This window comes from Pseudomonas sp. FG-3G, from assembly GCF_901007645.1.
Classification (GTDB): domain Bacteria; phylum Pseudomonadota; class Gammaproteobacteria; order Pseudomonadales; family Pseudomonadaceae; genus Aquipseudomonas; species Aquipseudomonas rhizophila.
The window spans coordinates 1-187,239 of sequence record NZ_CAAKGZ010000005.1 but is presented as its reverse complement, the minus strand read 5'-3'; the positions used below and the strand labels follow the sequence as shown (position 1 = coordinate 187,239).

152 protein-coding genes and 1 other RNA gene are annotated in these 187,239 nt (G+C 60.9%); 73 read left to right on the top strand and 80 right to left on the bottom strand.

Annotation, left to right across the window (positions count from 1 at the left end; all coding sequences use genetic code 11):
* Window positions 1–274: 274 nt before the first annotated feature.
* From PSEUDOMOFG3G_RS03825 to PSEUDOMOFG3G_RS03815, 3 genes are read right to left on the bottom strand one after another with little or no spacing between them, the layout of a single operon-like run.
* Complete coding sequence (locus PSEUDOMOFG3G_RS03825) at window positions 275–1,024, bottom strand: enoyl-CoA hydratase-related protein (protein WP_139049259.1); 750 nt, start codon at window positions 1,022–1,024, stop codon at window positions 275–277.
* Window positions 1,025–1,052: 28 nt separating this feature from the next.
* On the bottom strand, window positions 1,053–1,988 hold the full coding sequence (locus tag PSEUDOMOFG3G_RS03820) for an iron-sulfur-binding ferredoxin reductase (protein ID WP_139049258.1): 936 nt from the start codon (window positions 1,986–1,988) through the stop codon (window positions 1,053–1,055).
* Window positions 1,981–3,087: a diguanylate cyclase gene (locus PSEUDOMOFG3G_RS03815; RefSeq protein ID WP_047227128.1), complete on the bottom strand. Its 1,107-nt coding sequence runs from the start codon at window positions 3,085–3,087 to the stop codon at window positions 1,981–1,983. The genes PSEUDOMOFG3G_RS03820 and PSEUDOMOFG3G_RS03815 overlap by 8 nt, the downstream gene beginning before the upstream one ends.
* A gap of 524 nt (window positions 3,088–3,611) precedes the next feature.
* Between PSEUDOMOFG3G_RS03815 and PSEUDOMOFG3G_RS03810 the strand changes: the two genes are divergently transcribed.
* From PSEUDOMOFG3G_RS03810 to PSEUDOMOFG3G_RS03785, 6 genes are all read left to right on the top strand, one after another.
* Window positions 3,612–5,135, top strand: a complete 1,524-nt coding sequence (locus PSEUDOMOFG3G_RS03810) for a fumarate hydratase (RefSeq protein WP_047227110.1) — start codon at window positions 3,612–3,614, stop codon at window positions 5,133–5,135.
* Window positions 5,136–5,492: 357 nt separating this feature from the next.
* Window positions 5,493–9,950, top strand: coding sequence for a SpvB/TcaC N-terminal domain-containing protein (locus PSEUDOMOFG3G_RS03805; protein ID WP_139049257.1), 4,458 nt, complete (start codon window positions 5,493–5,495; stop codon window positions 9,948–9,950).
* Between the two features lie 3 nt (window positions 9,951–9,953).
* Window positions 9,954–12,761, top strand: a complete 2,808-nt coding sequence (locus PSEUDOMOFG3G_RS03800; protein WP_139049256.1) for an RHS repeat domain-containing protein — start codon at window positions 9,954–9,956, stop codon at window positions 12,759–12,761.
* A gap of 65 nt (window positions 12,762–12,826) precedes the next feature.
* Window positions 12,827–15,640 (top strand): RHS repeat-associated core domain-containing protein, encoded by a 2,814-nt coding sequence (locus tag PSEUDOMOFG3G_RS03795; protein WP_139049255.1) that lies wholly within the window; start codon window positions 12,827–12,829, stop codon window positions 15,638–15,640.
* Window positions 15,641–15,717: 77 nt separating this feature from the next.
* On the top strand, window positions 15,718–17,484 hold the full coding sequence (locus tag PSEUDOMOFG3G_RS03790) for an ATP-binding protein (RefSeq protein WP_139049254.1): 1,767 nt from the start codon (window positions 15,718–15,720) through the stop codon (window positions 17,482–17,484).
* Entirely contained in the window at window positions 17,477–18,817 is a 1,341-nt protein-coding gene (locus PSEUDOMOFG3G_RS03785; protein ID WP_139049253.1) for a sigma-54 dependent transcriptional regulator, read from the top strand. The genes PSEUDOMOFG3G_RS03790 and PSEUDOMOFG3G_RS03785 overlap by 8 nt, the downstream gene beginning before the upstream one ends.
* Before the next feature lie 118 nt (window positions 18,818–18,935).
* Here PSEUDOMOFG3G_RS03785 and PSEUDOMOFG3G_RS03780 read toward each other — a convergent pair whose 3' ends face one another.
* Window positions 18,936–19,265 carry a hypothetical protein gene (locus tag PSEUDOMOFG3G_RS03780; RefSeq protein WP_139049252.1) on the bottom strand — a complete coding sequence of 110 codons (330 nt, stop codon included), beginning with the start codon at window positions 19,263–19,265 and terminating at the stop codon, window positions 18,936–18,938.
* Window positions 19,266–19,599: 334 nt separating this feature from the next.
* Between PSEUDOMOFG3G_RS03780 and PSEUDOMOFG3G_RS03775 the strand changes: the two genes are divergently transcribed.
* From PSEUDOMOFG3G_RS03775 to PSEUDOMOFG3G_RS03745, 7 genes are all read left to right on the top strand, one after another.
* Window positions 19,600–20,355: a fimbrial protein TcfA gene (locus PSEUDOMOFG3G_RS03775; protein ID WP_139049251.1), complete on the top strand. Its 756-nt coding sequence runs from the start codon at window positions 19,600–19,602 to the stop codon at window positions 20,353–20,355.
* Between the two features lie 88 nt (window positions 20,356–20,443).
* Entirely contained in the window at window positions 20,444–20,941 is a 498-nt protein-coding gene (locus tag PSEUDOMOFG3G_RS03770; protein WP_047227118.1) for a CS1 type fimbrial major subunit, read from the top strand.
* 65 nt (window positions 20,942–21,006) lie between these two features.
* The gene (locus tag PSEUDOMOFG3G_RS03765) at window positions 21,007–23,694 is read left to right on the top strand and encodes a TcfC E-set like domain-containing protein (RefSeq protein WP_139049250.1); all 2,688 of its coding nucleotides are present in this window, start codon (window positions 21,007–21,009) and stop codon (window positions 23,692–23,694) included.
* Window positions 23,691–24,836, top strand: coding sequence for a CfaE/CblD family pilus tip adhesin (locus tag PSEUDOMOFG3G_RS03760; protein ID WP_107321948.1), 1,146 nt, complete (start codon window positions 23,691–23,693; stop codon window positions 24,834–24,836). The genes PSEUDOMOFG3G_RS03765 and PSEUDOMOFG3G_RS03760 overlap by 4 nt, the downstream gene beginning before the upstream one ends.
* Before the next feature lie 297 nt (window positions 24,837–25,133).
* A complete protein-coding gene (locus PSEUDOMOFG3G_RS03755; protein ID WP_047227120.1) occupies window positions 25,134–26,453 on the top strand; it encodes an MFS transporter in 1,320 nt (439 codons plus the stop codon).
* 302 nt (window positions 26,454–26,755) lie between these two features.
* On the top strand, window positions 26,756–27,127 hold the full coding sequence (locus PSEUDOMOFG3G_RS03750) for a heme utilization protein (RefSeq protein ID WP_139049249.1): 372 nt from the start codon (window positions 26,756–26,758) through the stop codon (window positions 27,125–27,127).
* 339 nt (window positions 27,128–27,466) lie between these two features.
* The gene (locus tag PSEUDOMOFG3G_RS03745) at window positions 27,467–28,087 is read left to right on the top strand and encodes a flavin reductase family protein (protein ID WP_107321946.1); all 621 of its coding nucleotides are present in this window, start codon (window positions 27,467–27,469) and stop codon (window positions 28,085–28,087) included.
* Window positions 28,088–28,202: 115 nt separating this feature from the next.
* On the opposite strand, the gene PSEUDOMOFG3G_RS03740 is transcribed toward PSEUDOMOFG3G_RS03745, so the two are convergent.
* Both PSEUDOMOFG3G_RS03740 and PSEUDOMOFG3G_RS03735 read right to left on the bottom strand, forming a co-directional pair.
* The gene (locus PSEUDOMOFG3G_RS03740; RefSeq protein ID WP_047230388.1) at window positions 28,203–28,448 is read right to left on the bottom strand and encodes a hypothetical protein; all 246 of its coding nucleotides are present in this window, start codon (window positions 28,446–28,448) and stop codon (window positions 28,203–28,205) included.
* Window positions 28,449–28,489: 41 nt separating this feature from the next.
* Window positions 28,490–28,843 (bottom strand): putative quinol monooxygenase, encoded by a 354-nt coding sequence (locus PSEUDOMOFG3G_RS03735; RefSeq protein ID WP_107321945.1) that lies wholly within the window; start codon window positions 28,841–28,843, stop codon window positions 28,490–28,492.
* Between the two features lie 327 nt (window positions 28,844–29,170).
* Here PSEUDOMOFG3G_RS03735 and PSEUDOMOFG3G_RS03730 point away from each other — a divergent pair, with 327 nt between their 5' ends.
* Window positions 29,171–30,100 (top strand): AraC family transcriptional regulator, encoded by a 930-nt coding sequence (locus PSEUDOMOFG3G_RS03730; RefSeq protein ID WP_047230390.1) that lies wholly within the window; start codon window positions 29,171–29,173, stop codon window positions 30,098–30,100.
* A 133-nt stretch (window positions 30,101–30,233) separates the two neighbouring features.
* Here PSEUDOMOFG3G_RS03730 and PSEUDOMOFG3G_RS03725 read toward each other — a convergent pair whose 3' ends face one another.
* Both PSEUDOMOFG3G_RS03725 and PSEUDOMOFG3G_RS03720 read right to left on the bottom strand, forming a co-directional pair.
* Window positions 30,234–31,682, bottom strand: coding sequence for an aldehyde dehydrogenase family protein (locus tag PSEUDOMOFG3G_RS03725; RefSeq protein ID WP_076383657.1), 1,449 nt, complete (start codon window positions 31,680–31,682; stop codon window positions 30,234–30,236).
* Entirely contained in the window at window positions 31,679–33,316 is a 1,638-nt protein-coding gene (locus PSEUDOMOFG3G_RS03720; RefSeq protein ID WP_139049247.1) for a 5-guanidino-2-oxopentanoate decarboxylase, read from the bottom strand. Before PSEUDOMOFG3G_RS03720 ends, PSEUDOMOFG3G_RS03725 begins: the two co-directional genes overlap by 4 nt.
* Before the next feature lie 115 nt (window positions 33,317–33,431).
* On the opposite strand from PSEUDOMOFG3G_RS03720, the gene PSEUDOMOFG3G_RS03715 reads away from it, so the two are divergent.
* Window positions 33,432–34,313: a LysR substrate-binding domain-containing protein gene (locus tag PSEUDOMOFG3G_RS03715; protein ID WP_139049246.1), complete on the top strand. Its 882-nt coding sequence runs from the start codon at window positions 33,432–33,434 to the stop codon at window positions 34,311–34,313.
* A gap of 167 nt (window positions 34,314–34,480) precedes the next feature.
* On the opposite strand, the gene PSEUDOMOFG3G_RS03710 is transcribed toward PSEUDOMOFG3G_RS03715, so the two are convergent.
* Both PSEUDOMOFG3G_RS03710 and metE read right to left on the bottom strand, forming a co-directional pair.
* The gene (locus tag PSEUDOMOFG3G_RS03710) at window positions 34,481–35,500 is read right to left on the bottom strand and encodes an alpha/beta fold hydrolase (RefSeq protein ID WP_139049245.1); all 1,020 of its coding nucleotides are present in this window, start codon (window positions 35,498–35,500) and stop codon (window positions 34,481–34,483) included.
* A gap of 170 nt (window positions 35,501–35,670) precedes the next feature.
* On the bottom strand, window positions 35,671–37,983 hold the full coding sequence (gene metE, locus PSEUDOMOFG3G_RS03705; RefSeq protein WP_139049244.1) for a 5-methyltetrahydropteroyltriglutamate--homocysteine S-methyltransferase: 2,313 nt from the start codon (window positions 37,981–37,983) through the stop codon (window positions 35,671–35,673).
* Window positions 37,984–38,090: 107 nt separating this feature from the next.
* Between metE and metR the strand changes: the two genes are divergently transcribed.
* Complete coding sequence (gene metR, locus PSEUDOMOFG3G_RS03700; protein ID WP_047230407.1) at window positions 38,091–39,008, top strand: transcriptional regulator MetR; 918 nt, start codon at window positions 38,091–38,093, stop codon at window positions 39,006–39,008.
* A 90-nt stretch (window positions 39,009–39,098) separates the two neighbouring features.
* Here metR and PSEUDOMOFG3G_RS03695 read toward each other — a convergent pair whose 3' ends face one another.
* The 4 genes from PSEUDOMOFG3G_RS03695 to PSEUDOMOFG3G_RS03680 all read right to left on the bottom strand — a co-directional run bounded on the left by PSEUDOMOFG3G_RS03695 (window position 39,099) and on the right by PSEUDOMOFG3G_RS03680 (window position 42,202).
* A complete protein-coding gene (locus PSEUDOMOFG3G_RS03695) occupies window positions 39,099–39,596 on the bottom strand; it encodes a GNAT family N-acetyltransferase (RefSeq protein ID WP_139049243.1) in 498 nt (165 codons plus the stop codon).
* The gene (locus tag PSEUDOMOFG3G_RS03690) at window positions 39,593–40,231 is read right to left on the bottom strand and encodes a LysE family translocator (RefSeq protein WP_139049242.1); all 639 of its coding nucleotides are present in this window, start codon (window positions 40,229–40,231) and stop codon (window positions 39,593–39,595) included. Before PSEUDOMOFG3G_RS03690 ends, PSEUDOMOFG3G_RS03695 begins: the two co-directional genes overlap by 4 nt.
* A gap of 24 nt (window positions 40,232–40,255) precedes the next feature.
* Window positions 40,256–40,672, bottom strand: a complete 417-nt coding sequence (locus PSEUDOMOFG3G_RS03685; RefSeq protein ID WP_047230398.1) for an NUDIX domain-containing protein — start codon at window positions 40,670–40,672, stop codon at window positions 40,256–40,258.
* A 165-nt stretch (window positions 40,673–40,837) separates the two neighbouring features.
* Window positions 40,838–42,202 (bottom strand): HD domain-containing phosphohydrolase, encoded by a 1,365-nt coding sequence (locus PSEUDOMOFG3G_RS03680; protein WP_047230399.1) that lies wholly within the window; start codon window positions 42,200–42,202, stop codon window positions 40,838–40,840.
* 229 nt (window positions 42,203–42,431) lie between these two features.
* On the opposite strand from PSEUDOMOFG3G_RS03680, the gene PSEUDOMOFG3G_RS03675 reads away from it, so the two are divergent.
* From PSEUDOMOFG3G_RS03675 to PSEUDOMOFG3G_RS03650, 6 genes are all read left to right on the top strand, one after another.
* A complete protein-coding gene (locus PSEUDOMOFG3G_RS03675) occupies window positions 42,432–44,723 on the top strand; it encodes an EAL domain-containing protein (RefSeq protein ID WP_047230400.1) in 2,292 nt (763 codons plus the stop codon).
* Window positions 44,720–46,594 (top strand): bifunctional diguanylate cyclase/phosphodiesterase, encoded by a 1,875-nt coding sequence (locus PSEUDOMOFG3G_RS03670; RefSeq protein WP_139049241.1) that lies wholly within the window; start codon window positions 44,720–44,722, stop codon window positions 46,592–46,594. The genes PSEUDOMOFG3G_RS03675 and PSEUDOMOFG3G_RS03670 overlap by 4 nt, the downstream gene beginning before the upstream one ends.
* Window positions 46,595–46,639: 45 nt before the next feature.
* Window positions 46,640–47,599, top strand: a complete 960-nt coding sequence (locus PSEUDOMOFG3G_RS03665) for a cytochrome-c peroxidase (protein ID WP_139049240.1) — start codon at window positions 46,640–46,642, stop codon at window positions 47,597–47,599.
* Window positions 47,596–49,401 carry a DAHL domain-containing protein gene (locus tag PSEUDOMOFG3G_RS03660; RefSeq protein ID WP_139049239.1) on the top strand — a complete coding sequence of 602 codons (1,806 nt, stop codon included), beginning with the start codon at window positions 47,596–47,598 and terminating at the stop codon, window positions 49,399–49,401. Before PSEUDOMOFG3G_RS03665 ends, PSEUDOMOFG3G_RS03660 begins: the two co-directional genes overlap by 4 nt.
* Window positions 49,394–50,800, top strand: coding sequence for an ATP-binding protein (locus tag PSEUDOMOFG3G_RS03655; protein WP_107321936.1), 1,407 nt, complete (start codon window positions 49,394–49,396; stop codon window positions 50,798–50,800). The genes PSEUDOMOFG3G_RS03660 and PSEUDOMOFG3G_RS03655 overlap by 8 nt, the downstream gene beginning before the upstream one ends.
* A 196-nt stretch (window positions 50,801–50,996) precedes the next feature.
* The gene (locus PSEUDOMOFG3G_RS03650; protein ID WP_139049238.1) at window positions 50,997–52,616 is read left to right on the top strand and encodes an FMN-binding glutamate synthase family protein; all 1,620 of its coding nucleotides are present in this window, start codon (window positions 50,997–50,999) and stop codon (window positions 52,614–52,616) included.
* A gap of 7 nt (window positions 52,617–52,623) precedes the next feature.
* Here the strand turns inward: PSEUDOMOFG3G_RS03650 and PSEUDOMOFG3G_RS03645 are convergent, their stop codons facing one another.
* The 5 genes from PSEUDOMOFG3G_RS03645 to PSEUDOMOFG3G_RS03625 form a co-directional block, all read right to left on the bottom strand.
* The gene (locus tag PSEUDOMOFG3G_RS03645; protein WP_139049237.1) at window positions 52,624–54,177 is read right to left on the bottom strand and encodes a glycosyltransferase family 39 protein; all 1,554 of its coding nucleotides are present in this window, start codon (window positions 54,175–54,177) and stop codon (window positions 52,624–52,626) included.
* Complete coding sequence (locus PSEUDOMOFG3G_RS03640) at window positions 54,174–55,178, bottom strand: glycosyltransferase family 2 protein (RefSeq protein WP_139049236.1); 1,005 nt, start codon at window positions 55,176–55,178, stop codon at window positions 54,174–54,176. The genes PSEUDOMOFG3G_RS03645 and PSEUDOMOFG3G_RS03640 overlap by 4 nt, the downstream gene beginning before the upstream one ends.
* The gene (locus tag PSEUDOMOFG3G_RS03635) at window positions 55,175–55,549 is read right to left on the bottom strand and encodes a GtrA family protein (protein WP_139049235.1); all 375 of its coding nucleotides are present in this window, start codon (window positions 55,547–55,549) and stop codon (window positions 55,175–55,177) included. Before PSEUDOMOFG3G_RS03635 ends, PSEUDOMOFG3G_RS03640 begins: the two co-directional genes overlap by 4 nt.
* A 189-nt stretch (window positions 55,550–55,738) precedes the next feature.
* Window positions 55,739–57,160 (bottom strand): amino acid permease, encoded by a 1,422-nt coding sequence (locus PSEUDOMOFG3G_RS03630; RefSeq protein ID WP_139049234.1) that lies wholly within the window; start codon window positions 57,158–57,160, stop codon window positions 55,739–55,741.
* Between the two features lie 508 nt (window positions 57,161–57,668).
* Entirely contained in the window at window positions 57,669–58,130 is a 462-nt protein-coding gene (locus tag PSEUDOMOFG3G_RS03625; protein ID WP_139049233.1) for a transposase, read from the bottom strand.
* 360 nt (window positions 58,131–58,490) lie between these two features.
* Between PSEUDOMOFG3G_RS03625 and PSEUDOMOFG3G_RS03620 the strand changes: the two genes are divergently transcribed.
* Window positions 58,491–61,598 carry a transglycosylase domain-containing protein gene (locus PSEUDOMOFG3G_RS03620; RefSeq protein WP_139049231.1) on the top strand — a complete coding sequence of 1,036 codons (3,108 nt, stop codon included), beginning with the start codon at window positions 58,491–58,493 and terminating at the stop codon, window positions 61,596–61,598.
* Between the two features lie 34 nt (window positions 61,599–61,632).
* Here PSEUDOMOFG3G_RS03620 and PSEUDOMOFG3G_RS03615 read toward each other — a convergent pair whose 3' ends face one another.
* The 5 genes from PSEUDOMOFG3G_RS03615 to PSEUDOMOFG3G_RS03595 form a co-directional block, all read right to left on the bottom strand.
* Window positions 61,633–62,904, bottom strand: coding sequence for a hypothetical protein (locus PSEUDOMOFG3G_RS03615; protein ID WP_139049230.1), 1,272 nt, complete (start codon window positions 62,902–62,904; stop codon window positions 61,633–61,635).
* 30 nt (window positions 62,905–62,934) lie between these two features.
* Entirely contained in the window at window positions 62,935–63,417 is a 483-nt protein-coding gene (locus PSEUDOMOFG3G_RS03610) for a CS1 type fimbrial major subunit (RefSeq protein ID WP_139049229.1), read from the bottom strand.
* A 45-nt stretch (window positions 63,418–63,462) separates the two neighbouring features.
* Entirely contained in the window at window positions 63,463–64,206 is a 744-nt protein-coding gene (locus PSEUDOMOFG3G_RS03605; RefSeq protein ID WP_139049228.1) for a molecular chaperone, read from the bottom strand.
* 105 nt (window positions 64,207–64,311) lie between these two features.
* Window positions 64,312–66,834 carry a TcfC E-set like domain-containing protein gene (locus PSEUDOMOFG3G_RS03600; protein ID WP_139049227.1) on the bottom strand — a complete coding sequence of 841 codons (2,523 nt, stop codon included), beginning with the start codon at window positions 66,832–66,834 and terminating at the stop codon, window positions 64,312–64,314.
* Between the two features lie 114 nt (window positions 66,835–66,948).
* Entirely contained in the window at window positions 66,949–67,437 is a 489-nt protein-coding gene (locus PSEUDOMOFG3G_RS03595) for a CS1 type fimbrial major subunit (protein WP_139049226.1), read from the bottom strand.
* 429 nt (window positions 67,438–67,866) lie between these two features.
* Here PSEUDOMOFG3G_RS03595 and PSEUDOMOFG3G_RS03590 point away from each other — a divergent pair, with 429 nt between their 5' ends.
* The 4 genes from PSEUDOMOFG3G_RS03590 to purT all read left to right on the top strand — a co-directional run bounded on the left by PSEUDOMOFG3G_RS03590 (window position 67,867) and on the right by purT (window position 71,102).
* Complete coding sequence (locus PSEUDOMOFG3G_RS03590) at window positions 67,867–68,445, top strand: PadR family transcriptional regulator (protein ID WP_139049225.1); 579 nt, start codon at window positions 67,867–67,869, stop codon at window positions 68,443–68,445.
* A complete protein-coding gene (locus tag PSEUDOMOFG3G_RS03585; protein ID WP_139049224.1) occupies window positions 68,442–69,227 on the top strand; it encodes a siderophore-interacting protein in 786 nt (261 codons plus the stop codon). The genes PSEUDOMOFG3G_RS03590 and PSEUDOMOFG3G_RS03585 overlap by 4 nt, the downstream gene beginning before the upstream one ends.
* A 123-nt stretch (window positions 69,228–69,350) precedes the next feature.
* Window positions 69,351–69,818 (top strand): preQ0 transporter, encoded by a 468-nt coding sequence (locus PSEUDOMOFG3G_RS03580; RefSeq protein ID WP_047228899.1) that lies wholly within the window; start codon window positions 69,351–69,353, stop codon window positions 69,816–69,818.
* A gap of 102 nt (window positions 69,819–69,920) precedes the next feature.
* The gene (gene purT / locus PSEUDOMOFG3G_RS03575) at window positions 69,921–71,102 is read left to right on the top strand and encodes a formate-dependent phosphoribosylglycinamide formyltransferase (protein WP_047228898.1); all 1,182 of its coding nucleotides are present in this window, start codon (window positions 69,921–69,923) and stop codon (window positions 71,100–71,102) included.
* A gap of 321 nt (window positions 71,103–71,423) precedes the next feature.
* On the opposite strand, the gene PSEUDOMOFG3G_RS03570 is transcribed toward purT, so the two are convergent.
* Both PSEUDOMOFG3G_RS03570 and PSEUDOMOFG3G_RS03565 read right to left on the bottom strand, forming a co-directional pair.
* Window positions 71,424–73,838: a glucose/quinate/shikimate family membrane-bound PQQ-dependent dehydrogenase gene (locus tag PSEUDOMOFG3G_RS03570; protein ID WP_139049223.1), complete on the bottom strand. Its 2,415-nt coding sequence runs from the start codon at window positions 73,836–73,838 to the stop codon at window positions 71,424–71,426.
* A 218-nt stretch (window positions 73,839–74,056) separates the two neighbouring features.
* Complete coding sequence (locus tag PSEUDOMOFG3G_RS03565) at window positions 74,057–75,439, bottom strand: carbohydrate porin (RefSeq protein ID WP_139049222.1); 1,383 nt, start codon at window positions 75,437–75,439, stop codon at window positions 74,057–74,059.
* A 269-nt stretch (window positions 75,440–75,708) separates the two neighbouring features.
* Here PSEUDOMOFG3G_RS03565 and PSEUDOMOFG3G_RS03560 point away from each other — a divergent pair, with 269 nt between their 5' ends.
* Both PSEUDOMOFG3G_RS03560 and PSEUDOMOFG3G_RS03555 read left to right on the top strand, forming a co-directional pair.
* Window positions 75,709–75,939, top strand: a complete 231-nt coding sequence (locus tag PSEUDOMOFG3G_RS03560; protein ID WP_047228895.1) for a VF530 family DNA-binding protein — start codon at window positions 75,709–75,711, stop codon at window positions 75,937–75,939.
* A gap of 3 nt (window positions 75,940–75,942) precedes the next feature.
* Entirely contained in the window at window positions 75,943–76,590 is a 648-nt protein-coding gene (locus PSEUDOMOFG3G_RS03555) for a Pr6Pr family membrane protein (protein ID WP_047228894.1), read from the top strand.
* 161 nt (window positions 76,591–76,751) lie between these two features.
* Here the strand turns inward: PSEUDOMOFG3G_RS03555 and PSEUDOMOFG3G_RS03550 are convergent, their stop codons facing one another.
* Genes PSEUDOMOFG3G_RS03550 through PSEUDOMOFG3G_RS03540 form a run of 3 tightly spaced genes read right to left on the bottom strand, consistent with a single transcriptional unit; the run spans window position 76,752 to window position 78,098 of the window.
* Window positions 76,752–76,961, bottom strand: a complete 210-nt coding sequence (locus tag PSEUDOMOFG3G_RS03550; RefSeq protein ID WP_047228893.1) for a DUF1289 domain-containing protein — start codon at window positions 76,959–76,961, stop codon at window positions 76,752–76,754.
* Window positions 76,958–77,482: a gamma carbonic anhydrase family protein gene (locus PSEUDOMOFG3G_RS03545; protein WP_092456398.1), complete on the bottom strand. Its 525-nt coding sequence runs from the start codon at window positions 77,480–77,482 to the stop codon at window positions 76,958–76,960. The genes PSEUDOMOFG3G_RS03550 and PSEUDOMOFG3G_RS03545 overlap by 4 nt, the downstream gene beginning before the upstream one ends.
* Before the next feature lie 16 nt (window positions 77,483–77,498).
* Complete coding sequence (locus tag PSEUDOMOFG3G_RS03540; RefSeq protein WP_047228891.1) at window positions 77,499–78,098, bottom strand: CoA pyrophosphatase; 600 nt, start codon at window positions 78,096–78,098, stop codon at window positions 77,499–77,501.
* Between the two features lie 146 nt (window positions 78,099–78,244).
* Here PSEUDOMOFG3G_RS03540 and PSEUDOMOFG3G_RS03535 point away from each other — a divergent pair, with 146 nt between their 5' ends.
* From PSEUDOMOFG3G_RS03535 to PSEUDOMOFG3G_RS03525, 3 genes are all read left to right on the top strand, one after another.
* Window positions 78,245–78,796, top strand: a complete 552-nt coding sequence (locus PSEUDOMOFG3G_RS03535; RefSeq protein WP_047228890.1) for an NUDIX hydrolase — start codon at window positions 78,245–78,247, stop codon at window positions 78,794–78,796.
* A 41-nt stretch (window positions 78,797–78,837) separates the two neighbouring features.
* Window positions 78,838–79,344 (top strand): murein L,D-transpeptidase family protein, encoded by a 507-nt coding sequence (locus PSEUDOMOFG3G_RS03530; protein ID WP_092456392.1) that lies wholly within the window; start codon window positions 78,838–78,840, stop codon window positions 79,342–79,344.
* 607 nt (window positions 79,345–79,951) lie between these two features.
* Complete coding sequence (locus tag PSEUDOMOFG3G_RS03525) at window positions 79,952–80,221, top strand: hypothetical protein (RefSeq protein ID WP_139049221.1); 270 nt, start codon at window positions 79,952–79,954, stop codon at window positions 80,219–80,221.
* Window positions 80,222–80,441: 220 nt separating this feature from the next.
* Here PSEUDOMOFG3G_RS03525 and PSEUDOMOFG3G_RS03520 read toward each other — a convergent pair whose 3' ends face one another.
* The 3 genes from PSEUDOMOFG3G_RS03520 to purL all read right to left on the bottom strand — a co-directional run bounded on the left by PSEUDOMOFG3G_RS03520 (window position 80,442) and on the right by purL (window position 85,413).
* Window positions 80,442–80,801: a DUF6124 family protein gene (locus PSEUDOMOFG3G_RS03520; protein ID WP_139049220.1), complete on the bottom strand. Its 360-nt coding sequence runs from the start codon at window positions 80,799–80,801 to the stop codon at window positions 80,442–80,444.
* 399 nt (window positions 80,802–81,200) lie between these two features.
* Window positions 81,201–81,512 (bottom strand): YqfO family protein, encoded by a 312-nt coding sequence (locus PSEUDOMOFG3G_RS03515; protein WP_139049219.1) that lies wholly within the window; start codon window positions 81,510–81,512, stop codon window positions 81,201–81,203.
* 4 nt (window positions 81,513–81,516) lie between these two features.
* Window positions 81,517–85,413, bottom strand: coding sequence for a phosphoribosylformylglycinamidine synthase (gene purL, locus PSEUDOMOFG3G_RS03510; protein ID WP_139049218.1), 3,897 nt, complete (start codon window positions 85,411–85,413; stop codon window positions 81,517–81,519).
* Between the two features lie 287 nt (window positions 85,414–85,700).
* Between purL and mltF the strand changes: the two genes are divergently transcribed.
* The gene (mltF, locus tag PSEUDOMOFG3G_RS03505) at window positions 85,701–87,161 is read left to right on the top strand and encodes a membrane-bound lytic murein transglycosylase MltF (RefSeq protein ID WP_139049217.1); all 1,461 of its coding nucleotides are present in this window, start codon (window positions 85,701–85,703) and stop codon (window positions 87,159–87,161) included.
* A gap of 131 nt (window positions 87,162–87,292) precedes the next feature.
* Here mltF and pdxJ read toward each other — a convergent pair whose 3' ends face one another.
* The 8 genes from pdxJ to lptF form a co-directional block, all read right to left on the bottom strand.
* Window positions 87,293–88,078, bottom strand: coding sequence for a pyridoxine 5'-phosphate synthase (pdxJ, locus tag PSEUDOMOFG3G_RS03500; RefSeq protein ID WP_218575751.1), 786 nt, complete (start codon window positions 88,076–88,078; stop codon window positions 87,293–87,295).
* A gap of 9 nt (window positions 88,079–88,087) precedes the next feature.
* Window positions 88,088–88,777: a DNA repair protein RecO gene (recO, locus tag PSEUDOMOFG3G_RS03495; protein WP_047228884.1), complete on the bottom strand. Its 690-nt coding sequence runs from the start codon at window positions 88,775–88,777 to the stop codon at window positions 88,088–88,090.
* A 171-nt stretch (window positions 88,778–88,948) separates the two neighbouring features.
* Window positions 88,949–89,851 carry a GTPase Era gene (era, locus tag PSEUDOMOFG3G_RS03490; protein WP_139049216.1) on the bottom strand — a complete coding sequence of 301 codons (903 nt, stop codon included), beginning with the start codon at window positions 89,849–89,851 and terminating at the stop codon, window positions 88,949–88,951.
* Window positions 89,844–90,533 carry a ribonuclease III gene (rnc, locus tag PSEUDOMOFG3G_RS03485; RefSeq protein ID WP_047228882.1) on the bottom strand — a complete coding sequence of 230 codons (690 nt, stop codon included), beginning with the start codon at window positions 90,531–90,533 and terminating at the stop codon, window positions 89,844–89,846. Before rnc ends, era begins: the two co-directional genes overlap by 8 nt.
* A gap of 184 nt (window positions 90,534–90,717) precedes the next feature.
* Window positions 90,718–91,572 (bottom strand): signal peptidase I, encoded by an 855-nt coding sequence (gene lepB, locus PSEUDOMOFG3G_RS03480; RefSeq protein WP_047228881.1) that lies wholly within the window; start codon window positions 91,570–91,572, stop codon window positions 90,718–90,720.
* Between the two features lie 5 nt (window positions 91,573–91,577).
* The gene (gene lepA, locus PSEUDOMOFG3G_RS03475) at window positions 91,578–93,377 is read right to left on the bottom strand and encodes a translation elongation factor 4 (RefSeq protein ID WP_047228880.1); all 1,800 of its coding nucleotides are present in this window, start codon (window positions 93,375–93,377) and stop codon (window positions 91,578–91,580) included.
* A 139-nt stretch (window positions 93,378–93,516) separates the two neighbouring features.
* Complete coding sequence (gene lptG / locus PSEUDOMOFG3G_RS03470) at window positions 93,517–94,578, bottom strand: LPS export ABC transporter permease LptG (RefSeq protein ID WP_139049215.1); 1,062 nt, start codon at window positions 94,576–94,578, stop codon at window positions 93,517–93,519.
* Window positions 94,571–95,692, bottom strand: coding sequence for an LPS export ABC transporter permease LptF (gene lptF / locus PSEUDOMOFG3G_RS03465; RefSeq protein ID WP_047228878.1), 1,122 nt, complete (start codon window positions 95,690–95,692; stop codon window positions 94,571–94,573). Before lptF ends, lptG begins: the two co-directional genes overlap by 8 nt.
* 459 nt (window positions 95,693–96,151) lie before the next feature.
* On the opposite strand from lptF, the gene PSEUDOMOFG3G_RS03460 reads away from it, so the two are divergent.
* The 5 genes from PSEUDOMOFG3G_RS03460 (at window position 96,152) to rlmF (ending at window position 102,859) form a co-directional block, all read left to right on the top strand.
* Window positions 96,152–97,642, top strand: a complete 1,491-nt coding sequence (locus PSEUDOMOFG3G_RS03460; RefSeq protein WP_047228877.1) for a leucyl aminopeptidase — start codon at window positions 96,152–96,154, stop codon at window positions 97,640–97,642.
* A 60-nt stretch (window positions 97,643–97,702) separates the two neighbouring features.
* Entirely contained in the window at window positions 97,703–98,131 is a 429-nt protein-coding gene (locus PSEUDOMOFG3G_RS03455) for a DNA polymerase III subunit chi (RefSeq protein ID WP_139049214.1), read from the top strand.
* Window positions 98,132–98,138: 7 nt separating this feature from the next.
* A complete protein-coding gene (locus PSEUDOMOFG3G_RS03450) occupies window positions 98,139–98,504 on the top strand; it encodes a hypothetical protein (RefSeq protein ID WP_047228875.1) in 366 nt (121 codons plus the stop codon).
* 224 nt (window positions 98,505–98,728) lie between these two features.
* Window positions 98,729–101,575, top strand: coding sequence for a valine--tRNA ligase (locus PSEUDOMOFG3G_RS03445; RefSeq protein ID WP_139049213.1), 2,847 nt, complete (start codon window positions 98,729–98,731; stop codon window positions 101,573–101,575).
* A 264-nt stretch (window positions 101,576–101,839) separates the two neighbouring features.
* On the top strand, window positions 101,840–102,859 hold the full coding sequence (gene rlmF, locus PSEUDOMOFG3G_RS03440) for a 23S rRNA (adenine(1618)-N(6))-methyltransferase RlmF (protein WP_139049211.1): 1,020 nt from the start codon (window positions 101,840–101,842) through the stop codon (window positions 102,857–102,859).
* 113 nt (window positions 102,860–102,972) lie between these two features.
* Here rlmF and PSEUDOMOFG3G_RS03435 read toward each other — a convergent pair whose 3' ends face one another.
* Window positions 102,973–103,254, bottom strand: a complete 282-nt coding sequence (locus PSEUDOMOFG3G_RS03435; protein WP_047228872.1) for an HU family DNA-binding protein — start codon at window positions 103,252–103,254, stop codon at window positions 102,973–102,975.
* A gap of 395 nt (window positions 103,255–103,649) precedes the next feature.
* On the opposite strand from PSEUDOMOFG3G_RS03435, the gene yejK reads away from it, so the two are divergent.
* The 3 genes from yejK (at window position 103,650) to PSEUDOMOFG3G_RS03420 (ending at window position 105,595) form a co-directional block, all read left to right on the top strand.
* On the top strand, window positions 103,650–104,654 hold the full coding sequence (gene yejK, locus PSEUDOMOFG3G_RS03430; RefSeq protein WP_139049210.1) for a nucleoid-associated protein YejK: 1,005 nt from the start codon (window positions 103,650–103,652) through the stop codon (window positions 104,652–104,654).
* Window positions 104,654–105,010 carry a glutaredoxin family protein gene (locus PSEUDOMOFG3G_RS03425; RefSeq protein WP_139049209.1) on the top strand — a complete coding sequence of 119 codons (357 nt, stop codon included), beginning with the start codon at window positions 104,654–104,656 and terminating at the stop codon, window positions 105,008–105,010. Before yejK ends, PSEUDOMOFG3G_RS03425 begins: the two co-directional genes overlap by 1 nt.
* A gap of 309 nt (window positions 105,011–105,319) precedes the next feature.
* Window positions 105,320–105,595: a hypothetical protein gene (locus PSEUDOMOFG3G_RS03420; protein WP_139049208.1), complete on the top strand. Its 276-nt coding sequence runs from the start codon at window positions 105,320–105,322 to the stop codon at window positions 105,593–105,595.
* Between the two features lie 86 nt (window positions 105,596–105,681).
* Here the strand turns inward: PSEUDOMOFG3G_RS03420 and PSEUDOMOFG3G_RS03415 are convergent, their stop codons facing one another.
* From PSEUDOMOFG3G_RS03415 to PSEUDOMOFG3G_RS03400, 4 genes are all read right to left on the bottom strand, one after another.
* The gene (locus PSEUDOMOFG3G_RS03415) at window positions 105,682–106,614 is read right to left on the bottom strand and encodes a glutathione S-transferase family protein (protein WP_139049207.1); all 933 of its coding nucleotides are present in this window, start codon (window positions 106,612–106,614) and stop codon (window positions 105,682–105,684) included.
* A 79-nt stretch (window positions 106,615–106,693) separates the two neighbouring features.
* Window positions 106,694–107,017 (bottom strand): GIY-YIG nuclease family protein, encoded by a 324-nt coding sequence (locus PSEUDOMOFG3G_RS03410; protein ID WP_076383632.1) that lies wholly within the window; start codon window positions 107,015–107,017, stop codon window positions 106,694–106,696.
* 41 nt (window positions 107,018–107,058) lie between these two features.
* Complete coding sequence (locus tag PSEUDOMOFG3G_RS03405) at window positions 107,059–107,529, bottom strand: nuclear transport factor 2 family protein (protein WP_047228866.1); 471 nt, start codon at window positions 107,527–107,529, stop codon at window positions 107,059–107,061.
* A gap of 85 nt (window positions 107,530–107,614) precedes the next feature.
* On the bottom strand, window positions 107,615–108,943 hold the full coding sequence (locus tag PSEUDOMOFG3G_RS03400) for a CynX/NimT family MFS transporter (RefSeq protein WP_107321922.1): 1,329 nt from the start codon (window positions 108,941–108,943) through the stop codon (window positions 107,615–107,617).
* A gap of 319 nt (window positions 108,944–109,262) precedes the next feature.
* Here PSEUDOMOFG3G_RS03400 and PSEUDOMOFG3G_RS03395 point away from each other — a divergent pair, with 319 nt between their 5' ends.
* Entirely contained in the window at window positions 109,263–109,574 is a 312-nt protein-coding gene (locus PSEUDOMOFG3G_RS03395; protein WP_139049206.1) for a type II toxin-antitoxin system MqsR family toxin, read from the top strand.
* Window positions 109,571–110,059: a type II toxin-antitoxin system MqsA family antitoxin gene (locus PSEUDOMOFG3G_RS03390; RefSeq protein WP_139049205.1), complete on the top strand. Its 489-nt coding sequence runs from the start codon at window positions 109,571–109,573 to the stop codon at window positions 110,057–110,059. Before PSEUDOMOFG3G_RS03395 ends, PSEUDOMOFG3G_RS03390 begins: the two co-directional genes overlap by 4 nt.
* Before the next feature lie 58 nt (window positions 110,060–110,117).
* On the opposite strand, the gene PSEUDOMOFG3G_RS03385 is transcribed toward PSEUDOMOFG3G_RS03390, so the two are convergent.
* The 4 genes from PSEUDOMOFG3G_RS03385 to PSEUDOMOFG3G_RS03370 all read right to left on the bottom strand — a co-directional run bounded on the left by PSEUDOMOFG3G_RS03385 (window position 110,118) and on the right by PSEUDOMOFG3G_RS03370 (window position 114,282).
* Window positions 110,118–110,882 carry an amino acid ABC transporter ATP-binding protein gene (locus tag PSEUDOMOFG3G_RS03385; RefSeq protein ID WP_047228862.1) on the bottom strand — a complete coding sequence of 255 codons (765 nt, stop codon included), beginning with the start codon at window positions 110,880–110,882 and terminating at the stop codon, window positions 110,118–110,120.
* 11 nt (window positions 110,883–110,893) lie between these two features.
* Window positions 110,894–111,991 carry an amino acid ABC transporter permease gene (locus PSEUDOMOFG3G_RS03380; protein WP_139049204.1) on the bottom strand — a complete coding sequence of 366 codons (1,098 nt, stop codon included), beginning with the start codon at window positions 111,989–111,991 and terminating at the stop codon, window positions 110,894–110,896.
* A gap of 12 nt (window positions 111,992–112,003) precedes the next feature.
* Complete coding sequence (locus tag PSEUDOMOFG3G_RS03375) at window positions 112,004–113,185, bottom strand: amino acid ABC transporter permease (protein WP_139049203.1); 1,182 nt, start codon at window positions 113,183–113,185, stop codon at window positions 112,004–112,006.
* Window positions 113,186–113,250: 65 nt separating this feature from the next.
* A complete protein-coding gene (locus tag PSEUDOMOFG3G_RS03370; protein WP_139049202.1) occupies window positions 113,251–114,282 on the bottom strand; it encodes an amino acid ABC transporter substrate-binding protein in 1,032 nt (343 codons plus the stop codon).
* Between the two features lie 473 nt (window positions 114,283–114,755).
* Between PSEUDOMOFG3G_RS03370 and PSEUDOMOFG3G_RS03365 the strand changes: the two genes are divergently transcribed.
* From PSEUDOMOFG3G_RS03365 to PSEUDOMOFG3G_RS03345, 5 genes are all read left to right on the top strand, one after another.
* Window positions 114,756–115,412 (top strand): alpha/beta hydrolase, encoded by a 657-nt coding sequence (locus PSEUDOMOFG3G_RS03365; RefSeq protein WP_047228858.1) that lies wholly within the window; start codon window positions 114,756–114,758, stop codon window positions 115,410–115,412.
* A gap of 99 nt (window positions 115,413–115,511) precedes the next feature.
* The gene (rhlB, locus tag PSEUDOMOFG3G_RS03360) at window positions 115,512–116,975 is read left to right on the top strand and encodes an ATP-dependent RNA helicase RhlB (RefSeq protein WP_047228857.1); all 1,464 of its coding nucleotides are present in this window, start codon (window positions 115,512–115,514) and stop codon (window positions 116,973–116,975) included.
* A 125-nt stretch (window positions 116,976–117,100) separates the two neighbouring features.
* Entirely contained in the window at window positions 117,101–118,048 is a 948-nt protein-coding gene (locus tag PSEUDOMOFG3G_RS03355; RefSeq protein ID WP_047228856.1) for an ornithine cyclodeaminase family protein, read from the top strand.
* Window positions 118,049–118,110: 62 nt separating this feature from the next.
* A complete protein-coding gene (locus tag PSEUDOMOFG3G_RS03350) occupies window positions 118,111–119,238 on the top strand; it encodes an FAD-binding oxidoreductase (RefSeq protein ID WP_139049201.1) in 1,128 nt (375 codons plus the stop codon).
* Between the two features lie 88 nt (window positions 119,239–119,326).
* Window positions 119,327–119,953, top strand: a complete 627-nt coding sequence (locus PSEUDOMOFG3G_RS03345) for a transcriptional regulator (protein ID WP_076383627.1) — start codon at window positions 119,327–119,329, stop codon at window positions 119,951–119,953.
* Window positions 119,954–120,079: 126 nt separating this feature from the next.
* Here the strand turns inward: PSEUDOMOFG3G_RS03345 and PSEUDOMOFG3G_RS03340 are convergent, their stop codons facing one another.
* From PSEUDOMOFG3G_RS03340 to PSEUDOMOFG3G_RS03315, 6 genes are all read right to left on the bottom strand, one after another.
* Window positions 120,080–120,856 carry an ABC transporter substrate-binding protein gene (locus PSEUDOMOFG3G_RS03340; RefSeq protein ID WP_047228853.1) on the bottom strand — a complete coding sequence of 259 codons (777 nt, stop codon included), beginning with the start codon at window positions 120,854–120,856 and terminating at the stop codon, window positions 120,080–120,082.
* Between the two features lie 273 nt (window positions 120,857–121,129).
* A complete protein-coding gene (gene moaE, locus PSEUDOMOFG3G_RS03335) occupies window positions 121,130–121,582 on the bottom strand; it encodes a molybdopterin synthase catalytic subunit MoaE (RefSeq protein WP_047228852.1) in 453 nt (150 codons plus the stop codon).
* 3 nt (window positions 121,583–121,585) lie between these two features.
* Complete coding sequence (locus PSEUDOMOFG3G_RS03330) at window positions 121,586–121,828, bottom strand: MoaD/ThiS family protein (RefSeq protein WP_139049200.1); 243 nt, start codon at window positions 121,826–121,828, stop codon at window positions 121,586–121,588.
* Window positions 121,825–122,298, bottom strand: a complete 474-nt coding sequence (gene moaC / locus PSEUDOMOFG3G_RS03325) for a cyclic pyranopterin monophosphate synthase MoaC (protein WP_076383624.1) — start codon at window positions 122,296–122,298, stop codon at window positions 121,825–121,827. The genes PSEUDOMOFG3G_RS03330 and moaC overlap by 4 nt, the downstream gene beginning before the upstream one ends.
* 259 nt (window positions 122,299–122,557) lie before the next feature.
* Window positions 122,558–123,952: a PhoH family protein gene (locus tag PSEUDOMOFG3G_RS03320; RefSeq protein ID WP_047228849.1), complete on the bottom strand. Its 1,395-nt coding sequence runs from the start codon at window positions 123,950–123,952 to the stop codon at window positions 122,558–122,560.
* A 335-nt stretch (window positions 123,953–124,287) separates the two neighbouring features.
* Window positions 124,288–125,412 (bottom strand): polysaccharide deacetylase family protein, encoded by a 1,125-nt coding sequence (locus PSEUDOMOFG3G_RS03315; protein ID WP_139049264.1) that lies wholly within the window; start codon window positions 125,410–125,412, stop codon window positions 124,288–124,290.
* 177 nt (window positions 125,413–125,589) lie between these two features.
* Here PSEUDOMOFG3G_RS03315 and yaaA point away from each other — a divergent pair, with 177 nt between their 5' ends.
* Window positions 125,590–126,369 (top strand): peroxide stress protein YaaA, encoded by a 780-nt coding sequence (gene yaaA, locus PSEUDOMOFG3G_RS03310; protein WP_139049199.1) that lies wholly within the window; start codon window positions 125,590–125,592, stop codon window positions 126,367–126,369.
* Window positions 126,370–126,519: 150 nt separating this feature from the next.
* Here the strand turns inward: yaaA and PSEUDOMOFG3G_RS03305 are convergent, their stop codons facing one another.
* Window positions 126,520–126,708: a hypothetical protein gene (locus tag PSEUDOMOFG3G_RS03305; RefSeq protein ID WP_139049198.1), complete on the bottom strand. Its 189-nt coding sequence runs from the start codon at window positions 126,706–126,708 to the stop codon at window positions 126,520–126,522.
* 472 nt (window positions 126,709–127,180) lie between these two features.
* Here PSEUDOMOFG3G_RS03305 and PSEUDOMOFG3G_RS03300 point away from each other — a divergent pair, with 472 nt between their 5' ends.
* The 12 genes from PSEUDOMOFG3G_RS03300 to PSEUDOMOFG3G_RS03245 all read left to right on the top strand — a co-directional run bounded on the left by PSEUDOMOFG3G_RS03300 (window position 127,181) and on the right by PSEUDOMOFG3G_RS03245 (window position 143,696).
* Window positions 127,181–128,497 (top strand): nucleotide sugar dehydrogenase, encoded by a 1,317-nt coding sequence (locus PSEUDOMOFG3G_RS03300; protein ID WP_139049197.1) that lies wholly within the window; start codon window positions 127,181–127,183, stop codon window positions 128,495–128,497.
* Window positions 128,498–128,597: 100 nt separating this feature from the next.
* Window positions 128,598–130,079 (top strand): mannuronan synthase, encoded by a 1,482-nt coding sequence (gene alg8 / locus PSEUDOMOFG3G_RS03295; RefSeq protein WP_370695168.1) that lies wholly within the window; start codon window positions 128,598–128,600, stop codon window positions 130,077–130,079.
* 35 nt (window positions 130,080–130,114) lie between these two features.
* Window positions 130,115–131,284 carry an alginate biosynthesis protein Alg44 gene (locus PSEUDOMOFG3G_RS03290; RefSeq protein WP_047228844.1) on the top strand — a complete coding sequence of 390 codons (1,170 nt, stop codon included), beginning with the start codon at window positions 130,115–130,117 and terminating at the stop codon, window positions 131,282–131,284.
* A 15-nt stretch (window positions 131,285–131,299) separates the two neighbouring features.
* Window positions 131,300–132,805: an alginate biosynthesis TPR repeat lipoprotein AlgK gene (gene algK, locus PSEUDOMOFG3G_RS03285; protein WP_306670302.1), complete on the top strand. Its 1,506-nt coding sequence runs from the start codon at window positions 131,300–131,302 to the stop codon at window positions 132,803–132,805.
* Between the two features lie 5 nt (window positions 132,806–132,810).
* Window positions 132,811–134,295 (top strand): alginate export family protein, encoded by a 1,485-nt coding sequence (locus PSEUDOMOFG3G_RS03280; protein WP_139049263.1) that lies wholly within the window; start codon window positions 132,811–132,813, stop codon window positions 134,293–134,295.
* Between the two features lie 26 nt (window positions 134,296–134,321).
* Entirely contained in the window at window positions 134,322–135,914 is a 1,593-nt protein-coding gene (gene algG / locus PSEUDOMOFG3G_RS03275) for a mannuronan 5-epimerase AlgG (RefSeq protein WP_047228842.1), read from the top strand.
* 11 nt (window positions 135,915–135,925) lie between these two features.
* Entirely contained in the window at window positions 135,926–137,377 is a 1,452-nt protein-coding gene (locus PSEUDOMOFG3G_RS03270; RefSeq protein WP_139049195.1) for an alginate O-acetyltransferase, read from the top strand.
* A 23-nt stretch (window positions 137,378–137,400) separates the two neighbouring features.
* Window positions 137,401–138,525, top strand: coding sequence for a mannuronate-specific alginate lyase (locus PSEUDOMOFG3G_RS03265; protein WP_139049262.1), 1,125 nt, complete (start codon window positions 137,401–137,403; stop codon window positions 138,523–138,525).
* Window positions 138,526–138,657: 132 nt separating this feature from the next.
* Entirely contained in the window at window positions 138,658–140,223 is a 1,566-nt protein-coding gene (locus PSEUDOMOFG3G_RS03260) for an MBOAT family protein (RefSeq protein ID WP_047228839.1), read from the top strand.
* A gap of 11 nt (window positions 140,224–140,234) precedes the next feature.
* Complete coding sequence (locus tag PSEUDOMOFG3G_RS03255) at window positions 140,235–141,410, top strand: alginate O-acetyltransferase (RefSeq protein ID WP_107321917.1); 1,176 nt, start codon at window positions 140,235–140,237, stop codon at window positions 141,408–141,410.
* A 14-nt stretch (window positions 141,411–141,424) separates the two neighbouring features.
* Entirely contained in the window at window positions 141,425–142,093 is a 669-nt protein-coding gene (locus PSEUDOMOFG3G_RS03250; RefSeq protein ID WP_047228837.1) for an alginate O-acetyltransferase AlgF, read from the top strand.
* A 151-nt stretch (window positions 142,094–142,244) separates the two neighbouring features.
* On the top strand, window positions 142,245–143,696 hold the full coding sequence (locus tag PSEUDOMOFG3G_RS03245) for a mannose-1-phosphate guanylyltransferase/mannose-6-phosphate isomerase (RefSeq protein ID WP_047228836.1): 1,452 nt from the start codon (window positions 142,245–142,247) through the stop codon (window positions 143,694–143,696).
* A gap of 83 nt (window positions 143,697–143,779) precedes the next feature.
* Here PSEUDOMOFG3G_RS03245 and PSEUDOMOFG3G_RS03240 read toward each other — a convergent pair whose 3' ends face one another.
* Window positions 143,780–146,497, bottom strand: a complete 2,718-nt coding sequence (locus PSEUDOMOFG3G_RS03240; RefSeq protein ID WP_139049194.1) for an RHS repeat domain-containing protein — start codon at window positions 146,495–146,497, stop codon at window positions 143,780–143,782.
* A 173-nt stretch (window positions 146,498–146,670) separates the two neighbouring features.
* On the opposite strand from PSEUDOMOFG3G_RS03240, the gene PSEUDOMOFG3G_RS03235 reads away from it, so the two are divergent.
* A complete protein-coding gene (locus PSEUDOMOFG3G_RS03235; RefSeq protein WP_139049193.1) occupies window positions 146,671–147,135 on the top strand; it encodes a multidrug transporter in 465 nt (154 codons plus the stop codon).
* Window positions 147,136–147,166: 31 nt separating this feature from the next.
* Window positions 147,167–147,991, top strand: a complete 825-nt coding sequence (locus PSEUDOMOFG3G_RS03230) for an SDR family oxidoreductase (protein ID WP_139049192.1) — start codon at window positions 147,167–147,169, stop codon at window positions 147,989–147,991.
* A gap of 118 nt (window positions 147,992–148,109) precedes the next feature.
* Here PSEUDOMOFG3G_RS03230 and PSEUDOMOFG3G_RS03225 read toward each other — a convergent pair whose 3' ends face one another.
* Genes PSEUDOMOFG3G_RS03225 through PSEUDOMOFG3G_RS03210 form a run of 4 tightly spaced genes read right to left on the bottom strand, consistent with a single transcriptional unit; the run spans window position 148,110 to window position 152,858 of the window.
* On the bottom strand, window positions 148,110–148,985 hold the full coding sequence (locus PSEUDOMOFG3G_RS03225) for an HlyD family secretion protein (protein ID WP_047228832.1): 876 nt from the start codon (window positions 148,983–148,985) through the stop codon (window positions 148,110–148,112).
* 10 nt (window positions 148,986–148,995) lie between these two features.
* Window positions 148,996–149,196 carry a DUF1656 domain-containing protein gene (locus PSEUDOMOFG3G_RS03220; RefSeq protein ID WP_024617598.1) on the bottom strand — a complete coding sequence of 67 codons (201 nt, stop codon included), beginning with the start codon at window positions 149,194–149,196 and terminating at the stop codon, window positions 148,996–148,998.
* On the bottom strand, window positions 149,186–151,378 hold the full coding sequence (locus tag PSEUDOMOFG3G_RS03215; protein WP_139049261.1) for an FUSC family protein: 2,193 nt from the start codon (window positions 151,376–151,378) through the stop codon (window positions 149,186–149,188). Before PSEUDOMOFG3G_RS03215 ends, PSEUDOMOFG3G_RS03220 begins: the two co-directional genes overlap by 11 nt.
* Window positions 151,379–151,385: 7 nt before the next feature.
* On the bottom strand, window positions 151,386–152,858 hold the full coding sequence (locus tag PSEUDOMOFG3G_RS03210; protein ID WP_139049191.1) for an efflux transporter outer membrane subunit: 1,473 nt from the start codon (window positions 152,856–152,858) through the stop codon (window positions 151,386–151,388).
* Between the two features lie 311 nt (window positions 152,859–153,169).
* Between PSEUDOMOFG3G_RS03210 and PSEUDOMOFG3G_RS03205 the strand changes: the two genes are divergently transcribed.
* Window positions 153,170–154,138 carry a LysR family transcriptional regulator gene (locus PSEUDOMOFG3G_RS03205; protein WP_047228829.1) on the top strand — a complete coding sequence of 323 codons (969 nt, stop codon included), beginning with the start codon at window positions 153,170–153,172 and terminating at the stop codon, window positions 154,136–154,138.
* Between the two features lie 27 nt (window positions 154,139–154,165).
* Here the strand turns inward: PSEUDOMOFG3G_RS03205 and PSEUDOMOFG3G_RS03200 are convergent, their stop codons facing one another.
* Window positions 154,166–154,420: a hypothetical protein gene (locus PSEUDOMOFG3G_RS03200; protein ID WP_047228828.1), complete on the bottom strand. Its 255-nt coding sequence runs from the start codon at window positions 154,418–154,420 to the stop codon at window positions 154,166–154,168.
* Between the two features lie 236 nt (window positions 154,421–154,656).
* On the opposite strand from PSEUDOMOFG3G_RS03200, the gene PSEUDOMOFG3G_RS03195 reads away from it, so the two are divergent.
* From PSEUDOMOFG3G_RS03195 to PSEUDOMOFG3G_RS03175, 5 genes are all read left to right on the top strand, one after another.
* Window positions 154,657–155,814, top strand: coding sequence for an efflux RND transporter periplasmic adaptor subunit (locus tag PSEUDOMOFG3G_RS03195; protein WP_139049190.1), 1,158 nt, complete (start codon window positions 154,657–154,659; stop codon window positions 155,812–155,814).
* Window positions 155,811–158,921, top strand: a complete 3,111-nt coding sequence (locus PSEUDOMOFG3G_RS03190; RefSeq protein WP_139049189.1) for a multidrug efflux RND transporter permease subunit — start codon at window positions 155,811–155,813, stop codon at window positions 158,919–158,921. Before PSEUDOMOFG3G_RS03195 ends, PSEUDOMOFG3G_RS03190 begins: the two co-directional genes overlap by 4 nt.
* Window positions 158,922–158,930: 9 nt before the next feature.
* Window positions 158,931–159,602 (top strand): heavy metal response regulator transcription factor, encoded by a 672-nt coding sequence (locus tag PSEUDOMOFG3G_RS03185; RefSeq protein WP_047228825.1) that lies wholly within the window; start codon window positions 158,931–158,933, stop codon window positions 159,600–159,602.
* On the top strand, window positions 159,599–160,966 hold the full coding sequence (locus PSEUDOMOFG3G_RS03180) for a heavy metal sensor histidine kinase (protein WP_171061319.1): 1,368 nt from the start codon (window positions 159,599–159,601) through the stop codon (window positions 160,964–160,966). Before PSEUDOMOFG3G_RS03185 ends, PSEUDOMOFG3G_RS03180 begins: the two co-directional genes overlap by 4 nt.
* 245 nt (window positions 160,967–161,211) lie before the next feature.
* A complete protein-coding gene (locus PSEUDOMOFG3G_RS03175) occupies window positions 161,212–162,708 on the top strand; it encodes a sensor domain-containing diguanylate cyclase (protein ID WP_139049260.1) in 1,497 nt (498 codons plus the stop codon).
* Window positions 162,709–163,452: 744 nt separating this feature from the next.
* On the opposite strand, the gene lpxC is transcribed toward PSEUDOMOFG3G_RS03175, so the two are convergent.
* The 18 genes from lpxC to rsmI form a co-directional block, all read right to left on the bottom strand.
* On the bottom strand, window positions 163,453–164,364 hold the full coding sequence (lpxC, locus tag PSEUDOMOFG3G_RS03170; protein ID WP_030139673.1) for a UDP-3-O-acyl-N-acetylglucosamine deacetylase: 912 nt from the start codon (window positions 164,362–164,364) through the stop codon (window positions 163,453–163,455).
* A gap of 112 nt (window positions 164,365–164,476) precedes the next feature.
* Window positions 164,477–165,670 carry a cell division protein FtsZ gene (ftsZ, locus tag PSEUDOMOFG3G_RS03165; protein ID WP_047228824.1) on the bottom strand — a complete coding sequence of 398 codons (1,194 nt, stop codon included), beginning with the start codon at window positions 165,668–165,670 and terminating at the stop codon, window positions 164,477–164,479.
* A 100-nt stretch (window positions 165,671–165,770) separates the two neighbouring features.
* The gene (ftsA, locus tag PSEUDOMOFG3G_RS03160) at window positions 165,771–167,030 is read right to left on the bottom strand and encodes a cell division protein FtsA (protein ID WP_076383614.1); all 1,260 of its coding nucleotides are present in this window, start codon (window positions 167,028–167,030) and stop codon (window positions 165,771–165,773) included.
* Window positions 167,031–167,045: 15 nt separating this feature from the next.
* Entirely contained in the window at window positions 167,046–167,912 is an 867-nt protein-coding gene (locus PSEUDOMOFG3G_RS03155) for a cell division protein FtsQ/DivIB (RefSeq protein ID WP_047228822.1), read from the bottom strand.
* 2 nt (window positions 167,913–167,914) lie between these two features.
* A complete protein-coding gene (locus PSEUDOMOFG3G_RS03150; RefSeq protein ID WP_076383613.1) occupies window positions 167,915–168,880 on the bottom strand; it encodes a D-alanine--D-alanine ligase in 966 nt (321 codons plus the stop codon).
* A complete protein-coding gene (gene murC, locus PSEUDOMOFG3G_RS03145; RefSeq protein WP_047228820.1) occupies window positions 168,877–170,337 on the bottom strand; it encodes a UDP-N-acetylmuramate--L-alanine ligase in 1,461 nt (486 codons plus the stop codon). Before murC ends, PSEUDOMOFG3G_RS03150 begins: the two co-directional genes overlap by 4 nt.
* Window positions 170,330–171,400, bottom strand: coding sequence for an undecaprenyldiphospho-muramoylpentapeptide beta-N-acetylglucosaminyltransferase (murG, locus tag PSEUDOMOFG3G_RS03140; protein WP_139049188.1), 1,071 nt, complete (start codon window positions 171,398–171,400; stop codon window positions 170,330–170,332). The genes murC and murG overlap by 8 nt, the downstream gene beginning before the upstream one ends.
* Window positions 171,390–172,607: a putative lipid II flippase FtsW gene (gene ftsW, locus PSEUDOMOFG3G_RS03135; protein ID WP_047228818.1), complete on the bottom strand. Its 1,218-nt coding sequence runs from the start codon at window positions 172,605–172,607 to the stop codon at window positions 171,390–171,392. Before ftsW ends, murG begins: the two co-directional genes overlap by 11 nt.
* The gene (murD, locus tag PSEUDOMOFG3G_RS03130) at window positions 172,604–173,950 is read right to left on the bottom strand and encodes a UDP-N-acetylmuramoyl-L-alanine--D-glutamate ligase (RefSeq protein ID WP_139049187.1); all 1,347 of its coding nucleotides are present in this window, start codon (window positions 173,948–173,950) and stop codon (window positions 172,604–172,606) included. Before murD ends, ftsW begins: the two co-directional genes overlap by 4 nt.
* A 5-nt stretch (window positions 173,951–173,955) precedes the next feature.
* On the bottom strand, window positions 173,956–175,038 hold the full coding sequence (mraY, locus tag PSEUDOMOFG3G_RS03125; protein ID WP_047228816.1) for a phospho-N-acetylmuramoyl-pentapeptide-transferase: 1,083 nt from the start codon (window positions 175,036–175,038) through the stop codon (window positions 173,956–173,958).
* Window positions 175,038–176,405, bottom strand: a complete 1,368-nt coding sequence (gene murF / locus PSEUDOMOFG3G_RS03120) for a UDP-N-acetylmuramoyl-tripeptide--D-alanyl-D-alanine ligase (protein ID WP_139049186.1) — start codon at window positions 176,403–176,405, stop codon at window positions 175,038–175,040. Before murF ends, mraY begins: the two co-directional genes overlap by 1 nt.
* The gene (locus PSEUDOMOFG3G_RS03115) at window positions 176,398–177,861 is read right to left on the bottom strand and encodes a UDP-N-acetylmuramoyl-L-alanyl-D-glutamate--2,6-diaminopimelate ligase (protein ID WP_047228814.1); all 1,464 of its coding nucleotides are present in this window, start codon (window positions 177,859–177,861) and stop codon (window positions 176,398–176,400) included. Before PSEUDOMOFG3G_RS03115 ends, murF begins: the two co-directional genes overlap by 8 nt.
* Entirely contained in the window at window positions 177,861–179,600 is a 1,740-nt protein-coding gene (locus tag PSEUDOMOFG3G_RS03110; RefSeq protein WP_171061320.1) for a penicillin-binding protein 2, read from the bottom strand. Before PSEUDOMOFG3G_RS03110 ends, PSEUDOMOFG3G_RS03115 begins: the two co-directional genes overlap by 1 nt.
* A complete protein-coding gene (ftsL, locus tag PSEUDOMOFG3G_RS03105) occupies window positions 179,600–179,893 on the bottom strand; it encodes a cell division protein FtsL (RefSeq protein ID WP_047228812.1) in 294 nt (97 codons plus the stop codon). Before ftsL ends, PSEUDOMOFG3G_RS03110 begins: the two co-directional genes overlap by 1 nt.
* Window positions 179,890–180,837 carry a 16S rRNA (cytosine(1402)-N(4))-methyltransferase RsmH gene (rsmH, locus tag PSEUDOMOFG3G_RS03100; RefSeq protein WP_047228811.1) on the bottom strand — a complete coding sequence of 316 codons (948 nt, stop codon included), beginning with the start codon at window positions 180,835–180,837 and terminating at the stop codon, window positions 179,890–179,892. Before rsmH ends, ftsL begins: the two co-directional genes overlap by 4 nt.
* Entirely contained in the window at window positions 180,834–181,289 is a 456-nt protein-coding gene (gene mraZ, locus PSEUDOMOFG3G_RS03095) for a division/cell wall cluster transcriptional repressor MraZ (protein WP_003205355.1), read from the bottom strand. Before mraZ ends, rsmH begins: the two co-directional genes overlap by 4 nt.
* Window positions 181,290–181,597: 308 nt before the next feature.
* Window positions 181,598–181,951: RNase P RNA component class A (gene rnpB / locus PSEUDOMOFG3G_RS03090), an RNA gene on the bottom strand.
* Window positions 181,952–182,025: 74 nt separating this feature from the next.
* Complete coding sequence (rsmI, locus tag PSEUDOMOFG3G_RS03085; RefSeq protein WP_139049184.1) at window positions 182,026–182,898, bottom strand: 16S rRNA (cytidine(1402)-2'-O)-methyltransferase; 873 nt, start codon at window positions 182,896–182,898, stop codon at window positions 182,026–182,028.
* A 209-nt stretch (window positions 182,899–183,107) separates the two neighbouring features.
* Here rsmI and PSEUDOMOFG3G_RS03080 point away from each other — a divergent pair, with 209 nt between their 5' ends.
* From PSEUDOMOFG3G_RS03080 to PSEUDOMOFG3G_RS03065, 4 genes are all read left to right on the top strand, one after another.
* A complete protein-coding gene (locus tag PSEUDOMOFG3G_RS03080) occupies window positions 183,108–184,919 on the top strand; it encodes a penicillin-binding protein activator (protein ID WP_139049183.1) in 1,812 nt (603 codons plus the stop codon).
* Window positions 184,919–185,281: a YraN family protein gene (locus PSEUDOMOFG3G_RS03075; RefSeq protein ID WP_047228808.1), complete on the top strand. Its 363-nt coding sequence runs from the start codon at window positions 184,919–184,921 to the stop codon at window positions 185,279–185,281. Before PSEUDOMOFG3G_RS03080 ends, PSEUDOMOFG3G_RS03075 begins: the two co-directional genes overlap by 1 nt.
* A gap of 111 nt (window positions 185,282–185,392) precedes the next feature.
* Entirely contained in the window at window positions 185,393–185,986 is a 594-nt protein-coding gene (locus PSEUDOMOFG3G_RS03070) for a phosphoheptose isomerase (protein WP_007928463.1), read from the top strand.
* The gene (locus tag PSEUDOMOFG3G_RS03065) at window positions 185,983–186,561 is read left to right on the top strand and encodes a BON domain-containing protein (protein ID WP_047228807.1); all 579 of its coding nucleotides are present in this window, start codon (window positions 185,983–185,985) and stop codon (window positions 186,559–186,561) included. Before PSEUDOMOFG3G_RS03070 ends, PSEUDOMOFG3G_RS03065 begins: the two co-directional genes overlap by 4 nt.
* Window positions 186,562–187,239: the final 678 nt, after the last annotated feature.

Genomic DNA, 187,239 nt, shown 5'->3' with positions numbered 1-187,239 from the left:
CAACGTTGAATGTGCCGACGCCTTCGCGAGCAGGCTCGCTCCCACAGGGGATCGGTGGTGTTCATGGCTAATGTGTTCAACACAAACCCAATGTGGGAGCGAGCCTGCTCGCGAAAGCGGTGGGTCAGCTTGCACTCATGTTGAATGGGCCGACGCCTTCGCGAGCAAGCTCGCTCCCACAGGGGATCTGTGGTGTTCATGAATAATGTGTTCAACACAAACCCAATGTGGGAGCGAGCTTGCTCGCGATGAGGCCAGCCCATGCGCTACAAAACTAATGCCTGTTGATAAACCCCGACAGCGCCGCCACCGCCTCTGGCGAGCGCAGTCGCTGGGTGAATAGCCTGCCCTCCTCTTCGATCACGGCGCGCAGTTGTTCCCGATCCGGCGCCTTCATCAGTTGTTTGCTGATGCGCACCGCTTCAGCCGGCAGCGATTCGAAGCGCAGTGCCACGTCCCGCGCCTTGGCCAACGCCGCCTCGCCACTGTCCAGCGCCTCGGTGGCGATGCCCCAGGCTGCCGCCTGTTCGCCGCTCAAGCCCTCGCCCAACAGCAGCAACTGCGCAGCCCTGGCCTGGCCGAGCAGCCTCGGCAGAATCAGGCTGGAGCCGAATTCCGGGCACAATCCCAGGCTGACGAACGGCGTTCGCAGCCGCGCGTCCCGGCTGACGTAGATCAGGTCGCAATGCAACAGCAACGTGGTGCCGATGCCCACAGCCGGCCCGGCCACGGCGGCGATTACCGGTTTACGACAGTCGAGCAGGCTGAGCATGAATTCGAATACCGGGTTGTCGAGATCGGCCGGCGGCTGTTCGAGAAAGTCGACAATATCGTTGCCGGCGGTGAAGCAATCATGAGACCCGCAGATCAGCACCGCACTGATCTGCGGGTCGGCGTCAGCCATCGCCAGGGCTTGGGCCAATTGGCTGTACATGGCCCGGGTCAGGGCGTTTTTCTTTTCCGGGCGATTGAGGCGCAGGGTCAACAGGCCGCGTTCGCGCTCAAGCAGCAGGGTATCGGTCATGGTCGGTCTCGCGTCTGAAGATCAGCGCTCAACCACGGGTCAGGAAGACATCGGCCAGCAGTTGATTACGCGGCAGGCCAGCCAGGTAGAGGCGCTTGGCAAAGGCCTCGACCCGGTCGGGATGGCCGCAGAGTAAGGCCTGGGTTTGCCGGGAAACAAGCCGCAGTTGCGCCAACGCAGACGGCGCCTCGGCCGTGGTCAGCAGCTCCACGGTGAGGTGTTGATGCTTGGCCGCCAGCGCTGCCAGGGGTTTGGCCAGATAGTGCCCGGCGGCATCATGGGCTACGTGAATAAGACGAATCGTGCCTTGGTGATGCTGATGCAGGGCTGAGCGCAAAAGACCGAACAACGGTGCCAGGCCGGTGCCGGCCGCCAGTAGCCACAGCGGCTTATCGTGCCACTCGGGATCGTAATGCAGGGCGCCGCCGCGCAATTCACCGAGAAAAATCGGGTCGCCCACTTTCATCTGTCGCGCCGCATTGATGAACTGGCCGGGCTCGCGGCAATCGAGGTGAAACTCCAGGAAGCGGTCTTCTTCGGGCAGGCTCGCCAGGGAATACGGCCGGGCGACATCGCCGGCCCACAACACCAGGTGCTGGCCCGCCCGATAACGCAGCGCCCGCTCAGGAATAATGCGCAAGCGCAGCACGTCGGGGCTCAGCCAATCCGCGGCGGTCACCTGGGCGGCACGGCCGTCGCATTGCGGGTCAAAGGTGTGGATCTGCACATCCTCGATCACCTGGCACTGACACGCCAGCCGCCAGCCTTGCTCGCGCTGCGCGGGGCTCAAGGCGTCGGGCCGACTGTCGCGCACGTCACCGTTCACGCACTGCACCAGACACGCATGGCAGCTGCCGGCGCGACAACTGTAGGGCACGGCCACGCCGCCCTGATTCAACGTGTCCAACAGATTGCTGCCCGCCGCCACCGTCCACTGCCGGTCGGCGACTTTTACTTCAGGCATCGACATTCTCCCAGGCAGCGGCGCACTGATTGCGGCCGTCTCGCTTGGCACGGTACAAGGCCTGGTCGGCGCGCTGCAATGCGTTGTCCAGGTCGTCGCCGGTCTCCAGCATCGTCATGCCCACCGACAGGCTGAGGGAGCCGATCTGCAAGCCGATCAACTCGACTTCAGTAAATGCCAGGCGCAGCCGCTCGCAACAGGCCGTCAGCCGCGAGGGGTCGCAGGCCGGCAGCAGCATGACGAACTCTTCGCCACCGTAACGGGCCAGCACATCACCTTCGCGCAGGCAGGCCGTGGCGATGCTGGCGAACGCCTGAAGCACCTGATCACCGGCGGCGTGGCCGTGCAGGTCATTGATGCGTTTGAAATGGTCGAGGTCGATCAGGGCCAGGCCATGCGCAACATTGGGCCGGAGTGTGTTGAGCTCACGGGACGCCAGGCGCAGGAAGTGCCGGCGGTTGAATAAGCCGGTCAGTTCATCCGTGGCCACCAGATCTTCGAGCTGACGCATCATGCCGCGCAGGGTGTCCTGATGTGCCTGCAAGGCAAACCGCCGCTGACGCATGCGTTGGCGCGAGTTCTGTACGTAACTGGCATAGAGCACCAGCCACACCAGCACGATAAATAGCACGCACACCTGTAACGCGGCCAGCGTGGGGTCAGGAAGCCTGAAGAAGTAACCGTCCCAGAGGGTAATGGCGGTGAAACTGAAAAACACCAGCATCGCGCAGCGCACGAAAGCCCGACGGGACAAGTGGAACAGCCCGAACAGCAGGATCAGCACATAGAACACCAGGAACACGCCCCGAGCCTGGTCCAGATGCGCCATCATCCAGGTCTGCCAGCCCAAGCCGATCAGTACCTGTATTTCAGTAAGACTGGGGTCGGCGAACCGCAGATTGCGGTCGGTGATAAACAGCGCGAACAGCCCTGCCTGGCACAACACCACCAACACGCTGCCGATGATGACATCGCGCAACGAATCGAGGTAATGACCACTGAAATATGCCAACCACAACAACACCAGTGCCAGCGCGTAAGTCGCGGCCGCCAAGGCGAAGCGTTTCAGCAAAAGACGTTGAATGGCGTTATGGGTCAATCGTTGACTCACCATGGGAAAGGAACTGACAGGAGGCGTCCTACGCTACAGGCCAGACGCCACTTTAGTGGCGTGCAGGGCAAATGACCATTCAATTCTGGAGCAGAAAAATGGCGTCAAAGCAATGGCCCAAATTGACGCAGTTGTTCGAGGTTGGCTGGTCCCCTTGTGGTGAGGGGATTTATCCCCGTTGGGCTGCGAAGCAGCCCCAAAATGACTGAAGGCAAACAACCTGACACACCCAGGTGACTGACTTTCAGGGCTGCTGCGCAGCCCAGCGGGGATAAATCCCCTCGCCACAAAGGCAGCTCGCTCCCACAGGGTGCTCGCCTGCGATATACTGCCGCGCCTTTTTAGTGTCGCGCCAGCATGCCCGGCGTGCCTTGACCTGAAGGTCAGCTTCAAGCTGCAAGCTTCGAGCGCAAGTTCAGAGCAGTACGCATACTGCTTCAGCTTGCCGCTCGAAGCTTACGGCTTGAAGCTGCCCTATAGAATGTTCCCGTCTTTAGAGAGGAGCGCGACTCATGACCGTGATCAAGCAAGATGACCTGATTCAGAGCGTTGCCGACGCCCTGCAGTTCATTTCCTACTACCACCCCGTGGATTTCATCCAGGCGATGCACGAGGCCTACCTGCGCGAAGAATCGCCGGCGGCCCGTGACTCCATGGCGCAGATCCTGATCAACTCGCGCATGTGCGCCACCGGCCATCGGCCGATCTGCCAGGACACCGGCATCGTGACCGTGTTCGTACGCGTGGGCATGGACGTGCGTTGGGATGGCGCGACCATGAGCCTGGACGACATGATCAACGAGGGCGTGCGTCGCGCCTACAACCTGCCGGAAAACGTCCTGCGTGCGTCGATCCTCGCCGACCCGGCAGGTGCGCGTAAAAACACCAAGGACAACACCCCCGCGGTGATCCACTACTCCATCGTCCCGGGTAACACCGTGGAAGTGGACGTGGCAGCCAAGGGCGGCGGCTCCGAGAACAAGTCCAAGATGGCCATGCTCAACCCATCCGACTCCATCGTCGACTGGGTATTGAAAACCGTACCGACCATGGGCGCCGGCTGGTGCCCACCGGGCATGCTGGGTATCGGCATCGGCGGCACTGCGGAAAAAGCCGCCGTCATGGCCAAGGAAGTGTTGATGGAGTCCATCGACATTCACGAACTCAAGGCCCGTGGCCCGCAGAACCGCATCGAAGAGATGCGCCTGGAGCTGTTCGAGAAGGTCAACCAACTGGGCATCGGCGCCCAGGGCCTGGGTGGCCTGACCACCGTGCTCGACGTGAAGATCATGGACTACCCGACCCACGCCGCGTCCTTGCCGGTGTGCATGATCCCCAACTGCGCCGCCACCCGCCACGCCCACTTCGTGCTGGACGGCACCGGCCCGGCGTCGCTGGAGGCACCACCGTTGGACGCTTACCCGGAAATCGTCTGGGAAGCCGGTCCGTCGGCGCGCCGCGTGAACCTCGACACCCTGACGCCTGAAGACGTGCAGAGCTGGAAGCCGGGCGAAACCGTCCTGCTCAACGGCAAGATGCTCACCGGTCGCGACGCGGCGCACAAGCGCATGGTCGAGATGCTGAACAAGGGTGAAACCTTGCCGGTGGACCTCAAGGGCCGCTTCATCTACTACGTCGGCCCGGTCGACCCGGTAGGCGACGAAGTGGTAGGCCCAGCCGGCCCGACCACCGCCACGCGGATGGACAAGTTCACCCGCCAGATCCTCGAGCAGACCGGCCTGCTGGGTATGATCGGCAAGTCCGAACGCGGCCCGACCGCTATCGAAGCGATCAGGGACAACAAGGCGGTCTACCTGATGGCCGTCGGCGGCGCCGCTTACCTGGTGGCTCAGGCGATCAAAAAGTCCAAGGTTCTGGCGTTCGCCGAACTGGGGATGGAAGCGATCTACGAGTTCGAGGTCAAGGACATGCCCGTGACCGTTGCGGTCGATAGCAAAGGCGAGTCGGTACACATCACCGGCCCGGCGATCTGGCAGAAGAAAATCAGCGACAGCCTGGCGGTAGAAGTACAGTAACACGCACGTTGACGCCGTAAAAAAGGCCGGTGGGCGACAAACTCACCGGCCTTTTTTTATCAGCAGAAAACCTGTGGGAGCGAGCCTGCTCGCGATAGCGGTGGGTCAGCTTGCATCCATGTTGGATGTGCCTCAGTCATCGCGAGCAAGCTTTGCTCCCACACTGGATCTTCAGTGGACCCCGACCTATGTTCAGCCAAGCCTCCCACACAATGCTCCCCGCCGGGCGTGAGTAGAGCCGTTCATCGGCATGCCCGCCTACCTGTCAGATCTGACAGGTTACCCAAGGACCATCTCTTGGCATCCTGAAGTCATGCCGGGTATTCGCCCTGGCGTCGGCTAACAGAGATGATCCCGATGGCAGAACAAGCGCCCCTCCAGATCGTGACCCCGACCATCGCCGGCAGTGCTTCTATCGCCACCCTCGGTAACAGCCTCGGCCCTGTCGGTACGCGAGGGGCAAGTTCTTTTGAACTGCCGTTACCCCTGTCCGCCGCCCGCCACCTGACGCCGGCGCTGACCTTGAATTACAGCAGCCAGGGCGGCAACGGCATCTTCGGCATCGGCATGCAGCTTTCCATCGCCAGCATCACGCGCAAAACCAGCAGAGGTGTGCCGCACTACGCTGATGAGGATGTCATGGTCGACGCCGATGGGGTTGACCGCTGGCCCGAATTCAACGCCGAACCGCTCATTCGCCCCCTGGCGGGCCCCGGCAGTGCAACGTGCTCGGTGGTGCGTTATTACCCCAGGACTGAAAGCAGCTTCGATATTTATGAGCTGTGGACACCCACCGACGGCCAGGCACCCTTCTGGCGTGTCCAGGGCAGCAACGGCCATGTGTATTGCTACGGTAAAACCGAAGCGTCGCGCATTGCCGAACCTGAAGCCGAACCCGAGCCCGATCCCCCAAAACCACCACGCATCGCCGAATGGTTGTTGCTCGAAGAAGTCAGCCCGGCAGGCGAGCACATCTATTATGAGTACCAGGCCGACCCCGGCGCGCTGGATGGCCCCCACGACTACCGCGCCCAGCGCTACCTGCGGCGGGTGTGCTATGGCAACGCCAGCGCCAGCGACACCCTGTACTGCTTTGAAGAGCCCGACCCGGCGCAGCGCAACTGGCACTTGCACCTGCTGTTCGACTACGGGCAACGCACCCTCGATCTTGCGCAACAACCTTCCTGGCAAGCCCCCGAAGAGGCGCCCTGGCTGCTACGCAGCGACCCGTTTCACACCTATCGATACGGTTTTGAGGTCGGCACGCGGCGTTTGTGTCATCAGGTGTTGATGTTCCACCACTTCCCTGCCGCGGCCGATACTGAACCTGCCCTGGTCCGGCGGCTGGTGCTGGAATACACCGCCACTGCGCTAGGTTACAGCCTGCTGACAGCCGCCCACTATCAGGACTGGGACGCTGAAGGCGGTGTCGATTACAGCCCTCCGGTGGAATTGCAGTACACCGATTTCGACCTCAACCTGACACCCGAAAAATTCTTCGATCTGGAGACAATGCCCGCCCTCGAAGGCAACCGGCATTACCAATGCGTGGACCTGTATGGCGAAGGTCTGCCGGGGTTTCTGTGCCGTTACACCGATGCCTGGTACTACCGCGAGCCTGAGCGCGCCGGGCCCGATGACGATGCCATCGGTTATGGCCCGTGGTCTCGCCTGGACAGTATCCCGGTCGCCAGCCAAAACCCGGCCGTGATGCAGGTGCTGACTGACCTGACCGGCAGCGGCCGCCTCAATTGGGTCATTGCCCAACCCGGCATGAGCGGCTTCCATACCCTCAACCCGGACCGTAGCTGGTCGACCTTCACCCCGTTTGATCGTTTTCCGACGGAGTTCCTGCACCCCGCCGCGCAACTGGGCGATTTGACCGGCGACGGTTTACGCTCACTGGCCATGGTCGGGCCCAAAAGCGTTCGGTTGTACCCCAATCTCCGCGAGCAGGGGTTCGCACCGGGGGTGAATGTGCCCCATGAACCGGACAGCCCCCTGCCATTGTTCAGCGACTCGCGCAGCGAACTGGTGTTGTTCGGCAATTTGCTGGGCAGCGACAGCACCGAGCTGTGCCGGATTCGCTTCGATGAAATCAAGTGCTGGCCGAACCTGGGTCACGGGCGTTTCGGCGAAGGTTTTGTCATGAGCGCCCTGCCCTTCAGCTACGGCCAATTCGACGCTGACCGGGTGCGGATCGCCGATCTGGACGGAGCTGGAGCGCCCGCGCTGATCTACCTTAACAGCGACTGTTTCGATATTTACCTCAACCACGGCGGCAACGGCCTTGAGCAAACACCCGTCAAGGTGCCATGGCCGGTGGGCGTGCGGTACGACAATCTGTGCCAGGTCAGCCTGGCCGATCTGCAGGGGCTGGGTTGCGCCAGTCTGATTCTGAGCGTGCCTCACATGTCCCCCGATATGAAGCCCAGGCATTGGCGTTATGACTTCGTCGCGGCGCGGCCCTATCTGCTCAACGCCACCCATAACAACATGGGCTGCAGCACCACCCTGACCTATCGCAGCAGTGCGCAATACTGGCTGGATGAAAAACAACAGCGCCGGGCGCAGGGCGAGCAATTGGACTGTTATCTGCCCATGGCCCTGCCGTTGTTGGCACGTCAGCAACAGCTGGATGAAATCACCGGCAATTGCCTGACCCAGCGCTTCACCTATTTCGAGGGCGACTACGACGGCTATCACCGTGAGTTCCGGGGCTTCGCTCGGTTGTACCAGGTGGACAGCGAGTTGCCCGACGCTGAAGTGCAAAGCGGCTTTACCGCGCCGGTACTGGTCAAGACCTGGTTCCACACCGGCCGAACCGTCAACCAGCCTCTGAAGGACTGTTTCGACGGCGACGATGACGCCGTGCCGCTTGGCCCGGCGCTGTTGAGCTGTTTTCATGAAGGCGACGAGGCCGACGAGATTATCGTGCCCGACCCTGAGACCGCCCGGGATATGGCTTATGCCTTGGGCGGCCAGGTGTTACGCACAGAAATCCATCCCGCCGAATCGGACGATACGGCCCGGCCCTACACCGTGACGCAACAACGCTATCTGCTGCGCCAGCACCATCCCCATCACAAAAGCCTGCTGGTACTGGAACTGGAGGCGCTCAGCCATCAATACGACGGTTTTACCAATGACCCGCAAAGCCAGCACGGCATCAATCTGAAATGGAATCTCTACGGCCAGCTTGTTCACGGCTTCATCGTCCATTACGCCCGACGCCTTACGCCGCTCGATCCGCCTCCCTTCGACGATGAAGACGAGAACACCTGGTGGCTCGATGCCCATGATGAGCAGCAGCAGGTGTTCCACCTTGTCGAGAGCCGGGCCGAGCACCTGCACCTGTTCGACGAAACCGGGTGGCGTCAGCGCCTGGGCCTGCCCTGGCGCAGTCGAGCCAACGCTTTGCATCGCCCCAAGGGCGAACTGCCGCAAGGCCTCAACCCTCGCCAGATCAGCTATGAAACCTTCCTCGCACATCACGACTCCCCGCAATGGCAAGCCGCACGGCAATTGGTTGCGCTTGAGGAACAGAACTACCTGCGTGACGACCAAGGCGATATTGCCTTCCAGGCGTTGCTCGGCCCGCTGGAGACGGCCGAGTTCGACAAGCAGGCACTGGACGCCTACGACGCCGTGCCACCGCCGTTCGACATCCGCGGGCAACTGGAAGAAATCGGCTTTGAGCCCATGCCGCTGTTTCTGCCTGAAGATCCGGACGAAGACACCGCCGAAAACCTCTGGTCGAAAAAGAGCGGTTTTGCCACCTACCACTCGCTTGATGGCTTCTTCCAGATCAACGCCCTGCAAGAAACCCAGAGTCATGGTGTTACGACCCTGACGTACGATGCCTATCACCTGATGACCACCGCCATTACCCTGCCGGACGGCTGTACGACCCAGATCGAATACGACTATCACTCGCTGTTGCCGCAGAGCATCATCGACGCCAACGACAACGTGCAGCAAGCGCTGTATGGCCCCGACGGCGTGCCTTTGGGCATTACGTTTTTCGGCAGCGAAAATGGCCTGCCGGCAGGCTTCGATGCCATCGACACCTACGAGCTGCCCGACGACCTGACACCGGCTTATGCCATCGAACACCCCGAAGCCACCCTGGGCAGAATCGCCAGTGCCGTGCGCACCGACGAGTTCAGCTGGATGGGCGCGCTTGACCTCGCCCAAGTCTCCCTTGCGCAGCGCAACGAGTGGATCAGCGCCCGCTACTTGATGCCCAGCGGCCATGTCCGCGCCAGGGCACGCATTCACCTGGCGCGGCTGGCCGAACGCAGCGCCGCCGAAGAACAGTTGTGGACGCTGATCCAGGCCACGGCCCGGGAGCCGGTTCACAGCGTCGTGCTGAGCGCCGATCGCTACCCGGACGATCCATTGCAACAGGTCCGCATCACCCTCAGCGCCATCGACGGATTCGGCCGCACCTTGCAAACCAAGCAGCGGGTCGAACCCGGGGAGGCCTATGCCGTGGCCGAGGACGGCTCGCTGGAGCTACAGAACGGGCAACCGTTGCAGCACCTGGCCGACCCGCGCTGGCGCGTCAGCGAACGGGTCGAGTACAACAACAAGGGTCTGGTCACGCGGGTCTATCGGCCGTATTTCGCCGACGCCTGGCGCTACATCAACGACGCCTCGCTGCGTCTGCACGGCTACCACGACCAGCAGTTCTACGATCCACCAGGACGCCTGGTCAAGGTCATCAATGCCAAGGGCTATGAAGCCTGGCATGTGCATCATCCCTGGTACTTGTGCGACCACGACTACAACGACACGGACCCGGGAAGCTGACGAGTGAGCAGGCTAACTCATGGCGGTACACCGGTCCTGTCGGTACTTGACGCACGAGCAGGCTCGGTCAGGCGAGTGGACTACTGGCGCCGATCGCCGAACGACGACACCCAAACTCTGGTCACGGCCCAGGCGTATGACGTCGCCGGGCGCCTTATCGCCCGATGGGACCCACGTTTCTACGGTACGGACACGGCCAACCTGCGCAACGACTACAACCTCACCGGTCAGCCGCTGCGTACCCGCAGCGTCGATGGCGGATGGCGCCTGGCATTAACGGGCCTGGCGGGTGAAACCTTGCAACGCTGGGATGAACGCGGCAGTCATTGGCGTATTGCCTATGACCCCCAACTGCGTCCGGTGGCTCTGGAGGAAAACAGTCAGGTCGCAGTCGATACCTTCATCTACGCCGATGCCACGGCCGATGCCGATCACAACCTTCGCGGTCGGTTGCTCGAGCAGGTCGACCCCTCGGGTACGTTGCTTCTGGACAGTTATAGCCTGGTCGGCCTGCCGCTCTGTGAGACGCGTATTTTTCACGACAGCAAGGCGTTTACCAGCCGTCGTCTCTTCGGGCCTTCGGGGGCTGTGCTTGAGCAGACCGATGCCGGTGAACACCAGCAACAGTCGCGCTACGATCTGGCCGGGCAGCTCAAGCAGGTGCAGTTGCGACTCAAGGGGCAAACCGACTGGCAGACGGTGTTGCACGATGCCCAATACAATGCCGCCGGGCAAATCATCGAACAGCACGCAGGCAACAGCGTCATCAGCCACTGGAGCTATGACCCGGCCACCGCTCGCCTGCTCAGACAACGTTCACAAAAAGCCCCGGCCACCGCACTGGTGGACTTCGAATATGTCCACGACCCGATGGGCAACATCACCCGCATTCTGGACCATACCTATACGCCTACCCATTTCGCCAACCAACGAGTCGATGGCCATCGTGCCTTCAGCTACGACTCGCTCTATCGGTTGACCAGTGCCAGCGGTTACGACGATGGCCCGCCCTCGGATATACCTGGCCTGCCCCAGCCAACCGACCCCAACAACCGGCTCAACTACCTGCAAACCTATGAGTACGATGAGGGCGGCAATCTGACCAAGCTCACCCATGTGCGTGAGGGTGCCGGCTACACCCGGCAGATGTTCATCGACCCGGGCAGCAATCGAGGGGTGCGATACCAGCCTGGAGATCCTGCCCCGTCGTTCGACACACTGTTCGATCGCCATGGCAATCTCCTGGCATTGCAGCCAGGGCAAAACCTGCAATGGAACGCTCGGGATCAACTGGAAACGGTCACCCTGATCGACCGCGAAAACGCCGCCAATGACCAAGAACATTACCGCTATAGCCAAGGGACCCGGGTCTACAAACGTCACGAAACCCATACCACCAAGCGCGACCATTTTCAGGACGTGCGCTATCTCCCGGGTCTGGAAATCCGCACCCGGGACAATGGCGAAGAACTGCACATCATCATCCTCGACGCGGGCTTGATCAACGTCCGCTGCTTGCATTGGGTAACGGGCAAGCCGGCAGATATCGACACCGATCAGTTGCGTTACAGCCTGGAGGACCACTCAGGCTCAAACATGATGGAGCTCGATCAGCATGCGCAACTGATCAGTCACGAAGGCTATTACCCGTTCGGCGCCACGGCGTGGCTGATAGCCCGTCCCGGCGTAGAGGTCAGTTACAAGACCGTGCGCTATTCGGGCAAGGAAATGGACGTCAGCGGGCTGTATTACTACGGCGCACGTTACTACGCGCCGTGGCTGCAGCGTTGGGTCAGTGCCGACCCGGCAGGGGATGTGGACGGGCTGAACAGGTATGCGTTCGTGGGCAACAATCCGCTACGTTATGTGGATACGGACGGGCAGGCAAAAGCCGAGAGCGTGATCGTGCTTTATTCAGGCTTTCTCTCCGAACTCAGTGGAGAGTCCAGCCGACTGCTCGGGCAACTTCACAACATCATCCAGCAAAAAGGCGTGTTCAGAAGCCTGATGGGGAATCTGGGGGGAGAGCTGGTCAAAGGCGTCTTCGGCTATGAGACAGGCGTGCTGGGTGGCGAGGTGGTCGATCTGGTGCTGCCTGATGCCCCTTTCACAACGCCCTACACCACCACGGGAGGACTGATCGGTGGCAACGTCGGCGGCGATGTGGCCGGCGAGATCGCCGATCCGTTCGTGCATAGCGCAGGGTTGGTGGGCGCGCTCATACCGCAGACCTCAAAAATATCCGTTGAGGCGATCGATCGCAGACTCGGTATCGAGGGTGCGGTTAAAGACATCAAGAACTGGCGGCAGATGAAAGATGAGGTGATCCACCCGGCGCTCAACTCAGTCCTCAACCCCAGTTTTGTGATGAACCGGGTGATGGGTTCGTGGATCCCGATCATCGGCGGCACACTCAATATGTTCGCCCGGGCCATCGAGGGCGAAGACATCAAAAACCGCCTCGACCCCGTCAAGATCGGCAAAATCGAAACGCTACTCGCCGACTGGAAAACGGCTGTGGAGCAACGCGCTGCCTGGGCCGAAAATGCTTTCGATGCGTTAGGCTCCGATGTCATCTCCCCCGCAGACCTGCTGCCCAACGTTAACTTCATGACGTCCAAGGAAGCCCTGGCACCGATCAGTCGCGCCGCCTTGCGCAAAAGAACCCAAGCCACCCTGGCCAACATCAAGGCCGCGCAGCAGGGAATCACCGCTTACAAGGAAATGGGCACGACGGACAATTTGTGGGCGAGTTGGCATGCGCATCCTGTCGGCCATGGCAAGGGCCGCCCGAAATGGATGACCACGTGATCCAGGCAGCGCGGCTCCTCGTGCATCAAGGTTCAGACTGACACCCCTCTGGAGGCCAGAGCCCCATGAGTACCGTGCATTTGCGCACTCCAGACGTCGTTGCCGTGGACGGCCGTGGCTTGCCTGTGCGGCAAACCACTTACTTGCGCAACCAGGCCTCGACCCCCGCCGTCGCGCTGATATCGCGCCAGCACCACAAGAGCATCGGCCACCTCGTCGAGCAGTGGGACCCTCGCCTTTTCGGTCAGGCGCCCAAACCCAATCTGACAACGCTGCATAGCCTCACCGGTCAGCCGCTGCATACCGACAGCGTCGATGCCGGATGGCGCCTGACATTACCGGGGCTGGCGGGTGAATCCCGACAGCGCTGGGATCAACGCGCCCATCATTGGCGCGTGACTTATGACCCTCAGTTGCGCCCGATAGCCCTGGAGGAAAACGGCCGGGCCGAGGTCGACACCTTCATCTACGCCGATGCCATGGCTGATGCCGATTACAACCTGCGCGGGCAATTGCTTGAGCAGAGCGATCCCTCCGGCACGGTGCAGCTGGACAGTTACGGGTTGACGGGCGAACCGTTACGCCAGGTCCGCCGTTTTGCCGATGCCATCCCCCACATCTGCGAGCAGACCCTCGACGCCCTTGGCACGCCCGTGAGCCAGACCGACGCCGCCGGCCACCGGCATTACTTGCGGCTGGACATCGGCGGGCAACTCAAACAGGTGGACCTGCAACTCAGGGACCAGGACACGCCACAACCCATTCTGCTGGACGCCCGCTACAACGCCGCGGGCCAGATCGAGCGCCAGGATACGGCCAACGGCTTGACCAGCCGCTGGACCTATGACCCGGCCAACGATCAACTGAGCACCCTCAAGACCGGAAAACCCGGACAAGCCCTGCTCCAGAACCTGACGTACTTCCATGACCCCATGGGTAATGTGCTGCGTATCGAAGACCATACCGTCGCCCCCCTGTACTTTGCCAACCAGCGCGTAGACGGTCATCGCGACTTCACCTACGACTCGCTCTACCGTTTGATCAGCGCCAGCGGTTTCGAGGGCGAGACACCTCAGCTGCATCCCGGCTTACCCGAGCCGATCGTCCCCATCGCCCCCGGCCACCGTTTCAACTACACCCAGCTGTATGACTACGACACCAGCCACAACCTGACCCGACTGCGCCATGTTCGCGACGGCAACAATCACACCCGGACACTGCGCATCGACCCTCACAGCAACCGAGGCGTGCAGTGGACCGAAGGCGATCCGGAGCCGGATTTCGACGCGCTGTTCGATGCCCATGGCAACCAGCTTTACCTGCAACGCGGCGCGCAGTCGCTGGTGTGGGACGCCCGCGACCAGCTCACTAAAGTCACGTTGCTCAAACGCGACAACGGGTTGCTGAACGATGACGAAACCTGCCTCTACAGCCAGGGCGAACGGGTCAGCAAGACCCACACCACCGCCAGCACTCGCCACGAAACGCGATATTTGCCAGGCCTTGAAATCCGCACCAGCAGCCACGGCGAACAACTGCACGTGGTCACCTGTGCATTGGCCCATGGCAGTGTTCGTTGCCTGCATTGGGAAGCCGGCCAGCCAAGCGACATCGAAGCCGACCAATTGCGCTACACCCTCGACGATCATTTGGGTTCCAGCACCTTGGAGCTGGACCGTCACGGCGCCTTGATCAGCCTCGAGCACTACTACCCCTTTGGCGGCACCGCCTGGCACGCCGCTCGTTCCAGAATTGAAGTCGACTACAAGACCCTTCGTTATTCAGGCAAGGAAATGGACAGCAGCGGGCTGTATTACTACGGCGCGCGTTACTACGCCCCGTGGTTGCAGCGCTGGGTCAGTGCGGACCCGGCGGGGGATGTGGATGGGTTGAATCTGTATGGATTTGTCGGCAATAACCCGATGACGTTGACCGACTACCAAGGGTTGATACTAGAGACCCCGGCGCAGAGAGACGCTAGAAAAGCGCAGAGCGCAGCCTATTGGCAACGCTGGAAAAACTATAACCGGCTGGACAGGGAGATCAAAAAGTTCACGGACATCATGAAGCTGACTTCACGCAGAGCCAGCGAAGCGCAAACTCAACTGGCCAGCCATCGCTCGGCAACAGCGCACGCCCAGGCCTCTGCGGTACGTGTGGGTAGTCACGTCGGTGCACAGGTTGTCAGCTACGGAACGGGACTCGCGGTAGGCTTCGGCGCCGCGGCGCTGGGCAGCGTGGCGGGACCACCCGGCATCGTCATGGGCGCCGCGCTGGGGTTCGTCACCAGCAAAGCGGTGAGCGTTGGCCTGGATTATGCGCTGGAACGATTGAGCCTGAGCGCAGCGGTCAACTTCAAGAGCCGGAAACTGGACCCTGAAAAAATCGTCAAGAAAGGCGAATACAAGAATCTTGACCTCTTTCACTATGCCAAGGCAAAAGCCCGGGATCTGGCCCACGCCGTCAGCGCGCCCACCCAGAAAAACGTCCTGAAAGCGGGAAAGGAAGTGACCAGCACTGGCACCAAGATCGCGCTGAAAGCCACAGGAACCGTGGCCTCTAGCGAAATAGGAGCCGTGACCAGCATTGTTTTGGGAACCATTGAGATCATTCATGAAATTGGCGCCGCAAGCCATGAACTGACCGAGGAGAAAATCGCTCGGGCAGATGCGCACATCAACGGCATGGTGGAAATATTGAACGCACAAATGGCCCACATCGAGACGCTGTTTGCCGAGGCGGAACTTGACGCAGTCAATACCTACCGACCGCTCAGCAAAGTAATCGGCCAGTCCAGTGGCGACACGCCTCAAAGCCTGAGAAGGGAGATGGAAGCAACCATCGGCCGCTTGAGGAAGACACAAAGCATGCTCCGATAACGCCGGAGCGAGGCACATCACCGTAGGCAGACGGCATGCTATCGTGCCTGTCCCTGCCCAGTCCTTGAAACAGTCACATGCCGGCAATGCCTCGTCCCTTGCGTCTGTCGTTGTACACCCTGCTGATCCTCAGCGGCGCCATCATTGCCGCCACCCTCGCCGTGCGGCACGCCGAACGCCAGGCACTGGAAGAGGATGCCAGCCGTGCGAACCAGCAACTGGCGTTGTACGCCAACTCCCTGCATACCCTGATCGAACGCTACCGCGCCCTGCCCGCCGTGCTGGCGCTGGACCCCGAGTTGCGCTCGGCCCTCAAGGGGCCGGTCAGCACCGCGCAACAGGACGCGCTGAATCGCAAACTGGAACAGATCAACGGCGCCGCAAAGTCTTCCACACTGGAATTGCTCGACCATACTGGCTTGGCCGTCGCGGCCAGCAACTGGCGCCTGCCCAGCAGTTATGTCGGACACAATTATGGCTTTCGGCCGTATTTCCTCCAGACCCGCACCCAGGGCACCGGACGGTTTTATGCGGTGGGCGTGACCAGTGGCATTCCGGGCTACTTCCTGTCCAGCGCAGTGACCGACGACAACGGTGAGTTCCTGGGGGCGATGGTCGTGAAGCTGGAGTTTCCTGAGCTGGAACGCGAATGGCGGCAGGGCAGCGACACCCTGCTGGTCAGCGATGCCCGAGGCATCATTTTCATCGCCAACCGAGAGGGCTGGCGTTATCGCCACTTGCAGCCGTTGACCGACAGCGACCACGCCGAGCTCAAGGCCACTCGCCAATACGACAAGCAACCGCTGCAACCCTTGGCCGTCGAGCCGCTGCGACGCTTTGACGACAACAGTCATCTGGCCCGGGTCAAGGCCCCCGACGGTGCCGTGGATTACCTGTGGGAGTCCCTGCCATTGACCACCGAAGGCTGGACGCTGCACTTGCTGCGCCGCCCGCAGATCCCCTTCGAAGACCGTCGCAACGCCGGGCTCGCCGCCGCCGGGCTATGGCTGGCCCTGGTGTTTCTGTTGCTGTTTCTCAACCAGCGCTGGCGCCTCGCAAAGCTGCGCCAGCGCAGTCGTGAAGAACTCGAACGGCTGGTAGAAGAACGTACCCGGGATTTGCGCACCGCCCAGGACGGACTGGTGCAATCGGCCAAACTCGCAGCCCTGGGACAGATGTCGGCGGCCCTGGCCCATGAAATCAACCAGCCGCTGACGGCCCAGCGCATGCAACTGGCAACCCTGCGCCTGTTGCTGGACCATGGCCGGGTCGATGATGCCTACAAAGCCATCAAACCCCTGGACGACATGCTGACCCGCATGGCTGCCCTCACCGGCCACCTGAAAACCTTCGCCCGCAAAAGCCCCAGCGGCCTGCGCGAACGCCTCGACCTGGCGGTGGTGGTGGATCAGGCACTGCAACTGCTGGACACACGCCTGCGGGACGAACAGGTCAGTACGGCGCTGCACCTGACCCGCCCGGCGTGGGTGCGTGGCGATGCAATCCGTCTGGAACAGGTGCTGATCAACCTGCTGCGCAACGCGCTCGATGCCATGGCCGGCCAGCCGCTCAAACGCCTGGAAGTGCGCCTGGAAGCCGATGAGCAATTGTGGCGCCTGACGGTCAGTGACAGCGGCACCGGGATCGCCGAGGAACACCTGAGCCAGGTATTCGACCCGTTCTTCACCACCAAGGCAGTGGGCGACGGCCTGGGCTTGGGCCTGGCGGTTTCCTTTGCAATCATTCATGAATCGGGTGGACGACTGACGGCGGACAACCATGAAAACGGCGCACAGTTCTGCGTGACCTTGCCGATCGATCAGGAGGCGCAGTTGCATGCTTAACCCTTGCACATTGAAAAAGGTCATCGTCGTCGACGACGAGGCCAGCATCCGCAGCGCCGTGGAGCAATGGTTGAGCCTGTCGGGTTTTGAAGTGCAGTTGTTCAGTCGCGCCGAAGAATGCCTGGAGCAATTGCCAGGACATTTCCCGGGGGTGATTGTCAGCGATGTGCGCATGCCCGGACTCAGCGGCCTGGAGCTGCTGGCCGAAGTGCGCCGACGCGACCCGGACCTGCCGGTGATCCTGTTGACCGGCCACGGCGACGTGCCGATGGCCGTGGAAGCCATGCGCGACGGCGCCTACGATTTCCTGGAGAAACCCTTCACGCCCGAAACCCTGCTCGGCAGCCTGCGCCGGGCGTTGGACAAGCGCACGCTGGTATTGGAGAACCGTCGTCTGCACGAGCAGGCCGACGTCAAGGACAAGCTCGATGGGACACTGCTTGGGGTTTCACGGGCGCTGCAAAACCTGCGTCGCCAGGTGCTGGACCTGGCGACACTGCCGGTCAACGTGTTGATCCGCGGCGAAACCGGCAGCGGCAAGGAACTGGTCGCCCGTTGCCTGCACGACTTCGGTCCCAGGGCAGACAAACCCTTCGTGGCATTGAACTGTGCGGCCATCCCCGAACCGCTGTTCGAGGCTGAACTGTTCGGCCATGAAAGCGGCGCCTTCACTGGCGCCCAGGGCAAGCGCATCGGCAAGCTCGAATACGCCGACGGCGGCACGCTGTTTCTCGATGAAATCGAGAGCATGCCGCTGGCTCAACAGGTCAAGTTGCTGCGGGTGCTACAGGAACAGAAGCTCGAACGCCTGGGCTCGAACCAGAGCATCCATGTGGACCTGCGCATCATCGCCGCCACCAAGCCCGACCTGCTCGACGAAGCCCGCGCCGGACGTTTTCGCGAAGACCTGGCCTATCGCCTGAACATCGCCGAGCTGCGCCTGCCGCCGTTGCGTGAACGGCGCGAGGACATTCCTTTGTTGTTCGATCATTTCACCCACAACGCCGCCGAACGCCTGGGTCGCCCCGCCGTGCCCTTGAGCGGTGCGCAGTTGAGCCATTTGCTCGGCCACGACTGGCCGGGCAATGTGCGTGAACTGGCCAACGTCGCCGAGCGTCACCTGCTGGGACTGGATCAACCCCGCGTCCTCGACACGGAGCCAGGCCAATCCCTCGCCGCCCAGCAGGAAGCCTTCGAAGCTCAATGCCTGCGCGCCGCCTTGACGCGGCACAAGGGCGATGTGAAAGCCGTGCTCGAGGAATTGCAGCTGCCGCGTCGCACCTTTAATGAAAAGATGCAGCGGCATGGGTTGAGTCGGGAGATGTTTTTGTAGGGTTGGCGTTTTTTGTGGCGGCTGTACTGGCCTCATCGCGAGCAGACTCGCTCCCACAGAAGTGATGTGTACACAGGTCGAAATGTGGGAGCGAGCCTGCTCGCGATAAGGCTGCCCGCTAGCCCGAAATCAAGCCGGCGAGCATTCGTTTCCGGTCGCCCACGTCCAGTGCCCGGTAGGCCTCCAATAGCATTTCCTCATCAGGCGTCAATGGCGGCTTGGCGATTTGGGCGCGCTCACCGACCAGGACGTACTGCGCGTCCACGCCGATAACCACCAGCTTGGCCACCAGATCGGCCGGACATTTCTGCCGCCCCGATACCACTTCTTTCAAACGCTGCGGACTGGATTCACCAGCGGCACGGGATGCCGCGGCCAATGACAACCCACAACGGTCAATCTCCTCGCGCAGACGAACGTGGATATATCCCACCAAATCTATTGACATGGTGTAACTATCCCACCAAAATAATTCGAACAAACAGCAATCATCTTCGCCTCACAGGAGTCACCACCATGGCCCGTACCGACGCTGTACACCCGGGAAGTCACCTCAAATCACGGGAGCAAGCGTGTCGGAGCGTCAGGGCTGGAATCTACTCTGGAAATTTCCTACATGGAACAGAGAAGCATCTGTAGCACAAAAGGAAGTGTCGTAAATATAGCTCGCCTCTAGTCGTGAGACTCTTCCCTCTCGTCACCGACCTTCATCGAAGGCAAGAGCGCTTCAGCAGACGCATTGAATAACGTTGAGTTTTTAGCTTTTTTACTTGAGGTCTGACATGGATTTGATTCAAACGTTTACCCACCGTTGGGCTGCCTTGGGCAAGCTGGCGCTTTTGATGCTGGCGTTCGGTTTATCGTCGCCGGCGACCGCCAATCTGGTGGTTTATCCGATGACCAGCACGATCGGCGCCGAGCAGGATGGTATTGGACAGATCCAGCTACATTCCAAGTCGGACAAAGTGCAGTACATCAAGGTCAGTGTGGTCCAGATCCAGCGCCCGGGCACGCCGGATGAACACGAAAGCCCAGTGTCTGCGGCCGATACGAAGGGTATCGTCGTGTCGCCACAACGCACGGTACTCGCTCCCGGCGCCAGCCGCACGGTACGGATTATCGCGCAGGCGATGCCCAGCGAGGAAACCGTCTACCGGGTTTATTTCGAGCCAGTGGCCGCTCCACAGGATCTGGCGGCAGAAGACGACGACCCGCAAGGCACGCAACCCAGAATCGGCGTAAACCTGATCTGGGGCGCGCTCGTGCGCCTACTGCCCGATGACCGTCAAATGAGCGTCGGCTTGCAACAAAGCGGTGACGCGCTACGCAATGACGGCAACGTGCGCATCGGTGTATTGCAGGTCGGACGCTGCACCGACGTCAAGGGCGAAAAAGACTGCCTCTGGAACGATGTCAATCGCAGCTTGTATCCGGGCAGCACGCTCCCTGTCCAGACATCCGGCACAAGCGGCAATCTGCTCATGCGTTTTGTGACCAGCGACGACAAACGGCCACGGACTTTGGCCGTGCTGCCGTAACCCACTCCCCCCTCACATTTTTCAATCTGAGCCATGTGCCTGCACATGGCTGGGCCCCTGTTCACCCATAGAAAAGAGGAAACACCCCATGAAACTGCTCAAATTCGCCCCGTTGGCACTGGCCGCACTGGTCTCGATGCCCGCCCTGGCGGTTGAGAAAAGCATCCTGGTCTATGCCGATGTCGATCCGACGCTGGAGTTGCTCCAATCCGATGGCAGTGCCCTGCCGCCCTCCATGGAGATGAGCTACCTGCCGGGTGCGGGTCTGCAACCCACGCGTCTGGGCACGCGGGTCTTCAGCAATGACACCGATAAGGACATGACCATCAGGCTGATCACCAGCCCCGTCCTGGCCAACATGACCAACCCGGCTTCCACCGCGGTTCCCCTGTCCGTCACCTTTGGTGGCAGAACGCTGAGCACCACCGGCGTCGCCTTGTCGGCGGCCGATCTGTTCCCCGGTGGCGACCCGACCAGCGGCTCGATCGAGCAGATGTTGGAGATCAAGCAAACCACCGTTGGCGCTATCGCAAACGCTGGACGCTATGAAGGCATCGTCAGCCTGGTGCTGACTCAGCAACCGTAAACACAACCGTTCCTCCCAAGGGGGTACGGCGTCGTCGTACCCCCTTTCCTGCATCAAGGCCACGTATGAAACGCCACTTCACAGCTATCTCCATCTCCCTTTCATGGGCGCTGGCCGAAGGCGCCTGGGCCGCGACCGACGCCTTGACTCAGGTGCCGGCCGGCTTCGAAGCCTTGGTCGAAGGGCAGGTGGAACAGCTCGAACTACAACTGTTCAACCGCAATCTCGGCGTGCACCCGGTGCTGGTCCAGCCCGGCCGGATCGAATTCAAGCAACCTGAGCGCATCGCGGCCCTGCTGGTGGAAGCCGGCGCACTGGCCTCGCCTCAGGAACTGCTGCCATTACTGTCACAGCCCTTGCCCAGCAATAGCCAGTTGGCCTGCTCCTACGGCCTGGCCAGCGAGGCGAGTTGCGGCTATCTCGAAACCGAGGCAGTGGCCGTGATTCTCGACGAGGCCGGCGCCCGTCTCCAGGTCCTGCTGCGCAAGGACTGGCTGCCGACCAACGAGGCCTCGGCCCTGCGGCTGCATACACCGAGCGAGGCAGAGAATGCCCTCGTCCACCGGCAAAACATCAATATCGCCCAGTCCGACAGTTACCGCGCCCTGGGTGCCAGCGGCCTCGGCGCACTCGGCCTGGGAGAAAACAGTCACCTGGGGTTCACCTGGACCTATCAGGCCAACCAGAACAAGCGCGGCAGTGACAGCAACCTGGAATTCAACAACGCCTACTACCGGCGAGACTTCGACCGCGAACATTACGCACAGGCGGGACGCATGGACATGAGCAACCTGTCCAGCGCCGAAGGCGGCAACTTCAACTTCAGCCTGCTGCCCCTGGGCCGGATCGACGGTGCCCGTGTCGGCACCACCCTGGCCTACCTCAATCGCGACGTCGTCGGACAGGGCACGCCCATCTCCCTGATCCTGACCCAACGCGCCCGCGTCGATGCCTTTCGCGGCGAAGAACTGCTCTCCACTTCTTATCTGGATGCCGGTGTGCAGAACGTCGACACCCGGACCTTCCCCAACGGCAGTTATCCGGTGACCCTGCGGGTGATCGAAAACGGCCAGGTAACCCGTACCGAAACCGTGCCCTTCAGCCGCACCGACGGCAACGGCCTGGGGGATGACACCGTGCAATGGTTTTTACAGGGTGGGCGCACGGCCGAGCATTCCCTGTACGAACAAGATCCCGCCGCCGTGGCCCAGACCGGCCTGCGGGTACCACTGCTCGATAACCTGGCGCTCACCAGCGCGATCACCTGGCTGGACACCGCGTTCTACAACGAAAGCCGCCTGGACTGGGCCGGCACGCTGGGCGCCAGCAGTTGGTCGCTGTCGGCCGCCCTCCTGGAGGGCAACGACGGGGCGAGCGGCAACAGCCAGCAGTTCACGTTCAACCATGGCCTGTCCTGGAATCTCTATCGCTACTCGCTGCGCAGCCCGTCCTGCGAGCACAACCGCCGTACCTACCAGCAGAGTGGCTGCAACGAATCGCTGACGGCCAGTGCATCGCTGCCGTTGGCCGGCGGCGCCCTCACCGCCGGCTATAGCTACAACCGTTATGCCCAGGTGAATCCGTCCTACTACTGGAACACGTTGCCCGGCGAGCCGGACCTGACCGACGAACTGACCACCGCCACCTGGGCCCGCACCCTGCAGGTGGGGTTCTCCCGCGGGCATCGCCTGGGCCAGTTCCACCTCACCCACCGCGTGGGCGCGTTTCGCAATCAGAGCGGCAATCGGCCGACCGACCACGGCCTGTACCTGAGCCTCAGTCTGTCCCATAACGAGCGCTCGACATCCGGTGGCTTCCGGCAGACCAGTGTCGGCCTGGACGCGCGCCGCGAGCAGGCCGCCAGCGACAGCGTCCGGACCAGCCTGGCCCATACCCGTGTCTGGGACAGCGAGCAAGGTCGCAACGAGATGAATACCGGGCTGGGTTACGACGACCTGGGCCGCTGGGACGCCGAACTGGCCGGGCGACTCGAACGTAGCTGGGGCGAAACGAGCCTGGCGATGTCACAGCGCGGCGGTGACCGGCATGATTCACGCCCTGGGCTCAGCGGCAACCACTCTTCCTCCCTGGCACTGGGGCGCGAAGGTTTCTTCTGGGGCCCCGGCCAGGGCGGCACAGGCCCTGGCGCCGCCGTCGGCATCGTCGCTGCGCCAATGGAAAACGCCACCGGCGCCGCGGCCAAGGTCAGTGGCGGCTACGGCGCCCAGACCAGCATCGGCTTCGGCGAGAAACGGCTGATTCCGATCAATGGCTTCGAGGTCTCCCAGACTCGCATCAGCGATGCCGATGCCTCGCGCCAGAACCTGAGCTCGGTGAATGTCGGCAACGGCAGCCGCGACTGGTTCCTGCCACCCGGCAAGCTGGCGGTGCAGCGCATCGAGTCCAGCCTCAGCTACACCTACATCGGACGCCTGGTGGACGCCCGGGGACAACCGCTGGCACAGGCGGCCATCCTCAACGCAGCGATGATGGAAACCGCCGAGGACGGCAGCTTCGTCGTCGATCTCAACAAGCCCCCGCAACCGTTGTTCGCCCTGGACCTGAACGGCGTGCATGCCTGCGCCGTGCAGTCGGCCACCGCTCGCAGCAGCTTGCGCCAGGTCGGCACGCTGACCTGCCAGAGCACCACCCTGGACGCTCTGCCCAGAGACCTGCGCGACCCCGACCGACTGGAACGCTGGACCGCGCGCCGCAGCGCCGCGTTATCGTCAGACAAGAGAAACCAGCCATGAATCTGATCTTTCACCGTTGGGCCCGTCGCCTTGGCGCACTGATTGGCGCGTTCGCTGCGCTACCGGCGCTCGGGGACATCCATCCCAGCAACCACTATCAATCCGAGATGCTGCAATTCGACCGCTCGACTCCGCCCGCCGATCATTACATCTGGACGCGGATGACCCATGGCTGGCACGAACAGCCCGTGGCAGGCGCAGGCTATAAGACAATGCATTTTGTCTGTCTGTCCAACACCGATCCAGCAACAGGCCAGTGCCTGACCACCACCGGAGGCAGATATGGCACCACCGAGATAAAGCTGCGTTTCACGGAGAAACGCAGCCGACTGTCCGTGGTTCTGACCGTCAAAGGCAACATTACACGCAGACTCCCGATCCACAGCCCCTGCGGGGTGTGGGGTTCCAGCACCTGGATGCTGACCTCGACATCACATGGCAATTGCGAGGGAGTGGATGCGACGGGTACGGCCTCCACCCTCTGGATTCCTCGGTCAGAACTCGCCAAATTGCCTGCCGGTGGCATCTGGACGGCGCAATTGGTCATGAAGCTCAGGAGGTTCTACTCGCAGCCAATCGGAGACGCCCATATCTACACCGTCGATTTCAAGCTGGACGTGACCGATCACAATAACGTGCAGATCTACCTGCCCGCCCACGGCATCAGCACCCCGCAGGTGGACCTGAACCTGCGCACCCGCCCGTTGATCAATGGCCCCGGCGGTATCGTCTCCGGCCAGGCTGTCGTCGATGCCTGCCTCTACGACGGCTACAACTCCAACAGCCAGCGTTTCGAAATGCGCGTCACCGACAAAAACCCCGTACCCGGCATGGCCGGGCGCTTCTTCGTGAAGCACACCTCCGGGGGGACGGACGAACGTAACCGTATCGAATACCGAGTTCGCACCCGCACCGCCAACCTGGGCGAGACACAGCATGTCTCAGGTCAACCGGTGACCTTTACCGGTATCAACAATGCCGATATCCGCGCCGTGCGCTTGCCCAACGTCCCCTTCCCGGTCGTGTGCACGCCCTGGCCGATCACCCTGGAGACGCCGCAGTTTCGGCAGATCGACAAGAATACCGGGCAATATCGGGGAGAGCTGAACCTGGAGTTCACGCCTTCAACGTCGTCGCCCTGAGCCTTTGGGTGTCGGTACTGGCGCCATCGCGAGCAGGCTCGCTCCCACAGGGTTCTGTGTATGCAGGTCCAATGTGGGAGCGAGCCTGCTCGCGATGAGGCCAGCAGCCAAGCATGATGACCTTCAGAATGAGCGGATTCCCGCTCATTCCACCGCCAAAATGAGCGCCTATCCGCTCACCCAGCATTCAAAACCCCTCTAGACCGGCCTTCTCCCACCTGGCACAGCTCCTGCTATAGCCCTGGCAGGCTGCGTTCCCACGCGCTCCACAAAAACAATTAAACGAAGGATCCTTCAATGGATAACTCCAACGCCCTTCCCCTCGGGTCGGCCGCCGCGCCCGCCCGTGAAAGAACCACTGCCAGCCGGATCAAATCGATTTTCAGCGGTTCGGTCGGCAACATGGTCGAGTGGTATGACTGGTACGTCTACGCCGCTTTCTCGCTGTACTTCGCCAAAGTATTTTTCCCGGCCGGGTCCTCCACCGCGCAACTGATGAAAACCGCCGCGATCTTCGCCGTGGGCTTCCTGATGCGCCCGATCGGTGGCTGGCTGATGGGCCTGTACGCAGATCGCGCCGGGCGCAAGGCGGCGCTGATGGCCTCGGTATACCTGATGTGCTTCGGCTCGCTGATCATCGCCCTGAGCCCCGGCTATGAAACCATCGGCGTCGGCGCGCCCATCCTGCTGGTAGTGGCCCGCTTGCTTCAGGGCCTGTCGGTGGGCGGTGAATACGGCACCTCGGCAACCTATTTGAGCGAGATGGCCACCAAGGAACGTCGCGGCTTCTTCTCCAGCTTCCAGTACGTGACCCTGATCTCCGGCCAACTCATCGCCCTCGGCGTGCTGATCGTGTTGCAGCGGTTCCTCACCACCGAAGAGCTGTATGCCTGGGGCTGGCGCATTCCATTCGCCATCGGCGCGTTGTGCGCGATAGTGGCGTTGTACCTGCGTCGCGGCATGGAAGAAACCGAGTCGTTCACCAAAAAGGAAAAAGCCAAGGAAAGCGCCATGCGCACCTTGATGCGCCATCCAAAAGAGTTGATGACTGTGGTCGGCCTGACCATGGGCGGCACCCTGGCGTTCTACACCTACACCACCTACATGCAGAAATACCTGGTGAACACGGTCGGCATGAGCATTTCCGACTCCACCACCATTTCCGCCGCCACCCTGTTCCTGTTCATGTGCCTGCAACCTTTGATCGGCGGTTTGTCGGACAAGGTCGGTCGGCGGCCGATCCTGATCGCCTTCGGCATCCTGGGGACGCTGTTCACCGTACCGATCCTGACCACCCTGCACACCATCCAGACCTGGTGGGGCGCGTTCTTCCTGATCATGGCCGCGCTGATCATCGTCAGCGGCTACACCTCGATCAACGCCGTGGTCAAAGCCGAGCTGTTCCCCACCGAGATCCGCGCCCTGGGCGTCGGTTTGCCGTACGCCTTGACCGTATCGATCTTCGGCGGCACCGCTGAATACATCGCCCTGTGGTTCAAGAGCATCGGCATGGAAACCGGCTACTACTGGTACGTGACGGCGTGCATCGCCGTGTCGCTGCTGGTCTACATCACCATGAAAGACACCCGCAAGCATTCGCGGATCTTGACCGACTGACCTGCGCACACACAAAAACGAAAGGGGCGAACCTGTACGGGTTCGCCCCTTTTTTTGTGCTTCGTGTCTGAAGATTTATCCGACATTAATCTCTGGTTAATGCCCGCCCTACATCCTCATCCTCACCAAAACGCTGTTCGGGTACGCCGGTGATGACATTTATCGCCGATCAGTAACAACGAGCAACCAATCGATAAATACGATTTGTTTGAGCATTTTTTTGCGCTTTTTAATCGATTTAACAAGCGTAATATGAATTCCACACCCAAGGCGATCAACGCCAACCACTTCGGAGAACGACCATGAAAACCAAACTGATCCTCGCCCTGACCCTGTCCGTACTGGCCGCCAACACCTTCGCCGCCGATGGCTTCGACCGCACTCAGTCGGCCATTGCCGCTGACGGTTACGACCGCACCGGCGCTGCCACCGTTGCCGCCGACGGCTTCGACCGCACTGGCTCGAACGCTATCGCCGAAGACGGCTTCGACCGCACTGGCTCGAACGCTATCGCTGAAGACGGCTTTGACCGCACTGGCTCGAACGCTATCGCTGAAGACGGCTTTGACCGCACTGGCTCGAACGCTATCGCTGAAGACGGCTTCGACCGCACTGGCTCGAACGCTATCGCTGAAGACGGCTTTGACCGCACCAACACCGCCTCTCTCAGCTAATCCCAACGAGGCTCTCTCACAGCCCGGCTTCGGCCGGGCTTAGTTGTTTTTGGGGTACAGGAAAACGGTCAGCCTCAAGCCCAACACAAAAGTGGTCTCACTGAAGAACAAATTGTGGGAGCGAGCCTGCTCGCGAAGAGGTCAGCACATTCAACCCCTACGTCCCCTGCTACACCGTCATCGCGAGCGGGCTCGCTCCCACAGGATTGTGTGGCAGACGAAAGTTCCGTGAACCCTGAAGAGCAAATGAGTGAGCAGGCTTGCCAGGTGCTGACAAAAACAGTCGCCCCCTGCACTATCCACAACATCCTCAAAATCCATCCCCAGGACCCTCGCCTCATGCCCGACGACATCCACTACTACGAACCCGCCCAGGGCCACGGCCTGCCCCACGACCCGTTCAATGCCATCGTCGGCCCGCGCCCCATCGGCTGGATTTCCTCCCAGGACGCCGAAGGGCACCTGAACCTGGCGCCCTACAGTTTTTTCAACGCCTTCAACTACATTCCGCCGATCATCGGCTTCTGCAGCGTCGGGCGCAAAGACAGCCTGAACAACATCGAACAGACCGGCGAATTCGCCTGGAACCTGGCGACACGCCCGTTGGCCGAGCAGATGAACCAGAGCTGCGCCATGGTCGCGCCAAAGGTCAATGAATTTGAACTGGCCGGTTTGACGCCAGCGCCATCACGGGTGATCCAGGTGCCACGCGTGGCGCAAAGCCCGGTGTCCTTCGAATGCAAGGTCACCCAGATCATCCAGTTGCAGCGCGCGGACAAGGCATTGGTGCCCAGTTGGCTGATTCTCGGCGAGGTGGTCGCCGTGCATATCGCCAAATGGTTGTTGAAAGATGGGGTATACGACACCGCCGCTGCCGAGCCGATTTTGCGCGGCGGCGGGCCGGCGGATTATTTCCAGCTGGGTCCCGAGGCGCTGTTCAAGATGCACCGTCCTCAATAGCAGTGCACGACACAGCGTTTATCTGTGGGAGCAAGGCTTGCCCGCGATGAAGACAACGCGGCCTGTCTTTTGAACCGAGGTGACTGCATCGCGGGCAAGCCCTGCTCCCACAACGTTAATCTCGCGGGTTCCAGATCAGCTCGCCCTCATCGCCCACACCCTTGAGATGGGTCAACTCAATGGCCGCCGCCGAGTCGGCATCAGTGGCCGTCTTGAACGTCTGATCTTCAAGCACCTTGTTAAAACGCGGCGCACCGGAACCACCAATGGCTTTGGTGGCAATCGCCGCGTAGTAGCCGCCGCCCTCTTTGGGAACGACCGCGGAAACAGCTTCGAAGGTTTCAAAGGCTTTACGTGCCATATTGCGCATCCTGGCGATGGAAAATGACGCTCATTAAACCTTCAACCCGCCAGTTTGTGTACCTTCGCCAGGCACCCTTCGGTCGCCTGGGCGGCGGACACTTCCCGGAAGGTGTGGAAATCCAGGCTGCTCACCACCAGGTCCTGTACCAGCTCGGCGAAGATCGCCATGGCCGGCGAGTTGAAATAAGCATCCATCGCCTGTTGATTGACCCAGAGCCCGGACACCAGCCACAGATCGGCGTCGCATTGCGATTGCTGCAACGCAAAATGCAGGCATCCGGGAGCCTGGCGCGAAGGCGCGATCAGCGTACTCAGGCGTGCACCCAATGGCTTGGAGCAACCGGAACGGGCCCGCACAAAGGCCATATGACTGACGGGGATCTGTGTAGACATGTTCAACCCTCCCAGGTAATCCGTTGTGCAGCCCGGGACAGGCTGCGACAGGATCAAAGGTTAAGCGTCACGACACCAGGCTCGTTAGTCGATTCCTGCCGACCCATTGCACGATCCTGCGCGAAAGCGGGACCCAATCGGTCCTTCATCCGCTAGGATCCGGGAAAGTTGAAACAAAAGGTTTCAAGCAAGTTTTTGTCACATTAAGCCATGGTGAATCGATGCTCCGTGCAGGATCAGGCAAGCTTTCGACAGGATGTGGCTACCACTGCAACTTGCACAAACATAAGCTCTGCTCATCGCTCCCCCTTTCCCGAGGATTCCGGCATGTCGCCGCTTGACCACGCCCACGTCCCGCTGGACACGTATCTGGAACAACAGCGCGCCGAACTGGCGTCGATCATCGCCCGCAATACCAGTGAAGACGGCAACTACGCCACAGCCATCGACTCGCTGAATCTGTCGCGCCACAGTCAAGCCCATCAATTCGCACCGGTGCTGGCGCGACCGGCGCTGTGCATCATGGCCCAGGGCAGCAAGCAGGTGCGCCTGGCGGATGAGTTGTTCAACTACGATCCGCTCCATTACCTGGTGGTCTCGGTCTCGATGCCCCTGAGTGGTTGCATCGCCAGCGTCTCGCCCGATCAACCGATCCTGGCCCTGCGCCTGGACATCGATCCGGCGGAAATCACCGCGCTGATTGCCGACGCAGGCCCCCTCGGCGTACCCACGCGCCCCACCGGTCGCGGCCTGTATGTAGAACGCTTGGACACGCCGATGCTCGACGCCGTGTTGCGCCTGACGCGCTTGCTGGACAGCCCGAAAGACATCGCCATGCTCGCGCCCCTGGTGCGCCGGGAGATTCTGTACCGCCTGCTGCGCAGCCCTCAGGGCTATCGGCTGTACGAAATCGCCATTACCAACAGTCAGAGCCATCGCATCAGCCAGGCGATCAAATGGCTCAATGGCCATTTCGAGCAACCGTTGCGCATCGATGACCTGGCCCGGGAAGTGAACCTCAGCGTCTCGACCCTGCATCACCGCTTCAAGGCCATGACGGCCATGAGCCCGCTGCAATACCAGAAACAACTGCGCCTTCAGGAAGCCCGGCGACTGATGCTGGCCGAAGGGCTGGAAGCTTCGGCGGCGGGGTATCGGGTGGGGTATGAAAGCCCTTCGCAGTTCAGCCGCGAGTACAGCCGCCTGTTCGGCGCGCCGCCGCTGCGGGATCTGGCGCGGTTGCGGATGACTGTCTGAGCTGATTTTTGGGTTGGCTGTGCCGGCCTCATCGCGAGCAAGCTCGCTCCCACATTTTGACCTGTGTATGCAGGACCCTGTGGGAGCGAGCTTGCTCGCGAAAGGGCCAGAGCAGACAACGAACATCTAGCATTCAAACCGCCCGCACCACATGTTTGATCTCCTGAAACGCCGCCAGCCCCCAAGGCCCCAACTCGCGGCCCATGCTGCTCTGCTTGTAACCGCCCCACGCCGCCTGGGGAAAGATCACTTGGGGGGCGTTGATCCACACCAGTCCCGCCTGCAGTGCATTGGCCACCTGTTCGGCAACTTCGGTATCGCGACTGACGACACTGGCCACCAGGCCGAAACGGCTGTCATTGGCCAGGGCAATCGCTTGCTCCAGGGAGGTGAAACGGCGCACACACAGCACCGGCCCGAAGATTTCTTCGCACCACAGCTCGCTGTCCACCGGCACGTCGGTGAAGACTGTCGGCTGTAGAAAATAGCCGCGCGGCAAATGCGCGGGGCGTTGTCCGCCGCACACCAGCGTCGCCCCGGCGCTCAAGCCCCGGTCGATATGCCCAAGCACGCGTTGGTATTGCGCCTGGTTGACCAGCGCGCCCATCTCCACGTCAGGGTCAAACGGGTCAGCCACGCGAATCGCTTCGGCGCGAGTCTTGAGCCGTTGCAGGAACTCGTCGGCCAGCTCATCGGCGACCAGCACGCGACTGGTGGCCGAGCACATTTGTCCGGCGTTGAAGAAACCGCCACCACAGGCCAGCTCCACCGCCAGCTCCAGATCAGCGTCGGCCAGCACCAGCAGCGACGACTTGCCACCCAGCTCCAGGCTGACGCCCTTCACCGTTTCCGCCGCCCGTTGCATCACCTGCACCCCCACCGCATTGCTGCCGGTAAAGGAAATCTTCGCCACGCGCGGATCTGTCGCCAGCGGCGCGCCCACGGCCAGCCCCGTGCCGCAGATCAGGTTGAACACGCCGTGGGGTAAGCCGCACTCGGCGATGATCGACGCCAGCTCCAACTCCGGCAGCGGTGTCACCTCCGAAGGTTTGAGCACCACACAACAGCCGGCAGCCAAGGCCGGGGCGAGCTTCCAGGCGGTGGTGACCATCGGGAAATTCCACGGCACGATCAAGCCCACCACACCGCAGGGTTCGCGGCGCAGGCGTGCCCTGAAGTCATCGCTGGGCAATGCCAGTGGGCTGTCCTGCCGGGCGTCCAGCCCTTCGGCCAGTTCGGCGTAATACTCGAAGGTGGCGACCACGTCGTCGACATCGATGGCCGCTTCGAACAGGGGTTTGCCGTTATTGCTCGATTGCAGATGCATCAAGCGCTCACGAGCAGCCCGCACGCCGGCGGCGATACGGCGCAGAAGCGCCCCGCGCTCGGCGCCGGTGGTGTTCGACCATTGCGCCAAAGCCTGGGTCGCCGCGTTCAAGGCCTGATCGACGGCGCGCTCATCGCCGCCATTGACCGTGGTCAGCAGCGCCTCGGTGACCGGGTTGATCACCCGCAAATGCTGATCGCCCGATGACCATTGGCCGTTGATGTACAGGCCGTCCTGGGTGGTGGGGAAATTCATTGGGCCACCCCCACCATCCAGCGCGCCTGATCGATTTCGATCAGGGTCGGACCCTGGCGGTCGTGGGCCTCCAGCAATGCGGCGCGCAATGGTGCCACGCCGTCGACCGCCTGTGCAAAGCAGCCCAGGGCCTTGGCCACGCCAATGAAATCCGGGGTGTAGATGTCCACGCCCACCGGTTCAATGGCGCGGTTGACCATGTATTTCTTGATCTCTTCGTAACCCTGGTTATTCCACAGCAGCACGATCACTGGCACGCCTGCTTCCACGGCGCTGGCCAGCTCCGGCAGGGTGAACTGCAAGCCGCCATCACCGATCAGGCACACCACGGGCGGGCGCCCCTTACCCGAATCGATGCCGCCGAGCCAGGCGCCGATGGCCGCCGGCAAGGCATAGCCGAGGGTGCCGTAGCCGGTGGAAGCATTGAACCAGCGACGTGGATGTTCCGGGTTGAAGGTCAGGTTGCCGGTGTACACCGGTTGTGTGGAGTCACCGACGAATACCGCGTCGGGCAAGGCCTGCAAAACCGTGTCGATGAACAAGGTCTGCGCGCGGGTCGCGACGTCCCAGTCCCGGTCCAGATCCGCCCGTAACCGCGCGGCACGCACCTGGCCCCAATCGCTGTTGCGCTGGGTCAGGGATTGTTGCTTCAACCCATCGAGCAAGGCCTGGCTAGCGCTGCGGGCATCGGCCACCAGCGCCAGGTGCGGCGGGTAGTTGCGCACGGTCTGGTCCGGGTCGATGTCGATGCGCAGCAATGCACCGGGGATTTCGAAGCCGCCGGCGAAGGTGATGTCGTAGTCGGTCTCGGCCAACTCCGTGCCGATGGCCAGCACCACGTCGGCCTCGGCCACCAGTGCGCGGGTGGCCACCAGGCTTTGCGTGGAACCGATCAGCAGAGGATGACGCGACGGCAACAAGCCTTTGGCGTTGATGGTCAGTGCCACGGGGGCGCCGAGGCATTCAGCCAGTTCGGTCAGTTCGCGGGCGGCATCAATGGCGCCGCCACCGGCCAGGATCAGCGGCCGGCGGGCCTTCGCCAGCATCGCCGACATCTGCGCCACGGCACTCGGCGCGGCCCCGGCACGGCTGATGTTCACTGGCCTTGTGGCGAGCAAGGCATCGGCGTCTTCGACCAGAACGTCCAACGGAATTTCAATGTGCACCGGCCGCGGGCGACCGGCCTGGAACAAGGCGAAAGCCCGGGCCAGCACTCCCGGCAACTCGGCGGCGGACATCAGCGTGCGGGAAAACGCCGCCACGCCACTCACCAACGCGCTCTGGTTCGGCAGTTCATGGAGTTTGCCGCGCCCGCCGCCCAACTGGCTGCGGGACTGCACGCTGGAGATCACCAGCATCGGGATCGAATCGGCGTAGGCCTGGCCCATGGCGGTGGTGATGTTGGTCATGCCGGGGCCGGTGATGATGAAGCACACACCGGGCTTGCCGCTGACGCGGGCGTAGCCATCGGCCATGAAGCCGGCGCCCTGTTCGTGACGCGGCGTCACATGGCGGATGCTGGAACGGGCCAGCCCACGATACAACTCGACGGTGTGCACGCCGGGAATCCCGAACACCTGCTCCACGCCATAACCTTCGAGTAACTTGACCAATACTTCGCCGCACGTCGCCATTGCCACTGACCTTCTTGTTTTCGGGGAATGGCGTTATTGGAACGGCCTGGCCATAGCCGCAACAATGGATAAAAAGTCATACTAGCCATGTCCCTACATCATGGCTCGATTCCAAATGAAACGACTTCCTCCGCTCCCGGCGCTGCACACGTTTCTGATCACCGCCCAGTGCTGCAACTTCACCCGGGCGGCGGAACAGTTGCACATCACCCAGGGCGCGGTGAGCCGGCAGATCGCCGGGCTGGAGGAGCATTTGGGTTACGCGCTGTTCCTGCGTCAGGCACGGGGCCTGAGCCTGACGCCGCAGGGACAGGCGTGGTTGCCACGGGTGCAACAGGTGTTCGGCCTGATCGCGGAAGCGGTGGAGCAGATCGGCGAGAAACGCCAGAGCGTGCGACTCAAGGCGCCGACCTGCGTGCTGCGCTGGCTGATGCCGCGTTTGCTGCAATGGCAAAAGGTACGACCGGACATACCGGTGGAGTTGACCACCACCGTCCGCCACGGCGTGGATTTCCAGCGCGAAACCTTCGACGCCGCGGTGGTCTATGGGCCGCCGCCCGCGCCTTCATTGACGAGCCTGCACTTGTTCGACGAACAACTGACACCGGTGTGTTCGCGTCCACTGCTTGAAGGTCCGGTGCCGCTGCGCTCACCCGCCGACCTGCAACACCATCTGCTGCTTCATCCCACCAGTGACGAGCGCGACTGGAACGCTTGGCTGGAGGCTGCGCAGGTGCAACTGAGCAACGTCAGCAAAGGCCAGCATTTCGAAACCCTGGACCTGGCGATGTCCATGGCCTCCCAAAGCACGGGCGTGGCGATTGGCGACTGGTCGCTGATCGGCGACGACCTGAACGCCGGGCGACTGGTGATGCCCTTCGAACTGAAGGTCAGGACCGGGTTGGCCTATCACCTGGTGTATCCGCGCAAGCCCGGAGCGTCGGAGCAGTTGCAGGCGCTGATGGAGTGGTTGGTGGAGCAGGCGCAGACACGGTAGGAGCCTTGTGCCAACCCCTGTGGCGAGGGAGCTTGCTCCCGCTGGATTGCGAAGCAATCCCATAATCTATCCAACCACCTGGGTCTCTCAGGCTGAACCCTAGGGGGCTGCTTCGCAGCCCAGCGGGAGCAAGCTCCCTCGCCACAAAAAACTAGGAAGACCGTTTATCAGAGCACGTTAGGCACCTGCACCGGCTCGATCTGCGCCCAATGCGAGGTGTCTTCGCGATGCTGCTGCAAGTAGGGCAACACCGCCCCCAGCAACGGTTCCTTGAACGCTTCTTGAAACCGGTGGGCCAGGCCCGGTATCAGCTTCAGACGGCTGCCGCGGATGTGCGCCGCCAGGTGCACGCCGTGCATCACCGGCAACAACGGGTCGGCGGTGCCGTGAACCACCAGGGTCGGCACGCGCAGTTGATTGAGCAGCGCCACCCGGCTCGGCTCGGCCATGATCGCCATGATCTGGCGTTGCACGCCTTCGGGGTTGAAGGCCCGGTCATAGGCCTGGGCGGCCTGATGCAACAGTGCTTGACGATCATCCACCACCATCGGACTGCCCAGGGCGGCCAGCAGATCGGCCTGTTGTTCCAGGGCCACTTCACGATTCGGCGCACTGCGCCGGGACAACAGCTGCACCAGGGTTTCGCTGGGTGCCGGCAGGCCTTCGGCACCCGAGCTGGTCATGATCAGGGTCAGGCTCTCCACCCGCTGCGGCGCCATGGCCGCCATGTGCTGGGCGATCATCCCGCCCATGCTCACCCCCAGTACGTGAAAGCTTTGCACCTGCAACGCGTCCATCAACCCCAAGCCGTCGTCGGCCATGTCGGTCAAGGTGTAGGGAGCGGCCACGGGCAGGCCCAGCTTGTAGCGCAAGGCTTCAAAGGCCAGGTTGGCGCTGCCGGGCGCCTGACGCCAGGCGGACAAGCCCACGTCGCGGTTGTCGTAGCGAATCACCCGAAAGCCCTGCTCGCACAGGGCCGCCACCACCTCGTCCGGCCAATGTATCAACTGCCCGCCCAAGCCCATCACCAGCAACAACGCCGGGTCGGAGGCACGGCCGATGCTCTGGTACGCCAGACTGACCTGATCCAGATCGACCCGTTGGGTCGCAACGTTGACATCACATCGAGAAGCCGCAATCGACGGCAGGCCGAACAACAACGCGGCCAGAAAGATAAATACACGCATGAAGAAACACCAAAACGCAGAACCCCAGTAGAGCGCGAGTCTGATGAAGTTTGTTCAAGCGCGCTGCCACAGTTGCGTGACAGTTTGATGAAGATTGCCAAATGGTCGCTCCACCCGGTCAAATGAAGCAAAGCAGAGCACTCCCCCTGACCTGTAAGAGTATTCGGGCTTCAGGCCAACTGACTGCGCAACTGCCGCGCCGCCGCCACCATGTTCACCAGCGCCGCTTCTGCCTCCGGCCACGCCCTGGTCTTCAGGCCGCAATCGGGGTTGACCCACAGCCGGTCCGCCACAATCCGCTTCACCGCCTTGCTCATCAATGCCACCATCTCGGCCGTGTCCGGCACCCGTGGCGAGTGGATGTCGTAGACGCCCGGGCCGATATCGTTGGGATACTCAAACGCTTCGAAAGCCTCCAGCAACTCCATGTCCGAACGCGAGGTTTCAATAGTGATGACATCGGCGTCCATGTCGGCGATGGCCTTGATCACATCATTGAATTCGCTGTAGCACATGTGGGTGTGGATCTGGGTTTCGTCGCTTACACCCGATGCGCTCAAGCGGAAGGCCTCCACGGCCCAGTCCAGGTACGCCTGCCATTGCCCGCGTCGCAGAGGCAAGCCTTCGCGGAAGGCGGCCTCGTCGATCTGCACGATTTTGATCCCGGCCTTTTCCAGGTCCAGCACTTCGTCACGCAGGGCCAGGGCCAGTTGTTGCGCCTGGACCTGACGCGAGACGTCCTCGCGAGGGAACGACCACATCAGCATGGTCACGGGGCCGGTGAGCATGCCCTTCATCACCTTGTCGGTCAGGCTCTGGGCGTAGCGGATCCAGTCGACGGTCATCGCTTTCGGGCGGCTGATGTCGCCGTAGATGATTGCCGGCTTCACACAACGCGAACCGTAGCTCTGGACCCAGCCGAAACGGGTGAAGGCATAGCCGTCCAGTTGTTCGGCGAAATATTCCACCATGTCGTTGCGTTCGGCTTCGCCATGTACCAGCACATCCAGGCCCAGGCGTTCCTGGATCTGCACGGCATGGCGGATCTCAGTGTGCATGGCGTCCTGATAATCGTTGGCCGACAGCTTGCCTTGCTTGTAGGCCTGGCGCGCCAGGCGAATCGCCGGAGTCTGCGGGAAGGAACCGATGGTGGTGGTGGGAAAGGCCGGCAGTTTCAGCCGGGCGCGCTGCTGCTCCATGCGCTGGGCAAACGGCGAGCGCCGCTGGCTGTCCTGTGGCCCTATCGCGGCGAGGCGGGCCTGAACCTCGGCTTTGTGAATGCGTGTCGAGCCGGCACGACGAGCATGCACGTCGCGGCTGTCGGCCAAGGCGTGTTGCACACCGGGTGCCTGTGGATCGTTGAGCGCATCACGCAGTACCGCCACTTCACCGCATTTCTGCACGGCAAAGGCCAGCCAGCTCTTGAGTTCAGGGTCCAGTCGGTCTTCACGCTCCAGGTCCACGGGGCTGTGCAACAGTGAGCAAGAGGTGCTGACCCAGAGGTTGTCGCCAAAACGCTCCTGGGCCGGCTGCAATTGCGCCAGCGCCTGTTCCAGTTCACAGCGCCAGACATTGCGACCATTGACCAGCCCCACCGACAGGATTTTGTAGGTCGGCAGGCGATCGAGCACCTGGCCCAGTTGTTCCGGCGCCCGTACCGCGTCGATGTGCAAACCGTCCACCGGCAGGCTCACCGCCAGGCCGAGGTTGTCTTCCAGACCACTGAAATAGGTCGCCACCAGCTTTTTCAACGGCGAATACTGAAGGATGTGATAGGCCCGCTCGAACGCGCTTTTCCAGGCCAGGGGCAGGTCGAGGGTGAGGATCGGTTCGTCGATCTGCACCCACTCAACACCCTGGGCCTTGAGGCGATTGAGGATTTCACCGTAGACCGGCAACAGACGCTCGAGCAGGTCGAGCTTGTCGAAGTCCTCGCTCTTGGCCTTGCCCAGCCACAGATACGTCAAAGGGCCGATGATCACCGGTTTGACCTGATGTCCCAGGGCATGGGCCTCGTCCACTTCCTCGAACAGTTGCTCCCAACTCAGGGCGAAGCGCTGGTCGGCGGAAAACTCCGGGACCAGATAGTGGTAGTTGGTGTCGAACCACTTGGTCAGTTCCTGAGCGTATTGGGCTTGCCCGTGATCAGCTCCGCAGCAGGCAGCGGTGGCGCCTCGGGCCATGGCGAACAGGGTGTCGAGGGTCGGCTTGGCCTGAGCATCGAGGGTGTTGTGGAATCGCGACGGGACGGCACCCAGGGTCAAAGTGTGGCTGAGCACCTGGTCGTACCAGGCGAAATCACCGACCGGCAGCAGGTCGATGCCGGCCTCTTTCTGCAGTTGCCAGTGCCGGGCCCGCAATTCACGGCCCACCGCTTGCAGCGCGGCCGGTGCCAGGTCGCCCTTCCAGTAGGCTTCGAGGGCTTTCTTCAGTTCGCGGTCGGCGCCGATGCGGGGAAAACCTAAGGTGTGGGCCAGGGCCATGGTGTGTGTCCTCCTGTAAAAGATGGCGCCATTGTCGACAGCCAGCCCCACATGAGACAAACTCAACCTTTTCGTGTTGATCACGAGTTTTACTCATGGAGCCCACGGTGCTTGAAATCCGCCACCTCAAGACTCTGCATGCCCTGCGCGAAGCCGATAGCCTGGTCGAAGCCGCCGAACGCCTGCACCTGACCCAGTCCGCCCTTTCCCACCAGTTCAAGGAACTGGAAGAACGCCTGGGCATGCAGCTATTCGTGCGCAAGACCAAACCGGTGCGTTTCACCAGTGCCGGCCTGCGCCTGCTGCAACTGGCCGACGCCACCCTGCCGTTGCTGCGCAGCGCCGAGCGGGACATCGGTCGGTTGGCCGGAGGCACCGCCGGGCGCTTGCACATGGCCATCGAGTGCCACAGTTGCTTTCAGTGGCTGATGCCCACCATCGACCAGTTCCGCGACGCCTGGCCGGAAGTCGAGCTGGACCTGGCCTCGGGCTTCGCCTTCGCCCCACTGCCGGCCCTGGCCCGGGGCGACCTGGACCTGGTGGTGACCTCCGACCCGCTGGAACTGGCGGGCATCACCTACGTGCCGCTGTTCACCTACGAAGCGATGCTCGCCGTGGCCAACCAGCACCGACTGGCGAACAAACCCTACATCGTGCCCGAAGACCTGGTCAGCGAAACCCTGATCACCTATCCGGTGGAGCGCGATCGCCTGGACATCTTCACCCGTTTCCTGGAGCCGGCCGACATCGAACCGGCCCAGGTGCGCACGTCTGAACTGACGGTGATGATGATGCAACTGGTGGCCAGCGGTCGTGGCGTCTGCGGCATGCCCCATTGGGCACTGCATGAATACAGCTCGCGGGGCTACGTGAAGGCCAAGCGACTGGGAGAGAAAGGTTTGTTCGCCACGCTGTATGCCGCCGTGCGCACCGACATGCTCGATGCGCCCTACATGCGCGACTTTCTGCTGACGGCCAAGGACACTTCGTTTTCGACCCTCGACGGCGTCAGTGCCGTGCGCTGAGTGCTTTTGTGGCGAGGGAGCTTGCTCCCTCGCCACAAAAACTCGACAACCCTCATTCATCAAAAACTCGAGAACTCATCTCTGAGCGACTCAGAGCTCTAGCCACATATGGATCTTGTCGAGGTAGTCCTCGTCCACCCGTATCGCCATCGGCTCCAGGCCGTACAGCACGAAACCGCAGCGCTGGTAGAGCCTGACGGCAGGATCGTTGCCGGCGGTGACGGTCAGTTGCACCAGCCGTAAAAACGAATGGCGTCGGGCTTCTTCGAGTGCCGCCTGCACCAGTTGGTAGCCGAGGCCAGCGTGGCGATGAGAGTCAGCGACGTACATGCCGAACAACGTGGCCTTGTGCCGGGCTTTTTCCCGCGGCTCCAGGGACAGCCCGACAATGCCCACCAGTTCATGCTCGACAAACGCCCCCAACAACACATCCAGCCGACTGTTCAGACGTGATTCCCACCACCTCATGGGCATCGCCGCTCGCTCGCTGACGCTGGAGGTGAAAGCTTGGGGATGAAGCGCGTAGGCCTGGAGCATCAGGTCGCGATACGCCTGGGCATCACCCGCTGCAAGCCGTCGAATGCTCACGCCGAACGCCGTTGTTCAAGCATCAGGCGCAACGCCAGCGCGCCGAGCACAAACCCCATGAAGTAGCGCTGCGCCGCCAACCAGGTGGGGTTATGGACGAACCAGGAGGCAATGCCGGCGGCGAACAGGGCAATCAGCAGGTTGACGCTGAAACTGACGCTGATCTGGGTCAGCCCGAGGATGATGCTCTGGGTGAACAACGAGCCGTGTTCCGGGCTGATGAACTGCGGGAACACCGACAGGTAAAACACTGCAATCTTTGGATTCAGGGCACTGGTGAGGAACCCCATGGTGATCAGCTTGCGCGTCGAGTCCACCGGCAGTTGCTGGGCCTGGAACGGCGAACGTGCGCCGGGCTTGACTGCCTGCCAGGCCAGCCACAACAGGTACAGCGCGCCGGCCCATTTCAACACCTCATAGGCCATGGGCACCGCCAGGAACACCGCCGTCAGCCCCGCCGCCGCGGCAAACATGTGCACGAAGAAGCCAGCCACCACCCCCAGCAGGGAGGTGACGCCGGCCTTGCGGCCCTGGCAGATCGAACGGGAAATCAGGTAGATCATGTTCGGGCCGGGCGTGAGCACCATCAGCAACGCGGCGGCGGCGAAAATCAGCAGGTCCGGCAATGGAATCATGGGCGTCAGTCCTTGAGTCTGGGGTCAGCACGTCTCGAGAAGGCTGGCTCGATAAAACGGCAGGATCACCTCGCCTGTCAACGGCGCCAGCAGCAGATCGCTGTCACTGGCCGGGTCGATCCAGCGCACTTCTTCAATCTCGGCGGCGGGAGAAACCGGCGCATCGATGCTCAGTAAAAAAACGTCAGCCTGCACGACAAAACCCGGCTCGTTGGCGGCCGGGGCACTGAACGCCCCCAGGTAACGGGCCTGTGCCGGATCAATCGTCAGCCCAAGCTCTTCGTCCAGCTCACGGGCCAGGGCCTGGACCGGTTGCTCATGGGCCTCGATCTTGCCGCCCGGCTGCATGAAGGCCTGGGTGCCGCGCTTGCGCACCAGTAAGGTCCGGCCGTCCGGTCCGATCAACAGAGCGGCGGCGATGCGGATGATGGGAGTGGTCATGATGAAATGCCCTGGGCAGAAAAATGCTCGCAAGGGTACAGAGCGCAGCGATGGGAGCAAAGCCCGGCGCCACCTTCAGACGCCACACAAAACCACTGTGGGAGCAGTTTTTGTGGGAGCCAAGCTCGCTCCCACAGGATGACTGTACTCTCAGTCAGATCTGCATCACCCCAACATCGGCTTCGGCACCGAAGGGTCTGCCTCTTCGGGGATTTTGACGAACACGCTGTAGCGCGCCCCTTCCATCGCTTCGAAAGCAATGAGCTTTTCCACCAGAGGCGCGCTCAGCACCTTGCCGGCGTTGAGCAACAGCATGCCGTTGTCGGCGTTGAGGTTGCGGGCCAGGATCATGCCGGCCGTCAGGTCGCGGGTTGTCATGACCTGCACCGTCGGATCCGACAAGGTCACGTCGTCCAGGTATTCACCACACGCCTTGATGAAGTCCTCCACCATGCCCGGGTCGTACAGTTTGCCGGCGTATTTGCGGATGTAGACCAGCGCCTCGTCGCTGTTCATCTGCCGCTCCAGGATCAACCCGCGCTGCAGTTCGATGAAGTCCACCGCCAGTTTCAACAGCCGCGAACCGAACGGAATGGCCTCGCCTCGCAGATGGTCGGGAAAACCGCTGCCGTCCCAACGTTCCTGGTGATGGAGGATGATGCGCGCGGCGTCTTTCATCGGGTCCAGGGTCATCAGCAGCGACTCGCTCTGCTTCGGATAGGCCCGGTAGAGATCAAGCTCGGTGTGGTGCAGCATGTCGGCGGGCGTGACCATCATGTTGTCGGTCCAGCTCAGTTTGCCGATGTTGTAGAGCGCCGCGGCCATGGTCAGGTCGCGGTCGGTGGACTCGTCCAGAAAGTGCAGCCTGCTGTAGACCCGGATCAGCTCGATGATCTGCCGGTTGGTCTGCTTGGCCTTGGGCAGGCGCAGGTTGGCGATCAGCGAAAACACTTCGGTGCCGGTCACATAGCTGCGCTTGAGCTCGTCATAGGCCAGGTCGAGCATGTCGGCGGTCTGCTGCAGCTCGGCGGTGCGCGACGCCACGCGTTTTTCCAGGGTGGTGTTGAGTATCCGCAGCTGTTCGTTCTGTTCGCGGTTCAGCGCTTCGAGGCGCTGGCGCTCGCTTTCGGAGTGCTGGTGCGCCAGGGCCTGACGCAGGGCCTGCACCAGCTCCTCGTCGTTCCAGGGTTTGCTGAGGTAGCGATACAACTGCCCCTCGTTGATGGCCTTGGTCATCATGTCCACATCGGCATAACCGGTGAGCAGGATGCGCAAGGTCGACGGATAAAGCTTGCGAATCTGCGCCAACAAAGTGGCGCCGTCCATGTTGGGCATGCGGGCATCGGTCATGACCAGGTCGACCGGCCGCTCCTTGAGGATTTCCAGGGCTTTGGCGCCACTGTCAGCCAGCAGGATTTCGTACGGCTGGCTGCGCAATAACCGACGCAGGCTATTGAGAATCGACTCTTCATCATCGACCAACAGTACCGTCGGCTTCCTGACCGGTACATCCTGCGATTGATCTTCCATTGGACCCCCCTCCTGTTAACGACACCTGTTCTACGCTACCCCCGAATTTGAGGCTAGTAGATTGCGTGAATTTAGACACGATTTTGCCTTGACCGGCCGAGCGCATCTCAATGAGACAGCTATGCTGTAGACCATGAAGGGCCAAGAACAGGCCAGAATACTCATGCCAACGGAAGGGATATCAGATGTATCCACGGTTCAACAGTCAGCATCGCGACGGTGCACGGCCATGAGCCTGCCGACGGAAAGGGCCAACCGGCGGATCCTGATCGTCGATGACACTCCGACGATCCACGAGGATTTTCGTAAGATCCTCAGCCCCCATGCTATCCCCGAGGACAGCCTGAGCAGCGCTGAAGCAGCCCTGTTCGGCGCGCCTGTGGCGGTTGCCAGCCAGAGTTTCGTGCTCGATTCGGCCTTCCAGGGCATGGAAGCCCTGAACAAGGTCGAATCTGCCTTGGCCGAGGGCAAACCCTACGCCATGGCGTTCATCGACATGCGTATGCCCCCTGGCTGGGACGGCCTTGAAACCATCGAACGGCTATGGCGCGTCGACCCCAAGCTGCAAGTGGCGCTGTGCACCGCCTATTCCGATTATTCCTGGGAAGACATCGCCGAGCGCCTCGAACTGGGCGACCGCCTGCTCATCCTGAAAAAACCCTTCGATGCCATCGAGATCCGCCAGATGGCCAGTACCCTGACCGTCAAATGGCAGATGACCGAAGACGCGGCGCTGAAAATGGACATGCTCGAACGCGCGGTGCAGGAGCGCACGCGGGAACTGGCCGACGCCAATATCATCGTGCAGAACAGCCCGACCATCCTGTATCGCCTGCGTGGCGAGCCGCCGTTCGCGCTGATGTACATTTCCCACAACATCACCAAGTTCGGCCACGCGGCGGCGCAACTGGTCAACTCGCCGGACTGGGCGCAAACCCTGATCCATCCCGACGACCAAAGCAAGATCGACGACGCCATGGTCCGCGTCTTGAACCGCGACACGGCGGGGGCGTCCATCGAGTTCCGCATGCGCACGGGCGACGGCACGTTCCGCTGGGTGGAAAACCGCTACATTCCGGTGCGCAACGAACAGGGCCTGCTGCTGGAAGTGGAAGGCATCATTCTTGACATCACCGAACGCAAGCTGGCCGAGGAGAAAATCGCCCTGCTGGCCCGCACCGACGGCCTGACCGGGCTGGCCAACCGCGCCACCATGATCGAGCGCCTGCATCAAGCCTTTGCCGCGGCTCGCCGGGGAGCGGCGCCGTTTGCGATGTTTTACCTGGACCTGGACCATTTCAAGCGGATCAACGACACCCTGGGTCACCCGATCGGCGACCTGCTGCTGCAGGAGGTCGCCGCACGCATCAAGGGCTGTACCCGGGAAAACGACGTGGTAGCGCGCCTGGGTGGCGACGAGTTCGCCATCCTGCAACTGGATGTCCACGAAGCGACCCATTGCGCCGCCCTGGCCGCCAAGATCCGGGATGCCCTGGTGGCGCCCTATTCCCTGGACGGCAACGAAGTGCGGATCTCCGTGAGCATCGGCATCAGCCTGTATTCCTCCCAGAGCCAAAGCGCCGACAGCCTGATGGCACAGTCCGACATGGCCTTGTACCGGTCCAAGGAAAAGGGCCGCAACCAGTACCATTTCCATAGCGAGGAGATTAATCAGGAAGTCACCGACCGCGTCGCCCTGGCCAATGACCTGCGCCAGGCCATCGAAAACAACGAGCTGCATTTGCACTACCTGCCGGAGGTCGACCTGGGCACCGGCAAAATCCTGGGCATGGGCGTGCAAGTGCGCTGGAACCACCCTGAGCGCGGCTGGCTGGAGCCGGCGTCGTTCATGCCGGCCGCCGAGAAGACCGGGATCATCGTTGGCCTGGGGCATTGGGTGCTGGACCAGGCCTGTCAACAGATGCGCCAGTGGCGTGACCAGGGCATGGCGCCCCCGGTGATCGCCATCGACCTCTGCCTGACGCAACTCAAGACCGGTCCGGAGCTGATCTATGACGTGCTGCGCACCACCGCTCGCTGGGAACTGGCCCCTTGGGACCTGCGCTTTGACGTCACCGAGGCCACCCTGGCGCAAACCAAGTGGACCCACAACGACGTGCTGCCACGTCTGTGCGAACTGGGCGTACAAATTGCCATCGATGATTTCGGCACCGAGTACTCCTCGTTCGATTACCTCAAGACCTACCGGGTCAACCATCTCAAGCTCGCCCAACGGTTTCTCGACAGCGCCAACGTCGACCCCGAGAACGCAATGACGCTGCGAGCGATCATCAATTTCGCCCGGGATGTGGGCATCGGGATCATTGCCGAGGGCGTCGAAACCCAGGAGCAACGCACCACGCTGATGTCCAGCGGCGGGTCGATGCAGGCCCAGGGGCATTACTTCAGCACTGCCGTAGACAGTGGGCAAGCCAGCGAACTGCTCAAGGCCGGCACCATCGTTCCCGTGACGGACCATTGGACCCGGCCTGCCAGCCAGTTATCGGAGAGCAACCCATGAACCCCATGTCGGTGCCGGCGAACAGGCGAATCCTGGTGGTGGACGACACCCCGGCGATCCACCAGGACTTCCGCAAGATCCTCAGCCCGGGCGCCGGTAGCGACGACTCGCTGGACGACACTGAAAGCCTGCTGTTTGGCACGCCCCAGGTCAGCCGCCTGCAATTTCAGATCGACTCGGCCTATCAGGGCGAAGAGGCATTGGAACTGGTCAAGCGCGCCCAGGCCGAAGGCCAGCCCTATGCGCTGGTGTTCGCCGACATGCGCATGCCGCCGGGCTGGGACGGCCTGCAAACCATCGAGCGTTTGTGGGAGGCCGACCCACGGCTGCAAATCGCGCTGTGCACGGCGTTTTCGGATTATTCCTGGGAAACCATGTCCGAACGCATCGAGTTCGACGATCAGTTGCTGATCCTGAAGAAACCCTTCGACACCCTGGAAATCCGCCAGATGGCCAGTGCCATGACCTGGAAATGGCAACTGGCCCAGGATGCGGCGAGAAAAATGCGCAGTCTGGAGCGCACCATCGAGGAACGGGTCCAGGAGTTGCTGAAAGTCTCCCACTTGCTGCAATACGACGTACTCACCGAGTTACCCAACAGCATGTTGCTCGGTGATCGCCTGACCCAGGCCATGGCCCAGTGCCGTCGCCACGACCGGCAACTGGCGGTGATGTTCATCGGCATGGACCGTTTCAAGCGTATCAATAACGCACTGGGGCACCCGGTGGGCGACGAAATGCTCAAGCGGGTGGCCCGGGCGCTGGCAACGGTGGTGCGTGAATCCGACTCGGTGTTTCGCTACGGCTCCGATGAGTTCGTGGTGATACTGGGAGACATCACCGACTCGCAACAGACCAAAGGCGTGGCCGACAAACTGCTGACGGCCATCAGCACGCCCCACCCCATCGACGGACACGACCTGACCGTTACCGCAAGCCTGGGCATCAGCATGTATCCGGCCGACGGTTTCGATGCCGTGGCGTTGATCAAAAAAGCCGAAACGGCGATGCGCAACGTCAAGGAAACCGGCCCCAACGACTACCGTTTTTTCACTGAAGACATGAACCGTCGGGCGCGACAGCAGCAAACCATCGAATCGGGCCTGCGCCTGGCCTTGCAACGCAAGGAGTTCGTGCTGCACTACCAGCCCAAGATCGATTTGAGGAGTGGCAAAGTGGTCGGCGCCGAAGCGCTGGTGCGCTGGAACCGGCCTGACATCGGCTTGATCTATCCATCGGACTTCATCCCCGTGGCCGAAGACAGCGGCCTGATCGTCCCGCTGAGCCAATGGGTGCTCCAGGAAGCCTGCCAGCAGGCCTGTCGCTGGCAAGCCGATGGCATGCGCCCGATCTACCTGTCGGTGAACGTCTCCACCATCGATTTTCGCCAGCGCGGTTTCGTCGAAGGCATCGCCCGGACCCTCAAGGAAACCGGTCTCGACCCGACACAGTTAGAACTGGAGATCACCGAAAGCGTGCTGATGCAGAACGTCGACACCACCGTCGCCATCCTCAAGGCCGTCAAACGCCTGGGAATACGGCTGGCCATCGACGATTTCGGCACCGGCTACTCGAGCCTGAGCTACCTGCAGAAATTTCCGGTGGATGTGTTGAAGATCGATCAGTCGTTCGTCGGCGACCTGAGCATCGACAGTAATGACGCAAAGCTGGTGAGCACCATCATCAGCCTGGGCAAGAGCCTGAACCTGCACATCATTGCCGAAGGCGTGGAAACCCTTGAGCAACTGGAGTTCCTCAAGGCTCACCAGTGCGAGGAAGCCCAGGGGTACTACTTCAGCAAGGCCGTGGAGCCACAGGCCTTTGCCCTGTGGATGAGCGAGTGGGAACAACGCCACAACCCGTTTGCGTGAACACACCTGAGTTCCATCAACCAAAAGTTTCAAGGAAAGCATCCCATGGCGTCACATGGACTGATTCTGGCCCTCGGCCTGCTGGTGGGATTGAGCGTGACCGTTCACGCCGAGCCGTTGGATGAACCGCTCAAACCGCTGCCCCCCATTCCGACCCTGGACCCCAAGCGCGTCCAGTTGGGCCTGCGGCTTTTCAACGACCCGCGGCTGTCGGTCAACAACACCCTGTCCTGTGCCAGTTGCCATCGCCTGGACAAGGGTGGCGCCGACGAAAAGCGGTTTTCCCTGGGCTTCGACGGTAAACCAGTGGAGTTCAATACACCCACGGTGTTCAACGCCAGCCTGAACTTCCATCAGTTCTGGGACGGCCGCGTCGACACCCTGGAAGAACAGGTGCACATCGTCGTGACCAGCCCTGCGGAAATGGGCAGTACCTGGGAAACGGTGCTCAAGCGCATCGGCCAGGACCCGGACTACGCCCGGGGTTTTGACGATGCCTACCCCGACGGCGTGACCCAGGCCAACATCCAGGGTGCCCTGGCCGACTATGAACGCACCCTGCTGACCCCAAATTCACGTTTCGACCAGTACCTGCTGGGCAACACCGACATCCTCACACCCCGGGAAAAGTTCGGTTACCAGCGTTTCAAGGAATACGGCTGCATCGCCTGCCACCAGGGCGTGAACATCGGCGGCAACATGTTCCAGAAATTCGGCGTGATGGGCGACTACATCCAGGACCGGGGCAACCCTACCCGCGCCGACGACGGCCGCTTCAATGTCACTGGCGACGAGGCTGACCGCCAGGTTTTCAAGGTGCCGAGTCTGCGTAACGTCGCCATCACCGCCCCGTACTTTCACGCAGGGTCAGCGCCTACCCTGGAGAACGCGGTGGAAGTGATGTTCAAGTACCAGTTGGGCCGTGAACCCTTGAAGAACGACACGGAACTGATCGTCGAATTCCTCAAGACCCTCACCGGCGAATGGGAGGGCAAGCCGCTATGACCGCCCTGCGTCGCCTCGGTCTGGCATTCGTCGGCCTCTTGCTGGCGTCAGTCCTGCTGTTTATGTACATCCAGTCGAGTGCACAGCAGGCCGCCTCGTACATTGAATCTCGGGACCTGATCCGCCTGCTCAAACAGCAGGACGCCATCTGGGACAACGAAGTCCTTAAATCCCGGATGGCTTTGAGCCAAAACTATGACCCCCTGGTCTCGCCCCTCAATGAGATGGCGCGTCTGTGGCAGCGCCTCGACGCCATCGAATCGGAACCGGCTCGCCACGCACCGTCAAGCTGGGAACAGGAGCGCGACGAATACCTCAAGGCGGTGAAGGAGAAAACCCGTCTGGTGGAAAGATTCAAATCCCACAATGCGGTATTGCGCAACTCCCTCGCCTTCCTGCCCACCGCCGAAGATGACATCCAGGCCAAGTTCGGCGAACTTGCGGACGCCGACAAACTGCAGCTGCAAAACGTTGCCATCGACACCTACGATCTGTTGCTCAGCGCCATGGAGTTCGCTCATCTGACCACCCGTGAGCAAGCCGCCGAAGTGCTGCTAGGCCTGAACCGGCTGGACGTCAACAAGGAGCGCCTGCCGGAAGGTCTGCAAAAATCCGTCGATATCCTGAGCAGGCACATCGCGCTGATCTTGCGCGAACAACCCAGGGTCAATGACCTCTTGCAGGGAATCGAAGCCGTTCCCGTGGCCGGCCGGTTGGACACCATCACCAGCCTGCTGGACAAAGACCAGGAGAAAGCTGCCGCCAGGCATCAGCGCAACCATATTCTTCTGCTGGTTTTCGCCACGTTCCTGGTGTTGATCCTGATCGGGCTGGCCATCCGGTTGATGCGCAGCTTCGCCGAAACCAAACGCGCCAACAACGCCCTGCAAACCGCCAACGACGAGCTGGAGGTACGGGTCGAAGAGCGCACCCGCCAACTCAAGGACACCCAGAGCGAACTGATGGACACCGCTCGTCAGGCCGGCATGGCGGAAATCGCCACCAACGTGCTGCACAACGTTGGCAACGTGCTCAACAGTGTGAACATCTCCGCCGACCTGATCAGCCGTAAACTGCGCAGCAGCAAGGCCCTGGGGCTGGGCAAGGCGATGCAACTGATCAATGAACACCCCCACGACCTGGGGCACTTCCTTACCGAAGACGAAAAAGGCAAGCTGTTGCCCGGCTATCTGAACCAGTTGGTGGAGGCCATCGCGGTCGAACAGCAAGGCCTTACCGACGAGTTGGCCCAGTTGAGCAAGAGCGTGGATCACATCAAGGATATTGTCTCCACCCAGCAATCCTATGCCGGCGCCAACAGCCTGGTGGAGCCTTTGGTGGTCAGCGAACTGCTCGAAGACGCCCTGCGCATGAACTCCGGCGCCCTGACCCGACACCACGTGACGGTGCTCAAGGAATACGGCGACGTGCCGCGGATCCTGGGCGACAAACACCGCTTGCTGCTGATTCTGATCAACCTGATCAGCAACGCCAAATACGCCATGGCGGGGGTTTCCAACCACGCACGGAACATGACCCTCAAGGCCACGGTGATCAATGACGATACCCTGCAGATCAGTGTCAAGGATGAAGGCGAAGGCATCCCGGCGGAAAACATGACGCGTATCTTCGCCCATGGTTTTACCACCCGTAAGGAAGGCCACGGGTTCGGTTTGCACAGTTGCGCGCTCGCGGCCATTGAGATGAACGGCCACCTCACCGCTCACAGTGAGGGACCAGGCACAGGAGCAACGTTCGTGTTGCAACTGCCCTTGAAACTCGCAGAAGGTGAGCATGAATAATCTGAGCAACCGCCGCATCCTGTTGATCGACGATACACCGGCCATCCATGACGATTTCCGCAAAATCCTCACGCCGGAGGATCAGGTCAATGTCGATCTACTGGACATGGAAAACGCCTTGTTCGGCGACGCACCGAAACCGGCCGGCACCGTATTCGAACTCGACTCGGCCTACGGCGGCCAGGAAGGTCTGAACAAACTGCTGCAAGCGCTGGCAACGGAGCACCCTTATGCATTGGCCTTTGTCGACATGCGCATGCCCGAGGGCTGGGATGGCGCCAAAACCATCGAGGAACTCTGGAAGCACGACCCACTGTTGCAAGTGGTGGTCTGCACCGCCTACTCGGACTATTCCTGGGACGAACTGCTGGACCGCCTCAATGGCCATGACCGGTTGCTGATTCTGAAGAAACCCTTCGACAACATCGAAGTCCAGCAAATGGCCAACACCCTGACCACCAAGTGGGAAATGACTTCCCGCGCGCAATTGCAGATGAGCAAACTCGAGGAGCTGGTGGAGCAGCGGACCCAGGCGTTCAAACAGGCCAGTTCTTTGCTGCAGATGGAAATCGACGAACGCAAGATGCTGGAAAGCCAGTTGGTCCAGTCGGAAAAACTCGCCTCGCTGGGCCAGTTGGCCGCCGGGGTCGCTCACGAAATCAACAACCCGATCGGTTTCATTTCTTCCAATCTGGGGGCCCTGGATGGCTACTTTGGCAAACTCCAGGAGATGCTCCAGGCCTATGACAGTGCCGAGCAAGCCATTTCTTCGCCGGAACTGGTGGTGAATCTGAGAAAGCTGCGCGAGCAGGTGGAGCTGGACTTCCTCGTCGAGGACATTCCACTGCTGATCAAAGAGTCCAAGGACGGCATCAGCCGGGTCGGGCAGATCGTCAAGGACCTCAAGGACTTCTCCCGCGTCGACTCCAACCAGGAATGGCAGATGGCCAACTTGCAACAAGGCCTGGATTCGACGCTGAACATCGTCGCCAATGAAATCAAGTACAAGGCCGACGTGATCAAGCAATACAGCCCGTTGCCGGAAGTCGAATGCCTGCCGTCGCAGATCAACCAGGTGATCATGAACCTGATCGTCAACGCCGCCCAGGCCATCGGCCCCGAGCGTGGCACCATCACCTTGCGCAACGGCATTGAAGAAGACACCGTGTGGATCGAAGTCGCCGACAATGGCTCGGGCATGCCGCCTGAGACACTGCAAAAAATCTTCGACCCGTTCTTCACCACCAAACCTGTCGGCCAGGGCACGGGACTGGGACTTTCACTGTCCTACGGCATCGTGAAAAAACACAACGGCGAGATCACAGTGCGCAGCGAGGTCGGGGTGGGAACTACCTTCCGCGTGGAGTTGCCGGTGCGGCAGATGAAACAGGCGAGCTGAGATCGCGCTGTGTGGGAGCAAGGCTTGCCCGCGATGGAGGCGATGCGGTCTTCAGAAACCGAGGCGCCTGTTTAGCGAGCAGGGGTTGCCCCCACCCCAGCGAGCATAAATCCCCTCGCCACAGTTGCCCGCCCTTTCACTGCCAGCGCAGAATGCCTGCACCGCCCCACCCCATCGCTCACCCGAAGGAAACCGCATGAGCCTGTCTTTACTGAGCCGTTACGCCTTCTTTGCCGGCTGCGTAGTTTTTACCCTCGCCAGCCTGCCGTTTCTGCAACACGACTGGCTCTGGCCGATCACGCTGGTCACGGGGCTGTTAAGTCTGCTGGGACTGTTCGACCTGCTGCAGAACCGCCATGCCGTGCGTCGCAACTACCCGATCCTGGGTAATATCCGCTATCTGGTCGAAGGCATCCGCCCGGAAATTCGTCAGTACCTGCTCGAATCCGACAGCGACGCCCTGCCCTTCTCGCGCGCACAGCGTTCCCTGGTGTACTCCCGGGCCAAGAACGAAAGCGCCGACAAACCGTTCGGCACCCTGATCGATGTTTATCAGACCGGTTTCGAATTCATCGGCCATTCCATGCGCCCGGCTCCGTTAAGCGACCCCAGCGGTTTTCGCGTGACGGTCGGCGGACCGCAATGCACCCAACCGTATTCAGCGTCGGTGTTCAACATCTCCGCCATGAGCTTCGGTTCCCTGAGCGCCAACGCCATTCGGGCGTTGAACCAGGGCGCCAAGCTCGGCAATTTCGCCCACGACACGGGCGAAGGCAGCATCAGCCCTTATCACCGCGAACACGGCGGCGACCTGACCTGGGAACTGGGCAGCGGCTATTTCGGCTGTCGCACCCGTGAAGGTCGCTTCGACCCGGAGCGCTTCGCCGCCCAAGCGCAGAACCCGCAGGTGCGGATGATTGAAATCAAGATGAGCCAGGGCGCCAAACCAGGCCATGGCGGAATTCTGCCCAAGCACAAGGTCACCCGGGAAATCGCCGAAACCCGTGGCATCCTCATGGGCGAGGACTGCGTTTCACCGTCACGCCACAGTGCTTTCTCCACACCGATCGAACTGATGCAGTTCGTCCAGCAATTGCGCGAACTGTCCGGTGGCAAACCAGTGGGTTTCAAGTTCTGCCTGGGCCACCCCTGGGAGTTCATGGGCATCGCCAAGGCCATGCTGGAAACCGGCATCCTGCCCGACTTCATCGTGGTGGACGGCAAGGAAGGTGGCACGGGTGCAGCGCCAGTGGAATTCACCGACCACATTGGCGTGCCGTTGCGCGAGGGCCTGCTGTTTGTCCACAACACCTTGGTGGGCCTGAACCTGCGGGACAAAATCAAGCTCGGCGCCAGCGGCAAGATCGTCAGCGCCTTCGACATCGCCAGCGTCCTGGCCATCGGTGCCGACTGGGCCAACGCCGCGCGGGGCTTCATGTTCGCCATCGGCTGCATCCAGTCCCAAAGCTGTCATACCAACAAATGCCCTACCGGCGTCGCCACCCAGGACACCCTGCGCCAGCGCGCCCTGGTTGTGCCGGACAAGGCCCAGCGGGTCTACAACTTCCACCGCAACACCCTCAAGGCCCTGGCCGAAATGCTCGCCGCCGCCGGCCTCGAGCATCCTTCACAACTGCAACCCAAACATCTGGTACGGCGCATGTCCGCCACTGAAATCAAGCTATTTTCCCAGTTGCATGTGTTCTTGAAACCGGGGGAATTGCTGACGGGTGAGGTCAATGGGGAGTTTTATTCGCGGATGTGGCAGATGGCGCGGGCGGACAGTTTTGAGCCGCAGGATGTGGCGGCGGCGTAGCGGTCAATCACCGGGTTGCCCGCCTTAGTTGAGTGGGCGTCGCTTTGAGGGTAAATAGAGAAGCAGCCATCTCCCCGTCAATAAGGGTTAGGGTTGGTTCCCAGTCTTTTGCTGATAGCACCCTGGCGCCCGACAAAGATTTGATCGATATCCACCAGACCCTGCGCCCGTTGCATTTCAACACATCCGGATCATTGAAAAAGACCCACTTCAAACTTTCGGGAATCAGGGCATAACCGTTGCGATCTGAGATTTTCAGAAAAGCGTCAGGAGTGAGGCGAATGTAAAATCTCGGTTGGATACCTGTCTCGTTGTAATAACTGAACGGTAGATACCAGTCCAACGAGTCAAGCACGATTTCATCGCCCGGCCTAAGCGCTTGTTTGATTTCGGCAGCCAGCTCATCAAGTTGGTAACGCTTACGGAAATCGATTCCATCCGTTTGCCGATAGACCGACTGCAACCCTTGTATTTCTACCACGACCACAATCACCAGGGCTAAGACCAGAGCGCCAGGTCGTTGCCCTAATGTATCCAGAACAACAGCAACGACCAGAGGCAAACCGACTGCTGCAAATACTAGGTAGCGGGGAACAAATACCGGGATTAGCAACGCCACCAGAGCAAGAACGATTGTCGGGATAAAAAAATAGCCGATCAATAAACCATTGGAACGATGCAGGGCCCTGTCTTTCCAAATCAGTATTGCTGCGCAGGCGATAACAAATACCAAGGGCACCGCCCGCAGAAGCAACGATTGCGCGCCCCAGACATTCATCACACTGAACTGCCATACAAGACTCAACACTGCCTGTCCTGTGACAGGTGGTATCCATCCAAGACCCGGCCGGTCTACCAAATGCTCAATAAAATTAGGCAACCAAGGCAAGAACAACACCAAAATCGCACCATTGGCCAGAATCCAGGCGCGCACGGATAGCACGGTACGAGAACCACCTGGAGCCCCCCACCACCAATAAAACCAATGAACAAGCACACACAGCGCCGCGAAATAGTGGGTATAAAAAGCTGCTGTCATGAGCAGCACATAAATAGCTGGGAAACGTTTTTTTTCAGGTGTTTTAACCCAGCACACCAATGCCACGGTTGCGCCCATCAGCCAGAGTCCGAGCAGGGTGTACATCCGTGCTTCCTGACTGTATCGAATCGAGATCGGCAGCAATGCCAATAACAATGCAGCGATCCAGGTAGCCCTTCGCGTAGCAACCAGACTCATCAGTTTTATGCCCAGCAAGACTGTACCAACGTCTGCTAGCGCACTGAGTGACCTCACGGCCAGGACTCCGTCGCCGAACAAAACCATCCAGTAATGCAGCGCGAGATAATAAAGTGGTGGGTGAACGTCGCGTGCCGTAAGCGACCAGATCTGCCAAAACTCGTGCCGGGCAAGCAGCACGCTGAAAGCCTCGTCATACCAGATAGCAGGTACTGTGATTCCGTGAAATCTCACGACTATCGCCAGGACTGTTACCGCGGCCAGAGCTGAGAGATCAGCAAATCGGTTTGGAGATTTGCCTGAGTAAGTACGAAGAGACGTCATGACTCATGACGTCCTTGAGATAGGGATTTGCATTTATCGCAGCGGCACCCATCGCTCCCGGCATCATGGTTAATCCCCGAGCCCTGAATCATCTCCTTGATGACATACCGGGGCCGGTGTTTGGTCTCCAGATAGATCCGCCCGATGTATTCACCCAGCACACCAATGCCGACCAGTTGCACACCACCCAGAAACAGAATCGCAGTCATCAGAGAGGGGTAGCCGGGCAGGTCGTTTCCAAAAAACAGCTTGTCCAGCACCATGTACGCGGCATACACCAGCGAGAGCAACGAGATACAACCGCCAACGTAAGTCCACAACCGCAACGGTACGGTGCTGAACGACGTGATGCCTTCAATGGCCAGGTTCCACAACTTCCAGCCATTGAACTTGCTCTTGCCGGCGGCGCGGCCGGCGCGGTCATATTCGATGACAACGGTATTGAAGCCGGCCCACGACAACACGCCTTTCATGAACAGCTGGTATTCGGGAAGGGTCTTGATCACCTCCACCACCTTGCGATCCATCAGGCGGAAATCCCCCACATTCTGTTCAATATGGGGGGAGGCAATGCGATTGAGCACTCGATAGAACAGCGCCGCGCCCCCGCGTTTGAGGTAGGTGTCGGATGAGCGATCGCGACGCTTGGCCAGTACCACTTCGGCCCCCTTCTGCCATTGAGCAATCAGCCGCGGAATGACATCGATGGGGTCTTGCAGGTCCACGTCCATCGGAATCATCACGTCACCGCTGGCGCGCTCAAGGCCGGCAAACAACGCTGGCTCCTTGCCAAAATTACGAGAGAAATTGATCAATAGCACCCGGCTGTCGGCCAACGCGATGTCACGAGCCAACGGGCCGGTCTGGTCAGTACTGCCGTCATTGATGAACACGATCTCGACGTTGTAGTCACTCAACGCCGGATGTCGGCGGACACTTTGGTAAAACAGCCCGATGGCTTGTTCTTCGTTGAACACCGGAACAATCAGAGAAACCTTCACGTGTGCTGCCCGCGAAACACCAGGAACCGGGACAAAGGAAAACCCACCACCAGGCTTATCAGCGAAAAAGCCGTCACGGTCAGTAAGCCGTGTAAGTGCCAGCGATCCCCGAAGTAACCCACGGTATAACTGAGCCCGCCCATTACGCAGAGGAAAAGCACGTAGCCGGTTGCCGATATTCTGGCCTCGAAGGTATAGAGCGCATTGATATAAGAGGAGAATAAGGCCGCCACGCAAAAAGCAGCGAAGTTACTCAGCGCCTGATCAAGGCCAGCCGCCACCCGCAGCACGAAAAATATCTGCCAATGGATCAGCGTATTCGCCAGTCCAATCAGTGAGTAGCTGAAAAACCCTTTCCATATCGCTTTCATAAACGCTCCCGACCATGTCGGTGCTTCGGGCGATACTTAATCTAGGGACCTGTGGGTGTGCGGTCTACTGTAAGAACTAACAGGTACCCGATGTTCGACTAGCTGTGGCGAGGGTTTGTAGTCCGCGTCTATCAATCATAAAAAAGCCCCGATCATCCGACCGGGGCTTTGTTTTACAACACCATTAACTTACGAAACCGAACGCACCGAACCCTGCACATCACCCGTCGGCTGCAACTTGAAGGTATAAAACAACACCGTCAGCAGCACCAGGAACGCCGGGCCCACGTAGAGGGCCACGCGGGTATCGGGGAAGTAGGCCATCAGGCCCACCACCAGCACCAGGAACGCCAGCGCCAAATACGAACTGACCGGGTACAGCCACATGCGGTATTTCAGGGCCGCACGTTCCGAAGCGCTCAGGCTTTTACGGAATTTTAGCTGGGCCAGCAGGATCATCACCCAGGTCCAGATCGCGCCGAAGGTGGCGATGGAGGTCACCCAGACAAAGACTTTTTCCGGCACCAGGTAGTTGAGCAGCACGCCCAGCAGCAGCGCGGCGATGGACAGCAGCAACGCGCGGCGCGGCACGCCGTTGGCCGAGGTGGTGGCGAAACCAGCCGGGGCCTGGCCGTTCTGCGCCAGGCTGTAGAGCATCCGCCCGGTGCTGAAGATCCCGCCGTTGCAGGACGACAGCGCCGCAGTGATCACCACGAAGTTGATGATGCCGGCGGCGGTCTTGATACCCAGGCGCTCGAAGGTCATCACGAACGGGCTGCCCTGGGTGCCGATTTCGTTCCAGGGGTAGATCGACAGGATCACGAACAGCGCGCCGACGTAGAACAGCAGGATCCGCCAGAACACCGAACCGATGGCGTTAGGGATGGTTTTCTGCGGGTTCTTCGCCTCACCGGCGGTCAGGCCGATCATTTCCACACCCAGGTACGCGAACATCACCATTTGCAGGGACATCAACACACCCTGCACGCCGTTGGGCAGGAAACCGCCGTGCGTCCAGAGATTGGAAATACCCAGGGCCACGCCGTCGTTGCCGAACCCGAAGGCGATGATGCCCACGCCGCCGATGACCATGGCGATGATGGTGACGATCTTGATCAAGGCGAACCAGAACTCGAATTCGCCGAAGGCCTTGACCGCGATCAGATTGATCGAGCCCATGCTGATCAGTGCCGCCAGGGCCCAGATCCAGCGGGGCACGTCGGGGAACCAGATGCCCATGTACACCGCCACCGCGGTGATTTCCGCCACGCAGGTAACCAGCCACAGGAACCAGTAGTTCCAGCCGGTCAGGAATCCCGCCAGCGGCCCGAGGTAGTCCTGGGCATAACGACTGAACGAGCCGGCCACCGGGTTGTGCACGGCCATCTCACCGAGCGCACGCATGATCACCAGGATCGCCAGGCCGCCAATGATGTAGGACAGCATGATCGCCGGACCGGCCATTTCGATGGCCTTGGCCGAGCCGAGGAACAGCCCGACACCGATGCAAGCGCCGAGCGCCATCAGGCGGATATGCCGCTCGCCGAGTTCACGTTTGAGCGGACCACCCTGAGCGGTCTCGCCATGGGGCAGATGATTGCCGACAGGCATAGGGATACAACCTCGTTTTGTTATTGGATTGACCACCGAGTCTCCAAAGCCGCAAGCCGATAAGCCTGCCACCTTGCCGAAACCGGGTCTGTTTTGTGGACAGACCGTCCTGTAGAACAAACGCCGCAGGATCAGCGGGCCGTGCAGTATAAAAAGCCAGAGGCAGAGAGTTTCACTGTAAAACCAGGGAAAATCAGGGATAAACCTCATCCCTATACCCATCTATGGAGACGTATTGCCTGGGATTACAGCCAATTCGTAAAACGGCGCCGAGTATTGCACAGCGATGGTGCAGCGTCATGCCCGGGGACATGCCGATGGCTCTAGCGCAGGGTTCTTGGGCTGAACAGCCCCTGTGGCGAGGGAGCTTGCTCCCGCTGGGTGGCGCAGCCGCCCCCGGCTTTTTCAACCTGGGAATACTGCTCAGCCATGCATCAGTTGCGTCTGCTGCGCAGCCGAGCGGGAGCAAGCTCCCTCGCCACAAGAGCAACCAATGCAACTAGAGCGACTAGAGCCATTTCGCGTCCCAGAGCGGGTAATCACCAATGCGATCCACCAGCCCTGCGCGAAGCGGATTGGCGATGATGTACCGAGCGAAGGGCCGCAGCTCCTGGTTGTCGCGGATCGCACGATCATGGAAACCGCTTTGCCAAAAGGCACCTTTTCTATTCATTGCTCGATTGATCGCCAGGGTGCTGCGAGATTTTACGGCTTGCATGACCTGAGTGAGTTGGGCTTCCTCCAGTTGCACCAGCCAATGCAGATGGTCCGGCATGACAACCCAGGCCAGCGAATTAACCTGTCCTCGTTCATGAGCCCGGCGCAGTTCTGCAACCAGCAAGCGTCCCAATCGCCAGTCCTTGAAGAGCGGCACGCGTTGGTGAACGACCGTAGTGACGAGGTAGCCTCGCCCCCGTTCCGAAGAGCGTCCGCGACGCAATTGATGAGAGTTTGGGCGTGGTGGATACATTCCTTGGCTTCCTGTCGTTGGGGTATCAACTTACGGTAGCCCCGCCCGGTCTGACCCGAGACTTTGATGTTTGAACGACGTTTCCGATAGCAACGTAGTACCCGTGGCGAGGGAGCTTGCTCCCGCTGGGTGGCGCAGCCGCCCCCGGCTTTTTCAACCTTGGAATACTGCTCAGCCATGCATCAGTTGCGTCTGCTGCGCAGCCGAGCGGGAGCAAGCTCCCTCGCCACAAAAGCCCATCAGCCATAGAGAACAACAACCGTCTTATACATACGGTGTCCACAATTTCCCCGCCGCCCGCGCCGCCACCGTCTAAGCTTCAAACAAGTCCCGATCAATGCGTGAATGGATCAGTCGACTATGGGCGCGTTATGGCAAACCGATTCGAGTAAACCTGTGGGCCCGACTGAACGTATGGAAGAAGCACCTTTACCCCAAAAAAAACGCCGCGCAGGGCATGGCTGGCGAGCGTTCTGGTTGTTGCTGTTGATTATCGTGGTGGTGGTCGGCCTGGCGGTGGCCAAGGAAATGCGCACGTCCAGGTTTCAAGCCCAGGAGCTAAGCCGGTACGCCGCGTCTTTGACCTATTCGGTGCAACCGGGGCCCAGCGACGCCATCGTCTACCCTGGCGCAGGTCCGTTCGACCGGCGGTTGGGTTACAGCTCGCTGGATGAATTCCTGCCGCGGTTGCTCAAGCGCGATTATGTGATCCAGGCCCAGGCACGTTTCTCCCCGGCCTTGATGAACTACGTCGATAAGGGCCTGTTTGCCCCTTATGCGGAAAAGATCCAGGCCGGCCTGACGATCACCGATTGCCGCGTCGCGCCGCTGTACCAGTTCAAGTACCCGCAGCAACTGTACGCCAGCTTCGAGGCAATCCCCCCTGTGGTGGTGCAAAGCCTGTTGTTCATCGAGAACCGCTTTTTGCTCGACCCCAAGCACCCCCAGGCCAACCCGGCGGTGGACTGGCCGCGCTTCGGCATGGCGGCGTGGTCGCAAGTGGCCAAGCTCCTGAGTCTGCCGGGGCAGTCCGCCGGGGGCAGTACACTGGCGACGCAGCTGGAAAAGTATCGCCACTCCGCCGACGGCCTTACCGGGTCGGGGGCGGAGAAAATCCGCCAGATGATTTCCGCCAGTGTGCGGGCCTATCAGGCAGGCCCACAGACCCTTGAGGCCCGGCAGAAAATCATCCGTGATTACCTCAACAGCGTGCCGCTCTCCGCCGTGCCGGGGCATGGCGAAGTCCACGGCATGGCCGAAGGTTTGCGGGTCTGGTACGGCGCCGATTTCAAGCGTGCCAACGAACGCTTGTCCAGCACCGCGACAGACCCCGCCAGCCTCGCGGAAAAAGGCCTGGCCCTGCGGGAAATGCTGTCGTTGATGATCGCCCAGCGCCGCCCCTCCTATTACCTGTCCAAAGGCCGGGACGAACTGGCGCGCCTGACCGACAGCCACGTCCGGCTGCTGGCCCAGAACGGCGTGATCGACACCTCCTTGGCCGAAGCGACCCTGGCAAGCAAGGTCAGTTATCGCGACTGGGTGCAGCAACCCACCATTCAGCCCAACGAAATCAACAAGGGCATCAGCGCCGCCCGCAGTCGTCTGGCCACGTTGCTCAACCGCTCGTTCTACGACCTCGATCGCCTGGACCTCTCCGCCACCAGCACCTTGCAAAACGACTTGCAGACCCAGGCCACCGATTACCTCAAGCGCTTGGCAGACCCGGCGTTCGCTGCCGAAATCGGCCTGATGGGCGAACGTCTTCTGACGCCAACCAGCACCGCCCAGGTGCGCTACAGCTTCACCCTGCTGGAGCTGACCCCGGACGGCTCGCGCGTGCGCGTGCAAACCGACAGCACCGACCAACCCTTTGATATCAACGAAGGCAGCAAACTGGAACTGGGCTCCACCGCCAAGTTACGGGTGCTCACCACCTACCTGCAGATCATCGCCGAACTGCACGAACGTTATGCCCACGAAACCCCGGCAACATTGAAAAAAGCCGAGATCGCCGACCAGGACCGCCTCTCCCGCTGGGCCGTCGACTACCTGATCCAGCACAGCGATCGCAACCTGCCGACGATGCTGGAGGCGGCGCTGGATCGTACCTATTCAGCCAGCCCCGGCGAGGCGTTTTTCACCGGCGGCGGGCTGCACACCTTCAATAATTTCCGTAAGGAAGATAACGGCCGTAATCCCACCTTGCGCGACGCCCTGCGCGAGTCGATCAACCTGCCATTCATTCGCCTGATGCGTGACCTGGTGCGCTACGCCACGTACGCGGGTCCCGACAGCAGTTCGGAGCTGCTCAAGGACGACAAGAATCCGCGCCGCCAGGAGTACCTGGCCCAGTTCGCCGACCGCGAAGGCACCACCTTCCTGCTCAAGTTCTGGAAGAAGTATCAGAAAAAGGACACGGGCCAGCGTCTCGAAACCTTCCTCGACGGCATGCGCCCCACGGCGATCCGCCTGGCCGCCGTGCACCGCTATTTCTTTCCCGGCGACAGCCAGGAAAGCTTCAACCACTTTGTGCGTTCGCACCTCAAGTCGGCCAAGAGCGCCGAAAAGCTCACCGACGAACGCCTGGAACGGCTCTACAGCAGCTACGGCCCGGGCAACTATGACCTGCCCGACCAGGGCTTTATCGCCAAAGTCCATCCGCTGGACCTGTGGCTGGTGGGTTATCTGCTGAACAATCCTGATGCCAAGTTCAGCCAGATCGTCAAAGCCAGCCGGTTCGAACGCCAAGAGGTCTACAGCTGGCTATTCAAAAGCCGGCACAAGAGCGCCCGCGACAGTCGTATCCGCACCATGCTGGAAGTCGAGGCCTTCCTTGACATCCACCAACGCTGGCAGAAAGTCGGCTACCCGTTCGACCATCTGGTGCCGTCGCTGGCCACCGCCATCGGCAGCTCCGGCGACCGCCCCGCCGCGCTGGCGGAGCTGGTGGGCACCATCCTCAACGACGGCATCCGGCTACCGGCGCTGCGCGTCGACAGCCTCGACTTCGCCGTCAATACCCCTTATGAGACACGGCTGATCAGCGATCCGGATAACGGCAAACGGGTGATGCCGGTGGAAGTGGCCCGGGCGTTGCGCGGTGCGTTGTCCCAGGTGGTCGATGCCGGCACCGCGAAACGGGTGGCCGGCAGTTTCACCCTGGCCGATGGCACGCCGTTATCGATGGGTGGCAAGACCGGCACCGGCGACAACCGCATCGAAGCCGTTGGCGCCGGCGGGCGGGTCATCAGTTCCAAGTCGATCAACCGCACCGCGACCTTTGTGTTCTACATCGGCGACAGCCATTTCGGCACCCTCACCGCCTACGTACCGGGGGCTTCGGCGCAGAATTTCAAGTTCACCTCGGCCTTGCCGGTGCAGGTGCTCAAGGGTATGGCGCCGTTCCTCTCGCCGTACTTGCAACCGGGTAGCCATACCCAGTGCCAGCCGTTGGTGGCGCGCCATTGACTCAATCCAACCCCTTAGGAGCGATGGTGGACCGCTAGACCTCCGAATCCCAGATCACCGTCACATTGCCGATGTAGCTCTTGGCATCGCCGGCCAGCATTTCCTCGACCTGGTTGCGGGCGACTTCGAAATGCATCGTTCCCGACCGACGCTCGATGTAATGCCCCGGCTGGAACAACTCGGTGCCGCTTCCATCGAGATAGAGCCGACGGCGGTTGACCGGTTGGCCACCAGCGTCGGTCAGGCCATTGGGCAGAGTCACGCTGATATTCACCGGTACCATCTGGCCGGAGCTGGGTGCCCAGAGCAGGCAGGTGTTATCACTCGAACCGGCGAACTGGCATTGCAGGCCCATCTTGAAACGCGATGAGGCTGAGATGTGGAAGGTCTGGTCACGAAACAACCGCGTCGGTTTTTGCCCCTGGCTCAACCAGGCCTGCCAACCGCCCTGAGGTTCGAGCACGACCTTGTTGCCGCCAGGCGGTACTTCGACCTTGAGCGTGTGTTGGACTTCGAGATTGAAATTGAGCGCAATCACCGAATCGTTTGGGATCATCACGTCACCCATGTCGAAGTCCTGGCCCGGCCCGACGCTGTAGCTCAACGTTCCGGTGTAATGACCGGCCGACATCTTCAAGGGGTTGGGGGTGCGCAGTTCGTAGGCAAAATCCAGATAGGTGTAGCGCATATCAGGCACCAGGTATTTGGCCTGTTTGGCACAGACGCCTTCTTGCGGCGTTTTCCAAAAAAATGCGTACGTGAGCGTGTTGTAGGTCGCAACACCACTGTAGCGGCACGGCGAAGGCGCATACACCCAACTGCCGCCCCATAGCCTGTAATGGGCCGTCTTGAGATCCTCACCCCCTCCCACCAGCTCGACAGGACTCACGCTGAGGCGATATTGCGAACCGATACCGGATACGCGCACTTCAACCTCTTCACTTTCGCCGGTGCTTGAATTGAAGACGGTTGCCGGACGCCAGTTGGCGGGCACCTTGAACATGGCGCCTTGCCGATTACTGGGGTGGTTGGCCTGAATAGGCGCGGACGAATCAAAGGTAATGGGCATCCGAATACTGAACATGCCCGTGATTTCACATTCCCTGGGGTGCTGGGAACAATACCCACTCACCGGTGTGGTATTGGTGAACTTGTTCTCCATGGGCTTCGCCGGATCAGGCCGGAAACGCGCACTGATCTCCTGGGTCAATGCATTGGCCGTCGGCATGCCTATACACAACAAGACAAAAGCCGTGGCAACGCGGCACAGCGAAACACCGCGCCCGAAGATGTTTGAACGACTCATTTCGATCCACTCCAATAAACCGCAATTGCCCTACGGCGCAATGGCATCGAACACCATGTGCACGGTGCCGAAATAATCCCCAGGCGCATACTCCTCCTCGGTCTTGACGGCGATGATTTCCAGCCCCACACGCCGACCGGGCCGGGCCTCGGCGGCCGAGACCACCTGGGCCGAATCCAGGGTCAGTTGGACGTTGTTGAACGTCACCTGCAGGTCGATGCGCTCACGGCCATTGGACAGGTAAGCCTCTTGCCCCAGACGGGCGCCAATGGCCCCGTTGATGTTCTTCACTTCGTAATTGGCCCGTAGCGGCAAGAGCCCGGAGGTCAGGGTGCTGAACAGCATCGGCTGTTCACGCTCGACCAGTTGCGGGTCGACCGGCAGCACGTGGAAGTCGATCGTCGGGATAGTGACGAAGAGTTCGAACGTTTCCCGCTCCAGCGCTGCCCACGCGGGCAAACCCGGCAGCGTCAAGGCGGTGAACAGGAGGGTACGTAACAGCATCTTGAACATGATGATTACCTGTGGCGTCAACGGCAGTTCAGTGACGGCATACCGTCAGCCTTTGATCTCGATGGCTTTTTCCTCGCGACCTTCGATCAGACTGAAGCGGTACTCACGCCCAGGCTCCTTGTCGAACGAAAAAGTGCGACCGGCCATGACGTGGTGCTTGGTGGTCGGCCGGCAATCGTTGTCTTTTTGCGCAGCGCAATCCTTGAACTCATCGATCACCACCACGCTGTTGCCGTTGTTGCGCACCAGGTAGCGATCGGCACTGTCATCCATGGCCGTCTCGAAACGGGTCTCCTTGGGCCTGACAAAAAACACCGTGCCGAAGCCGGCCAGCACTTTCACCCCGGCGGCGATCCGTTCCTTCTTGTATTGCTCGCGTTCCTCGGCGCTGACGGCGAACTCGTCCTCGGCCTCCGGCACCACCGGGACGAAGCGAACCCGGAAGTATCGCTCCTTGCTGCGGTCGCCCATGAACAGCAGACGCGTGCCTTGCATGCCGTTGGCCGGCACGATCAGGCGTGCCGGGCTGGCCATCAGACCATTTCTGGCGAGTACGCCGTCCTGATCCTGCAGCGGCACCTCCAGGTAGCTGCCGTCGTCGCTGTAAAGAATCTCGAGGATGTCGACCTTGACGAATGCGGTGGACGTTCCGCCGTTGAAGATCCGTTTCATGTAGGTGCTCTTGTCGCCTTCGAGATAGTCGTAGACCACCCCAACATTAATCTGCGGCCCGGCCTGGGCCATCAGCGAAAACAGCGACAAACCACACAGAATCAATAAGCGTTTCATTACCAAAACCTCATGAATGGAAGGCGGCCGATGGCGACCGTTTCACGGAACACTGCTTGCAATGTTGAAGGGCGCACCACGCTGGCCGGCGCGCCAGGATCAAGTTCAACCCGCCGTCTCGATCGGGTTGTTGCTGTCGGCCAGGGTGTCTGGCGTGCAGCGCAAATCACCGATCATCAACACATCGCCCTCGCTGTTGGCGTTATCCGGGTCGAGGCGGAACTGGCAAAGCAAGTCATTGCCATAGCGCACTTCAAGCGTCGGGGAGCTGGCGTTCATCTCCATGGAGAAGAAACCGTCCACCTCGCTGACTCCACGGCTGGCGTGGTTGATCACGTGATGGCCCTTGAGCGGCTGGCCCTGCGCGTCCAGCAGACGACCGAGCACGGTCACGCTTCTCATCACGCTGACTTTGCGGTAGTCCACGCCCCCTTTGTTCAAGTGATAGCGGCTGCGTGAAGGCTCTATGTTGGCCGCCGGTGGATGCACGCCGTCGAAGTCGAAGGTCAACAGGCTGTTCTGATAGGCGGTGATGGGCACGAAGTTGCGGCCGGGACGCAAGGTGGTGGTGCCACCCGTCAGGTCGTCGGCGAGCAGGACGATGTCGTCCAGGTCGGTTTCCACATCCACGATCATGCCCGCGCCGCCACTCTGGGGCAGGCCGGTGAAGGCGACTTTCTGGCCACCCACGGCCACCGTGCTGCTGAGGTTCAAGCCACCGGTGAGGTTGTCGTTGTAGGAAGAGCGCTGGATGAAACCGTCGCCGTACACCGTATCGGTGTCGAAACTGGCGAGGCCGGACAGACCCACGCCATAGGTATCGGCCAGTACCGTGGCGGACACGCTTTGCAGCACGTGATCCTGCAGGTCCCGGCGATAGCTCAGCGACCCATTGTTGTCCCGCGTTCCGTCACGGGAGGTGCGGGTGCCGATACTGCCTGACCAATACTCGCCCGGCCCGCCCAAGGCCACGCTGACGCTCAGGTCCACGCCGCGATTTCGTCGATCGGCGGTACTGGAGGTGCCCGGACGGTCGAACACCGACCACCGCCAGTTGGCATCGCTACCACCAAGCTTGCCACGCTGGGACCATCCCAGGTCCACACCGGCGCCCTCGACATTGCCTTCGCTGTAGAACAGCCGCCCGTTGATCGACGACTTGTTGCTCAGTCGATGGGAGACCGACAGCGACGAATTGCTGGTCTGGCCGACGAACACGTCGCGCTGGCGGATACGGGTGCCGTCAGGCAGGGTTTCGTAGGTGTTGCGCGTGTCCAGCCAACTGCGATTATGGCTGGCCACCACACTGCCCAGACCGTAGCTGTACAGCGCCTGCAGGTCCATGCCGGTGCCGTACTGCTCGGTCTGGTAAACGTTGGCAAAGAGGCTGGTGTTGGCGGGCAGCGTCCAGTCCACCGAGGTGCCGTACTGCAGCTTGTCCTGCACCTGGCGCGTGGAAAGCCCCAACACCACTCGCGGGTGCAGCAAGTAATTGAGACCGACCCCGGCAGTCGTGAAGCCCGAGGGTTGATCATCCCAATTGCTCAGCAGTTTGGTTTCGCGGCCGGCAAACAGGTTGTAGCGCCAGCGATCATCGGCACTGCGCCAGTTGTTGGGCTTGTAGACCAGCTCCTGGGACGTGGCGGTGGTCTGCCCGTCTTCGATCAGCCGCACTTCCACTTCATAGATGCCGCCGGGCAATGGCCGGGTATCCAGGCTCTGCAAGCCGGCGCTGACGGCCTGGGTATTGAGCAACAGGCCGTTGCGGTAGATCTCCACCGCCGCCTGACGACTGGCGGTGACATAAATGGGGTACACGCTGGGCTTGGGATTATTGATCACCAGGCTGTCGGAACTGCCGTACATGACCCCCAGCGCGGTATCCGGGTTAGCCCCGAACGAACGGATCTGACGGTTCAAACCATCGGAGCCCGGCATGAAATAACCCAGGCGCAAAAAACTGTCTTGCATCTCGCGCTGGGTGTGCAGCTCATGAACGGCGTGGTAGAGCTTATCGTCCGGCCCGCCCAGGCGCGAAAGCTGCAGATCGAACGACTGGGTCCAGTTACCCACGCTGGAACTGGCATTGAGGCCATAACGCCCGCCCGTATCCTGCTCCTGACCACCGTTGAGATTGAGTTGGTTATTGACGATCAAGCCCAGACTGCCCCCCTGTGGCTGATCGTAATAACGTTTCTCCACGCTGCCGCGCTCCACTTTTTCAGTGAGGATCGACACCAGTGAATGTTCAAGGCTGTAATGCACCGCCAGCAGCCCCGCCGTGCATTTGGCTTCGCAGGCACCCAAGGCGCGCCCCTGTTTGAGCAGTTGCTCCCATTGCCCGCGCTCGACGGGCGGGATCGGGCTGTCCTGGGTGTCGGTGAATTCAAGCAAGGTAATACGATCATCGCGTGTCAACACCACCATGGCTTCGCCGAGGTACTGTTGATCGAGTTCCATACGAACCGCCAGAGGCACATCGAAAAAGTGGGCTTCAAACTCCTCCGGCAGCCCCTTGGCCTGGGACAACAGACTTCTGGGCGTCGTACCCGGGGCGGTCGGCGCAGCCAATGCACTGGCGCACAACAACAGCGCCAGCGCACCCACGATGGGTGTCATCGCAAACATCAATGGATTCTCATATCAGCAAACTATCGGGACGTTCCAGATACAGGCCGGCCGGGCGGCCGACCTGCGTTCATGCCCGCAGGACGAGAAAAGCCTCATCGGGCAGTGAAGGGGTTACGGGCGAGGCACCGCGTCGAAGATCACGGTGAAGTCGGCGGTGTATTGACCGACCTGGCTCTCCAGAGGCACGGTCGAGGCCATGATGAGCATGTCGGCCTGGGTACCTGGAGTGGATGCCGCGTCAGTCACCACTTCCTGAGGAAACTCGGTCAGGGTGACATTGTTGAACCGGGTCAGCAGCGGAATGGCGTCCGTACCATTGGTCAGCGAAGCCTGGCCGCCCAGGATATAGGCATGCACCGAACCGTCGGTGTTCTTCACGTCGAAGGTCTGACGCAAAGGGCTCAAGGAGTTGGTTACCGGATTGTAGTGCATGACTTCATCCTTACCGAAGTCAGGGTTGCGTGGCAGTACATGGAACTGCTTGGTGGGAATCGTCGCGGTGATATGAATAGAAGAGCGGGCATCGTCCAGAGCGAAGACCAGCGAGGAACTCAGGGCTGCGGCGATCAGAGCAGTACCGGATACGATTTGTTTGAGCATGTTTGACACCTGTTCATAGCATAAAGAGAAGGCTTGAAGTTGCAGACCCACTACAGCCTGGCCTGACATCAACGCCGGAGCATGATCCACTCTCTTTAATTAAAAATAAGCAGGCCTATTCCCAAAGGCACGTAGCCAAACCGCCATGCGCAATAACGAAAAATACGCTGTTTTATATAAAACCGAAGTTTGGATGTAAGAAACAACCCACACCTGCAAGCCACACCCTGGATTTAACACTGCGAATGCAGACAGTGGCCTACTTTGCCGCCCGTACAGGCAAGGGATTCGGGTAAGGTCTTATCTTTTTCAAACAATTGGAACCCAACTTCGATATATCTTAGTTCCAAGATATATCGAGGGTCAAAGATATATCTACGGATAAAGATATATCTCAGTTCTATCTTATGCAGAACGGAGAGCAGGCATATGACAGTCCCCCCTTCCCATCCCAGCCGAAAACACGATGAACACGATGGTTTCGAACGTCGACCCGCAGGCCGTGAGCGTGGTAGCCGGGGCCCCCGGGTCTTCGCCTCCGGTGACCTGAAATTGCTGTTGCTCGCGCTGATTGGCGAGCAGCCCTGCCACGGCTACGACTTGATCCGCCGGATCGAAAACATGTTCGACGGCGCCTATAGCCCCAGCCCCGGCGTGATTTATCCGACGCTGACCTTCCTGGAAATGGGCGTTTTGATCGCCGGCAACGCCGAAGGTGGAAAAAAACGCTACAGCGTGACCGACGCCGGACGTCTATTCCTTGAAGACCAGGCCCCGGCGTTGAATGAGGTACGCATGCGCATTGAAGCGAGCAAGCGCTCCCTGCGCGGCCAAGACCGCCCCCCGGAAATCCACGAAGCGGTGTATAACCTGCGCAATGCGCTGCACAAACACCATGGCCGGTGGAGCCCGGAAGAAACCCTGCGGATTCGCGACCTGCTCAACAACACCGCCAAAGCCATTATCGACGGTCCCGACCGTCCACCTGTTTCGGAGCCCAGCCAATGACTGAAGTCGATCAAAACACCATTCACCGTGTCAGCCACGAGATCAAGCGCCGCCGCCTGCAGGTGTTGCGAGTGCAGGACCTGACCCCGCGCATGCGCCGCATCACCCTGGGCGGGCCGGAACTGGCCGGGTTCACCAGCCTCGGCAGCGACGATCACGTAAAACTGCTGTTCCCACAGAACGCCGAGGAACACGCAGCCCTGGAAAACTTCGCCCCCGGCGCTGGCAAGGATCAGGGCCCGATGCCGCAAATGCGCGACTACACCCCGCGCCGTTATGACCTGCAGACGCTGGAGCTGGACATCGACTTTGTGCTGCATGGCGATGGGCCTGCCGCGACCTGGGCGACCCAGGCGACGCCCGGGCAATACCTCAACATCGCCGGGCCAAGGGGCTCGATGATTGTCCCGGACATCTTCGACCACTACCTGCTGATCGGCGACGAAACCGCCCTGCCCGCCATCGCCCGTCGCCTGGAAAACCTGGCGGCCAACCGGCGTGCGCTGGTGGTGGTGGAAGTGGAAAACGGCGCCGAGCAGCAAATCCTTCACAGCCCCGCGCAAGTACACGTGATTTGGGTGCTGCGCGAAGGCCGCCAGAACAATCTGCTGACCACCGTGCAGCACCTGGAAATGCCCGGCGGCAAGCTGTACGCCTGGGTCGCCACCGAGAGCAAGGTGTCGCGACAGATTCGCAAGGTGTTGTTGGAGGAGAAAGGGTTGGATCAGGATTTTGTGAAGGCGGTGGGGTATTGGAAGGCGGATGACAGCGAGGAAAATTGAGGGACTAGCGGTGGCTGAAGTACCCTCCACCATTGACTGAACACAACCCCTGTGGCGAGGGAGCTTGCTCCCTCGCCACAGGGGCTATCGCACTTTATCCGTCACCACCAGGTACCCCGATCCATGCTTTTCCTGATCGCCTATATCAGCAGCGTCGTGCTGATCAACTTCGCGTTTTCCGCCGCGCCGCACCTGGACATCATCTGGTCGGCCTGGGGCGGGCTGGTGTTTGTCCTGCGCGACATGGTGCAAACTCGATTCGGCCACGGCGCCATCGTGGCGATGCTGGTGGCGCTGGTGTTGTCCTACGTCACCTCCGACCCGACCATTGCCCTGGCCAGCGCCACGGCGTTCGCGGTATCCGAATGCATTGACTGGCTGGTGTTCTCCATCACCAAGCGTCCGCTGCATGACCGGTTGTGGATCAGTTCGGCCCTGAGCATTCCCCTGGACACCTTCATTTTCTTCGGCATGATCGATGCCCTGACACCGGCTGTGGTGATCACCGCGCTGGTCTCGAAATTCGCCGGGGTCACGGCAGTGTGGCTGATCATGGCCTGGCGTTTGCGCAAACAGGCCGTCACCGGCTGAAGCCAAAACCTGCGGTTCATGTAAAATGCCGCGCTTTCTCCCCATGGGAAGCTCGCCCGGCGCGCGACCCTCGATGCTCCGCTCCTGTTTGAGGACCTTCAGATGACCCGTATCGGAACTCCATTGTCGCCCACCGCGACCCGCGTTTTGTTGTGTGGCAGCGGTGAACTGGGCAAGGAAGTGGTAATCGAACTGCAGCGCCTGGGCGTTGAAGTGATTGCCGTGGATCGCTACGCCAACGCGCCGGCCATGCAAGTGGCCCATCGCAGCCATGTGATCAACATGCTCGATGGCGCCGCCCTGCGCGCGGTGATCGAGGCCGAGAAGCCGCACTTCATCGTGCCGGAAATCGAAGCCATCGCCACCGCCACGCTGGTGGAACTGGAAGCTGAAGGCTTCACCGTGATCCCCACCGCCCGCGCCGCGCAACTGACCATGAACCGCGAAGGCATCCGGCGCCTGGCCGCCGAAGAGTTGGGTCTGCCGACCTCGCCGTACTTCTTCGCCGACACCGTGGAAGACTACCGCAAGGCCGTTGAAACCCTGGGCTTCCCGTGCGTGGTAAAGCCGGTGATGAGTTCTTCGGGCAAGGGCCAGAGCCTGCTGCGCAGTGCCGATGACGTGCAGAAAGCCTGGGACTACGCCCAGGAAGGCGGCCGTGCCGGCAAGGGCCGGGTGATCATCGAGGGCTTCATCGATTTCGACTATGAAATCACCCTGCTTACCGTACGCCATGTTGGCGGCACCACCTTCTGCGCACCGGTCGGTCACCGCCAGGAAAAAGGCGACTATCAGGAATCCTGGCAGCCCCAGGCCATGAGCCCGGTGGCCCTGGCTGAATCCGAGCGCGTGGCTAAAGCCGTGACCGAAGCCTTGGGTGGTCGCGGCCTGTTTGGCGTCGAGCTGTTCATCAAGGGTGACCAGGTGTGGTTCAGCGAAGTCTCGCCGCGCCCACACGACACCGGCCTGGTGACGCTGATTTCCCAAGACCTGTCGCAGTTCGCCCTGCACGCCCGCGCCATCCTCGGCCTGCCGATCCCGCTGATCCGCCAGTTCGGCCCATCGGCCTCGGCGGTGATCCTGGTGGAAGGCCAGTCGACCCAGACCGCTTTCGCCAACCTCGGCGCAGCCCTGGCCGAACCGGACACCGCCCTGCGCCTGTTCGGTAAACCGGAAGTCAACGGCCAGCGCCGCCTGGGCGTGGCCCTGGCGCGAGACGAGTCCATCGACGCCGCCCGCGCCAAGGCGACCCGGGCTTCCCAAGCCGTCAAGATCGAGTTGTAAGCAGTATCGCTTGCCTCATGGTGATCTGTGGGAGCAAGGCTTGCCCGCGATGAACGATAACGCGGTCCAACTGAAGACCAGGGCGCCAGCATCGCGAGCAAGCTATGCTCCCACAGCTAACTTGGGATGACATTGGGCTAAAGAAAAAGGCGACACCCGCAAAGGTGTCGCCTTTTTCATGAGCGCCGGTTTACCCCAGATCGTTCCCATGCTCAGCGTGGGAACGCCGCCAGGGACGCTCCGCGTTCCGCTTCTGAAACGGTGACGCAGAGCGTCGGAGGATGCATTCCCACGCAGGAGCGTGGGAACGATCACTCCCGCTTAATCCGGCAGTTTATAGGCGATCACATAGTCACCCTGCTTGGTACCCAGGGAACCATGGCCACCCGCGACGACCAGCACGTATTGCTTTCCGTCCTTGCCGGTGTAGGTCATCGGCGTGGTCTGGGCACCCGCTGGCAGGCGGCCTTCCCACAGTTGCTTGCCGTTTTTCACGTCATAGGCACGCAGGTACTGGTCGAGGGTACCGCTCAGGAACGCCAGGCCACTGGCGGTGGTGAAGGCGCCGCCCAGGCTCGGTACGCCCATGCTCAGCGGGATCGGTACCGGCGAGCTGTCACGCACGGTGCCGTTCTTGTGCATCCACAGAGTTTTGTTGTTGGTCAGGTCAACGGCCGCCACATAACCCCAGGCCGGTGCCTGGCAAGGCAGGCCCATTGGCGAAAGCAGCGCTTCGAGGATCACGCCATACGGCGCGCCTTTGTTCGGCTGCACGCCTTCGGTCTCGCTCTTGCGCCCCGGACCGCCGGCCACTTCGGCCGCAGGAACCAGTTTCGACTTGAACGCCATGTAGCTCGGATTGACGAAAGCGATCTGGCGTACCGGATCAACCGAAATACCGCCCCAGTCAAACACACCGAAGTTACCTGGGTAGACGATCGAGCCTTGCAGCGACGGCGGCGTGAACATGCCTTCGTAGCGCAGCGACTTGAAGTCGATCCGGCACAGCATCTGGTCGAACGGGGTCACGCCCCACATGTCGCGTTCCTGGAGGACCGGCGGCACGAAGTTCAGGTCGGACATCGGCTGGGTCGGCGAGGTGTAGTCACCCTCTACCGCGCCTTGCGGCACCGGGATCTCCTTGATCGGCACGATCGGCTGACCATTGCTGCGGTCCAGCACGTAGATGCTGCCCTGCTTGGTCGATGCCAGTACCGCCGGCTTCACGCCATCGGCGGTTTTCAAGTCCATTAGCGTCGGTTGCCCGCCTACGTCCATGTCCCACAGGTCGTGGTGGGTGAACTGGAAGTACCAGCGCACCTTGCCGGTGGCGATATCCAGCGCGGTCAGGCCGGCGGCGTATTTCTCCGATTCTGGTGTACGGAAACCACCGAACTGGTCGGGCGTCTGGTTACCCATCGGCAGGTAGAGCATGCCGAGTTTTTCATCGACGCTGAACATGGACCACATGTTCGGCGAGTTACGGGTGTAGGTCTGGCCTTCGGCAATCGGCGTGGTGTCGTCCGGGTTGCCGCTGTCCCAGTTCCACACCAGCTCGCCGGTGTGCACGTCATAGGCGCGGATGACCCCGCTTGGCTCGTCGGTGGAGACGTTATCGGTGACGTGGCCACCGATCACCACCAGGTTCTGGGTCACGGCCGGTGGCGACGTGGAGTAGTAACCGCCGGCCGTGAAACCGCCAATGTTGGCGGTCAGGTCGACCTGGCCCTTGTCACCGAAGTCTTCACACATCTTGCCGGTGTCGGCGTTCAGCGCGATCAGGCGCGTGTCGGCGGTCGGCAGGAAGATCCGGCGTGGGCACACGGTGCTGGCCGGCGTGGTGCTGGCCACGCCGGTCGGGCTTTGCTCGGCCGAGGCGTACACCGCGTCATCGTGATAGGTCACGCCGCGGCAGGTCATGTGGGCCCAGCCCTTGAAGTTTTCCGCTTTCTGCGTGGAAAGCTTCGGATCGAACCGCCAGATTTCCTTGCCGGTTTCAGGCTCCAGAGCAATCACCTGGCTGTGGGGCGTGCACACGTAGAGCATGCCGTTGACCTTCAGCGGTGTGTTTTCCGCCGTGGTCTCACCCGGGTCGTTCGGCCCTGGCAGGTCGCCAGTGCGATAGGTCCAGGCCGGTTCCAGCTTGCTGACGTTCTCGGGGGTGATCTGCGCCAGGGGCGAATAACGGTCACCATGGGCACTGCGGCCATAGGAGTTCCAATCCCCGTCCGGCATCGCCGGGGCGGTGTTGGTCATGCCAGGCACGCTGTCGCGGTCCAGTTGGCCCTCGATTTCACCCGGATTGGTGAACTGGCTGGCGAGCGCGGTGATGCCGGCAATGACCACGGCGGCGCCCAAAGCACGGGTGCCCATGGGCGAAGCGTCGGGGGTCAACAGTGGACGGCGGAACCACGGCAGCAACATGACGATGCCCAAGGCAAACAGCATTGCCAGGCGCGGCACCAGTTGCCACCAGTCCAGGCCCACTTCCCACAGCGCCCACACCGTGCTGGCGAACAGCACCAGCGCGTACAGGCCCAGGGCCGCACGCCGGGCCATGATCAGCAGCACGCCGGTCAGCGCCAGGCCGATACCGGCCAGCAGGTAATACAGCGAGCCGCCAAGCGTGCTCAGCTTGATTCCCCCCGCCAACAGGGCCAGGCCCATCAATAGAAGCAGAATGCCGAGCAGGCTCGGTAGCAGACGGCTTCGACTCATAGCACCCTCAGTGCTCATAGTGTGATTCTCCGTGAGGTTTTAAGGAGTCCCGCGCAAGTAGTCACTGTAGATGACGATCTTGAGGGGGCATGGTTCAGTTGAAAGAGGTAATTGGGTTGAAGCGGTTGCTGTGGGAGCGAGCCTGCTCGCGATGGCGGCGTGACAGTCGACTTCAATGTTGGATGTGAAATCGCTACCGCGAGCAGGCTCGCTCCCACAAGGGTCTTGTGCACTGACTAGAACGACGACTGAATCTTGATCCCGCCAATCAGCGCGTCATCGACCTTGTCCACGCCACCTGGATGGCGGATGTACTGCAGGTTCGGGCGCACGGTCAGCCAGTTCGTCACGTGTACGCCGTAATACAACTCGGCGCTGTACTCGGTGTCCTGAGGCGGCAAAAAGGCCGGGTTGTCGTAACCCTGGACGGCGCGGGCCTGGTTGGTGGCCTCGGCGTTCTTGCGGTAAGCCGGGTTGACGTGAACCCGAGCCAGGGCAAAACCGATGTCATCCCTGGCGCGGGCGTCGAACAGCCCCTTGTAGACGAGACCGGCCTGGACATAGTGGTCGATGGCGTTGGTTTTCTTGTCGTGCATCGTGGCGTTGGCGAACACACTCAGGCCACGGGAATGATCACTGGCGACACTGGTCAGTTGCTGTTGCGCCCCCAACCACACGCCATGCTTGCTCGACGCGCTGCGATACGCCTCGCCGCTCAGGGCGGCCGGCTGGCCGTTGCGATCCTTGTAGGCGTCGGTGGCATTGGCACTGCTGTAGTAATAACCGGCGCGGTATTCGCCCGGCAGGCCATTGAACTTGGGCGACCACACCAGCTCCACCGGCACTACGGCGCCCTGGGTGCCGCTGCCGCTGAGCTTGAAGCCGTTACCGGTTTCCAGGTTCGAGGGGTTTTGTTCATAAGCCCCGATCTGCGCATACAGCTCAGGTGTGAGGTGATACTTGACCCGCAGCGCCCACTGGCTGACCGGCCAGTTGTACCAGATGCCGCCCACCCAGTTGCCCACTTGCGAGCCGCAGAACGCCAGGTTCTGGAAGTCGCAGGGGAAGCTGTTGAAATCCTCGCCCTCACCGAAACGACCGGCCTTGATATCGAGCCGGTCATCGAAAAATGCCTGCTGATACCACATCTGCGTCAACCGCCAGGTCTGGCCACGGCCCCAGACTTCCTGGGCGGAAGTGAAACCGCCAACGCGCGGGTCGTTGATCCGGTCATTGCTGATGTTATTGCCGCTGCGCTCGGTGACCGTCAGTTGAAACTCGGCGGCGTGCCAACCGAGGATTTTCTGCAGGTCCAGGTGCGTGCCGAAGGCGAACTGGTCGCTGTAGCGAGCGGTGCGGTCATGGTCGTAGCCGCCGTGCAGGTTGCTGCCCATTTCGCCGGTGTAATCGAACTTGAAGTCGTAGCCTTTTTTCGCGAGTTCGCTTCGCGTGCCGTTCCAGTCACCCAGCATCCAGGGTGAGTCGCTGTCGAACGCGGGAGCGGCCTGAGCGCCGATGGCAATGCCCAAGACGCCGAGACCGGCCATCAGGTGAAGGGTGTTTCTGGCGGCAATACAGTGCCGGACAGCGCTGTCTTGCAGAGTCTGAACATCGAACATAAAGAAGGAATTCTTGATCTTTTTAGGGGAATCGCTGAACGCCGGGGGCTTTGGCACGGCAGAAGAAGCGTTTCAGCAGGCGGCGCAAGGATAATGTCCTGTTACAAATAGAGAAAGGCCTTTTACTGACATGAATCATTTCGGATTCGGTAACAGTAGGCGTTGCGCAAAGCCGCGAAACAAACAGGCAGCGTTTCAGTGATACTTCCACCACGCGGGCACCTCGGCTAAGGTGCGCGGCTTTACACCTCTTTGCGCGAAGGCCTCCCATGACCGAATCCAACAACAACCCGCTGCACGGCGTGACGCTGGAGCAGATTCTCAACGCCCTGGTGCAGCACTACGAATGGTCGGGTCTGGCCGAGCGCATCGACATTCGTTGCTTCAAGAGCGACCCGAGCATCAAGTCCAGCCTGACCTTTTTGCGCAAGACGCCGTGGGCGCGGGAGAAAGTCGAGCGGCTGTACATCAAGCTGATGCGCACCAAACGACCGGTCTGAGCCGTGGACATTCAGATCCGTCGGCGCCCCGCGCTGCGACAATGTTTCGTGTCAGTGGCGGCCCTGTTGGGCTGGGCGGGGTTGAGCATCCAGTTGTACCTGATCCTGCTCGGTCGCTGGGAACTGGGCGCGAGCTTGCTCGGCGGCCTGGTGAACTTTCTCAGTTTCTTCACCGTGCTGACCAACACCCTGGTGGCCGTGGTGCTGACCTGGGAACTGATCCAGCGAGAATCGCCGGCCCGGCGCTGGTTCTTGCAGCCGGGGGTCAGCAGCGGCATTACCGTGAGCATTACCTTGGTCGGCCTGGCCTACAACCTGCTGCTGCGACATCTGTGGCAACCCGAAGGCTGGCAGTTCGTGGCCGACGAATTGCTGCACGACGTCATGCCGTTGCTGTTCATGACCTACTGGTGGTTCTGCGTGCCCAAGGGCACCTTGCGCATGAAGCACATCGGGCTGTGGATGATTTATCCGGTGGTGTACTTCGCGTGGCTCCTGCTGCGGGGGGAATTACTGGCGGCGTACCCCTACCCTTTCATTGACGTGGCGAACCTGGGTTATCCACAGGTGCTCATCAATGCCGCAGGGATATTGGCGGGGTTTGTCGCGATTGCGCTGGGGGTGGTGGGTTTGGATCGGTGGCGTCGCTGAAATAAAGACTTTGAGGAAAAATATCTGTGGAAGCCAAACCTGTGGGAGCAAGGCTTGCCCGCGATGAACGATCACGCGGTCCACCTGACGACCTGGGTGCCTGCATCGCGAGCAAGCTTTGCTCCCACAGGTATGTGCTCCTACAGAGTCTTGTGTGGGCGTCAGCGCCTCACCGGCAACATCCACACCAACCCACTGGCCTTGGCCCTTTCATGACACAACGCCAGAACACTGCGTCGCTCATCGTTGTCCATCCGGCTCCAACGGGTGATTTCCGCCACGGTGCGCTGGCAGCCGGTGCAGATGTCGTCATCGTCCAGGGCGCAGATGTTCACGCAGGGCGACGGAACCGGGCGTTCTGGCGGGTTCATTGCTCTTGCTCGGCCAAGTCGCGGGCGTAGCGCTGCGCGTTGTGAACATAGTGCGCCGCGCTGGCCTCGAGCATCTTCTTCTGCGCTTCGGTCAATTCCCGCACAACCTTGCCGGGTGAGCCCATCACCAGCGAACCGTCAGGAATCTCCTTGCCTTCGCCGATCAGCGAGTTGGCGCCGATGATGCAGTTCTTGCCGATCTTCGCGCCGTTGAGGATCACCGCATTGATGCCGATAAGGCTGTAGTCCCCCACCGTGCAACCGTGAAGCATGGCGTTATGGCCGATGGTCACGCCGGTGCCGATGGTCAGCGGAAAGCCCATGTCGGTGTGCATCACGGTGCCGTCCTGCACGTTGCTGTTTTTGCCGATCAGGATCAGTTCGTTATCGCCACGCAGCACCGCGTTGAACCAGACATTGGCGCCTTCTTCGAGGCGAACCTTGCCCACCAATGTGGCGTTGGGGGCGACCCAGCTCTGTGGGTGGGTTTCGACACGGGCATCACCCAGGCGGTATTTCATGAGGTTCCTCGGGGCTTCAGGTATTGATGAAAGTCTTGGGCGGGGTGTGCAGGTCGATGCCGGCGTCGAACATCAGGTTCACCAGCTCGACCACCATGATCGCCGTCAGGCCCCAGATCTTGTACTCGCCAAAACGATAGCTGGGCACATACCAACTGCAGCCCTGGTAGTCGATGCGGTGAGTGTGCTCGCGCGGATCCTTGCGAAAGAACTCCAGCGGTACGCTGAACACCGCGGCGATCTCGGCATCGTTGGCCTGGTATTCGACGTAATCGGGAATCACCCCCACGTAGGGCGTGACCTTGATGCCGTGCAGCGAGATCAAGGGACTGAGGGGGCCGATCACTTCCACCAGGCCGGGGGGCAGGCCGATTTCTTCTTCGGCTTCGCGCAAGGCGGTGAAAATCAGGTCCGGGTCTTCCGGGTCGCGACGCCCACCGGGAAATGCCACTTCGCCGCCATGGGTCGAAAGCCCGCTGGCGCGCAGGGTCAGGACCAGTTCCGGCTCGTCACTGCGGGTAATGGGCACCAGCACCGCCGCTTCAGGGAAACGTCGGTCAGTCTCCAGATCACGTGGGGTATGGTTGCTTACTCGATGCAGTAGCTCGTCCAGCATGAGACTTCTCGATTTATTCGCTACCTTGCATCATGCACCAATCAGGCAAGCCGCCCAACCCCCGCACTGCGACGTGTCGCGAAACGACAACTTGCCGACAGCCGCCCGCAGACGCCAAGATAGGCGCAGCATTCAGGAACCCAAGCATGAAATTCTGCAGCCAGTGCGGTAACCCGGTAACCCAGCGTATCCCCGAAGGCGACTCGCGCTTGCGCTTTGTCTGCGATACCTGCCACACCATCCACTACCAGAACCCCAATATCGTGGCCGGTTGCGTGCCGACCTGGGGCAGCAAAGTGCTGCTGTGCCGACGTGCCATCGAGCCACGGCGCGGTTACTGGACATTGCCGGCAGGTTTCATGGAGAACGGCGAAACCGTCGAGCAGGCCGCCGTGCGCGAGACCGCCGAAGAAGCCTGCGCCCGCGTGCGCAACCTGAGCATTTATACGCTGATCGATGTTCCGCATATCAGCCAGGTGCATGTATTCTTCCGCGCCGAGCTGGTGGACGAAGATTTCGCCGCCGGGCCCGAGAGCCTGGAAGTGAAACTGTTCGACGAAGCGGACATTCCCTGGGACGAGCTGGCTTTCCGCACGGTGGGCCGTACCCTAGAATACTTCTATGCTGACCGGCGAACCGAGGACTACCCGGTGCGATCCGAATCGATCCCGCCGCTGGCCCAGCCTGCCAATACCTAAAAATCCATAATAGCCGCGACACCTCTAGGGATATCGTTTCAATGCGCTGGTTGCTTGTCCTGTTCTGCTTGTCGTTCGCTGCGGTGTCCCAGGCTTCTGCGGTGGGAACCTACAACGGCAAGACCATCGAAAAAGTGCTGGTGCTCAAGTCCGCCCATCAATTGCAATTGATCAACGACGGCAAACCACTGAAGACCTATCGCATTTCATTGGGCAAGGGCGCCAAAAAAGGCCCCAAGCTCATAGAGGGCGACAAGCGCACGCCTGAAGGTTTCTATTGGCTGGACTGGCGCAAGACCAGTGATCGCTTCTACCTGTCGATGCACATTTCCTACCCCAACATCAGCGACGCCGCCCGCGCCCGCCGCGAAGGCGTGGAGCCGGGGGGCATGATCATGATCCACGGCACCCCTGATTCCGAAGAAAACCCTGAGCAGTTGTTCCACACCCTGGACTGGACCGATGGCTGCATTGCTATGCGCAATGTGGACATGCGCGAGGTGTGGAACCTGGTGCCGGATGGCACCATGATCGAGATCCGTCCATAACTCCACGCCCTTACTGCAAGAAGCCTTTGTGGCGAGGGAGCTTGCTCCCGCTGGGCTGCTCAGCAGCCCCAAAGCAGTCAACTCAATTTGCCTGACACACCGAATTGTCAGGTCTTGAGACTATGTCCCTCCCACTTCTTGTTACAAGTCCCCGGAAGCGCAACGCAACCGCCTCACCCACCTTGATCTATCCTCAGGACTGATGCGGTGGGTCGAGGCTCTGCCCAGCAGGTCGCCCCCGCAGAATTCAAAGTGAGACGTGTCACGTCGAAGCGTAGGCAGTCATGACGTATGTGATTCGACAGGGCTTCACCGTTCCAGATGAGACATCAAATCATGACAACTCATAACGGTTTTACCCGGGCGACAGCTGTCGTCGCGGTAGCGTGCGCGTGTGTGTGGCAGCCCAGCCACGATGCATGGGGCGCCGGAACACCGGCAGATGGCAAAGAGGAGCCGTGGTATACCGCCTGGCTTCAGGTCACGGCGGATCCGAGCGGTCCAGGGCGCGGATGCGCTTGCCAATGGGTTACGGGCCTGGAACTCTTTGCCAGCGAATTTGAGAGCGGTGAGGTGGCCGGAGTCTCCCCGGGCCCAATCGGTCATTGTGGCATTTCGCGACTATAGCGAAGCCAAGCTCTGGGCAACCCAGGAAGCAGAAAACGGCGGTTGGGTGTATGAAGTCAGGCCTAATGTCACGGCGGTGGATTTGTCGGTACGTAGCGCTGGTTCCCGTGAAGGTGCCTTCGCATTCATCGGCGGTATCAAGGGAGGCCTGTTGATGAATGCACGCCGCTTCGAGAAAGGCGTGAGTGAACCGGTCGAGTGCATTGGCATCGAGAAAGAAGCTTGCCGGCTCGAAAACATCCACCAGTAGTTTTCAAACCCATGCCATCTACCCGACAGGGTGGCTGATGCTGTCACTTGAGGCTTGCTCGCTACAGGTTCAGTGCTCTGCCGGGATTGTTGTATTCATCTTTCGATTTATCGCGAGCAGGCTCGCTCCCACAGTGGATTTGTGGTGTTCACAACTTGTGGTCGACACCCGTCCCTTGTGGGAGCGAGCCTGCTCGCGATGAGGCCGGCACTTACTTGCATCAGGTCCGAAGCTCTACCCGATCCAAAGCCTTGTTCGCCAACAACGTCCCTAATTCAATTATCTGCGCCACTCCCAACAACATGTGCCGCCGCGAGCCTTCCAGATCGAAGGCAAGGTCGCTGAGAATGGCATTGGCTGAAGCAAGGGTTTCGCTGAGGTTGGCTAGCAGGGCTTCGGTATCGACGTTGTCCGAGACGGTGAACAACTGCGTCGAGGGTTGGGGTTCTGGTTCGCTGTCGTCGGGCTTGAGGTAGTGGTCCATCGCACGGTCGGCGGCTTCTTTCAGCTTGTCGGGGGCGTAGTCGCCGTAGGGGAAGGTGGATGCGGGTTTTGGAGGGTTGGGGGTTTCTTTGATCATGTGCAGCTCCTTGTGTTGATGGAGCCACCACCATTTCGCGGTCAAACAAAAAAGTGGCAGCTGTACGCGGGTTGACCGACCGATTCACAAGGAAACCGGCACGTCCGAAGACGTCCCGCGCACAGCCGCCGCGACACGATACCTCAGACGAAAGAAAAACGCCTGAAATAGGTCCTGGTGCGCTGGTGCGTCTTGTGAGTTCGGACGGTCAAATCCGGTCGCTGAATTGGCAGCGACACCCAAAGGCTAGAGCCCTCGCTTCCGAGGGACAACCTTAAAAACATGTCGGAAACTTCGGCGCGTCTGACAGACCAGGATCCTTGTGGCGAGGGGATTTATCGTGGGCAATAAAAAACCCGCTGATCTAATCAGCGGGTTTTTCATTCGAGCGGGGGAAGGTCAAAAATCCTCCAACCGCCACACTTCATAAGCCGGTGTCTCATAGGGATGGCTCTGCTTCAACGCCGCCACCGCCGCACGAATCAACTCATCGGCCACGACAAGCTCCACTTTCCATTCCTCGACCTGCTCGACCTGCCCCGCTTCGCCAATGAACGGCTGGCTGCCGTCCAAGGGGCGGAACTGGCCCAGGCCCAGCACTTCCCAGGCGCAGTGATCATAGGCGCCGATCCGTCCGCCACCGGCGGCGAATACGGCGCTTTTGACCACGTCCAGGTGGCTGGCCGGGACGAAGAAGCAGAGCTTGTACACCGTCTTAGTTCACCCAGACGCGGGCGTTGCGGAACATGCGCATCCATGGTGCGTCTTCGTTCCAGTCGTCCGAACGCCACGAGTTCTGCACCGCGCGGAACACACGTTCCGGGTGCGGCATCATGATCGTGACGCGGCCGTCGCGGCTGGTCAGGCCGGTGATCCCGCGCGGCGAACCGTTCGGGTTGGCCGGGTAGGTTTCGGTGACCTTGCCGTGGTTGTCGACGAACCGCAGCGACACGCAACCGGACAAATCGGCTTCGAGCAGGGCTTCTTCGCTTTCGAATTCCGCATGGCCTTCGCCGTGGGCGATGGCGATCGGCATGCGCGAACCGGCCATGCCCTGCAGGAAGATCGAGTTGGATTCCTGGACCTGGACCATCGCCACGCGCGCTTCGAACTGCTCGGAACGGTTACGCACGAAGTGCGGCCAGAACTCGCTGCCCGGGATCAACTCGTGCAGGTTGGACATCATCTGGCAACCGTTGCACACGCCGAGGGTGAAGCTGTCGGTGCGTTCGAAGAAGCCCTGGAACGCGTCGCGGGCGCGGCTGTTGAACAGTGCCGACTTGGCCCAGCCTTCACCGGCACCCAGCACGTCGCCGTAGGAGAAACCGCCACAGGCGACCATGCCCTTGAAGTCGTTCAGGTCGACACGGCCGGCCAGGATGTCGCTCATGTGCACGTCGATCGCGTTGAAACCGGCGCGGTCGAACGCAGCCGCCATTTCCACCTGACCGTTGACGCCCTGCTCACGCAGCACCGCCACTTGTGGGCGAATGCCTTTCTTGATGTAAGGCGCGGCCACGTTTTCGTTGACGTCGTAGCTGAGCTTGGCGCTCAGGCCCGGGTTGTCTTCTTCCAGCAGCGCGTCGAATTCCTGCTCGGCGCAGTCGGCATTGTCGCGCAGGCGCTGGATCTGGTAGCTGGTTTCCGCCCACTGGCGCTGCAACAGACGGCGCTGGCCTTCGAAGACGGTGTCGCCGTTGAAGGTGATGTTGATGTGGGCGTTGTTGATCGGCTGGCCGATCACCGAGACGCAGTCGGCCAGGCCAGCTGCGCTGAACTGGGCAAGGATGTCCGGGGTGGCGTCCTGGCGAACCTGGATCACCGCGCCCAGTTCCTCGTTGAACAGGATGGCCGGGATTTCAGCCGTAGACTCGGCAACGCTGTCGAGGGTCAGGCTCAGGCCGCAATGGCCGGCGAAAGCCATTTCCACCACGGTGGTCAGCAAACCACCGTCGGAACGGTCGTGGTAGGCCAGCAGATGACCGTCGGCGTTGAGGCCCTGGATGACCGCGAAGAACGCCTTCAGGTCTTCGGCATCGTCGACGTCCGGCGCTTGCGAGCCGAGCTTGCCGTGCACCTGGGCGAGGATCGAGGCGCCCATGCGGTTCTGGCCACGGCCCAGGTCGATCAGGATCAGGTCGGTGGTGCCCTTGTCCATGCGCAGTTGCGGGGTCAGGGTTTGGCGGATGTCGGTGACCGGGGCGAAACCGGTGACGATCAGCGACAGCGGCGAGGTGACGCTCTTGTCCACGCCTTCGTCGTTCCAGCGCGTGGCCATGGACATGGAGTCCTTGCCCACCGGAATGGTGATGCCCAGCTCCGGGCACAGCTCCATGCCGACAGCCTTGACGGTGTCGTACAGGCGGGCGTCTTCACCCGGGTGACCGGCGGCGGACATCCAGTTGGCCGACAGTTTGATGTCGGAGATCTTGCCGATGCGCGAGGCCGCGATGTTGGTCAGGGTCTCGCCAATCGCCATGCGGCCCGACGCCGGAGCGTCCAGCAACGCCAACGGCGTGCGCTCACCCATGGCCATGGCTTCGCCGGTGTAGACGTCGAAGCTGGTGGCGGTCACGGCAACGTCGGCCACCGGCACCTGCCACGGGCCGACCATTTGATCACGGGCCACAAGGCCGGTGATGGTGCGGTCGCCGATGGTGATCAGGAAACTTTTGCTCGCCACGGCCGGGTGGTGCAGGACGCGTTCGATGGAATCGGCAACGTCGAGCGTCGACGGGTCGAAATCATCGCCCAGCTCGGCTTCGCGAACGGCCGAACGGTGCATGCGCGGAGCCTTGCCCAGCAGCACTTCCAGCGGCATGTCCACCGGGCTGTTGCCGAAGTGGCTGTCGGTGACGGTCAGTTGCGGCTCGGCAGTGGCTTCGCCGACCACGGCGAACGGGCAGCGCTCGCGTTCGCAAATGGCCTGGAAACGCTCGAAGTCGGCCGGGCCGACCGCCAGGACGTAACGTTCCTGGGATTCGTTGCTCCAGATTTCGTGCGGGGCCATGCCCGGCTCGTCGTTCGGAATGTTGCGCAGTTCGAAGCGGCCACCACGGCCACCGTCGTTGACCAGTTCCGGGAAGGCGTTGGACAGGCCGCCCGCGCCGACGTCGTGGATAAAGCTGATGGGGTTGTGTTCACCCAACTGCCAGCAACGGTCGATGACTTCCTGGCAACGGCGTTCCATTTCCGGGTTTTCCCGCTGGACCGAGGCGAAGTCCAGGTCCGCCGAGCTGGTGCCGGTGGCCATGGAGGAAGCGGCGCCGCCGCCCAGGCCGATCAGCATGGCCGGCCCACCGAGGACGATCAGCTTGGAACCGACCAGGATCTCGCCTTTCTGCACGTGTTCGGCGCGGATGTTGCCCATGCCGCCGGCGAGCATGATCGGCTTGTGGTAGCCGCGCACTTCTTCACCGCGAGGGGTGGTGATGGATTGCTCGAAGGTACGGAAGTAACCGGTCAGGGCCGGACGGCCGAATTCGTTGTTGAACGCCGCGCCCCCAAGAGGACCTTCGATCATGATGTCCAGGGCGTTGACGATGCGCTCGGGCTTGCCGTACGGCTTTTCCCACGGCTGTTCAAAGCCCGGGATCTGCAGGTTCGATACGGTGAAGCCGGTCAGGCCAGCCTTGGGCTTGGCACCGCGACCGGTGGCGCCTTCGTCGCGGATCTCGCCACCGGAACCGGTGGACGCACCCGGGAACGGGGCGATGGCGGTCGGGTGGTTGTGAGTCTCGACCTTCATCAGGATGTGCACCGGCTCCTGGACCGCACCGTACTGGCGGGTCTCAGGGTTCGGGTAGAAACGCCCGGCGACGTTGCCGACGATCACCGCGGCGTTGTCCTTGTAGGCCGAGAGCACACCTTCGTTGTGCATCTGATAGGTGTTCTTGATCATGCCGAACAGGCTTTTTTCCTGGCTCTGGCCATCAATGTCCCAACTGGCGTTGAAGATCTTGTGCCGGCAGTGCTCGGAGTTGGCCTGGGCGAACATCATCAGTTCGATGTCGTGGGGGTTGCGCTTCAAGCCCTGGAAGGCGTTGACCAGGTAATCGATCTCGTCTTCGGCCAGGGCCAGGCCCAGTTCGGCGTTGGCTTTTTCCAGTGCGGCACGGCCACCGCCCAGCACATCGATGGCGGTCAGCGGTTTTGGCTCGGCATGGCTGAACAGGCCCGCGGCCTGCTCCAGGTTGCCCAGGACGATCTGGGTCATGCGGTCATGCAGGCCCTCGGCGATCAGTTGGGCCTCGGCCTCGCTGAACTCACCGGCAACATAAAAGGCAATGCCGCGCTCCAGGCGCTGGATTTTCGCCAGGCCGCAGTTACGGGCGATGTCGCTGGCCTTGCTCGACCATGGCGAAATGGTGCCGAAACGTGGCAGCACCAGGAACAGACGACCGGTCGGCTCCTGGACAGGAACACTGGGACCGTACTTCAGAAGGCGCGCGAGCACCTGCTGTTCGTCGCCGGTCAAACCGCCGGTGACTTCGGCGAAGTGAGCGAATTCAGCATACAAGCCACTGACAGCCGGAACCTTCTGGCTCAGTTGCTCAAGGAGTTTGCTGTGGCGAAAGGCAGAAAGGGCAGGAGCGCCGCGCAGGATCAACATCTTCGGGACAGCCTCGGGAAGGGGGTGTGCTTTGAGGCCGTGCATTCTAGCCTAAACCGCTGGCGACGGCACCCGAAACGGCACGTACGATGCTGGCCGAATGTCGGTCTTTGCAGGAATGGCTCTTCCGGCCCCCGTTTGCACGGTCGTACCGAGATATTTTTCATCGGGGCAAAACACGGCGCCCCCCGGCCCGCCTGTGTTGCGGACACGTTTTGCAACCGCTAGCAGACTGGCCTTCTGCTGTCGAGATATGGCGGTCGGGGCCGTTTGCGTATACTGCGCAGATGTTTTCCCCAACGGCTTTGCGTCCGCGGTACGCCAAGTGGCTGATCGCAACCGGACTCTTCCTGGTGCTCAGTGGTTGTGTTGAGAAACCCAACACACTGGAGCGCGTGAAGGAGGATGGCGTGCTGCGGGTGGTTACCCGAAACAGCCCCGCCACCTACTTCCAGGATCGTAATGGTGAAACCGGCTTCGAATACGAGCTGGTGAAGCGTTTCGCCGACGATTTGGGGGTGGAGCTGAAAATCGAGACCGCCGACAACCTTGATGACCTTTTCACCCAGCTGGGCAAGCCCAACGGCCCGGTACTGGCTGCCGCCGGCCTGGTCAGCAGCGAAAAACGCAAGAGTCAGGTGCGATTTTCCCACTCCTACCTCGAAGTCACCCCACAAATCATCTACCGCAACGGCCAATCACGCCCCACCGACCCGGCCGCCCTGGCGGGCAAGAAGATCATGGTGCTTAAGGGCAGCACCCACGCCGAACAATTGGCGCAGTTGAAACAGAAATATCCCGGCATCGAATACGAAGAGTCCGACGCGGTAGAAGTCGTCGACCTGTTGCGCATGGTGGATGAAGGCCAGATCGACCTGACGCTGGTGGATTCCAACGAAGTGGCAATGAACCAGGTGTACTTCCCCAACGTGCGGGTCGCTTTCGACCTGGGCGATGCCAGCAACCAGAGCTGGGCCGTGGCCCCCGGCGAAGACAACAGCCTGCTCAACGAAATCAACGCCTACCTGGACAAGGTGCAGAAGAATGGCACCCTGCAACGCCTGAAGGATCGCTACTACGGGCACGTTGATGTCCTGGGTTATGTCGGCGCCTACACCTTCGCCCAGCATTTGCAGCAGCGTCTGCCCAAGTACGAGAAGCATTTCAAGAACTACGCCAAGGCCGAAAAAGTCGACTGGCGCCTGCTGGCGGCCATCGGCTACCAGGAATCACTGTGGCAGCCGACAGTCACGTCCAAGACTGGTGTGCGCGGCCTGATGATGCTGACCCAGAACACCGCCCAGGCCATGGGCGTGTCCAATCGCCTGGATCCCAAGCAGAGCATCATGGGAGGCGCCAAGTACCTGGCTTATATAAAGGGCCTGCTGGACGACAGCATCGAGGAGCCGGACCGCACCTGGTTCGCCCTCGCCGCCTACAACGTGGGTGGCGGTCACCTGGATGACGCTCGCAAACTGGCGGCCAAGGAAGGGTTGAACCCGAACAAGTGGCTGGATGTGAAGAAGATCCTGCCGCGCCTTTCCCAGAAGAAGTGGTACAGCAAAACCCGCTACGGCTACGCCCGGGGCGGTGAACCGGTGCATTTCGTGGCAAACATCCGCCGCTACTACGACATCCTGACCTGGGTCACACAGCCGCAGCTCGAAGGCGACCAGGTGGCCGAGGGCAACCTGCACGTGCCGGGCGTCGACAAGAGCAAGCCAAATCCGGAAACCCCGCCGCTCTGAATCCCCAATACACTGAGGCCCCCTTGTGGGAGCGAGCCTGCTCGCGATAGCGGTGTGTCAGTCGACATCAATGGTGAATGTCAGACCGCTATCGCGAGCAGGCTCGCTCCCACATGGGCCCTGCGTATGCATCAAACTTTGGCGGCTGCCAGGATCAGCGCTTTCATTTCAGCCACCGCCGACTTGAACCCGACAAACAATGCATGGGCCACCAGCGCATGGCCAATGTTCAGTTCGTTGATGCCCTTGATGGCCGCGACGGCCTCGACGTTGTGGTAATGCAAGCCATGGCCGGCATTCACAATCAGGCCCTGGGCCAGGCCGAAGGCAACGCCATCGGCTACCCGCTGCAGCTCTTCAGCCACCTCGGTGGGCGTTTGCGCATCGGCATAACGGCCAGTGTGCAGTTCGATGGCCGGGGCACCGACGCGCCTGGAGGCTTCGATCTGCCGCTCGTCGGCGTCGATGAACAGCGACACCTCTGCGCCGATCTTCGACAAACGCTCCACCGCCGCCCTGATCCGTGCTTCCTGCCCCGCTACGTCCAGGCCGCCTTCGGTGGTCAGCTCCTGACGTGTCTCGGGCACCAGGCAAATGTGCGCGGGGCGGATGCGTTCGGCAAACACCATCATTTCTTCGGTCACGCCCATTTCGAAATTCATGCGCGTTTGCAGCACGTCCTTGAGCAGCAGTACGTCGCGCTCCTGGATGTGACGGCGGTCTTCACGCAGGTGCACGGTGATGCCGTCGGCGCCTGCCTCTTCAGCATCCAGCGCGGCCTTGACCGGGTCCGGGTAGCGGGTACCACGGGCTTGGCGCAGGGTGGCGACATGGTCGATGTTCACGCCGAGAAGAATGCGATTGCTGGTGCTCACGAAAAGCGCTCCTGAGATGGACAGAGATTCGGCCCACAGCATACGGGTTGATCAAGGCTTGCGAAACAGCTCGCGACTGACCAGCGGCCGACCGCCCAAATGAACCGCCAGGGCCTGGCGCATCAGACGCTTGGCCGCCGAGAGCGCGCCCGGCGCACTCCAGTCGGCCTCGGCCATGGCCAGAAGTTCGGTGCCATTGAACAACCCGGGTTGCAGCAGGTAGACCTGTTCCAGGCCGGCATCCACCTGCAGCCGATACAGACCGTCCGCTGCGATGGGCTCGCCATGCAGATCGGTGTTCAGGGCAAAACCGTAGCCCAGATCGTCCAGTAGCCGCCACTCGAAGGAACGCAACAGCGGTTCCAGAGGGCGACCTTCGGCCAGGGCCAACAGTGTGGCGGCATAGTGATCGAACACTGCGGGATGGGGGTCTTCGGCGGGCAGCAGGCGGATCAGCAGCTCGTTGAGATAAAGGCCGCTGAACAACGCCTCGCCGTTAAGCCAGGCCGCAACACCGTTACTTTCCATGCGCCCGACGTTCTTCAACTCGCCCCGCCCCCGGAATTCCACTTCCAGCGGCACGAACGGCCGCGCCAGCGTTCCGGCCTTGCCACGCGCGCTCCGCAACACCGCCCGCAGTCGCCCCTGGGGCGTAAGAAAGTCCACCAAGGCGCTGCTTTCGCGGTAGGCGCGCGAATGCAGGACGTAGGCGGGTTGGGCGGTGGGTTGGGTTGGCGGCATGGGATCGCAGCTCTCAATGAGTAAACGCAGTATTACTGACAACCACAAACCACTGTGGGAGCGAGCCTGCTCGCGATGAGGGACTGATATTCAACAGGAATGTTGACTGACAGACCGCTATCGCGAGCAGGCTCGCTCCCACAATGGAAATTCATGCACTCAGGAAGAGCTTTACAGGTCGCCGTAACCCAACGACCGCAGCGCCCGCTCATCATCGGACCAACCACCCTTCACCTTGACCCACAGGTTGAGCATGATCTTGGAGTCGAACAACAGCTCCATGTCCTTGCGCGCTTCGGTGCCGATGCGCTTGATACGCTCGCCCTTGTCGCCAATGATGATTTTTTTCTGGCCGTCGCGTTCGACGAGGATCAGCGCATGGATGTGCAGGGTCTTGCCCTGCTGCTTGAACTCTTCGATTTCCACGGTGATCTGGTACGGCAGCTCTGCGCCCAATTGGCGCATGATTTTCTCGCGCACCAGTTCGGCGGCCAGGAAGCGGCTGCTGCGGTCGGTGATCTGGTCTTCGGGAAAGAAGTGATCGTTTTCCGGCAGGTGCTCGGCGATCACTCGCTCCAGCGCATCGAGATTGTGGCCGTGCTGGGCCGAAATGGGCATGATCTGGGCCTTGGGCAATTGCTCCTGCAACCAGCTCAGGTGCGGCATCAATTCGGCCTTGTCTTCGATGCGGTCGGTCTTGTTCAGCGCCACGATCAAGGGACCTGTCACGTACTGGACGCGTTCGAGAACCATCTGGTCTTCTTCGGTCCACTTGGTGCGATCAACCACGAAGATCACCACATCGACGTCTTTCAGCGCCGCCGAAGCAGTCTTGTTCATGTAGCGGTTCAGCGCTTTTTCGCCACCTTTGTGCATGCCGGGGGTATCAACGTAGATCGCCTGTACGGCGCCTTCGGTCTTGATACCCAGCATGTTGTGGCGGGTGGTCTGGGGCTTGCGCGAAGTGATCGCCAGCTTCTGGCCCAGGATGTGATTGAGCAGCGTGGACTTGCCCACGTTCGGCCGGCCGACAATGGCGACATAGCCGCAGCGGGTGACGGTTGTATCAGTCATTGCCATTCTCCACGCCCAGGGCAATCAGTGCTGCGGCGGCCGCTACCTGTTCGGCAATACGACGACTCACACCCTGACCCCGGCTTTTTTCATTCAATAAGACCACTTCGCATTCGACGAAGAAGGTTCGGCAATGCGGCTCGCCCTGGATATCCACCACTTCGTAACGCGGCAACTCGCAACTGCGCGATTGCAGGAATTCCTGCAAACGGGTTTTCGGGTCCTTGTTGGTATCCACCAGCGTCAGGCTGTCGATCTCGGAGGTCAGCCAGGCCAGCACGCGCTCGCGCGCCATTTCCATGCCGGCGTCCAGGTAGATCGCGCCAATCAGCGCTTCCAGGGCATCGGCCAGAATCGACTCACGACGGAAACCGCCGCTCTTCAATTCACCGGAGCCCAGGCGCAGGTACTCACCCAGGTCGAAACCGCGGGCCAGCACGGCCAGGGTCTCACCTTTGACCAGGCGCGCGCGCAAACGCGACAACTGGCCTTCCCGAGCCAGCGGGAAGCGTTCGAACAATGCCTCGCCAGCCACGAAGTTGAGGATGGCATCACCCAGAAATTCCAGGCGTTCGTTGTTGCGCCCGGCAAAACTGCGGTGAGTGAGAGCCAGAAGCATCAGCTCCTGATCCTTGAAAGTGTAGCCGAGCTGACGCTCGAGACGGCTTAGAGAAACGCTCACGGTTTACCCACGCTGAGTTCGTGGCTGGATTCCACCACCACGGCCGCGAAGCGCCGTTGGCTTGGGACAATTAACGCTGTGTTCAAAAATGACGTCCTGACTATCGTTGGCTTCATGCCTTCGGGCAACCTTGTGCAGGCTCCAGAAATGCATTCGGCGCTGTGTTCAACAGCGCCGTGTGTGATTACTTGATCAGGCCAACCCGCGAGAAATTCGGCAGGTGACTGAGTTTGGGTTCCGGCCAGCTCATCCAGACCGCAAAGGCCTTACCGACGATATTACGGTCGGGGACCATGCCCAGCATGTCCTTGGGAATGTTCGGATCATCCCAGTACCGGCTGTCGTTGGAGTTGTCGCGGTTGTCGCCCATCATGAAATAGTGCCCGGCCGGCACGGTCCACGAATGGTCCGGTGCGGCGCGGTAACGGCTCATTTCCTTGCGGATAAGGTGTTCGGCCTCGCCGAGCTTTTCCTGGTAGAGCTCGGCGCTGCCCAGTGTGCCCGGCTCGGAGCCGATCAACCGTTCGGCCACCAGTTCGCCGTTGACGAACAGGCGCTTGTCGGCGCTGTAGCGAATCTTGTCTCCCGGCAAGCCGACCACACGCTTGATGTAGTTGACGTTCGGATCGCTCGGAAAACGGAACACCATGACATCGCCGCGTTGCGGGTCACCGATTTCGATGACCTTCTTGTCGATCACCGGCAGGCGGATCCCGTAGGAGAACTTGTTCACCAGGATGAAGTCGCCCACATCCAGGGTCGGCTTCATTGAGCCGGACGGGATCTGGAACGGTTCCACCAGGAACGAGCGCAGCACCAGTACGATGAACAACACCGGAAAGAACGACTTGCCGTATTCGACCAGCAGCGGTTCCTTGTTGAGCTTTTCGACCACCACCCCATCAGGCTGGCTGACGCTGCCCTGATAGGAGGCGATGGCAGCCCGGCGCCGCGGCGCCAGGAACAACAGATCAAGCAACGCCAACAGGCCGCAGACGAACACGGCGATAACCAGCAACAGCGGGAAATTTAGCGACATAGGACCTAACTATCCAACCTGAGCACCGCAAGGAAGGCTTCCTGTGGAATTTCCACGTTACCAACCTGCTTCATGCGTTTTTTACCGGCCTTCTGCTTTTCCAACAGCTTGCGCTTACGGCTGACGTCGCCGCCATAGCATTTGGCCAATACGTTCTTTCTGAGCGCCTTGACGGTTGTACGCGCCACAATCTGCCCACCAATGGCGGCCTGGATTGCCACATCGAACATCTGCCGCGGAATCAGTTCCTTCATCTTCTCGGTCAATGCACGACCTTTGTAGTGCGCGTTGTCACGGTGCACGATCAATGCCAGGGCATCGACTTTCTCACCGTTGATCAGCACATCCAGCTTCACCAGATTAGCCGATTGGTAACGATCGAAATGATAGTCCAGCGAAGCATAGCCGCGACTGGTGGATTTCAGGCGATCAAAGAAGTCCAGCACCACTTCGTTCATCGGCAGGTCGTAGGTCACCTGGACCTGGGTACCGAGGAACAGCATGTCGTGCTGCACGCCACGCTTTTCGATGCACAGGGTAATGACGTTGCCCAGATGCTCCTGCGGCACAAGGATGTTGGCCCGCACGATCGGCTCGCGCATATCCTCGATGGCCGACAGGTCCGGCAACTTGGACGGGTTGTCGACGTAGATGGTTTCGCCGTTCTTGAGCAGCAGCTCGAAAATTACCGTCGGCGCCGTGGTGATCAGGTCCAGGTCGTACTCGCGCTCCAGGCGCTCCTGGATGATCTCCATGTGCAGCATGCCCAGGAATCCGCAACGGAAGCCAAAGCCCAGGGCGTCGGAGCTTTCCGGGGTGTATTGCAGGGACGAGTCGTTCAGGGTCAGCTTTTGCAGGGCTTCGCGGAAATCCTCGAAGTCGTCGGAGCTGACCGGGAACAGGCCGGCGTAGACCTGAGGCTGGATACGCTTGAAGCCGGGCAGCACATCGACGTCGGGGGTGGAGCTCAGGGTCAGGGTGTCACCGACCGGTGCACCGTGAATGTCCTTGATGCCGGCGATGATGAAACCCACTTCACCGGCCTTCAGATCAACGGTGGCGGTGTGTTTCGGGTTGAAGACACCGACGCTGTCCACCAGGTGGATCTTGCCGGTGGATTTGACCAGGATCTTGTCACCCTTCTTGACGCGGCCGTGGCGCACGCGAACCAGGGAGACGACGCCCAGGTAGTTGTCGAACCAGGAATCGATGATCAACGCTTGCAGCGGATCTTCGATATTGCCGGTCGGCGCAGGAATGGTGGTCACCAGGCGCTCGAGCACTTCGTCCACGCCCAGGCCGGTCTTGGCGCTGCAAGTGACCGCGTCGGTGGCATCGATGCCGATGATTTTCTCGATTTCTTCCTTCACGCGGTCCGGATCGGCCTGGGGCAGGTCGATCTTGTTCAGCACCGGCATGACTTCCAGGCCCTGCTCGATGGCCGTGTAGCAGTTGGCAACCGATTGCGCCTCGACGCCCTGGCCGGCATCGACCACCAGCAATGCACCTTCACAGGCCGCCAGCGACCGGCTGACTTCATAGGTGAAGTCGACGTGGCCCGGGGTATCAATGAAGTTCAGCTGATAGGTAATGCCGTCGCGGGCCTTGTAGTAGAGCGTAACGCTGTGGGCCTTGATGGTGATCCCGCGCTCACGCTCCAGATCCATGGAATCCAGGACCTGGGCTTCCATTTCACGCTCGGCCAGGCCGCCGCACATCTGGATGAAGCGATCAGCCAGCGTCGACTTACCATGGTCAATGTGGGCGATGATGGAGAAATTGCGGATATGACTCAAATCACTCACGGATCAACACTCAAAAAGGCTGCAGGCATGGCCCGCCGAAAAATAGCCGGGAATTGTACCTGATACACCGCGCAAGTGGGAGCAAGCTTTGCTCCCACACAGCCTTGCCCCCGCAGCCCCCTCGCCATCGGTGCGCTGATCAACCGGCCCGGCGCAACAGCCAGAACCCGGCCAACGCACAGACACCGGCCGGCACCAGCACCGCAAACAGCGGCGAGAAACCGAATACCAGGCTCGACGGCCCCAGCAAATCCTGAGCAATACGGAAGGTGAAGCCCACCAGCACACCGGTAAACACACGCTGACCGAGGGTCACCGAACGCAGCGGGCCGAAGATGAAGGAAATCGCCATCAGCACCAAGGCTGCGGTGACCAGCGGCTGCAACACCTTGACCCAAAAAGCCAGCCAGTAGCGACCGTTGTTCAAGCCCTGATCCGCCAGATAGTGGATATACCCCCACAAACCGGTAATCGACAGGGAGTCCGGCGCCATCACCACAGTGCTGAGCAACTGCGGGCTCAGCGCCACGTCCCAACGCTCTTGCGGCGCGGCGACCACTTCAGTGCGCTTGTCATGGAACAACGTGGTGGTGACATCATTGAGCTGCCAGTGATCTTCAACAAACTTGGCGCGCTTGGCGAAGCTCGACGACAGCATGTGCCGCTGGTCGTCGAAACGGTAGCGGGTCACGCCATACAGGACACCGTTGGGCTGGACCGAGTTGATGTGGATGAACTCGTCACCCTGGCGGTGCCACAGGCCGTGCTTGGCGCTTTGTGCGTCGCCACCACCCTGGGCCAGGGAACGGTTGGCCTGAGCGGTGTTTTCGGTGGCCGGGGCAACGTATTCGCCGACCAGCAAACCCACCAGCATCAGCACCAGCATCGGTTTCATCACGGCCCAGACGATCCGACCAACGGAAACACCGGCGGCGCGCATGATGGTCAGCTCGCTGTTACTTGCCAGGCTGCCCAGGCCGATCAGGCAACCGATCAGCGCCGCCATCGGCAACATGTCGTAGAGCCGCCGCGGGGCGGTCAGCAATACGTAGCTCAACACGTCCATCAAGGTATAGGTGTCGCTGACATCACCCATTTCATCGATGAAGGCGAACAGGGTCGCCAGGCCAAGAATGATCCCCAGCACCGCGAGAATCGCCATGAACACACTGCTGCCGATGTACCGATCGAGTTTAACCACGGGCCACCTCCAGCGCGCTGCGACGACTGGCCAGCTTCAGGCGCAGTGGTTCCCAGTAGAGCAACCCGAGGCCAATCGCCAGGAAGATCGAATGCACCCACCAAAGGCCCAGCGCGGGCGGGATCTTGCCTTTCTCCAGCGCGCTACGGGCGGAAATCAGGATGGTCAGGTAAGCCATATACAGAAGAATCGCCGGTAGCAGCTTGAGGAAACGGCCCTGGCGCGGATTGACTCGCGCCAGCGGGACCGCCATGAGGGTCACGATGAATACCAGCAGCGGCAGCGAAAGGCGCCATTGCAATTCAGTGCGCGCCCGAATGTCGTTGTTGCCCAGCAAGCTGGAGGTGGGCATGGCATCGCGGTCGGTGACTTCGTCGCTGACCTCGGGCTTGGGCAGCAATACGCCATAGGTGTCGTACTTGATGGCCCGGTAATCGGCCTGCCCCGGCTTGCCGTCGTAGCGGTAGCCGTTTTCCAGGATCAGGTAGCGGTTGCCGTCGGGGTTGATTTCCTGACGCCCCTTCTCAGCCACCAGCACCGAAATGCCGCGGTCCTTCTTGGTGTCGGAAGACACGTTCTTTTGCGTAATGAAGACGCCGCCCAGGTCGACCCGGTCTTCCGAGAGTTCTTCGGTATAGGTGACGCGAGTCCCGTCGCGCAGGGCCTGGAAGCGCCCGGGCACCAAGGTGTCGAACTCGGTCAGGGCGTCCTGCTGGTTGATCAGCATCTGGAACTGGTTGGCTCCCTGGGGCGCCAGGCTAAGACTCAGCCAGGCCACAACCAGCGCCACCAGAGTGGCCGGGAAGAGGGTCATGCGAAACAGGCGTTGCTGGCTCATGCCGGTGGCCGACAGCACGGTCATTTCGCTGTCCAGGTACAACCGGCCGTAGGCCAGCAGAATACCCAGGAACAACCCCAGCGGCAGGATCAATTGCAAAAAGCCCGGCAGGCGGAACCCCATGATCAGGAACAGCGAGCCTGGATCCAGCGCGCCGGAGGCCGCCTGGGCGAGGTATTTAATGAAGCGCCCGCTCATGATGATGACCAGCAGCACGGCGCTGACGGCGCTCAGGGTCAGCAGGACTTCGCGGGATAGATAACGGAAGACGATCACACCAGACACTCCAGGGCTGTCAGGCTAGGATTTGTACGAAAAGTGCCTGCGCGATGATCATGCTGCGTTGAAAACAGGCTCGGAATGCTCATTGACAACCAGTCAACTCCGCTTCCTCGCCTGTTTTCGCCTTGCCTGATCGCCGCTCGGCGACTTTTCATACAAACCCTAAGGCGGCCAAACAAGCAAACGTATCGAGCCGGCCCGCCACAGCGCGCCGCCGAAAAAAGAGCCGCATTATCCTGTGATTGGGGGCGCCTGTCACTTCGCACGCTTTAACCCGGTGCTTAAAGCCACAATTTAGCGCTGTCGGTGGGGTTGTCAGGCCCTGGCGCCGGGGTTCAAACTGCGGCCTTTGTCGCCGGCAAGCACCGGCGCTTCTCTTATATAGAAGAAGCTCGCTCAGCGCGCCATTGTGTCGGCGCCTGGCATCTTGACCATTCATTCAGGGATCCGGACATGGAACTGGTTGTAAAAAGCGTCAGCCCAGAAACGTTGAAAACCGCCACGCTGGTGGTTGCCGTCGGTGAAAACCGCCAGCTCGGCGTCGTCGCCACCCAACTCGACAGCCTGAGCGGCGGTGCCATCAGCGCTGTGCTCAAGCGCGGCGACCTGGCTGGCAAAGTCGGCCAGAGCCTGTTGCTGCACAACCTGCCCAACCTCAAGGCCGAGCGCGTGCTGCTGGTGGGCGTGGGCAAGGACGCCGAACTGGGCGACCGTCCGTTCCGCAAAATCATCGCCGGCGTGTTGGGCACCCTCAAGGGTCTGGGTGGCGCTGATGCCGTCCTGGCGCTGGACGAGTTGGTGGTCAAGGGTCGCGACAGCTACGGCAAAAACCGCCTGCTGGCTGAAACCCTGGTGGACGGCGAATACCAGTTCGACCAGTTCAAGAGCCAGAAAGCCGAACCCCGCGCCCTGAAAAAAATCACCCTGCTGACCATCAAGGCTGCCCAGGCTGAAGTTCAGCGTGCCGTGACCCACGCCACAGCGATCGCCAACGGCATGGCCTTCACCCGCGACCTGGGCAATCTGCCACCGAACATCTGCCACCCGACGTTCATGGGTGAACAGGCCAAGGCGTTGGGCAAGGAATTCAAGGGCCTGAAAGTCGAAGTCTTCGACGAAAAGAAAATCAAAGACCTGGGCATGGGCTCGTTCTATTCCGTCGGCCAGGGCAGCGCACAGCCGCCACGCCTGATCGTCATGCAATACAACGGTGGCAAGAAGTCCGAGAAGCCGTACGCACTGGTCGGCAAGGGCATCACCTTCGACACCGGCGGCATCAGCCTCAAGCCGGGCGCCGGCATGGATGAAATGAAGTACGACATGGGCGGCGCCGCGAGCGTGTTCGGCACCCTGCGCGCCGTGCTCGAACTGCAACTGCCGATCAACCTGGTGTGCATCCTGGCCTGCGCCGAGAACATGCCCAGCGGTAACGCCTCGCGTCCAGGCGACATCGTCACCACCATGAGCGGCCAGACCGTGGAAATCCTCAACACCGACGCCGAAGGCCGCCTGGTGCTGTGTGACGCCCTCACCTACTCCGAACGCTTCAAGCCGCAAGCGGTGATCGACATCGCCACCCTGACCGGCGCCTGCGTCGTCGCCCTCGGCGCCCACACCTCGGGCCTGCTGGGCAACAACGACGAGCTGATCGGCCAACTGCTCAGCGCCGGCCAGCAAGCCGACGACCGCGCCTGGCAATTGCCGCTGTTCGACGAATACCAGGAGCAGCTGGACAGCCCGTTCGCCGACATCGCCAACATCGGCGGCCCGAAAGCCGGGACGATCACCGCGGCGTGCTTCCTCTCGCGCTTCACCAAGAACCTGAACTGGGCGCACCTGGACATCGCCGGCACAGCCTGGACCAGCGGCGGCAAGGACAAGGGCGCCACCGGCCGGCCGGTTCCCCTGCTGACCCAATACCTGCTGGACCGCGCCAAGGCCTGACACCGATGACCGGCGTTGGCGTCGCCTTCGGGCGGCGCCAATGGCGGCTCAGGAACTGCAATGACCAAAGTCGATTTCTACATCCTGCCCAGCGCCGATCCGGCGGCGCGGCTGGATTTCGCCTGCAAGCTCACCGAAAAGGCCTGGCGCATGGGCCACCGCATCTACCTGCATTGCAGCGATGCCGCCCAGCGCGATGACCTCGATGCACGTCTGTGGGCCTTCAAGGGCGAGAGCTTCGTACCCCATGGCCCGGCCGAAAACGAACCCGAAGGATTGATCGTGCTCGGGCTGGGAGATGACTGCGGTCAGCACCAGGACTTGCTGGTCAACCTTGACCTGAAAGTGCCGCCTTTTGCCCAGCGCTTCGCCCGTGTGGCGGAAGTGGTGGTGGAAGACCCGGGCATCCGGCAAGCCGCGCGGGAGAGTTTCCGTTTCTACCGCGAACAGGGCTATCCTCTGCAAGACCACCGTTTACAGCGACTCTGAGCCCACGATGGACACTCCAAAACCGCCACAAAAGCCCACGCACCTGCTGGACGACCTCGAGTCGATCCGCCAACTGCTCGGCGACGACAACCTGCAACCACCGCTGTTGACCGATACGGTGGAGCACGAGCCCGAGCATGACGAGCAGATTCCACTGCTGTTCGAGCCGATCAACGGCCAGCCCGAACCCAAGCCGGCGCCCAAGGCCGAGGCCAAAGGCCCCGATGCGCTGTTGCACCTGGAAAGCGAACTGCGCGCCGCCGCACAATTGATCATGCAAGACGTCATCGACGACTTCGCTCCGCACATCGAGACCGAGATCAAGCGCCGGCTGGATGCGCGGATGGAGCGATTGCTGAGTCAGTACGAATAACGCCCTCTGCCTCATTGTGAACATCCTGTGGGAGCGAGCCTGCTCGCGATAACGGACTGTCAGTCCCCATTGATGTTGAATCTGCTGGCCTCATCGCGAGCAGGCTCGCTCCCACAGGGTTCAACCGTGTCCGGCTTCTCGCTTGCTGCGTGTGGCTTGCATCTCCCCCGCCCGCTATACTTCCCGGCTTTTCCTGAATAAATGCCAATAGGGTCCCGCCGCGCATGGATAAGACCTACCAGCCGCACGCCATTGAAACTTCCTGGTACAACACCTGGGAGTCCGAGAATTATTTCGCTCCGCAAGGCGCGGGCGATTCCTACACCATCATGATCCCGCCGCCGAACGTCACCGGCAGCCTGCACATGGGCCACGGTTTCAACAACGCGATCATGGATGCCCTGATCCGTTTCCGCCGTATGCAAGGCCGCAACACCCTTTGGCAGCCGGGCACCGACCACGCTGGCATCGCCACGCAGATGCTGGTGGAACGTCGCCTCGAAGCCCAGGGCCAGAACCGCCATGACCTGGGACGCGAGAAATTCCTCGAGAAAGTCTGGGAATGGAAAGACGAGTCCGGTGGCAACATCAGCCGCCAGATCCGTCGCCTGGGCTCGTCCGTGGACTGGAGCCGCGAACGTTTCACCATGGACGACGGTCTCTCGGAAGCGGTGAAAGAAGCCTTCGTGCGCCTGCATGAAGACGGGCTGATCTATCGCGGCAAGCGCCTGGTCAACTGGGACACCAAGTTGCATACGGCCATTTCCGACCTCGAAGTGGAGAACCACGACGAGAAAGGCTTCCTGTGGAACCTGAAGTACCCGCTGGCCGACGGCGCCAAGACCGCCGAAGGCAAGGATTACCTGATCGTCGCCACCACGCGCCCGGAAACCATGCTGGGTGACTCCGCCGTTGCGGTAAACCCGAACGATGAGCGCTACCAAGCCCTGATTGGCAAGTTCGTCGAGCTGCCCCTGGTTGGCCGGCGCATTCCGATCATCGGCGACGATTACTGCGACCCCGAATTCGGCACCGGTTGCGTGAAAATCACCCCGGCCCACGATTTCAACGACTACGAAGTCGGCAAGCGCCACAACCTGCCGCTGCTGAACATCTTCGACAAGAACGCCAACGTGTTGCCGGCGGCCCAGGTGTTCAACCTCGACGGCACGCTGAACGAAAGCGTCGACGGCCAGATCCCGGCCGAATACGCCGGCCTGGACCGCTTTGAAGCGCGCAAGCAGATCGTCGCGGCATTCGACGCAGCCGGCCTGCTGGTCAGCGTCGATGATCACGGCCTGAAAGTGCCGAAAGGCGACCGCTCCGGCACCATTATCGAGCCGTGGCTGACCGATCAGTGGTACGTGTCCACCAAACCGCTGGCCGAGCCTGCGATCGCTGCGGTAGAAGATGGCCGCATCCAGTTCGTGCCCAAGCAATACGAAAACATGTACTTCTCGTGGATGCGTGACATCCAAGACTGGTGCATCAGTCGCCAACTGTGGTGGGGCCACCGCATCCCGGCCTGGTACGACGAGTCAGGCAAAGTCTACGTCGGCCGCGATGAAGCCGAAGTCCGCGCCAAGCACAACCTCGGTCCGGACGTAGCTCTGCAACAGGACAACGACGTACTCGATACCTGGTTCAGCTCGGGCCTGTGGACCTTCTCCACCCTGGGCTGGCCGCAGCAGACCGAGTTCCTGAAGAAATTCCACTCCACCGACGTACTGGTCACCGGCTTCGACATCATTTTCTTCTGGGTCGCCCGGATGATCATGCTGACCATGCACCTGGTGAAAAACGAAGACGGCACGCCACAAGTCCCATTCAAGACCGTCTACGTGCACGGCCTGGTGCGCGATGGCCAGGGCCAGAAGATGTCCAAGTCCAAGGGCAACGTCCTGGACCCGCTGGACATCATCGACGGCATCGATCTGGAAACCCTGGTGCAGAAACGCACTTCGGGCCTGATGCAGCCAAAACTGGCGAAGAAGATCGAGAAGGCCACCCGCGAAGAATTCGCCGACGGCATCGCCAGCTACGGCACCGACGCCCTGCGCTTCACCTTCTGCTCGCTGGCGTCTACCGGTCGTGACATCAAGTTCGACATGGGCCGCGTTGAGGGTTATCGCAACTTCTGCAACAAGATCTGGAACGCCGCGCGCTACGTACTGGACAAAGGCGAAGACTGCGGCCAGAACGGCGAAGCCTTTGAGCTGACCCTGGCTGATCGCTGGATTATTTCCCAGCTGCAACGCACCGAAGCCGAAGTGACCCGCCAGCTCGATCAGTTCCGTTTCGACCTGGCGGCACAAGCGTTGTACGAGTTCATCTGGAACCAGTACTGCGACTGGTACCTGGAACTGTCCAAACCAGTGCTGTGGGACGAAAACGCCCCGGTCGAACGCCAGCGCGGCACCCGCCGCACCCTGGTGCGCGTGCTGGAAGTCGCCCTGCGCCTGGCGCATCCGTTCATGCCGTTCATCACTGAGGAAATCTGGCAGCGTGTCGCTCCGCTGGCGGGCGCCCAAGGCAAGACGATCATGCTGCAACCGTGGCCGGTGGCCAACGAAACCCGCATCGACCCGGCCGCCGAAGACGACATTGAATGGCTCAAGACCTTCATGTTGGGCCTGCGTAACATCCGCGCCGAAATGAACATCGGCCCGGGCAAACCGCTGAACCTGTTCCTGAACAATGCCAGCGCCGAAGACCTGCGCCGCCTCCACGAGAACGAAGCACTGCTCAAGAAACTGGCCAAGCTCGAATCGGTGACCGTCCTGGCCGCTGGCGAAGAAGCACCGCTGTCCGCCACCGCCTTGGTTGGCGAGATGGAAGTGCTGGTGCCGATGGCCGGCCTGATCGACAAGGCTGCCGAACTGGCGCGCCTGGATAAGGAAATCCTGCGTTTGAAGGGCGAAGTCCAGCGCGTCGGCGGCAAGTTGTCCAACGCCGGTTTCGTTGACAAGGCACCGGCCGAAGTCATCGAGAAGGAACGCGCCAAACTGGCCGAGGCTGAACAGGCCTTGGGCAAGCTGGCCGAGCAACATGCGCGGATCTCCAGCCTGTAACGGGGATTTGCAATGAAGAAGGAGGTCCTGATGGACCTCCTTTTTTATGCCTGGTACTTTCTAGTGAACACGCTTGCCCCCTGTGGGAGCGAGCCTGCTCGCGATGACGGCGGTACATTCAACATTGGTGCAAGCTGACCCACCGCTATCGCGAGCAGGCTCGCTCCCACAGTAGATCGCGCCGATCGTTGCAGTTGGGTTCGCAGGGGCAGGATGTGGGACAATGCCCGCCACTTTTTGAACCCTCCCCGAATCGACCCGCACATGACCGCCCCTCGCACGCCCAAGCCAGCACGTTCCAAGCCCAAACCCGCCACGGAGGCCAAAGTGCCGCGGGAGAAGGCCACCCTGCACCCACGCAATCGCCACCAGGGTCATTACGACTTCCCGGCATTGATCAAGTCCACGCCCGAATTGGCGAAGTTCGTGATCATCAACCCCTATGGCAAGGAAAGCATCGATTTCGCCAGCCCGGAAGCCGTACGGGTGTTCAACCGGGCGCTGCTCAAGTCCTTCTACGGCATCGCCCATTGGGACATTCCGGCCGACTACCTGTGCCCTCCGGTGCCAGGACGTGCGGACTACGTGCATTTCCTCGCTGATTTACTGGCCAGTCACAACGAAGGAACGATTCCACGCGGGGCGGCGGTGAAGGTGCTGGACATCGGCACGGGGGCCAACTGCGTGTACCCGCTGATCGGCTACAGCGATTACCGCTGGCATTTCCTCGGTTCGGAAATCGATCCGACGGCCATTGCCTCGGCCAAAGCCATTGTCCAGTCCAACGGGCTGAACAAAGCCATCCAACTGCGCCAGCAAGCCAACCGCAAGCAGATCCTGTTGGGTTTGCTGGAAGAGGCCGAGCGGTTCGACCTGACAATGTGCAACCCACCCTTCCACGCCTCCCTGGAGGAAGCCACCAAGGGCAGCCAGCGCAAATGGCGTGCGCTGGGCAAGGCCGACCCGAAGCGCAAGCTGCCGGTGCTGAATTTTGGCGGTCAGGCGGCGGAGTTGTGGTGCGAGGGCGGAGAGGCCCGGTTTGTGACGCAACTGATCGGCGAGAGCGCACAGGTGGCCAGCCAGGTGCTGTGGTTCAGCACGCTGGTGTCAAAGGCGTCGAATCTACCGGCGATTCAAACCGCCTTGAAAAAGGCCGGGGCGCTGCACAGCCAGGTGGTGGAAATGTCCCAGGGGCAGAAGCAGAGCCGCTTTGTGGCCTGGACCTTCCAGACCGAGGCACAGCAGCAGGCGTGGCGCCAGTCGCGTTGGGTTCGCAAGGGCTGAGTGGGAGCAAGGCCTTGCTGCCACAAATGCCCTGACCACAGACCACTTTTTCCAAGGCAATAAAAAACCGTGCCCGGATCACTCCGCAGCACGGTTTTCTTTTAAACGCGATCTTACTTGTTGATGCCGTCGGTCAGCGCTTTGGCTGGAACGAACTTAACAACTTTCTTGGCAGCGATTTCGATGGCTGCGCCAGTCGAAGGGTTGCGGCCGGTGCGGGCAGGACGCTCGGTGACTTTCAGCTTGCCGATGCCTGGCAAGGTGATTTCGCCGCCATTTTCCAGCTGATCGGCAACGATCTGACCCAGTTGGTCCAAAGCGTTACGCGCGGTGGTTTTAGGCGCGTCGATAGCTTCAGCGATGTCAGCGATCAGTTGGTCTTTAGTAAGAGCCATGTAGTGTTCCTTCCCTATCAAATTCATATGGATTGCAGAGTGCAGTGTCAGCCATCGAGCCCGATCTCAGAGGATCAGACACCCTCGGTAATCACCACGACGGATCGGGGTAATAGATGCCGAAAACCGGGTTTGGTTCGACCTGACAAATGCTGAATGCACGCTTAACGCAGTGACTTCGCGTAAGACCGGGCAAAACTAGCACAACGCCTGTGAAATATCCGCCTCTAGCTACCCATTTGGTCAGCTTTCTTGCGCGAAAACGGTAAAAAAATGCATATGGCGTGTCGGACGGGTCTGAAAGGGGCTTTGCAGGGTTCCAAAACCAGTGATTGCGGTACACTGGGCCTTTTTGGGGGAGCGCGCCCTCCTCTCTTTCATCAGCCGAGAAATCCATGCCGATCCGTCATTGCATCGTCCACCTGATCGACAAAAAACCCGACGGCACGCCCGCCGTGCTCCATGCCCGTGACTCCGAGTTGAGCGAGTCCACGGCCATCGAGAACATGCTCGCCGACCTCAACGAGAGCTACAACGCCAAACAAGGCAAGGCCTGGGGCTTCTTCCATGCCGAGTCCGGGGCGCACCCGTTCAGCGGCTGGCTGAAGGAGTATCTCGACGGCGGCAAGGACTTCACCGCATTCAGTCGCGTAGCGGTGGAACACCTGCAAAAGCTGATGGAAGAGTCCAACCTCTCGGTGGGCGGCCACGTGCTGTTTGCCCATTATCAACAGGGCATGACCGATTACCTGGCGATCGCCCTGCTGCACCACAGCGAAGGCGTGGCGGTCACCGACGAGCTGGACGTGACCCCGTCCCGTCACCTTGATCTGGGCCAACTGCACCTGGCAGCGCGGATCAATGTGTCGGAATGGCAGAACAACAAACAGTCCAGGCAGTACATCTCGTTCATCAAGGGCAAGAACGGCAAGAAGGTCTCGGAATATTTCCGCGACTTCATCGGCTGCCAGGAAGGCGTCGACGGCCCCGGCGAAACCCGCACCCTGCTCAAGGCCTTCAGTGATTTCGTCGAAAGCGAAGACCTGCCCGAAGACGACGCCCGGGAGAAAACCAAGACCCTGGTGGATTACGCCAGCAGCCAGGCCAAGCTCGGCGAGCCGATGGGCCTGGAAGAGCTGTCCGAACTGATCGACGAAGATCGCCCGAAAGCCTTCTACGACCACATTCGCAACAAAGACTACGGGTTGTCGCCGGAGATTCCGGCGGATAAACGCACCCTCAACCAGTTCCGCCGCTTCACCGGCCGCGCCGAAGGCTTGTCCATCAGTTTTGAAGCCCACCTGCTGGGCTCCAAGATCGAATATGACGAAGAAGCCGGCACGCTGATCATCAAGGGCCTGCCCACGGCGCTGACCGATCAGCTCAAGCGCCGTAACTGATGCTCGCAAAGGTTCTGAAGAAGTTTCTGCTGATTTTGCTGGTGGTTGTGGCATACCAGAACTGGGGCAAGATCGAGCGGGTACTCACCCCCTCGCAGATGCTGCCTGAACAGATCCGGGCCAATGCCCGGGTCGTGCTGTATGCCACCGACTGGTGCGGTTACTGCAAGGCGACCCGACGGTTCCTGGATGAAAAAGGCGTGCCCTATCGCGAGTTCGATATCGAGAAAGACGCTCAGGCGCGCAAGGCCTATGAGGCGCTGGGCGGGCGCGGGATCCCGATTCTGGATGTAAATGGCACGCTGATTCGTGGTTTTGAGCCGCAGAACATCCTCGAGGCACTGTCCGCGAAATAGGTTTGTCCGCTAGCGATGATGCTGGATCTGATGGCCTCATCGCGAGCAGGCTCGCTCCCACAGGGATTCGTGGCGGACGCCAATCCTGTTACCACTGCAAACCCAGGGTGGGAGCGAGCTTGCTCGCGATGGCGGTGGTCCAGTCAGAGCGCCAGCCCTGGGTAGACGGTAAGCGCCCATTAGTCGGGACTGTCAACTCCTACAGTATCAATGCCTGAAATAGCGTTCATTTTTTATATGCCCCCTCAGCCGAAGCCGTCGCTGAGCCGAACCTCTTGCGAGAACGCCTGAACAGACGGAGCATATAAAATGAACGCGATACAGCACTACCCAGCCCGAAACCGCGTTATAAAAATCACCCACCGCGCCCTGGTGTTGTCTTTCATTGCGATCTACGCCGGTTCCGCCTCTGCCGCGCAATACACCTGCCAACTCTTCCTGCCACCGAACCAAACCGTCATACAGACCACCACCGTTTTCAACGGGAGCAGCACGAGCGATGCAATCCGCCGCGCCACAACGATCTTCGACCTGCAAGGCCTTATTCCTCCCAATGCGCCACACCTGGTTCAATGCGAGTTGTAATATCGGGTGATCGCTTCTGGAATAATCGCCCGGAATTGCCTGCTCCGGGCGACAGATCGACTTTAATCGAGCGCCTGACCTTCTTATCAGGTTGATAATTGAAAACCCAGCCGTGGAAAGTGCACATGCACCACCCCGCCAAGCGCGTCTTCGCGACGCAGGATCAGCTCTTCACGACCGGCAAACAACAACTCTCCGGCCACCGGGTCGACGCCATAATCGGTTGCGGCAATCGTCACCGGCTGCCCTTTCGTGAACCCGTTCGGTTCCTCGAATGACTCATCCGGCAGCGCTGCCGGCGCAGCGTTGCGAGCCACTTCCAAAGCCTCTTCGGAACTCATCGCGTTCGACGCGCCATGGCCAAAACCCAGCACTCGCGCCAACCATGCCGAGATCGCCGGGTAGGTGTCTACCAGCGGCGAAGTCACCGCAGTGCCTTTGAGAAACCACAGAGGGTGAGCCATGGCGAAGTCGGCAATCGATGGATCGCCCAACAGAAAGTCACCCTCCTCGCGCTGCAACTGTTGCTCAAGACGCGCCATGATCGTGGGCCATTGGTGCTTGGCCTGTTCGGCAGACAGATGCTTGGTCGTACCGCCACTGAACAGCCCGGCCCGATCGCTGATAAACGTCTTGATGACTTCAGGCGGCAACTTGGCGAAACGCACCGCCACCGACTCCGGCTGAAACACCAGGCTTACCGCATGTTGAAACACCACCGAATCGGCCCATGCGGCAAAAGACGCTGCAATCATCTCCCGGCCTTCGGGAAACAGCGCCGGCGAAGCTTTTTCCTGCTCTAACCGACGGGCGATCAGCGCCGTGTCGCAATAGATATCCGCGCCGATCTGCAATACCGGGGTCTTGCGGTAGCCGCCCGTCAGTGCCGTCAGGTCGGGCTTGGGCATCATTGGCGGGATATGCACCGAACGCCAGGACAGGCCCTTGAAACCCAGTAACAAGCGGGCTTTCTCGGCGAAGGGAGACGTCGGGTAATGATGAAGAATCAGCTCTGACATGAGGTTCGCCACTGCGGGGAGGAAGTCCCGCAGCTTAGCGTGCCAGGGCCCGACAGCCTACCCTTCTGATGAAGCCGTATCAGCGCGGTTGATGGAACATCGATGCGCTCGCCACCAGGCACTCCTTGGCGCTTTTCTTGAGTTTCTTGATCAATCGCTCCTGGCGCAGGGCTTCGCCCTTGTCGCGACAGGCTTCGGTGTACACCAACGCCACCGCCGGGCTGGAAAGGAAAAAACGCGCGCCCTTGCCGCTTTGATGCTTGGCGAAACGCCGAACCGGGTCATCACTGATGCCGCAGTACAGCGAACCGTTGGCGGCCCGCACCAGGTAGACGAACCAGGGTTTGCCCGGTTCGGCTGCAGCTTGCCCTGGCAGGTCGGAGGATGGGTTGGCGGTCGTCACAGGATGTTCAGCAGACGTGTAGAAAACAAGCCGCAATCTTATCAGCGACTGGCCTGAAACGCCCGTAGCCCCTTGAGGGCCTGGGCTCTGACGGCATTGCGCACCAGCGGCGTCCAACCCAGCAGCAGGCCCTTGGTGCCCAATGCCTGGCGGGACCAGCGCCACAGATCAAAACTGTCATGGTGCTCGCAAATCTTGCCGTCGCGAAACACGAACCGTGCCTGAATGTCATTGACCACCGTGTTGCCGGTCTGACTGAACAGGTAAGTCGCCACCCAGTGGGCACCGCCGGTACGCTCATCGCTGCGCACGTTATCGAAGGTCAGGGAAAAATCCTTGGCCCGAGTGGTGAGCATGCGCCACATGTCGCCGGCATCGCGCCCGCGCAGTTCACCGAACGCCGGGTCGCTGAACACCACGTCGTCGGTGTAGCAGGCGCTCATGGCGTCGGCATCCAGACGCTGGAAGGCCTGGTAGAAGCGGGTGATCAAGGCGTTGTGGGCATCACTCATGGACAAGCTCCAAAAATCTTCAGTAGAGCTGCACGATAATCTGCTCTGGCGAGGAACACTATCGTCATTCGCCATGAAAATAACATCAGCGAAGATCACTGACTCTTTCGCTGCTGACCCCAACGTATAGCGCCCGGCCGGCCCCGATGCCCGCGATGATCGCGCCCAGGCCAATCACACCGAAGATCCAACCCAGAGCACTCCAGCCGCCGGTCCAGTCGTGGACCACCCCGACCGCGAACGGCCCCATGGACGCCAAGGTGTAGCCGAACCCCTGGGCCATGCTGGAAAGATTCGCGGCCACATGGGCGTCCCGCGAGCGCAGCACGATCAGCGTCAGCGCCAGGCTGAACGTTGCTCCCTGCCCAAGCCCCAGCAGGATCGCCCAACCCCACAAACCTTCAATGGGCGCATAGAGGCATCCAAACAGCCCGCCCAGAGTCATGACCATGACGATCACAATGGCCAGGCGTTGATCCTTGCCCCGAGTCGCCAGCCAGGGCGCCGCCAGGGAACTGATCAGTTGCACGATGACCGAGCCGGACAACACCAGCCCGGCCTGGGTCGGCGTCAGGCCACGGCCAATGAGGATCGACGGCAGCCACCCGAACACGATGTAGGCCAGGGACGACTGCAACCCCATGTACAACGTCACCTGCCAGGCCAACGGGTCACGCAGCAAACCGCGAACCCGATATGCCACCTGATGAGCACCGTGTTTCTGGCCCACTTGCGGCAGCCAGAACACGGCGGCCAGCAGCGCCGGCACCACCCAGAAACCCAGGCCCATCGCCCAGCTGTGATTCAGATGCTCGCTCAACGGCACGGTGGCCCCGGCCGCCATCGCCGCCCCCAGGCACAGCGCCATGGTGTAGACGCCGGTCATGGCGCCGGCGTGTTTGGCGAAGTCACGCTTGACGATGCCCGGCAACAGTACACCGATCACACCAATGCTCGCACCGGCCAGGATGCTGCCAGCAAACAAGCCGATCTGGCCGAAAGAACTGCGCAAAATGATCCCACCGGCCAGGGCCAGCAAGATTCCCAACACCACCCGCTCAGCTCCAAAGCGCCGCGCCAGCACCGGCGCCAGCGGTGCGAACAGGCCCAGGCAAAGCACTGGCAGCGTCGTCAGCAAGCCGGCCTGGGCAGCCGACAAACCAAGGCTTTTTGAAACTTCACTAAGCAATGGGGCCATGCTCGACAGCGCCGGACGCAGGTTCAGCGCCACCAGGATCAACCCGAGCAGTAACAGCCAGGGTTTGCGCAGCAATGGAGGGGCCTGCTGGGTCTGCTCATCGTCGGTTTCGGCGTCGATCAGCAAATGCTCAAGCTCTGCGGCGCGTTTGGGCGTCGTCGGGGTCATGCGGTCAAGCGTATCGCGGGACATGGAAAGCTCTGGTTCAAGGTTCATTGATCAACTGTCGACGGAGGGCCTTGGCCTATTGCCGAACCTGTTGTTCGACAGCGTCGAGGATTCGATGTGCAGATCGAACACCGGTTGAGGACGAGGACGAAGCTCTGGCGCCACTGCGCGCCGATGACGCTTGGGAAGTCACGATAGCGTTCGCTGAGCGCAGGGGTAGGCAGCATGGGTTGAATTTTCTGACAGATTAGTCAGCTTCTTGTAGGACGGCAACCGCCTAAGGTCAATGCGAGGGAAAAGGAGCGAAATTTTCGATTGGTCAAAATTACCCCTTAAGGGTAATTTTAAGGACAAGGCATACAGTTCTATGGAAAAGAGCACACCCCACTACGATCTGGCAGTCGTCAAGGCCGAAGTCCTCAGGCTGGGGAACAAGGTATTCACAATGAGCGCTCAGCAAGGCGCTCGAAGAATGTCGTTAAGCACTGCCCGGATGCTGCAAATCATGGCCTCGCTGGAGTACAGGATGTTGCACAAATCGATGACGACCTATGCCGATCATCGAATCTGGCAGGACGTTTATCACACCACATTTCAGGATCGGGAGATTTACATTAAGGTGACCTACCGCCCTGGCGGTGGGCATCCGGTAGTCTCCTTCAAGGAGAAAGACCAATGAAAACGCAGCAATGTGTCAACTGCGGTACTCAAGACGCCATGCAACACTTTGAGGGCCGCAGCTTTACCATCGACTACAAGCAGGTAGCACGGCAGGTGCACGACATGGCCGGATGGGAGTGCCGGGTCTGTGGTGAAATCGAATTTGATCACGACACCGACAGTGCGCAACGTTATTCCCAGGCGAGCGATCAGTTGCTCGAAGATTGTGCCCAGGCGATGGCGGCGGAGATGAAACGCATCCGCCGCAAACTGCACCTCACGCAAAAAGACGCGGTGAAACTGCTGTCTGGCGGCGGACACAACGCCTTTTCCCGTTACGAGCGTGGCGAAGTCGCCCCACCGCAACCACTGTTCATGCTGATGCGCCTGCTCGATCGTCATCCCCACCTGATGGCGGAAGTACTCGCACTGAGCGAGGGCACCGATTTGAAGCAGTTGTTGACTACCCGCCATCCGGAACAGGCAACCGTTCTGACACCCTGAATCCCAGGCAAAAATAAACCCGGACAAGTCCGGGTCTATTTCAATGCCTAAGGCCGGATCAATGCAGAATCTGGCTCAGGAACAGCTTGGTGCGGTCGTTCTGCGGGTTATCGAAGAAGTCGTTCGGCGCGGCCTGTTCGACGATTTCGCCCTTGTCCATGAAGATCACACGGTTGGCCACGGTGCGGGCAAAGCCCATTTCGTGGGTCACGCAGAGCATGGTCATGCCGTCTTCGGCCAGGCCGATCATGGTGTCCAGAACCTCTTTCACCATTTCCGGGTCGAGCGCTGAAGTCGGTTCATCGAACAGCATGATTTTCGGTTTCATGCACAGGGCACGGGCGATGGCCACACGCTGCTGCTGGCCGCCGGAGAGCTGGCCCGGGTATTTGTGCGCCTGCTCTGGAATGCGTACGCGCTCCAGGTAATGCATGGCGATTTCCTCGGCCTTGCGCTTGGGCATCTTGCGCACCCACATCGGCGCCAGGGTGCAGTTCTGCAGGATGGTCAAGTGCGGGAACAGGTTGAAGTGCTGGAACACCATGCCGACTTCACGGCGGATCGCTTCGATCTGCTTGAGGTCGTTGGTAAGTTCCACGCCATCGACCACGATGCGACCCTGCTGGTGTTCTTCCAGGCGGTTGAGGCAACGGATGGTGGTGGACTTGCCGGAACCCGACGGGCCGCACAGCACGATACGCTCGCCCTGCTGGACGTTCAGGTTGATGTCTTTCAACACGTGGAACTGGCCGTACCACTTGTTCACGCCCTGCATCTGAATAATGCCTTCAGGGCTCACAGGCTGTTTGATCGCTTCACTCATAAACTACGCTCCTAACGCTTGTGGCCAGTGTCCAGCTTGCGTTCCAAATGCATGGAATAGCGGGACATACCAAAACAGAAAATCCAGAACACCAGGGCGGCGAACACATAGCCTTCGGTGGCCATGCCCAGCCATTTCGGGTCGGCGGCAGCTTGTTTCACGCTGTTGAGCAGGTCGAACAGGCCGATGATGATCACCAGGCTGGTGTCCTTGAACAACGCGATGAAGGTGTTGACGATACCCGGGATCACCATCTTCAGGGCTTGCGGCAGAATCACCAGGCCCATGCTGCGCCAGTAGCCCAGGCCCATCGCCGCGGCCGCTTCGTACTGACCTTTGGGAATGGCTTGCAAGCCGCCACGCACCACTTCAGCCACGTAGGCCGACTGGAACAGGATCACGCCGATCAGTGCCCGCAGCAGCTTGTCGAAGTTCATGCCTTCAGGCAGGAAAAGCGGCAGCATCACCGAGGACATGAACAGCACCGTGATCAACGGCACGCCGCGCCAGAATTCGATGAAGGTCACGCAGACCACACGAATCGCCGGCATGTTCGAACGCCGCCCCAAAGCCAGCACGATGCCCAACGGCAAAGCCCCGGCGATACCGACGGTGGCGATCACCAGGGTCAGCATCAGGCCGCCCCATTGGCTGGTCGACACGGTGGCCAGACCGAACACACCACCGTGCAACAGGCACCAGGCGATGATCGGATACAGCACCAGGAAACTCAGGCCGTAGACCGCCTTGCGCGGGAAGCGCGAGATGAACAGCGGAGCCACACCAATGACCGCCAGCCACACGGTCAGGTCCACGCGCCAGCGCAGATCCGCCGGGTAGTAGCCGTACATGAACTGGCCAAAGCGCTGCTGGATGAACACCCAGCAGGCGCCCTCCTTGGTGCAGTCAGCCTGTGTGGTGCCGACCCAGTTGGCGTCGAGGATCGCCCAACTGATGATCGGTGGAACGACCAGGTAAATCAGGTAGAACGCAAACAACGTCAGCAAGGTGTTGAGCCAGCTGGAGAACATGTTCGCGCGCATCCACGCCACCACGCCGATGCTACTGCTCGGTGGGGGCATGTCAGGTTTGAAAGTATGGGATGTCATGCGCGTTTTTCCTCACCGCTCGATCAGCGCAATGCGCTTGTTGTACCAGTTCATCAGCAGGGAAATGCTGATACTGATCGCCAGGTACACGCTCATGGTGATCGCAATAACTTCGATCGCCTGCCCGGTCTGGTTCAGCACCGTACCGGCAAACAGCGAAACCATTTCCGGATAACCGATACCGGCCGCCAGCGAGGAGTTCTTCGCCAGGTTCAGGTATTGGCTGGTCAACGGCGGGATGATCACGCGCAGGGCTTGCGGGATGATCACCTTGCGCAGGGTCGGACCGTTACGCAGGCCCAGGGAATGGGCAGCTTCGGTCTGACCGTGGCTGACCGACTTGATGCCCGAACGCACGATCTCGGCGATGAATGCCGCGGTGTACACCGTCAGTGCCAACGTCAATGCCAGCAATTCGGGAATCAGTACCCAGCCACCGACGAAGTTGAAGCCCTGGAGTTCCGGCATTTCCCAGTGCACAGGGGCACCGAAGACCAGGGCGCACAGCGCCGGGATCACCAGGAACAACGCCAGGCCCACCCAGAATTTATGGAACGGCTCGCCCGTGGCTTCGAAACGCTTATTGGCCCAGCGGGTCATCAGCACGATGGCGATGATCGCCAGCACGACGCTGATCACGAATGGCCAGAACCCGTCCGCCACCAGCGCGGCCGGCATGTTCAGGCCCCGGCTGCTGACAAAGAAGGTGTCGCCGAAGTTATGGGCGGCGCGTGGGCCCGGCATGGTCAGGAATACGGCGAAGTACCAGAACAGGATCTGCAGCAGTGGCGGGATGTTACGGAAAACCTCCACGTACACCGTTGCCACTTTGGCGATAATCCAGTTTTTCGACAGTCGGGCCACGCCGACAATGAAACCGAGAATCGTCGCCAGGATCACGCCGATGAACGTCACCAGCAGTGTGTTGAGCAACCCGATGACGAAGACGCGGGCATAGCTGTCCGCTTCGGTGTAGTCGATCAGGGTTTGAGCGATGCCGAATCCGGCACTGCGCTCCAGAAAGCTGAAACCGGAGGTGATGCCCCGGTGCTCAAGGTTGGTTTGCGTGTTGTCGAACAGAAACCAGCCCAGTGAAACCACCGCCACAATGGTGACGATCTGAAATACCCAGGCACGCACGCGTGGATCGCTGAGGCTAAGCCTCTGCTTAGGTGCGCCGATTGAATTTTGCATGAAGTGCCCCGCAAAGAATGGAACAGAACATCACCCGGTGGTTGGCCCACCGGGTGATAGAACCATCAGCGCACTGGTGGTGCGTATTGAATGCCGCCGTTGGTCCACAGCGCGTTCAGGCCGCGATCGATTTCCAGCGGGGTGCCTTTGCCGAGGTTGCGCTCGAACACTTCACCGTAGTTACCGACTTGTTTGACGATCTGGACAACCCAGTCTTTGGGCAGCTTCAGGTCTTTACCGTATTCACCGTCAGCGCCGAGCATACGGGCGACGTCCGGGTTCTTGGTGGATTTGGCTTCAGCTTCAACGTTCTTCGAAGTGATGCCGGCTTCTTCAGCGTTGAGCATGGCGTAGCCAGTCCAGCGCACTATTTTCGCCCACTCTTCGTCGCCATTACGCACGACCGGGCCCAGTGGCTCCTTGGAAATGGTTTCCGGCAGAACCACGTAGTCCTTCGGCGCGGCCAGCTTGCTGCGCTGGGCAAACAGCTGGGACTTGTCGGAGGTCAGCACGTCGCAACGACCGGATTCCAGCGACTTGGCGCTTTCATCGGAGGTGTCGAAGGTGATCGGGGTGTATTTGAGGCCGTTGCCACGGAAGTAGTCGGAAACGTTCAGCTCGGTGGTGGTACCGGCTTGGATGCAGATGGTTGCACCGTCCAGTTCCTTGGCGCTCTTGACGCCCAGCTTTTTGTTTACCAGGAAGCCGATGCCATCGTAGTAGGTGATGAAGCCTGGGAAAACCAAGCCCATACCCGCGTCACGGGAGCTGGTCATGGTGGTGTTGCGCGACAGGACGTCAATTTCACCGGACTGCAGCGCGGTGAAACGCTCCTTGGCGTTCAATTGACTGAATTTCACCTTGTTCGCGTCGCCGAATACGGCAGCGGCCACTGCGCGACAGAAATCAGCGTCGATACCGAGGATCTTGCCGGAGGCATCAGGCACCGAGAAACCCGGCAAGCCATCGCTCACGCCACATTGCACAAAGCCTTTCTTCTGTACGGCATCCAGGGTTGCACCCGCCTGAGCGAACCCGCTGACGCCGAGTACTGCAGCTGCAGTCACGACGGCCAGGGTGGATTTCAGTAACTTCATTCAAACCTCCAGTTTTGCTCTTGTTGTGTCGGAGCTCGAGCCCTGTCGCACCCTTATGGGGCATTGCCGACCCTTGTTGGCTTTTTTTAGGGTCAACCGACGTCTGGACCTTCGCTATGAGTCTAATAATGAGAATGCCCCTAAACAGGGCGCCTGCCTCATCTCTCACCAATCGGCCGAACGGGCTGTAGCCCTTCACGTTCGCGAAGCCCGTAGCGGCTATTGGCGAACATCCATCACCGGATTTCTGATATCCCATGCGGCGCGTCAAGCTGATAGTGTTACCGCGCAGCGTAAGAATCATCACTCAAGCTACCTCAAAGCAAACGCCGTACCACACCGCTGCGCTTGACCCTTATGAGACACGTCAAGACAAAAACTTTTAAGATTGCGACATCTAATTAACTGAGGCACCGGGCCCGCACTGTAATAACGCACTGAATGAGCGCGCCCGCACAGATTTGGAGCAGACCATGACCGACCCCTTGATTCTCGAGCCCAGCGGCACCGCCGACGCGTGCGTCATCTGGCTCCACGGCCTGGGCGCCGATCGTTACGACTTCCTGCCGGTGGCCGAAATGCTGCAGCAAAGCCTGCTCACGACACGTTTCGTTCTGCCTCAAGCGCCGACCCAGCCGGTGACCATCAACGGCGGCTACGCCATGCCGAGTTGGTACGATATCCGCGCCCTGAGCCCCGCGCGGGCCATCGACGAGCAACAGCTGGAAGTGTCGGCGCAGCGGGTCATCGACCTGATCGAAGCCCAGCGAGCCCTTGGAATAGACGCCTCGCGGATTTTCCTCGCAGGTTTTTCCCAAGGCGGCGCGGTGGTCTATCACACCGCGTTCGTGAAATGGCAGGGTCCATTGGGGGGCGTAGTCGCGCTGTCCACTTATGCACCGACTTTCAGCGAAGAACTGCAATTGTCGGCCAGCCAGCAGCGCATTCCGGTATTGGCGCTACACGGCCAGTACGACGAAGTGGTACTCAACCCCATGGGGCGGACCGCGAAAGAGTATTTGAAACAGCATGGTGTCACCGTGACATGGCAAGAATACCCAATGGGCCATGAAGTGTTACCCGAAGAGATTCGCGACATCGGCACCTGGCTGAGCGAGCGGTTGCGCTAAGCGGGCGTGAGGACATGTCAACCCCTTGACGATCACACTACGCCGCGCCCGTTTCTTGCATTACACTGGCCGGCGTACATTCCTTAACCAATCGATGAGATGACCGTGCTCAAAGCACTCAAGAAGATGTTCGGTAAAAGCGAGGCCGAGCAGCTCGTGCCTGGCCCCAGCGCACCTGCCCACAGCCCGAGTCGTGCCGAGGTGCAAAAAAAGCCGCGGCGGACAACGCCTGTTGCGAACACAGAAAAAGACGCGGCCACCGCGCCTGTCGCTCCCGCGCCGCAACAGCCACACAACGAAGCCCCCAAGCCACGCCGCGAGCGCGCCCCAAAACCGCCGGTCGTCGCCTGGAAGCTCGAGGATTTCGTCGTAGAACCCCAGGAAGGCAAGACCCGCTTCCATGATTTCAAACTCGCCCCTGAACTGATGCATGCCATCCAGGACCTGGGCTTCCCCTACTGCACGCCAATCCAGGCGCAGGTGCTGGGATTCACCCTCGCCGGTAAAGATGCCATCGGCCGCGCCCAGACCGGCACCGGCAAGACCGCCGCGTTCCTGATTTCCATCATTACCCAGTTGCTGCAGACCCCGCCGCCCAAAGAACGCTATATGGGCGAGCCTCGGGCGCTGATCATCGCCCCGACCCGCGAGCTGGTGGTGCAGATCGCCAAGGACGCCGCCGACCTGACCAAGTACACCGGACTGAACGTCATGACGTTCGTCGGCGGCATGGACTTCGACAAGCAGCTCAAGCACCTCGAAGCCCGTCACTGCGACATTCTGGTGGCAACACCGGGACGCCTGCTGGACTTCAACCAGCGCGGCGATGTGCACCTGGACATGGTCGAGGTGATGGTGCTGGACGAAGCCGACCGCATGCTCGACATGGGCTTCATCCCGCAAGTGCGCCAGATCATTCGCCAGACCCCACCGAAAAGCGAACGCCAGACCCTGCTGTTTTCCGCCACGTTCACCGAAGACGTGATGAACCTGGCCAAGCAATGGACCACCGACCCGTCCATCGTCGAGATCGAAGCGCTGAACGTCGCGAGCGAAAACGTCGAGCAGCACATCTACGCTGTGGCCGGCGCCGACAAGTACAAGCTGCTCTACAACCTGGTCAACGACAACGGTTGGGAGCGCGTGATGGTGTTCGCCAACCGCAAGGACGAAGTACGCCGTATCGAGGAGCGCCTGGTACGCGATGGCGTCAACGCAGCCCAGTTGTCGGGCGACGTGCCGCAACACAAGCGTATCAAGACGCTGGAAGGCTTTCGCGAAGGCAAGATCCGTGTGCTGGTGGCCACCGATGTGGCCGGGCGCGGGATTCATATCGACGGGATCAGCCACGTGATCAACTTCACCCTGCCGGAAGTGCCGGATGACTATGTGCACCGGATCGGGCGTACTGGGCGTGCAGGCGCCGCTGGCGTATCGATCAGCTTCGCCGGTGAGGATGACTCCTATCAGTTGCCGTCCATCGAAGCGTTGCTGGGGAAGAAGATCAATTGCGAAACCCCACCGACTCATCTGCTTCGGCCGGTTGAGCGCAAACGCCCTTAACCGTCGTCAGGAACCAGAAAGCGCAGCCGCAAACGCTGCGCTTTTTTTTCGTCCGGGATATTGCCCAACAGAACTATAAGTCCATAATGGACAAATTAGTTTACACAAAGCACCCCGGAGTCCCGATGTCCAGCACGCCCTACGTGATGACCCAAGCCCAGGCCCGAGAGCTGCTCGGCCAAGTCGACGTACCGCAGATTTTACGCAAGCTGTTCCACGACCTTGCCGCCGGACAGGCCGTCCAACCGCCCCAGCAACTTGTGGCGTTTCCCCAAGGCGCCGGGGATTTCATCAACTACCTGGGCGTGCTGGCTGAAGAGCAGGTCTACGGGGTCAAGACCTCACCGTATATCGTGCGCGAGCAAGGTCCATTGGTGACCGCCTGGACCCTGCTGATGTCGATGCAGACCGGCCAGCCACTGCTGCTGTGCGACGCCGCCGAACTGACCACCGCCCGCACCGCAGCCACCACTGCCGTCGCCGTGGATGCCCTGGCCCCATTCCAGGCCCGGCGCTTGGCAGTCATCGGCAGCGGCGCCGTGGCAAGGGCCCACGTGCAATACGTCAAGGGTCTGCGGGACTGGCAAAGCATCAGCCTCTATTCGCCCAGCCTGCAGAATAAATCGGCGCAAGAGCGTGCTTCGCTCACCGAGCTGGATCCGCGCCTGCAAATCGCTGCCAGCCTTGAAGCGGCGCTGCACGACGCCGATGTGGTGATGCTCTGCACCTCGTCCGCCAAGGCAGTGCTCGACCCACAAACACTGAGCAAGCCAGCCCTGATTACCTCCATCAGCACCAATGCTCCGCGCGCCCACGAAGTGCCCCCCCAGAGCCTCAACGACATGGACGTGTTCTGTGACTATCGTCAGACCACCCCCGGTTCGGCCGGTGAAATGTTGATTGCCGCTGAACAGCACGGCTGGGACGCGTCACGCCTGGTTGGGGATTTGCCTGAACTGCTCAGCGAACACGTAGCGCGTCCCGGCTATGAGCGCCATGTGTTTTTCCGCTCCATCGGCCTGGGGTTGGAAGACGTTGCGCTGGCGAATGCGCTTTATCAGTTGCACAACTGACACAGCCAATTTCCCCACAAGGTTTTACTAACTCCCGGCACCGCGCTCCACAGGAGAGCTTCATGACCTCAGCAGACTTCATCATCATCGGCGGTGGCATCGCCGGTGCTTCCACCGGTTACTGGCTGGCCCCCCACGGTCGGGTCATTGTGCTCGAGCGCGAATCCCATCCGGGCTACCACTCCACAGGGCGCTCGGCGGCGCTGTACAGCGCCGCCTATGGCACGCCTCAGGTGCGGGCGCTGACCCAGGCCAGCCGTGACTTTTTCGACGCCCCACCGGCCGGTTTCTGCGAGCACCCGCTGCTCACCCCACGGGGCGAAATGACCGTGGATTTCACCGGCGACCCGGCCGAGCTGAACAACCAGTACCTCAGCGCCAAGGCCACGGTGCCGCAGATGCAGCTACTCAGCGCCGAAGAAGCCTGTGTGCGACTGCCGATCCTGCGACGGGACAAGGTGCATGGTGCAATCTACGACCCCACCGCCTGTGACATCGACACCGATGCGCTGCACCAAGGCTACCTGCGCGGTATCCGCCGCAACGGCGGTCAGGTGCACACCGACACCGAAGTGCTGGGCCTGAGCCGCGACGATCAGGGGATGTGGCAGGTAGCAACCGCTGGCCAGACCTTCAGCGCTCCGGTGCTGATCAACGCGGCCGGCGCCTGGGCCGATCACATTGCCGAAATGGCCGGCGCGCGCAAGCTGGGCCTGCAACCCAAGCGGCGGGCAGCATTCATTTTTGCCGGCCCCGAGGGCGTGGACATTCATGACTGGCCGATGCTGGTGAGCCTCGACGAGTCGTTCTATATGAAGCCCGACGCCGGCATGTTCCTCGGCTCGCCGGCAAATGCCGATCCGGTGGAACCTCACGACGTACAGCCTGAAGAACTGGACATTGCCATGGGCATCTACCAGATCGAAGAAGCCACCACCCTGACCATCCGCCGTCCGACCCGCACCTGGGCCGGGTTGCGCAGTTTCGTCCCCGACGGCGACCTCTTGTCCGGTTTCGATCCCCAGGTACCGGGGTTGTTCTGGGTCGCGGCCCAGGGCGGCTACGGCATCCAGACGTCCCCGGCCATGGGTCAGGCCAGCGCGGCCCTGGTGCGCGGTGAGCCATTGCCCGAGACCTTGACCCGTTTCGGCCTGAGCACCACCCAGCTGTCGCCGGCACGCCTGGCTTGAACCCACCCAGGTGACGCATCGCCACGATTGCGGCACACTCCTGCGCGCCCCTGCTTCACGGGGCGCTGACACTGCCTGGAGCCCTGTCATGAACGCCCCGCAACCTGATCCGACACTGGATAATTTCCGCACCATCGCCGACGCCATCGCCACGCTGTTCTACCCTCACGCCGAAGTGGTGCTGCACGACCTGCGTACGCAGAAAGTCGACTACATCGCCAACAACCTGTCCAAGCGCGTGATAGGGGATGACTCGTCCCTGGAGGACATGCTCAGCGAAGAGATCAGCGAACGGAACATCGGGCCATACGAAAAACTCAATTGGGACGGGCAGAAAATCCGCAGCCTCAGCAGCGTCCTGCGCGATGCAGGGGGGCGCCCGCTGGCGGTGCTGTGCATCAATCTGAATATTTCGCTGTTCGAGAATGCCAAGGCCGCGCTGGACCTGTTCCTGTCGCCGGGCAAGTTGATCCCGCAGCCGGACTCACTGTTTCGCGATGACTGGCAGGAGCGGATCAACACCTTCCTCCACGCCTGGATGCGCGAGCGTCAGTTGAGCCTGAACCTGCTGACCCGCGACCATAAACGCGAACTGGTGCTGGCGCTGCATGCCGAAGGCGCCTTCAAAGGCAAAAGCGCCTCCAACTACGTGGCCAATGTGCTGAACATGGGGCGGGCGACGGTTTACAAGCATTTGAAGGAGTTGAAGGGCTGAGGTTTTTGTTGCCTGGCCTGGCCTCATCGCGAGCAGGCTCGCTCCCACAGGGGGTCTGTGTCGAACACGCTATTTGTGTTCAATGAGATCCAATGTGGGAGCGAGCCTGCTCGCGATAACGATCAATCAGTCGCCATAGATATCCGACTTGAAATACTTGGCCTGGATCTTCTGATACTCCCCACTGGCCCGAATCCCGTCGATGGCCTTGTTCAAGTCCGACACCAGTTGGGTATTGCCCTTGCGCACCGCGATCCCCGCGCCTTCACCGACGTATTTCGGGTCCTTGAGCTCCGGCCCGACAAACGCGTAGCCCTTGCCCCGGGGCATCGACAGAAAATCTTCGAGCGGGATGGTGTCAGCGAATATCGCGTCCAGTCGACCGGACGCCAGGTCCATGTAGATTTCTTCGTTGTTGCTGTAGCGCTTGACTGTCACGCCCTTGGGTTCGAAGACCTCCGTAGCGAAGCGGTCGGTGGTGGTCGCCCGTTGCACACCCACGGTCTTGCCTTTGAGACTGGCGTACTGATCATCGACCACCGCGCCCTCCTTCATGACCAGCCGCGACGAGGTGAAGTAGTACTTGTGAGTAAAATCCACCGACTTCTTGCGCTCTTCGGTGATGGTCATGGACGACAGCGCCATGTCGATTTTCTTCACCTTGAGCGACGGAATCAGCCCGTCAAACTCACTTTCGATCCACTGGCACTTGACCTTCATCTGCGCGCACAGCGCATTGCCAATGTCATAGTCAAATCCCTCGATCTTTCCTTCGGAGGTCTTGGAAGCAAACGGCGGATACGCCGCTTCGATGCCGATACGCAAAGTCTTCTCGGCGGCGAACAGACTGCTGGAGGCCAGCAGGCTCAAGGCCAGGCCGGTGATGAGGGGGAGCTTTTTCATGATCGATCTCTCGCGGGTTTGTTGTTGGTTTTGGCAGAGAAAGGTGAAGCGACGGATTTTATGTACTTATAAATCCATACTGGACTTTAATGTACATATCGTCAATTGGGGCAACCGCGAAAAGTGATGGGAGGCTAATGGCCTCATCGCGAGCAGGCTCGCTCCCACAGGAGGCCTGCGTCGAACACGAATACTGTGTACAACCTGGATCCCTTGTGGGAGCGAGCCTGCTCGCGATAGCGGTTGGCAGGCAATGAATCAGCAACAGGCTATCTACCGCTTCCAGCGATCCGCCGCCGCATGATCACTGTCACGCCCTTCGACCCAGCGCGGGCCATCGGCGGTGTTTTCCTTTTTCCAGAACGGCGCACGGGTCTTGAGGTAGTCCATTACAAAGGCGCAGGCGTCGAATGCCGCCTGGCGATGGGCACTGGCGGCCGCCACGAAGACGATCGGTTCGCCCGGCTCCAGGGCACCGATGCGATGCAGGACCTCCAGCTTGAGCAACGGCCAGCGCTGCTCGGCCTCGGCAGCGATCTTGCCCAAGGCTTTTTCAGTCATGCCCGGGTAGTGCTCCAGGAACATCCCGGACACATCAAGGCCGTCATTGAAGTCACGCACGTAGCCGACAAAACTCACCACCGCCCCCACGCCGACATTGGCCGCGTGCATCGCGTTGACTTCGGCGCCCGGGTCGAACGGATCGGCTTGCACCCGAATCGCCATGGCTCAGCCTCCGGTCACGGTGGGAAAGAATGCCACTTCGTCACCATCGACCAGCGGCTCGTCGAGCTGGCACAGGTCTTCGTTGCGGGCGCACATCAGGTTTTGTTCTTTCAAGACATCGAAACCATCACGCGCAGCCAACACTTTCCGCACGTCGTCCACCGTGGAAAAATCGCCCTCGACCCTCTGCGAATCAATGCCCAACGCTTCGCGATAACGCGCAAAGAACTTCACGGTAATTTTCATGGTGCATCCGCCTGGAAGTGGCCGCTCTTGCCGCCGAGTTTCTCCAGCACCCGCACGCCTTCGATGGTCATGCCCCGATCCACGGCCTTGCACATATCGTAGATGGTCAGCGCGGCAACACTGGCGGCGGTGAGGGCTTCCATCTCCACGCCGGTCTGCCCCGACAGTTTGCAACGGGCAACAATGCGCACCCGGTCCTCGCCTTCGGCATTGAGCTCGACCTTGACGCTGGTGAGCATCAGCGGATGGCAGAGCGGAATCAGGTCACTGGTTTTTTTCGCCGCCTGAATGCCGGCAATGCGCGCAACGGCGAACACATCGCCTTTGGGATGACCACCGCTGACGATCATCTGCAGTGTTTCGGGCAGCATGCGCACAAATGCTTCGGCCGTGGCTTCACGGAACGTCACGGCCTTGTCGGTCACATCGACCATGTTGGCGCGACCTTGGGAATCGAGATGAGTCAGCACAGGGTTACTCCTGATCGGGAGCATCGATTGTAAACCTGTGAGTCAGATTCCGGCAGGCCTGATTGTCGCACCTGTGGCGAGCGCAATTGCCCAATCACCGCAAATCCCCCTGTGGGAGCGAGCCTGCTCGCGATAGCGGTGTATCAGATAAAAATAGGTGGCTGATGCACCGCTATCGCGAGCAGGCTCGCTCCCACAGGGTTTTCGTACAGTCATAAAAAAACCGGCGACCTTGAGGTCGCCCGGTTCTGATGGTCAGTTACAGGTGAGATTCGGCGTATTCGGCCAGGATCGAGCGCGGTACGCCCTGCAGGGTGATGTGGACCCCGTTGGGGAAGTCTTTGAAGCGTTCGGTCAGGTAGGTCAGCCCGGAACTGGTCGCGGACAGGTAAGGGGTGTCGATCTGTGCCAGGTTGCCCAGGCACACCACTTTGGAACCGGCGCCAGCACGGGTGATGATGGTTTTCATCTGGTGCGGGGTGAGGTTCTGGCATTCGTCGATCAGGATCAGGCTCTGCTGGAAGCTGCGGCCGCGAATGTAGTTGAGGGATTTGAACTGCAACGGCACTTTGCTGAGGATGTAGTCGACGCTGCCATGAGTGCTTTCGTCATCCATGTGCAAGGCTTCAAGGTTATCGGTGATGGCGCCCAGCCAAGGCTCCATTTTTTCCGCTTCGGTGCCGGGCAAAAAGCCGATTTCCTGGTCCAGGCCCTGCACGCTACGGGTGGCGATGATGCGCCGGTAGCGCTTGCTGACCATGGTCTGTTCGATGGCGGCGGCCAGGGCCAGGATGGTCTTGCCCGAACCGGCGGCGCCGGACAGGTTGACCAGGTGGATATCCGGGTCGAGCAAGGCGAACAAGGCCAGGCTCTGGTAAATATCCCGCGGCTTGAGGCCCCAGGCCTCCTGATGCAGCAGGGGCTCCTGGTGCAGATCGAGAATCAGCAGCTTGTCGACCTGGATTTCCTTGATCCAGCCGACGAAACCCTGTTCGTCGATGATGAACTCATTGATGTGCACCGCCGGCAGATTGTCGATCAACTGCACCTGGTGCCAGGTGCGACCATGGTCCTGACGGGTCTCGACCTTGCTCACCCGGTCCCAGAAGGAGCCGGTCATGGTGTGATAGCCGTTGGGCAGCAGTGATACGTCGTCGACCAGTTGGTCGGTGCTGTAGTCCTCTGCCGCGATCCCGCAGGCGCGGGCCTTGAGGCGCATGTTGATGTCTTTGGTCACCAGCACCACGGCCTGATCCTGGTTGCGCGCGTGCAGGTCGATCAACTGGTTGATGATGATGTTGTCGTTCAGGTGTTCGGGCAGCACCAGGTTGGGTTCGGTGCGCTTGCTCATCAGGATCGAGAGCAGGCCTTTGGGACCACTTTTGCCACGCTGGATCGGCACACCCAGTTCAACGTCCTCGGGCGACGCGTCTCCCAGGGTCTTGTCGATCAGGCGGATCGCCTGCCGGCATTCGGCGGCGACGCTGTGATGCCCGCTCTTGAGCTTGTCCAGCTCCTCGAGCACGGTCATCGGGATGGCAACATGGTGTTCTTCGAAGTTCAGGAGTGCGTTTGGATCGTGGATCAATACGTTGGTATCGAGTACATAGAGGATTGGCTGGTTGGAGGAAGGGCTACGTCCGTGGTCATCCATACTCGGTCACCTTTGTGGGGGCCATTCGACGCAATACCGTGACAGTGCTGCGCCTCGAAGTAGCCACCGAATTCACCCGCAAGGCTTGAGGTGAACTGCACACAACTGGGTCTTGGAAGACGCCACCTGTGTTGCAGGTTTCGGCGGTCTGACTTCTTGATACTCCAAAACACATGACAGGAAAAAGCACTTTGACGCTTTTTTGAAGTTTATTTTTCAGAGTGACGAATAACGCTTGGCGTTGCGCCTTTGCGCCGTTAAAGTCGGAAGTCCGGTCGTCATGAAAGTGCGCCGAATTTCCCTCCTCCCCCCGTGTTTCCGGGCCTTTGGCCAAATCAGCGAAACGCGACCCGACAATCTTCCCAGCCGATCCCGCTTTGCGCCGTTTGCGCAATGAGCCAGGGCAGCGCCGTTTTCAGTGCATCCTGCTTGACGTTGAAATTGATCACGCCGCGGCGCCACAACAGCATCAGGGTCAGTGTGCGCTGGGCGCTTTGCTCGGGGTTGAGCCGGCCGGCGCCGTCCTGGGGGTCAATATCCCAGAGCGCCACTTGCAGGCCCTGGTTGCGGAAAAAGGCGCCGGCATCGCCACGACGCTGGCCCTGGGGCGGGCGGAACAGCGGTACGTAGTTTTCCGGCAGCTTGCCCTTGACCAGATCGACGCTGCGCCGCACTGAGTCCTGCCAATCCTGCCAATGGCTGTGGGAGCGGAACTCCCAACCCTGGACACCGACGCATTGCCCCGAATACAAGGCCTGGAGGTTGTTGACCGAGCGCTCTGCAAGCCGCGCCTGGATGTCCTTGCCCAGCACGAAGAAGGTGCCGTTCATGTTCGACTTGCGCAGGTATTCAGTCAGCCACGAGGTATTGTCCGGCGTGATGTTGGCCGCGCTGTCGAAGGTCAGCAGGAACAGCCGGTCGTTCAGATCATCACCATTGCGCTCGTAATCGCCGAAACGCGCGATTTCGCTGCTGGTCTGCGGAAACAACGCGGCCTTGCGCAACAGCTCGTCCAGATATTGAGCGTGGAAGATCCGGCTCGGCTCAGCCCACTTGATGTAGTAGGAGTTTTCATCGAGCGTGAGCCTGCCCGCCTCTTCGCGCAACGTCGCCAGGTCTTCCACCAGAAAACAGAACGAAGCGTCCTGATCGCAGCTTTGCTGAGCGAAGTTGTAGTTGCTCAGCAGTCGCTGCCACAACCGCGCGCGCAGGGTGTCGATCGCCGCCATATTGATTGTGCGCAGCCCCAGGTGCTGCTTGAGGGCGATTTCGTCCATGGCATCGGTGTCCAGCAGGACCCGGGCGAACATCAGGATCTCAGCTCGCGAGGCCACGTCGAACAGCGTCGGGCTGGTGAGCTGTTCCGGCCAGGTGCTGCGGTCCAGGGTGGCGATGTCGCTGGGTGCGGCAATGGCCGCGAAACTCAGGAACCAGGCCGACAATAGAAGGACGATGCGCAAAAGGGATGTCTCCATAACGAAACCCGCGCCGCATCATAGCCGATCCTGAAGCAATACCCTTGTGGTCAGAGGACTCGGTGGAAGCAAGGCTTGCCCATCCATCACCTATCACCCCAATAGCTGGAGTCCACCCGGACAACCCCCTAGAATCGCCGCACCTTTGAAGGAGACGATTACATGCTGATGGTGATTTCCCCCGCCAAGACCCTCGATTACGAAACACCGCCGGCCACCGAGCGTTTTACCCAGCCGCAGTACCTGGATCATTCCCAGGAACTGATCGAACAGTTGCGCGAACTCTCGCCGGCACAGATCAGCGAGCTGATGCACGTCTCCGACAAGATCGGCGGTCTCAATGCCGCACGATTCGGCAGCTGGACGCCGGCGTTCACCCCAGCCAATGCCAAACAGGCTCTGCTGGCTTTCAAGGGTGATGTGTACACCGGCCTCGATGCACAAAGCTTTGCCGAAGCCGATTTCGACTATGCCCAGGAGCATCTGCGCATGCTCTCCGGTCTTTATGGCTTGCTGCGCCCACTGGACCTGATGCAACCCTATCGCCTGGAGATGGGCACGAAGCTGGCCAATGCCCGCGGCAAAGACTTGTATGCCTTCTGGGGCACACGCATCAGCGAATGGCTGAACGAAGCGCTGGCTGACCAGGGCGACGACATACTGTTGAACCTGGCCTCCAATGAATACTTCTCGGCGGTCAAACGCAGCGCGCTCAAAGCGCGGGTCATTGATACCGAGTTCAAGGACCTGAAGAACGGCCAGTACAAAATCATCAGCTTCTACGCCAAGAAGGCCCGCGGCCTGATGAGCCGCTTCGTGATTCAGGAACGCATCAACGATCCAGCAACACTCAAGCAGTTCGATGCCCAGGGCTACCGTTTCAATGCTCAACAATCGAGCGCGGACAAACTGGTGTTCCTGCGTGACCATGCCCCCGAATAAAGCACATCTTTATATGGCCCCTTGATCAGGGGCCTTGATCAAACCCGAACACGTCATCCAACTTCCCCGCCCACTTCGTCAGTTCCATGACGCCAATAAATCGCCCCCTTCCCTCGCTAACTTTTGTTTCACTCGACACCTGTCAGTTTTTTACGTAGTGGCACCAAATTTTTTATTCGGTAGTGGCACAAAAATATCTACCCCTCTTAACTCCCCGTTATCAAAGGTCAAAACGGCAAGTGCCATCATCATGAGGTCAGTGCCATCTTTCATAATATTTCGAAAAATTTCGAAAATCGCGATGAGCGGATCGGAACTATGTGAAATTGCACGGCTCATACCACCCGTAACGATTCTCGCCGTGCGTGTAAGAGATGACTTACATAGGCCGTCGATCCAAGTAACCAAGTTGTCATGGCAATTTAGCGAAACGGTCGCCTATTTGGATCCATCTTATAAAGGACAGGAGATAACGCACCATTACTATCCCCTACAAGGCCAAGGCTGCGCCCCTATAACGTGCTCGCCAGAGCACACAAGCTTCTGATTTTGTGGGCTTTTTGCCAGGGATCGGAGGTGAAGGACCTTTGCACGAACGTTCCCGAATACGAGGACTGGCTGCATAACAGGGCAGGTCATAACAACTAGGCCGCATTGCGCACAACTTGAGTGCACTTATTTAGACACTCGGAACTTAGTATGCCTGCACACGGCACTGTGGCGCCTGCATTCCACACTTCCGAGTGCACTATGACCGCTGAACACTATTAACTCCGGCCATTTAATGGCGTGAAAAACAGAGGTAAATGCGATGCGCATTAGCATATTTGGTTTGGGTTACGTCGGTGCAGTATGTGCCGGTTGCCTGTCTGCACGGGGCCATGATGTCGTTGGCGTAGATGTCGCCAAAGACAAAATCGACATGATCAACGCCGGTAAATCGCCGATTGTTGAACCCGGTCTGGGCGAGCTGTTGGCACAAGGTATTGAAACAGGCCGTCTGCGCGGAACCACCAACTTCGCCGAAGCGATTCGTGATACTGACCTGTCGATGATTTGCGTCGGTACACCGAGCAAGAAGAACGGCGATCTGGAACTCAACTACATCGAAGCGGTGTGCCGCGAGATCGGTTTTGTTCTGCGCGACAAGACCACCCGCCACACCGTCGTGGTTCGCAGCACCGTGCTGCCAGGCACCGTGGCGAATGTGGTCATCCCGATTCTGGAAGACTGCTCCGGCAAAAAAGCCGGTGTCGATTTCGGCGTCGCGGTCAACCCTGAATTCCTGCGTGAAAGTACCGCGATCAAGGACTACGACCTGCCACCGATGACCGTTATCGGCGAGTTCGACAAAGCCTCCGGCGACGTTCTGCAATCGCTGTACGAAGAGCTCGATGCGCCGATCATCCGCAAGGACATCGCTGTCGCCGAGATGATCAAGTACACCTGCAACGTCTGGCACGCCACCAAGGTGACCTTCGCCAACGAGATCGGCAACATCGCCAAGGCAGTCGGCGTCGATGGCCGTGAAGTGATGGACGTGGTCTGCCAAGACAAGACCCTGAACCTGTCCCAGTACTACATGCGCCCAGGCTTCGCCTTCGGCGGCTCGTGCCTGCCCAAGGACGTTCGCGCCCTGACCTACCGCGCCGGTTCCCTGGACGTGGAAGCGCCGCTGCTCAACTCGCTGATGCGCAGCAACGAATCCCAGGTGCAGAACGCCTTCGACATCGTTTCCAGCCACGACAAGCGCAAAGTCGCCCTGCTGGGCCTGAGCTTCAAGGCCGGCACCGACGACCTGCGTGAAAGTCCATTGGTGGAACTGGCGGAAATGCTGATCGGCAAGGGTTTCGACCTGAAGATCTACGACAGCAACGTCGAATACGCCCGCGTCCACGGTGCGAACAAGGATTACATCGAGTCGAAGATTCCTCACGTCTCGTCCTTGCTCAACGCCGACTTCGACTCGGTGATCGACAGCTCCGACATCATCATCCTGGGCAACCGCGACGAGAAGTTCCGCGCGCTGACCGAGAACGTACCGGAAGGCAAGCAGGTCATCGACCTGGTTGGCTTCATGTCCAAGGCCACCAACCCGAGTGGCCGGACCGAAGGCATCTGCTGGTAAGTCTGTTTGCCGGCCGGGCCCAGGCCCGGCCGGCCTTTCGCCTGCCTTAACCCATCGGGCCGCCCACAAGGCCCGCCCGAGATAGAGACGGATGCAGATTATGCACAGGCTAAAGCACGGCCTGCTTCAGGCCGCCGGTTGGCTGTTTTACTTGAGTTTATTGATGGGCATCGCCATGGCGTTGCCCACGTCCACGTTCGACTCCGAATCCAAGGATTTCATTTTCCTGATCGGCGCCGTGGGCATTTGGCGTTACTCCATGGGAGCGACGCATTTCGTGCGCGGCATGATCTTCCTGTACATCGTCTACCCGCATCTGCGCCGCAAGGTACGCAAGCTGGGCAAGGCGGCGGATCCGTCCCACGTGTACCTGATGGTCACCAGCTTCCGGATCGACGCACTGACGACCGCCCAGGTCTACAGTTCGGTAATCCGCGAAGCCATCGACTGCGGGCTGCCGACCACTGTGGTCTGCTCCATCGTGGAAATGTCCGACGAACTGCTGGTCAAGAGCCTCTGGGCCCGCATGAACCCGCCAGAGCACGTCAAGCTGGACTTCGTGCGCATTCCTGGCACCGGCAAGCGTGACGGCCTGGCCTTCGGTTTCCGCGCCATCTCCCGCCACTTGCCGGACGACCGTGCAGTGGTCGCCGTGATCGATGGCGATACCGTGCTCGGCGAAGGCGTGGTGCGCAAGACCGTGCCGTGGTTCCAGCTGTTCGGCAACGTCGGCGGCCTGACCACCAACGAGTTCTGCGAGGTGCGCGGCGGCTACATCATGAGCGAATGGCACAAACTGCGCTTCGCTCAGCGCCACATCAACATGTGCTCCATGGCCCTGTCCAAGCGTGTGCTGACCATGACCGGCCGCATGTCGGTGTTCCGCGCCACCGTGGTCACCAACCCGGATTTCATCGCCGACGTGGAAAGCGACTCGCTGCAACACTGGCGCCTGGGCCGCTTCAAGTTTCTCACCGGCGACGACAAATCGAGCTGGTTCAGCCTGATGCGCCTGGGCTACGACACGTTCTACGTACCCGATGCGGCGATCAACACCGTCGAGCACCCGCCGGAAAAAAGCTTCATCAAGGCCAGTCGCAAGCTGATGTTCCGCTGGTATGGCAACAACCTGCGGCAGAACTCCCGGGCACTGGGCCTGGGCATGAAGCGTCTGGGCCTGTTCACCTCGGTGGTGCTGTTCGACCAGCGCGTGTCGATGTGGACCTCGCTGCTGGGCCTGACCGTGGCGCTGATTGCCAGCTTCAAGTACGGCACCGCGTTCATCCTGGTGTACCTGCTGTGGATCGGCATCACCCGGTTGCTCTTGACCCTGTTGCTGTCGTGCTCCGGACACCGGATCGGTCCGGCCTACCCGGCGATTCTGTATTACAACCAGATCGTTGGCGCGCTGGTGAAGATCTACGTGTTCTTCCGCCTCGACCAACAGTCCTGGACTCGCCAGCCCACCCATCTGACCCGTGATCTCGCCAGCTTTCAACGTTGGTTCAACACTTGGTCGTCTCGGACCATGACCTTCTCCGCCGGCAGCGTTTTCGTTGCCGTGCTGCTGATGATGGTCTGACCGAACTCGCCTGAATTAACTAGGAAATCGCCCCTATGAACACCGCCGTGAATGTCAACGTAGTGCATGAATCCGAAGCCCAGCGCCAACACGCCCGAGTGAAAATCCCGGCCAAATTGCGCTTCTTCGGTCCCGACCGTACCCCCATGGAAGTCAAGGTCCTGGACCTGTCGGCCGGAGGCCTGTGCTTCAACGCCGGCCAGATGCCGCTCAAGGTCGGCGAAGCGTACAAAGGCCGCCTGCAATTCGTGATCGACAACCTTGGCCTGGCCATGGACGTGGAACTGCAGGTTCGCTCCTACGACCGCCAGACCGGTCGTACCGGTTGCCAGTTCCAGAATCTGGAGCCTCGGGACATCTCGACGCTGCGTCACATCATCACCTCGCACCTGGCCGGCGACATCGTCGGCGTCGGCGATGTGCTGGCGACCTTGCAACGCGACAACTTCACCAAGGCGCGCAAGCAGAAGGACGACAACGGTGGCATGACCGCCCTGGGCCGCCTGCGGGCCGTGACCTTCAGCCTGGCGATTTTTATCGTCGGCCTGGCGGCATTCGGCTTCATCTTCAAGTCGGTGTACGGCATGTACTTCGTCAGCCACGCCCAGGCGGGCCTGGTGAACGTACCGGGCATGGCTATCACCATGCCGCGCGACGGCACCGTGCAGAGTCTGGTCAAGGCCGACGGCGTTGCTGCCAAAGGCGCCCCGCTGGCCACGTTCAGCACCAGCATGCTCGATGTGCTCAAGGGCCATCTGGACGACAACCAGCTGCAACCGGCCAAGGTCGAGGAGCTGTTCGGCAAGCAAATGACCGGCACCCTGACCTCGCCGTGCGACTGCATCGTGTCCCAGCAACTGGTGTCCGACGGTCAGTACGCCAGCAAGGGTGACGTGATCTTCCAACTGGTCCCACGGGGCACCGAAGCCAACGTCGAAGCACGCTTCTCCTATCGCCAGTTCGGCGACGTGCGCCCAGGCACTCCGGTCAGCTTCCAGGTTGCCGGCGAAGACACCACCCGTACCGGCAAGATCGTCAGCAGCACCAGCCTGAAAAGTGCCGACCTGTCGTCCGATATCCGCGTACTGATCCAGCCTGACGAACCCCTGGACAGCTCGCTGGCCGGCCGGCCGGTAGAAGTTACCAGCGACCGTGGCCCGAACCTGAACTGGCTGATCGACAAAGCCATGGCTGTCGGTATTTAAGCGGAGGACATGCTCGTGACGACTCCACAAGACAACAAGACGCCGCATACCCTGTGGGCGCGAGCCTGCTCGCGATGGGATCAAAGCGGTGTGCCTGGTGTATCGAGCGGCCTGCATCGCGAGCAGGCTCGCTCCCACACAGGGTATGCGTTGTGCGCGCTGGCGCTGGCAATCGGCCTCAGCGGCTGCGCCGGCCTGCCCGACCAGCGCCTGGCCAACGAAGCCCTCAAGCGCGGTGACACGACGCTGGCACAGCAGAACTATCAGCAACTGGCAGACCTGGGCTACAGCGAAGCCCAGGTCGGCCTGGCCGACATCCAGGTGGACAGCCGCGACCCCGAGCAGATGAAAAAGGCCGAGGCGACTTACCGCGCCGCGGCCGATATCTCGCCACGGGCCCAGGCTCGCCTGGGCCGCCTGCTGGTGGCCAAGCCCGGCTCCAGCGAAGCGGAAAAGCACGAAGCCGAAGGCCTGTTGAAGAAAGCCTTCGCCAACGGTCAGGGCGGCACCCTGATCCCGCTGGCGATGCTGTACCTGCAATATCCCCAAAGCTTCCCGAACGTCAACGCTCAGCAGCAGATCAGCCAATGGCGCAGCGCCGGTTACCCGGAAGCGGGCCTGGCGCAGATTCTGCTCTATCGCACCCAGGGCACCTACGACCAGCATCTGGATGAAGTGGAAAAAGTCTGCAAGGCGGCATTGGCCACCACCGACATCTGCTACGTCGAACTGGCCACGGTCTATCAGAAACGCGGCCAGCCTGAACAGCAGGCCGAGTTGCTCAAGCAAATGCAGGCCGGTCACCAGAGTGGCACCGTCTCCGCCCAGCGTGTGGACAGCGTCGCCCGCGTCCTGGCCGATACGAGCCTGGGCAAGACCGACGAAAAAACCGCACAGTCGTTGCTCGAAGGCATCGCCCCTGGCTATCCCGCTGCCTGGGTCAGCCTGGCGCAGATTCTCTACGACTTCCCCGAGTTGGGTGACGTCGACAAGATGATGCAGTACCTGGAAAACGGCCGCGCCGCCGATCAGCCACGTGCCGATCTGTTGCTGGGCAAGCTGTACTACGAAGGCAAATGGGTGCCGGCTGACGCCAAGGTCGCCGAAGCGCATTTCCAGAAAGCCGTTGGCCGCGAAGTGGCCGCCGATTACTACCTGGGCCAGATCTATCGCCGTGGTTACCTGGGCCAGGTGTACTCGCAAAAAGCCCTGGACCATCTGCTCAAGGCCGCCCGCAACGGCCAGAACAGCGCCGATTTCGCCATTGCCCAGTTGTTCTCCCAAGGCAAGGGCACCAAGCCCGACCCGGTCAATGCCTATGTGTTCAGTCAATTGGCCAAGGCCCAGAACACCCCGCAAGCCATCGAGCTTGCCCAGACCCTCGAAGCCCAATTACCGCCGAACCAGCTTGCACAAGCCCAGCGCCTGCTACAACAAGAGCAGGCCATTCGCGGCTCCATGAGCCCCGATACGCTGGAACTGCAAGCCCTAAAAGAAGATGACGGCGAGGAACCTCTATGAAGCCTTTGAAGCTCAATCCTTTTGTGCAGGCCGGTATTGGCCTGTCGTTTGCCCTGCTGTGGTCCTGTCCGACCCTGGCGGCCCTGACTGAAGACCAGAACTTCGGCCTGGACGTGAAAATCACCGCCCAGTCCGAAGACGATCGCGACCTCGGCACCCAGCGCGGCGGCGACGTCAACGGTATCGGTCTGGACCTGCGTCCGTGGATCTACGGTGAGCGCGGTGCCTGGAGCGCCTACGCCATGGCCCAGGCCGTGACGTCTACCGACACCATCGAGACCGACACCCTGCAACAGTCCGATGACGCGACCGCGCAAACCGACAGCGGTGATCGCGAAGTCAAGAAGAACTACCTGGCCATGCGCGAATTCTGGATTGGCTATCGGGGCCTGACCCCTTACCCGGGCGAACAGCTGAAATTCGGTCGCCAACGCCTGCGCAACGAAGACGGCCAATGGCGCGACACCAACATCGAAGCCCTGAACTGGACCTTCGATACCACCTTGTTGCGGGCCAACCTGGGTGTCGCCGAGCGCTTCAGCGAATACCGCACCGACCTCAAGGAATTGTCGCCTGACGACAAGGACCGCCTGCACGTCTACGGTGACGTGGGCTACCAGTGGATGCCAGGCCAGTGGGCCGGAATCCGTGCCCACCATACCCACGACAATGGCAGCCTCGATTACCCGACCCCGGGCGAAGCCACCGATTCCCTGGACAAGACCCAGAACGGTGACCTGTCCTGGCTGGGCCTGGAAGCCAACAGTGACGCCTACAACTGGCGTAACACCAACACCGTCAACTACTGGGCCAGCCTGACCGGCATGACCGGCGATCGCGACACCGTCAACTCGCTCAACGCCGACGGCACGCGCCCCACGCAACTCAAGCGCAGTGACGACGTCGATGGCTGGGCCACCGACCTGGGCATCCGTCTGCGCCTGGATCCGCAGTGGCAAGTCGGTGCGGCCTATGCCCGCGCCAGCGAGGACTACGAACAGAACGGTCTGCAAAGCAACCGCTCGAACTACACCGGTACCCGCTCGCGGGTCCACCGTTTCGGTGAAGCCTTCCGTGGCGAAATGGCCAACACCCAGAGCGCCAGCCTGTTCGGTTCCTGGCAGTTGCGTGACGAATACGACGCAAGCCTGGTGTACCACAAGTTCTGGCGCGTGGACGGCAACAAGCCTGTGGGCAGTAACGGCATCAACGCGGTGGAAAACAACACCGACGATGTGACCGGCGCAATCCTGTCCACCTCGTCCCTGCCACTGCGCGACGGTAACAAGGACCTGGGCCAGGAAGTCGACCTTGTGGTCACCAAGTACTTCAAGCAAGGCCTGCTGCCGGCAGCGCTGAGCCAGTCCATCGACGAGCCGTCGGCGCTGGTGCGCTTTCGTGGCGGTGTGTTCAAGCCTGGCGACGCCTACGGCAAAGAGGTCGATTCATACATGCATCGCGCCTTTGTCGACGTGATCTGGCGCTTCTGATGCGAATGACCATGGGAGTGCCCGATATGAACCGCTACCTCAGGAACAGCCAGGCGATGAAAGGTTCGATCAGCCTGTTGGCCGCAGCGATGCTGCTGGCCGGCTCGTCGGCGTTCGCCAACGTTGAACCGGTGGTCAAACCGGGCAACGTGGTCAAGGAACTGCAGCAGGCCAAGACCTACACCGTCAGCAGCGCGCCGACCGCTCCGCTGGAACTGGCTGCGCCGACCCTGCCCGACCTCACAGGCTTCACCGCCGAAGCGGCCGCGGCCAAGATCGTGCGCAGCAAGCCCGGCAAGGTCAGCGTGCGCCGGATGATGCAGGAAAACGCCTTGAAGGACTTCATCGGCGGCGACAACAAGATGGCCGAGTGGGTGGTGCGCCAGCACGGCATCCCACAGGCCATCTTCATCGACGATGGCTACATGAACCTCAAGGACCTGGCCAAGAAAGTGCCCAAGCAGTACCTCAGGGAAACCTCGCCAGGTGTCTTCCTGGCCAGGATTCCGATTGTGGTGGGTGAAAAAGGCATTCTGGAAATCGACCAACAGACCCAGGAACTGCGCCTGTCCCAAGAGGGCGGCTCCTTCCTGGTCAACGATGGAAAGATGTTCATCCGCGACACCAAGGTCACTGGCTGGCGCGAAAAGGACAATGGCCCCGCCACGTTCCGCTCGGCCAACGAATTCCGTCCGTTCCTGCTGTCCTGGGGCGGCACCGAGACTTACATCGTCAATACCAAAATGGCCAGCTTCGGCTACGCCAACAGTAAGTCGTACGGGGTCAGTATTTCCCAGTACACGCCCAACATGGCCAAGGTCCTCAAGCGCCCGGAACCGACCGGCTGGATCATCGATTCCGAGTTCTCGGACATGTGGTACGGCTTCTATTGCTACGAAACCAACGACTTTGTGGTCAAGGGCAACACCTACAAGGACAACATCGTCTACGGCATTGACCCCCACGACCGTTCCCATCGGCTGATCATCGCCGACAACACCGTCTACGGGACCAAGAAGAAGCACGGGATCATTATTTCCCGTGAGGTCAACGACAGCTTCATTTTCAACAACCGCAGCTACGACAACAAACTCTCGGGCCTGGTGATCGACCGTAACAGCGTGAACAACCTGATCGCCTACAACGAGATCTACAAGAACCACACCGACGGCATCACGCTTTACGAGAGTGGTGACAACCTGTTGTGGGGCAACAAAGTGATCAGCAACCGGCGCCACGGCATCCGGATTCGTAACAGCGTGAACATCCGCCTTTACGAAAACGTCTCCATGGCCAACGGCCTGACCGGTCTTTACGGCCACATCAAGGACCTGTCCGACACCGACCGGGACATCAAGCTCGACCCGTTCGACGCCCAGGTCTCGCTGATCGTGGTCGGTGGTGAACTGGCTGCCAACGGCAGCGGCCCATTGTCCATCGACTCACCGTTGAGCGTTGAGCTCTACCGCGTGTCCATGCTCGCGCCGACCAAATCCAGCGGCATCAGCTTCTCGGGGATCCTGGGCGAGCGCCAGGATGAAATTCTCGACCTGCTGGTGCGCCAGCAGAAAGCCGTGCTGATCGACCCTGTCGAACGCCAGACTGAATTGCGGGACTGAGGATGACCTTTATGAACCCACAGATGATCAAACTTCTGGGCCTGTCCGCCCTGACTGCCGGCATTCTCGCCGCCACAAGCGGCGCGCGCGCCGCTGAAACCACAGCGCCTGTGTTCACTGCCGAACCGTGCTGCAACCTGTGCCCGGCTGCTTATGACGCGAAGAACTACACCACGCGCTATCAGCAGAACTTCACCACGCTGGTACAGGCCCAGGGCGATTGGCTGTTCCGTACCCAGGAAGACCTGCGTACCGAATTCAATACCACCCCGGCCGGCTACAAGCGCATGCAGCAGTTGCACGACGCGTTCAAGAAAAAAGGCGTTGAGCTGGTGCTTGTGTATCAACCGACCCGGGGCTTGGTGAACCGCAACAAACTCAACCCTCAGGAAAAGGCCAGTTACGACTTCGACAAGGCCCTGACCAACTACAAGAGCATGCTCGGGCGTTTCGCGCAGATGGGTTATGTGGTGCCGGACCTGTCGCCGTTGACCAACGAAAACCTGCCCGACACCCTGCCGGCCCACGATTTCTACTTCCGTGGCGACCAGCACTGGACCCCGTACGGCGCCCAGCGCACGGCGAAGATCGTGGCCGAGAAGGTCAAGCAGATCCCGGCCTTTGCCGACATTCCCAAGCGTGAGTTCGAGACCAAGAAGTCCGGCCGCATGGGCAAGACCGGCACCCTGCACAACATGGCCGGCCAGCTGTGCGGCACCAGCTACGCGGTCCAGTACATGGACCAGTTCACCACCGAGCCTAAAGGCGAGGCCGGCGACGGCGACCTGTTCGGCGACTCCAGTGATCCGCAAATCACCCTCGTGGGCACCAGTCACAGCGGCAAGAACTACAACTTCGCCGGCTTCCTTCAAGAAGCCATCGGCGCTGACATCCTCAACGTCGCCTTTCCCGGCGGCGGTCTGGAAGGCGCGATGATCCAGTACCTGGGCAGCGAAGAATTCCAGAAAAGCCCGCCGAAAATCCTCATCTGGGAATTCTCGCCGCTGTATCGCCTCGACCAGGAAACCATCTACCGCCAGATGATGGCGTTGCTGGACAACAACGGTTGCGAAGGCAAGCCCGCGCTGATGAGCAGCAAGACTGCCCTCAAGCCCGGCAAGAACGAATTGATGGTCAACAGCAAGAACATGGACCTGCGTAACGGCAGCCACCAGATCGATATCCGCTTCGCCGATACGTCGGTGAAAACCTTACAAGCCACCCTCTGGTACATGAATGGGCGCCACGAGGATATCAAGATCGAAAAACCGGACACTTCCGAAACCGACGGACGTTTCGCCTTCCAATTGCGCACCGACGAGGACTGGGCTTCCCAGAACCTGCTGGCTGTAGAAGTCCAGGGACCTGAAGCCGGTGCCGAGCCACAGCAAATCGAAGCGAAAGTCTGCAAACGCAACGCATCTCCGCAAGCCGGGCAACAAACGGCTCAAATCGGACAATGAGGTCTCGTCTCATGACTAGAACCATGCGCACCCGAACGTTGAAAACGCTGCTGGCGCCGTCCCTGCTGACCCTGGCGATATTCGCCGGCGCGACGCAGGCCGCGGCCCCGCTACGCCCGCCCCAGGGTTACTTCGCACCGATTGAAAAATTCAAGACGGGCAGCTCTGACGAGCGCTGCGAGGCAGTACCGACGCCCTACACGGGCGCCCTGCAATTTCGCAGCAAGTACGAGGGTTCCGACAAGGCCCGCGCAACGCTGAACGTGAAATCGGAAAAAGCCTTCCGTGATGCCACTTCCGACATCACCCGGATCGAACGCGGCGTCAGCAAGCAAGTGATGCAATTCATGCGTGACGGCCGCCCCGAGCAGCTGGAATGCACCCTGAACTGGCTGACCGCCTGGGCCAAGGCCGATGCGCTGATGTCCAAGGACTTCAACCACACCGGCAAGTCCATGCGCAAATGGGCCCTGGGAAGCATGGCTTCGGCCTACGTACGCCTGAAGTTCTCCGAGTCTCGCCCACTGGCCAATCACCAGGAGCAGGCGCAACTGATCGAAGGCTGGTTCAGCAAGATGGCCGATCAGGTGGTGAGCGACTGGGACAACCTGCCGCTGAAAAAAATCAACAACCACTCCTACTGGGCCGCCTGGTCGGTGATGGCCACCGCCGTGGCGACCAACCGCCGCGACCTGTTCGATTGGGCCGTCAAGGAATACAAGGTCGGCGCCAACCAGGTCGACGCCGAGGGCTTCTTGCCCAACGAACTCAAGCGCAAGCAACGAGCCCTGTCCTACCACAACTATGCCCTGCCGCCTCTGGCGATGATCGCCAGTTTCGCCCAGGTCAACGGCGTGGACCTGCGCCAGGAAAACAACGGCGCCCTCAAGCGCCTGGGTGACCAGGTGCTGGCCGGGGTGAAAGACCCGGAGATATTCGAAGACAAGAACGGCGACGAGCAGGACATGAAGGATCTGAAAATCGATTCCAAGTTCGCCTGGCTGGAACCGTTCTGCAGCCTCTACACCTGCCCCGAGGATGTGCTGGAACGCAAGCATGAAATGCAACCGTTCAAGACGTTCCGCCTCGGCGGGGACTTGACCAAGGTGTACGACCCGTCATGGGAAAAAGGCGAAAAAGGTAGCTGATGCCGTATCCCCTGCCTGGCAGGGGAGCTGTGGGAGCAAAGCGTCTGAAATGTAATAAAACCTCCCGGTTTTCATGGGGGGGTTTGGGGGGGCTCTGGCCCTTGACTGTTGATTCAACATGGAGAGATCGGGATGGTATTTTCATCCAATGTGTTCCTGTTCCTGTTCTTGCCGATCTTTCTCGGCTTGTACTACTTGAGCGGGCAACGCTATCGCAACCTGCTGTTATTGCTGGCCAGCTATGTGTTCTATGCCTGGTGGCGCGTGGACTTCCTTGCGCTGTTCGCCGGCGTCACCCTGTGGAACTACTGGATCGGCCTGAAAGTCGGCGCCGCCGGCGTGCGCACCAAACCGGCCCAGCGCTGGCTGTTGCTCGGCGTGGGTGTGGATCTGTGCATCCTGGGCTACTTCAAGTACGCCAACTTCGGTGTGGACAGCCTCAACGCGATCATTACCGGCTTCGGTCTCAATCCGTTCATCCTGACCCACGTGTTGTTGCCGATCGGGATCTCGTTCTACATCTTCGAGTCCATCAGCTACATCATCGACGTGTATCGCGGTGATACCCCGGCGACCCACAACCTGATCGACTTTGCAGCGTTCGTGGCGATCTTCCCGCACCTGATCGCCGGCCCCGTGTTGCGTTTCCGCGACCTGGCCGATCAGTTCAACAACCGCACCCACACCCTGGACAAGTTCTCCGAAGGCTGCACGCGCTTCATGCAGGGCTTCATCAAGAAGGTGTTCATCGCCGACACCCTGGCGGTGGTGGCCGATCATTGCTTTGCCCTGGAGAACCCGACCACGGGCGATGCCTGGCTCGGCGCCCTGGCCTACACCGCGCAACTGTACTTCGACTTCTCCGGCTACAGCGACATGGCCATCGGCCTGGGCTTGATGATGGGCTTCCGTTTCATGGAGAACTTCAAGCAGCCCTACATCAGCCAGTCGATTACCGAGTTCTGGCGGCGCTGGCACATCAGCCTGTCGACCTGGCTACGCGATTACCTCTACATCACCCTGGGCGGCAATCGCAAAGGCACGCTGATGACCTATCGCAACCTGTTCCTGACCATGCTGCTCGGTGGTCTGTGGCACGGCGCGAACATCACCTACGTGATCTGGGGTGCCTGGCACGGTATGTGGCTGGCCATCGAAAAAGCGGTGGGTATCAACACCACGCCACGCAGCATCAACCCGATCCGTTGGGCACTGACGTTCCTGCTGGTGGTGATGGGCTGGGTGATCTTCCGTGCCGAGAACCTGCACGTGGCCGGCCGCATGTATGGCGCCATGTTCAGCTTCGGTGACTTGTCGCTGTCGGAACTGACCCGTGCCAACCTCACCGGCCTGCAAATCGCCACGCTGGCGGTGGCCTACGCCACCCTCGCCTTCTTTGGCCTGCGCGATCTCTACACCAATCGTCCACCGGTCAAGACCAAGCCTGAAGTGAACACCGAGGCCGATGGTCCGGCCACTGCACAACCTGGACTGATCAAGGCTGTACCGGGCGACAACCCGTCGAGCATTCATCAACCGGGCTACACCGTGGGCGTCGAAGCCCAGGTGCAACCGGCGTACTGGGTCGCTGACTGGCCGCGCTACGTGATGCGCACGCTGGTGCTGGTGCTGTTCATCGCCTCGATTCTCAAACTCTCGGCGCAAAGCTTCTCGCCGTTCCTTTACTTCCAGTTCTGAGGGATCTGAACATGACCCGCTCATTACGCATCTTCTACATCGCACTGTTCCTACTGACCTTGACGGTCCTGGGCCTGTGGTCGGTGCGCAGCTTCTTCGGCTTCAGCACCAACCCTGATGCGACCGTGCTCAACGGTCGTTGGAGCAAAGCCGTCGAGACGCACTACGACGACGAGTTCCCGATCAAGCGCCTGGGCACCAACATCTGGGCGGCACTGGACTACAAGCTGTTCAACGAGGGCCGCAAAGGCGTGGTCCTGGGTCGCGATCAGTGGCTGTACAGCGACGAAGAGTTCAATCCGATCGTCAACGAAGAGCAAAACCTGCAAGGCAACTACGCGCTGGTCGAAGGCGTGCGCCAGAAGCTCAAGGAACAGGGCATTACCCTGGTGATGGCGATCGTGCCAGCCAAGGCGCGCCTCTACCCGGAACACTTGGGTGAAGTGAAGCCATCCAGCATTCACGCCAACCTCTATCAGGATTTCCATGCCCGTGTGGCGGCAGACAAGATCCTGGCCCCTGACCTGCTCGGCCCGATGCAACAGGCCAAGCAAAACGGCCAACAAGTGTTCCTGCGCACCGACACCCACTGGACTCCCGAAGGCGCGCAGGTCGCCGCCGAGATGCTGGCGAAGACGATTGCCGAGCGCACCCCACTCAACGGCGAGCCACAACGTTTCGTGACAACGCCAGCGGAAAAAATCATCCACAAGGGCGACCTGCGTCAGTTCCTGCCTCTGGACCCGCTGTTCGAAAACCTGATGCCAGCCCAGGAGCCGCTGGTCAAGCGCACCACCCGTGAAGCCGACGATCAGCCGGCCGAAGGCGACGCGCTGTTTGCCGATGCCCAAGTGCCGGTGGCGCTGATCGGCACCAGCTACAGCGCCAACCCCACCTGGAACTTCGTCGGTGCCCTCAAGCAGGCCCTGAACAGCGACGTCGTGAACTACGCCGAAGACGGCCATGGCCCGATTCTGCCGATGCTCAGCTACCTCAAGAGCGACGCCTTCAAGAACAGCCCGCCCCAGGTACTGATCTGGGAGTTTCCTGAACGTTATCTGCCTGTGAACAACGAAATCGGTGACGCCGACCCGCAGTGGGTCGCAGAACTCAAGCAAGCCGGCGCACGCCAACAGAACGTAGCCGCCAACACCCCATCCGAGACGCCCGACCGGGCGCAAAACTGAAAGAGAGGTCCACCATGACTTTCACTACAACTCCTCGCCGTCTCGCCGCTCGCTCCCTCAAGGCCGTTGCCCTGGTTGCCAGCATGAGCGCCCTTTCACTGTCCGCCTTTGCCGGAGGTGACTCGGCCCTGTATGGCCCGGTTGCGCCAAAAGGGTCGAGCTTCGTGCGGATATACAACGCCAGCAACGCCGAAGTCAGCGCCACCGTCGGCAGCACCAACCTGAGCGACGTAGCACCACTGGCCAGCACCGACTTCAGCTTCATGCCTGGCGGCGACTACAGTGCCAAGGTCGGCAGCCAGACCGTCCCGGTAAAACTGGCTCCCGATCACTATTACACCCTGGTCAACAACGCCAGCGGCCAGCCTCAGTTGATCGAAGAACCGCCATTCAAGAACAAGCAGAAATCCCTGGTTCGCGTGCAGAACCTTAGCGACAAGCCGCTGACCCTCAAGACCGCCGACGGCAAGACCGAAGTGGTCAAGACCGTAGCGGCCAAGAGCCGTGGCGAGCGTGAAATCAACCCGGTGAAAGTGAGCCTGGCGCTGTTCGACGGCGACAAGAAAGTCGGCGACCTCAAGCCCGTGGCCCTGGAACGCGGCGAAGCGGCCGTGCTGTACGTCACCGGCTCCGGCAGCAGCCTGTCGCCAGTGTGGGTAAAACGCCCGGTGTCGACCCGATAAGAGCAGCGGCAAGTTTCCAGCTTCAAGCGGCAAGCTTTTGCTTGCAGCTTGAAGCTCAAGGCTTGCCACTGCCGCAGGAACAACAACAAGAGAGTGAAACGACAGAACGCAGTAGCTCTAAAAACCATTTCGATTTGTAGGAGTAACAAACATGATTCCGGTGATCTTGTCAGGTGGTAGCGGCTCACGTCTTTGGCCGCTTTCGCGCAAGCAATTCCCTAAACAGTTCCTGGCCCTGACCGGCGAACATACCCTGTTCCAGCAGACCCTCGAGCGCCTGGTGTTCGAAGGCATGGACACCCCGATCGTGGTCTGCAACAAAGACCACCGGTTCATCGTCAACGAGCAGTTGACCAACCGCAAGCTGGAAGCCCAGCGCATCCTGATGGAACCGTTCGGGCGCAACACCGCGCCGGCCGTGGCCCTGACGGCGATGATGCTGGTCAATGAAGGCCGCGACGAGCTGATGCTGGTCCTGCCAGCCGACCACGTGCTGGAAGACCAGAAAGCCCTGCAACGTGCGTTGGCCCTGGCCACCGTGGCCGCCGAGCGTGGCGAAATGGTGCTGTTCGGCGTACCGGCCACCAAACCGGAAACCGGTTATGGCTACATCAAGTCGACCAACGATGCCCTGCTGCCTGAAGGGGTGAGCCGCGTTTCGCACTTCGTCGAAAAACCCGACGTCAAGCGCGCCACCGAGTTCGTCGAAGCCGGTGGTTACTTCTGGAACAGCGGCATGTTCCTGTTCCGCGCCAGCCGTTTCCTCGAAGAGCTGAAAAAACACGATCCGGACATCTACGACACCTGCCTGCTGACCCTGGAGCGCAGCGAACAGACGGCCGATACCATCACCTTTGACGAAGCCACTTTCGCCTGCTGCCCGGACAACTCCATCGACTACGCGGTGATGGAAAAGACCCAGCGCGCCTGCGTGGTGCCACTGTCGGCCGGCTGGAGCGATGTCGGCTGCTGGTCGTCGCTGTGGGAAGTCAACGCCAAGGATGCCAACGGCAACGTCACCAAGGGCGACGTCGTCGTCCAGGACAGCCGCAACTGCATGATCCACGGCAATGGCAAGCTGGTGTCGGTGATCGGCCTGGACAACATCGTGGTGGTCGAAACCAAGGACGCCATGATGATCGCCCACAAGGACAAGGTCCAAGGCGTCAAGCAAATGGTCAACACCCTCAACGCCCAGGGCCGCACCGAAACCCAGAACCACTGCGAGGTCTATCGTCCATGGGGTTCCTATGACTCGGTGGACATGGGCGGTCGTTTCCAGGTCAAGCACATCTCGGTCAAGCCGGGCGCATGCCTGTCGCTGCAGATGCACCACCACCGCGCCGAACACTGGATCGTGGTCAGCGGCACCGCTGAAGTGACCTGCGACGAGAACGTGTTCCTGCTCTGCGAAAACCAGTCGACCTACATCCCGATCGCCTCGGTTCATCGCCTGCGCAACCCGGGCAAGATCCCGCTGGAAATCATCGAAGTGCAGTCCGGCAGCTACCTGGGCGAAGACGATATCGAACGCTTCGAAGACATCTACGGTCGCTCCACCCCGGTCGAACGCGGCGTGTCGGTGAAAACCATCGCCCAATAACGATCAGCAACGATCAGCAGAACAAGAAGCCCCCGTCCAACCCACTGCGTCCCCTATCCGCAGTGGGTTGGGTGGGGGCTTTTTTATTGATTGACCACTCGCTTGGCATCAAACTTTTCGGCAATCCTGGCCGAGCGCGGATTGACCGCGTCCGTTCTGATTTTTCTGATGTCCGCGCCCTTCGAAATGGCCTTGATTGCATGCACCGTCAAGAATGTCCCCACCCCCTTCAGGATCGGCAGTCGCGCCACTGAGGTGGCCTGCGCCAACGCCTCTTTCTTCAAGGTCCCGCCATCCTGGGTTTCAGGGTGGACGACCACTTGCACAACATCCACTTCGGTTTTTCCCTTCGTTGTAAACGCGTTCAATTCGGCCAGACCATAAATCTGTCGCTCTTCAGGTGGTTTCAACTTGTCGGATTTTTTCATGACCGCGAAAAAGCGCCGCTCAACGACGAAATCAGGGTGCCTGTTCAACGCGTCCGGATCGATCGGCTCGTCCACGAATACATCATTGGCACTGCGCAACATGTAACTGGAAATGCTTGCCCCCAGACCGAAGTTTGAAGGTTGCCCAACGACCTTCGAACTCGATGTTTCGCTGGAGAGGGCTTTATAGCGTTGCTTGTAGCGTTGTAGATTCTGTTTGACCTCATCCCCTCCCACCAGATAGTCATTGAATGCACCGACCTCCACCACTTTGAAGTCATTCACATCGCTGAACTTTCCTGTGGCTTCCTTGAACACGCCAACCCTGCTCGTAAGCGCTGCCGCTGTGAGCTTCAGTCGGTTTTTTACGCCCACTTCTATTTCGTACTTGCCAGTCTTGTTGAGCCCGTCGGCGTCCCGAAAAGTCAGCGGGTTATTGCTCACCATCGCGTACAGATTCAGCCCATCGATATCTCCCGCAGGGTCCGGATTCAGCCAGCGCTGCAGACCGGGCATGTAGTAGCGATAGCCGTAGTAATAGAACCCTGTCGCATCCCGCTCCTTGCCCGAGTAACGAACCGTCTTGTAACTGACCTCGATCACATCTTCCCCGGCCAGGTACGCGGTCTCGCCAAAAGGATAGAAGTGCTCGCGGCTGATGATTCGCCCGTCCTGGGCAAGCTCCAGGCTGGTCGAACCCAAGTGGTCGGTAAAACTGTATCGATAGAGGTCATTGGCCCCCGCAGGTGATGGGCTTTCCCAATGCAATACCCGCACACTGTTGAGCCCACCCTGGACGATGATGACCTGGAGAGACTCCCCGGTGCCGCTGTCGGCACGCAGTTCCAACCCAGGCAAATAACGCACCTCGGCGGCCAGCGTCCGGGCACCGGCTTGCAGCGTGCGCAATTTGCGAACGCGCAGACCGTTGCCATCGTAAACATAGACCTCGCGGTCATTGAGCCCCGAGGCGCGCTCGATTGAAGTGACCGAACTCAACTGGTTGCGCAGATCCCAAGCCAGGAAACGCCCCTCGTCCTGCTCCAGACAATTGCCCCGCGCATCGAACGCGGCGCAGATTTCATCTTCCGTTGGGGGCACGCCGTTGCGGTACGGCAAACAGCGATTGCTGTAGCGGGCCGCTTGCAACTGGCGGCCATGATTCTGAGCACCGACATGGGTCAGCTCCAGCAGGTTGCCGCTTTCGTCGTAGCGATAGGTCTGCCGGTAATTGCTCACCGCCGCCGGGTCGACGCGACCAACGGACTGCGGTCCCTGATTGGCAGCGCCCGCCTCCCAGCCGCTGGCTTCGGTCACCTGATAGAGACTGTCGTACGTGAGACGGCTCGCGGGCTCGACACGCTGATTGGCGAAGTAGCGCACCGGCAGAGCCTTGTCCTCGATACTCAGCACGTTACCCATGGGGTCATAGGTGTAGAACAGGTCTTGCAGCACCTGATCAGCGCACCTGGCGTGGCGTTCCATCAACCGGCCATCATCGGGACTGTATCGAAGTGTGGTCTGCACGCCGTTACCGGCCGTTTCTTGCTCTATTTGCCCCTCGGCGTTGTAACGGATATCCGTGACCAGCGGCTGCCATGTGTCCTGCCCGTTTAATAACAAGTGATTTTCACGCAACCGGCCATCGAGTGTCAGGTTCCGTCTCTGCCGATTTCCCCTGGCATCAGCCTGCTCCAGCACATCACCCTGCGGACCAAGGCGCCACGTTGATAGAGCACCGTCGCCGGGCTCGAGCAAGGATTCTCGATCAGCTTCCAGTGCCGGCCAGTCGGGAGTGACGGCATCAAGGATGAAGCGACGGTTCTGGACAAGGTTTTGCGCGGTGAGGGAAAACGACTCCAGCAGCACACTACCCGCCGGGTCATCGTGGCGGATCAACTGCCCGTACTGGTTATGGTCGCGATCGCCCCGGCCCGGGGAGCCGTACTTCAACCGCTCCATGCATCGTCGCAGTTGCCCGGTGCCTTGTTCGAGCACCACCACGGGACGGAGCAGGTCGTCGTAGCCCACCTCGCGATGCGTGCCCCGACCGTCCCACGCCCGCAAACCCTCGCCGGCGAGCCCAGGCAGATCGATCTGCCTGCCCGCATCGACGCTATCGGTACGCAGCGCGGCAGCGGACAGCGAATAAACCGTCGTAAGGTTGGCCGGCGCCGACTGATCGTCTTGTTGCAAGCGCCACAATCGAGGATCCCACTGTTTTGCCAAACGACCGGCGGCATCGAAAAGGCTGCGAGTGACGCGCTCTTGCCTGGGCCCGTTCTCGATGTTGCGCCAATAGTCGACCGAACGAACCGGTAAATTCCTTGGGTCAAAGGCCATCAGCCTCGGGGTTCTCTGATCCATGCCCATCTAATCAGACCTCTTGGTCGTAGCACCGCTGCGTCGTAAACGGCATCTAACAAGGGCAGACAACCCTTGCCTACTGTCAGATATGACAGCGGCGACCGACGGCCCGAGACGGATGAATACCCACGGCCCGCCCCCTCCGGTAGGATGGTGTGACGGTAACGGAGGCTTCAACCATGCTTATCGGCGTCTTGCTGGTCATCACCTGGCTCATCCTGCTGCTGCGCTATCCGGCCAAGGCGTTGCCGGTGTCCCTGGCGGCGTTCGTCGGGTTGGGACTGGTGGCCGCGTGGGTACTCTGGGAGGACAACCGCGAAACCCGGCAACTGGCGCGCCTGGATCTGCGCGTCACTTACGCCCCCGAACGCTGCCCGGCCGACCGTCCGCTGTTGCTGAACATGACCAATGGCAACGATGTACCGCTGATCGAACTGCGCTGGCGAATCGCGGCGTATGCACCCGGCGACACCATCAACCTGGCCGACAATCAGTACACCGCACCTCGTTACAGAGGCCCAGGCGAGTTGCAGCCCGGCGCGGACTGGCAGGATTGCCTGCCCCTGCCGCCACTGCGTCCCGGCTACCGCCCACAAACCCTGGAGTTTCGCGCCGAACGATTGCAAGGCAGCTTCTCCAACTGATCCCCTCTCACTGTTTGCATAAGGAATGGTTATGCCCGTTGCGTTGATTACCGGATGTTCCAGCGGCATCGGCCGCGCCCTCGCCGATGCCTTCAAGGCCGCCGGCTATCAAGTATGGGCCAGTGCACGCAAGGATGAGGACGTGGCGCTGCTCAGTGCTGCCGGGTTTACCGCCATACAACTGGACGTCAATGATGGCCCGGCCTTGGAACAGTTGAGCGAACGCATCAACCAACAACACGGCGGTCTCGATGTACTGATCAACAATGCCGGTTACGGCGCCATGGGTCCATTGTTGGACGGTGGTGTGCCGGCCATGCAGCGCCAGTTCGAAACCAACGTGTTCGCGGTCGTCGGAGTGACCCGCGCACTGTTCCCGGTGCTGCGCCGGGCCAAGGGATTGGTGGTGAACATCGGCAGCGTTTCCGGCGTGCTGGTGACGCCATTTGCTGGCGCCTATTGCGCCTCGAAAGCGGCGGTGCATGCCTTGAGCGATGCGCTGCGCATGGAACTGGCACCGTTCGGGATCCGCGTGATGGAAGTCCAGCCCGGCGCCATCGCCTCCAGCTTTGCCAAAAATGCCGGCCATGAAGCCGAGCAACTGATCAGCGAACAGTCACCTTGGTGGCCTCTGCGCGACGGCATCCGCAGCCGCGCCAAGGCGTCCCAGGACAACCCGACCCCGGCCAGCGATTTTGCCGCAGGACTGCTCAAGGCCGTGCAGCAACCCAGGCCCCCGCGCCTGCTGCGCTTGGGCAATGGCAGCCGGGCGTTGCCGTTGATGGCCGGTTTGCTGCCCAAGGGGTTGCTGGAAAAAGGCTTGATGAAGCGGTTCGGGTTGGGTGGGTCGCTGTAAAACACAGGGTAAACACGCATGAAACCCTGTGGGAGCGAGCCTGCTCGCGATAGCGACGGCACAACCAACCTCCTTGCCCACTGAAACACCGCTATCGCGAGCAGGCTCGCGCCCACAATTATCCGTGGGCGTCAGCGCTCGGTTTGGGATCGACCACCACCGTACAGGTCATCCCCGCCGCCAGCAGCACGCCGTCCGGCACTTCGTCGATATGGATCCGCACCGGCACCCGCTGCGCCAGGCGAACCCAGTTGAAGGTCGGGTTCACATCGGCGATCAACTCGCGGCTTGCGGGGTTGTCACGGTCGTAGATGCCCCGCGAGATGCTTTCCACATGCCCCTTGAGCACCTCGCCGCTCATCAACTGCAACTGCGCCGAATCACCGACCCGCACCTTGGGCAGCTTGGTTTCTTCGAAGAAGCCGTAGACCCAGAACGAATTCATGTCCACCACGGCCATTTTCGCCTCGCCGATGCGCGCATAGTCGCCCCGATGCACGTTGAGGTTGGTGACATAACCGTCCACCGCCGCGCGGACCTGGGTACGGGCCAGATTCAGTTCGGCAGCCTCCAGTTGCGCCTGGGCGTGCTGGTAATCGGCCAGGGCCGAGTCGGCAATGTTACTGGCGTCGTCACGGTTTTCCCGGGAGATCACCAGGCTGTCCAGGTCGGCACGCCGATGAGCGTTGACCTTGCGCATTTCCCAGGTCGCCTTGCGCGAGGCCACCAAAGAGCGAGCCTGTTTCACCGCAATGCGGTAATGCTCGGGGTCGATGCGCATCAGCAGGTCGCCCTTTTTTACCAACTGGTTATCACGCACCGGTACCTCGACCACCTCACCACTGACGTCGGCGGCGACGTTGATGATGTCGGCGCGTACCCGACCATCACGGGTCCACGGAGTGTTCATGTAGTGCACCCACAACACCCGGCCGATCCACAGGGCAAGGGCCAGCACCAACAGCGTCGCAAGCAGGCTGAAAAACTTTTTCATCGCATTGATCTCAACGGTAGACCGTCAGCGCCAGCGCGCCAAACAGGCAGGTAAACAGACTCAGGCGCAGCAGCGCCGGGTGCCAGAAGAAGCGGTACAGGTCCAACCCCGACAGAAAACGATCCAGGGCCCAGGCCAGGGCGGCGGCGATGAAAAACATCAAGGTCATGGTGGGCATGTACACGCCATGGAAGGCGATTTCACGAGGCATGTTCGGGTTCCTGGGGCAGCGGCCTGGCGTAGGCCGCCAATGGCGATTGCGGGTCCAACAGCGAGGTGCGGATGAAATGCAGGTAGCTTTTCACCCGGCGCAGGGCTGATGTGTCGAAATGCGGGGCGAAGGGTTCGTCACTGGCCTGTACGCGGCTGATGGCATGGTCGACCGCCAGCAGGGCGCGCTCCAGATTGCTCTGGCCGGGCTGACGAAACAGCCGCACCAGCGCCCGCCCCATCACGCGGATCGCCTGGCGCCAGGGCTGGCTTGGAGCATAGGCCGGATGCACGGGCAAGATCGCCTGTTCCTTGCGCAATTCGATAATCGCGTGGCCGACTTCCAGGACCACAAACATCCAGCGCAACAGATCCCGCTGCACCCCAGGTTGCCCCGCCGCCAGTCCATAAGCCTGATGCAGCAAGTCCCGGGTGCGACTTTCAAAGCCCGAGGCCAGGCCCTTGAGCCGGCCGCTGATGGCAAACACCACCTGCTCGCGCAGGTCTTGTTCGAGCCGGCGCCACAACCAGCGACTGTTGGGCGGCAGAATGATTGCCCCGGCAGCGGCACATACCAGCATGCCAAGGATCATCGCGAGGTAATCGTTGATGAAGGTGTAGGGGTTGTAGACCGTCAGGTTGTCGGGCACCGAGCCTGTGCAGAAGAAGATCAACAACCCCAACCCGACCCCGGCATATTGCGGTCGCGAGCTGAGGAATGAGCCCAACATGATCACCGGCGCCAACATCACGCAGAGCAAGGGGAAGCCATCGATCAGCGGGAAGATGAAAAACATCTCGACGAAACCGATCAAGGCCCCGAGCAGCGTGCCACACGCCATCTGGAACGCCATGCGTTTGGGGTTGGGCGTGGCGGCCGACAAGCCCACCGTGGCGGCGGCAATCATCGTCATGGTCGCACCGCTCGGCCAGGCCGTGGCGACCCAATAGCTGCCCAGCACCAGCAGGATGAACGCTGCCCGAAACCCCGACGCCGCAGCCGCCAGACCGTTGGTCTGCGGCATGAAAGGTTGGTCCCATTGCTCGCGTTCGTGGCGATGATCAGCCAGCGACGCATGGGTCTGGGCGTAGCCGTGCAAGTCATCGACGAAGCGATACAGCAGCTCGTAAGCGGTGTGAAAGTCCAGCCGTTCTGCCTCGCTCGGATCTGTTTCTTCGAACACCCCACGCAGCCTGCGGACCTGTGCCGGCAAATCGGCTTTATAGGTTGCCAACTCCGCCGCCAGGCGCGCGGCATCTTTATCGGTCAGGGCGCGGGCGCTAAAACCGTCCAGCAACTCGGCCAACGTTTGCAAACCCGGTTTAATGGCATTCACCACATGATCCACCCCGCGGCTGCGTAGACGTTCGAGCAACTGGTGCAAGGCGTTGAATCGGGTGGTGATGCCCATGAACTCGCTGTTCAAGCGGCTGAGCCGACCGTTGCGCCGACGCATGTGCGGGTCTTCGAACACCGTCACGCTGCGCAGGCTTTCCAGGCCCACGGCTTCGGCAATGAAGCCGACGTTACGCGCCTCGAATGCCTCGCGTTTGCTGCGTCCACGCAAGCCATCCGTGACAAACAGGGCGAACACTCCAAAGCGTTGGTACAGGGCGTTGCGCATGGCGGCACTGGCGGTTTGCGGCAAGATCGCGGCGCTGATCAGGGTCGCGCAGAGAATCCCCAGGGAAATTTCCAGCACACGCCAGACCGCCGCCATGAACGCGCCTTCCGGATGAGCCAGGGCCGGCAGACCGATCATGGCCGCGGTGTAGCCGGCCAGCACAAAACCATAGGCCCTGAAGTTGCGATAACGCGCCGCGCCCGCTGAACAGACGCCGACCCAGATCGCCAGGCTGCCCAGAAACAGTTCGGTGTTCTGGGCGAACAAGGCAATCAGCGCCACCATCACCGCCGAGCCGGCCAGCGTGCCGAGCAAGCGATAGAAACTCTTGGCGAACACCTGCCCGCTCTGGGGCTGCATGACGATAAACACCGTGATCATGGCGGTGCGCGGTTGCGGCAGCTCCAGACGCATCGCCAGCCACAATGTCAGGAAGGCGGCGAGCAGCACTTTGAAAATGTAGACCCACGTCACACCGTCGCTGCGAGCCCAGTCGAAGAAACCACGGCGCCATTCGAGGCGGTACAGCCAGCGGGCAGGAGCGAATAAAGACATCACAATAGAACTACTCAACATGGCTCAAGTCAGGGAGGTCCTTGCCGGCGTCCAGGCCACCGCCCAACGCCGTCACCAGGTCGGCGTGGGCCGTCAGGCGCGCCGCCTCCACTTGCTGCTGCACCTGTTGCTGCTTGAACAACAGGCTTTGGGCGTTGAGCACGTTGAGGTAGTCAGTGAGCCCGCGCTGGAACGCAACCATCGCGATGTCGTATGTGCGTTGCGCGGCGGCCACCGACTCAGCAGCGAAGACGTGTTGTTTGTCCATGGACTCACGGCGGATCAACTGATCGGAAATGCTCTTGAGTGCATCGACCAGCGTCTGGTTGTAGTGGGCCACGGCGATGTCATAACCGGCCGCCGCCTCCCCCAACTGTGAGCGCAGGCGCCCACCGTCGAAAATCGGCAGTGTGATGGCCGGTCCGACGCTGTAGTTGAGCTTCTTGCCGGTCAAGAACTCCAGCGCCCCGCCACCGGTCGCCATGTAGCCGATACTGCCCACCAGGTCGACATTGGGATAAAACCCGGCACGCGCGACATCGATACCCCGCGCCTGAGCGGCCACTTGCCAACGCCCGGCCACCACGTCCGGACGCTGGCCGAGCAATTCGGCGGGCAAGGCCGACGGCAACTTCAAGGGCGCACCGAGGGCCAGGGTCGGACGCTGCAGCCGCGCCCCGTCTCCTGGCCCTTTGCCCGCCAGCGCCGCCAGTTGATTGCGGCTCAAGGCAATGGCTTCGTCGAGGGCGTCGAGTTGCCGATGGGTCTCAGGCAATGGCGCCTGGGCCTGGCTGACTTCGAAATGGGTGCCGATGCCGCCGTCCAGACGCTTTTGCGCCAGTTCGAGAATCTGCTCCTGCTGATGGAGGGTCGCCACGACGATATCGCGCTGGGCATAGTGCAACGCGAACTGGATATAGGTGCGCACGATGTTGTTCTGCAACTCCAACTGCGCCTGCCGCGCCTCGGCCACGCTGACATGAGCCAGGTCGACGGCCCGCTCACTGGCGTTGCGCTCGCGGCCCCACAGGTCCAGCGCATAGCTCAAGCCCAGGCCCGCGTTATTGTCCCAAGTGGTGGTGTCGGCCAACTCGCCAGGGCCATAGAACTGATCGGTGGGCCAGTTGTGGCGCTTGAGGGTCGCTTGACCATTGATCTGTAGCGACTCGGCAGCCTCGACGACACCGGCCATGGCCTTGGCCTGCCGCACGCGGGCAGCGGCCAGGGCCAGGCTCGGGCTGTCATGCACGGCCAGGTCGATCCAGCGATCCAGTTGCCGGTCGCCATAGGCATTCCACCACTGGCCGGTGGGCCAGTGAGCATCACCGGCAGCCTCGCGGATCGCTTCATCGGTGGCCAGTTGATTGGCCGACAATGCCTGGCCTTGCGGCGCAATCCCTCCCGTGCCGATGCAACCGCTGATGGTGAACGTTAAAAGCCAAACACTGAGAGTCTTCAGCTCTCTGCTGATGCAACGCGGCACTTGCGCAAAATTCCTGAGATGGGGAGGCGTGAAGAGGCTGAATGCCCGGTGACGCAACTGTGGGAGCGAGCCTGCTCGCGATAGCGTCCAGGCAGACACATTGAGGGGAATGTGATGCCGCCATCGCGAGCAGGCTCGCTCCCACAGCAATCAGCGATCCAGGATTGGCCGCAATTCTAGGCACCCCATCGAACGGCGATAAGCCGACCTTTCTGCGAATCTTTGTTACCGTTACTGCGATAATCCATTAGTCGGGGTCCGCGGCGCTGTAACTTCGTGTCACAATTTGCCATCTCCCAAGAGAGCCTCCCATGGACACTTTGCAAAACATGCGTGCGTTCAGCTGTGTTGCTGAAGCGGGCAGTTTCACCGCCGCTGCCGTGCAACTGGATACCACCACAGCCAACGTTTCGCGTGCGGTTTCCAACCTGGAAGCCCATCTGCAAACCCGCCTGCTCAACCGCACCACCCGCCGCATCGCCCTGACCGAGGCCGGCAAACGCTATCTGCTGCGTTGCGAGCAGATCCTGGCGTATGTCGAGGAGGCTGAAGCCGAGGCCAGCGATGCTCACGCACGTCCTGCCGGGCAGTTGAAGGTCCATACCATGACCGGCATCGGCCAGCATTTCGTGATCGATGCCATCGCCCGCTATCGTAAAACCCATCCCGACGTGACTTTCGACCTGACCCTGGCCAATCGTGTGCCGGACATCCTGGACGAGGGTTACGACGTTTCCATCGTACTGGCCAGCGAATTACCGGACTCGGGCTTTGTCTCCCAGCGCCTGGGGATCACCTACAGCATCGTCTGCGCATCACCTGCCTACGTGAAAGCCAGCGGCTGCCCGCAGAAACCCGGCGACCTGCTCAACCACGCCTGCCTGCGCCTGGTCAGCCCGGTCATTCCGCTGGAGAAATGGGTATTTGACGGCCCCGAAGGCCAAGAGATGGTCACCATCAGCAACTCACCGTTCCTGGTGAACTCCGCCGATGCCATGAAAACCGCGATCACCAGTGGCATGGGCGTGGGCGTGTTGCCGGTGTATGCCGCCATCGAGGGCTTGCGCAATGGCACGCTGGTGCGGGTCATGCCCAACTACCGCTCCCAGGAACTGAACCTCTACGCCATCTATCCTTCGCGCCAGTACCTGGATGCGAAGATCAAGACCTGGGTCGAGTACCTGCGCGGCTCGCTGCCGGAAATCCTCGCGGCGCACCAGGCCGAACTGACGGCCTATGAGTTGAGTGGCAGTCTGGCCGGTGCACGGGTCGCGAACTGATTTCGCGCCCGTGCTCCAAGGGTGATATCAGCGCTTGCCCATCGAGCGACGCGTGCCGGGAGGCGCGGCGCCAGGGGTCTTGGTATGACCGTTCTTCGCGCCGTTCTTGTACCAAGGCTGCTGCCCGGCCCCTTTGGCCGCGGCCAGCTCACCGGGCTTGAACGGAAACTTGAAGGTCGGGATCGCGTTGACGCTCTCGCCGCTGGAAACATCGCTGTCGGGCCGGTCGGCCTGTTCGCCGTTCGGGCGTTCGTCCGCGGGCGAAGGTGTTGGGGAAGTCATGTAAAGCTCCGGGTAATGCGTGCAAGTCGGGCCCGGAGAGCGAGCCGCGAAAGTCGGCAGTATACCCGCCCGATACCAGCGCGCGCAGGGCGGATTCAATCGGCCCTTCACTCGTCTGACAGCAAGTCGGGACAAAACTGACAAGCCCGTCAGTTAGGCGTCACCTTCCTGACCACCACACAACGCTATATAAGAAAGATAAAAATCCCTCTGTCCTGAACCGGCCTCCCACATCCATGCACATCCAGAAAAAACCCGTCTTGCTCGTCGCGCTCCTGGTCGCTCTGGCGGCTGTCGCCCTCTGGTATGTCATGAAGCCTGTCACCGCCAAACCCGGCGCGCCCGTGGCCGTGCCGGTAAGAGTCATCAGCGTGGTGCAAAAGGATGTGCCGCGCTTTGCCAGTGGCATCGGCACGGTGTTGTCACTGCACAGCGTGGTGATCCGCCCGCAGATCGACGGCATCCTCACTCAACTGCTGGTCAAGGAAGGGCAACAGGTCAAGAAGGGGGAACTGCTGGCCACCATCGACGACCGCTCGATCCGCGCCAGCCTTGACCAGGCCAGGGCCCAACTCGGTGAAAGCCAGGCACAACTGGCGGTCGCCCAGGTCAATCTCAAGCGTTACAAATTGCTCAGTGTCGACGACGGCGTATCGAAACAGACCTACGACCAGCAACAGGCACTGGTCAACCAGCTCAAGGCCACCGCCCAGGGCAATCAGGCGGCCATCGATGCCGCCCAGGTGCAGTTGTCCTACACCCGGATCCGCTCCCCGGTGACCGGTCGCGTCGGCATTCGCAACGTGGACGAAGGCAACTTCCTGCGCACCAGCGACACCGAGGGCTTGTTCACCGTGACCCAGATCGACCCGATCGCAGTGGAGTTCGCCCTGCCCCAACAAATGCTGCCCACCTTGCAACGGTTGATGGCCGCCCCCGAGCAAGCGCTGGTCCAGGCCTACATAGGCGCTGATGGGACCTCCGGTGAAATGCTCGGCGAGGGCCGCCTGAGCCTGATCGACAACCAGATCAACGCCAACACCGGCACCCTGCGGGCCAAGGCTGAATTCAGCAACGCCGCGCAACGGCTATGGCCAGGGCAGTTGGTGACATTGAAAATCCAGACCGCACTCGACAAGGACGCCCTGGTGGTTCCACCGACCGTGGTTCAGCGCGGCCTGGAGCAACCTTTCGTGTACCGAATCACCGGCGACCAGGTAGAGAGCGTACCGGTGGTGATGGTGTACCAGGACAGTGACCTGCACATCATCAAAGGGGTGAGCGCGGGCGATCAACTGGTGAGCGACGGTCAGTCACGGCTCAAGCCGGGCAGCCGCATCCAGGTGCTCGGTGACCCAGTGGCCCAGGCCAATGTGTCGGAGCCAAAACCATGAAGGGCCGCGGTTCGGTTTCGGCGTGGTGCATCGACCATCCCATCGCCACGGTCCTGATGACCTTCGCCCTGATACTGCTGGGATTGATCGCCTTTCCTCGCCTGCCTGTCGCGCCGTTACCTGAAGCGGAATTCCCGACCATCCAGGTCAGGGCTCTGTTGCCCGGCGCCAGCCCCGAAACCATGGCTTCGTCGGTGGCGACCCCACTGGAAGTGCAATTCAGCGCCATTTCCGGCATTACCCAGATGACCTCCAGCAGTGCCCTGGGCTCGACCAACCTGACCTTGCAGTTCAGCCTGGACAAAAGCATCGACACCGCCGCCCAGGAAGTGCAAGCGGCCATCAATACCGCCTCCGGCAAACTGCCCCAGGACATGCCGAACCTGCCCACCTGGCGCAAAGTCAATCCGGCCGACAGCCCGGTGTTGATCCTCAGCATCAGTTCCAGCCTGATGCCCGGCACCGAATTGAGCGACTACGTCGAAACCCTGCTCGCCCGGCAACTCAGCCAGATCGATGGCGTGGGACAAATCTACATCACCGGCCAGCAACGTCCGGCGATCCGGGTACAGGCCTCGGCGGACCGACTCGCCGCCATCGGTCTGACCCTGGCCGACATTCGCGTGGCGCTCCAGCAGGCCAGCCTCAACCTGGCCAAGGGGGCGCTTTACGGCGAGTCGAGCGTTTCCACCCTGTCCACCAACGATCAGCTGTTTCAGCCGGAGGAATATGGTGAGTTGATCGTGTCCTACAAGGATGGGGCACCGGTTCATCTCAAGGACGTCGCCAAAGTCATCAATGGTTCGGAAGACGCCTACATTCAGGCCTGGTCCGATGAGCAACCGGGGCTCAACCTGGTGATTTTCCGTCAGCCGGGGGCGAACATCGTCGACACCGTCGACCGCATCCAGGCAGCCTTGCCGACCCTGGAAGCCATGCTGCCCGCGGCCGTGCAAGTCAAGGTACTGAACGACCGTACACAGACTATCCGCGCTTCGCTGCATGAGGTGGAGATCACCTTGCTGATCGCGGTGCTGCTGGTGGTGGCGGTGATGGCGCTGTTCCTGCGCCAGCTCTCGGCGACCCTGATTGTCTCAGCGGTCCTGGGCGTGTCGCTGATCGCCAGTTTCGCCCTGATGTATGTGATGGGCTTCAGTCTGAACAACCTCACCCTGGTGGCTATCGTGATCTCGGTCGGGTTCGTGGTGGACGATGCGATTGTAGTGGTGGAGAACATTCACCGGCACCTGGAGGCGGGTGATGGCATGCGCGAAGCGGCGATCAAAGGAGCTGGCGAAATCGGCTTCACGGTGATCTCCATCAGTTTTTCGCTGATAGCCGCGTTCATTCCCCTGCTCTTCATGGGTGGCGTGGTCGGGCGTCTGTTCAAGGAGTTTGCCCTGACCGCCACTTCGACCATCCTGATTTCGGTGGTGGTGTCCCTGACCCTGGCACCGACCCTGGCTGCGCTGTTCATGCGCGCACCGACGCCTCATGCCCACGGCAAGCGAAGTTTCGGCGAACGCCTGCTGGGTGGGTATGAACGGACACTGCGCTGGGCCCTGGCCCATCAGAGGCTGATGATCGGCGTGTTCGGCGTGACCCTGGCGCTGGCAGTGGCGGGCTACGTATTCATTCCCAAGGGGTTCTTCCCGGTACAAGACACCGGCCTGGTGCTGGGCACCAGCGAAGCCGCCGCCGACGTGTCATTCCCGGACATGGTGGCCAAACACAAGGCCCTGGCCGAGATCGTCGCCGCCGACCCGGCGGTGCAGAGCTTTTCTCACGCTGTCGGCGTCTCGGGTTCCAACCAGACCATCGCCAATGGTCGCTTCTGGATCGCCCTCAAGCCCCAGGATCAGCGTGACGTGTCGGCCAGCGCGTTCATCGACCGGATCCGCCCCAAACTGCTGGGCATCCCCGGCGTGGTGCTGTACCTGAGGGCCGGGCAGGACATCAACCTCAGTCCCGGTCCGAGCCGCGCCCAGTATCAATACGTGCTCAAGAGCAACGACGGACCGACGCTCAACACCTGGACACAAAAACTCACCGACAGGCTGCGCGGTAACCCCGCGTTCCGGGACATCTCCAACGACCTGCAACTGGGCGGCAGCATCACCCACATCAACATCGACCGCAGCGCGGCGGCGCGCTTTGGCCTCACCGCCAGCGATGTCGACCAGGCCCTGTACGACGCCTTCGGCCAGCGGCAGATCAACGAATTCCAGACTGAAACCAACCAGTACAACGTGATCCTGGAGCTCGACACCGCGCAACGCGGCAAGGCCGAGAGCCTGGCCTATTTCTACCTGCGCTCGCCGCTCAGTGGAGAGATGGTCCCGCTCTCGGCCCTGGCCCGCTTCGATGCGCCGACCAACGGCCCGCTGTCCATTGCCCACGACGGCATGTTCCCGGCCGCCAATCTGTCGTTCAACCTGGCGCCCGGCGTGGCATTGGGGGATGCGGTGCGCATGCTCGACCAGGCCAAGAACGAGGTCGGCATGCCGGCCTCCATTACCGGCAACTTCCAGGGCGCGGCCCAGGCGTTCCAAAGCTCCCTGGCCAGCCAGCCATGGCTGATCCTCGCCGCGCTGTTGGCGGTGTACATCATCCTCGGCGTGCTCTACGAGAGTTTCGTACACCCGTTGACGATCATCTCCACCCTGCCCTCGGCCGGCCTCGGCGCGCTGGTCATGCTGTGGTTGCTGGGCCAGGATTTTTCGATCATGGCGCTGATCGGACTGGTGCTGCTGATCGGCATCGTCAAGAAAAACGGCATCCTGATGATCGATTTCGCCCTCGACGCTCAGCGCAAGGGTGGCTTGACGCCCCAGGAAGCGATTTTCCAGGCATGCCTGACCCGATTTCGCCCGATCATCATGACCACCCTGGCCGCCCTGCTGGGCGCCCTGCCGCTGATGCTCGGCTCCGGCCCCGGCGCAGAACTGCGCCAGCCGTTGGGCATTGCAGTGGTCGGCGGCCTGCTGGTGAGCCAGGCGCTGACGTTGTTCACTACACCGGTCATATACTTATGGCTCGAGCGACTGTTTCATCGGCCCGTCCAGCAGCCCGGACCTGCGCCGACGACGCTGGCGACCACAGACTGAGGCGGGGCCATGCGCGTTCTGATCATCGAAGACGAAGAAAAAACCGCGGACTATCTGCATCGCGGCCTGAGCGAACAGGGCTACACCGTAGATGTGGCGCCGGACGGCGTCGAGGGGCTGCACCTGGCGCTGGAAAGCGACTACGCGGTGATCGTGCTGGACGTCATGCTGCCAGGCCTGGACGGCTTCGGCGTGCTGCGGGCCCTGCGCGCCCGCAAACAGACCCCGGTGATCATGCTCACCGCCCGTGAACGGGTCGAAGACCGCATCAAGGGCTTGCGAGACGGCGCCGATGATTACCTGGGCAAGCCGTTCTCCTTCCTGGAGCTGGTGGCCCGCCTGCAAGCCCTGACCCGCCGCAGCGGCAGTCATGAACCGGTGCAGGTCAGCATCGCCGACCTGTGGATCGACCTGATCAGCCGCAAGGCCACCCGCGCAGGCCAACGCCTGGACCTGACGGCCAAGGAGTTCTCGCTGCTCAGCGTCCTGGCACGTCGCCAGGGCGAAATACTGTCGAAAACCGCCATTGCCGAAATGGTCTGGGACATCAACTTCGACAGCGACGCCAATGTGGTGGAAGTGGCCATCAAACGCTTGCGGGCCAAGCTCGACGGGCCGTTCGAACAGAAACTGCTGCACACGATTCGTGGAATGGGTTATGTGCTGGAGAGCAGAGAGTGACTTTGCCCGACAGTATTGCCCTGCGCCTGAGCGGCATGTTCACGCTGGTGGCGGCATTGGTGTTCCTGTTGATCGGCGGAGCCTTGTACCAGCAAGTCGAAAAGGGTCTGGGCCTGCTGCCGGAAGCCGAACTCGATGCGCGCTACAGCGTGCTCGAATCCACGGTCGGTCGCTACGGCACACCCGAGCACTGGGTGAAGATCAATAACAAGTTGCGCCTGCTGGGAGAGGAAGACAAACGCATTCACTTCTGGATCGTCAGTGGCGATCCACGCTTTGAATATGGCAACCCCGATCCACAGATTCGTGCCTTCGCCGAAGGTTCGCTGGGCAAGCGCGACCTGAAACTGGCGGCCCAGCAATACCCGATGAAAGTGCTCGTCAGCCAGTTCCCGGCCAAGGACCAGCGTCCACCGTTGCGCTTCATGATCGGCATCGACACCCAGACGTTCTACCAGACCCAACACTATTTGCTCGTGGCACTGGTGAGCTTGGCGATTGTCGGGGTGATCCTGGCCTCCTTGCTGGGCTACTGGGTAGCGCGTATCGGCCTCAAGCCGCTGATCAAACTGTCCGATGAGGCCAGACGCCTGACACCACCGCGCTTGTCCGGGCGCTTGCAGATGTCACCGTTGGCGCCGGAGCTCAGTCAATTCGTCAGTTCCTTCAACGCCACCCTCGACCGGGTCGAACAGGCGTACTCGCGACTGGAGTCGTTCAACGCCGACGTCGCCCATGAACTGCGCTCGCCCCTGACCAACCTGATCGGCCAGACCCAGGTGGCGCTGACCCGTGGGCGCTCGGCCGAACATTACTTCGAGGTGCTGCAATCGAATCTCGAAGAGCTGGAGCGGCTACGCTCGATCATCAACGACATGCTGTTCCTCGCCAGCGCCGACCAGGGCAACAAAGCCACCAAACTCACCAGCACCTCCCTGGCCGGCGAAGTGGCGACCACCCTCGACTACCTGGACTTCATCCTCGAAGACGCCCAGGTCCAGGTCAGGGTCAGCGGTGACGCCCAGGCCAACATCGAGATCGCCCACCTGCGCCGCGCACTGATCAACCTGCTGAGCAACGCGGTGCGACACACCGCCCCGGGGCAAGTGATCAATGTGCGCATTGAGGCCCTGGGCGACCAGATCACCCTCGCCGTCACCAACCCCGGCGAACCGATTGCCGATGAACACCTGCCACGCCTGTTCGAACGGTTCTACCGGGTAGATGCCTCCCGCAGCAACAGTGGCGCCAACCACGGGTTGGGGCTGGCCATCGTCAAGGCGATTGCGCTGATGCACGGCGGGGATGTCTTCGTGCGCAGTGACCGGGGCGTGAATACCTTCGGGATCCGCTTGCCGGCCTGACACCCCACGCTGTGTAGATCGTATTGGGATGAATTCCAGGCGATTGAATGCTGGATGAAAGCCAAATCAAGCAAAGTAAAAAGATCTCCGCCTTCGGCAGCGCTCACGCGTTATTGCGCGAACACTGATTGCCCGCTCTCACCGATCCAAGCACAATCAGCAAAAGGCCAGCATCTGGTGCATTGCCGGTTATGCAACCCTTTGGGACGGATCCCAGCCACATGACAAATGCAGACATCGGAACCATGAGCGCGAGCAGTGCGACACCCGGCAATACCCCGTTTTCGATACGCTCGGAACGGGTACTCGTACTGGCCAGTTCGTTGGTTGTCATTGCCATCCTGAGCATCGTGACCTTCCTGCTGATCCGCGAATACGCCGCCGCCCAACAAGCCGCGACACGTTCGGCGACCAATATCGTGCAACTGATTGATGCCGACGTGCTGCGCAACGTGGAGCTCTACGATCTGTCGCTACAAGGTTTGGTCGCCGCCGCCCAACGCAACGACCTGAAAGACGTTTCGCCGACGATTCGCCACTTGGCCCTCTTCGACCGTGCCACCGCCGCCCCCTATAAAGGCGACATCCTGCTGCTCGACAAGCGCGGCAATGTAGTCGCCGACTCCGCCTCGATCGAGCCACGAAAGGGCAACTACGCCGACCGGGAATACTTCCAGTCCCATGTCCATAACCCAAGCCCGGGCATGATGATCAGTCGCCCGTTTCGCTCCAGAAGTGCCGCGCAGGACTGGCGTATCAGTTTCAGCTACAGACTAAACGACGAACAAGGGGAGTTCCTGGGCGTGGCGGAAGCCGCGATGCGCTTGAACTATTTCAACCAATTGTTCAAGAGCCTGAACATCGGTCATGGCGGCACAGTCAATCTGGTGAGCAGCGAAGGCTTTCTGTTGGCCCAGGAGCCGCCCCTGGCCGAGGACCTGATTGGCAAGGATTTCAGCAACCGCCCGAACTTCATGCGCATCCTGCGCGAAGGCAACGGCAGCTTCACCAGCGTATCCGGTCAGGACCAGAAGCCGCGCCTGTACACCTTCTCCCAAGTGGGCGACCTGCCTTTGATCGTGGTGGTAGCGCTCTCCTCCGATGAAGTCTTCGCCTCCTGGAAACGCACGGCGCTGCTGGTCAGCGGTGCTACGGGGGCATTGTGCATCGGTTTGCTCTGGCTCACCTGGCTGCTGCGTCATGAACTTAGGCGGCGCCACCATGCTGAACGGGAACTGGCGCAACTGGCGTCCATCGACTCGCTGACGGGCCTGGCCAACCGCCGGACTCTGGACGAAACGCTGCAACAGGAATGGCTGCGGGCCCAGCGTTCGGGCCAACCGCTGTCAGTCATGATGATCGATGCCGATCACTTCAAGGCATTCAACGATCGCCACGGCCACCCAAGTGGTGATGAGGCATTGCGCACCCTGGCGCATCTGATCGGTAGGCATGTCCGCCGACCGGCCGACCTGGCAGCGCGCTACGGCGGTGAGGAGTTCGCGGTGGTACTGCCGGAAACCACCACCGCCGGAGCCTTTACCATGGCCCAGAACATTCGCGAAGCGGTGGAACAGTTGCCCCCCTTCATTCCTGGCGCAGCCCCCATGACCGTCAGCATTGGCATTGCCACCTGGGCCCAAGGACCTTATGGCGAACTCGAGCAGCTCATGTTCGCTGCTGACAAGGCGCTATACCAGGCCAAGGCCAGTGGGCGCAATCGTGTGGTTTGTGCGATGTAATGGCCCCTTCCATGTGGCTGTTCGACCGATTTGGGTAGGTGTGTATCCATTGCTGCGGTAACGGGGCGCCGAGATCAACGTCCTCCGCGAGGCGGCCTGACAGCCGACCTGTTTTTTGATGACCGCGTTCATCCTGTGGGAGCGAGCCTGCTCACGATGACGGTGGTTCAGTCAATGAGGATGTTGAATGTGCCGGCCTCTTCGCGAGCAGGCTCGCTCCCACAATTGGATCGGAGTACTACCACAAGAAATAGGCCGGCTGTCAGGCCGCCTTCGCGAGCAAGCTTTGCTCCCACAGATCTGACAGGTGTACGACCGAAAGAACCAGGCCGGCTGTCAGGCCGCCTCGCGGTGGACGTTGATCTCGGCGCCCCGTTAACCACGCTGGCCGAACGCAGGCATTGTGGAGTGGGCATCCCGGCATGGATGCCGGGATAGCCGCGCTGGACCATGGATGGTCCTTCGCGGCGGGCCCACGGAGCAATGCCGGAGTGAGGGCATGCCGAGCCTAAGCGAGGCACCTAGTGGTGGGGCATGAGCGCTTTGGTTACTTTCGCGCTTTTCGAAAGTGACCCGCCGTAAGGGCGGAACCGCCAGTGGCCATTACCGCAGAAACGGATATGTACCCCAACTCAACTCAACTCAAAAAACAGCATTACCCCTATTGCCACAAACGTCCCAGAAAGCAGCCATAAAAAAAGGCCACCCGAAGGCAGCCTTTAAAAACTAGAGAGGTTTTTATGCTTACACGGCCGCTACAGGGCGCATGTAAGAGATTGGTGCGGTGCTGGCGTCTTCGAACGTCACGACTTCCCAAGCATCTTTCTGCTCAATCAACTTGCGCAGCAGCTGGTTGTTCAGCGCGTGGCCGGACTTGAAGCCTTTGAACTCACCAATCAGGCTATTGCCCAGCAGGTAGAGGTCGCCGATTGCATCGAGAATCTTGTGCTTGACGAATTCGTCTTCATAACGAAGGCCGTCCTCGTTCAACACACCATCGGAATCGACCACGATCGCGTTTTCAACACTGCCGCCGAGTGCGAGGTTGTGCTTGCGCAGGTACTCGATGTCACTCATGAAACCAAAGGTACGGGCGCGGCTGACTTCTTTTACGAACGAAGTACTGGAAAAGTCCACGCTTGCACTCTGGGTGCGGTCACGGAAAACCGGGTGATCGAAATCGATCTCGAAGCTCACCTTGAAACCTTCGAAAGGCACGAAAGTGGCGCGTTTGTCGCCGTCTTCCACTGTCACTTCCCGCAGGATACGGATGAACTTCTTGGCTGCGTCCTGCTCTTCCAGGCCAGCCGATTGAATCAGGAATACGAAGGGTCCGGCACTGCCATCCATGATCGGGACTTCGGACGCGGAGAGCTCGACGTAGGCGTTATCGATGCCCAGGCCAGCCATGGCCGAGAGCAAATGCTCCACCGTATCCACTTTGGTGTCACCGTTGACCAGTGTGGTCGACATAGTGGTTTCACCAACGTTTTCCGCGCGAGCAGGGATCTGCACCACAGGGTCGAGGTCGGCACGACAAAACACGATGCCAGTATCGACAGGCGCGGGCTTGAGGGTCAGGTAGACCTTCTCGCCGGAGTGCAAGCCGACACCTGTGGCACGGATAATATTCTTCAGGGTGCGTTGTTTAATCATGGCATGGGCCGCTTCAGCGCAAATTGCGAACTGGTATCAACAAAGGCTGGCGATAATAGCAGACCAGACCTTTGCTGAACACCAATCACCCGTATCCCCCTGATACATTTCATCAATCGGCCTGACGACGCAGGAATGCCGGGATGTCCAGGTAATCCAGATCGTCTTGCGGATTCATCTTCGCGGCAGTCGCAGCACCGGCCTGAGCCTGGTTGCGCATGACGGTCGGACGGTCCAGGTCACGGTAGTTCACCGCGGGTTGTTCCTGACGAGCGGCTGCTTGTTGCTGCGGCTGCGATGCCAGGGAGGTCTGAACGGTGTTGTCGATCACCTTCATCGGTTTCTCGATTTTCGCGCCCAGGCCAGTGGCAACCACGGTCACGTGCAGCTCGTCACGCATGTCAGGATCGATCACGGTGCCGACCTTGACCATGGCGTGGTCGGAAGCGAACGCTTCGATGATGCTACCCACGTCGGAGTACTCGCCCAGGGACAGGTCCGGACCGGCGGTGATGTTCACCAGGATGCCACGGGCGCCCTGCAGGTTGACGTCTTCGAGCAACGGGTTGCGGATAGCCGCTTCGGTGGCTTCGCGAGCACGGTTCGGACCGCTGGCGCAGCCAGTGCCCATCATCGCCATGCCCATTTCGGACATCACGGTGCGTACGTCGGCGAAGTCGACGTTGATCATGCCTGGACGCTTGATGATGTCGGAGATACCGCGAACGGCACCGGCCAGTACGTCATCGGCCTTGGCGAAAGCCGACAGCAGGCTTGCGTCCTTACCCAGGATGGTCAGCAGCTTCTCGTTGGGAATGGTGATCAACGAGTCGACGCTTTCGCTCAGCGCGCGGATGCCCTCATCGGCAATCTGCATGCGCTTGCGGCCTTCGAACGGGAATGGACGGGTCACCACCGCAACGGTGAGGATGCCCATTTCCTTGGCTACTTCGGCGATGATCGGCGCCGCACCGGTACCGGTACCGCCGCCCATGCCAGTGGTGATGAACACCATGTTGGTGCCAGCCAGGACTTCAGCGATGCGCTCGCGGTCTTCCAGGGCAGCCTGACGGCCAACCTCGGGATTGGCGCCGGCACCCAGGCCCTTGGTCACGCCGGTACCCAGTTGAAGGATGGTTCGCGCGCCGATGTTTTTCAGCGCTTGAGCATCAGTGTTGGCGCAAATGAATTCGACGCCTTCGATGTTGCTCTTGACCATGTGGTTGACAGCGTTGCCGCCGCCACCGCCGACACCGATTACCTTGATAACCGGGCTAGCGGGGATGTTGTCTACGAGTTCGAACATTTTCCCTCTCCTTTCATTCTCTAGTTTTTTCGCCTACTGCGTTTGTTGCATCTTCCAGTGCCAAGCCAGAGGCTCGTCGCTTGAAGCTTTAAACCTGTTGCTAAAAATTGCCTTTCACCCAAGCCTGGAGCCGCTCGAAAAGCGGCGCCTTCGGCTCGTCGCTGTTGTAGCTGTCGCGGCTGCCGATGCCCGAGAACGAAACCCCGTCGGACTGCTTCTGCAGGCCGTACATCAACAGGCCCACGCCGGTGGAGTAAATCGGGTTGCGGACCACGTCATCCAGGCCCTTGACGCCATGGGGCACGCCCAGGCGCACCGGCATGTGGAAAATCTCTTCGGCCAGTTCGACCGCGCCTTCCATCTTCGACGTACCGCCGGTCAGCACGATGCCGGCCGGGATCAGGTCTTCGTAGCCACTGCGACGCAGCTCAGCCTGGATCAGCGTGAACAGCTCGTCGTAACGCGGCTCGACCACTTCGGCCAACGCCTGGCGGGACAACTCGCGCGGAGGACGTTCGCCAACGCTTGGCACTTTGATGGTTTCACCGGCACCGGCCAGTTTCGCCAGGGCGCAGGCGTAGCGGATCTTGATTTCTTCGGCGTACTGGGTCGGAGTGCGCAAGGCCATGGCGATGTCGTTGGTGACCTGATCACCGGCAATCGGGATCACTGCCGTGTGGCGGATCGCGCCTTCGGTGAAGATCGCGATGTCGGTGGTACCGCCGCCGATGTCCACCAGGCACACGCCCAGTTCCTTCTCGTCGTCAGTCAGTACCGAGTAGGCCGAGGCCAGTTGCTCGAGGATGATGTCGTCGATTTCCAGGCCGCAACGGCGTACGCATTTCTCGATGTTCTGCGCGGCGTTCACGGCACAGGTCACCACGTGGACCTTGGCTTCAAGGCGCACGCCGGACATGCCCAGGGGCTCACGCACGCCTTCCTGGTTATCGATCACGTAATCCTGCGGCAGGGTGTGCAGCACACGCTGGTCGGCCGGGATCGCCACGGCCTGCGCCGCGTCGAGCACGCGCTCAAGGTCAGCGGAGCTGACTTCACGGTCACGAATCGCCACGATGCCGTGGGAGTTCAGGCTGCGGATGTGATTACCTGCCACACCGACGAACGCCGAGTGGATCCGGCAACCGGCCATCAGCTGCGCTTCTTCAATGGCGCGCTGGATCGATTGCACGGTGGACTCAATGTTCACCACCACGCCTTTTTTCAAGCCACGGGACGGGTGGGTACCGATCCCGACGATGACCAGCGTGCCGTCGTCCGCGACCTCGCCTACCAGCGCAACCACCTTGGAAGTGCCGATATCCAGACCGACGATCATTTTTCCGCTTTGCACGTTTGCCATGGGTCCTGCCTCTTCTTAATTCTTCGCGACGGCGGGTTCAGCCGTCGTGGGCGCTACAGGTTCCCGCCAGCCAACAGCCAGGCCGTTGGCGTAGCGCAGATCGATGCGCGCGATGTTCGTAATCTGGTCTTTGAGCGTCTTGTCATAGATGGCAATGAAGCGGCGCATCTTTTCCACCTGGTTGCCGCGCCCGAGCAGCAGCTCGATGCCCGGCCCCGAGCTGCCCGCGCCAGTGGTCAGGAACCAGCTGCCGCGCTCACGCAACTCCAGGCGCGCGATGGAGAAGCCCAGCGGCCGCAACATCTGACTCAACACCTGGTACTGCTGCATTACTTTCTGCTGGGCCCGCTGAGGACCGAACAGTTGTGGCAAATGTTCGTAGTTGGCCAGTTCCCGCGGCGTGAACGCCTGACCCTGGTTGTTCAACAGCGACTCGTCACCCCAGCGGGCCACGGGCAGTTGTTCTTCCAGGCGGATCGATACCTGGTCAGGCCATACCCGCCGCACTTCGGCATGGGCGATCCAGGGCATCTGCTCCAGTTCCTTGCGCATGCCCGCCAGGTCGATGGTGAAGAAGCTCGACGCCACGAATGGGGCGATCCGCTGCTGCACTGCTTGCTGACTGATGTAGCTCAGGTCGCCCTGCACATTGATCCGGGCGATCGGCCGATCCGCATAGGGCAGCAACCGCTGAGCCCCTTCGTACGTACCGAACCCCAACGCCACCAACAACACCGGCCAGAACAGACTCTTGAGAAAGCCGAAGTTGGCTTTCGGCAGGCGCGCCGACATCGGCTCTTTGGCCACCATTCGGCTGGCACCCCGCGGCACCGGCTTGCGACCGGGTGCGGATGGCTGATGACGAAGCGATGCGCCTTGCATGCTTAACCTCTTGGCTCTTGAGAGCCGACACTGGCGGCCAGGATCGACAGCACCAGTTGCTGGAAATCCAGGCCGGCGGCACGGGCCGCCATCGGTACCAGGCTGTGATCGGTCATGCCTGGGGCGGTGTTGACTTCCAGGAACCAGAACTGCCCGTCGGCGTCCTGCATCACATCCGCCCGGCCCCAACCGGCAATACCCAGCGCCTCACAGGCCTTGGCCGTGAGGTCCATCAGTTGTTTTTCCTTGGCGCTGTCCAGCCCGCATGGAATGCGGTACTGGGTGTCATTGGCCACGTACTTGGCGTCGTAGTCGTAGAACGTGTGCGGCGTGCCCAGGGCAATCGGGGGCAACACCTGGTCACGCAGGGTGGCGATGGTGAACTCGGGACCGGTGATCCACTGCTCGACCAACACTTGCGAATCGTAGGAACTGGCGTCTTTCCATGCCGCGGTCAACTCAGGCAGCGAAGTCACTTTCGCCATGCCGATACTTGAACCTTCATGGGCCGGTTTGACGATCAAAGGGAAGCCCAGTTCCGTGGCCGCCGAAATACAATCGGCCTCGGATGCCAGCACGGCGTGACGGGGCGTGGGAATGCCGAGACTGTGCCAGACCTGCTTGGTGCGCAGTTTGTCCATGGCCAAGGCAGACGCCAGGATGCCGCTGCCGGTGTAGGGAATACCCAGGCATTCGAGCAGGCCCTGCATGCTGCCGTCTTCGCCGCCGCGGCCATGGAGAATGATGAACGCGCGGTCGATTTTTTCGTTCAGCAGGCGCTGCAAAAAGTCGTCGCCTACGTCGATGCCGAACGCGTCGACACCGGCGCTTTGCAGGGCTTGCAGCACGGCGTTGCCAGACTTGAGGGACACTTCGCGCTCGGCGCTCTTGCCGCCGAACAGCACGGCGACGCGGCCGAAGGCTTTCGGGTCCAGGGTCGAAACCAGGTTGGCGTAGGCAGCAGTCATTTCAGTTTCCCCTCGCTGGATGCCACGATTGCCCCGGCGAATAACGGACTTTTCAACAGTTTCGGGGCCAGGCCACCGATGTCACCGGCGCCTTGGCACAGCAGGATGTCGCCAGCGCGCAGCAGCGGTTTGACCAGCGGTGCGAGGTCCACGCCGCGCTCGATGTAGATCGGGTCCAACTGACCGCGTTGGCGAATGCTGTGGCACAGCTGACGGCTGTCGGCACCCGGGATCGGCTCCTCGCCGGCCGGATAGACTTCCATCAGCAGCAGCACATTGGCGTCGGCCAAAACCTGGACGAAATCGTCGTACAGGTCGCGGGTACGGCTGTAGCGGTGCGGCTGGTAAACCATCACCAGGCGACGCTCCGGCCAGCCACCGCGCACGGCCTTGATCACCGCCGCGACTTCGGTCGGGTGGTGGCCGTAATCGTCCACCAGCATCACGTTGCCGCCGTCCACCGGCAGTTCGCCGTAGACCTGGAAACGTCGTCCCACGCCCTGGAATCCGGACAGGCCCTGGACAATGGCTTCGTCACTGACACCTTCGTCGGTGGCGATGCAAATGGTGGCCAGGGCATTGAGCACGTTGTGGTTGCCCGGCATGTTCACCGACACATCCAGCGGCTCGCGGTCAGGGCGCAGCACCGTGAAGAACGTCTGCATGCCCTGCTGGCGCACGTTGATGGCGCGCACGTCGACTTCTTCGCCGAAACCGTAGGTCACGGTCGGGCGCTTGATCAGCGGCAGGATCTCGCGCACCACCGGATCGTCCAGGCACACCACTGCCAAACCGTAGAACGGCAGGTTGTGGAGGAACTCGACGAAGGTTTTCTTCAGTTTGTTGAAGTCACCGTCGTAGGTCGCCATGTGGTCGGCGTCGATGTTGGTGACCACGGCCACCAGCGGCTGCAGGTGCAAGAAGCTCGCATCGCTTTCGTCGGCCTCGGCGATCAGGTAACGGCTGGTGCCCAGCTGGGCATTGGTACCCGCGGCATTCAGGCGACCGCCGATCACGAAGGTCGGGTCCAGACCACCGGCAGCGAACACCGAGGCGATCAGGCTGGTGGTGGTGGTCTTGCCATGGGTACCGGCAACGGCGATGCCGTGGCGATAACGCATCAGTTCGGCCAGCATCTCGGCACGCGGCACCACGGGAATGCGCCGCTCCAGGGCGGTCGCAACTTCCGGGTTGGAGGTGTTCACGGCGCTGGAGACCACCAGCACATCAGCGTTGGCGGCGTTCTCGGCACGGTGGCCGATGAAAATCTGCGCGCCAAAGGACTCCAGGCGCTCGGTAACCGGCGAGGCTTTCAGGTCGGAACCGGAAACCTCATAGCCCAGGTTCAGCAACACTTCGGCGATCCCGCACATGCCCACGCCGCCGATACCGACGAAATGGATACGGCGGATACGGCGCATTTCCGGTTGCGGCATGGCTTTGCGATTCTCAACCATGGGCCACCTCCAGGCAGGTATCGACCACTTGGGCCGTGGCGTCGGGTTTGGCCAGGCGACGGGCGGCGCGGGCCATGTCTTCGATTGTTTGCGGTTGCATCAAAACCTCTGTCAGGCGCGCGGCAAGATCCGCGGCACCAGTCGTTCTTTGCGGCATCAGGAAGGCAGCGCCTTCACGGGCCAAATAATCGGCGTTGCGGGTCTGGTGGTCGTCGATGGCGTGGGGCAAAGGCACCAGCATCGAGGGCAGACCGGCGGCAGCCAGTTCGCTGATGGTCAACGCGCCTGCGCGGCAGACCACCAGGTCGGCCCAGCCATAGGCTTGGGCCATGTCTTTGATGAAAGGCTGCACTTGCGCCTCGACGCCTGCGGCGCGATAACGCTCGGCGGTGATTTCATCGTGGTTTTTGCCGGCCTGGTGAAACACCTCGGGCCGCAGTTCGGGAGCGACCTGCGACAAGGCTTCGGGCAGCAATTTGTTCAACGGCTCCGCCCCCAGGCTTCCGCCCAGGATCAGCAAACGCGCCTTGCGTCCGGCCAGGGCCGGGCGCGGTGTATCGAGGAACAGCTCGGTACGCACCGGGTTACCGGTGGTACGACGGCTGCCCGACAGGGTAAAGGTGTCGGGAAAGGCTTCACAGACTCGAGCGGCCAACGGCACCAGTAACCGATTGGCGGTACCGGCCACGGCGTTCTGCTCGTGAACGATAACCGGCACACCGGCCAGTTTTGCCGCTACACCGCCAGGACCGGTCACGTAACCACCAAAGCCCACCACGCATACCGGCCGCAACCGACGAATGATCGCCCGGGCCTGCCAGATCGACTTGAGCAGCATCAGCGGCGCCTTGAGCAGCGACAACTTGCCTTTGCCCCGCAGGCCGCTGGCGTTGATCCGGTGCAGTTCCAGGCCGGCGGCGGGCACCAGCTCGTTCTCGATGCCCCGTGGCGTGCCCAGCCAGTGCACGGTGTAACCGCGCGCCTGGAACTCCCGGGCACAGGCCAGCGCCGGGAACACATGCCCCCCGGTTCCGCCGGCCATGATCAGCACGTTAGCGCCCATGAGTCGGCTCCTCGGCGAAGTCGCTCTCCTGGAATTCCATCTCTTCGCTGCCCAGGTGGGTTCGACTCTCCCATTCGATGCGCAGCAACAAGCCCAGACAGGCACAGCAAATCACCAGGGAACTGCCGCCGTAACTGAGGAACGGCAGCGTCAGGCCTTTGGTTGGCAACAGGCCGACGTTCACGCCGATGTTGATCAGGAACTGACCGATCCACAGGAACGACAAGCCATACGCCACGTACGCGGCGAAATACTGCTTGGCCCGCTCGGCCCACAAACCGATGTACATGCCGCGCACACAGACGAAGACGAACAACCCGACGGTGAGCAGCGAACCGACCACGCCCAGTTCCTCGGCCAATACCGAAAACACGAAGTCGGTGTGGGCTTCGGGCAGATAGAACTGCTTCTGCACGCTGTTGCCCAGGCCTACGCCCAGCCATTCGCCGCGACCGAAGGCGATCAGGGCCTGGGTCAATTGATAGCCGGAACCGAACTGGTCGGCCCACGGGTCGGTAAACGTGATCAGACGCGCCATCCGGTAAGGTTGCGCCTGCACCAGCACCGTCACCGCTCCGACCGCCAGCGCCACCATCAGGGTGAAGCGAAACAGCCCGACACCGCCGAGGAACAGCATCGCCGCCGCGGCGCCCATCATCACCACCGTGGCGCCGAAATCCGGCTCCATCAGCAGCAGGCCGGCCATCGGCAGCAACACAATGAACGGCTTGAAAAAACCCATCCAGCTCTCGCGCACTTCTTTCTGACGACGCACCAGATACCCGGCGAGGTAGATCACCACGAAGACCTTGGCGATTTCCGAAGGCTGTACGTTGAAGAAGCTGAAGCCGATCCAGCGCATCGAGCCGTTGACCTCGCGACCGATGCCCGGCAACAGCACCATCACCAACAGACCAAAGGCACCGAGCAACATCATCCAACCCAGGCGTTGCCAGGTGGCGATCGGCACCATCATGGTGACAATGCACGCGACCAAACCGATCACCAGGTAAATCAGGTGACGAATCATGTGATAAAGGGTGTTGCCCGATTGCACGGCAGCCACTTCCGACGATGCGGAAGTGATCATCACCAGGCCCAGGCCCAGCAGCGCCAGGCAACCGACGAGCATCGGGAAATCCAGGTCGATGCCGCGCCCGGTGATCAGCGGGGATGGGTATGGCTTGATGATGTTCATCAGGTTCATGCCAAGCCCTCCACGGCCCGGGCGAACAACTGCCCGCGCTCTTCGTAGTTCTTGAACATGTCGAAACTGGCGCAGGCCGGCGACAACAGCACGGCATCGCCCGACTGTGCGAGGGCGCGGCATTGCTGAACCGCTTCGTCCAGCGAAGCGACGCGAACCAGCGGCACGCCGTCGCCGAGGGCCTGGGCGATCAATTCGCGATCACGCCCCATCAGCACCACGGCCCGGCAGTTGGCCGCCACCGGATCACGCAGATCCTTGAAGTCGGCACCCTTGCCGTCGCCGCCGGCAATCAGCACGAGCTTGCCTTGGATGTCCGCGCCCAGGCCCTCAATGGCAGCCAGCGCGGCACCCACGTTGGTGGCCTTGGAATCGTTGTACCAGGCCACCCCGTCAAGATCGCGAACCCACTGGCAGCGGTGCTCGAGCCCGGCAAACGTGCGCAGGGCCGACAGCATGGCGTCGAACGGCAGACCGACCGCATGTCCCAGGGCCAGCGCCGCCAGGGCATTGGCCTGGTTGTGGGCGCCGCGAATCTTCAACTCGCGCACCGGCATCAGGTTCTGGAATTCGAAGGCCAGGTATTTCTCGCCATTCTCTTCGCGCAACCCGAAGCCTTTGAAATCCGGCACACCGAGGCCGAAGGACCAGCATGGCATGCCCTCGCCCAGCAACGGACGAGTCAGGGCGTCCTGACGATTGAACACTACCTGCCGAGCCCCCCGGAAAATCCGGTGCTTGGCCAGGTGATAAGCCGGCAGGCCGCTGTAGCGGTCCATGTGGTCTTCGCTGATGTTGAGCACGGTCGCCACTTCGGCGCCCAAGTGGTCGGTGGTTTCAAGCTGGAAGCTCGACAACTCCATCACGTACAGCTCGACGTCATCACTGAGCAGATCCAGCGCCGGGGTTCCCAGGTTGCCACCCACGGCAATCCGCTTACCGGCCGCCGCAGCCATTTCACCCACCAGGGTGGTGACGGTGCTTTTCGCGTTGGAACCGCTGATGGCGATGATCGGCGCCTTGGCGTGACGGGCGAACAGCTCGATGTCACCGGACAACTTCACGCCACGGGCGGCGGCGGCCTGCAAGGCCGGGGTTGCCAGCGCAAGGCCGGGGCTCACGTAGAGCTCGTCGGCGCGGCACAGGAACTCGACATCCAGCTCGCCACAACGCACGTCCACCTGCGGGTAGTCACGACGCAGCGTGGCCAGCTCAGGTGGATTTTCCCGCGTATCGGCCACGGCAAACGACACGCCCCGGTTCGCCAGGAAGCGAACCAGGGACATGCCGCTCTTGCCGAGGCCGACAACGATGCGGAAGTGGTCAGAAGCGATCAGGGACACTCGTTCTACCTCAGCTTCAGGGTGGCAAGGCCGACCAGGACCAGAATCACGGTGATGATCCAGAAACGGACAATCACACGCGGCTCGGGCCAGCCCTTGAGTTCAAAGTGGTGGTGGATCGGCGCCATGCGAAATACCCGGCGGCCGGTCAATTTAAAGGAAGCAACCTGAATGACGACTGACAGCGTCTCCATCACGAACACACCGCCCATGATGAACAGGACGATTTCCTGGCGAACGATGACGGCGATGGTGCCCAGGGCCGCGCCCAGCGCCAGCGCGCCGACATCGCCCATGAAGACCTGCGCCGGGTAGGTGTTGAACCACAGGAAACCCAGGCCGGCACCGATCAGCGCACCGCAGAACACGATCAGTTCGCCTGCCCCCGGCACATAGGGGATCAGCAGGTATTCGGCGAATTTCACGTTACCCGAGAGGTAGCAGAAGATCCCCAGCGCGCCGCCCACCATCACGGTCGGCATGATCGCCAGGCCATCGAGGCCATCAGTCAGGTTGACCGCGTTGCTCGAGCCGACGATCACCAGGTAGGTCAGCACGATGAAGCCTGCCCCCAGCGGGATGCTGTAATCCTTGAGCATCGGCAGAATCAGGGTGGTTTCCACCGGGGAGGCTGCGGTCATATAAAGGAAGATCGCCGCGCCGAGGCCGAACACCGACTGCCAGAAATACTTCCAGCGGCTCGGCAGCCCCCGGGAGTTCTTCTCGATGACCTTGCGGTAGTCGTCGACCCAGCCGATGGCGCCGAACAACAGGGTCACCAGCAATACCACCCACACATACCGGTTCGCCAGGTCGGCCCAGAGCACGGTACTGATGCCAATGGACGACAGGATCAGCGCGCCGCCCATGGTTGGAGTACCGGATTTGGACAGGTGCGATTGCGGGCCGTCGTTGCGGACCGACTGACCGATTTGCAGGTTCTGCAAGGTGCGGATCATCCACGGGCCCAGGAACAGCGACAACGACAACGCGGTCAGCACACCCAGGATCCCGCGCAGGGTCAGGTACTGGAAGACCGCGAAGCCTTTGTGGAACTGTTGCAGGTACTCCGCTAGCAGCAGCAGCATTAATGTTTCTCCATACGGGAACCGCACAGCGCCGCGACGATGTTTTCCATCGCGGCACTGCGTGAGCCCTTGATCAATAAGGTGGTGTTCGGGTCCTGCTCGGCGCTCAGGGCCTGAATCAATTCGGCCTGAGTGCTGAAATGCTGTGCGTGCCCGCCAAACGCGGCCACCGCATGGGCCATCATCGGACCGACGGCATACAGTGCATCGACCTTGCCACGCGCGTAGGCGCCGACATCGTGATGCCCCTGTTGCGCCCATTCGCCCAACTCGCCGATATCTCCCAGCACCAGCACGGTACGGCCGGGGAAACCGGCGAGGATATCGACCGCGGCGCACATGGACGTCGGGTTGGCGTTGTAGGTGTCGTCGATCACGCGCATGCCGTTGCTGGCCAATTGCGCAACGGAACGCCCCTTGACCGGTTGCACCGCGTTCAAGCCGGCCACGATGCCCGGCAACGACACGCCCAAAGCATGGGCCGCAGCCGCAGCGGCCAGGGCGTTGGCGACGTTATGGGTGCCAAGCAGGTTCAACTGGACCCGCTCTGCACCGTCGGGGCTGTGCAGGTTGAAGGCCGGGCAGCCGCGAGCATCGCGGTCCAGGTCGCTGGCGTAAAAATTCGCCGCCACATTGCTCAAGGCAAATGTCAGGACCTTGCGCCCAGCCGCCCGGGTCTTCCAGATTTCGAAGGCCTTGTCGTCAAGATTCAGCACGGCGACGCCATCGGCATCCAGCCCCTCGAGAATCTCGCCCTTGGCCTCAACGATTTTGTCCGGACCACCGAACTCACCGACGTGGGCGGTCCCGGCGTTGTTGATCACGGCCACGTGAGGTTTGGTCATGCCCACGGTGTAGGCGATCTCACCGAGCCGCGAGGCACCGAGCTCAATGACCGCGGCACTGTGTTGCGGTGCCAGTTCCAGCAATGTCAGGGGTACACCCAGGTCATTATTAAGATTGCCACGAGTCGCCAACACCGGACCGCGGGTGCGCAAGATGCTCGCGAGCATTTCCTTGACCGTGGTCTTGCCACTGGAGCCGGTGATGGCCGCGACCGGGTTGCGGTATGCGGCGCGGTTCAATGCACCGAGCTGGCCCAGGGCCTGGCGAGTGTCGTTTACCTGCAATTGCGCCAGCGTGCTGTTGGTCACTTCCCGCTCGACCAGCGCCGCGACCGCACCTTTGGCGGCCACGTCGTTCAGGTAATCGTGGCCGTCAAAACGCGGCCCGGCCAGGGCAACGAACAATTGCCCCGGGGCAATCGCCCGGCTGTCGATGCTCACCCCATCGAAACTGGCGTCAGCCGCGATCAGCCGCGCCTGCAGGATATTGGTCAGCTCGCTGAGCTTCAAAGCCTTAAGCATGGGCCACCTCCCACGCGGTCAGGGCATGATCGGCTTCCACCAAATCGGAAAATGCGTGGCGTTCGCCGTTGATTTCCTGATAGTCCTCATGGCCTTTACCGGCCAGGACAATGACGTCGTCCGCCGACGCACCGGCGATCAACTGGGCAATGGCCTGGCCGCGACCGGCCACGAAGGTGACGTTATCCACCGCCGAGAAGCCGGCGCGGATGTCGTCGAAAATCTGCGACGGGTCTTCGGTGCGCGGATTGTCGTCGGTGACCACTACACCGTCGGCCAAGCGCTCCACCACTTCGGCCATCAGCGCACGCTTGCCACGGTCACGATCACCGCCGCAGCCGAACAGGCACAGCAACTTGCCCTTGGCGTGTGGCCGCAGGGCCATCAGGACTTTTTCCAACGCATCCGGGGTATGGGCGTAATCGACCACCACCAACGGTTGCGTTCCGCCGCCCAGCCGTTGCATACGTCCGGCCGGCCCTTCGAGTTTGGGCAGGACCTTGAGGATTTCATCCAGGGCGTAGTCCAGGCCAAGCAAGGCACCCACGGCGGCCAACACATTGCTCAGGTTGAAACGCCCCAACAAGGTGCTGCGCAGGTGGTGTTCGCCTTGGGGCGTAACCAAGGTCGCGCGCACGCCTTCGTCATCGAATTGCGCCTGGCGTACATAAAGGTAGGCGCTGGCATCTTCCAGGCTGTAGGTGATCAACCGGGACTCGCGCTTATCGGCGGCCAATTGCCGGCCGAACGCGTCGTCAAGGTTGAGGACCCGGCACTTCAAGTCATTCCAGGCAAACAACCTGGCTTTTGCTTCGCCGTAAGCCTGCATGGTGCCGTGGTAATCCAGGTGATCGCGCGACAGGTTGGTCAATACCGCGACGTCGAACGCCAAGGCCGTCACGCGCCCCTGATCCAGGCCATGGGAAGAGACTTCCATCGCAACAGCCTTGGCTCCGGCCTTTTTCAGGTCGGCCAGGGTTGCTTGCACGGCGATCGGGTTCGGCGTGGTGTGCAGGCCACTCTCCAGCGCGCCGTGGAATCCGTTACCCAAGGTCCCGACGATGCCGCAATGCTGACCCAGCAGATCCAGGGCCTGGGCCACCAGTTGGGAAACGCTGGTCTTGCCGTTGGTGCCGGTCACGCCAATCAGGTTCAAGTGACGACTCGGGTCGCCGTAAAAACGCCCGGCAATGTCCGACAACTGGGCCGCCAGGCCCTTGACCGGAATCAGCGGCACATCAGTGATCGGTAGCACGGTCGCGCCGTCGACTTCATAAGCCACGGCAGCCGCGCCGCGCTTCAAGGCGTCGGCGATGTGGGCGCGACCGTCGAACCGGGCACCCGGTACGGCCAGGAACAGATCCCCGGCACGCACGTGGCGGCTGTCCAGGGCCAATTCGCGAATCAGCAGATCGTGGCCGGCATGGGCAAAAATCTTGTTCAGGCTCAGGGACATCAGCCACGCCCTCCTTCGGCTTTCAAGGGTACGACCGGCGCGGTATTGGCTTGCTGGGTCGGCGGCAGGTTATCCGGGGTGATGTTCATCAGGCGCAGGGTGCCGGACATCACTTTGCTGAACACCGGTGCCGAAACCAGCCCCCCGAAGTAGCCGGCCTTGCTCGGTTCGTCGATGACCACCACGACGGCGTAGCGCGGGTCGCTCATCGGGCCGAAACCGGCGAACAGCGAACGGTAGGAATTCTCGGCATAGCCCTTGACGCCCGCGGAGGTTTTGCGGGCCGTACCCGACTTGCCAGCCACGTGATAGGCCGGCACCTGGGCGCGGTACACCCCACGCGGCGCTTCGATCACCTGTTGCAGCATGCCTTGCATGGTCTTGGCGACATCTTCCGGAATGACCTGAGTGGCCTCCGGGGCCTTGTCGGTTTTGATCAGCGACAGCGGAGTCATGCGGCCGTTGTTGGCCAGCACCGAAAACGCGTGGGCCAACTGGATCGCGGTCACGGAAACACCGTAGCCGTATGACAACGTGGCCGTTTCGGCCTTGCGCCACTCACGGTAGTTCGGCAGATTGCCGACCCGCTCGCCAGGAAAGCCCAGGCCAGTGCCCTGGCCAAGACCGATTTTCTGGGCAAGACGGTAAATCGTTTCCCCACCGATATCGAAGGCGATCTTGCTCATGCCCACGTTACTGGAGTTGATCAGGATGCCGGTCAGATCGAGCACTGGGCCTTCGGTCCTGGAAACGTCCCGAATGGTGTACTTGCCGATCTGCAAAGTCCCCGGATATACCTCGACCGTGTCACCCGGCTTCCAGCGCCCGGTTTCCAGGGCCGCCGCCATGGAAACGGCTTTCATGGTCGAGCCCGGTTCGAACACGTCGATCATCGCGCGGTTGCGCATCATCGCCGGTTGCAGGTTGCGGCGATTGTTCGGGTTGTAGGTGGGCTGGTTGACCATGGCCAGGATCTCGCCGGTCTTCACGTCGAGAATCACCAGGCTGCCGGCCTTGGCACCGTTCTCGACGATGGCATTGCGCAGCTCACGGTTGGCCAGATATTGCAGGCGCAGATCAATGGACAACGCCAAGGGCTTGCCGGCCTTGGCGTTTTTGGTGACTTGGACATCCTTGATCAGCCTGCCACGCCGATCCTTGATGACCTGACGCTTGCCGGGAACCCCGGCGAGCCATTCGTCGTAGGCCAACTCGACCCCTTCTCGCCCCCGGTCGTCGATGTCCGTAAAGCCGACCATGTGGGCGGTCACTTCACCGGCCGGGTAGAAACGCCGGAACTCTTCGATGCCGTAGACGCCCGGCACTTTCAGGTCGAGCACCCTCTGGCCTTGCTCGGGCGTCAACCCGCGCACCAGATAGATGAACTCTTTGCTGGCCTGGGCTTCGAGGCGTTCGGCCAGGGCCTTGGGGTCCTGGCCAAGGGCGACGGCCAGGGCCGGCCACTTTTCCTTGGCCTGCTGCATTTCCTTGGCGTTTGCCCACAGGGTAGTCACCGGGGTGCTCACAGCCAACGGTTCGCCATTGCGGTCGGTGATCAGGCCACGGTGAGCCGGGATCGGGATGTGCCGCATGCTACGGGCATCACCCTGCTCTTTGAGGAAGTCACGGTCGACCACTTGCAGATCGATGATCCGCCAGACGATGGCCGCCACCATGATCCCGAGCAGGCCCAGGACCAGGCGGAAGCGCCACGGAAAGAGTGCCCCTTCGAGCTTCATCATGGCGCCACCATCTGCACTTCGGCAGCCCCGGGAATGCGCATTTTCAGCTGTTCGGTCGCCAGTACTTCGATGCGGCTATGGGCGGTCCAGGTGCTCTGCTCCAGGATCAACCGGCCCCACTCGGCCTGGGCCTTGTCGCGCACGCTCAGTTCGCTGTAGAGGGTGTTGAGCAACTGCCGGTTCCAGTGCGCGCTGTAGGACACGGCGATGGCCGACACGAGCACGCCGATAAACAACAGCAGCATGAAAAAGCTGCCGCCAGGCAGGGGCTTGGCGAAGAGCTTGCTCACCGCAACTTCTCCGCAACACGCATGACGGCGCTACGGGCACGCGGGTTGGCCTTGAGTTCAGCCTCGGAGGCGAACTGCGCCTTGCCATGAATCTTGATTTTCGGCACGAAGGCTTCGAAACGCACCGGCAGGTTGCGCGGCAGGTTATCGGCCTCACCCTTGGTGAGCTTGCGCATGAACAGTTTGACGATGCGGTCTTCCAGGGAATGGAAGCTGATCACCACCAGTCGCCCGCCGACTTCAAGTGCTTCAAGTGCCGCCTCAAGGCCGGCCTCCAGATCACCCAGTTCATTATTGACGTGGATGCGCAAACCCTGGAAAGCCCGGGTAGCCGGGTTCTTGCCCTTCTCCCATGCCGGGTTGGCGACTTTGAGCACTTCGGCCAGGTCGCCGGTGCGCTCGAACGGTTTGATATCGCGACGCTCGACCACGGCACGGGCCATGCGACCGGAAAAACGTTCTTCGCCGTATTCCTTGAAAACACGGGCGATTTCTTCCACCGCAGCGGTATTGACGAATTCGGCGGCGCTGATTCCGCGGGACGGATCCATGCGCATATCCAGCGGGCCATCATTGAGAAAACTGAAGCCGCGCTCAGGGTCATCCAACTGCGGCGAAGACACGCCCAGGTCAAGCAAGACGCCACTGACTTTGCCAGCCAGGCCACGCTGGGCGACTTCCGATCCCAGCTCCGCAAAGCTGCGCTGCACAACGACAAAGCGGCCGTCTTCGGCCGCTAGCGCTTGCCCGGTGGCAATCGCTTGAGGATCCTTGTCGAACCCCAGCAGCCGACCGTCCGGACCGAGCTTGCTGAGGATCAGCCGGCTATGCCCGCCGCGCCCGAACGTGCCATCCAGATAGCAGCCATCAGGACGTACGGCGAGAGCCTCGACGGCTTCGTCAAGCAGTACGGTGATGTGGTTAAAGCCGCTATCAATAGTCACAGGATCAAATCACGCAGTTCATCAGGCATGGCGCCCGGTTGTTGAATAGCAGCAAGGTCAGCGGCAGAGACCGCATTCCAGGCATCTTCGTCCCACAGTTGGAACTTGTTCAGTTGGCCCACCAGCATCGCGCGCTTGTCCAGCTTGGCGTATTCGCGCAGGCGCGGCGGAACCAGGAAACGACCGCTGCCGTCGAGTTCGAGGTCGACGGCGTTACCGATCAGCAAGCGTTGCAGGCGGCGGTTTTCTTCACGCAGTGAAGGCAGTGCGCGCAGTTTGGTTTCGATGATTTCCCACTCATCAAGAGGGTAAACACACAAACATGGGTCAACGGCGTCGATCGTGACGATTAACTGCCCGGAACTACGCGAAACGAGCTCGTCACGGTACCGGCTCGGCATGGCGAGACGGCCCTTTGCATCGAGACTGATAGCGTTAGCTCCGCGAAACACGTCAGCGTTTCTCCAAAAATTTTGCGTTTTACGCTCAAAAAACCCACTTCATGCCACTTTCCGCCACTTGCGCACACTATAGGAATGCGCCCACCGCACCGTCAAGGCGCGGAGTGAAGGAAAAGCCTTATAGATCGGAGATTTAGGAGCGTATCTGGAGGGGCGATGGGAATCTGACGTAGGATTTTTCGCCACAACTTCAGCGAACACAGGAAGCTGCGCTCAGAAGTTAAAGTGATTTGTTAAGAGTAAGATTTTTTTGGTCTTAGCAATTGCGTCTGCCAGCGATTCTGGCAGGAGGGGAAAAGGTGGAGAGTCGATCTGTAAGCCGGGTTCTGTCTTGAACAGTCATTCGTCTACGATGGCCATCACTGGACATCTTTAGCAACCTACCCGGTCCCAGCGCGGGCCACGCCTTGGGACCCTATTTGGTCTTGCTCCAAGTGGGGTTTACCTAGCCACGAACTGTTGCCAGCCGTGCGGTGCGCTCTTACCGCACCTTTTCACCCTTACCGGCGCCGAAGCGCTTAGGCGGTTATTTTCTGTGGCACTTTCCGTAGGCTCACGCCTCCCAGGCATTACCTGGCACTTCGCCCTATGGAGCCCGGACTTTCCTCCCCCCCCTAATTTTCATAGAGGGCAGCGACTGTCCGATCGACTCTCCGCCGCGAAGGTTAACGGCAGAGCGGCCGAAGAACAAGCGCTAAAAGCCCTTGGCCAGCCCCGCGCCCCGGTTTCACTGGCCCTTCTGTTTTTCCAGCGCGACCTGATACAGGACGTTCTTACGCTCGCCGGTAATCTGCGCCGCGAGGGCGGCGGCGCGCTTGAGGGGCATTTCCTCAAGCAGCAGGTCCAGGATGCGCATCGCTTCACTGCTGACGGTCTCTTCATTGTCCGGCGCCGTCCAGCCCGCCACCAGCACGACGCATTCACCGCGCTGCTGGTTGCTATCGCCTTCGACGAAGGCGCGCAACTGCGCCAGCGGCAACCCCTTGAGGGTTTCGAAGGTTTTGGTCAGCTCTCTGGCGAGCAGCGCCGGGCGCTCCGGACCAAACACCAGCTCCATGTCCTGCAGGCATTCAAGGATGCGGTGCGGCGCCTCATAAAAGATCAACGTACGCGGCTCCTCCTTTATAGACTCCAGGCGCGCCCGTCGCCCCACCGCCTTGGCTGGCAGAAAACCTTCGAAAATGAAACGGTCCGACGGCAGGCCCGCCGCCGAAAGAGCTGCGATCAAGGCGCACGCCCCCGGCACCGGCACTACGTTGATGCCGGCCGCCCGAGCCTGGCGCACCAGGTGATAGCCAGGGTCGGAAATCAGCGGTGTACCCGCGTCGGAAATCAGCGCGACGTTATCGCCCGCCAACAAACGAGTGATAAAACGACTGCCTTCTTCCCGCTCGTTGTGCTCATGACAGGCCGCCAACGGCGTTGAAATGCCGAAATGTTGCAACAAGCGTTGAGAGTGGCGCGTATCTTCGGCCGCAATGAGGGCCACCTCCTGCAGGATTTTCAGCGCCCGGGCACTGATATCGTCCAGGTTGCCGATGGGCGTCGCCACCACATAAAGCGAGCCGGCAGCGGAATTCAAAGCACCTGGAGCAGTCAAAGCGCACACCTCATGATCGGTAAAACCGCCATTGTAGCGCGTAGTGTGCGTCACGACTGCCCGCAGCGCCTCGCTGTCCGGCGACCTGCCGTGCTGCGCCGCAACATTTGAAATACCTAAATTGATCGATTCACGCCACTAACATCGCGCCCCGGCCAGTGCTTGGGTACAATTCGACGCTAATTTGATCTCGTATCAGGAACATTTACATGATCGCTTGCCTGCGGCTGCTCTCCGCCCTCTGCCTCGCTGCCCTTCTGGCGGCCTGCGCCAGCTCGCCCTCCTCCAGCCTTGGCGAACTTCCACGGACCCCGGATGCCAGTATCGAGCAGTTGCTCGAACAGGCCACTCAAAGCAAAACCCCGGAAAAAGCCGCCCTGTTGCGCCTGAGTGCAGCAGACCTGGCCTACCGCCAGGGCAATGCCGGCCAGTCCGCGCAGATCCTGCAACAGGTGCCGATGGAGCAACTCAAGCCCGGCCAGCAGATTTTCGCCAGCACCCTGGCGGCCGAACTGGCAATGACGCGCAATCAACCCAAAGCAGCGCTGAGCGCCCTGAGCCACCCGAGCCTGCAGCACCTGGGCGAGCTACCGGTGGAACAGCAGGTCCGCACCGGCACCGTCCACGCCCGCGCCCTCGAGGCCGATGGCCAGACCCTGGCAGCCGCCAAGGAACGGATCTTCATTGCGCCCCTGCTTGAAAACGAAGCGGCGGCGAAAAACCACGAGGCGATCTGGTCGTTGATCGCCTCGCTGCCCACCGATCAACTGCAACCGACCACCACCGACGACCTGGGTGGCTGGCTGAGTTTGGCCCAGGCTGTAAAAACTGCCGGTACGCTGGAACAGCAACAGGCGGCTATCGACAGCTGGCGCGAGCAGAACCCCAAGCACCCGGCCGCGCTCCAGCTGCCGACGCCGCTGGTCAAGCTCAAGGAACTGGCGAGCCAGCCCCTGAGCAAGATCGCCTTGCTGCTCCCCCAGGATGGCCCGCTGTCCTCGGTCGCAAGAGCTCTGCGCGAAGGTTTCATGGCTGCCCACTATCAGGCCCAACAGGCCGGGCAGAACCCGCCAAGCATTCAGTTTTATGACAGCTCGCGCCTGACCTCCCTGGATGATTTCTATCGCAAGGCGCAGGCCGACGGCGTGCAACTGGTGGTCGGCCCGCTGGAAAAACCTTTGGTCAAGCAGCTCAGCACCCGCCCGCAACTGCCGATCACGACCCTCGCGCTCAATTACAGCGAAGGCGAGCAAGGCCCGGCCCAACTGTTCCAGTTCGGCTTGGCCGCGGAAGACGAAGCCCGAGAAGTGTCGCGTCGCGCCCGTATGGACGGCCTGCATCGTGCTGCCGTCATGGTGCCAAAAGGTGAATGGGGCGATCGCGTCCTGAAAGCCTTCAGCGAGGACTGGCAGGCCAATGGCGGCACCATCATCGCCGTCGAACGCATCGATCAGCCCGTACAACTGGCCCAGCAGATCGCCGACATGTTCCATCTGCGCCAGAGCGAAGGTCGCGCCAAGCGCCTGCAAAGCACCGTCGACACCGCCGTCGCGGCCCAGCCGTCCCGCCGCCAGGACATCGAATTCCTGTTCCTGGCCTCGACTCCGCAACAGGCCCAGCAGATCAAGCCGACCCTGAACTTCCAGTACGCCGGCGACGTACCTGTGTACGCCACCTCGCATGTGTTCAGCGCCAGTGGCGACCAGAATCAGTACAACGACATGAGCGGCGTGCGCTTCTGCGAAACCCCGTGGCTGCTCGATGCCAACGACCCGCTGCGCAAGCAGGTCACCGCCCAGTGGCCCCAGGCCGGCGGTAGCCTGGGCCGGTTGTACGCGATGGGAGCAGATGCCTATCGTCTGGCTCCGCGCCTGGGTCAGCTAAAGACATTACCGGACACCCGCATCGAGGGGCTGTCGGGCAGCCTGGCAGTGTCGCAGTCCCAGCGCGTGCAACGTCAACTGCCGTGGGCCGAATTCGTCAACGGTCAGGTGCAGCGCCTGCCAGACACTCAGCGCTGATGCCTGACCGATCTCGCCAGCAAAGCGGACGGGATGCCGAGAGCCAGGCTCTCGCGCATCTTCAGCAACAAGGTCTGCGGCTGCTGGCGAAGAACTGGCTGTGTAAACGTGGCGAGCTTGATCTGGTCATGCTTGACGGCGATACAGTAGTATTCGTCGAAGTCCGCTACAGAAAAAATACTCAATGGGGTGGCGCGCTCGACAGCATCGATGCACGCAAGCGCCAGAAGCTGGTTTTCGCCGCGCAGTATTTCCTGCAAATCGAGTCTCGCTGGGCCGATCATCCCTGCCGCTTCGACGTGGTTGCCATCGACAGCAACGCCGATCAGTTGAACTGGTTGCAGAATGCCTTCGACAGTTGAACGTCAACACCCATGACGAGCCGAGCCGGACACCTTCACCCAATTTTTGCTCTTTGCTTTGCGCGCCGCACATGCTTGTGCCGATAAGCCGCGCTACTTAAGGTCACACAGATGGACATGCAATCGCGAATTCGCCAGCTTTTTCAGGCCAGTATCGACACCAAGCAACAGGCGATGGACGTACTTGCACCGCACATCGAGCAAGCCAGCCAAGTGATGGTCAACGCCCTGCTCAACGAAGGCAAAATGCTTTCGTGCGGCAATGGCGGTTCTGCCGGCGACGCCCAGCATTTCTCATCGGAGCTGCTCAACCGCTTCGAGCGCGAGCGCCCCAGCCTGCCGGCCATTGCATTGACCACCGACAGCTCGACGATCACCTCGATCGCCAATGACTACAGCTACAACGAAGTGTTCTCCAAACAGATCCGCGCCCTGGGCCAGCCCGGCGATGTGTTGCTGGCGATCTCCACCAGCGGCAACTCGGCCAATATTATTCAGGCGATCCAGGCCGCACATGATCGCGAAATGATTGTCGTAGCATTGACCGGTCGCGATGGCGGCGGCATGGCGTCACTGCTGTTGCCTGAGGACGTCGAGATTCGCGTACCGGCCAATGTCACTGCACGCATTCAGGAAGTCCACCTGCTGGCGATTCATTGTCTTTGCGACTTGATCGACAGCCAACTGTTCGGGAGTGAAGAATGACCCCTAATCGCCTAGGCCTTCTGGCCCTGACCCTGTGCCTCGGCATCAGCGGCTGCACATCGGTGGTTAACGCCAGCCGGGAAAAGCCGATTGAAGACGACCGCGGCACCCGCACCTTCGGCAGCAAGATCGACGATTCGTTGATCGAAACCAAGGCAGGCGTGAACATCGCCAAGGCCGACCCGGACCTGGACAACAACTCGCACATCGTCGTCACCAGCTTCAACGGTGTCGTGCTGCTGGCCGGCCAGACCCCACGCGCGGACCTCAAGGCCAAGGCCGAACAGGCTGCAAGCGCCGTGCAGCGGGTCAAGACCGTGCACAACGAACTACAGGTCCTGCCACCTTCCTCGTTGCTGGCGCGTCAGAACGATGCCTGGCTGACTACCAAGATCAAGACGCAGATGCTCACCGACGCCAGCATTCCCGGCTCGCGCATCAAGGTCGTGACTGAGAATGGCATCGTCTATCTGCTGGGGCTGCTGACCAAGCAGGAGGCTGCGCAGGCGACCAATCTGGTGCAAGGGGTTTCCGGGGTGCAGAAGATCGTCAAGTTGTTTGAGTACATTGACTGATACTGAACTTCAGGTACTCAAGAAAAACGGCGCTTCTTCCGAGACGGAAAGCGCCGTTTTTTTTGGCTTCATTTTTTTTGGGGGGGGGTGATTGGTGTGTATATCCGTTGTTGCGGTAACGGCTGCTTATGGTTCCGCCCTTACGGCGGGTCACTTTCGAAGAGCGCGAAAGTAACCAAAGCGCTCTTGCCCCACCACTTGGCACCTCGCCTAGGCTCGGTGTGCCCTCACTCCGGCATTGCTCCGTGGGCCCGCCGCGAAGGGCCATCCATGGCCCAGCGCGGCTACCTCGGCATCCATGCCGAGGTGCCCACTACGCAATACCTGCGTTCGGCCAGCGTGGTTAACGGGGCGCCACAGATCAAAATCAAAAGCGAGGCGGCCTGACAGCCGACCTGTTCAGGAGAGAACGGGTTTCCCCTGTGGGAGCGAGCTTGCTCGCGAAAGTGGAGGGTCAGTTTGCAGTGATGTTTGGATGTACCGGCGTCATCGCGAGCAGGCTCGCTCCCACAGGTTTTGTGTCGCTTGCAAATACTGTGAGCACACACAAATCAATGTGGGAGCGAGCCTGCTCGCGATAGCGGTAGATCAGCCAAATAGATACTGGCATCTACCCCGCTCTTGCTCTTGCTCTTGCTCTTGCTCTTGCTCTTGCTCTTGCTCTTGCTCTTGCTCTTG

Excerpts from the sequence above, each read along its gene's own strand:
- PSEUDOMOFG3G_RS03155 (WP_047228822.1), bottom strand. The coding sequence starts at position 167,912 with ATGCAAGGCGCATCGCTTCGTCATCAGCCATCCGCACCCGGTCGCAAG.
- PSEUDOMOFG3G_RS03235 (WP_139049193.1), top strand. The coding sequence starts at position 146,671 with ATGCTTATCGGCGTCTTGCTGGTCATCACCTGGCTCATCCTGCTGCTG.
- PSEUDOMOFG3G_RS03265 (WP_139049262.1), top strand. The coding sequence starts at position 137,401 with ATGCGCACCCGAACGTTGAAAACGCTGCTGGCGCCGTCCCTGCTGACC.
- PSEUDOMOFG3G_RS03435 (WP_047228872.1), bottom strand. The coding sequence starts at position 103,254 with ATGGCTCTTACTAAAGACCAACTGATCGCTGACATCGCTGAAGCTATC.
- era (WP_139049216.1), bottom strand. The coding sequence starts at position 89,851 with ATGACTGATACAACCGTCACCCGCTGCGGCTATGTCGCCATTGTCGGC.
- PSEUDOMOFG3G_RS03225 (WP_047228832.1), bottom strand. The coding sequence starts at position 148,985 with ATGAAAAAGTTTTTCAGCCTGCTTGCGACGCTGTTGGTGCTGGCCCTT.
- PSEUDOMOFG3G_RS03260 (WP_047228839.1), top strand. The coding sequence starts at position 138,658 with ATGGTATTTTCATCCAATGTGTTCCTGTTCCTGTTCTTGCCGATCTTT.
- PSEUDOMOFG3G_RS03645 (WP_139049237.1), bottom strand. The coding sequence starts at position 54,177 with ATGACGTCTCTTCGTACTTACTCAGGCAAATCTCCAAACCGATTTGCT.
- PSEUDOMOFG3G_RS03570 (WP_139049223.1), bottom strand. The coding sequence starts at position 73,838 with ATGAGCACTGAGGGTGCTATGAGTCGAAGCCGTCTGCTACCGAGCCTG.
- pdxJ (WP_218575751.1), bottom strand. The coding sequence starts at position 88,078 with ATGCTGTGGGCCGAATCTCTGTCCATCTCAGGAGCGCTTTTCGTGAGC.
- PSEUDOMOFG3G_RS03805 (WP_139049257.1), top strand. The coding sequence starts at position 5,493 with ATGGCAGAACAAGCGCCCCTCCAGATCGTGACCCCGACCATCGCCGGC.
- PSEUDOMOFG3G_RS03585 (WP_139049224.1), top strand. The coding sequence starts at position 68,442 with ATGACTGAAGTCGATCAAAACACCATTCACCGTGTCAGCCACGAGATC.
- PSEUDOMOFG3G_RS03735 (WP_107321945.1), bottom strand. The coding sequence starts at position 28,843 with ATGTCTACACAGATCCCCGTCAGTCATATGGCCTTTGTGCGGGCCCGT.
- PSEUDOMOFG3G_RS03755 (WP_047227120.1), top strand. The coding sequence starts at position 25,134 with ATGGATAACTCCAACGCCCTTCCCCTCGGGTCGGCCGCCGCGCCCGCC.
- PSEUDOMOFG3G_RS03205 (WP_047228829.1), top strand. The coding sequence starts at position 153,170 with ATGGACACTTTGCAAAACATGCGTGCGTTCAGCTGTGTTGCTGAAGCG.
- PSEUDOMOFG3G_RS03390 (WP_139049205.1), top strand. The coding sequence starts at position 109,571 with ATGAAAACGCAGCAATGTGTCAACTGCGGTACTCAAGACGCCATGCAA.
- lepB (WP_047228881.1), bottom strand. The coding sequence starts at position 91,572 with ATGTCGCTAAATTTCCCGCTGTTGCTGGTTATCGCCGTGTTCGTCTGC.
- PSEUDOMOFG3G_RS03675 (WP_047230400.1), top strand. The coding sequence starts at position 42,432 with ATGAGCCTGCCGACGGAAAGGGCCAACCGGCGGATCCTGATCGTCGAT.
- PSEUDOMOFG3G_RS03680 (WP_047230399.1), bottom strand. The coding sequence starts at position 42,202 with ATGGAAGATCAATCGCAGGATGTACCGGTCAGGAAGCCGACGGTACTG.
- yaaA (WP_139049199.1), top strand. The coding sequence starts at position 125,590 with ATGCTGATGGTGATTTCCCCCGCCAAGACCCTCGATTACGAAACACCG.
- PSEUDOMOFG3G_RS03305 (WP_139049198.1), bottom strand. The coding sequence starts at position 126,708 with ATGAGCCGTGCAATTTCACATAGTTCCGATCCGCTCATCGCGATTTTC.
- PSEUDOMOFG3G_RS03790 (WP_139049254.1), top strand. The coding sequence starts at position 15,718 with ATGCCGGCAATGCCTCGTCCCTTGCGTCTGTCGTTGTACACCCTGCTG.
- PSEUDOMOFG3G_RS03065 (WP_047228807.1), top strand. The coding sequence starts at position 185,983 with ATGACCCCTAATCGCCTAGGCCTTCTGGCCCTGACCCTGTGCCTCGGC.
- purT (WP_047228898.1), top strand. The coding sequence starts at position 69,921 with ATGACCCGTATCGGAACTCCATTGTCGCCCACCGCGACCCGCGTTTTG.
- PSEUDOMOFG3G_RS03590 (WP_139049225.1), top strand. The coding sequence starts at position 67,867 with ATGACAGTCCCCCCTTCCCATCCCAGCCGAAAACACGATGAACACGAT.
- PSEUDOMOFG3G_RS03420 (WP_139049208.1), top strand. The coding sequence starts at position 105,320 with ATGAACGCGATACAGCACTACCCAGCCCGAAACCGCGTTATAAAAATC.
- PSEUDOMOFG3G_RS03810 (WP_047227110.1), top strand. The coding sequence starts at position 3,612 with ATGACCGTGATCAAGCAAGATGACCTGATTCAGAGCGTTGCCGACGCC.
- murG (WP_139049188.1), bottom strand. The coding sequence starts at position 171,400 with ATGGGCGCTAACGTGCTGATCATGGCCGGCGGAACCGGGGGGCATGTG.
- PSEUDOMOFG3G_RS03220 (WP_024617598.1), bottom strand. The coding sequence starts at position 149,196 with ATGCCTCGTGAAATCGCCTTCCATGGCGTGTACATGCCCACCATGACC.
- PSEUDOMOFG3G_RS03690 (WP_139049242.1), bottom strand. The coding sequence starts at position 40,231 with ATGATTCCATTGCCGGACCTGCTGATTTTCGCCGCCGCCGCGTTGCTG.
- PSEUDOMOFG3G_RS03425 (WP_139049209.1), top strand. The coding sequence starts at position 104,654 with ATGCTCGCAAAGGTTCTGAAGAAGTTTCTGCTGATTTTGCTGGTGGTT.
- moaE (WP_047228852.1), bottom strand. The coding sequence starts at position 121,582 with ATGGCGATTCGGGTGCAAGCCGATCCGTTCGACCCGGGCGCCGAAGTC.
- PSEUDOMOFG3G_RS03780 (WP_139049252.1), bottom strand. The coding sequence starts at position 19,265 with ATGTCAATAGATTTGGTGGGATATATCCACGTTCGTCTGCGCGAGGAG.
- lpxC (WP_030139673.1), bottom strand. The coding sequence starts at position 164,364 with ATGATTAAACAACGCACCCTGAAGAATATTATCCGTGCCACAGGTGTC.
- PSEUDOMOFG3G_RS03535 (WP_047228890.1), top strand. The coding sequence starts at position 78,245 with ATGAAATTCTGCAGCCAGTGCGGTAACCCGGTAACCCAGCGTATCCCC.
- PSEUDOMOFG3G_RS03785 (WP_139049253.1), top strand. The coding sequence starts at position 17,477 with ATGCTTAACCCTTGCACATTGAAAAAGGTCATCGTCGTCGACGACGAG.
- PSEUDOMOFG3G_RS03660 (WP_139049239.1), top strand. The coding sequence starts at position 47,596 with ATGACCGCCCTGCGTCGCCTCGGTCTGGCATTCGTCGGCCTCTTGCTG.
- alg8 (WP_370695168.1), top strand. The coding sequence starts at position 128,598 with ATGCACAGGCTAAAGCACGGCCTGCTTCAGGCCGCCGGTTGGCTGTTT.
- PSEUDOMOFG3G_RS03635 (WP_139049235.1), bottom strand. The coding sequence starts at position 55,549 with ATGAAAGCGATATGGAAAGGGTTTTTCAGCTACTCACTGATTGGACTG.
- PSEUDOMOFG3G_RS03765 (WP_139049250.1), top strand. The coding sequence starts at position 21,007 with ATGAAACGCCACTTCACAGCTATCTCCATCTCCCTTTCATGGGCGCTG.
- PSEUDOMOFG3G_RS03730 (WP_047230390.1), top strand. The coding sequence starts at position 29,171 with ATGTCGCCGCTTGACCACGCCCACGTCCCGCTGGACACGTATCTGGAA.
- PSEUDOMOFG3G_RS03520 (WP_139049220.1), bottom strand. The coding sequence starts at position 80,801 with ATGATCAAAGAAACCCCCAACCCTCCAAAACCCGCATCCACCTTCCCC.
- PSEUDOMOFG3G_RS03115 (WP_047228814.1), bottom strand. The coding sequence starts at position 177,861 with ATGTCCCTGAGCCTGAACAAGATTTTTGCCCATGCCGGCCACGATCTG.
- PSEUDOMOFG3G_RS03445 (WP_139049213.1), top strand. The coding sequence starts at position 98,729 with ATGGATAAGACCTACCAGCCGCACGCCATTGAAACTTCCTGGTACAAC.
- algG (WP_047228842.1), top strand. The coding sequence starts at position 134,322 with ATGAACCGCTACCTCAGGAACAGCCAGGCGATGAAAGGTTCGATCAGC.
- PSEUDOMOFG3G_RS03200 (WP_047228828.1), bottom strand. The coding sequence starts at position 154,420 with ATGACTTCCCCAACACCTTCGCCCGCGGACGAACGCCCGAACGGCGAA.
- PSEUDOMOFG3G_RS03175 (WP_139049260.1), top strand. The coding sequence starts at position 161,212 with ATGAGCGCGAGCAGTGCGACACCCGGCAATACCCCGTTTTCGATACGC.
- PSEUDOMOFG3G_RS03820 (WP_139049258.1), bottom strand. The coding sequence starts at position 1,988 with ATGCCTGAAGTAAAAGTCGCCGACCGGCAGTGGACGGTGGCGGCGGGC.
- rlmF (WP_139049211.1), top strand. The coding sequence starts at position 101,840 with ATGACCGCCCCTCGCACGCCCAAGCCAGCACGTTCCAAGCCCAAACCC.
- PSEUDOMOFG3G_RS03250 (WP_047228837.1), top strand. The coding sequence starts at position 141,425 with ATGACTTTCACTACAACTCCTCGCCGTCTCGCCGCTCGCTCCCTCAAG.
- PSEUDOMOFG3G_RS03150 (WP_076383613.1), bottom strand. The coding sequence starts at position 168,880 with ATGACTGCTGCCTACGCCAACCTGGTTTCGACCCTGGACCCGAAAGCC.
- PSEUDOMOFG3G_RS03600 (WP_139049227.1), bottom strand. The coding sequence starts at position 66,834 with ATGTTTGCGATGACACCCATCGTGGGTGCGCTGGCGCTGTTGTTGTGC.
- PSEUDOMOFG3G_RS03460 (WP_047228877.1), top strand. The coding sequence starts at position 96,152 with ATGGAACTGGTTGTAAAAAGCGTCAGCCCAGAAACGTTGAAAACCGCC.
- murC (WP_047228820.1), bottom strand. The coding sequence starts at position 170,337 with ATGGTTGAGAATCGCAAAGCCATGCCGCAACCGGAAATGCGCCGTATC.
- PSEUDOMOFG3G_RS03655 (WP_107321936.1), top strand. The coding sequence starts at position 49,394 with ATGAATAATCTGAGCAACCGCCGCATCCTGTTGATCGACGATACACCG.
- ftsW (WP_047228818.1), bottom strand. The coding sequence starts at position 172,607 with ATGAACCTGATGAACATCATCAAGCCATACCCATCCCCGCTGATCACC.
- PSEUDOMOFG3G_RS03400 (WP_107321922.1), bottom strand. The coding sequence starts at position 108,943 with ATGAACCTTGAACCAGAGCTTTCCATGTCCCGCGATACGCTTGACCGC.
- PSEUDOMOFG3G_RS03195 (WP_139049190.1), top strand. The coding sequence starts at position 154,657 with ATGCACATCCAGAAAAAACCCGTCTTGCTCGTCGCGCTCCTGGTCGCT.
- PSEUDOMOFG3G_RS03530 (WP_092456392.1), top strand. The coding sequence starts at position 78,838 with ATGCGCTGGTTGCTTGTCCTGTTCTGCTTGTCGTTCGCTGCGGTGTCC.
- PSEUDOMOFG3G_RS03670 (WP_139049241.1), top strand. The coding sequence starts at position 44,720 with ATGAACCCCATGTCGGTGCCGGCGAACAGGCGAATCCTGGTGGTGGAC.
- PSEUDOMOFG3G_RS03395 (WP_139049206.1), top strand. The coding sequence starts at position 109,263 with ATGGAAAAGAGCACACCCCACTACGATCTGGCAGTCGTCAAGGCCGAA.
- PSEUDOMOFG3G_RS03540 (WP_047228891.1), bottom strand. The coding sequence starts at position 78,098 with ATGCTGGACGAGCTACTGCATCGAGTAAGCAACCATACCCCACGTGAT.
- PSEUDOMOFG3G_RS03760 (WP_107321948.1), top strand. The coding sequence starts at position 23,691 with ATGAATCTGATCTTTCACCGTTGGGCCCGTCGCCTTGGCGCACTGATT.
- PSEUDOMOFG3G_RS03075 (WP_047228808.1), top strand. The coding sequence starts at position 184,919 with ATGCCTGACCGATCTCGCCAGCAAAGCGGACGGGATGCCGAGAGCCAG.
- PSEUDOMOFG3G_RS03330 (WP_139049200.1), bottom strand. The coding sequence starts at position 121,828 with ATGAAAATTACCGTGAAGTTCTTTGCGCGTTATCGCGAAGCGTTGGGC.
- rhlB (WP_047228857.1), top strand. The coding sequence starts at position 115,512 with ATGACCGTGCTCAAAGCACTCAAGAAGATGTTCGGTAAAAGCGAGGCC.
- PSEUDOMOFG3G_RS03080 (WP_139049183.1), top strand. The coding sequence starts at position 183,108 with ATGATCGCTTGCCTGCGGCTGCTCTCCGCCCTCTGCCTCGCTGCCCTT.
- ftsZ (WP_047228824.1), bottom strand. The coding sequence starts at position 165,670 with ATGTTCGAACTCGTAGACAACATCCCCGCTAGCCCGGTTATCAAGGTA.
- PSEUDOMOFG3G_RS03455 (WP_139049214.1), top strand. The coding sequence starts at position 97,703 with ATGACCAAAGTCGATTTCTACATCCTGCCCAGCGCCGATCCGGCGGCG.
- PSEUDOMOFG3G_RS03375 (WP_139049203.1), bottom strand. The coding sequence starts at position 113,185 with ATGCAAAATTCAATCGGCGCACCTAAGCAGAGGCTTAGCCTCAGCGAT.
- PSEUDOMOFG3G_RS03560 (WP_047228895.1), top strand. The coding sequence starts at position 75,709 with ATGACCGAATCCAACAACAACCCGCTGCACGGCGTGACGCTGGAGCAG.
- PSEUDOMOFG3G_RS03240 (WP_139049194.1), bottom strand. The coding sequence starts at position 146,497 with ATGGGCATGGATCAGAGAACCCCGAGGCTGATGGCCTTTGACCCAAGG.
- PSEUDOMOFG3G_RS03370 (WP_139049202.1), bottom strand. The coding sequence starts at position 114,282 with ATGAAGTTACTGAAATCCACCCTGGCCGTCGTGACTGCAGCTGCAGTA.
- murF (WP_139049186.1), bottom strand. The coding sequence starts at position 176,405 with ATGCTTAAGGCTTTGAAGCTCAGCGAGCTGACCAATATCCTGCAGGCG.
- PSEUDOMOFG3G_RS03565 (WP_139049222.1), bottom strand. The coding sequence starts at position 75,439 with ATGTTCGATGTTCAGACTCTGCAAGACAGCGCTGTCCGGCACTGTATT.
- PSEUDOMOFG3G_RS03385 (WP_047228862.1), bottom strand. The coding sequence starts at position 110,882 with ATGAGTGAAGCGATCAAACAGCCTGTGAGCCCTGAAGGCATTATTCAG.
- PSEUDOMOFG3G_RS03270 (WP_139049195.1), top strand. The coding sequence starts at position 135,926 with ATGAACCCACAGATGATCAAACTTCTGGGCCTGTCCGCCCTGACTGCC.
- PSEUDOMOFG3G_RS03300 (WP_139049197.1), top strand. The coding sequence starts at position 127,181 with ATGCGCATTAGCATATTTGGTTTGGGTTACGTCGGTGCAGTATGTGCC.
- PSEUDOMOFG3G_RS03745 (WP_107321946.1), top strand. The coding sequence starts at position 27,467 with ATGCCCGACGACATCCACTACTACGAACCCGCCCAGGGCCACGGCCTG.
- PSEUDOMOFG3G_RS03110 (WP_171061320.1), bottom strand. The coding sequence starts at position 179,600 with ATGAAGCTCGAAGGGGCACTCTTTCCGTGGCGCTTCCGCCTGGTCCTG.
- PSEUDOMOFG3G_RS03595 (WP_139049226.1), bottom strand. The coding sequence starts at position 67,437 with ATGCTCAAACAAATCGTATCCGGTACTGCTCTGATCGCCGCAGCCCTG.
- PSEUDOMOFG3G_RS03650 (WP_139049238.1), top strand. The coding sequence starts at position 50,997 with ATGAGCCTGTCTTTACTGAGCCGTTACGCCTTCTTTGCCGGCTGCGTA.
- PSEUDOMOFG3G_RS03775 (WP_139049251.1), top strand. The coding sequence starts at position 19,600 with ATGGATTTGATTCAAACGTTTACCCACCGTTGGGCTGCCTTGGGCAAG.
- PSEUDOMOFG3G_RS03740 (WP_047230388.1), bottom strand. The coding sequence starts at position 28,448 with ATGGCACGTAAAGCCTTTGAAACCTTCGAAGCTGTTTCCGCGGTCGTT.
- PSEUDOMOFG3G_RS03605 (WP_139049228.1), bottom strand. The coding sequence starts at position 64,206 with ATGAAACGCTTATTGATTCTGTGTGGTTTGTCGCTGTTTTCGCTGATG.
- yejK (WP_139049210.1), top strand. The coding sequence starts at position 103,650 with ATGCCGATCCGTCATTGCATCGTCCACCTGATCGACAAAAAACCCGAC.
- PSEUDOMOFG3G_RS03185 (WP_047228825.1), top strand. The coding sequence starts at position 158,931 with ATGCGCGTTCTGATCATCGAAGACGAAGAAAAAACCGCGGACTATCTG.
- PSEUDOMOFG3G_RS03255 (WP_107321917.1), top strand. The coding sequence starts at position 140,235 with ATGACCCGCTCATTACGCATCTTCTACATCGCACTGTTCCTACTGACC.
- PSEUDOMOFG3G_RS03625 (WP_139049233.1), bottom strand. The coding sequence starts at position 58,130 with ATGTATCCACCACGCCCAAACTCTCATCAATTGCGTCGCGGACGCTCT.
- PSEUDOMOFG3G_RS03245 (WP_047228836.1), top strand. The coding sequence starts at position 142,245 with ATGATTCCGGTGATCTTGTCAGGTGGTAGCGGCTCACGTCTTTGGCCG.
- PSEUDOMOFG3G_RS03825 (WP_139049259.1), bottom strand. The coding sequence starts at position 1,024 with ATGACCGATACCCTGCTGCTTGAGCGCGAACGCGGCCTGTTGACCCTG.
- recO (WP_047228884.1), bottom strand. The coding sequence starts at position 88,777 with ATGCCGCCAACCCAACCCACCGCCCAACCCGCCTACGTCCTGCATTCG.
- PSEUDOMOFG3G_RS03405 (WP_047228866.1), bottom strand. The coding sequence starts at position 107,529 with ATGAGTGATGCCCACAACGCCTTGATCACCCGCTTCTACCAGGCCTTC.
- PSEUDOMOFG3G_RS03630 (WP_139049234.1), bottom strand. The coding sequence starts at position 57,160 with ATGCCTGTCGGCAATCATCTGCCCCATGGCGAGACCGCTCAGGGTGGT.
- PSEUDOMOFG3G_RS03665 (WP_139049240.1), top strand. The coding sequence starts at position 46,640 with ATGGCGTCACATGGACTGATTCTGGCCCTCGGCCTGCTGGTGGGATTG.
- PSEUDOMOFG3G_RS03685 (WP_047230398.1), bottom strand. The coding sequence starts at position 40,672 with ATGACCACTCCCATCATCCGCATCGCCGCCGCTCTGTTGATCGGACCG.
- PSEUDOMOFG3G_RS03365 (WP_047228858.1), top strand. The coding sequence starts at position 114,756 with ATGACCGACCCCTTGATTCTCGAGCCCAGCGGCACCGCCGACGCGTGC.
- PSEUDOMOFG3G_RS03580 (WP_047228899.1), top strand. The coding sequence starts at position 69,351 with ATGCTTTTCCTGATCGCCTATATCAGCAGCGTCGTGCTGATCAACTTC.
- PSEUDOMOFG3G_RS03770 (WP_047227118.1), top strand. The coding sequence starts at position 20,444 with ATGAAACTGCTCAAATTCGCCCCGTTGGCACTGGCCGCACTGGTCTCG.
- PSEUDOMOFG3G_RS03345 (WP_076383627.1), top strand. The coding sequence starts at position 119,327 with ATGAACGCCCCGCAACCTGATCCGACACTGGATAATTTCCGCACCATC.
- PSEUDOMOFG3G_RS03190 (WP_139049189.1), top strand. The coding sequence starts at position 155,811 with ATGAAGGGCCGCGGTTCGGTTTCGGCGTGGTGCATCGACCATCCCATC.
- metE (WP_139049244.1), bottom strand. The coding sequence starts at position 37,983 with ATGGCCCTGGCCCACACCTTAGGTTTTCCCCGCATCGGCGCCGACCGC.
- PSEUDOMOFG3G_RS03355 (WP_047228856.1), top strand. The coding sequence starts at position 117,101 with ATGTCCAGCACGCCCTACGTGATGACCCAAGCCCAGGCCCGAGAGCTG.
- PSEUDOMOFG3G_RS03320 (WP_047228849.1), bottom strand. The coding sequence starts at position 123,952 with ATGGATGACCACGGACGTAGCCCTTCCTCCAACCAGCCAATCCTCTAT.
- PSEUDOMOFG3G_RS03615 (WP_139049230.1), bottom strand. The coding sequence starts at position 62,904 with ATGAGTCGTTCAAACATCTTCGGGCGCGGTGTTTCGCTGTGCCGCGTT.
- PSEUDOMOFG3G_RS03725 (WP_076383657.1), bottom strand. The coding sequence starts at position 31,682 with ATGAATTTCCCCACCACCCAGGACGGCCTGTACATCAACGGCCAATGG.
- PSEUDOMOFG3G_RS03545 (WP_092456398.1), bottom strand. The coding sequence starts at position 77,482 with ATGAAATACCGCCTGGGTGATGCCCGTGTCGAAACCCACCCACAGAGC.
- purL (WP_139049218.1), bottom strand. The coding sequence starts at position 85,413 with ATGTTGATCCTGCGCGGCGCTCCTGCCCTTTCTGCCTTTCGCCACAGC.
- PSEUDOMOFG3G_RS03750 (WP_139049249.1), top strand. The coding sequence starts at position 26,756 with ATGAAAACCAAACTGATCCTCGCCCTGACCCTGTCCGTACTGGCCGCC.
- PSEUDOMOFG3G_RS03720 (WP_139049247.1), bottom strand. The coding sequence starts at position 33,316 with ATGGCGACGTGCGGCGAAGTATTGGTCAAGTTACTCGAAGGTTATGGC.
- PSEUDOMOFG3G_RS03610 (WP_139049229.1), bottom strand. The coding sequence starts at position 63,417 with ATGTTCAAGATGCTGTTACGTACCCTCCTGTTCACCGCCTTGACGCTG.
- PSEUDOMOFG3G_RS03550 (WP_047228893.1), bottom strand. The coding sequence starts at position 76,961 with ATGAACCCGCCAGAACGCCCGGTTCCGTCGCCCTGCGTGAACATCTGC.
- PSEUDOMOFG3G_RS03230 (WP_139049192.1), top strand. The coding sequence starts at position 147,167 with ATGCCCGTTGCGTTGATTACCGGATGTTCCAGCGGCATCGGCCGCGCC.
- PSEUDOMOFG3G_RS03795 (WP_139049255.1), top strand. The coding sequence starts at position 12,827 with ATGAGTACCGTGCATTTGCGCACTCCAGACGTCGTTGCCGTGGACGGC.
- PSEUDOMOFG3G_RS03620 (WP_139049231.1), top strand. The coding sequence starts at position 58,491 with ATGGGCGCGTTATGGCAAACCGATTCGAGTAAACCTGTGGGCCCGACT.
- PSEUDOMOFG3G_RS03710 (WP_139049245.1), bottom strand. The coding sequence starts at position 35,500 with ATGCGTGTATTTATCTTTCTGGCCGCGTTGTTGTTCGGCCTGCCGTCG.
- PSEUDOMOFG3G_RS03415 (WP_139049207.1), bottom strand. The coding sequence starts at position 106,614 with ATGTCAGAGCTGATTCTTCATCATTACCCGACGTCTCCCTTCGCCGAG.
- PSEUDOMOFG3G_RS03450 (WP_047228875.1), top strand. The coding sequence starts at position 98,139 with ATGGACACTCCAAAACCGCCACAAAAGCCCACGCACCTGCTGGACGAC.
- PSEUDOMOFG3G_RS03715 (WP_139049246.1), top strand. The coding sequence starts at position 33,432 with ATGAAACGACTTCCTCCGCTCCCGGCGCTGCACACGTTTCTGATCACC.
- PSEUDOMOFG3G_RS03380 (WP_139049204.1), bottom strand. The coding sequence starts at position 111,991 with ATGACATCCCATACTTTCAAACCTGACATGCCCCCACCGAGCAGTAGC.
- PSEUDOMOFG3G_RS03350 (WP_139049201.1), top strand. The coding sequence starts at position 118,111 with ATGACCTCAGCAGACTTCATCATCATCGGCGGTGGCATCGCCGGTGCT.
- PSEUDOMOFG3G_RS03340 (WP_047228853.1), bottom strand. The coding sequence starts at position 120,856 with ATGAAAAAGCTCCCCCTCATCACCGGCCTGGCCTTGAGCCTGCTGGCC.
- ftsA (WP_076383614.1), bottom strand. The coding sequence starts at position 167,030 with ATGGCAAACGTGCAAAGCGGAAAAATGATCGTCGGTCTGGATATCGGC.
- mltF (WP_139049217.1), top strand. The coding sequence starts at position 85,701 with ATGTTTTCCCCAACGGCTTTGCGTCCGCGGTACGCCAAGTGGCTGATC.
- mraY (WP_047228816.1), bottom strand. The coding sequence starts at position 175,038 with ATGCTGCTGCTGCTAGCGGAGTACCTGCAACAGTTCCACAAAGGCTTC.
- PSEUDOMOFG3G_RS03070 (WP_007928463.1), top strand. The coding sequence starts at position 185,393 with ATGGACATGCAATCGCGAATTCGCCAGCTTTTTCAGGCCAGTATCGAC.
- PSEUDOMOFG3G_RS03290 (WP_047228844.1), top strand. The coding sequence starts at position 130,115 with ATGAACACCGCCGTGAATGTCAACGTAGTGCATGAATCCGAAGCCCAG.